We start from the raw sequence: 174,195 nt of genomic DNA on the forward strand, positions 1-174,195 counted from the left end.
TTTAGTCTTCTTTTGAACCACTCGCCTAGCGAGTGGTTTTCGACATACAAAAATGCCCCGTCCTATAGACGGGGCATTTGCAGTTGCATACATTCAGCGGTTGGGGTTGACGATATTGCGCCAGTCCAGATCGCCGCGCTCCAGGCCATGGATGAGTACCTCGGCCGTGGCGATATTGGTCGCGATGGGGATATTGTGTACGTCGCACAGGCGCAGCAGATTCATTTCATTGGGCTCATGGGGCTTCGCGCTGATCGGGTCTCTGAAGAAGAGCAGCAGGTCGATCTCGTTGCAGGCGATGCGCGCAGCGATCTGCTGGTCGCCCCCATGGGTGCCGGACAGAAAACGCTGGATGCGCAGGCCCGTGGCCTCCGCCACAAGCTTGCCCGTCGTACCTGTCGCGCACAGATCGTGCTGGGAAAGCACGCGGCAGTATGCAATACAGAACTGCACCATCAGTTCCTTCTTGGAATCGTGCGCGATCAACGCGATGTTCATTTGGGCATCCTCCTCATATTTATCGAATCACGAGCGGCGTATATTGTCCGCACAGGCGTGCGGCAATGGCGCGCAGCGCCAGACGGGGCCTGCCCGCCGGAGCCAGCGGCGCGCCTGTCGCGCCCGCTTTTTGTATTTCGGTGCTGAACGGCACCACCCCGATGAGCTGTGCGCCCACGGTGTCGATGCATTCGTCCAGGCTTTGTATGCCGCAGTTTGCCAGCGTGCGCGGCACCTTGTTGATGATAAGACGTATTTCCGGGCACCCGCCCGCCTCCAGCGCGTCGCACACAATGCGTCCGTCGCGGATGGATACAGGGTCCGGCGTAAGTACAAGCAGCGCGCGGTGGGCCACGCCCATCGCCGCCTCAAACGGAACGCCCATGCCCGCCGCAGTGTCCAGCACAATGGTGTCGAACACAGGGCCGACCTTTTCTACAAACACGCGCAGCGCTGCCGGCAGGATATGTCCGCCGGAGTACGGAGCCGAGATCACATACAGGTTGCGGTACACAGGGCTTTCCACCACGGCCTTGCCGGCTTCGCAGCGGCCGTTCAGCACGTCCTCCACGTCGTACACAGTCTTGCCGTATACGCCCGCGATATAATCCACGCTGCGCAGGCCGGAATCCAGCTCCACAAGCAAAACACGCCTGCCGCGCGCGGCAAGCTCGGCCCCCAGCAGCACAGCTACCGTGCTTTTGCCGGTGCCGCCTTTGCCCGAGGCGACCATGATCACATTCGCGCCCATGTCGTCCCTTTCCCTAAAATTCACACGCAGGGCCTATACCCCACTCTGCTCCTCAGTATATCACAAAAAAGCTGTTTGTACAACAAAATTTTTTGGCACATTCACAGAAAAAAGCCAATCTCCCGCCGGCTTTTCTGTTGCGCCGCCCTTTTTTGCCTGCCGCGCGTCCATTTGTAAAATTTTGTACAGGCTGGTTCAGGCAGCTCAAAGCACGTCCAGCTCTTTCAGCGCATTGTACACACGGGACACCGGGAAGCCCATCACATTGAAATAGCAGCCCTCGATACCCGCCACAAATTTGGCCGCGCCGTTCTGCACGCCGTAGGCCCCGGCCTTGTCGTAGGGGTCGTCTGTCGCAATGTACGCCTCGATCTCCGCGTCCGAAAGCGCGCCGAACACCACTTTTGTGGTTGCGGCGAAGCACAGCTCCCGTCCCTGTGCGGCAATGCACACGCCTGTGTGCACCAGGTGGCCCCTGCCCGCCAGAACGCGTATCATGCGCCGCGCGTCGTCCCGGTCCGCAGGCTTGCCGAAAACCGCGCCGTCCACGTCCACCACCGTATCGCAGCCGATGACCACATCCTCAGGGCAGCTCTCCGCCACGGCGCGGCATTTGGCAGCGGCCAGCTTCTGTGCCAGAAGCGCGGGCGTTTCGGCACGGATGGCCCGTTCGTCCACGTCGCTGGTGCGCACCGTGTAATCCGGTGTGATAAGCGCCATCAGCTCCCTGCGGCGGGGCGACGATGAAGCCAGGATAATTCCCATGTCAGGTCCCTTCTTTCCGTAAAAGCGCCGGGCCGCAGCTCAGCGCAGGTTCGTTTTGTTGTAGCAGAAAATGGCCAGCGCGATGGTGATGATCTGCGCCACGCTGATGCCCATGGAAAAGCCGAACGTCAGCTTGATGACCGAGAGATCCAGCACAAATGGGCTGTCGGCGTTGAAGCCAATGGAGCTGGAATACGCCAGCCAGCTGAGGAACGGGATATTGGCGCACAGGTTGGCAAGCATGCCGCCCAGCACGATTCCTGCAAGAATAAAAAAGATCAAAAGCAGATTACGCTTGAGTTTCATGGTTCCCCCTCCTTTTCACTGCCGTCCTGTGGAGCCGAAGCCGCCCGTGCCGCGCTCTGTGTCGGTGAGCGTTTCAACCTCCAGCATGTCGGGCAAGGCAACGGGCATCACCGCAAGCTGGGCGATGCGCTCGCCGTTCTGCACCGTATAGGGCTTGTCCGAAAGATTCACCAGCCCCACCGAGATCTCGCCCCGGTAGTCGGAATCAATGACACCCACGCCGTTGGACAGCGTCAGCCCGTTTTTTACGGCAAGGCCGCTGCGCGCAAACACCAGCGCCACATATTCGGGCCCCGGAAGTTCCACGGCGATGCCCGTAGGGATCACCGCACGCCCCATGGGCTGCAGGGTAACGCCTTCGTCACCGCACACGGCGCGCAGGTCCGCCGCCGCGCTGCCGGGCGTGGCCCGGCCGGGCAATGCCGCCCCCGGACGCACTTTTTTGTATTTCAAAACCATATCTCAAACCTCCCAATTCCAGCTTGTCAAAAAGCTTTGCTTTTCCGCCGAGTTGTTTACAAACAGGTCTTTCGGCCCCCTTCGCCACGCACGGCAGTCTTCGTCCGCCGCTTCGCTCTGCACACCCCGGCATCGGCCCTGCGGAACGCCGCGGGGCATTTTGAATGAAAAAAGCATCTTCGCACAAAGGGACCGCGCTCTCGGCGCGGCATCCGCACAGGAGGCTCTGCAGCGCTCCGGCACGCGCCTGCGGGCGCAGCAACCGCCCATTTTTTCGGCATTTGCCGCACGGCACGCACTTTGCCTTGCAAAGATGCGCGGCTTTCCCGCCGCCGGCCTTCCCCGGGCGCTTTTTTCCTCCTTGCTTTTTCTACAGGCTTAATTCGTCCCCTTATAATACAGGCCCCGGGTGAACGGACCGTCAAAAGGCAGGCCCTCCCGCACCAGCGCCAGCACCTCCCGCACGCGCGCCGCCGTTTCGATGGTGAAATACAGCAGCGGCAGCTCCACGGGCAGTTCCTTCAGACGGTCCCCCACATAAATCGGGATGGGATTGTACACGGTGCGCGCGCCCGCAGGGCCGCTGCACCGCACCGGAAAACGCATGCCCTTCCGGTCCAGCAGCTCGCCCTTTCGGTCACAGCCTCCGCAGTCCCGCACATTCTGCAGCGGGCATGCCCGCGTCAGCATCAGGGGCATATGCCCGTAAGCAAGAGCCAGCACGGGCACCGGCGCGGAAATGCGCGCCATATCCTCCAGCGTCAGCTCCGGCGAGAGCGTCAGCATCCGCGCGCCCAGCGCGGCGTACTCTTTTGCAGAGAGCGGATTCGTCACATTCAACCCGAAGCCTCCCGCCAGCGGCAGGCCCTCCAGCGTGGTAAACTGAGCGATATTTTCCGCCACATAGCCCGCAAAGCCCGCGTCCCGGCTCTCGAACGCGGCGCGCGCCGAAGCCTCCTCGGCTCCGCCGAACAAAGCCCGAGGCGCCTCCAGCCAGGTTCTGCTCCTCAGCTCCGGCGGCACGTCCCGCCACTGGGCCAGCGGCATAATGAACCATGCCGCGTCCTGTGGGGTCTCCCGCGGCAGCTGCGCCGCATGCGCGAGCCGGACGGCATATCCTTCCTGCTTTGCAGCACGGGCCGGCGCCTCCAGCAAAGCCTGCGGCACTTTTGCGCACGGGATGGGGCGTGGCTGCTCCCGCTTTGCCAGCAGGGACTCCAGCGCCCGACGGCGCAGCTCGTTCACCTCGCTGCCCGGCAGGAACCACTGTGCGCCCCGCACCGCGACCTCCTGCGGAAAAAACGGGGTCCCGCCCATTTTTTCCAGCGAGCGGCGGTAAGCCGCCCGCGCCTCCTCCGGCGGCTTCTGCCCGGGCTGGGGCTGCCGCTCCCCGTACACCACCGCACGGTTGCCGTCGGCGTCCCGGACGGCCAGCTTCGCGCCGTCCTCTTCCAAAGTCAGCTCCAGCCCCACGCCCACGCGGGGGCGTTCGCGGCGGTACAGCTCCCGCAGGCGCGGCGCCGCCGCCTTCGCGGCGGCGGCGTCTCCTTCGGTGCGTGTGCCGAACATGCTCCCGTTCCGAGCTCCAGTTAAATAACCATCTGTAAAACCAGAACGTGAAAATACATCTTGTAAAAGCCGTGTGTCATACGGTTCACCCGCCCGCGCCAGCAGACAGGCATTGACAGCCGCGGCCACATATTCCGGCGGGCGCAGCCGTCCCTCGATCTTCACACTGGCCACGCCCGCGGCGGAAAGCTGCGGCAGATGACCGATGACAGACATGTCCTTGAGGCTCAGATGATGCCCCGCGGCCGGCCCGGGCGTGCCCGATGCGTCGAAGGGCAGACGGCACGGCCCCGCGCATCCGCCCCGGTTGCCGCTGCGCCCTCCCAGGAACGCACTCATATAGCACTGGCCCGAAACGCTCATGCACAGCGCGCCGTGGACGAAGGTCTCGGTCTCAATTCCGCAGCCCGCAGTGATGCCGGCGATCTCGGACAGCGTCAGCTCACGCGCCAAAATCACGCGTGTAAAACCCAGTGCGGCCAGACGGCGCGCACCGTCCAGGCTCTGCACGCTCATCTGCGTGGAGCCGTGCAGCGCCAGGCCCGGCGCCATTCGGCGCACAAGCGCGGCCACGGCCAGATCCTGCGTGATGACGGCGTCAGCCCCGGCAGCCGCAATACCGGCCACCGCCTCGGCAAGAGCTGTCAGCTCACCGGGATACAGCGTGGTGTTCAGCGTTACATACACGCGCACGTCCCGGGCATGACAAAAAGCCACCGCCTGCCGCAGGCCTTCGGTGGTAAAATTGCCCGCCGTGCGGCGGGCATTGAAATTTTGAAGCCCGAGGTACACGGCGTCCGCTCCCGCAAAAACGGCTGCGCAGAGCATGTCGGCATTGCCGGCGGGCGCCAGTATCTCGGGCCTTGTGGAATTGCTGTGGCTCGGCATTACTTCTTCTCTTTCAAATAGCCGATCTCGCGGCGCAGGCGCTCCACCTCGCGGCGGGCCTCCTCGGCAGCCAGCTTGGCCTTGGCGGCGTCCTCCAGGTAATCCTTGATCTGCGCGCGCATGTTGTCCGCACCGCTGGTGCTCTTTTTCAGCTCGTCCAGATAACCCAGCGCGGTGATGACGGCCGCCGTCGTGACGGAAGCCGTGGGATTGCTGGCCAGCATCTGTGTCATATCAGAATCCAGCTTTTCAGCCAGAGACAGCACATATTCCTCGGTATCCGTCGTAGCGATGACGTAATTGGAACCGCAAATTTCAAGCTTGATCTTGTTTGCAGGCATCTTGTGTGAAACCCCTTCCTGACGATACGTCCTGTTTTATACCCATTATAAACGAATTGCCCGAAGATAGAAAGTGGATTTTTGAAACTTTTTATAAAAAAACGTATTTTGTTGAAGTAGGGCCCAAAAAATACTATAATATATAACGTGTGGGATGATTTTTCCGTCTGGCCGCGCCCTGCATGTGCGCGGTTTTTCATTCCCCCTGAAAAGAGGAGTAGATGATTTTGAACACCAGATATACCAAAAAAGAATTTGAAAAGCTGCTGACTGAAAAGCTGTTCAATGAATTCGCCATCGACATCGCGTCGGCAACGGACGAACAGATCTACCGCGCGCTTGCACTCATTGCACGGGGCATGCTCAGCGAAAAGCGCAAGCGCTTTATCGCGCGCACCTACGGCGCCAACGGCAAGCAGGTGTATTACCTGTGCATGGAATTTCTGATGGGCCGCAGCCTGAAGACCAGCCTGCTTAATCTGGGCCTGTGCGGCGTGGCGGACGAGGTGCTGCGGGATTACAGCATGAAGCTGGACAATATCTACGAGCAGGAGCCGGACGCGGGCCTGGGCAACGGCGGCCTGGGCCGTTTGGCCGCGTGCTATCTGGACGGTATGGCCACCGACGATATCCCCGGCACGGGCTATTCCATCCTGTACGAATACGGCATCTTCAAGCAGAAGATCGTGGACGGCTGGCAGCAGGAACGCGCCGACAACTGGCTGCCCGGCGGCGGCGTGTGGCTGAAAAGCCATCCGGACCAGGCCGTGGAGGTGCGCTTTGACGGAGAGATCGAGGAGAGCTGGGACGGCGTATACCACCATGTGGAGCACAAAAACTATTCCAGCGTCATCGCCGTACCCAGCGACATGTATGTGGCCGGGTACGATTCCAACGGCGTTTCCCAGCTGCGCCTGTGGCAGGCCAAGGCGCCCGGCTTCGATATGGACAGCTTCAACGCGGGCGAGTACGGCAGCGCCATCACCAAGAGCGCCAACGCCGAGCTCATCAGCAAGGTGCTGTACCCCAACGACAACCACATCGAGGGCAAGATCCTCCGTCTGCGCCAGCAGTATTTCCTGTCTGCCGCGTCCATCGGGGATATCGCCAAGAACCACCTGTCCCAGTACGGCACGCTGGAAAACCTGCCGGATAAGGTCGCCATCCACGTCAACGACACCCACCCCACGCTGGCCATTCCGGAGCTGATGCGCATTCTTTTGGACGAATGCGGCTATACTTGGGAAAAAGCCTTTGATATCACCCGCCGCACCTTCGCCTACACCAACCACACCGTCATGAGCGAAGCGCTGGAAAAGTGGAACGAGGATATTTTTAAAAAGACGTTGCCGCGCATTTACCAAATCTGCGTGGAGCTGGACCACCGCTGCCGCGCCGACCTGGAGCGCACCTTCCCCGGCGACGAGGGCAAGATCAACTACATGGCCGTTTTGGGCGACGGCCAGGTGCGCATGGCCAACATCTGCTGCTATGTGTGCCATTCCATCAACGGCGTGTCTCAGCTGCACAGCGAGATCATCAAGCAGAGCGTGTTCCACGACTATTTCCTGTACAGCCCCGAAAAATTCACCAACGTGACCAACGGCATCGCTTACCGCCGCTGGCTTCTGGCCGCCAATCCGGGCCTGACGGGCCTTCTGGAGGACACCATCGGCCCCGGCTTCAAAAAGGATGCGTCCGAGCTGAAAAAGCTGGAGAAATTCAAGGCGGACAAAAAAGTGCTCAGCGCTCTGGAGGATGTGAAGGACGCCAACAAGGTGATCTTCGCCCAGCATCTGAAGAAGGTCACCGGGCAGGAGATCGACCCGCACACACTGTTCGACGTGCAGGTCAAGCGCATGCACGAGTATAAGCGCCAGCATCTGAACGCGCTGAACATCGCGGCGCAGTACCTGTATATCAAGAACAACCCCAACGCGGACGTGGTTCCCAAAACGTATATCTTCGGAGCAAAGGCCGCGCCGGGCTACTATATGGCCAAGCAGATGATCCGCCTGATCTGCAAGCTGGGCGCGCTCATCGACGCGGACCCCATGGTGCGTGAAAAGCTGCGCGTGGTGTATCTGGAGGACTACAACGTCACCACCAGCGAGCGTCTGATGCCCGCCAGCGAAGTGAGTGAGCAGATCAGCCTTGCGGGCACCGAGGCCTCCGGCACGGGCAATATGAAGTTCATGCTGAACGGCGCGGTAACGCTGGGCACGCTGGACGGCGCGAATGTAGAGATCGCAGAGGCCGCCGGCAGGGAAAACGAGATCATCTTCGGCATGCTGACGCCCGAGGTGAACGACCTGAAGCGCTTCGGCTACCATCCCTCCGGCTTCATCAACAATTGCCCCGAGGCTGCCGAGGTGCTGGCATTTCTGGAGCGCGGCTGGGGCGGCGAGAGCTTCCATGAGATCGTGAACAACCTGCGCACCAGCGACCCATATATGGTGATGGCCGATTTTGCCGATTACCGCCGCGCCCAGAACGACCTGAGCGGGCTGTACCGAGACCGCGGCGTGTGGAACCGCATGAGCCTGATGAACATTGCCAACGCAGGCATTTTTTCAGCCGACCGGGCGGTGAACGATTACGCCCGCGATATCTGGCACGTAAAGCCCATCAAATAGATCCGCCCGCCGCATCCGTCCGTGCGTTTCCGCCCGGATGTCTGCGGACGCGACCAGCGCCCGCCAAATAAAACTGCATGGGAGCAATCGGAATGCCCGTGACCATTTTCAACAGCCAGGACACTTTTTACAAGACCCCTTTCGGTGCGGTCCGCGCCGGAGAGACCGTTGCCTTTACGCTGACGGTTCCCGTGGAGTTCGGCTGCACCACACCCTATCTGCTTTTCAACAGGGACGGCGAACAGCCGTCCCTGTTCCCGCTCCAAAAACAATACTTCCGCAACGGTATGGACGTGTTCTCCACTACGATACAGCCGCAGGAGCCAGGGCTCTATTTCTATTATTTTGACCTTTACACCGGCTACCGCAAACTATACGCCGGGCAGCTTGGCGAGGCATATGTTACAACAGGCGACGGCGAGGCCTGGCAGCTGACGGTATACGAAAAGGATTTTCAGACTCCAAGCCATCTGCGCGGCGGCGTCATTTACCAGATCTTTCCGGACCGCTTCTTTGAAAGCAACCCTCATGCTACCATGCCCTATGCCGACCGCATCTACCGCCCGGACAAGCGCAGTGAACCCTATTTCTGGCCAAACGAACAGCATGAGGGCTATTTGAACATGGACTATTACGGCGGAGACCTGCCTGGCATCCGCAAAAAGCTGACGTACCTCGCCAGCCTTGGTGTGACATGCATCTACCTCAACCCCATCTTCGAAGCCCACGCCAACCACCGTTACAACACCGCGGACTACCGCAAGGTGGACCCGGTTCTGGGGACCAACGAGGATTTTGCAGAGCTGTGCCGCGCCGCCAAAGCCCGCGGCATCGACGTCGTGCTGGACGGCGTGTTCAGCCACACCGGTTCGGATTCCGTCTACTTCAACCGCGAGGGCCGCTACGCCTCCTTCGGCGCATGGCAGGGACCGGACAGCCCGTACCGCCGCTGGTACGATTTTTCACCGAACTATCCCCACGGCTACCGCTGCTGGTGGGGCTTTGAAACGCTGCCCGAGGTGAATGAAGAGGACCGCTCCTACCGTGAGTTCATCTGCGGGGAGGGCGGCGTCATCGACTATTGGCTCGGCCTGGGGGCTTCCGGCTTTCGCCTGGATGTGGCCGACGAGCTGCCCGATGATTTTATTGAGGAGATCCGCCGCGCCGTCAAGCGTCACGGCAGCGAAAAATATCTGCTGGGCGAAGTGTGGGAGGACGCCACCAACAAGTGGAGCTACGGCCGCCGCCGCACCTACCTGCTGGGAAAAGGCCTGGATGCGGTAATGAATTATCCGTTCAAGGACGCTACGCTGGCTTTTGTGAAAGGCGGCGACGCCCGCACAGCCGCCCACGACATCATGCGTATCTGCGAGCACTACCCCGCCCCGGCACTGCATGTGCTGATGAACTTCATGTCCACCCACGATACCGTGCGCGCCATTACCGCCATCGCGGGCGAGAGCTGCGAGGGCCGTGACCGATACTGGCAGAGCGCGCGCCGCCTGACGCCCGAGCAGTATGAAAACGGCCGCCGCCTGATGACGCTGGCCTATGCGATGATCTTTACGCTGCCGGGCATCCCCAGCATCTACTATGGCGACGAGATCGGCATGCAGGGATACAAGGACCCGTTCAACCGTGCCTTTTTCGATTGGGAAAGCCGGGAAACGCGCATCCGCCCCGTGCTGCAAAACCTTGCCGCCCTGCGCAAAAGCTGCCCCGCTTTTGCCGACGGAACGCTGGCCGTCACCCAGGCACAGGGCGGCGTGCTGTGCTACGAGCGCCGCGCCGAAGCCGCCGTGGCTGCCGTGTGCATCAACCGGACCGAACAGCAGGTGCGCACCGTGCTTCTGGGACGTACCGTCGAAGTGCAGCCCTGCAGCTTTGCCGTTGTGACCGACCCGGAATGAGCTTTTCACAATACATCCGGCCTCATAATATGCAAAAACCGCGTTAGGGAAAACCTGACGCGGTTTTTGCATTTGCCCTGCTCCGTTCATCCTCAGCCCGGCGTGCCCCGGGTAAAGGACTGCTCGGCGCGCAGCGTGCCAGAGCCGTCGTACCAGCGCGCGGTGAGCGCGTTGCCTGTCTCGTCCAACACGAACACGATGTAGGAGCCGTCGTCCTGCACCCAGCATTGTACGCCTCCGTCCATCATCGTGCCCAGCGTATAATCGGTTCCGTCAAAAAAAGATTCATCCAGCAGAACGGCCCCGCCTGCGCCATCTACCCACGCGCCGCGCATCTGCCGCGCCAGCGACGGCTCTTCCGGAGCGTTTTCACCGTACAGCTCCAGCAGCAGCGCACTGCGCTCCTCGTCCCAGAAGGTATAACAGCCATCCGCTGTCGGGTCCTCGCCGTTCAGATACGAATAAAAATCCACGACCCACGTGTATGTGTCCGACACTGCAAACACGCACACCAGCACTGTATCACCCATAATCCATGAGGCGTCGGCGTATTCGGTGCCGTCGGCGTCCGGCTCGTAATCCGTGTACCATTGTACATCCTCGGCCGCCGCAAACAGCTCGTCCAGTGTGCGGGCGTCGCTGTAAAACAGGTGTGAACCGCGCAGCCGTTCTTCCAGCGTGCCGCCCGCGGCCTGTGCGGGGATATAGCCGTTGAGCAAAGCCTGGTCGCTGCCCTCGCCCCAGTGCGCTTCCAGCGCATCCGATACCGCCGCTCCGTAATGCTCCGTGCCGTAGGTGGCGTTGTCATCCGGCAGCGCCTGCGGCACGCTCTGTGCATAAGGCAGCGTGCCCGGTGCCTGATGTTGCTGCGCATCCTGCATGGCGGCGGGAAGCAGCGCTGCGACCAGCGCCACAACGGCGATGATATAAACGCCCACCCAGGCTGCCGCTCCGCCGACGACTGCGCCCGTATGCGCCGGAACGGCCGGATCACCGTGCTGCTGCTCAAAATACCGGCGGTTAAAGGTCACGCCGTTGTAAATGCTCAGTGCAATGCCCCAGACGCTCACGCCCAGGGACAGCAGCAGGATCGCGGCGATCCACACGAAAAACGCCTGCGTCGGCTCTGCGGCCCGGCCGCCGTAGCCGGCCAGCTCCACACACAGCTTTCCAAAAAAGGAAAGGCTCACGCCCAGCACGGCCAGCAGCGCCAGCCAATAGGGCAGATATGTGCGCGCAAACCGTTTGTAACAGCCGCGGTAAAGCTGATGGAACGGCCCCAGAAAGAATGCCGCCGCATTGAAGCGGCCTCTTCCGCCCGCAGCGATGTCTGCAAATTCCCGTGCGTAATAGGGCGAAACGACCCGGCCCAGCCCGGCGCCGGGTTGGAGCATGCCGTAGACACAGCCCTCCGCTTCCTGCGGGGAATACCTCTGTACAGGCGCGCTGTATGCGCCCTGCGGCGCATATGCGGGCTGCACCGGCCGCGCCTGCTGCTCCGGCGGCTCCACGCGCCCACCGCAGTTTGGGCAGTATTCGTACCCGTCCTTCAGCCTTTGTCCGCAATATCTGCATTCCATTTTTATGCCTCCCGTGCGCCGGGCCGCGGTGCCCTTTGTTCACAGATTTCCTGTTTTTGAAAGTTTTCTCGCCCAAACGCCGTATAATTCTAGAAGATATTATATACTACGCCGTGCACCGCCGCAAGCCGCCGGTTGCTGCGGCGCGCGGGAGCGCCTGCGCGAGAACCGTTGAAAGCATTCCGCATGCCTGCCGGGCCCCCGGCGGCCTATATAAATAGGTATAAAAGCGCCTGGCGGGCCGGTTTTCGGGCGGCGCGGCCCGGCCTCGCCCGGCGTTCCCCGGGTTTGATTGGGGCAGTAGCTTTGAAAAAAACGCCCCCCAAGGCCAAAACCGGGCGAAACCGGCTTTTTTTGGACTTTGTCAATCCTTTGACAAATATGGTACAATAAGAGCAAGCAGAAACCCAAACGGCACAGCCAAAAGCCCGGCTTGGCTTCTGCGGCGAAGGTCGACCGGACACCCGGCCGCAGCGTACGCCCGTACATGGTGCGCGGCGCGGCGGCAACCACGGCTGCGTTACACGGACGCGGCAGAAAGGCAGGTAAACACATTATGGCATTTACAATTTCTTCCCTGGTCTGGCTGATACTGCTCATCGCGTTCGTCGTCGTGGAGGCGCTGACGGTGAGCCTTGTCAGCATCTGGTTTGCCGCCGGGGCGGTGGCTGCGCTCATCGTCTCGGGGTTCACTTCCTCGTGGCTGGTGCAGTTCGCGGTGTTTGCGGTGGTAAGCGCCGTGGCCCTGGCCGCGACGCGCCCGCTGGTGAAAAAGCGCATGACCGCGCGCCGTGTGCCCACCAACGCGGACATCAACGTCGGCCGCAAGGCACAGGTTCTCGTTGAGGTCACGCCCGACGTTACGGGCCGTGTACGGCTGGACGGCGTGGACTGGAACGCCCGCAGCGAACAAACCATTCCCGCGGGCTCCCTGTGCGTGGTGCTGAGCGTGGACGGCGCAACGCTGACCGTGCGCCCCGACACCGCCACTGCGGCGGTATGACCCCCTGTATTCTGTTTCCGTCTTGACGGAACGTATAAAACACCCAATTTAAAGGAGGACTATCATGCTGATTCTGTTTCTGATTCTAATTGTGCTGGCGCTCGTGATCCTCATCGCGAACATCGCCATCGTTCCCCAGGCTTATTCCTATGTTGTAGAGCGCCTGGGCGTGTACTATACCACATGGGAGGCAGGCTTCCATTTCAAAACGCCGTTTGTCACGCGCATCGCCAAAAAAGTCTCCCTCAAGGAGCAGGTCGTGGACTTTAAGCCCCAGCCTGTGATCACCCGCGATAACGTGACCATGCAGATCGACACCGTGGTGTTCTTCCAGATCACCGACCCGAAGCTGTTTACCTACGGCGTGGAGCGCCCGCTCTCCGCCATTGAGAACCTGTCCGCCACCACGCTGCGCAACATCATCGGCGACATGGAGCTGGACCACACCCTCACCAGCCGTGACACCATCAACACCAAGATCACGGCCATTCTGGACGAAGCCACCGACAAATGGGGCATCAAGGTGAACCGCGTCGAAGTGAAAAACATCATCCCGCCAGCAGAGATTCAGGACGCCATGGAAAAGCAGATGAAGGCGGAACGCCAGCGCCGTGAGAGCATCCTGCGCGCCGAGGGCGAAAAGAAGAGCGCCATCCTTGTGGCCGAAGGCGAAAAAGAAAGCGCTATCCTGCGTGCCGACGCCGTGCGCGAGCAGCGCATCCGCGAGGCCGAAGGTGAAGCACAGGCGCTGATGACCGTTCAGAAGGCCCTGGCCGATTCCATCCGCCTGCTGAACGACGCGGCCCCCACCGACAAGGTGCTGGCCATCAAGAGCCTGGAAGCCCTGCAGAAGGTTGCCGACGGCAAGGCCACGAAGCTCATCATTCCCAGCGAGATCCAGAACCTGACCGGCCTGCTGGCTGCGGCCAAGGAGACCGTGACCGACGCGAAATAACGCGCCGGGGCCCAAAGCATCGTAAGCCCGGATCACGGGGCGGCGCGGTGTGCGCGCGGAAAAGTGCACGCACCGCGCCCTTTTTGTACCCGGAACCGGTTTTCACTTTCATCCAATGCACCAAAAGAGGAGGTTTTTTGCTGTGATCGTATGGATCATTGCGGCCGTTGCCGTACTGTTCATCGTGCTGGTCTTCGTCACGGGCTACGTAAAAGCGTCCCCGGACACCGCTTACATCATCTCGGGCCTGCGCAAAACGCCGAAGGTCCTCATCGGCAAGGCGGGCGTCAAAATACCGTTTTTTGAAAAAAAGGACGAGCTGAGCCTGCAGCTCATCCCCATCGACGTCAAAACATCCAGCGCCGTGCCTACGGCGGATTACATCAACATCAAGGTGGACGCCGCCGTCAATGTGAAGATCAGCGATACGCCCGACCTGCTGAACCTCGCGGCACAGAACTTTCTGAACCGCAAGGTAGACTACATTGCCAGCGTGGCCCGTGAGGTTCTGGAGGGCAACATGCGCGAGATCGTGGGCAAAATGGAGCTGCAGGAGATGGTTTCCGACCGCCAGAAATTCGCCAACCTGGTGAAAGAAAACGCCGAGCCGGACCTGGCCGCCATGGGCCTTGACATCGTCAGCTTCAACGTACAGAACTTCGTGGACGACAGCGCCGTCATCGAGAACCTGGGTGTGGACAATATCGTCAAGATCCAGAAAAACGCGGCCATTTCCCGCGCCGTGAGTGAGAAAGAGATCGCCAAGGCACGCGCCATCGCCCAGAAGGAAGCCAACGACGCCGAGGTCGCCGCCGCACAGGAGATCGCGGAGAAAAAGACGGAGCTTGCCATCCGGCAGGCCGAGCTGCAGAAGGCCACCGACACCAAAAAGGCCGAGGCCGACGCGGCGTACCGCATCCAGGAGGAGCAGCAGCGCAAATCCATTGAGATCACCACGGCTGAAGCCAACATCGCCAAGCAGGAGAAGGAGATCCTGCTCAAGCAGAAGGAAGCCGAGGTCATGGAGCAGTCCCTGGATGCCCAGGTACGGAAAAAGGCCGAAGCCGAGCGCTTTGCCCGCCAGCAGAAGGCAGACGCCGAGCTGTACGAGCGCCAGCGCGAGGCGGAGGCCAAAAAATACGAGCAGGAACAGCAGGCCGAGGCTATGAAGGTACAGGCCGAGGCTGAAAAATTCGCCCGTGCCCAGGAAGCTGAGGGCATCCGCGCCAAGGGGCTGGCTGAGGCGGAGGCCATCCGTGCCAAAGCTGTGGCGGAGGCCGAGGGCATTGAGAAAAAAGCCGAAGCCATGACGAAGATGGGCAAGGCCGCCGTGCTGGAGATGTATTTCAACGCCCTGCCCGACGTGGTGAAAAACGCCGCCGAGCCGCTGACGAAAGTGGATAAAATCACCATGTACGGCGACGGCAACAGCGCCAAGCTGACACGGGACATCATGCAGACCGTTACCCAGGTGACGGACGGCCTGAAAGAGAGCACCGGCGTGGACCTGCAGAGCGTGCTTTCCGGCTTTTTGGGCGGCAAGCTCGCGGATGCCGCCCAGCCCGCGCCCGCCGCACCGTCCAAGCCTCCCCGCGCCCCGAAGCAGAACGCCGGCACACCGGCCGAATAACGCGCTCCGCTCTTTCCCCGCGCCTATCCGGCGCGGGGACTTCTGTTTTTCGGCTCCGCTTGTGCCCTTTCGCCCAAACACACGGATAAAAACATCGAAAAATCGGCAAAAATGCACATTGTAATTGTCACGGTATTTCGGTAGAATAAAAACGTATTCTTCACAGTTTGTTAACATGTTTCAATATAACGCCGGCGATATGGGCCGGCAGTCTCTACCGGGCAAGCCGTAAACCGTCCCGACTATTGAAACAGCACGCCGCAGCTCTGCGGCCTTTGCTGTTTTATGGCGGGCTCGTTTGCCCGCCTTTTTCTTTTGTTGCGAACGGGGACGTCCCTGTTTCAGCTTAAAATTACCGAGGAGGAATATCATGGAAAAGCTCTTTCATCTGAAAGAAAACGGTACCAACGTGAAGACCGAAGTCATGGCTGGTATCACCACGTTCCTTGCGATGGCGTACATCCTGGCCGTGAACCCCAGCATGCTGGGCGACGCGGGCATGAACAGCCAGGGCGTCTTTATGGCGACTGCCCTTGCGGCGGCGGTGGCCACCATCGTGATGGCCCTTCTGGCCAACTATCCCATCGCGCTGGCTTCCGGCATGGGCCTGAACGCCTATTTTGCCTACACCATCTGCCTGGGCGAGCTGGCGGACCAGGCCAATCCCTGGCAGATCGCCCTCACCGCCATCCTGGTGGAAGGCATTATCTTCATCATTCTTTCCGCGTTCAAGTTCCGTGAGACGCTGGTCAACTGCATCCCCGAGAACCTGAAATACGGCATCACCACGGGCATCGGCCTGTTCATCACATTCATCGGCCTGCAGAACGCCGGCATCGCCGCGGCGGACGCCTCCACGAAGGTGGCTCTGGGCGACATCGCCCAGCCGCAGGTCGCGCTCGCGCTCATCGGCGTGATCATCATCGGCCTGATGCTGTACTTCAATGTCAAGGGCGCCATTCTCTGGGGCATCCTCATCACGTGGGGGCTGGGCATCATTGCGCAGTTCACGGGCTGGTATGCGGTGAACCCCGAGGCCGGCGTGTATTCGCTGCTGCCCTCCGGCTCGTTCCTGCCCAACTTTGCGGCGCTGGGCGACACCGCGTTCAAATTCGACTTCAGCTTCATGCTGAACAACACCGTTGAATTTGCAGTTATCGTGTTCGCGTTCCTGTTCGTTGACCTGTTCGACACCGTGGGCACGCTCATCGGCGTTGCCGCAAAGGGCAACATGCTGGATAAGGACGGCAAGCTGCCCCGCGTGGGCCGCGCTTTGATGGCCGACGCCATCGGCACCGTGGCGGGCGCCTGCCTGGGCACCTCCACCGTCACCAGCTATGTGGAAAGCTCCGCCGGCGTGGCCGAGGGCGGCCGCACGGGCCTCACCTCTCTCACCACGGCCGCGATGTTCATCCTCTCGCTGTTCCTGTGGCCCGTGTTCGGCGCCATCCCCAGCTTCGCCACTGCTCCGGCGCTCATCATCGTGGGCCTGTTCATGATGTCCAGCGTGCTGAAGGTGAAGTTCGAGGGCGATATGGCCGACGTGCTGGGCGCTTTTGTGGCCATCATCATGATGCCGTTCACCTATTCCATCGCCAACGGCATCATGTTCGGCATCCTGACATGGATGTTCCTGAAGATCTTCCGCGGCAAGGTCAAGGACATCCACCCCGTGATGTGGGTCGTGTTCGCGCTGTTCGTGCTGCGCATCGTCACGCTCTGCTTCTAAAATTCAGGCACTTTTCGCCCCGGCTTTGCGCCGGGGCGTTTTTTGTGCATTACAGCCCGTTTGCATGCAGTTTGCACGCGCCGATTTGTTAATTAAATATCAGCCGAATGCTTGCGAAAAAGCCGGGAAAATACTATAATAAGAAAAGACGTGGCATATTGCCCGCGCAAGACCGAAAGACAATCAAAAAGCCGCAGGAAAGGGAGAGTTACGCATATGAGCACTCTTGGCAAAAAGACAGTTGAAGATATTGAGGTAAAGGGCAGAAACGTTCTGGTCCGCTGCGATTTCAACGTCCCCATGAAGGACGGCGTCATCACCAATGACAACCGCATCGTGGCCGCTCTGCCCACCATTAAAAAGCTGATCGAGAACGGTGGCCGGGTCATTCTGTGCAGCCATCTGGGTAAGCCCAAGAACGGTCCCGAGGAAAAATTCAGTCTCGCGCCCGTCGCCGTGCGCCTCTCCGAACTGCTTGGCAAGCCCGTCGTGTTTGCCAATGACGACAATGTGGCGGGCGAAAATGCCAAAGCCGCCGTTGCCGCAATGCAGGACGGCGATGTTGTGCTGCTGCAGAACACCCGTTTCCGCAAGGAAGAAACCAAAAATCTGCCCGAGTTCTCCAAAGACCTGGCCGATCTGGTGGGTACGGACGGCGCCTATGTAAACGACGCTTTTGGCTCCGCACACCGCGCCCACTGCTCCACCGCCGGCGTTACCGACTACATCAAGGACACCGCTGTGGGCTACCTGATGGAGAAAGAGATCCGTTACCTGGGCAACGCCGTCAACGACCCTGTGCGCCCGTTCGTGGCCATCCTGGGCGGCGCGAAAGTCGCCGATAAGCTGAACGTCATTGAAAACCTGCTGAACAAGGTGGACACGCTGATCATCGGCGGCGGCATGGCTTATACGTTCCTGGCCGCCAAGGGCTGCGAAGTCGGCAAATCTCTTGTGGACCTGGAGAAGGTGGATTACTGCAAGGATATGCTGAAGAAGGCCGAGGAAAAGGGCGTTTCCCTGCTGCTGCCGGTAGACACCACCGTGGCTTCCGCCTTCCCCGACCCCATCGACGCGGAGATTGCCGTCGAAGTGGTGGATTCGGACAAGATCCCGGCCGACATGATGGGCCTTGACATCGGCCCCAAAACGATGGAGCTGTTTGCCGGCGCGGTGAAGAGCGCCAAGACCGTTGTGTGGAACGGCCCCATGGGCGTGTTCGAGAACCCGGTTCTGGCCGCCGGCACCAAGGCGGTAGCGAAAGCCCTGGCTGAAACAGACGCCACCACGGTCATCGGCGGCGGTGACAGCGCGGCTGCCGTGATGCAGCTGGGCTATGCCGACAGGATGACGCACATCTCCACGGGCGGCGGCGCCAGCCTGGAATACCTGGAGGGCAAAGAGCTGCCCGGCATCGCCTGCATCGCGGGCGCATAAGACTCTTTTGCAGGGGCGGCGGGAATCCCGCCTGCCCCTGCGGTTTTTCTCCGGCGGGACGCCGGGCAATATCTTTCAGAACGGAGAATATACGATGAACAAAGCAAAACGCAAAGCCGTCATTGCCGGCAACTGGAAAATGAATAAGACCGCCACCGAGGCCGCGTCTCTCATCGACGCGCTCGTTCCCGCCGTACAGGGAGCGGGCTGCGACGTTGTCATCTGCACGCCGTTCACCAGCCTCTGCACGGCCGTGGAAAAATGCGCCGGCACCAACATCGGTGTGGGCGCAGAAAACGTGCATTTTGAAAAATCCGGCGCATTCACGGGCGAGATATCTGCGGATATGCTGATGGATCTGGGCGTGAAATATGTCATCACCGGTCACTCTGAGCGCCGCCAGTACTTTGCCGAAACGGACGAGACCGTCAACAAGCGTACCAAAGCCGCTTTGGCCGCGGGCCTGACGGTGATCGTGTGTGTGGGCGAGAGCCTGGCCCAGCGTGAGCAGGGCGTGACCGAGGAGCTTGTGCGCATGCAGACGAAGATCGCGCTGGGCGGCGTTTCCGCTGAAGAAATGGCCCGCGTCATCATCGCTTACGAGCCGGTGTGGGCCATCGGCACGGGGCGCACCGCCACGGCGGACCAGGCGCAGGAAGTCTGCGCGGCCATCCGCAAGGTGGTGGGTGAGCTGTACGGCGAGGCAGTGGCCGAGGCCACGACCATCCAGTACGGCGGCAGCATGAACGCCGCCAACGCCGATGAGCTGCTGAGCAAGCCTGATGTGGACGGCGGCCTCATCGGAGGCGCCTCCCTGAAGCCTGCGGACTTTGCCGCCATCGTTGCCGCGGCAGGCAAATAATTTTCCGCTGCTCTTTTTGCAAAACAGCGCTGCCCGCGCGGCGCATCCCCATTCAATTTCTTTTTTCAGAAAGGAACCATCTATGAAAAAACCTCTGCTTCTCTGCATTCTGGACGGCTTCGGCTGGGTGCCCGACCAAACCTACGGCAACGCCATCCTTGCCGCCAGGACGCCCAACCTGGATAAGCTGTTCGCGCAGTATCCTTACACCACCATCGGCGCTTCCGGTATGAACGTCGGTTTACCAGACGGCCAGATGGGCAACAGCGAGGTGGGCCACACGAACATCGGCGCAGGCCGTATCGTGTATCAGGAGCTCACTCGCATCACCAAAGACATCCAGGACGGCGGCTTTTTTGAAAATCCGGCCCTGCTGGGCGCAGTAAAGAACGCTGCGGCGGACGGTAAGGCACTGCATCTCATCGGCCTGCTCTCCAACGGCGGTGTCCACAGCCACAACGAGCATCTGTATGCGCTGTTGGAGCTGGCAAAGCGCGGCGGCGTAAAGGATGTTTACGTCCATGCCATTATGGACGGCCGCGATGTGCCGCCCGATTCCGGCAAGGGGTTCATTGAAGAGCTGGAAGCCAAAATGGCCGAGATCGGCGTGGGCAAGATCGCCACCGTCACGGGCCGCTATTACGCCATGGACCGCGACAACCGCTGGGACCGTGTGGAAAAGGCCTACGCCGCCATGGTATACGGCGAAGGCGTGCACGGCACACCGGAAGAAGTGATGAAAAAAAGCTATGCGGACGGCGTGACGGACGAATTCGTCGTGCCCGCCGTGACCTGTGAAGGCGGCCGCGTATCCGCCGGGGACAGCGTGGTGTTCTTCAATTTCCGCCCGGACCGCGCGCGGGAGATCACCCGCACCTTTGTAGATGATGCATTTGCAGGCTTCGAGCGCCGGAACGGCCGTTTCCCTCTGTACTATGTGTGCTTCACCCAGTATGACGCCACGATGCCCAATGTGGAAGTCGCGTTCCATCCGCAGAGCCTGAACAACGTTATGGGCGAATATCTGGCCAAAAACGGCAAAACGCAGCTGCGCATTGCTGAGACGGAAAAATATGCCCATGTGACATTCTTCTTCAACGGCGGCGTGGAGGCCCCGTTTGAAGGTGAGGACCGCGCGCTGATTCCCAGCCCCAAGGTGGCCACCTACGACCTGCAGCCCGAGATGAGCGCATATCTGGTGGCTGACGAATGCGTCAAGCGTATCGAAAGCGACCAATACGACGTCATCATCCTGAACTTTGCAAACTGCGATATGGTGGGCCATACCGGCGTGTTCGAAGCAGCCGTCAAGGCCGTGGAGGCTGTGGACGCCTGTGCGGGCAAAGTGATCGGCGCGGTTTTGGCCAAGGGCGGCGCGGTGCTGCTGACGGCAGACCACGGCAACGCCGACAAAATGTACGATCCAGACCCCGAGCACCCCTTCACCGCACACACCACGAATCCCGTGCCTTTCCTGGTTGCAGGCGTGGAAAATGCAAAGCTGCGCGAAGGCGGCGTTCTGGCGGACATCGCCCCCACGATGCTCAAGATCATGGGCCTGCCCCAGCCCGAAGAGATGACGGGCAAAAGCATCCTCGAATAAGCTGTGCCGTACAAAAAGCCCCGTGTCCGTCCGGACGCGGGGCTTTCTCGCTTCACACGGTATTTCTTCTGTCATGCATAAGACATGGAATCCACGATGGCGCGCATCGTCTGCTGCGTCACATGGCCGGATAACGTATACCGCACGCCGTCTGCCACGAATACCGCTGCACACTCCGGCTTCAGGCCGCTTCCGGCCGTGCCTGGCGCCGTATCCACCAGCAGGTTCACCGTATGGCCCCCGGCGGAAGTGAACGTGTCCGCATAAGCATAATAGCCCAGATAATCCGTGTCAAAGGGCTGCTGCGCCTCATCTGAGACCCATTCCAGCGTCAGGTCCACAGGCGTCTGGTACACCGTGCCCGCCGTCCAGGAGTAGTAGTCGTATTCGTCCTGCCAGACAAGGTCCCTCAAGTCGCCCACCAGGTACGCCTTTGCCTTTACGATCTGGTATTCCCCTCCGAAATTTTTATAGCTCACGCGCGTATACGGATTTTCCCGGGCGCCCTCCGCCCAGAGGAACGGCACGCCCAAAGCCCGGGAAAGCGCGTCCAGTCCCTCCGCCTGCTGCTCCGTACCGTCCGCCGGGCCTCCTGTATCCGCGGTTTCCACCATGGTCATGGGCTCCAGCGGCGGCAGCTCCCGTCCATTGACGTTCATGCCGAACAGTCGGGCCGCTGCCAGCGCTGTTGCGCCGCCCAGCACGCATACAGCCGCCAGCAGGGCTGCTGCCCGGCGCACGCGGCTCCGGCGGGCAGGCCGGGCGCAAAGCGCATCGTATACCGTTTCCGGAAGATGCTGTCCGGCCAGCCTTGTGTCGATCGCCTGTCTGATCTTTTCCATCTTCACTGCTCCTCCAATTCTTTTTTCAACTGCTGCCGCGCGCGCCGGAGCCGCTGATACACAGCGTCCTCGCGTATGCCAAGCACCGCGGCCGTCTCGGCGGCGGTCATGTCCTGATAATAATACAGCAGCACGGCGGCACGGTATTTTTGCGGCAGCCGCCCGATGGCCCGGATCAGCGCCATATGTGTATCCGCCTCCGGGTACGGGTCCGCCCCGGACGGCTCCGGCAGCTCCTGCGCCCGGCGGAACCACTGGGTGCGCAGCTCGTTTTTACAGCGGTTCACAGCGATGCGCATAAGCCACGCCTTTTCCGAATCTGTCCGCGCCAGCGCACCGTATTTGCGTGCGGCCTGCAAAAAAGTCTCCTGCGCCACGTCTTGGGCCAAATGATAATCTTTGAGATACACGCAGCACATGCGCACCACGCTGTCGCCGTATTCCCGCGCCAGCCGCAGCAGCACGGCGTTTTGTTCCGTGTTCTGCACCCCGCGTTCCCCCTTTCCATCTATAAGACACATCGGCCGGGCCAAACCTGACAAAATTTTTGCATTGGGCGTGTTGTCACCTTTGTTTTTCCACCAAAAAGCCCCGCGGCTCAAAATGAGCCGCGGGGCGACCAAGATACGGAAACGCGCAAAAAATACTATTCGCAGGCCTGCTCCAGCAGGGCAGCCAGCCGTGCCGCGTCCACCGGGCGCCCCGGCTCCGGCGCGCTCTGAATGGCGCGGCGCAACGAGGTCTCATCGGTATAGATGCGCGCGTCGCGCACGCCCACACGCGCATTCTTGTTGGCAAAATATACAAAGCTGTGTACAGGGCACGCCTGCTTTGCATCGGCAAGAAGCTGCTCCATCAGCTTGTGCTGGCGTTCTGCCTGCAGCAGTGGATTTTTCATTGTTTTTGCGCCCCGGCGCTTGACCTGCGACCACCACTCCGCGTCCGTCTTACCTGTGATGACGCCGGCGTGGTTTTTTGTCTCTACGATAAACACGCCGTTTTTGCCCACGACCACCGCATCCAGCTCCATCACTTTGCCCCGCACGCGGAACACCGGGTTCACCAACACATGGTAGGCGTACGGCAGCGCGCGCAGCGCAGCCGCGGCCTGCCGCTCGCCGTCGATACCGCTTTTCAGGACTGCGCTGCGGGTGTACAACACACGGAAACACAGTGCGCCCGCCGCGGCCGCAGCCAGCGCTCCATAGGCCAGCGCGGCAGGAGGCTGCCGCTTTGCCAGCAGAGCTGTCAGATACCACGCAGCCAGCGCCGTGGGCGCAAACACACAGGCTGCCATGCCCAGCATCAGCCGGGCGCGTTTTTTTGTATTCGCGTTGCGTTTTTTATGCAGGACCGCCATTCTTTCACTCCGTCAGGAATTTATAAATCGTCGTTTCGTGATATTCCTCGCCGGGGCGCAGCTCCACAGAGGGAAATTCGGGGTGCGAGGGCGTACAGGGATAATGCTGGGTCTCCAGGCAAAAGCCCTGATACCGGCCATATATACCGCCCGTCTTACCGGGCCTCGTATCGTTTTGCAGTGAGTTGCTCGTGTACAGCTGCACGCCGGGCTGTGTGGTGTAGGTCTCCATCGTGATGCCCGTCTTTTCCGAGCGGGCCACGGCTGCCAGAGCCAGCATCCCCGGTTCCTTGTCCAGAATGAAGTTGTGGTCGTACCCGCCGCACATCTGCAGCTGGCTGTACTCCGCCTGAATGTCCCGGCCGATGGGCTTGGCCCGGGTGAAATCCATGGGGGTGCCCGCCACGGGCAGGATGCGCCCGGTGGGGCAGGTCTCGGCGTTGCCCTCTGTAAACGTGGAAGCGTTCAGACACAACGTCTGTTCCAGCATGCTGCCGCTGGATTGCCCCTCCAGGTTGAAATAACTGTGATTCGTCAGATTGATGATGGTGGGAGCGTCGGTCGTTGCCGTATAGTCCAGCACCAACGCGTTTTCGTCTGTAAGCGTATAGCGCACCGTAAGCTCCAGGTTTCCCGGAAAGCCGTCCTCTCCGTCGGGACTCACTGCCCGCAGCACCAGGCCGCCGTCCACGATGCTGCCCTTGTACACTTTCTTGGCAAATGTGCCGTGCAGATGGTTCGGCCCGTTGTTGGGTTCCAATTCATATGTTTTGCCATCCAATGTGAAGCGCGATTTCTCAATGCGGTTGGCATAGCGGCCGATGAACGCGCCGAATACGCCGCCCAATTCGTAATCCTCCAGCGTACTGTAGCCCAGCGCCACGTCACGCAGCTCACCGGTGTTGTCCTTTACCCATATATTGGTGATGACGCAGCCGTACTCGATGACAGCCACACGCATGCCCGCGGCGTTTTCCAGAATATACTGGTAAATCTCCTCGCCGTTTTGCGTCCTGCCATAATAATGGCTCGTGATAGACATCGTATGTTCCCTCCCACATTTTCCCGCGCGCGGCGGGCGCTTTCTTTCTGTTATTTTATTTTACCGCGAAATGCCGCGAAAGGCAACGCATATCTTCCCGCTTGCGCTTGTATCCGTGCGCATGATATGATAAATAGCATCCATTCTTGGGAGGACGGTTTATGGAACGAAAGGTGATCTTATATCTCGCCATGAGTCTTGACGGCTTCATTGCCGACAAAAACGGCGGCGTCGGCTGGATGGACCTCGCCAACAACGGCGAAGCCTTTGAAGGGGACTATGGTTATGCCGCCTTTTCCGCCGAAGTGGACACCGTACTGATGGGCATGACGACTTACCGCCAAATTACGCAGGAGCTCTCTCCCGGCGCGTGGCCGTATGTGGGAATGGAGTGCCAAGTGTTCACACACGGTGCACCCCCGCCGGACGCAAACGCCGTTTTTACGTCCGAGGACCCGGCAGAGGCGGTACGCCGCCTGAAAGCGCGCTCCGGGCGGAATATCTGGGTGTGCGGCGGCGCGCAGCTCGCCCGCCGGATGATGGCGCTTGACCTCATCGACGTTTACCAGCTCACGGTCATGCCGGTGATCCTGGGCGGAGGCGTCCGCCTGTTTCCCCCGGAGGGGCCCGCATTGCCTCTGCGTCTGACGAGGCATACGGTGTGCAACGGCGTGGTGGAGCTGGTATATGTGCGGCGGGACGCGCCGCCCCCCGTATGAACAAAGACCCCGCGGCGGAAACGCTCCGCTGCGGGGCCTGCTTTTGCCGTACTGTTTTTGTTGATACGGCGCGCCTTACAGCACCCGCACTGCCTCTTTCAGCTTCTGCGCTGCCAGCCTGGTCTTTTCCGCGTCGCCGAAGCCCGTCAGGCGGAAGTAACCCTCACCCTGTGCGCCAAAGCCTGCGCCCGGCGTACCCACAACGCCCGCATGCTCCAGCAGATGATCGAAGAAATCCCAGGACTTCATGCCGCCGGGGCACTGCATCCAGATATAAGGGCTGTTTTTGCCTCCGCAGTACCATATGCCGGCCTCGTCCAGCGCGGCCGCGATGACGGCAGCATTGGCCCGGTAGTAGTCGATGGCTGCTCTGGTGGCTTTTTGCCCCTCCTCCGTGAACACGGCCGCAGCCGCCCGCTGCACAATGTACGGTACGCCGTTGTATTTCGTGGTCTGGCGGCGCAGCCACATGGCATTGAGGTGCAGGCTGCCGCGCACCAGCGCCTGCGGCACTACGGTATAGCTGCACCGCGTCCCCGTAAAGCCCGCCGTTTTGGAAAACGAACAGAATTCGATGGCGCAGGTCTCGGCGCCGTTTACCTCGTAGATGCTGTGGGGCACGTCCCCGTCTGTGATGAAGCTCTCATAAGCCGCGTCGAACAGCAGCACCGCGCCGCGCTCATTCGCATAATCCACCCACGCCTGAAGCTGATCCCGGCTGTACGCCGCGCCCGTGGGGTTATTGGGGCTGCACAGGTAAATCAGGTCCGCCTGTACATCTGCCTGCGGCATGGGCAGAAAACCGTTTTCCCGCGTGGCCGCCGCATACACGATACGCCGCCCGGCCATCACATTGGTATCCACATAGACAGGATAGACGGGGTCGGGCACAAGGACGGTATTGTCTACATCGAACAGGTCCAGGATATTCCCGATGTCGCTTTTCGCACCGTCGCCCACAAAGATCTCGTTCTCCGCCAGCACAACGCCGCGCCGGGCGTAATAACGCATCAGAGCCTGCTTCAAAAAGCCGTAGCCCTGCTCGGGGCCATAGCCGTGAAAGGTTTCTTTTTTGCCCATCTCCTCCACAGCGGCGTGCAGCGCATCCACCACAGGCGCAGCCAGCGGCAGCGTCACGTCGCCGATGCCAAGGCGGATGATCTCCTGTTCCGGATGCTGCTGCGTATAGACCGCCACCTTCTTTGCGATGGTGGAAAACAGATAGCTTTCGGAAAGGTTCTTGTAGTTTTCATTGATCTTCAATTCGTATTTCCCCCTGCCTCTTGATCTGGAAAGAGCCGCCCGCCGGGCGGCCCGCCTAAGGGTATTATAACACGACACCGCGCCTGCGGCTACAACAAAAGCGCGCCTGCCGCGCTTTTGCGTGTTTCAATGCCCCGAAGCCGGTGCGCTTTGCGCGCAGGGCCGCGCAAGCGGCGGCTTTGGCGGCATTATAGCACGACGCCGCGCCTGCCGCAGTAAGCGCGTTTATTTGTCCTCGTCCTGGTAACGCAGCGCGTCCGCCACAAAGGCGCGGAACAGCGGATGGGCGCGGTTGGGACGGCTTTTGAACTCGGGATGGTACTGCACGCCTACATAAAACCGTTTGCCCGGCACCTCCACAGCCTCCACCAGCCGGCCGTCCGGCGAGGTGCCCGCCAGCACGAGGCCTGCTTCGCGCAGCGCGGTGCGGTACTCATTGTTGAACTCATAGCGGTGGCGGTGCCGCTCGCTGACCTCCTCTGCACCGTAAGCCTGCGCCATTCGCGTGCCCGGCATGATAACACAGGGGTAACGCCCCAGGCGCATGGTGCCGCCTTTTTCGTCCAGAGCCTTCTGGTCGGGCATAAGGTCGATGACAGAATGCGCGCCCACGGGATCGAATTCAGAGGAGTTTGCGTCCGCATAGCCCAGCATGCTGCGTGCATACTCGATGACAGCGATCTGCATGCCCAGACAGATGCCGAAATAGGGCTTGCCCTGCGTGCGGGCATAATGGGCGGCATGGACCATACCCTCGATCCCACGGTCCCCAAAGCCGCCGGGAACCAGAATGCCGTCGCACTCCCGCAGGATATCGTCCGCAGTGTATGGGTTCACCTCCTCGGCCTCCACCCATTTGATGTGCACCACCGCGCCCGTCTCGTAGCCCGCATGATACAGGGATTCCATCACCGAAAGATACGCATCGTGCAGCTTGGTGTACTTGCCCACGATGGCGATGTTCACGCTGCGCCTGCGCGCGGCGATGCGGGCCAGCATCTCGTTCCAGTCGGTCAGGTCGCAGGGGGGGCAGTCCAGATGCAGCTCGCGGCACACGATATCGGACAGGTGGCTGCGCTCCAGCATCAGCGGGGCCTCGTACAGCACGGGCACCGTCAGGTTCTCGATGACGCAGTCCGGCTTGACGTTGCAGAACAGTGCGATCTTCTGCCGGTTGGCTTCCTCCAGCGGCTCGTCCACGCGGGCGATGATGATATTCGGCATGATGCCCACGCTCTGCAGTTCCTTGACGGAATGCTGTGTGGGCTTTGTCTTGTGCTCGCCGCTGGATTTGATGTACGGCACCAGCGTGACGTGGATGAACAGACAGTTTTCCCGCCCGGCCTCGATGCTTACCTGGCGGATGGCCTCCAGAAACGGGGTGGATTCAATGTCGCCCGTGGTGCCGCCGATCTCCGTGATAACAATGTCGGCATCCGTCTTTTTCCCCACGGAATAGATAAAGCTTTTGATCTCGCCCGTGATATGGGGAATGACCTGCACCGTCTCGCCCAAATATTCGCCGCGGCGTTCTTTGGTGAGCACGTTCCAGTATACCTTTCCCGTAGTGAGGTTGGAGTACTTGTTCAGATCCTCGTCGATAAAGCGTTCATAATGCCCCAGGTCCAGGTCGGTCTCCGCGCCGTCCTCGGTCACGAATACCTCGCCGTGCTGATAGGGGCTCATGGTGCCGGGGTCTACATTGATATACGGGTCCAGCTTCTGGGCCGCCACCTTCAGACCGCGGCTTTTCAAAAGGCGGCCAAGCGAGGCCGCCGTGATGCCCTTGCCCAGGCCGGACACCACGCCGCCCGTCACAAAAATATACTTCGTCATACGCTTTTGCCTCTTTCCCTTTTCTCTTCCCTCGGGCGCGCGCCCAACCGCGCGCCGCTTTCTGATGCGTTTTTACACCTCCACCGTTCCGGTGAACACCTCGACGGCATTGCCCGTCATCAGCACGGTATCACCCGTGTAACGGATGGTAAGCGTTCCGCCCAGCAGCAGCACGTCCACATCCGTATCCTTTTTGCAATGGCCGTTCAGCACGCTTGCCACCACGGCCGCGCACGCGCCTGTGCCGCAGGCCATGGTCTCGCCGCTGCCGCGCTCCCACACCCGCATCTTCAAATGTGTTTCATCCAAAATCTGAATAAATTCCGTATTCACACCCTCGGGGAACCATTTGCTGTGTTCCATTGCGCCGCCCAGCACAGGCAGATTCAGGCCCGCGGTGTCCGGCACATACACCACACAGTGCGGGTTGCCCATGGAGACGCAGGTCATACGCACCGCGCCGCCATTCACCTCCACCAGCTCGTTGACAACTGGCTTTGCAAAGCCTGTCACGGGAATTTTTTCCGGCGCAAGTTCCGGCGCGCCCATGTCTACGGTCAGCAGGCCCGGCTCTCTGCGGACGATGTGCTTCACGCCCGAAAGCGTTTCTACATCTGCCGCCGTGCCCGAGGCATATCCGTGGCGGAACAGATATTCCGCCACACAGCGTACGCCGTTTCCGCACATCCTGCCCTCGCTGCCGTCCGCGTTGAACATGCGCATCTTTGCATCCGCCGTTTCAGAGGGACAGATGAGAATGACGCCGTCTCCGCCAACGCCCTTGTGCCGGTCGGAGAGCGTGCGAGCCAGCAGCTCCGGGGCTTCCACGTCCTGTTTGAAGCAATCGATGTAAACATAATCGTTGCCGCAGCCATGCATTTTTGTAAAATCCAGTTTTCCCATAGCAAGTGTCCTCCCGTTCCGAATCTCCCATACATTCCAGCGGGCCGCGCCCGCTCAACAGCCGCCTTCGTACATGCGCAGGATGGCCTGGGCCACTTCCCGGCGCGTACGGCGGGAATCCATGGCCTCCCGCTCAATGTATTTGTGCGCCTCCGGCTCCGTCAGCAGACGGTACTGGATCAGCGCGCATTTCGCCCGGTCCACCAGACGAATGTCGTCGATCTTTTGCTGCAGGATGTTGTTCTGCCGCTGCAAACCCATGATGCGGCGGTTCGCCGCCTGCGCCAGCTTGACAGCCCCAAACAAAAGCGCCCGGTTCAGCGGTTTCGGCACCACGAATACGCCTGCGTCCTCCACGCGGGCCGCTACCTCGTCGGCCATCTCGGCCTTCACCAGCAGCACCACGCCCGCCCCTGTGCTCCCGGCCGCAAACACGGCCAGCTCGTGGCCGAACTCGTCCGACAGCGGCGTGTTGATGAGGATGACCTGCCAGTCCGCGTCGGCAAAGCCCCGCCGCGCCTCGGCGCCGGAAGTCACGGTGGATATGTCCCCCGCGCCCATGTCCGTCAGCACTCCGCACAGCATATCGCGGCCCTTTTCTCCGCTGGATACGATCAGCGCGCCCGGCAACGTCCTCACCCCCTTGCGGCTCCAAAATATTACATTCTGTAATTCTAAAGTTAAATATTACAAAACTCCGAAATATGCTTCGTCCTGATATTTTTCCTTATCCCGCGCTGCGAACCAGCGGTTCTGCTCCGCCTGCTTGAGTGCCAGATATTTGCGCGCCGTATCCGCCGAGAGCACTTTCTCAACAAAGGCCGAACCGCCGGCCCGCGCAATGGCCTCCTCCAGCGAGGCGGGCAGCGCCTCCAGCGCGTCGGCGTTTGCCGTGTACAGGTCGTAGGGCGTCTCCTCGGCAAGCTCCATCTTCCGTTCCATACCCTCGAAGCCCGCTGCCAGCAGCAATGCAAAGGCCAGATAAGGATTGCACGAGACGTCCGGCATACGCACCTCGATGCGCGCATACTCGGGCGCGGGCGCGGCCGGGATGCGGATGAGCTGGCTGCGGTTCTGGTGGCTCCACGCCACATAGCGCGGCGCCTCGAAGCTGCCGAACCGGGCATAGCTGCCCGGAACCGGATTCGTAAAGGCGCATATCTCGCCCGCGCGGGCCAGCACGCCCGCGATGAACGAACGCATGGCCGGGCTGTACGCGCCGTCCGGCCCTGGAGCGAAGATGTTTCGGCCTCCCCGTGCCAGCGAAATATTCACATGCATGCCGCTGCCGGGCTTATCCGCCAAGGGCTTGGGACTGAACGAGCCGTACAGCCCGTTGCGCGCGGCCACCGTCTTGACCACATTTTTAAACGTGATGACGTCGTCCGCCGCTGTAAGCGGTGCGGCGTGCTTGAAATCCACCTCGTTCTGGCCGGGGCCCTGTTCATGATGGCTGGATTCCGGCCGGATGTTCATTTCCTCCAACGTCAGGCAGATCTCACGCCGGACGTTCTCGCCCCTGTCCAGGGGCGCGACGTCAAAATAGCCGCCGTTGTCCTGGGGACGCTTGGTGGGCCTGCCCTCCGCGTCCCGCTCAAACAGGTAAAATTCACATTCCGCGCCCACACGGCACTCGTAGCCTGCATCCGCCAGACGGCGCAGGGTCCTGCGCAGGATATGCCTTCCGTCCGCCCCGTAGGGGCTTCCGTCCGCCGTGCGCACACTGCAGAAAAAACGCACCACGCGCCCCGTCTGCGGCCGCCACGGAAGCACCGAGAGCGTGGCCGCGTCCGGGAACAGGAACAGGTCCGATTTATCTACGGGCGCGAAGCCCAAAATGGACGATGCGTCGAAAGAAACCCCCGTTTCGAACGCGCGCGGAAGCTCGCTGGGCATGATGGCGATATTTTTCAGCGTGCCCATCACATCGCAGAACGCCAGTCGGATGAACTTTACGTCGTTTTCCTCCACAAACTGGAGCACGGCTTGCATCGTCGAATCCATTGTTTTCCCTCCGGTTTGGCCGCGCCGTGCGCCGCCTTGCTTTTTTGCGCGCCGGCTGTTGCCGGAACCGCAACAGGCGGGGCAAAGCCCCGCCCGGTGCGCGCCGCGCGTTGTTACGAATAGCAGTACAACTGCCGGTATGGGTTCTGCGTGTTGGGCTCCAGCAGGAAGAAATTCTCCCTCAGGATATCCTCCTGCGCCAGCCCGAACACGCCGCAGTATTCCGCCAGATACGGCTCCACGGCCGCCAGGTCATCCTTCCCGGCCCTGCGGGCCGCCACTTGGGCGGGAAGGTCCGGGGGCAGCGTGTCGCAGCGCAGCAGCATTCTGCCCCCATGCATGCCTGTGCCCACAAAACGGCCCACCGGCGCTCTGCCGCCGCTGCCCAGCCCCAACACGATAATAATGCCGCCGGCCTGGTATTCGCCCAGAAAGCTGCCCGCCTCGCCGCCGATGATGAGCACCGGCTGCTTTTCCCGGTACGCCTTCATATGGATGCCCGCACGGTAGCCCGCGTTGCCCCGCACGTAGATTTTCCCGCCGCGCATGGCGTAGCCGGTGGCATCACCGGAAGAACCATGCACGAAGATCGCGCCGTCATTCATGGTATCGCCGGTGGCGTCCTGCGCGTTGCCCAGCACCGTGATGCGCGTGCCGTTCAGATATGCGCCCAGCGCGTTTCCGGGCGTGCCTGTCAGCGTCAGCTCTTTCTTTCCAAGGCCCGCCGCAATATAGCGCTGGCCGTTCACATGCTCCACGGCCAGCGCCGTGTCCGTGCTTTCCCGGATGCGCGCGCAAAGCTCCTTTGCTGGCATGTTTTTCGCGTCAAGCTTTGTCATCACACTTCTCCTCCCAGCTGTACCCTGCGGTCCTTTTGGGAAAACGCCATGAGCTGCGGAGATTCCCGGATCAGGTCAAAGTCGATCTCCGACAGCGGCTTTTTCTTGCGGATGAGGTCTGTATAAATACCGGCGCGGGATACATCCCCCACCATGATAACGCCCTTGAGAACGCCGTCTGCCGTGACAAGGCGTTTGTAGCTGCCGTCCCTCTGCACCGTGAAGCTCTCGCCCTCATAACTGCCCGCCGTAATCATGTGCAGGCCGAACACGCCCGAAGCGTTGAGGGCAATGCCCTGCGTGTAATCGGCGCGGCCGCCCGCCATGTTGATGCCCGCCGTCTCGCCCTGCAGCATGGCGTTGGGCCACAGGGGCAGCATGCGCTTTTCGCCGCTCACCGCGTCGTATCCCTGGGCACAGTCTCCCGCAGCATATACATCGGGAAGCGTGGTGGCACAGCGGCCGTCCACCAGGATGCCCCGGTCCACCGCGCCGCCTGCGTCCGCCACCAGCTGCGTGTTCGGCCGCACACCCACGGCCGTTACCAGCACGTCGAATTCCAGCTCCGTTCCGCTTTGGAGCCGGGCCGTGTTTCCCCGGAATGCGGCCGCGCTGTCGTTCAGGTAAAAACGGACGCCCTTCTCCTCCATACGGGCCTGAACCATGGCGGCCGCCGTGTCATCCAGTACAGCAGGCAGCACGCGGGGCGCAAGGTCCGCAATGGCGATCTGCGCGCACAGGCCGCGGATGCCCTCGGCGCATTTGACGCCCGTGAGGCCCGCGCCCAGAATGAGCACGCGGCTCTCCGGCCGCAGCGCCTCAGCCAGAGCCGAGGCGTCGGACAGCGTCTGGAAGCAAAAGGTACGCTCCACCGTTTCCAGCCCGGGAATGGGCGGCACGAACGGGCGGCTGCCCGTGGCCGCCAGCAGCCTGTCGTAAGCCAGCCGCTCGCCTGTAGAGAGCCGCACGGTCCTGTCTCCGGCATCCAGCGTGGTGGCCAGCACGCCGGCTTTCACCGTCACACCGTTCCGGGTAAAAAAGCTGTCCGGCCGGCACCACATTTTGTCCCGCGTGGTCTTGCCCTCCAGCAGATACGAAATGAGCGGACGGGAATAATTCCACTCCGTCTCTCCTGTAATGAGAATGATCTCGCCGGTTTTGTCCACGGAGCGGACGCCCTCGATACAGCCGATGGCTGCTGCGCTGCCGCCGATGATGACGTACCTCATGCCCCGGCCCCCCTCTCCTCAAAGACGATGGCCTTGTTTGGGCAGTGCTCCACGCAGGCGGGTACACCGCCGCTTTGGGTGCACAGCTCGCACTTCTGTACTGCGCCGTGCGCGCCGGGCAGGACAGCGCCATAGGGGCAACTGGCCACACAGGTGTAGCAGCCCACACATTTGCTTTCGTCGATGGTGACGACGCCGTCCCGCACCTGCAGCGCACCGGAGATGCAGCCCCGGACGCACAGCGGCTCACTGCAGTGGCGGCATGCCACCGCGAAGCTGATGCCTCCCGGTCCCTCCTCGATACGGATGTTCGGGTGCACGGCGGCGCCCTTGAGCGCCTTCACCATGTCGCTTTTGCCCGAATTGGCAAACGCGCAGTAATACTCGCACAGATGGCACCCAAGGCACCACTGTTCGTTCACATAAACACGTTTCATTCACTTTCCCTCGTTCCCATGCATGCAGGCCGGGCCCCTCTTCCCAGCCGTACGCGCCATCGAAACGGAAGGCGTGCCGATCAAAGCACGATATACTGGTCGCGCTCCGCGCCAACGGAGACATATTTGATCTTTACGCCGACCGCTTCTTCGATAAATGCGATATACTCGAGCGCCTCCCGCGGCAGCTCTTCTTTTTTCCGGCAGCCGGAAATATCCGTCCGCCATCCCTTGAACATTTTGTTGACGGGCTTCGCCTGCTCCAGCACATCCCCATAGGGGAAATCATGAATCTCCCTTCCGTCCAGCTCATAGGCCACGGTAACGGGGATCTCATCCAGCGAATCCAGGATATCCAGCTTCGTCAGCGCGATCTCGTCCGCGCCCTGGGCGCGGCAGCCGTAGCGGCTGGCCACCACGTCGAACGGGCCGACACGGCGCGGGCGGCCCGTGGCCGCGCCGTACTCTCCGCCGGCGGCACGCAGCTTCTCCGCCTCCTCGCCGAACAGCTCGCAGGTGAAGGGGCCCTCGCCCACACAGGAGGAATACGCCTTCATGATGCCGATGTTCCGGTCAATCTTATGGTTCGGGATGCCCGCGCCCACGGGCGCGTAAGCGCCGATGACGTTCGACGACGACGTATAGGGGTAGATGCCGAAGTCGATGTCGCGCAGCGCGCCCAGCTGGGCCTCGAACAGGATGTTTTTCCCCGCTTTGGCCGCTTTGTCCAGATACAGCCCAGCGTCGCAGATATAAGGCTTGAGGATGTCGCCGTATTCCACGAGCCACGCCCACATATCATCCGCGCTGACCGGCGGCCTTCCGTACACGCCCTCTATGGTGAGATTTTTGTAGGCCACGATATCCGCCAGGCGCGCTTTTGTCGTCTCCGGGTGGAACAGATCGCCCATGCGCAGGGCCTTTTTCATATATTTGTCGCCGTAAACGGGTGCGATGCCGCGGCGTGTGGAGCCGTATTTCGCATCCGCAAGACGGTCCTCCTCGTAGCAGTCCAGTAGCTTGTGGTACGGCATGCAGATGACCGCCCGCTCTGAGATCTTCAGATTCTCCGGACTGATTGCAATGCCGCCCCTGCGCAGGTTTTCGATTTCGTGTACCAGATGCTCCAGATCAATGACCATACCGTTGCCCATCACGTTGACGGTGGTCTCGCGCAGGATGCCGGAGGGCAGCAGATTCAGGATAAATTTGCCTTTTTCGTTGATAACGGTGTGGCCGGCGTTGTTTCCGCCCTGATACCGCACGACAATATCGTACTGTTCGCTGAGCAGGTCCACCATACGGCCCTTGCCCTCGTCGCCCCAGTTTACGCCGGTGATCGCTGTTAACATAATACACTCTCCCTTTCTCCCTTTACGGGCCGCCGCAGCTGCCTGGCGGTCCGTCCGCAAAAATTTCCGTACAGTTTTATGATACCATGTTTCCAAGCTCACACTTCGCGTCCCGCCCGTGTTCTCTAAGCAACACGGTATCTATGCCGCGAAGCGGCCTCAGCAAAACCGCACCTGCTGCGGTTTTGCATGGTTCAATGTTCCCAAAGCCCTGTGCGTCAGCACAGGGGCGTGTGCAGCGCACACGCGCAGCCGCGTAAGCGGCAGTTTTGGGGTTATTATACCATACAGAAGGGGAAAATACTATTCGCCGGCGTGAGAAATCCCCAGGATCTCCAGCTCTTTTTCTGTCATTCCCACCCCCCGCAGCATCAGGCGGTTGCCCTTGAGCGCCTCAATGGAGTTGATCCCCATACCGCCCATCATCTCCTTGATCTCATGCTGCCAGGCGGTGACGAGGTTCACCAGCCGCGCGGCGCCCAGGTCCGGGTTCAGCCGCTTGACAAGGTCCGGCCTCTGGGTGGCGATGCCCCAGTTGCAGCGGCCCAACTGGCAGGTCCGGCACAGGTGGCACCCCAATGCCAGCAGTGCGCTGGTAGCGATATACACCGCATCCGCTCCCAGCGCCACGGCTTTGACAACGTCCGCCGATGAGCGGATGGAGCCGCCCACCACCAGGCTCACATCTCCGCGGATGCCCTCCGCCCGCAGGCGGGAATCCACAGCCGCCAGCGCAAGCTCGATGGGGATGCCCACATTATCCCGGATGCGGGTGGGCGCCGCGCCCGTGCCGCCCCGGAAGCCGTCGATGGCAATGATGTCCGCGCCCGAGCGCGCAATGCCCGAGGCGATGGCCGCCACATTGTGTACGGCGGCTATTTTCACAATGATGGGCTTTTCATAATGGGTGGCTTCCTTCAGGCTGTTGACGAGCTGGCGCAGGTCCTCGATGGAATAGATGTCGTGGTGCGGCGCGGGGCTGATGGCGTCCGCTCCCTCGGGCACCATGCGCGTGCGGGCCACATCGCCCACGATCTTCGCGCCGGGCAGATGCCCGCCGATGCCCGGCTTTGCCCCCTGCCCCATCTTGATCTCCACAGCCGCGCCTGCGTTCAGGTATTCGCTGTGTACGCCGAACCTGCCGGACGCCACCTGCACGATGGTGTTGGGGCCGTAACGGTAAAAATCCTCATGCAGGCCGCCCTCGCCGGTGTTGTAGCACACACCCAGCTCCGTGGCCGCCCGCGCCAGAGATTCATGGGCATTGTAGCTGATGGACCCATAGCTCATGGCGCTGAACATGATCGGCACGGCCAGCTCGATATGAGGCGTTTTTTTCGGTACGATGGCACCGTTTTCATCCCGCCGGATCTCCATATCCTTTTTGCCCAGGAAAACCCGCGTCTCCATGGGTTCGCGCAGCGGGTCGATGGGCGGGTTCGTCACCTGGGAGGCATTGATGAGGATACGGTCCCAGTAGCCGGGCAGCGGTTCCGGGTTGCCCATGCTGGAAAGCAGCACGCCGCCCGTGGCCGCCTGGCGGTATACGTTTTGGATATTGTCCTTCGTCCAGTTTGCGTTCTCCTTGAACGTGTGGTCGGTGCGCACGATCTTCAGCGCCCGGGTGGGACACAGGCTCACGCACCTGTGGCAGTTGACGCATTTCGCGTCGTCCGCCGTCATCATTTGTTCATCGGCGTCATAGCGGTGCACCTCGTTGGCGCACTGGCGCTCACATGCACGGCATGCGATGCAGCGTTGGTAGTTGCGCACCACCTCGTACTCCGGATAGATAAAATCCGCGTACATTTTCCCATTCTCCCCTTTCCTACACTGTCACGCCGTCGTTCAGGCGCACAACAACGGCCTGGCCGCCCCGGGGCGCCCAAAGCGTTTCAACGTCCGGCTCCATCACGCGGATGGCGCACTCCTCGCTGGCAAAATACACGGCCTCGCCCTTTTCAGCGCACACCATGCTGCGCAGCTTGAGGCGGTCGTTCAACGCCATCATGCCGCCCGTGAAGCCCAGCAGGATGGAGAATGGTCCTGTGATGAGCAGGGACGCGAAGGTCTCCCGCAGGTAGGCCAGCCGTTCCCGCTGCGCTTCGGGCATCTGTTCGATGGTGCTCCAGAACGGTGCGGCGATAACGCCGGCCGCTTCTTCCAGCGTCAGGCCCTTGCGCCGTACCAGGAAATCAATGATATAGGTAATCACCTCGGTATCCGTGAGCAAGCTGCAATTATATCCGTACATCTCGATAAAGCGGCGGTTTGCGTCATAGCTGGAGATCTCGCCGTTGTGCACCACGGAATAATCCAGAATGGAAAACGGATGCGCACCTCCCCACCAGCCCGGCGTATTGGTAGGGTAACGGCCGTGGGCCGTCCATGCGTAGCCCTCGTATTCCTCCAGACGGTAAAATTCCCCCACGTCCTCCGGGTAACCCACGGCCTTGAATACGCCCATATTTTTGCCGCAGGAAAACACATATGCGCCGCCGATCTCCCGGTTTACCCGCGTGACGAACCGCACCACGAACTCCCGTTCGTCCAGCTTGGAGTCCAGCAGCGTCTGAGGCTTGGGCGCGGCAAAATAGCGCATAAGGCTGGGCGCGTCCCGGATGGCCGCAATGGGGCGCGTGGGCAGCGTGCCGCTGCTTTCCACATCGAAGTCCTGCAGCAACCTCGCCTCGGCCGCGTGCTGGGCGTCTACGGTGTCGTAGAACACATGGAATGCATACAGCTCCCGGTATTCCGGGTAGATGCCGTACCCGGCAAACCCGCCGCCCAGGCCGTTGGAGCGCTCGTGCATGGCCGCGATGCCGGCCACGATGCCGCTGCCGTTTTCGCGGCGGCCGTCCTTGTGGAACACGCCCGATATGGCGCAGCCCGACGGGATGCGTACCTCTCCTTCTTTCAGCATAAACACCATTCCCTTTCCCGTTTCCCCGCGGGGCGGTCCGTACCGCCCCGCGGTTCTCCTATTCAAAGCACCCCTCAGTGCTTTTCCGCGCGGCGCAGCCGCCGGAAAAACAAAAAACGCCCGCCAGGGGACACCAGCCCCTTGGCGAACGTCTTTGTTCATTTTTATCATATTAAACTTTATGCAGAATGTCAACGTGCCGCGTACGACTTTGTCTGTTTTCACAAAAGCTGTTTTTGAACGGCGGACGCGATGGTAAAAAGCAACAGAAATGTCCGGTGCGGACAGAAATTTCGAAAAAAGCGTTGACAGCCGCCGCCCGGAGGTGTATGATTTGGGCCATAGAACAGCAAAGGCGCTGTGGACGGTTTTGTCCACAGCGCCTTTTTTGTCTGCATTCAGGCAGGCAGAGGCTGTCCGCAGGGAAAGTATACAAAATACACCGGAGAAAAGGAGTAAGGGAGTATGGCAGCGACGACTACGGAAATTTTCGGCAGCATGGTATTCAACGACCACGTGATGAAAGAGCGCCTGCCGAGCGCGACTTATAAATCTTTGCATGAGACGATCCGGCGCGGTGCGCCGCTGGACGTGGAAGTAGCCAACGTGGTGGCCAACGCCATGAAGGACTGGGCCATTGAGCACGGCGCCACGCACTATACCCACTGGTTCCAGCCGCTGACGGGCGTGACCAGTGAAAAGCACGACAGCTTCATCAGCCCCACCAAAGACGGCCGCGTTATTATGGAGTTTTCCGGCAAGGAGCTTGTGAAGGGCGAGCCGGATGCGTCCAGCTTCCCTTCCGGCGGCCTGCGCGCTACGGCCGAGGCCCGCGGCTACACCGCCTGGGACCCCACCTCCTACGCCTTTGTCAAGGACGAGGTGCTGTGCATCCCCACCGCGTTCTGCAGCTATTCCGGCGAGGTGCTGGACGAAAAGACGCCGCTGCTGCGCAGCATGTCCGCCATCAGCACGCAGGCCTGCCGCATCTTAAAGCTGTTCGGCAAAACGGTGCCTCAGGTCTCCACCACCGTAGGGCCGGAGCAGGAGTATTTCCTTGTGGACAGGGAGCAGTACCTCCAGCGCGAGGATCTGCGCCTGTGCGGCCGCACACTGTTCGGCGCGATGCCCCCCAAGGGGCAGGAGCTGGACGACCACTACTTCGGTGTCATCAAGCCCCGTGTTTCAGGCTATATGAAGGAACTGGACGACGAACTGTGGAAGCTGGGCGTCGCAGCCAAAACGAAGCACAATGAGGTGGCCCCCGCCCAGCATGAGCTGGCGCCCATTTTCTCGACCACCAATATCGCCGTGGATCACAATCAGCTCACTATGGAGATGATGAAGTGCGTTGCCACACGCCACGGCATGGCCTGCTTATTGCATGAAAAGCCCTTCGACGGCGTGAACGGCAGCGGCAAGCACAACAACTGGAGCATCTCCACACCCACGGAAAATCTGCTGGACCCAGGCAAAACGCCCATGGAAAACCTGCAGTTCCTGCTGTTCCTCGCGGCCGTAATCAAGGCTGTGGACCAGTATCAGGACCTGCTCCGTGTGACCGTCGCCTCCGCGGGCAACGACCATCGTCTGGGCGCCAATGAAGCGCCGCCGGCCATCATCTCTATTTTTGTGGGCGAGGAGCTGGAAGCCATCATTGAATCCATCGCCTCCGGCGCGGACTACATTGCCCCGGCCAAAACGCGCATGGAGCTGGGTGTGGATATCCTGCCCACGTTCTCCAAGGATACGACCGACCGCAACCGCACCTCTCCGTTCGCGTTCACCGGCAATAAATTCGAATTCCGCATGCCGGGAAGCGCCATGAGCATCGCTGACGCAAACATCGTGCTGAACACCGCAGTTGCCAAAGAGCTGAAAGGCTATGCCGACGAGCTGGAGAATGCGGAGGATTTCGACACCGCCGTTATCAAACTGGTGAAGCGCACCATCCGCGACCACAAGCGCATCATCTTCAACGGCAACGGTTACAGCCATGAATGGGAACAAGAGGCGGAAAAGCGCGGCCTGTGCAACCTGAAATCCACCGTAGACGCGCTGCCCTGTGTGTTGGAACGAAAAAATATCGAACTGTTTGAGGAATTCGGCATTTTCAGCGAGGCTGAGGTGCGCGCCCGTTATGAAGTGAGCCTGGAAAACTACACCAAAGCGCTGCACATTGAAGCGCTGACCATGCTGGATATGGCCAAAAAACAGATCGTCCCGGCGGTAGCCGCCTACATGGGCGACCTTGCCGATACCGCCTGCAGCAAAAAGGCACTGTCCTCCGCCCTTTCCACCCGCGCTGAGGAAACGCTGCTGGCCAAGCTCTCAGCCGGGGCCGACATGCTGGTGGAAAAAATCGACGAGCTGCAGGCCGCCGTGGACGGCGCTTCCCGCGGCGACAGCCTGCAGGAGGCCGCCTGCTACAAAGACAGGGTGCTGCCGAAGATGGCCGAGCTGCGCGCGGTGGCTGATGCGCTGGAGCTTGCCACGGGGAAAGACTACTGGCCCTTCCCCACTTACGCAGATCTTCTGTTCGGCGTAAACTGAACCCGTACCGGTTCCGTCCGGTACGGGGCACGGAACCTTTTCCTTATTCTCCTATACTGGCAAAGGGCGTTGCCGCGCAAGCGGCAGCGCCTTTTGTCAATTTTGGGGCAGATATACAATTATGTATGCAGTTCTTTCCAACAGGCTTCACATAAAGTATGTCTCCCATGGGAAAGAAGCTCTTTTTTCCACCACATAGTGCGCACCGCGCTTTTCTGGGATAAATCATCCGTTTTCCCTCTTGCTCATCCACGCAGAGAACATCTCCCGCTTGAAGATTTTTTTGTTTGCGATAACCTGCAGGCAGTACGATCCTCCCCAACGCATCCATCTGTCGCTCCATCGTTTTCACTCCGTTTCTTTTTATTTCAGCATCATTCTTTTTTGGAATTATATCAAATTGTTTTCTCCTTATAATTCTGTTAAAGAATCAAAAAGAGGAGAGCGGCAGATGCGGGAACGTGTGGCACCACTGGGTGATAAAAATATTGTCGGCGCGACCGTCACCCGGCTCCGCCTTGAACAGGGTATTACGCAAAAAGCGTTGATGGCTAAAATGCAGACCTTTGGTGCTGATATCAGCTATTCCAGTTTATCAAAGTTGGAGGGCCAGACCCGTTCGGTTTCTGACAAAGAGATTTATGCGCTCGCCCGAAGTCTTGAAGTAGAGATCAGCGCATTGTTTTCAGTAAAATAAAAGCCGTCCCATGAGATATGGGGCGGCTTTTATAATCTGTTTTCCGGGCTTAAAACGTGCCCGGGATGATGCTGCGGCTCTCATCGAAAGCAATGGGTGTGGCGGTGTTGCGGGTGTAGCGCAGCATGTCACGCACGCGCTTGTGCTCTTCCTTCGTGTACAGCACATAGGCCTCGCCCGTATGCTTCGCGCGCCCTGTGCGGCCGATGCGGTGCGTGTAATATTCGTTGGAGTCCGGCACATCGTAGTTAAACACGGCGTCCACCTCGGACACGTCGATGCCGCGGGCGGCCACGTCTGTCGCCACCAGCACAGCGATATTGCCCGCTTTGAATTCGCCCATAATTTTGTTGCGTTCCGCCTGGGAAAGGTCTCCGTGCAGGCAGTCCACCACAAAATTCAGCCGGGCCATCTGGTTCGCCAGCATAGCGGTGGTGTATTTCTGGTTGCAGAACACCATCACGCGCTTGTAACCCTTCTGTACGATGATCTCCGCCATGTCCGCCAGCTTGTTGCGGCCTGTCGTCAGTACCAGGTACTGGTCGATCCTGGGCGCGGAATCCTCCACAGGCTGCACGGTGATTTCTTCGGCGTCCCGCTGATACAGCCAGCCGATGTCCATCACCTCGCGGCTGATGGTGGCGCTGAACATTGCCAAACGCTGGCGGGATTTGATTTGGTCCAGAATTTTGCGCACATCCTTGTAAAAGCCCATGTTGAGCATCTCGTCGGCCTCGTCCAGCACCACGGTGGTAACGTGGGAAAGGTCCACGGTGCGGCGGTTCATGTGGTCCTGCAGGCGGCCGGGTGTGGCCACGACGATCTGCGCGCCCTTTTTCAGCTTTTCGATCTGCTTTTGAATATTCGCGCCGCCATAGACGGTGACGACGCGGATGTCCGGATAAAAATGCGCCAGGTCCTGCAGGTCTTCGGTGATCTGCTGCGCCAGCTCCCGCGTGGGCGCCATGACGACGGCCTGCGGATAATTCCGGCTTTGGTCCAGCCCGAGAATGAGCGGGATGCCGAAAGCGCAGGTTTTACCCGTGCCCGTGGGCGCTTTGGCGATGATGTCCTTGCCCTCCATCATAGGGGGGATCGCCTTTTCCTGTACTTCGGTCATTTCGGTAAAGCCCATGCGCTCCACAGCCTTGTGGATCTGCTCGGGCACGTTCAGTTCGCTGTAATTCATGCTTCGCTCCTGCAACACATATTTTCAATTCCGTTCTTTTTCATACAAAATTCAGTATATCATATCCTGTTGAAAAAAGAAACCCGCGCGTATCAACGCGACGGGTCTCATATTGAAATTTTTTATATTTCTTGTATACTGAAATTATTCCTCCTTCGAAAAATTTCTTCTTTCCAGCAGCCTTCGCAGTATATCAAAGTAATCATCATCCTGGCTGTCCTCCGCACCGTTGATGCCTTTGTGTGTGGGTGCCGCCGCCAACGCCGTCTGTACATCGCAGCCAACGAAAAATATCTCCCATCCACACTTCTGCTGCTGCCGCTCCAGCATCTCCCAAATCGTTTTTTTCGTATAGGTCAGGCTGGCATTGTCCCCTCCATTCGTCCTGATGAACAGATAGGTCTTGGGGCGCTTGCTCTCTGTAAGTTGCGCATGGCAGGCATTGACGGTTGTTATAGTACGGCCAATCGCATCGTACAACGCACAAGCACCCCGCACGTAATACTGCTCGGGATAAAGCTGTGCATAACCGATGGGAAGGCAATAATACAACAGTACATATTGGTCGTCAAACAATACTGTCGTAACATTGTAATCTCCCCGCCCATTCTGTAAAAGAAATGCATTATATTCCGCGATAACTTCTGCTTCTTTTCCTGCCATGTTGCTGCTCCTGTCAAGCAAAAAAATAATTTCTCTACTCATTGCCATGTATCTCCCCCAAACAGTTTTCTGTTTTTATTTTAGCTTCCCATAAAAAAATTTGGTCGCTGCTACGGCGACAAATTGGAGGAATCCATATGCTGCACCCCCAGCTCCTATCCGAGCTAGAAGAACTGTTGAGGCAAAAAGGGCTGCTGGAAAATGACCCGCAGTCCGAAATTGTTCCAAAGGCCCCCGTCTTTAAAGGTGCAGCCCCATCAATGCCTCTGGCCTGTCCAAACTGCGAAGAAGATGATAACACTTCATATTTTGACGACATCCTCGGTCTTCTTAACAATCGCGAAGCGGACGAGGGACGGAAACTGGAACAGTTTGTCGCCAACGCGCTGAAACCCAGTTTCCACACCCTTCTGTTCGGGTATATCGACAATATGGAACTTGCCGATACGGATGTTTACCGCCGCGCCGGTATCGACCGCCGTCTGTTCTCCAAAATCCGTTCCAACCCGAATTATCATCCTTCCAAGCAAACAGCGCTGGCATTATCATTGGCGCTTCATTTATCCAAAGAGCAAACTGAAGAAATGCTTGCTTCCGCCGGGCACGCCCTTTCCCAGAGCATGGTTCGAGATATTATCATTTTGTTCTGTATTGAACATCAGATTTATGACCTGCACGATGTCAATGAAATACTTGCCCATTTTGAGCAGCCTGTTTTCGGTGCAGTTTTATAAAACACAGAAAAAGGACCCGCTGACGCGGGTCCTTTTTCTTTTTCAAATGGTCGAAATATCCACCAGGTCCACATCCGCCAGCGTTTTGCCGCTGCGCAGGCATTTCACCAGCACCCGCGCCGTGTCGATGGCCGTCAGGCACGGGATGGAAAGCTCCACGGCCTTGCGGCGCATCTTTACGCTGTCATGGGAGGGGATGCGCCCCTTGGACGACGTGGAGATCACATAGTCCACCAGCCCGCTTTCAAACAGGTCCATGATATTGGGCCGCGCCTCGCTGAGCTTGCGCACCTCGTTGCAGGCCACCATGTTCTGGCCCAGATAGTACGCCGTGCCGGACGTGCCGTACAGCTTGTACCCCATGTCCTTGAGCTGCCAGGCGATGTCCACCAGCTCGCGCTTGTCCGCGTCCTTTACCGTCAGGATAACGCATTTGCCCGGCGTGGGCTGCCGCAGGCTGTAGCCCGCGCCTACAAGGCCCTTGAGCAGCGCGTCCTCAAAGGTTTTGTCGATGCCCAGCACCTCGCCGGTGGATTTCATTTCCGGCCCCAGCTGGGTGTCCACATCGTGCAGCTTTTCGAAGCTGAACACCGGTACCTTTACGGCGCAGTAATCGCCCGTGGGATACAGGCCCGTGCCATAGCCCATGTCCCGCAGCTTTTCGCCCAGCATACAGCGCACGGCCAGCTCCACCATGGGCACGCCCGTCACCTTGCTGATGTACGGCACCGTGCGGCTGGAACGGGGGTTCACCTCAATGATGAACACCTCGTTGTTGTATACCACGAACTGGATATTCATCAGGCCCACCACGTTCAGCGCGCGGGCCAGACGGCCCGTATAATCCACAATGGTGCCCTTGATCTTCTGCTTGAGGTTCTGCGGCGGATACACCGAGATGGAGTCGCCCGAATGGATGCCCGCACGCTCGATGTGTTCCATCATACCCGGAATGAGGAAGTCCTCGCCGTCGCAGATGGCGTCCACCTCGCACTCGGTGCCCATCAGGTATTTGTCCACCAGCACCGGGTTCGACATATCCACATGGCTGGTGATGATGGCCATGTATTCCCTCACATCGTTCTCATTGTAGGCGATGATCATATTCTGTCCGCCCAGCACGTAGGACGGACGCAGCAGCACCGGGTAGCCCAGCTGTGCGCCGGCGGCCAGTGCCTCCTCACAGGTGAACACCGTGTGGCCCTGCGGGCGCGGAATGCCGCACTTTTCCAGCAGCGCGTCGAAACGCTCCCGGTCCTCCGCCTCGTCGATGGCGTCCGCACTGGTGCCCAGAATCTTCACACCCAGCTTTGTCAGGTGTTTTGTCAGCTTGATGGCCGTCTGGCCGCCGAACTGCACCACACAGGCCCATGGCTTTTCCGTGGCGATGATATGCTCCACGCTTTCTTCCGTGAGCGGGTCGAAATACAAACGGTCGCCGGTATCGAAGTCCGTGGAGACGGTCTCGGGGTTGTTGTTGACGATGACAGCCTCGCAGCCGTGGCTTTTCAGCACCCATGTGCAGTGCACGCTGCAATAGTCGAACTCGATGCCCTGCCCGATGCGGATGGGGCCGCTGCCGAACACCAGCACCTTTTTCCTGTCGGAGGGGTGTTCCGCGATAAACTGCGCCGCTTCGTCCTCCTCGTCAAAAGTGGAATAGAAATACGGCGTTTTCGCACTGAACTCGGCCGCGCAGGTGTCCACCATCTTATAGGACGCGCGCAGCTTTTCACAGGGCAGCGCATCCAGTCCCGTCAGACGCAGCACGGTCTTGTCCAGGAAGCCCTGCATTTTTGCGGTGCGGTACAGTTCTTCCGTCAGTATGCCGCCTCGCAGCCCGGCCAGCGCAAGCTCTGTTTCGGCCAACCCTTGCAGCTTTGCCAAAAACCACGGGTCAATTTTAGTGATATTGTAAATCGTCTCAAACGACACGCCGCGCTTGATGGCCTCGTACACAACAAAAGAGCGGTCGGAATCGCACACATGCAGTTTTTCCACCACTTCTTCGTCCGTCAGCGCAGACAGCGTTTCCAGCGTGGGCGTTTCCAGCCCCAGCTCGATGCTCTGCACCGCTTTCATGAAGGCGTGTTCGAAGCTGTTGGCAATGGCCATCACCTCGCCCGTGGCCATCATCTGCGTGCCCAGGGATTTCTTGGCGTATACGAATTTGTCGAACGGCCATTTCGGGAACTTGACCACACAGTAATCCAGCGCGGGCTCGAAGCAGGCGCAGGTCTGCCCTGTGACGTCGTTGGTGATCTCGTCCAGCGAATAGCCGATAGCGATCTTCGCGGCCACCTTGGCGATGGGATAGCCCGTAGCCTTGCTGGCCAGCGCCGAGGAACGGGACACGCGGGGATTCACCTCGATGACGGCGTATTCGAAGCTGTCTGGCTTTAAGGCAAACTGACAGTTGCAGCCGCCCTCAATGCCAAGCTCGGTGATGATATTCAGCGCCGAGGTGCGCAGCATCTGGTATTCCTTGTCGGAGAGCGTCTGGCTGGGCGCCACGACGATGGAATCGCCGGTGTGAACGCCCACGGGGTCAAAGTTTTCCATATTGCAGACGGTAATGACGTTGCCCTTTCCGTCGCGCATGACCTCGTATTCAATCTCCTTCCAGCCGGAGATGCATTTTTCAATGAGCACCTGATGGATGGGCGAAAGGCGCAGACCGTTGGTGCCGATCTCGTGCAGCTCCTCCACGGTCTCACAGATGCCGCCGCCCGTGCCGCCCATGGTGAACGCCGGGCGCACGATGACCGGGTAACCGATCTCGCCCGCGAACGCAAGCGCGTCGGACAGGCTCTCCACCACCTTGGAAGGGATAACCGGCTCGCCCAGCTTCTCCATGGTGTCCTTGAAGAGCTGGCGGTCCTCGGCGCGGTCGATGGTGTCGGGCTTCGCGCCCAGCAGGCGCACGCCGGCCTGCTCCAGATAACCGCTGCGGGCCAGCTCCATGGCCAGGTTCAGGCCCGTCTGGCCGCCCAGGTTCGGCAGGATGGAATCCGGCTTTTCCTTTTCAATGATGCGCTTCAGCACCGTCAGGGTCATCGGCTCCACATACACGCGGTCCGCGATGTCCGGGTCCGTCATAATGGTGGCGGGGTTGGAGTTGACGAGCACCACCTCGATGCCCTCGCTTTTCAGCGCGCGGCACGCCTGCGTGCCGGAGTAGTCGAACTCGGCGGCCTGGCCGATGATGATGGGGCCGCTGCCGATGACGAGCACCTTTTTGATAGACGGGTCCTTTGGCATTTCAGCAGCCTCCTTTCATCATAGCGACAAAATCGTCGAACAGGTATTCGGTGTCCCTGGGGCCGCCGCAGGCCTCCGGGTGGAACTGCACCGTAAAGCAGGGGATGTTTTTATAGCGGATGCCCTCGGTGGTACCGTCGTTGGCGTTTACATGGCTCACCTCGGCCACGGCGGGGTCCACGGTACCGGCCACAACGGCATAGCCGTGGTTCTGGCTGGTTATGAACGTGCGGTCCTTGGCAAAATCCGTCACCGGCTGGTTCACACCGCGGTGGCCGTATTTCAGCTTTTCCGTTTTTGCGCCCGTGGCAAGAGCCATGAGCTGGTGGCCCAGACAGATGCCGAAAACAGGCCGGCCCAGCGCCGCGATCTCCTTCAGGTTTTCAATGATCTTCACATTTTCGGCCGGGTCGCCCGGGCCGTTGGAGAGCATCACGCCGTCCACCTCCAGCGCCGCAAGCTCGGCCGCGGTGGTGCGTCCGGGCACCAGCGTCACCTTGCAGCCGCGTTTCACAAGATTGCGCAGGATGTTGCGTTTATAGCCGAAATCGAACAGCGCAACATGGTACTTTCCGTTTTCGTTAAATGTTTCCATACATTTTGTAGTAACGCTGTCCACCGCGTCCTTCACCGTATAGGCTTTGATCTTTTCCATCAAAGCGGCGTCGGCGCGCACGGCGTCCGCGCTCTTATATTCGGTGGTGAGCGCGCCGTTCATCACGCCGCTCTCGCGGATGATGCGCGTCAGGCGGCGGGTGTCCACGCCCGCGATGCCGATGATCCCCTGCTCCTTCAAAAATTCGTCCAGCGTTTTTTGGCAGCGGAAATTGGACGGCGTGCCGCACAACTCCCGCACGATGTAGCCAAAGGCCCAAATGCGCGCGGATTCGGCATCCTCGCCGTTCACGCCGTAGTTCCCCACCAGCGGATAGGTCTGTGTGATGATCTGGCCGTAATAGCTGGGGTCGGTGAGGGTTTCCTCGTAGCCGACCATGCCCGTGTTGAACACGACCTCGCCCACACTGGTACCGGCTGCGCCGAAGGCCCGGCCTTCGAACACCATGCCGTTCGCCAGCAGCAAATATGCTTTCATATGCGCTCCCCCTTTTTTCAAGCTCTGCGCGCTCACAGCGTCTGCCTGGCCTGTTCTTTCATCTTACGGCTGCCCAGATGCACCAGCGGCAGCTTGCCCTCTTTGCAGATGGGGCATTCCTCCGGCGCATAGTTGGGGAGGTCCAGCTTGGCGGCGCTGGCCAGGATGGGAATGGGCGAGGGCGCGTCCGCCTTGGTGCGGTCCACCACGCACACGATGCCCAGGCATTCGCCGCCGGCCTCTTCGATGACGCGCTTCGTCTCCAAAGAAGACACGCCCGTGGTCACCACATCCTCGGCGATGATGCACTTTTCGCCCGGCCGGATGGAAAAGCGCTTGAGCGTCATCACATTGTCCACACGCTCGGTGAAGATAGCGCGTTTGCCCGTCTGGCGGGCCAGCTCGTAGGCGTAAACGATGCCGCCCATGGCCGGACCGACGATGACGTCCACGTCCAGTTCCCGCAGCTTTTCGGCCACGGGCTTCATGGCCGCGGCGCATTTTTCGGGGTACTGCTGCAGATACGCCATCTGGCAGTAGGCCGAGGAATGGCGGCCGGAGGACAGCAGGAAGTGGCCCTCCAGAAACGCGTCGCAGGACTTCAATATTTCAAGCACATCGTTCATGTGGATTCTCCTTTTTATTCCAATCAGATCTGTGTATTTTCGGCTTAGACCTGCGCGCAGCCGCGGATTTCCGCAAGGGAGCGCACACCGTGGCTCTGCATCCAGGCGGCGATGCCGTCGGTGATCTTTTCGCAGGCGCGCGGGTCGCTGAAATTGGCGGTGCCCACCTGCACGGCCGCCGCGCCGGCCATGATGAACTCCAGCGCGTCCCCGGCTGTGGCAATGCCGCCCAGCCCCACCACGGGCACCTGCACGGCCCTGCACACCTGATACACCATGCGCAGGGCGATGGGGCGGATGGCCGGGCCGGACAGCCCTGCAAACACATTGTTGAATACAGGGCGGCGTTTTTCCAGGTCAATGGCCATGGCCTGGAACGTGTTGACGAGGGAAAGCCCGTCCGCACCCGCCGCCTCGCAGGCAAGGGCCATTTCGGTGATGTTCTCCGCGTTGGGAGAGAGCTTCACGATAAGGGGCTTTTTCGTGCAGGCCCGCACGCGGGACACTACTTCCCGCGCGCTTTCCGCTTTCACGCCATAGGCGATTCCGCCCGCCTTCACGTTGGGGCAGCTGATGTTCAGTTCGATGAAGTCCACATTCGTTTCATCCAGCAGCCGCGCGCCCTCCTCGTAAGTCTCGATGGTGCTGCCGCCCAGATTCGCCAACACCGCGGGGCCAAGCTTTTTCATGCCGGGCAGCTCATACTCAATGAAATGCCGCACGCCGGGATTCTGCAGACCGATGGAGTTGATGAGCCCGGCAGGTGTCTCCCACAGACGCTCGCCCTCGTTTCCGTACTTGCCCTCCAGCGTCAGCCCCTTGCCGGAGATACCGCCCAGCTTTTTCATGTCCACGATGCCCGCGTACTCGCCGCCGAAGCCGAAGGTACCGGACGCGGCGATAACCGGGCTGCACAGCGTTTTGCCGCACAGGGTAACGTCAGTCAAGCTCATACAGCACGCTCCCTTCAAACACCGGCCCATCCTTGCAGACAGACACGCCGCCGTTTTTGCTCTTGCAGGTGCAGCCCAGACACGCGCCCACGCCGCAGGCCATCTTGGCCTCCCTGCTCACATATACGCGCACGCCCGCACGCAGACACATTTTGGCCACCTTTTCCATCATGATCTCCGGCCCGCAGGTACACACGGCGGTGTACTTCGCAGGGTCCAGCAGGTCCGTCACAAAGCCGTGGTGGCCGTGGCGGCCGGAATCCGTGGCGATGTGTACCGAACGGCACGCAGCGCTGAACGCGTCAACACGATACGGCTCGTCCCGAAAGCCCGCGTAAAGGTCCACGTCCACGCCCTGCGCGGCAAGCTCTGCCGCAAGCTGCAGCAGCGGCGCGGTGCCGATGCCGCCGCCCACCAGCGCGACGGCGCCGCCCAACGTGCCGTCCACGGGAAACCCACGGCCCGAGGGGCCCGTCAGCGCAACGGTGTCCCCGGGCCGCAGCGCGGCCAGCTTCTGCGTGCCCGTACCACGGACCTCATATAAAAAGGAAATCTCTTTTTTCTCTCTGTCAAAACGATGCACACTGATGGGGCGCGAAAGCAGCGGCGCTTCCTCCGCTTCCCAGGCGCGCAGCATGTAAAACTGGCCGCACGCGGGCGCGGGGGTGGTTTCGTCCCAGCGGGCCGTCAGCAGCATCACGTTTTCGCCCGCCGCGCCGTTTGCCAGGACGGCGGCGTTATAATTTGCTGCAGGCATCCGCAATGGCCTCCTTCATATGCACGCATTCGTTGTACGCGGCTTCGGCATAAGCCGTTCCGGGCTGTTTTTTATAGGCCAGCAGCACGCTGCGGCTGGAGTTCACCACACCGCCGTTGCCCTGCGCCAGATACTGCGCGATGTCCTCGGCCGTGCCGCCCTGCGCGCCGTAGCCCGGGATGAGGAAAAAGCTGTCCCTGTATTTGGCGCGGATCTCTTTCGCCTCTTCGATGTGTGTGCCGCCGATGACGAGCCCCAGCGAGGAATAGCCGTGCGCGCCCATGTAGTCCTTGCCCATTGCGCTGAGCTTGTCGCCCACTAGGTCATAAACGTGGCGGCCGTCGGCCAGCTTTTCGTATTCATAATCTTTCGCGCCGGGGTTGGAGGTGCGGCACAGCACGAACACGCCCTTGCCCTTTTCCGTCATGTATTTCGTGTACGGCGTGATGGAATCCAGCCCCATATAGGGCGCCAGCGTAACGAAGTCCGCCTCGAACTCGCCGTCCAGATGGGACTTGGCATACATCTCGGCCGTTTTGGCAATGTCGCCGCGCTTGATGTCCGCGATGGCCACAAGGCCCTCCCGGCGCAGGTATTCCAGCGTGGATTTATAGGCCAGCATGCCGTCCAGGCCCAGCGCCTCGTAATAGGCGATCTGCACCTTGAAGCAGCCCGCCACGCTCCGCGTGGCTTCGATGATATCCCGGTTGAAGCGGAAGATGTTCTCGCCCTTGGAGAGAGTCTTGTCCACACACTCCGCGGGGATGTAGGAAAAATCGGTGTCCAGCCCCACGCAAACGGGGCTTTTTTCGGCCACGGCCTCATACAAACGGTCTACTTGCAGCATAACGTCCTCCTGTTGTGTGTTTATCCTATTGCTTCCATTGTCCCATAGGTGACGCGGCCCGCCTTCACGGTGCACGCCACGCGGCCGTACAGCGAAAGGCCGTCGTATGGGGTGTTTTTGCTCTTGCCCGCAAAATCCTCCCGGCGCACGGTGTAAGGCTCGCCCAGCTCCACCAGCACCACGTCGCCGTCGTATCCTTCGGCAATCAGCCCCTTGTTCAGGCCCAGTATCTCAGCCGGGCCGCGGCTCATCAAACGGCTCAGGTCTGCCAGCGGCATCCCGTATTCCCGGCACAATTTGGTGTAGCAGACGCTGAACGCTGTCTCCAGCCCCACCATGCCCGGCGCGCCGCCGCGCTTATCCTCCTCGGTGTGCGGGGCATGGTCGGTCGCGATGGCTTCCACCTCGCCCCGCAGCATGGCCGCGATGAGCGCTTCTACATCCTCTTTTGCCCGAATGGGCGGGTTCACGCGGAAATCGCTGTCCCAAAACCAGATGTGGTGGGGCGTCACCTCGCAGGTGACGCGCACACCCCGGGCCTTGGCGGCAAGGATATCGGCCAGCGCCTCTTTGGTGGAAACGTGGCACATGTGCAGCCGTGCGCCCGTAGACTGGGCCAGATACAGGTTGCGAGCCGTCTCCAGGTTTTCCGCCAGACGGTAATCCAGCGCGGAAAGGTCCATATCCTCGGCGTGGCTCATCACCGTCAGGCCTTTTTCGGCGGCGATCCGCATGGCCTCATACATTACCCTGCTCTCGCGCACGCCTTTACCGTCCTCGCTGATGAAGCGGATGTTCCGCGGCAGCGCCCGCAGATGGCCGGTGGTCTTGCCGTCGAAGTCTTTCGTGATGGACACACACTGGTTCACGTCGCACAGGCCGATGCGCCTGGCGTCGTCCATGATGCTCTGGGCAATGGCCGCGGAAGAACACACAGGCCTTGTGTTCGCCATGCAGTTGACGAACGTGTAACCGCCCCGGGCAGCCGCCCGGCTGCCGGAGTCGATATCCTCCTTATACTCAAAGCCCGGCGTACGGAAGTGGCAGTGCAGGTCAATGAAAGCAGGCAGCAGCGTGCGGCCGCCTGCGTCCAGCACCGTATCCCCGCCGATGGAAAGGCCCTCGCCCACGGCCGTGATGACGCCGTTTTCAATGCGCACATCGCCCGGACGCGCACCGTCCGCATCCGTGAGCACAGCATTGCAAATCAGCATAAGCCATTCTCCTTTCTGTTCCTCAAATACAGCAAAACGGCAAAAAAAAACTTTTCCCAAAACGGGAAAAGTTTAAAAAGCCGGGAATAGAACGGCGGGAAAAGAAAACAAAGCGCCCTGCACGATGCGAAAACCCACGTTCAGCCCCGGCATGCATGCGTTCCCCCGTTCCCAATTATTTCTACTTATTCTATCATTCTGTAAAGAGATTGTCAATTGAACGGGTATGCAGAAGATAGCGCCCTGTAACGGGGTTTTTCTGTGTGTAATCCACAAACACCACCTGCCGCGTGCCGTACAAAAGCGCCACGCCGCGCCGCACGCCGGGCAGGGGCGCAGTGGCAGGGTTTTGTGCCAGCCGCTTCACCGCGCGGCCCAGCAAAGCGTCCGTTACATGCAGGCATTGCGGCAAACGCCCTGTGGAATTTGTGGCAAGGCGGTCGCGCACCATCGCGTCCCGCAGGCAGGCTTTGTCTATGCCCGGCAGCGCCGCGCACCAGTTGTACAAAAAAGCGGTGTAATCATCCAGCGGAATATTCGCCGTGCCGTGCCGCGCGCCTGCCGCGCCCAAACGGCAGTAAAAAACGAACGGGGAAAGCCCTGCCGCCGCCATCGCGTAAGCCGCCGTTTCCAAAAAACGCCCGCTGTTGTAGCAGCGCTCCAGCGCGTCTTCGGCGGCGCGCAGCACGTCCAGCTCCTCCGGCAAAAGCCAGGGCGTTTTCTGTACTTCATACGGCGGGTCTTCCGAAAAAACACAGGGGAATTCCTCCGGCTCCTCCCGCATGGCCGCGCCGTGCAGCAGCTTCAGAAAACCAAGCTGCAGCATCTGTGCGCCCAGCGCATAGCCGGTGTTGAAGCTTTCACCGAATGTCCGCAGATCCTCATGGGGCAGGCCCGCGATCAGGTCGATGTGCACGTGCATATTCCCCATTGCAACCAAACGCCGGATGTTCTGCTTTAAAACGCCCGTATCTGTTTTGCGCCGCACGGCGGCCAGCGTTTTTTCGCAAAACGACTGCATGCCGATCTCCAGCTGAAACGCGCCCGGCGGCGCCTGCTCCAGCAGCGCGAAGGTCTCTTCCCGCAGGATATCGCCCGCAAGCTCGAAATGAAAGCACACGCCCGCCGGAATGTCCCGCCCGTAATGCTTCAGGATAAACGCCAAAATGGCATTTGCGTGGGCGGGGTTTGCATTGAATGTCCGATCGATGAATTTCACGGTGTGCGCGCCGGAGCGCGCCAGTGTCAGGATGTTCCGTTTTGCCTGCTCCAGCGGGAACCAGCGGGGCTTGCCGCACCGCCCAGAAAGGCAGAACGCGCAGGCATACGGGCAGCCCCGGCTGGTCTCCAGATACGCAATGCGCCCGCGCAGGTTCTCCAGATACGCCGGCGCATACGGGCTGGGCGGCGCGCCCTCTTCCACGCAGGGCGCGGAGAGAAAGCCCCGGGCGCACAGCCCCGGGATGGGCGGCGCTTCCTCCTCCGGCTTCCGCCCGGCGGCCAGCGACGCCAACAGCATGGGCACGCTGCGTTCGCCCTCGCCGGAGAGGATATAATCCACCTGCGGGTTTTCCGCCAAAACCTCCCCCGCGTTGTAGCTCACCTCCGGGCCGCCCAGAACTACATATGCGCCCGGCCGCGCAGCCTTTACAGCGGCGGCAAGACGCAGCGTTTCCCGAATGTTCCACAAATAGCACGAAAACAGCACCGCATCCGGCTCCCCGTCCAAAATGCGGGCCAGCACGTCCCGCTCCGGCTCATTGACGGTGCCCTCCCGCACCTCGGCACAAACACCCGCAGGGCCTGCGGCCTCCACACCCGCCAGCAGGCACCAGGGCGCCAGCGACGAATGAATGTATTTCGCATTGAGTGCAAACAGCACCGCCTTCATCGGCCGCGCCCCCCTCTTTCGCCGTTTTTACGCTTGCAAATAAAAAACGCCGCGTCACGGGCGCGTTGACACAGAAAACATCGGTTTTCTTGCGTCAGCACGCCTAAAGCGGCGTTTTGCTTTCCCGCAGAACATGGAACATGCGCACGAGCAGCAGCAGGAACAGGGCTGCCAGCAGCCCAAACACGACGCCGGAAAAATCGATCACCACATCCCGCACGTCGCTGCCGCGCCCATCCGCAAACATCTGGATCCCCTCGTCCAGCACGCCTGCCAGCAGGCCGAAAAACAGAGGCCACGAAATATGCGAGAGGATGCGCCGGGTATACACCCGCAGGGACAGCATCAGCCAGAAGCCCAGCAGCGCGTATTCGCTGAAATGGCCCAGCTTGCGCACCAGACGCTCGGGAAAGCGCCAGCCGACCCCCACGCGGGCCAGCCCTCCGTTGAGCCATTCGGTGACGGCGGCGCTGCGCAGGCCCGAGGCCGTGCCGCTCTGCATGGAATTGGAAAAAATAAATACGACAGTGCCCGCCGCAAACAGCGTGAACAGCACCCGCAGCGCGATCAGGCGTGCCGGCGTGCGCTCTCTGTCCGTCAGGCGTCCGTTTGTGTGGTTTTGCTGCATCATAGATAACCCTTTCCGGGCAAACACCTTTGCGGGGCTGTCAAAGAAGCTGCACACCGGCTGCGGCGCACGCGGCGCACGTTTCACCGTCCCACAGCGACACCTGCACCTCGCCAACGTGGGCTTTGCCCAACAGCAGCATGCACAGGCGGCTTTGGCCGATGCCGCCGCCGATGGTCAGCGGCAGCTCATCCGTTAACAGCATTTTGTGGAATGGCAGCGCCGCGCGTTCCCTGCATCCCGCGATGCTGAGCTGGCGTGCCAGCGCGTCCGCGTCTACGCGGATGCCCATGCTGGACAGCTCCAGCGCACAGCCCAGGGTTTCGTTCCAGAACAGCAGGTCGCCGTTCAGCGTCCAGTCGTCATAGTCCGGCGCGCGGCCGTCGTGAGGCCTGCCGGAACGCAGCGCCCCGCCGATGCCGATGATGAACACCGTGCCGTGCGCCTTTGCAAAAGCATTTTCCCTTTCCTTTGGTGTGAGCGCGGGCCACTGGTCCTCCAGCTCCTGCGCGGTGGCAAACGCCGTTTCCCGGCACAGCCGCACGCGCTCCAGCGCGGGGAACTGCCATTTCAGCTCATCCAGCGTGCCGCACACCGCATCCACGATCTTCTGCACAGTCTGCTTCAGATATTCGGTGGTTCGCTCCTCCCGGGTGATAACCTTTTCCCAGTCCCACTGGTCCACATAAATGGAGTGAAGGTTGTCCATCTCCTCGTCCCGGCGGATGGCGTTCATGTCTGTGACCAAACCGTTGCCCACATGGAAATCATACTGAGCCAGAGCCATGCGCTTCCACTTCGCCAGCGAATGCACCACCTCGGCGTTTGCCCCCAGCGCGGGCACGTCGAAGGTGACGGGGCGCTCTACGCCGTTCAAATCATCGTTCAGGCCCGTGGCCGGGTCCACGAACAGCGGCGCCGTCACGCGCTTCAGATGCAGCGCGCCGCACAGCTTTTCCAGGAAGATCTGCTTGATAAGGCCGATGGCCTTCTGTGTGTCATAAAGCCCCAGCGCCGGCCTGTACCCGGCGGGAATGACGGTTTTCGGCATGATAGAACTCTCCCCCGCGCTCAAAATCATACGGTCCGTTCCGTATTTAATGTATTATAGCACGGGCGGGGGTGTGGTTCAAGCCACCGGACGGCTTGCCACAGCCGTGCCCGCGTGTTACCATAAGGAAAGAACGCGCCGGCCCTGTCCTGGGCCGCGCAAAAAAGGAGCGTGCCGTTATGGCGGAGCACCGCATTTTCAAAGCCCGTTTTTCCGATATCTACCCGCTCTACGTACAGAAGGCGTTGCGCAAGGGCCGCACGCAGGATGAAGTAGACGCCGTCATTCTCTGGCTGACGGGCTACACGCCCGGCGGCCTTGCCCGGCAGCTTGCGCAGCGAACGGATATGGCGTCCTTTTTCGGGCAGGCGCCGCGGTTCAACCCAGCCGGCGCAGAGATCAAAGGCGTGGTGTGCGGCGTGCGGGTGGAGGACATTGAAGACCCTTTGATGCAAAAGATCCGTTATCTGGATAAGCTCATCGACGAACTGGCCAAGGGCAGGCCCATGGAAAAAATACTGCGCGGCACAAAGGGCGGTGGGGAGCAATGCTGAATTTCGCGATCCTTTCGGCGGGAAACATTGCCGGGCGCATGGCGCGCACGCTGGACAGTCTGCGGGAGGAGGTGCAGCCTTACGCCATTGCGGCCCGGGACAGCGCGCGGGCCCAAGCCCTGGCCGGGCGGTACGGCTTTGCAAAAAGTTTTGCCGGATATGAGGCGCTGCTGGCCGACCCGGCCGTGGACGTCGTTTACATCGGCAGCATCCATCCTCTGCACGCACAGCACATCCGCGCGGCGCTGCTTGCGGGCAAACATGTGCTGTGCGAAAAGCCCCTGACGCTGAACGCGGCCCAGGCGCAAAGCCTGTTTGCCCTGGCGCGGGAGCGCGGCCTGCTGCTGGCGGAAGCCATGTGGACGCGTACGCTGCCTTTTGCGCAGGCTCTGCGCAAAACGCTGGCGGACGGGCGGCTGGGCGCGCCGCGCCTGGTGACGGCTGTGCTGGGTGAGGCCATGGCGGATATCCCCCGCATCGCGCAGCCCGCGCTGGGCGGCGGCGCGCTGCTGGACATAGGCGTTTACGCGCTTACGCTGGCATGCCTGGCACTGGAGGGAGACGTGGAGCGGGTTGGGGGCGTGTGCGTTCAAAACGGGCTGGGCGCGGACATTGAGGAGAGTATTTCTCTGCGTTTTTCCGGCGGAGCGTGCGCCTCGCTGGCCGTGAGCGCCCGGTGTGCGGCGCCCCACCGCGCCGCCGTTTGCTGCGGCGGAGGACGCATAGAGATCGACGGCCCGCTTTGGAGCCCCGCGGCCATGACGGTGTATGGCGGAACGGGAACGGACGCGCCGCGGGAAACCATCCGCTTTGACAACACAGGCACGGGCTTTGAGCCGGAGGTGCGGGCCGTGGCGGCGGCGCTGGCGGCCGGCCGCACCGAATGCCCGGCCCTGCCCGCTGCCGAAACGCTGCGCGTGCTGCGCGCGGCGGACGCGCTGCGGGCGCTGTGGGGCGTGCGGTATCCCGGCGAAGCGTGAGGCATAGCCGGCTCTTTCCGGCTTTTCTTTTTTAAAATAATTGTAAAGCCGGGCGCGCGCTCCCTTGGCAGGACGGCGTCCGGCGTGCTACAATGAAAGCAACAACAACAAAGGGGGCTTCTCCCGATGAAGCTGAATTACAAACGCACCTTTTTCGTGGGCCTTGCATTCATGTCCATCTGCGCGTTCTGGCAGGTGTACGACAACGTCATCCCCCTGATCCTGAAAGACACGTTCCATGTGCGCGACAGCTACATCGGCATCGTGATGGCCATGGACAACGTGCTGGCGCTGTTCATGCTGCCGCTGTTCGGCAAGCTGAGCGACAAGACCCGCACGAAAATCGGCCGCCGTATGCCGTACATACTGGGCGGCACCATCCTGGCGCTTCTGTGCCTCGCCATCATGCCCGCAGCACAGAAGCAGAACAACGCCCTGCTGTTCTTCATCGGCCTGGGGCTGGTGCTCATTGCCATGGCCACCTACCGCAGCCCCGCCGTGGCCCTGATGCCGGACGTCACACCCAAGCCCCTGCGCAGCCAGGGCAACGCCGTCATCAACCTGATGGGCGCCGTGGGCGGCATGCTGATGCTGCTGACGATGATGATCTTTCCCGTCACCGGGGATACGCCCCGCTATTCCGCCGTATTCCTTGTGCTGGGGCTGGTGATGGCCGTCTGTGTGGCCGTGCTGTTCTGGCAGATCAGGGAACCGGCCTGCGTGGCTGAACGCGAGGCCGCCGACAGGGCCGCCGGCTCTTCCGACGAGGACGAAGGCGTAACGGACGCGGGCGGCAAAATGCCGCGGCCCATGTTCCGCAGCCTGCTGTTCATCCTGGCCAGCGTGTTCTTCTGGTTCTTCGGCTACAACGCCGTCACCTCGGCTTTCAGCCGTTACGCCGAACAGGAGCTGCAGGGCAACTTTGCCCTGGTGCTGATGATCTGCACCGTCGCGGCCATCGTCTCGTATATGCCCGTGGGCATGATCGCCCAGCGCATCGGCCGCAAGCGCACGATCCTCATCGGCATCGTGATGCTGGGTACTGCGTTCTTTGCGGGCATCTTTTTCCACAGCGTCTCGCCGCTGCTGTACATCTTTTTCGCGCTGGCCGGCATGGGCTGGGCGTTCATCAATGTAAACAGCTACCCCATGGTGGTGGAGCTGAGCAAGGGCTCGGACGTGGGCAAGTACACAGGCTATTATTACACTGTGTCCATGACGGCGCAGATCTTTACGCCCATCCTCTCCAATATTCTGATGGAGCATGTGGGCTATCGCACGCTGTTTCCCTATGCCGCCTTCTTCGTGTTCGCCAGCTTTGTCACGATGCTGTTCGTGCGGCACGGTGATGCGAGGCCGGTTGCCAAAAAGGGGCTGGAAGCGCTGGACGTGGACGACTGAGCGTGTTTTTCCCTGCTCCAATGCAAAACGGCCGCCGGAAAGGCCTTTCCGGCGGCCGTTTTTTGCGGCTTTTTTGAAAAACCTCTTTCCTCGGAGAAAAAAATCGGCTATGATAGAGTGCGGTATGCGGCGCAGAGCCGCAAAGCGACGGGAGGATGCAGCGATGAGAGCGGGAAACGACCTTGGCAGCGGAAGGATCGGCGTGCTGGTAGGACGCATCGCGCTGCCCAGCATGCTGGCGCAGTTCATCTCTGTGCTTTACAGCATCGTGGACCGCATTTTCATCGGCCAGATCCCCGGCGAGGGCGCGCTGGCGCTGGCAGGCGCCGGCGTATGCGGCCCGGTGGTGACGATGGTCGGCTCGGTGGCGTTTCTTGTGGGCGTTGGCGGCGCGCCGCTGCTCAGCATCAAGCGCGGCGAGGGCGACGACGATGCTGCGCGGGGCATTCTGGCCAACTGCTTTTTGATGCTGTGCGTGTTCTCGGTGGCGCTGCCCGCCGCCATCCTGCCCTTTCGTGAGCCGATGCTGCGGCTGTTCGGCGCAAGCGACGCCACCTACTCGTATGCGGAGGCCTATTTCACCCTTTACCTGCTGGGTACGCCCTTTGCGCTGCTGGCCTCCGGCCTGAACCAGTTCATCGTATGCCAGGGCTTCGCAGCCGACGGCATGAAATCCGTGGCGCTGGGCGCGGTGCTCAACATCGTGCTGGACCCTGTGTTCATCTTCGCTTTCGGCCTCGGCGTGCGCGGCGCGGCCATCGCCACGGTGCTTTCCCAGCTCGCAAGCTGCGTTTATGCGGTGCGCTTTCTGCTGGGCAAAAAGCCCCCCATCCGCATCACACGGGGCGGATATTCCGCGGCCGTCATGAGGCGTGTGCTGACGCTGGGCTTTTCGCCGTTCATCATCATCGCGCTGGACAACGTGATGATCATTGCCATGAACGCCGTGCTTCAGCACTACGGCGGCGCGGCGCGGGGCGACGCTCTGGTGACCTGCGCCACCATCGCCCAAAGCTTCATGCTCGTTGTGACGATGCCGCTGGGAGGCATCACGGGCGGAACGCAGTCTATTTTAAGCTATAACTACGGCGCATACCGCACCGAGCGCGTACGGCAGGCGCAGAAGTACATTTTCGGGCTGGGGCTGGTGTTCACGGCTGTGATGACTCTGGCCGCGCGGCTGGCCGGGCCGTTGTTCGTGCGGCTGTTCACCACCGACGAAGCGCTGGCGGCCCAGGCGTTCGACACCATCAAGGTATGCACGCTGGCGCTGCTTCCCCTGGGCCTGCAATACGAGGTAGTGGACGGCTTCACGGCACTGGGCCTTGCGAAGCTGGCGCTGCCGCTTTCGCTGTGGCGCAAGGCCGTCTACTTCGCGGCGGTGTTCGCGCTGCCCGCGTTTTTCGGCGCGGACGCGGTGTTCTACGCCGAGCCCATCTCCGATGTGCTTGGGCCGCTGGCCTCCGTCGCCGTGTACTGCGTGTGCATCCGGGGCGTACTGGCCCGGCGCGCGGCGCTGGCGCCGCAGAAGCTTCCCAACTGAAACCGCAAAAACCATGGCCGCAGCGTCTGCTGCAGCCACGGTCAGCTTGTCGAAAAAGCTGCGCTTTTGCGCCAAGCCGCCTGCGAACAGGGCCTGCGGCCCCGTTCGCCGCGCACGGCGGCCTTCGGCGGCCGCTCCGCTCTGCACGCCTCGGCACTGGCCCTGCGGGGCGCCGCGGGGTTATTTTAGGGCAACACCGCACAATTCTAAGTTTCGAATCGCGCCGGCAGATTTTTTGGCAGGTTAAACAAGAATGCTCGCGAATACTTTGTGTATTCGCGAGCATTTTTGTGACAGTTGCCGGAAAATCTGCAAGCGAGGCGACGCTTAAGGCTTCAGCCGTGAATTGTGCGGTGTTGCCTTGGATGAAAAAGGGGTTCCCCACTCCTTTTTGGCGGCATTCGCCGCGTGGCTTGCACTTTGCTGCGCAAAGATGCATGGCTTTGCCACCGCCAGCTTTTTCCCCGGACGCTTCTTTTACTTCCTTATTTATGGAGGCTTTCTTCCGGCTCTGTTCGCCGGGCGGGTTCAATCTCCTTCCGGCACCCTGCGCACACGCTCGTAAAACTCCTGCTGCAGAGAGGGCAGCACCTTATCTTCCTTAATGGCGCGCAAACGGTCGGCCAGATCCAGCACGCGAGCCTCTATCATACGTTCGCCCTTTTCCTTTGTCGCGTGGGATGGGCTTTCTGTTACATGGAGGGGATATTTCGCATACCACCACAGGCCCGAATGTACCCCAGGCACCTGCTGCGTCAGGTCCATGCGCGGGAGTATCGGTTCCTCATAGACTTGCTGCTCCAGCTTTACAACGCCCTCCGGCGTGATGGCCATGATCTGGCTGGTCTCTTCTTCACCTGCATGGCCGTACTTCGTCTCCCACATATCGGCCAGAGCCAGCTGTCGTTTGCCTGCGCCGCGCAGAATATACAACGTGTAGTCCACCTCCCGGTCCAGCTGCGTCATGGCAAAGTAGTCCAGAAAATGGCTGTTTCCGCCGTGGCCGCTGAAAATCACGATTTTTTTAAAGCCGTTGCGGGCGATCTGGTCCAACAGCACTTCCAGCATCTCGTACAGCAGCCGGGGGGGAAAGTTGACGGAGCCCGCAAAGCATGACGCCTCGTGCCCTTGGCCGAACCAATAAGTGGGGAACACCACACACGGCTCCAGTTCCGCCGCGCGGCAGGCAATAGCGTGTACCGAGAGGCCGTCGGTGCCATACGGCAGGTGTTCGCCGTGGCGCTCCAGTATCCCCAGCGGCAGAATACAAATCTGCTCCTCTTTAACAAGCTTTTTGAATTCGGGCGGAGTCAAATATTCCCAACGTACCTGCATGATATCCAGTCCTCCTTTTATTTTTGGGGCATTCCGAAGAACGCCCGCTTTATCCCCTCCATTATATTCGTCCCCAGCGGCATCCAAACGGCTTTTTGTTCAAAAATGTCGGCAAATATCCCAAATCCATACCGAAATACACGCAACGCTGCACAAAAAGCGCAGCCCGTCCTTCCCCTTTGAGGGGTGGACAGGCCGCGCTTTTTCTTTTTGGGCGGTCATTGCCGCATCCATCCGCCTTACCCCAGCAGCCCCAGCTTCTGCTTGAGCGTCAGAATGCGGCGCACGGCTTCATCAACTCGTGTCTCAGGCACCACTCCCTGCTCCACCGCCGCCAATACCGCCGGGATCTGTACCTCAAAATCCGTACAGCACAACAGGTCGTTGCCCGCAAGCACAGCCTGCACCGCCGCGCCCTCCACGTCCACAAAGTCCCGGATGCCGTCCATGTAAAGGTCGTCGGTGACGGTCACGCCCGTAAAGCCCAGTTCTTCCCGCAAAATTTCATGGACACGGGGCGAAAGCGAGGCGGGATATGCGCTGTCCATGCAGCTGACGATGTTGTGGGAAACAAGGACAATGTCTGCTCCTGCTTCGATTCCGGCCCTGAAAGGCAGAAAGTCCGACGCTGCAAAGCTGTCATAGGGGCGGTCGTCTACGGCAATGCCCGTGTGCGTGTCGGCGTTATTGCCGTAGCCGGGAAAGTGTTTCAGCACGCTTCCCATGCCGCGCTCACCCATCGTCTCCACCACGGTGCGCACATACTGCGCCGTCTCTGCCGCGTTCCGGCCAAAGCTCCTTTTGTAGATGAAATCCTCCGGGTCCGTGCTTACGTCGCACACCGGCGCAAAATTCACGTTGACACCGAGTTCTTCAAGAAACGCGCATTTTTCCAGCGCATCTTCCCGCACCGCGTCAAAGCCGCCCGCCTGGTACAGCTCCTGCGGCGAAGCAAAGGGCGTGTCGCGGAAAGCCGGATATCCGCTGATACGGTTGACGGTCCCGCCCTCTTCATCCACACCCACCAGCATCGGCAGCGCGGCGGCAGCCTGACAGGCCCGGACCATTTCCGCCGCCTGCACGGGTGTTTTTTCCTCAAAATTTTCCCGGAACAGGATATAGCCGCCCAAATGGTATTCCGCAGCCTTCTCCGCCGCGCCCTGTTCCGGGCAGCGGACGATGAACATCTGGCCCACCTTTTCCGCAAGCGTCATTTTTGCAAGGACCGTATCCACCGTGTCTCCCTCCCGGAACAGCGGCTCCTGCCGCCCGGTATCCTCCGCTCCGCCGCCCGGCGCACCGGAAGCGCCCTGCATGGACGCGCTGCCCGGCTGTGCCATCGTGCGCCCCACATACCACAGTACGCCGCCGCCCGCTGCCGCGCACAGCGTGATCAGCAGCAGCGCAACGCAGCAGCCCGCGGCAAAGCCGCCCTTTTTCCGCCGGTTCACAGGCCGCCCTCCTTTTGCCCGCCGTAAGCTTTCCCGCCGGGCCTTTTGATTCGCCCATTATAGCAGTTCCGCACTGAAAAATCCAGTGCGGAGAAAGGTTTTCGTCCGGGCCCCGGCACGCAAAAAAGCAGGCCGGGCGAAATGTCCGGCCTGCGGATGCGTCTTTTGCGCTTATACCAACGCCAGAGCGCCGTCCTTCACGTCCACCGTGATGGTATCTCCGGGCGCCGGATCGTTTTGTATGATATCCCGCGCCACCAGCGTCTCCACCTTCTGCTGAATGTAACGCTTCAGCGGGCGGGCGCCGTACACCGGGTCGTACCCGCCGTCCACGATCATCTGCTTCGCGGCGTCCGTGACCGCCAGCCTGAGCTGCTTGGCAGCCAGGCGCTGCACCAGGCTTTCCAGCATCAGGTCCACCACGCCTGCGATTTCCGTCTTGGAAAGCGGCTTGTAATAGACGATCTCGTCCAGACGGTTCAGGAACTCGGGGCGGAAGGACGTTTTCAGCAGAGCGTCCACCTGGGCGCGGGCCTCGGGGCTGATCTCTCCGTTTTCGATGCCGTCCAGGATATAGTTGGAGCCCAGATTCGACGTCAGGATGATGATGGTATTTTTAAAGTCCACCGTCCGGCCTTGACTGTCCGTAATACGTCCATCATCCAATACTTGCAGTAATACATTGAACACATCCGGATGGGCTTTTTCGATTTCATCGAACAGCACCACGCTGTACGGCTTGCGGCGCACAGCCTCGGTGAGCTGGCCGCCTTCCTCATAACCCACATATCCCGGAGGCGCGCCGATCAGGCGGCTGACGGAATATTTCTCCATATATTCGCTCATGTCGATGCGCACGATGTTCTTTTCGTCATCGAACAGCGCTTCCGCCAGTGCTTTGGCAAGCTCCGTTTTGCCCACGCCCGTCGGGCCTAGGAACAAAAAGCTGCCGATGGGGCGGTTTTCGTCCGCGATGCCGGCGCGGCTGCGCAGGATGGCCTCCGTCACGCGCTGTACGGCTTCGTCCTGGCCGATGACCCGCTTGTGCAGGATGCCGTCCAGATGCAGCAGCTTTTCGCGCTCCCCTTCCATGAGCTTCGCCACGGGGATGCCTGTCCAGCGGCCCACGATGCGGGCGATTTCCTCCTCCGTCACACGGTCGTGCAGCAGAGTGGAATCCTTTTCCGCCGCCGCGCGGGCCTCCTCCTGCTCCAGCTCCTTTTGCAGCGCGGGCAGACGGCCGTATTTCAGCTCGGCAGCGCGGTTCAGGTCATATTCACGCTCGGCCCTGGCGATCTCGCCGTTTACCTGCTCGATCTCCTCGCGCAGGTGCTGCACCTTGCCGATGGCCGATTTCTCGTTCTCCCAGCGGGCGCTCATGGCGCTGAATTCCTCGCGCATGGCGGCCAGCTCTTTTTGAATGTCCGCAAGGCGCTCGGCGGAAAGCTTGTCGGTCTCCTTTTTCAGGGCCGCCTCCTCGATCTCGTGCTGCATGATCTTCCGGCGCAGGTCATCCATCTCCGCCGGGGCGGAATCCATTTCCGTGCGGATCATGGCGCAGGCTTCATCCACCAGGTCGATGGCTTTATCCGGCAGAAAGCGGTCAGTAATATACCGGCCCGAGAGCACTGCCGCTGCGATGAGCGCGTTGTCCTGGATCTTCACGCCGTGAAACACCTCGTACCGCTCTTTCAGCCCGCGCAGAATGGAGATGGTGTCCTCTACCGTGGGTTCATCCACCATCACCGGCTGGAACCGGCGCTCCAGCGCCGCGTCCTTTTCAATGTACTGCCGGTACTCGTTCAGCGTCGTGGCGCCGATGCAGTGCAGCTCGCCCCGCGCCAGCATGGGCTTGAGGATATTGCCCGCGTCCATGGCGCCGTCCGTTTTGCCCGCGCCCACAATGGTGTGCAGCTCGTCGATAAACAGGATGATCTGTCCCTCGCTCTTTTTCACTTCCTGCAGAACGCTCTTGAGGCGTTCTTCAAACTCGCCGCGGTATTTTGCGCCGGCCACCAGCGCGCCCATGTCAAGGCTGAACACCTTGCGGTCCTTCAGGTTTTCGGGTACGTCGCCGCGCACGATACGCAGGGCCAGGCCCTCGGCGATGGCTGTTTTGCCCACGCCCGGCTCGCCGATGAGCACAGGGTTGTTTTTTGTCTTGCGCGAAAGGATACGAATGACGTTGCGGATCTCGGCGTCGCGGCCGATGACGGGGTCCAGCTTCTGCTGACGGGCCAGCTCCACAAGGTCCTGGCCGTATTTGGCCAGCACGTCATAGGTGCTTTCGGGGTTGTCGCTGGTGACGCGCTGGTTGCCGCGCACCTGCGCCAGCACCTCCAGAAAGCGGGTCTTATCAAGGCTGAACTGGCGCAGCACCTCCTTGACGGCGGCGTTGGGCGCATCCATCATGCCCAGCACAAGATGCTCCACGGAAACGTATTCGTCCTTCATGGCGGCAGCGGATTTTTCGGCGGCCGTCAGCGCACGGTCCAGCTCCGGCGTGATATACACCTTTTCGGGGTCCCGCCCGGTGCCTGTTACATGGGGCAGCTCACCCACCTTTTTGGCAAAGGCGGCGGCAAGGTTGCCCGGCTCGGCCCCCATCTTCTGAAACAGCTGGGGGATGAGCCCGTCCTGCTGGCTCAGCAAAGCGCAGAACAGATGCTCCGGGCACAGGGCCTGGTTTTCATACTCGACGGCCAGCGACTGTGCAGCCTGTAATGCCTCGAGGGATTTTTGTGTCATTTTCTGTGCATTCATATCATTTCACTCCTTATCCGCATATTTTGTCGGATGAATCTACGGGGCAGAGCCGTGCGGCGCACGGCACTGCCCGATGAACGTTCCGGCCCGCAGGCGGCTACAGGGCCGCAGTCTCTGCGTCCAGGCCGGAGCGGTAACACCCCTCTACGGCGCGGGGCGCGCCGGCGGGGTCCTCCAAATGGTCAAAAAAAGTTTTCAGGCAGGCGTCGAACAGCGCCACATAACCCGCAATAGCGCGGCCAGCCTCCTCGCTGGCGGCGACATTCCGGGGCAGAAGCAGGCGGCGGGTATACCGCCCTCCCTGCGCCTCGCTGCGGCGCGGCGGGCCTTCCAGATACGCGCGCTCCAACCCGGCCCACAGCTTATAAAACTGGCCGATGTACAGCAGCAGCGAAGGGTTCTGTGTGCGCAGGCCCGCGCGCACCTCGCCCAGCTCCTCGGTGGAATGGGGGTACAGCTCCACCACGTAGCGCATGCTGGGGTTGTATTTATAATGGATGGCGCTGCGCATCGAGAGCATCGCGTCCGACGCATTCAGCATAAGCTGAAGCGCATTCTGCCCGCTGACAGCATCCATGATGGAAGAAAAAATGTCCTGCATGCGCTGCTCCGGCGTAGCCAGCTGCACATATTCCGCCAAAATGCGGTTAATCATATTCGAGCGGTTCGTGCCGGCTTCATAGGCCAGGCGGTCCACAGCGTCCACCACATCGTCCATCAGCACAACACTGTATACGCTTTTGCTCAAGGTCCTGCACCTCCATGCTTTGAGTGTAAATTTATTGTATATCAGATATAATAATTTGTCAACAGATTTATATAAATTATTTTTCAAGTTTTGCGGAGCAAAAAGCGGCCGCACACAGACAGGGTGTCCTGCCGTGTGCGGCTTCATACAGTATCAATAGAAACTTCCAGCGCAGCGCGTCACTCGTGCAGCTCCAGCGGCAGGCCGTCCGGGTCACGAAAAAAGGTAAACGGCTTGCGGGAATATTCATCCATGCGAACCGGCTCACACGCAATGCCCTTTGCAGCCAGCTCTGCAACCGCCTCAGCCACGCTGTCCACACGGAAAGCCAGATGGCGCAGACCCGCGGCCTCCGGGTACGACAGCCGCGCGGGCGGCTCGTGGGCGTTGAATATCTCCAGTTCGCCGTCGCCCAGGCGCAGGTCCAGCTTCCACAGGCCGTTGCCCCGGCAGTTTTCACGCACGACGGGCAGCCCCAGAAGATCCACATAAAAATGCTTTGCCGCAGCGTAATCCGAAACGATGACCGCCACATGATGCACGCTCAGGTTCACTCCCGGCCCTCCTGCTCGGCACGGCGCGCCGCCTGCTGCTCAGAGATGTGGAACGCCTGCTCCATCACGGGCCAGGCCCACATATCCCCGATGACGGCCACCAGTGCAGGCATTCCCAGGAACAGCAGCAGAAGCATGATGGGAACGGGCACGAACAGCACCACCCCGATGACGATGACCAGCGTAATCAGCCCTGCGGGCAGCGTGCGTTTGGCGTAGCCGAACATAATGAGCAGGCTGTTCTTGAGCATACCGCCCAGGGGCATGTCGAGATACAGCATCTGCAGGGTCGTGAACAGCCAGCAGATCGTGAGCAGCAGCAGGCTGAACGCCACGAATGCCACCAGCAGCACGTTCATCTCCGACTGCATGAACATATAATACCAGGCCGCGATGCACTCCATTGCCAGCAGCGTGCAGAACAGGACACCCGCGGGCACGCTCTGCTTCCAGTTGCCCTTCCAGCATTTTTTGAATTCATGCCACATATAGCAGGGCTCATCCCGCACTGTTTTTACGGTGATGCCGTGCAGGCACGTCATGGCCGGACCCACCAGCACCGCACACAGCAGATACAGCACGGCCGCAATGAGCAGCATGCCCAGATACTGGTGGAACAGCAGGCCGAACAGCACCACCGTCACCATGGGCAGGCAGCACAAAAGAAACAGAAAATTCACCTTCAGCAGATGGCCGTAGTCGCGCATCAGTATTTCAAAAAAGCGCGGAATCCCCTTTTTGGGCGGCTGATCCTTGCGCACGCCCGGCCCCTCTTTGGTATACATGTTTGAAAAAAATCCCATATCAACCGCTCTTTCCCCGCATACGGGTAAATTTTCACCGCAGAAAACGCGCTTTTTTGCACCGGATTCCCGGTACACTATCCAGGCGCCGCTTTCATAGCATATCTATTATACTATATCAAACCCGCACAAGGATTACAAGAATGTGAATCTTTTCTCATTTTTTGTTTGTACAGCGGCCGGCCCGCAAATGATTACAACAAAATGACAGGCCGATTGTTTTATGCCGTAAAGGTGCACAATAAACAATAGTTCAATTAAATCAATTTGCCGAAATTGCCAAAACCCTCTTGCAAATTCCTCACGCGTAGGTGTATGATAAGCAACAGAAGGAGCTGGAAACGTTTCCGGGAGCGTTCCCGATAACGGTTGCAGCCTTTCAAAAAAGGGGGATGCAGCTGTTGACGATCAAGGACATCGCAAGGGAATCCGGGTACGCCGTATCCACCGTTTCCCGCGCGCTGAACGACCATCCTGACGTTTCCCGTGAGGCTAAGGAAAAGATCAAGGCCATCGTCGCGGCGCATAAATTCGTGCCCAACAGCAATGCCCGCCAGTTGAAGGTACAGCAGAACCGCAGCATCATCATTGTGGTGAAGGGCGCGTTCAACATGTTTTTCGCCGCCATTCTGGAACGGATGCAGAGCCTTATTTCCTGCTCCGGGTACAGCGCCGAGGTCCATTACCTGGACGAGGACGCCGATGAGGTGCTGGTGGGCGAGCAGCTTCAGCGCGAGCGCAAACCTCTGGGGTTCATTTTCCTGGGCGGCAACACCTGCAGCTTTGAGGCACGCTTTTCCGCCATTGCCGTGCCCAGCGTGCTGGCTACCACACTTGCAGATCACCTGAACTTTGGAAACCTGTCCAGCGTGGGCATCGACGATACCGCCGCCGGACGGCGCGCGGCCCGTTTTCTGCTTTCCCGCGGGCACCGGCGCATTGCCGTTATCGGCGGCAACCGGGCGGTCTCCTCCATCAGCGACCAACGCTACCAGGGGTTCCTGCAGGGCTTTGCAGACGAGGGGCTTTCCCACGATGAGGCGCTGTATCAAAAGGCGAATTACAATCTCGGCAGCGGATATCGTGCCATGAACAAGCTGCTGGCCCGGGAAGCGGGCTTCACCGCCGTGTTCTGCATGTCGGATATCATGGCTGTGGGCGCCATGCGCGCCCTCACAGATGCGGGGCTCCGCGTTCCGCAGGATATCTCCGTACTGGGCTTCGACGGCATCGAGCTGGGGCAGTACGCGGTACCGCGGCTGGCCACGGTATCCCAGCCGCAGCAGGAGATTGCCGACCAGAGCGTGGCCCTTCTGCTGGGACAGATCGAAAAGGCTGCTCCTCCGCAGACGCGCGTGGTGAGCACCGGGCTTCTGGAGGGCGAATCTGTCGCCTCCGTAACATCTGATATTTGACGGCAGCTTCATACCGTCTTTAAAGCCGCATCTGCCGAAGTAAGCGCAAATGCATTGTTTAGAGACGATCAGTTCTGCCGTTGAATGATAAATTTTTTTAGGAGGACCAATATGAAAAAGGTACTTGCACTTGTACTTGCGCTTTGCCTGGCTCTTTCCCTTGCCGCCTGCGGCGGCTCCGGCTCGAGCAGCTCTACGCCCGCGGCTTCGGGCTCCGGCAGCGAACCCGCCGCCAGCACCACCCCCACGGCCGCAGGTTCTGTTTATTACCTGAACTTCAAGCCTGAGCAGGACGAGGCCTGGCAGACGCTCGCCAAAGCTTACACCGCGGAAACGGGCGTTCCCGTAACCGTCGTGACGGCCGCCTCCGGCGAATACGAAACGACGCTTATGGCCGAGATGGGCAAAAGCGAAGCCCCGACGCTGTTCCAGGTGAACGGCCCCGTCGGCCTCGCCAACTGGAAGGATTACTGCTATGACCTTTCCGGCTCCGACATCTACACCCAGCTCACCAGCGATGACTATGCGCTGAAGGAAGGCGACACCGTCTACGGCATCGCGTACGTCATCGAGAGCTACGGCATCATCACCAACAAGACCCTGTTGGAGAAAGCCGGCTATACCCTCGAGGACATCCAGAGCTTTGAGGATCTGAAGAAAGTTGCCGAGGATATTACCTCCCGCAAGGACGAGCTGGGCTTTGCCGCGTTTACCAGCGCGGGCATGGACGGCAGCTCCGACTGGCGCTTCAAGACCCATCTGGCCAACCTGCCCGTTTACTTTGAATATCAGGAAGATGGCATCAGCACCACCGACGCCATCAAGGGCACATATCTGGACAATTACAAGGCCATCTGGGATCTGTATATCAACAACAGCACCTGCGAGCCCAGTGAGCTGTCCGCCAAAACCGGCGACGACTCCCGCAATGAGTTTTTGGCCGGCGAGGCCGTGTTCTTCCAGAACGGCTCCTGGGAGTACGGCAACCTGACGGGCGAGGGCAAATATACGGACGACGACCTCGCCATGATCCCCATTTATATCGGCGTGGGCGACGAGGCCAACCAGGGCCTGTGCACCGGCACCGAGAACTACTGGTGCGTGAACAAGGAAGCCTCCGAGGACGACATCCAGGCCACGCTGGACTTCATCAACTGGTGCGTCACCTCCGAGCAGGGCACCAAGGCCATGGCCGACGACATGGGCTTTGTCATCCCGTTCAAAACCGCGCAGGAGTCCCCGAACCTGTTCGTAAAGCAGGACGCCGAGATGACCGCCGCGGGCAAGACCCCGGTGTCGTGGAACTTCACCACCATGCCTTCCGAGGAATGGAAAAACGGCGTTGGTTCTGCGCTGACAGCGTATGCCGCCGGCACGAGCGACTGGAACGGCGTTGTCTCCGCTTTCGTGGACGGCTGGGCCAGCGAGGCCGCGCTGAACGCGGCGTAAGCGAATACCGCAGCAAAATGGGGGAGCTTGGCTCCCCCATTTTATAAGTAAGCAAAAGAAAAAGGAAAGGAAGGGACCGCAGCCGCTATGGAAAAGACGCTCAAAAAATATTTCCCGCTGTTTGTGCTGCCGACGCTGGCCGCGTTCATCATCGGGTTCATCGTCCCCTTTGCAGAGGGCATCTATCTCTCCTTCTGCAAATTCACCACGGTGGGCAACGCCTCTTGGGTGGGCGTTTCCAATTATGTCAAAGCGTTTTCGGACGCCACGTTCCGCAGCGCGTTCTGGTTCACACTGGGCTTCACAGCCGTGTCCACCATTCTCATCAACGTGCTGGCCTTTGCCATCGCGCTGCTGCTCACGCGGGGCATCAAGGGCACCAATGTATTCCGCACCGTGTTCTTTATGCCGAATCTCATCGGCGGCATCGTGCTGGGCTACATCTGGCAGATCCTCATCAACTGCGTGCTGTCGCTGGTCAAACAGCCGCTGCTGCAGCTCAACACGGCGGCCGGCTACTGGGGGCTCATCATCCTGATGTGCTGGCAGCAGGTGGGTTATATGATGATCATTTATATCGCCGGGCTTCAGAACGTGCCCGGGGACCTTATCGAGGCTGCGCAGATCGACGGCGCGAACCCCTGGCAGGCGCTGGTGCGCATCAAGCTGCCGATGGTCATGTCCTCCGTCACCATATGCCTGTTCCTGTCGCTGACGAACTCATTCAAGCTGTTCGACCAGAACCTTTCGCTGACAGGCGGCGAACCCAATCACGCCTCCGAGATGCTGGCCCTGAACATCTATAACACGTTCTATACCCGCTCCGGCCCGCAGTGGAAGGGCATCGGCCAGGCAAAGGCCGTCATTTTCTTCGTGCTCGTGGTAGCCATAGCCCTTGTTCAGCTCAGGGCAACACGTTCCAGGGAGGTGCAGCAGTAATGGTCAAGGCAAAAAAAGGCTTCAATCTGTTCTGGACGGTGCTGCTCTCCGTAGCATCTGTCCTGTATGTGTACCCAATCCTCATGATACTGCTGAACTCCTTTAAAAAGGAGACCTCCATCAGTACTTCTACGGCGTTCCTGCCGCCCACGGCAGATACCTTTGCCGGCGCGGCAAACTACGTCAACGCCATTTCTTCCAAGGGCTTTTTACAGAGTTTCTGGTACAGCACGCTCATCACCGTCACCAGCGTGGCACTCATCCTGCTGTGCTGTTCCATGTGCGCGTGGTACATCACCCGCGTCAATTCTCTGATGAGCAAGGCCATGTACTATCTGTGTGTGTTCAGCATGGTGGTGCCGTTCCAGATGGTGATGTTTACACTTTCCCAGACGGCGGACAGTCTGGGCCTGAACAAGCCCTCCAACATTGCCATCATCTACCTGGGCTTCGGCGCGGGGCTGGCGGTGTTCATGTTCTGCGGTTTTGTCAAAAGCATCCCGCTGGAGATCGAAGAGGCTGCCATGATCGACGGCTGCAACCCCATCCAGACGTATTTCCGCATCGTATTTCCCATTTTCAAGCCCACCATGATCTCCGTCGCCATTCTGGAGGCCATGTGGGTGTGGAACGACTATCTGCTGCCCACGCTGGTGCTGGACATCAAAAAATACCGCACCATCCCCATGCTCATCCAGTACTTCCGCGGCAGCTACGGCCGCGTGGAGATGGGCCCCATGATGGCCTGCATCATGCTCACGGTGCTGCCCATCATCATTCTGTACCTGGCGTGCCAGAAGTATATCATTGAGGGCGTCGTGGCCGGGGCGGTGAAAGGCTGATGCGCACCAGCGGCATCCTGATGCCTGTCTCCTCTCTGCCCTCGCCCTACGGCATCGGCAGCCTGGGGGCGGAAGCCTACCGTTTTGTGGATTTTCTGGCGGCGGCCGGGCAGCGGTACTGGCAGATCCTGCCCATCGGGCCCACGGGCTACGGCGACAGCCCGTACCAGAGCTTTTCGGCCTTTGCGGCCAACCCCTATTTCATCGACCTCGACGCGCTGGAGCAGCGCGGCCTGCTGACGCACGACGAGATCGCACGCTTTGATTTCGGCCCTGAAGCGCCCGAAGGCATCGACTACGGCGCCCTGTTCCGCACGCGCTTTGCCGTGCTGGAGCTGGCCGTGCGCCGCTTTGATGCCGGGGAGGACGCATTCCGCGATTTCTGCGCCGCCAACGCGTTCTGGCTGGACGATTACGCGCTGTTCATGGCTTTGAAGGCGGAAAACGGCATGCGCGCCTTTTCGCTGTGGCCCAAAGACGTACGCGCGCGCAGACCCGCGGCGCTGGCCGCAGCACGGGCGCGTCTGGCAGGGCAGGTCCGCTTCTGGCAGGTGGTGCAATACCTGTTTTACGAGCAGTGGGCCGCTCTGAAGGCCTACGCCAACGCAAAGGGCGTGGAGTTCATCGGTGACATTCCTATCTACGTTTCGCCGGATTCCTCCGACCTCTGGGCCGACCCTTCGCTGTTCCAGGTAGACGCGGACGGCGCGCTGACGGAGGTGGCGGGCTGCCCGCCGGACGCTTTCGCGGCGGACGGGCAGCTTTGGGGCAACCCGCTGTACAACTGGGATGTACACTTAAAGACCGGGTGCGCCTGGTGGATACGACGGCTGCGCCATGCAAGCGCCGTGTACGATGTGGTCCGTATCGACCACTTTCGCGGCTTTGAAAGCTATTACGCCATTCCCGCCCGGGACAAAACCGCAGTGAACGGCGTGTGGCGCAAGGGGCCCGGCACGGCGTTCATCGACGTCATACGCCGAAAGCTGCCGGACGTGCGCATCATTGCCGAGGATCTGGGCTATCTGACGGACGATGTAAAGGCACTGCTGCGCGCCAGCGGCTTTCCCGGTATGAAGGTGCTGCAGTTCGCCTTCGATTCCCGGGAGGAAAGCGACTATCTGCCCCACAACTACACACAGAATTCTGTTGTGTACACAGGCACCCACGACAACACCACCACGGCGGACTGGGAGCTTTCGGCTCCGGCCGGGGACGTGGCGTTCGCCAGGCGTTATCTGGATGTGGACGGCGGCGCCGATTTCACGCGGCGTTTTATCCGCGCAGCGCTGGCAAGCGTTTCGGTCACCGCCGTTATTCCCATGCCGGACTGGCTGGGCCTTGGCGCCGAGGCGCGCATCAACACGCCCTCCACGCTGGGCGGCAACTGGCTGTGGCGCATGGACCCCGCCGCGCTGACGGACGCTTTGGCGGCCGATATTCTGGCTTTGACGAAGCTGTACGGCCGCTGCTGATCCGCACCTTCCCCTTTTCCTTTTTCTTAAAACGAAAGCGCGTCCCGCACGGCTGAACAGCCGGCTGGGCGCGCTTTCGCTTTGTGTTTTTCTTTTTCCGAATGCCTGTATACTTTTCCCTGTATTAACAGATAATAGTATCATGCATCAGAAATTGGGAGGCAGCAATTATGAAAGCAACCGGCATCGTGCGCCGTATCGACGACCTTGGGCGTGTGGTCATCCCCAAGGAAATACGCCGAACCCAGCTCATCCGCGTGGGCGACCCGCTGGAGATCTTCGTCTCCGGCGCGGGCGAGGTGATCTTCAAGAAATACAGCCCCATCGGGGAACTTTCGGCCTTTGCCGCAAGCTATGCGGAGGTGCTCTACAAAGCGGCGGGCGCGTCCGTCGCCATTGCGGACCGGGACCGCGTGGTGGCTGCGGCCGGAGCAGCGCGGGACGCCGTTGAAAGATCTCTCGCTCCCGTTTATACCCGCGCGGTAGAGCAGCGCCGTCTGTTCACGGCGGCGGACGCCGCCAGCGCCCTGCCCCTGTGCGAGGGCGTGGACACAAGCGCCACAGCCCTGATGCCCATTTTGTGCAACGGAGACCTCATCGGCAGCGTGGCGCTGACGGGCAGCATGCCCGACGAAGCCATGGTGCTGCTGGTAAAGGTAGCCGCCGCATTTCTGGGCAAGCAGATGGAAGAATAGCGGACGTCCTATGCAGCCCCTGTAAGCTTCTTTCCGCCGCCTTCGTGTTTTGCGTTTTTTCACAGCGATCGTCAATTGAAAACTTGGACAAACGTATTTTCGCTCAGCTGCTCCGGCAGCAGGGCCGGCACATAGGCGTAGGTCACGCTCTTGTAGCCTTCCGGGTCTCCGTCGTCAAAAAAAGGCGCTTCGCCGTCCGGGCTGTCGATCAAAAAGCAGTAAACGGGCTGGATGGTATCCATCAGGCGGCTCCGGTAATAGGTGATCTCCCAATGCAGGATATTCACCGCACCGCCGTCGTAACCGCCCTGCGTGCCGCCGATCCAGGCCTCACCGGCCATCAGCGCGCCCTTTGCGTCGTCCAGCGTGCGCAGGGCATAGGTGCCCAGCACCTGTGGTTCCAGCGGGAACGTCACAGCGGTCAGGTCCCCTTCCGGCGCGGAAAGCTGGATGCGCCGGAAGCTGTAATTGTACAGCTTTTGCGCCAGCGTGTCCGAAGCGCTCCCCGCTTCATAAAACGCACTGATGGCCGTACTGTACTCTTTGTAGATATTATAATCGCCCGTGGATTCAAACGCAGGATTTTCCAGCGTCACAAACTTCGCGCCGAAATGATCGTAGAAATAGCGGTACAGCGCTTCGCCAGACAGCCCTTTCGGCGCAGCCAATAAGTTATCCCCCTGTTCATACCGGTAAAAACGTACCTCCTGCCCGTTTAGGGAATAGCTTACGCCGTCCGCCTTGCCGCTGGCATAGGGGCTGTAATACGCCGTGTCCAGCGGGCCGGAGGTATCGTATGAAAACGCCTCCAGCGTGCCGCCCAGTTTGGCCGCCGTGTCCTCCAGCGCCGCGCGCATCTCTGCTTCTCCGTCCGGCACCGCATACACAGGCAGCTCTGTGGGCAGTTCCCCGGCAGGCAGGTCATAGGTGGGGTTCGCGCCCGCCAGGTCCGCATCCGTCCGGACGGTAATATCTCCCATGCCCATACCGCCGCCTTCCGCGGCGAACAGCAGCCTGCCCTCCTTGCGCGCGCCGGCCTGCGCGTCCTCCGTTGTCTCCGGCGCTGCCGCCGCAGAGCTTGCCGTGCCCGCTGTGTCCTGCGCTGCGGCGACGCGGGGCGCCTGTTCCGTCTCCTGGCCCTCGTCCGCCGCGCCCCCGGCGCTCTGCAGGCTGTACTGCGCGGGGGCGGCGCTGCCCGCCGGGCGCATCGCCACGCCCCAGAACCAGGCCGCCGGCACCGCCAGCAGCGCCACCGCCGCCGCGACGGGCAGTGCCGCGCGGCGCAGGCGCGGATGTTTTTTGCCCGAAACGCGCAGTGCCGGCCGCCCGGCCGCGCCCGGCGCTTCCTGCTCCGCCTCGGCGGCGCGCATTTTGGCCAGCGTGTCGGTCATCCATTCCTCGCTGGGGGCCAGCTTGCCGAACGCGGAGATATAATCGTCTTTATACATCGTCAAACTCCCCCTTCAAAGCAGTTTTCAATAATTTGCGCGCCCGCGCAAGCTGCGAGAGCACCGTGTTCTGCGGCATTTCCAGAATGGCCGCGATCTCACCGGTGGCATAACCCTCAATATAATATAAGTAGATGACCTGCCTGTATTTTTTCGGCAGGCGGTTCACCGCCTCCACTACGGCGGTCTCGTCGGGGGTGAAGGGCGTGTCCGGGAAATCATCCTCCAGGCCGGTCGTTTTGCGCTGCCAGGCACTGCGAAAAAAGCTCTTGCAGCGGTTGATGGTCACCCGCAGCAGCCAGGCCTTTTCATGCTCGGCGCTCTCAAACGCAGGTTTTGCCTTTACATAGCTGATGAACACCTCCTGGGCGATGTCCTCCGCGTCCTCTTTGTTTTTCACCATGGCATACGCCGCGGCAAATACCGTGGCGGCGTAGCGCTCCAAAACTTCCTCGGCGCCGGCGCATACGGCAGCGTCGCTCATACCCCTTCCCCCTTTCACCAAAGGATCCTCACATTTTTCATACGAATGAGCCGCGCGGATTATTGCACGGCTCTTTCGGTTCATTGTAACACAAAAGCATTCGAACGCAAAGAAGCGGCGGAGCCCCAACGCGCCCCGCCGCTTTATTCAAAACCCCTCCGGAATGCTCAGCTCTTTGAAAATGTGAAGCTCGCGGGCAGCTTTGCCGCGCGGGACACCGGCTGCCAGATCAGCAGCGCCAGGTAATAGTCCACCATGCTGTGCACCACTGTGCCCACGCCCACAAGACCCAGCACCGTGGAGACGAACGTCCCCTCCATCGTCATGCCCGAAAACCAAAACGCCGTCACCACAACGGCTTCCAGAACGCCATGGATCACGCCCATCACCAGCCCGAACAGGAAAATACTCAGGCCGTTTTTCATCACAGCGGGTTTTTTCGCCAGCAGGAACGCGCCTATGGCCACAAACACCACCTGGCTGAGCGCCCGCAGCACCACCACGGGCGGAAAGCCCGCCAGCAGGAAGCCCAGTGTCGCGCCCAGCTCCACCGTGAGCGCCACCGCAGGCGAGATGAACATGGCAATGAAAATCGCCACATGGCTGCCCAGCGTGAAACTCATGGGCCCCAGCTGTATCTTTACAGGCGAGATCATCGGGATCAATATGGCGATGGCGCACAGCAGCGCGGCCACGCACATTCTCTGAATGCGTACAGTATTTTTGGCTGCGGACATAAACAGGTTCCTCCCCAACATCCACTGTGCAGACACCATGCACGACACGTGTCTTGACACATATTTTTTCTATACTATACGCGCTTGGGGCCCCTGCGTCAACCGCAGGCAGCAAATTCCCCTTTTTCCACCAAAAATAATGCCGCCGGAAACACTGTGTTTGGGCAACACGCCTTGCCGTTCCTGCGGCGGGGCGGCCCTATACGCCGCCCTGCGTCTGCGCGGCACACCGCGCGTGCGCGTCTAACCACCGGGCGACGCCGTCCTCGTCGTTTGCGCCGATGACGCCCGTGGCTACGGCCTTCAGCACATCTGCGGCGTTCGCCACAGCATATGCCTCGTCGGCGGCCTCAAACAGGTCCACATCATTTTCTCCGTCCCCGAACACGACCAGCCGCCCGCATCCGAGGCTGCTTTTCAGCCACAGGGCCGCACTGGCCTTGGAGGCCGCTTTCGGCATGATCTCCAGCCACTGCTCCCGGGTGTACAGATCCACCTGGAACACACAATGATATTGCTCCCGGTATTTTTCATAAAGAGGCAGCAGCTTTTCCCTCTCGTCAATACAGGTGAAGTAAAAAATATCCCCCGCACGCAGTGTGCGCCGCGTTGCGACGGGGTTCGCCCTTCTGTCGTTTTTCCGCGTCTCAAGGAACGCCCGCATTCCCCGCGTACACCGGGCAGGCAGATAGGAAAACATCTCTCTGCCCCCGGCCACCGCATAGACGATGGGGAACACGCCGCACGCCTCCAGTTCGTCCAGGATCTCCGCCGCTTCCCCGCCGAAAAAATTCATCTGTAAAAACGAGCCGTCCCGGTGGTCCGCCACTGCTGCGCCGTTGTAAACGATCAGCGGTATTTCAGCTTCCAGCCCGGCCGTCACCTTCCGCGCCGTCTGGAACGACCGCGCCGTGGCATAGGAAAACAGCATGCCTTCCCCCACCAGCCGGTTGACCGTCCGGTTGGTATACCCGGATGTCCTTTCGTCGCTGCGCAGCAGGGTACCGTCCAGATCGGATACATACAAAGTCCTCATCGCGTCCTCCCGTCCGAGGGCTCCCGCAAAACCGCAGGCGCGCCGGGCATCCTACCGCCCGGCGCAGCAAGCCTCGTCATTTTTCCAGGCCCATCAGATATCCCTTCTCCTCCAGTGCGGCCAGCACCCGCGCTTTGCGCGCCTCGTCCGGGCACACGAGCGTGTGCAGATGGATGTCTCCCGTCAGGCTGCACAGGGGCTGCGCGCCGTTTTTCTGCAGGGCATCCCAAAAAACGTCCGCATCATAACGGCTGAATACCTGCAGCTGGCCCGAAAGCTGGCCGTACACCGGGTGCTCCACGGTCACATCCAGCACGCCGCACCCGCAGTCCGCCACGGTATACAGCTCGTCCAGCAGGCCGTCCAGGCCGTGGCGGCATGCCACGGTGCAGCGCACGCCGCCGCCCTCCTGTCCGCCGCCCAGCACATAGCCGCGCGGCGTAGCTACAATGGGCGAGCCCGCCGCCCGCAGCAGCGCCACATCCCCCACCACGACCTGCCGGCTCACGCCAAGGCGCGCCGCCAGCGCGGCCGCGCTCACCGGGCCGGACGCCCCGGCCAATGCCTGCAATATCTCATCTCTGCGCCGGGCCGCCGTCATGGGCCGCGCCTCCCTCCGTGCTTCTCCGCAAGGCGGCACACGCCGCCGTTTGAGGCCAGTATAGCATGTTTCCGGCAAAAAAACAAAACGAAAATGCCGGTATTCACAGCACGTTTACAAACGCGCTTGAATTTTGTCATATTCCGGCGTTACAATAGAAGATACAGTGAGGAGTTGAAGCATATGAACGAGCAACCCAAACCCAATAAAAAGCCATTCTTTTACTATGCGATGATCGCGATGCTCATCCTGATGCTGCTGAACGCGTTTGTGTTCCCCAGCCTGATGACCCCGCGCGTGACGGAAGTAAGCTATGACAAGTTCCTGGACATGCTTTCGGGCGGCCAGGTGACCGTGGTGGAGCTGCAGGAAAACGAGCGTGAGCTTTATTTCAAAGCTGCAGATGAAAACGGGGCGGAACGGATCTACTCCACGGGCGTGTTCCCGGACGCGGACCTGCAAAAGCGCCTGTCCGAGAGCGGCGTCACCTTTTCCGCCGTGGCTCCGCAGGAAAACAGCACCCTGATGAATTTCCTGTTCACCTGGATCTTCCCCACGCTCATCCTGATCCTTCCCATGGTGCTGTTGTGGCGTATGATGCAAAAGCGCATGGGCGACGGCAGCAATATGATGTCCTTCGGCATGGGCAAGAGCAACGCCAAGATGTACGTGGCCGCTCAGACGGGCAAGACCTTTGCCGACGTGGCCGGGCAGGAGGAGGCCAAGGAAGCGCTGGAGGAGATCGTGGATTTCCTGCACAATCCGGATAAATACCGCAGCGTGGGCGCCGTAATGCCCAAGGGCGTTCTGCTTGTCGGCCCTCCGGGCACCGGCAAGACGCTGCTGGCCAAGGCTGTGGCCGGCGAGGCCAATGTGCCGTTTTTCTCCATCGCGGGCAGCGAGTTTGTGGAGATGTTCGTGGGACAGGGCGCGGCCCGTGTGCGCGACCTGTTCAAACAGGCGAAAGAAAAGGCCCCCTGCATCGTGTTCATCGACGAGATCGACACCATCGGCAAAAAGCGTGACGGCAGCGGCATCGCGGGCAACGACGAACGCGAGCAGACGCTCAACCAGCTGCTCAGCGAGATGGACGGCTTCGACGGCTCGTCCGGCGTCGTCATTCTGGCGGCAACCAACCGTCCCGAAACGCTGGACAAAGCGCTTCTGCGCCCCGGCCGTTTCGACCGCCGTGTGCCCGTCGAACTGCCGGACCTGCAGGGCCGCGAGGCCATTCTGCGTGTCCATGCCAAGGACGTGATGATGGCCGACGACATTGATTATAAGGCCGTGGCGCGGGCTACCTCCGGCGCGTCCGGCGCAGAGCTTGCCAACCTTATCAACGAAGCCGCGCTGCGCGCCGTCAAGTGCAACCGCCGCATCGTCACACAGGAAGACCTGACGGAATCCGTAGACGTGGTGGTGGCGGGCTACCAGCGCAAGAACGCAGTGCTTTCGCCCCATGAAAAAGAGATCGTCGCCTATCACGAAATCGGCCATGCTCTGGTTGCCGCGCTGCAGTCCAATTCCGCGCCCGTGACCAAGATCACCATCGTGCCGCGCACCTCGGGTGCGCTGGGCTATACGATGCAGACGCCGGAGGCCGACACGGTGCTGCTCTCCAAGGAAGAGGCGCTGGCGAAGATCGCCACGCTGACGGGCGGGCGCAGCGCCGAGGAGCTGATCTTCGGCAGCGTCACCAGCGGCGCGTCCAACGACATCGAGCAGGCCACCAAGCTGGCCCGCAGCATGGTAACGCGCCTGGGCATGAGCGAAACATTCGATATGACGGCGCTGGAGACCGTGAGCAACCAGTATCTGGGCGGCGACGCAGCCCTGGCGTGCAGTGCCGAGACCGCCACCAAGATCGACAAAGAGGTGGTGGAGATCATCCGCACAGCCCACGAAAAGGCCATCGGCATTTTGAAAGACAACATGGATAAGCTGCACGAGCTTGCCAAATATCTGCTGGAAAAAGAGACCATCACCGGCGATGAATTCATGGCGATCCTGAATCGGTAAAAAATAAGCGGCAGGCCTACGTCCCATATGGGACGTAGGCCTGCCGTAAGGAGTTTTGCGGCATGAACAGCACTTCGGAACAGCAGGATGCACAGCACCTGCGTATGACGACCGCACCGGTGCCGGGGCTTATCCTCTCTCTCCGTCCCCAGCATCATCACCTGCATCATCACTTCGGTCTACAACATGGCCGACACGTTCTTTGTGGCGCAGCTGGGCACGGCCGCCGTAGCAGCGGTGGGCGTTGTGTTTTCCATATCCTCGGTGCTCTCTGCACTGGGCTTCTGGATGGGTACAGGCGGCAGCAGCCTTGTCAGCCTGTATCTGGGCGCACGGGAAAAGGAAAAGGCGCACTGCGCCGCCAGCACGGGCTTTTTTCTTACTTTGGGGCTGGGCGGCGTGATCGCTGCGGGCGGGCTGCTGGCGCTGCAGCCGCTGATGCGCCTGCTGGGCAGTACCGATACCATCCTGCCCGAAGCCGAGGCTTACGCCGTTCCCATCCTGCTGGCTGCGCCTTTCCAATGCTCCAGCCTGGCGCTGGCGCAGTGCCTGCGCGCCGAGGGAAAAAGCAAGGAGAGCATGGCCGGGCAGCTTGCAGGCGGGCTTTTGAACATTGTGCTGGACCCTCTGTTCATTTACACGCTGGGCATGGGCATCCGGGGTGCGGGCGCGGCCACGGCGCTCAGCCAGGTGATGGTGTGGGCCGCGCTGCTGTGGTTCTATGTGCGCGGCAAAACATCCGTGCGCATTTCGGTGCGGCAGGTGGCCCGCACCCCGCAGATGGTGAAGCTGATTTTCACCACAGGCTTTCCCAGCCTGTGCCGTCACTGCGGCAACGCGCTGGCCACCATCGTGCTCAACCGCGCAGCGGGCGGCTTTGGAGACGCTGCCATCGCCGCGTTCAGCATCGCATCCCGCGTCTCGGGGCTGGCGCTCTCCGTGTCCATCGGCTTTGTGCAGGGGCTTCAGCCCGTGGCCGGCTACGCCCACGGCAGCAAAGACCACGCGCGGCTGAAAAGCGCGTTCCGCTTCTGCTGCGCCGCCAGTATGTCCGCTCTGACGGCGCTGGCCGTGATCATTGCCGCAGCCGCGCCATGGATCGTGCGCATGCTCAGCCCCAGCGACGGCGGCCTTGTGGAAACCGGTGCGGCCGTGCTGCGCGCCACCTGCATCGCACTGCCGTTCACCACGTTCATCAACTGCACGGGCACGCTGTTCCAGGCCATACGGGAAAGCGCGCGCAGCAGCGCGCTGGTTCTTGGCAAACAGGTGTGCGTCTACATCCCGCTGCTGCTGGCCCTGCCCCGCGTCTGGGGCATGAACGGCCTGATGGCCGCAATGCCGCTGGCCGACGCTCTTGGCTTCGTTGCCGCGCTGTGGATGGCCCGCAGCTATTTTGCATATACAGCTACCGTTGCAGAACTATAAAAGCTCTTACTAATAAATTAATTATCGTTCATACCAAATTTAAAGCTCAATAACTTTCTCTTATAAAGAGTCTCCAAATCAATAATTTCATTACTCGTCAACGTTTTGGGTAAAATTTGTAAAATCGAAAACTGAAAATCCTGATACCGCTCCGGATAGCAGCAAATCAATTCTTTCATCAGCTTATTACCGCCATGCAGAGTAGATACATAGTAGGACCAGCGCCCCAACAAACCGCCTTCCCCGTACGCTGACCCGACATACTGTTTTCCCGTTGTCCGGTCTACAATTAAATAAATCGCATTTACGGATGAAAGCGCCGTATGCCATTCGCTGTATACGGATTGGTTCTCTACAATTTCTTTTAGTTCCCTGTAAGATAAAATCAGATTTTCATATCCCGAAAAAACCATGTTGGGCGCAGAGGAAATCGACACAATCGGTTTTTCTGTACTCCCTTTTTGATGCCACGCGCGTGCCGCCGTTCCCCAGTCGATGACCAATCGATTTTCATACTCTGACAGAGATTCTACCCGCGATAAATCGTAATACTCATTTTCGCCCTGAAACCATTCTTTCCTCGGGAAACCATCCGGCGCGACATCCGGTGTATCCGGCACGGAATCTCCCACCCTATAACATGCATAGAATTTTGCTTTGGTCCCTTTGTCGCTGATAAATACCGCCCAATAGTCATATCCCCGGCTGAAACCCCTTTTTTGCTGCCTGGTATATTCCAAAACCATTTTTTTATTATAACAGGCTTTAAAGCCCGGGTCAGTCAGCGCGTGACGAATCAGTTTCACCTTGGCAGGATCTAACCCCACTCGGCATAGCACGTCTGAAAAATATAAAATAGCCATTTTTCCCCTCCAAAAACCGCCTGTTTTCAGCACAGTGAAAGCAGGTGGTTTGTTCATTTTATTCGTGCATGCCGCAAAATCATTTCGGCTGTTCCGTCGCAGCCTCTGCCGCGGTTCCCTTCTCCGGCTTCTCCTCCGCCTGTGCGGCGGCTTCGGCCTGCTCCGTCGCTTCCTCCGCGGCAGCCGCCTGCGCGGCGTCCGCGGCCTCCTCCACCGCCTGCGCGCCGGCGGCCACGGTCTCCTTTACGCGCTCCAGCAGGTCCTCCGCGCCGTCGCGCAGACGGCCCGCAACGGCGGGAGCCTCCTCAGCCACATATCCGGCAAACGCCGAGCCAGCGTCCGCCACCGCGTCGCCCGCTTCATACAGCGCGTCTCCGGCGTCGTGCAGCGCCCCTTTCAGCTCCACGGTATCCACGCCCGCTTTCTCGGCAGTGCCTGTCACCACTTCTTTTACCTTTGCGCCCGCGTCGCTCAGCACGCCGCCCGCCGCGCGGGCAATATCCTCCAGCACGCTGCCCGCGGGTACGTCCTGCGGCTCGGCCCCGGCGGCTGCCGCCGCAGCGTCGGCCACTTTGTTTTCCTCATATTTTTGGGCCACCTTCAATGCGGCGAAAGCGGCGCCCGCCGTTACGCCAAGGCCCAGCAAGCCTTTTAAAAATCCCATAACTCTACGCTCCTTTACAGCAAAATGGGCAACCGCCCGCCCTGCGTCACCGCCCGGCGGGCTTCCTTGCTTTCATTATAGATTCCCCGCGCCGGTTTGCCAAGCATTTCGCGGCATGTCACAAAAAGTTTGCAATTCGTTCCCGGTTTGGCCGCAAATGCGCCGTTTCGCGGCGGCTTATGCCTGCGTGCGCTCGATCTCCCGGATGCGCGCAAAGCCTTCGTGTACCATACCGGCTTTGTCCGGCGTCATGCCGTCGCACCAGCCGCTGTCCACAAATGCCAGTGCCATACGCCCGGCCACCGCGGGGGTCACGACTTTTTCGCCCATGGCCATCACGTTCGCGTTTGTGATGCGCCGCAGCTCGGCGGCAGTATATTCGCTTTCACAGGCCACGGCGTATACGCCGCGAAACTTGCCGGCCGTCATGCATACGCCGGCGCCGCTTCCGCACATCACAAAACCGCGCTCATACGCGCCGCTCTGAATGGCGCGCGCCAAAAGCTCGCCCGCCTCGTAATAGCGCACGGTCTCATCCTCCCGCTGCTGGCCAACGTCCGTAACGTCGTGGCCCGCCTCCCGCAGCACCTGCTTGACATGCTCTTTCAAACGGAATCCCGACGCATCGGATGCAATGGCGATTTTCATACAAAAACTCCTTTCGACGGTGTGCCGCCGTTTGTTTTCAGCAATTTCGCACAGCCGTGCCGCTTTTTATCTTATCTTAAAAAACCGCATGATGCGGTAGCCGATGTAGCGGAACACATCCGCCACCAGCCACAGCTCGATGAGCGCGTAATGGGGCAGATTGCGCCACCGGAATTTCGGCTTTTTCACTTTCGGGATGGCCCGGAACGCCTCCCGCGCGCCTTTGATGTACGGCGTCCAGAATCCCCGCAGCCCGAACACCAGAATTTTGAGCAGATAGCCCAGCGCAAGCGGGATAAAATTCAGAAGGAGCATGCCCAGCGGCATATTTTTGTAGGGCAGCAGAATGCTGTTGCGCCCGCTCTGCACGCTTTTGAATTCGTTGTACCGCACTGCGCCCGTCGTCGCACCGCAGATGTGGTAGCACTTGGCCGCCGGGCAATACAGGTTTTTATAACCCAGACTGTTGGCCCGCCAGCTGATGTCCACATCCTCGAAATAAGCAAAAAACAGCTCGTCGAACAGACCTATCTCATCCAAAATGCTTTTGCGGTACAGGCTGGCCCCTCCGCAGGCGGAAAAAATGCGCCCCGGCTTTGTATAACGCCGCCAGTACATGCCGTCGCCCCGCTTGCACGCCCACCCGAACAGCGTGACATAATCCCCCGCATCGTCACAGATGTCCCGTTCAAAATGCCGGATCATCAGGCTTTGCACCGCAAAAGCGCGCGGCTCGGCATCCGCCATGGCAATGAGCTGTGCCAGCCAGTCCGGCTGTGCAAAGGCGTCGTTGTTGAACAGCACCACATATTCGCCTTTTGCCAGGCCGATGCCCGTGTTCACCGCTGCGGAAAAGCCGGTGTTTGTCTGGTTCTCCACCAGCGTGTAGCCCGGGCGGCCCACATAGCTGCGGGCAATGGCCAGGCTCTCGTCTGTGGAGCCGTTGTCGATGATGATAAGCTCGAAGTCCTGCTCCGTCTGCGCCCAGATCGATTCAATGGAATCGCGCAGCCAGCCCGCGCCGTTCAGATTCGGTATTACAATACTTGCTTTCAAAAGCGTGGTCTCCTTTGATGAAACGTGCTATACTGTTGTTGACGCATGTTTTGGGTTGTACACGCGGTGCACAGCCGCAGCAGCGGCGGGCCTGAGATTATTATAACATGACGCCGCGAAGCGGCCTCGGCAAAACCGCACTTGCTGCGGTTTTGCATGTTTCAATGTCCCCAGGCCCATGCGCGCCAGCGCATCCGCGTGTGCTGCGCACACGCGCAGCCGCGGCAGCGGCGAGCCTGAGATTATTATGCCACAAGCGTCACGTTTTCGCAACGCCGAACTGCGGTTCTATTTTTATAGAAAAGGAGCCTGTCCCATGTACGATGTAACGACCGCGAAGCTGTTCCTGCTGGATATGGACGGCACGTTTTATCTGGATGATACGCTGCTGCCCGGCGCGCTGGAGTTTCTGGCACTGTGCCGCGCCACCGGACGGCAGTTTGCGTTTTTAACGAACAATTCCTCCAAAAGCAAGGCAGACTATCTTGCGAAGCTCACGCGCCTGGGCGCGGACGTTACCGAACATGACATTTTCACTTCCGGTGATGCAACGCTGCTGTATTTGGCGGAAAACGGGTTTTCCAAAGATATCCTGCTCATCGGCACGCCCAGTCTGGAGGCGCAGTTCGCGGCGGAAGGCTACACAGTGCGGGCTGCGAAGCCCCGCGCCGTGGTGCTGGGCTTCGACACCACCATCACCTATGATAAACTGAGGCTGCTGTGTGACGCTGTGCGCGCCGGCCTGCCCTACATTGCGACACACCCGGATTACAACTGCCCGGTCGCAGGAGGCTTTATCCCGGACATCGGTGCGGTGATCGCCTTTGTAAAAGCAAGCACCGGGCGGGACCCGGATGCCGTCATCGGGAAGCCAAATGCCTACATCGCCCGCGCCGCTGCACACAAATACGGCGTTTCTCTGGAAGACGTATGCATGGTGGGCGACCGCCTTTACACCGATATTGCACTGGGCGCCTGCGGCTGCGGCACCGCGCTGGTGCTGTGCGGTGAAACAACGCCGGAGGCGCTGGCCGCAGGCAGCGTCACGCCCGGCGTCGTGTGCGCCGATTTGGCCGCGTTGGGCAGACTGCTGTAGCCGGTGCGGTCCAATATACCACCGGGAGGACTGCTGTCATGGAATACGCGCAGCGCATCGGCGCACGCATCGCGCGCCTGCGCACGGAAAAGCATCTTACACAGGGACAGCTTGCCCAGGCCGCAGGCGTGCCGCGCGACGCGCTCGCCCGCTGGGAAGCCGGCGGCGGGCTGCCGGGCAGAGCTGAGCTGACGGCTCTGGCCCGGCCGCTCGGCACGACGGCGGCGGCACTTCTGAACGCGGACGAAGACGAACCGGACGAAGCGCCCGTCGGCTTCCTTACATTTCCGCGTACCGAGCAGGCATGGCGCGCCCAAGCCCGCTGTATGCGCGGCAGCGGGCCGCGCACGGCCTATGCGCTGGCGGCGCTGTGCTGTACCGTCTGCGCTGCTTTGAGCCGCGCCTGGCTGTTCGGCTCCGTGCGTATGGCCTGCACCGGCTTTTTTCTGGCCGCGGCTGCATTTTGTCTGTGGGGCTGTGCGGACGGCCCGCTGCGGCTGCGGCTGCGGGCCGCCTGCAAAGGAGATTTTGCGGCCGTTCAGGCAGCCGTATACCCCACCCACTGCCGCTGGCATCAAAACGGAGAGCCTTACCGGCTGGAGCACGCCGACTTGATGGGTGCCTGGGAACTGCCCGACGGGTTCGTGCTTCAATGGGAAGGCCCTCCCCTCTTTGTCCACCATAGCGACGCACAAGCTGTGCGGTATATCCTTTCCCGCTCCTACGGCGTGCCGTACCGCGTCCTCAGGCCCCGGCGGGAGCCGTTTTGGGCACTGTGTGCCTGTACGGCGGGCCTGGCAATCTCCCTCTGGCTGAGCGGCGGCGGTCTGCGGCTCCTGCGGCAGAGCTTCGCCCCCTCCGCACCGCTGCCGGATGCTCCGCAGTCTGCCGCCGTACCGGATTTTTCCAGCACAAACGGCCCTTGCTTTGCCGCCGCGGACGGAGGCGTTTGGTTCACGGCGGGGCACGGCTCCGCTGTTTCGCCGGAAACGACCCGTGCTCTCTTTACCGGGGCAGGCCGCATTTTGGCCGCTGAAACCGGCTCCAAGGTGCAGGCTGTACTGTATGCGTCCGGCCCGCTGGATTGCAGTGTCCGTGTCACGCCGGACGAAGGCGTCACATGGTTCGGTCAGTCCCTCACCGCGCTGGACCGTCCTGTCGAATACGCAAAGCTGGAGTTTCTGACACCGGAGCTGGGCTTTGCAGCGGTGGGCACGCAGCATTCCCCGGGCGGCGGCGAGGAAAAATATGCTTTTTTCACCCATAACGGCGGGCAAAGCTGGACGGCATTCGGCGTCCTGCCGCACTTCGGCACCTCCCACATCCTCAGCGGTTTTTCCATGACGCCGAACGGCACGGCGTTTCTCACTCTTGCCACAGGTCCAGAGGAAAACTGGCCCCTGCTCTACTGCAGTGCAGACAGCGGAGTCTCCTGGCAGACGGCGGAGCTGCCCTGGGATGACTGCGCGCTTGCATACCTGAACCACCTGTCCCGCGCAGAGCAGCGGCCCGAGGGCTTTTATGTTCTTCTGACGCAGCTGCCGTACAGCGGCGGGAACGCCGCCTTTTTCGCCCCAACGGCGCAAGGGCCGTGGAGCTATGCCGGAGATGCCATCCCAGATGCATGATCCACGCCTGCAAAGGGACGGGCCTCGTGCCGGATGCATCAACCGCATCAGCACGAGGCCCTTTTTTCAGGCAATGCTCCCGCCTGTTATTTCAGTGTTTTTTCCAGATTGGCCATGATGTCTGCCGCACCCTCGCTCATCACAAGTACGATTTCTCCGCCGGGCAGCGTTTTGATCAGCGCGCCCTTGGCAACCTCGTACTGGTCGGCCAGATAGTTTTCAAACGACTTGCGCTGCAGCGAAACATAGCTTTCCACCGCAGCCTGCACGGCTTCGGCCTGGCCTTCGGCAGGCTTGAACACACCGATGGCGTAGGCCCGCACATTCATCATCGACATGCTGAAGGCGTACGCGTCCAGCGTTGCGGGATCGATGCCCATGGTGTCCAGCATCATCTGGATGCTGGACGCCGCATCCTCGGCGGACACATCGTTGGGATTCACGGCCAGCATTGGCTCACCGCCCGCGTCGCCGCAGGCGATCTCGGAATACTCATTGTCCTCGGCCGGACGCGCGTCACGGATGGCATAGGCGTAGCGCTGGCCCTCGCTCATCGTGTCCCCGGCCCCGCCGGACGAAACGGACGCGGAACCCGAAACGGAACCCGAGCCGGAGGCGGCAGGCGTAGATACGGCAGAGGAACTGCCGGAATTCGTGCCCGGCAGCTTTGGCCCGCAGGCGGCAAGGGCAAGGCAGAGCGCGGCGGCAAGCGCCAGCGCGGAAATACGGTACAGTCGGTTCATGTTTGTTTCTCCTTACAGTTTGTAATACTGGCAAAGGCGGCCGCACACCAGGCGGCCTTTGCTATGAAGTATACCCCGCAGCCCTGCCAAAAATTGCACGCGGGGCAAAATTTCTCTAAAAAAGGCAAAAAAGGGGCGCAAAAGCGCCCCATACCGGCCAGGCCGCGGGTTCTTTCACTTATACTTCGGCGCGGGGTGATAAAATTCGAAAATCACCGCGTCGTTTTCCGCTTCTTTCGCGTTTATATCGTCTTCGGGGCGCACGGTCCAGCATACGCGGATGGCGCCCATTGCCTCCGCCAGACGGGCGGTCCATGGCTTTTTGCCGGGGCCATAAGCGATAAACTGCGGGCGCGCCAGCACGTTGGTGAACAGGCAGCCCAATGCGAATGCCAGCGGCTTCGGCTCATCCCGAAACGAGGCGGGCGCGTCGGAAAGCTGTCCCCGCAGCACATCCTTCGCATTTTTCCGGAACCAGCGCACGATGCGCGGGTCAAAGCTCTCGATGCAGTAGGGGCCGTTGTACGCGCGCATCAGCGCCAGCCCCTTTTCGCAAAGCTCGTCGTTGCGCCGCCCCGTCTTGAGTTCAATGATCATGGGCGTTCTGCCGCCCATCACTTCAAACACCTCCGTCAGCAGGGGGATCGTCTCCTGTGTGCCGCACAGACGCATCCCGCGCAGCTCCTCGAATGTAAATTCGTCCACACGGCCGTGCACGCCGCACACACGGTCCAGCGTGTCGTCGTGGAACACCACGACCTGCCCGTCCCTGGAGAGCTGGATATCCAGCTCCACGCCGTAGCCGGCCTCCGCCGCCGTGCGGAACGCGGGCAGGCTGTTCTCCGGCACCGTCTTATCCTTCGTATGCAAGCCCCGGTGCGCGTGATTTACGCCGTACACCAGCTGCTTTTGCGCCTCGCCGTAGCGGCCCGGCCGCAGAAAAAGCCACAGCAGAACGATGCACACGGCCAGAACCCACAAAAATACCGCCATTCAAGATCATCCCATTTCCCGGCGCATACGCGCCGCGTGATCCGGCCCTGCAGGCAGGGGCCTCCGGGGAGGCGCACCGGTCCTATCTGCCATTTTACCGCGCTCCGCCCGCGCCGTCAATCGGCAGGGACGCATGCGTAAAACATTTTCACAAATTTGACATATCGGCGCTGTAATATGCTACTATAAGAAAAACGAAAAAACCATCTGCTGCCGAAAACGAGGTGTTTGTTATGGCAAAAATTTTGATCGTAGACGACGAGCCGCGCATCCGCGAGCTGATCCGCGAGCATTTGGAGCACGAAGGCTTCCAGTGCGAAGAGGCCACCGACGGCTCCGCCGCGCTGGCGGCGCTGGCCGCCTCCGGAGCGGACCTTGTGATATTGGACATCATGATGCCGTTTGTGGACGGTATGACCTGCCTGCGCGAGATGCGCAAGCGCAAAATCGACACGCCCGTCATCATGCTGACGGCACGCGGCGAGGAATACGACAAGCTTGCGGGCCTGGAGGGCGGCGCGGACGATTATGTGGTAAAGCCGTTCAGCCCGCGGGAGCTGGTGGCCCGCGTAAAGGTGGTCCTGGCGCGCACCATGCCCAAAACGCAGGAGGGCGGCGAAAGCTTTGTATTCGGGGACCTTGTCATAGACACTGCCTCCCACAGCGTGAAGATCGCCGGGGAGGAAGCTCCCCTTACGCCCAAGGAATTCGATCTTCTGGTGTTCCTTGTATCCAATAAGGGCTTGGCGCTTTCCCGGGAAAAGATTTTGCAAAAGGTGTGGAACTACGACTATTACGGCGAGGACCGCACCGTGGATACCCATGTCAAAATGCTGCGCAGCCACCTGGGCAAATACCGCGACAACATCGTGACGGTATGGGGCATCGGCTATAAATTTGACCCCGATGTGAGGCCCGGAAAATGAAGCAGGACAAGCGCCCCGCGGGCGCGGCCGTAAAAAAGCGGCGTTTTTTCAACAGGATCAGCCGCAAGCTGATGCTGTTTGTTGTGCTGATGAGCATGGTGCTGCTGGCGCTGGTGTGGCTGCTGAGCGTAAAGCTGCTGGAGCCCATGTACAACCGGCGCGTGCTCGCGGATCTGAACCATGCGGCGGACGTCTATTCCGCCATCATTGAAAAATACGGCAAATTCGAGAGCTTCGACAAGAGCGGCGGCGTTCATATTCCCTCAGACATGATGGAGGAGATCATGGACAACCGGGGGCTGCTGGCCGGAAAATGCTTTGAGGTAGCCGGAACAGACTGCAAGGTCCTGCTGCATCTTCACCAGCTGCAGTCCGACCAGTGCCTGCTGCATCCCAATCCGCTGAGCCAGCTTATGGAATATTCAGAGCCGCAGTGGAACAGCACCGCAGCCGTCAACCTGCGGGCCACGACCTTCGTACTGGGAGACCTGAACTTTACTCTGCCGGACTCCCGCATCCTGCCCGGCCTGGAAAGCACCTCCGGCACCCGGCAGATGGTGGTGTGCCGCAACATCAACAACCAGTATTCTCTCATCCTCTCCACAGACCTGGAGCGTGTGGGCCAGGCCGCCGACGTCATCAGTGCGCAAATGCCCATCATTGCCGCCGTGCTGCTCATCGTCAGTATTGCGGGTGCTTATGTATTCAGCCGCTGGTTCACAAAACCCATCTCGGCCATTTCCCGCGCCGCGCGGGAGATGGCACGCGGCAATTACAAGGTGCGCGTCACGCCCCAGGCGGATGACGAGCTGGGCGCGTTGGCCGGGGATTTCAACACCATGGCCCGGGAGGTGGGCCGCACCTCGGAGCTGCAGCGGGACCTCATCGCCAATGTCAGCCACGACCTGCGCACGCCGCTGACGCTCATCAAGGGCTATGCCGAGACGGTACGCGACCTGACGGGCGACAACAAGGAAAAGCGGGACGAACAGCTCTCGGTCATCGTGGACGAGACCGACCGCCTCTCCGGCCTTGTGAACAGCGTGATGGAGCTTTCCAAATATTCCTCCGGCACCGAAAAGCTCAATCCCGTCCAGTTCGACCTGGCACAGCTGTGCGACGAAGTGGCCTACCGCTACCAGAATATCTGTGAGCAGAGCGGCTACACCCTCACGGTAGATGCTGCCGGCCCCTGTACCGTAACGGCAGACCCGGACATGATGAGCCGTGTGGTGCACAATCTGCTGGCGAACGCCATCCATCATATCGGGCCGGACGGCTGTGTGGCGCTGCGCGTAAAATCGCAGCCGGACGCCGCCGTGCGGGTAGAGATTGAGGACCACGGCGCGGGCATTGCCCGGGAAGATCTTCCCTATATCTTTGACAAATACTACCGCTCCCGCGCGGACGCCGGCAAGGTCGGCACAGGGCTGGGGCTTTCCATCACAAAGGCCATCCTCATCAACCACGGCTTTCCCTTCGGTGTGGACAGCGAACCCGGCAAGGGCAGCATTTTCTGGTTCGTCGCTCATTGAGCCGGATATTTTTCTCTGTAAAAAAGGGACCTCCCGCACCTGCGGGAGGTCCCTTTTATTTGTAGAAAAACCACCGGCTATGCCGGTGGTACGGAAAAGCTTAAGCTATGAAAAGAAACTCCTTCCAGTAAAATGGCAGTGCGGTCTGGCAACTGCACGAACCAACAGAAGGAGGCCATTCAGTGAATGACAATAATAGTTTAGCGCATACAAAAGTACAGTTTACAAGGGTCTACACAGGGTAGGTATCTGACGGGAGGGGTTCCGCCCGTCAGATTTTCCATGTGATGTTCAAACTGTCGCTTGTGGCGGCTATGATGGTAATCATCAAGTCCATCACCCGCCGCTTGTCGTCAAAGGATACATTCTCCCAGGTGTCGAGGTAGCCGTAAATCTGGCTGACCTGTTCCAGCAGTTAGCGAAGAAGATGATTAAGCAGGTGGGAAAGTAATCATAAAGAGTAAAGAGAAAAAAGGAAATAAAATTCACGTTGTCCGCAAAAAGAGAGTGTGATATAATGTGGTTAGCTAAAGATAACTATGAAAGGAGCATTGTGTATGTCTTTTTTTCAAAATACTTGTAAGCCCAAAGGGATTGGCGGCAAAATTATGGTTAATATGATGAATACCGGACATTCATCTATGGCTGAATGGGGATTTACGCATATAGAAATTAGAAATAATTACATATGTCTGGATATTGGGTGTGGCGGTGGAGCAAATGTAAAAAAGCTATTGGCAAAAACTCCATACGGCAAAGTGACAGGTATTGATTATTCAGAAATTAGTGTAATAAAATCCCAAAAAATCAATAAGGCAGAAATAGAAAATAGGCGTTGCGAAATCTTGCAAGGTAATGTAATGAAACTTCCTTTCGGAAATGAAACTTTTGATATAATTACTGCGTTTGAAACAATATATTTTTGGCCTGATATTAATGAGGCATTTAAGCAAGTATATCGAGTTTTGAAAGGCAGCGGAACTTTTATGATTTGCAACGAATCAAATGGCGAAAATTCCAAAGAAGAAAAGTGGACTAAGATTATACAAGGAATGAAAATATACAATTCTGGACAAGTCAAAAAATCTTTAGAGGGTGCTGGTTTTACAGACATAAAAATACACAAAAATGAAAAAGGCTGGCTCTGCGTAGTTTGTAAAAAAGATAAAGATGTAAATTAACTATTGTTTTCTCAATAGCAAAGACAGCCGGGAAAGCCCTAAAATGGCTTCCCGCCCATTTCAATTTTGAAAAAAGAAACGCTCCAAAATCAGAAAGAGGGCGGCCAAGTACTTCGGAGGATTGGCCGCCTTGTCCACCCATTCAGCGGGACGGTGGGCGGCGGTCAAGGCCGGGTGTAAACTCGTTCATTTCAGCCCTGACGCTTGCCCGCTGTCCTGCTACTTTTCTGGGAATGTGGCCACACTTCGGGACACTTTGTCCACAAGTCGGAGCGTAGGTCGAGGGACAGGGGCTTTCATATACGCCCTGTCTGCTGATGAAACCAGACCTGCGCTTGCGGCTCCACGCCACGCAAGCACAGCCCTGTTTTCCTGCCGCTTCAAATGCCCTTGCCCTCCCCGGCGGCAACGGCATTTTCACGGCAACGCCGACAGAGCGTATAACACACTACACTTTGCTACGCAAAGTCGTGTGCCAAAGGGGTACCCTTTGGAAACCCCAAACAACAAAACAGGCTGAATATCTCGCACTTTCCCGGTGCTTGATACTCAGCCTGTATTTGTTGTCAGCAGCCTCCGTTTCGTGGTCTGCGTGTAGTTCTTTGTAAACTGACCTAAATGGAATTGCAAATACCACATTGTGTTTGCGCCGAAATATCGGCGCAAACTGTTCTACGGAGAAAATCGAAAAGAGATAGGAGGGATTTTGAGACAGCTCAGTGAATGGAAAGGAGTAAAAATAGTAGAAGCAGAAGTGTGCCCGGATCACATCCACATGCTGGTAGAAATCCCACCGAAAATGAGTGTGGCGGGATACATAGGATTTCTCAAGGGGAAAAGCAGTTTGATGATTTTTCAACGACACGGGAATCTGAAGTACAAATATGGGAATCGATCATTCTGGTGCAGAGGGTACTACGTGGACACCGCAGGAAAGAATACGAAAAAGATCGCGGAATACATTCAAAATCAGTTGAAAGAAGATCAACTTACAGATCAGATGACGTTAAAGGAATACATGGACCCGCTTGCGGGTAACAAGTAACAATCCTATGCAAGTGTCAGACCGTTATGCGCCTTGAGGCGCTGCCTGTATCATAGGGCTTTGCCCGCATCTGAAATACCCCCGGCTTCGCCGGGGGATATTTATTTCCATTAAAATGCCCATTCTCCGTTTTCAAAGATCTTCACGTTCTCTCCCGTTCTGGTGGTACCCGTAATGGTCATATCCGGCGCGCCCACCATCACGTCCTCGTGGATGATGCTGTCGTTCACACCGTGGGCCAACAGTTCCTGCTTCGTCATGGCCGTACCGCCCTTTACAGTGCCGGGGTAACCCTTACCGAAGGCGATGTGGCAGGCCGCGTTCTCGTCGAACAGCGTATTGTAGAACAAAATGCCCCGCCGGTTGATGGGGCTGGACGCCGGCACCAGCGCGATCTCGCCGATGCGGCGGGAGCCTTCATCGGTGTCCAGCAGCTGGCCCAGCAGCGCCTCGCCGCTTTGGGCCGAATGCTCCACCACTTCGCCGTCCTTGAAGGTGACGGAAAAGCCCTCAATGAGGTTGCCGTTGTACACATAGGGCTTGGTGCCCTTTACAACGCCGTTTACGCGCAGACGGTGCGGCGCGGTGAACACTTCCTCGGTGGGGATATTTGCGATGAATGTGTAGCCCTCGGGCGTACGGCTTTGAGCGCCCTCCCACACATGCCCGTCCGCAAGGCCGATGGTGAGGTCTGTGCCGTTGGCGCTCTGCAGCCGGATGCTGTCCAGATCCAGCGCATTCATGCGGTCGCGCCAGGCGGTCATTTTTTTCACATGCGCCTGCCACTCGGACACCACATTGCCGTTTTTCACGCGGCACACGTCGAAGATAGCGTCCCAAAGCATTTCCTGAGCCTCATCCTCCGCCGCGCCGGGAAATACCTTTCCCGCCCACGCGGCGCTTGGGATCGCCACGATGCTCCACTGCACCTTGTCGCTCATGGTATAGCTGCGCCACTCCTCCTGCGCCTTCATAGCCGCCTGGTTTGCGCGGTCGATCTTTTCCATATCAAGCCCCTTGTAGATCTCCGGGTCCCGCGCGGAAATGGACAGCATGCACGCGCCTCCCTCACTCTCCACATAATCGAGATAGCTGCGCTGGAGCCAGGGCTTCACATCCTCCAATACCTCCACGGCGGTATTCTCCATTTTAATGCGGGACAGCTTTTCGTCCGAATAGTGCACCACCACTTCCTTCGCGCCCGCAGCGTAGGCCGCCTCGGCACAGGCCCGGGCGAAAAACGCCCCCTCGATGGGCGCACGGATGATGAGCGTCTGCCCCGGCTGGGGGTTGACGCCGATCTTTACGGCAAATTCCGCATACTGCTTCACCAAATTTATATCCATTTTCATTTTCTCCAAATCATCAGGATTTCCGCGCGCCGCGCGGCGGTCTGCTTCGTTATATGCTTTGCTCCAGCCGGGTGAAAAATTCCACCGTCTTGGCAATCTCACGCACCGGGATACGCTCGTCGTTGTTGTGGATCAGCCCCCGCTGCTCCTTGGAGAGCGCCATGGCGCTGAACTTGTATACGTCCCGGCAGATGGCGCTGAAATGACGGCTGTCGGAGCAGGCCATCATCAGGTACGGTGAGACGATGCTGCCCTGCCATGTGTCGCCCACTGCCTTGGCCAGCGTCTCCCAGTTCGCATCCTCCGCGGAGGCATACGGGCTGGCATTCTGAGCGTATGTTACCTTGACCTCCACCTTATCGTTGCGAATGACGTCTTTCAGGTGCTGCGCCGCACTTTCCGGCGTATCCAGATTGACAAGCCGCAGGTTGACGCCCGCCGACGCCTCTGTGGGCAGCACGTTGATCTGCTTGGACCCCTGCGCCGTGGTGAACGCCATGGTGGTGCGCATCATCGCGCCCAGCTCGCCGCCCAGCCTGCCCGCCAGAAGCGGCAGCAGAGGCCCAAACAGCCACAGATTCGCAAATACCAGCCGCAGGCCGAAAGGCGCATACGGCCCCACGTTTTGGAACAGCGCGCGCACGGGCGCCGTCAGATGCGCCTTGAACTGGTGTTTTTCGCAATCGGCCACGGCCCGGCACAGCATGCCCAGCGTGGAGGGCACGGCCGGCGTGCTGGCATGGCCGCCGGCGGCACGCGCCGTCAGCTCCACATTCATAAAGCCTTTTTCTCCGATGCCCACCACCGCGATGGGCTGCTTGACGCCGGGGAATACGCCGTCTACAACGGCGCCGCCTTCATCCACCACCATTGCGGGCCTGACGCCCCGCTCCTTCAAATATTCCACGATGGCCGGTGCGCTCGGCCCGCTCACTTCCTCGTCGCCTGAGAAAGAAAAGTACACGTCGTTCCGGGGCACAAAGCCCTCGCTCATCAGCCGTTCGGCCGCCTCCAGAATGCCCAGCAGCGTGATTTTCGTGTCCAGCGTACCGCGCCCCCACAGCTCGCCGTCAAACACCTCGCCGCAGAAAGGCGGATGCTTCCACCCCGCTTCGTCTACAGGCACCACGTCATAGTGCGCCATCAGGACAACGGGAGCGGCGCTGCTTTTTCCTTTCCAGTGAAACAGCATGCCCGTATGGGCGATGCGCACGGGCGGGCACATCTCATGTACGCGGGGGTACAATTCCCGCAGCTTCTCACGGAAGCCTTCAAACTGTGTTTCATCAAACTTTTCCGCATCATAATTGGACACCGTCGGGATGCGCACCAGCTGCGCCAGGCGCTGTACAGCCCCCTCTGTGTCCACGGCGACGGGCGTGGGCGCCGCCCCAGCCCCCGCCTCCGGTTTGAACCGGGCCGCACGGATGCACAACACGGCGCACAACGCCAGCACAGCCGCAAGTATGAGCCAGCCGATCATAAAAACTCCTCCGTTCTGTTGGATATGGCTTGTTTTCATCATACCACAAGCAGGCAAAAAAAGGAAGCGGACGCCCCCTGGGACGTCCGCTTTGCATGTGGTTTTAAAACTCGATCTTTTTCTCGATATAAGCGCGCAGATCCTCGATCTTCACACGCTCCTGCTGCATGGTGTCGCGGTCGCGCACGGTCACACAGCCGTCGGCGGCCGTCTTGTCGTCGCCCACGGTCTCAAAGTCGATGGTGATGCACAGCGGCGTGCCGATCTCATCCTGGCGGCGGTAACGCTTTCCGATGGAGCCGGTCTCATCATAATCCACCATGAAATACTTCGCCAGCTCGGCGCGCACTTCCTCGGCCTTGGGGGCCAGCTTTTTCGAAAGCGGAAGCACGCACGCTTTGAAGGGCGCCAGCGCCGGATGCAGGCGCATCACCACGCGGGTGTCGTTTTTCCCGGCGTCCACCACTTCCTCGTCGTAGGCCTCGCAAAGGAACGCCAGCGCCACACGGTCCGCGCCCAGGGACGGCTCCACAACATAGGGGATATAGCGTTCATTGGTCTCCGGGTCAAAGTATTCAAGACTCTTGCCGCTGGCCTCCTGATGACGGCCCAGATCGTAATTGGTGCGGTCGGCAATGCCCCACAGCTCGCCCCAGCCAAACGGGAACAGATACTCAATGTCCGTCGTAGCCTTGGAATAGAAGGACAGCTCCTCCTTCTCATGGTCGCGCAGGCGCATGTTTTCCTCTTTCATGCCCAGGCTCAGCAGGAAGTTCTTGCAGTAATCCTTCCAATAGTAGAACCAGTCCAGATCGGTGTCCGGCTTGCAGAAGAACTCGCACTCCATCTGCTCGAACTCCCGGATGCGGAAAATAAAGTTGCCCGGCGTGATCTCGTTGCGGAAGGATTTGCCGATCTGGCACACGCCGAACGGCAGCTTGCGGCGCGTGGTGCGCTGGATATTGGCGTAGTTGACAAAGATGCCCTGCGCCGTTTCAGGCCGCAGATAGACCTCATTCTTGGCGTCTTCGGTAACGCCCATAAACGTCTTGAACATCAGGTTGAACTTGCGGATGTCGGTAAAATTTTTGCTGCCGCATTCCGGGCAGGCGATGCCATGCTCGCGGATATATTCCGTCATCTCGTCGAAGCTCATGCCTTCGGCGTGTCCGCCCGCGTCCTCGATGAGCTTGTCCGCGCGGTGACGGGCATGACAGTCCCGGCAGTCCATCAGCGGGTCGGAAAAGCCGCCCACATGGCCGGAGGTGACCCAGGTCTGCGGGTTCATCAGAATGGCGGAATCCAAGCCAACATTGTATTTGGATTCCTGCACGAACTTCTTCCACCAGGCCTTTTTGACATTGTTTTTAAACTCGACGCCAAGAGGGCCGTAATCCCAGCTGTTGGCCAGGCCGCCGTAGATCTCGCTGCCCGGATATACAAAGCCCCGGTTTTTGCACAGGGCGACGATCTGGTCCATGGTCTTTGCGCTGTTTTCCATCGTGACACACCTTTTCTTATAAATGATAGGAACAATAAGACATGGGTTTATTGTACGGCAGGCGGCGCGGTTCGTCAAGGGTTTGGCTTGACTTCGCGCGCATTGTGTCATATAATATTTTAGCTTGGATTCCTCGTGTAAGCGCCGTATCCGCCGCGCTGGCACGCAGACATCCGTGCCAAAACCGCATACCGGGGTGTAGCGCAGTTGGTAGCGCGCCTGCTTTGGGAGCAGGATGCCGGGAGTTCGAGTCTCCCCACTCCGACCAAAACACCACTAAAATCATAGATTTTAGTGGTGTTTTTCATAAAAAAGCGCAAAAGCTTTATGGTAAGGTCAAAAAACTTGCGGCGCGCCAAAGCACGATGAAAGGAGACGAACGTATGGCCTACAGCGAGCTGATCAAAAACTTTGAACGCATTCGGGACTATATGCGCGAATTCTATGTGTACGGTTTTAAAAGCCGCGATGAGTTCACGAAGAAAAGCGCCCGCTCCTATGATGACGAGCGCCGCCGCGTTGAAAGCTGGCTGGGTGATTATATGCGTTTTCGGCAGACCGCTGACGGCAAAAAGGTCTTTCTCTCCATCGACAGCCGCATTTCTCATCACAATCCGTTCTACAAGGCATGGAAAGCGAAAAGTTTTACCGATGGGGATATCACGCTTCATTTTCTGATCTTCGATGTTTTATCCGGTCCGGATATCGCGCTGCCGCTCAACGGCATCATGGATGAAATTGACCGGCGGCTTTCGTGCTTTGACGAGCCGAAAACATTCGATGCATCCACCGTCCGCAAAAAACTGAAGGAATACGCCGAGCAGGGCCTTATCTGTACAGATCGGTCCGCAAAAACATTGCTGTACCGCCGTGCGGCCACGGCTCAGCCTGCCTGTACAGATGCGCTTGACTTTTTTTCCGAGGTCGCCCCCTGCGGCGTGATCGGTTCTTTTTTGCTGGATAAAGCCGATTCCCATGAGGAACACTTTGTGTTCAAGCATCACTATATCACCGGGGCGCTGGACAGTGAGATTTTGTACAGATTGTTTGAGGCGATGCACAGAAAACAGTCCGTCCAAATCGAAACCGTCAACCGGCGCAGGGAGCGCACCGCCGCGCAGAAGGTTGTTCCCCTGCGCATTTTTATCAGTGTGCAGAACGGCCGCCAGTATCTGATGGCTTATGCTCCGCGGAACAAACGGATCGGCTCCATCCGGCTTGATAATATTCTGTCGATCCAGACGGCGGGAAATTGCGAAAGCTACGATACATACCGGCAGAAGCTTGACCAAATGCAGAAGCATATTTGGGGCGTCAGTACCGAAGGGGGATGCGCGCGGCTGGAGCAGGTGGAGTTTACCGTGCGGTATGATGACGGTGAAGCGTATATCCACCGCCGTCTGGAACGGGAAAAGCGCTGCGGACAGGTCGAGCGTGTCGACGCTCACACCAGCCGCTTTTCCGCCGACGTCTATGACGCGGGCGAGCTGGTGCCGTGGATCCGTACCTTTATCTGCCGCATTGTCAGCATTCATTTTTCCAATCAGGAGCTGGCGGCGCAGTTCAAAAGGGACATCGACGCAATGGCTCGCTTGTACGGGCTGAACGGAGGCGATGAAGCATGATTTTCAGCGAGCTTTACGGCGCTTACTACAACACAGTCGCGGCCGTTCTGCGCAAAGCGGTTCAGCGCCCGCTCACGAAGGAAGATCTGCGAACGGTTATCGAGCGCTGTGCGTTTTCAGAGAGCGTTTTATCCATCGAACCGGCGCTCACGAGCGAAAAATGGCAGCTGCTCCGGCCGGACGGCACAACGCCCCTCCTCCATCCGCCGACCATGCCGCTTACGGTGCTGCAAAAGCGGTGGCTGAAGGCGATTTCTCTTGACCCGCGCATCCGCCTGTTTGATTTTGACAGTTCCGGCCTTGAGGATGTGCCGCCGCTGTTCACGCCGGACGACATTTACATTTTTGACCGGTATGCGGACGGCGACCCATTTGAAGATGAGGTATACATACAAATCTTCCATCGGATACTGGACGCGATCAAAAAGCGGTATCCGCTCAGTATTGATGTAAAAAACCGCCGGGAGGCCCGCACACATCTGAACGTCATGCCGGAATATCTGGAGTATTCCGAAAAGGACGACAAGTTCCGCCTGGTCGCCTCCGGCTGCCGGTACGGAAAAACCATCAATCTTGGGCGGATTTTGTCCTGTAAGCCCTTTCGGGGAGAACGGTACGGGCGCCAAAGCATCTGTGCCGCCGCAAACAAACGCGTTGTGATCGAGCTGTATGACGGACGCAATGCCCTGGAACGGGTGCTGCTTCACTTTGCGCACTTTGAAAAAGAGGCGCAGCGGCTGGACGAAAAGCACTACCGCGTCACGATCAACTACCGGCAGGACGACGAGACAGAACTGGTGATTCGGGTGCTTTCTTTCGGCCCGTTTATTAAGGTAACTGAGCCGGAACGCTTTGTGGGACTGATCAAAAAACGGCTGGAAATGCAAAAAAGCTGCGGACTCTTTTGAGTTCGCAGCTTTTTTTCCGTGATAAGGCAGGAAAATTTTAGTATTCTATGGATGCAAGATGACCTTTGCGGGTGTTTGAATGTTCTTTCACCGCGGTGCGCGAGGAGGTTCCAAAGCGTATGCCGGTCAGGCTTGCGCGTGGCAGCCGCGAAAGCGGCGGGGTTCAACTCCCCTTTATATCGCAGGTTCGAATCCTGCCTTACATCCGTCAGGATGTATGCCAGTTGGTTTGGTCGCCGCGGGAAGCGGCAAGCAGGCGTACCTTCGGGTACGGATGAAAACAGGATTCGTTATCCGGCCAGAAATGCGCAGTGCATCTTTGGATGCAGCAAGCATTGCGGGCAATGCTTACCGGGCCCTGTCTGAAAACGGATACCGTGCAAAGGGCCAAACGGCCAGGAAGCAATTCTCCGCCGGTTGGCGCCATGCGCTGAAGGGTTCAGCCGCCGGGCAGGCATGGATGACGAATCACGAATTTAGACCCGAGGAGGTTTTTTATATGAAAAAGGTTATTATCAATGAGAATCAGAAGGGTTTCCTGTTTCATAACGGACGGTTTGTAAAGCTTCTGGGCGCAGGAAAGTATCCGTTGTTCGGCGCCCGGGAAATTGAGATCGTCTCTTTGAAGGAGCCTCTCATATCTGCAAAATGCGAACTGGACACCCTTCTCGCAAACAGCGAGGTCGCAAAACTGACCTCTGTCTGCGAAGTTGCGGACCAGCAGCTGGCGCTTCACTACACAAGCGGAAAATTCGACGGAGTGCTCCGCCGCGGCAAATACGCCTTCTGGTCTGTGCTGGAGCGTCACGAGTACCAGCTTGTGGATATCTCCACGCCCGAGGTTGCGGAGGATGTGCCGCAGTACATATTCGCAAAGCTTCCCACCACGGTTTATACAAAAGTGGAGGTGGCCCAGTATCAGAAAGCACGGCTGTACTTTGACCAGAAGTTGATCCGCATTTTGGACGCCGGCACCTATTACTTCTGGAAAAACAATATCCGGGTAGACGTGAACCTTGTGGACACGCGGCTCACCCGGATGGAGATCACCGGGCAGGAGATCATGACGCAGGATAAGGTCGGCCTTCGCATCAATTTTGTGTGCAATTACCGCATCACGGATTATGTGAAGATACTCACCGAAATCGACGACTATGCCGGGCAAATGCACGTTGCGGCGCAGCTCGCTCTTCGGGACTTTGTAGGGAAGCAGAAGCTGGACGACATTCTGGCGAATAAAGACGAGCTGTCAAGGTATGCCTTTGAGCGCCTTAAGGCAAAAGAGAACGAGTTCTTCGTGGAAATTATCGACGCGGGCGTGAAGGATATCATTCTTCCCGGCGAGATCCGCGACATCATGAATACAGTGCTGATCGCGGAAAAGCGGGCGCAGGCCAACGTCATCACCCGCCGGGAAGAGGTCGCCTCCACCCGCTCGCTGCTCAACACCGCAAAGCTGATGGAGGAAAACCCGACGCTCTACAGGCTCAAGGAGCTGGAGCACATTGAGCGCATCTGCGAGAATGTGGGCAATATCAACTTAAACGGAAACGGAGACGTTCTCTCTCAGCTTATGGGCCTGATGCATCCGGGAACAGCCTCCTGATATCCGGAGCCGGAGCGGTGAAAGCCGCATGTTCCGGCCCCGTCGGAAAGGGGATCACCATTGTGATCGAAGTAAAGGGAAAATTCAATACCGCGCTGTGCTATACGCCGGCGCTGGACGGAAAAGCAGAGGAGCAGATCCGCCTGGTCTGCGACGAAGAAGCGTTTCGGGACAGCAAAATCCGCATCATGCCGGACGTTCACGCGGGAAAAGGCTGTACCATCGGAACGACCATGACCATTACGGATAAGGTGGTTCCCGGTATGGTGGGTGTGGATATCGGCTGCGGCATGGAAACCGTCAGGATCGCACAACGGGAGATCGATTCTGAAAAGCTGGATGCGCTGATCCGCAGCGCGATCCCCTGCGGACGGGAAGTGCGCATGGCCTCCCACGAATACTGCTCGTCCATCGACTTGAGCGCGCTTCGCTGCGCGCCTTACGTCAATCTGGAGCGGGCGAAAAAAAGCATCGGCACGCTGGGCGGCGGCAACCATTTTATCGAGGCGGATCGTTCCGATACGGGCGATATTTATATCGTCGTTCATTCCGGCAGCCGCCATCTGGGCGTTGAGGTCGCCGATTACTATCAGGAACAGGGCCGAATGGCATTGTGGGGCGGCGCACGCTACCAGATCGGGCAGCTCATCGAAACGCTCAAGTCGGAGGGGCGCTTTCAGGAGATCCAGCCCGCAGTAACCGCCCTCAAAAAAGAGCATAAAATCAGCATACCGAAAGACCTGGCCTATGTGGAGGGCAAGCTTTTCGAGGATTATATCCATGATATGCGCATTGTGCAGCGCTTCGCTGTGTTGAACCGCAAAGCGATGATGGATGTGATCCTTTCCGGTATGGGCTTTACAAAAGCAGACGAATTCACGACCATTCACAACTATATCGACACGGACGCGATGATCCTGCGCAAAGGCTCGGTTTCTGCCAAGAAGGGCGAAAAGCTGCTCATTCCCATCAATATGCGGGACGGCAGCCTTATCTGTATCGGAAAAGGAAACCCGGAGTGGAACTGCTCCGCCCCTCATGGGGCCGGGCGGCTCATGAGCCGGAGAGCGGCGTTTTCCACGCTTTCCATGGAACAGTACCGGGAGGAAATGAAGGGCATTTACTCCACCTGTGTTGTTCCGGATACGTTGGATGAATCCCCTATGGCCTATAAGAGCATGGAGGAAATCATTGCGCAGATCGAACCCACGACGCAAATCGCAGAGCGTGTCAAACCTGTTTATAACTTTAAGGCGGCAGAATGATGAAAACACCTGTTTGTTTGACTTTCCCTGTAAAGACAGGCAGCCTGTAAGAAAGCGGTGCCCTGACGGTTCTTACAGGCTGCCCGAACTGTCGGGGAGTGATTTAATTGAAAAGAACGCGGGCTTATTACCGGCGGCAGAGAAACCGGGCCATTGAAAGAAAGCTGGGGATCCTGCGCAGGCTTGGCGGAGAGGAGTATGTATATGCCTGGACGCGGGGTGCATACGGCCGTCTCGCCAAAGGAAAAATCCACTGTTCCTGCCCCATGTGCCGGGCAAAATCCCGTGATGAGCACAGCCATAGGGACAAAAAGGCTTTTTTATCCGCCAAGCAGCAAATGGATGCGTGACACACACGCCGAAAGGAGGAGCACCTTATGAAAGATACAATACAAAAAGAACTGGCTCAAATTGAACAAACACAAAATGTGCGGATCTTGCTGGCGGTCGAATCCGGCAGCCGGGCATGGGGCTTTGCCTCTCCGGACAGCGACTATGATGTACGGTTCATCTACGTCCGCCCGAAAGATGCGTATTTGCGGCTTCAAAAACACCGTGATGTGATCGAATTGCCGATCAACGACGCGCTGGATATCAACGGGTGGGACCTCACCAAGACGCTGCGGCTTCTGCATAAGTCCAACCCAACGCTGTTTGAATGGGGTGCCTCCCCCATTGTATATTTAGAAACAGATTTTGCGGCACGGTTTAAATCTGTTATGGGGCGATATTTTTCTTCGAAGAGAGGGCTGTATCACTATATCCATATGGCGGCCGGCAACTACCGCGAATACATCAAAGGCGATATGATAAAGGCAAAGAAATATTTTTATGTCCTGCGCCCGGTCCTCGCCTGCCGGTGGATCCTTGACAAAGGCTCCCCGCCGCCCATGCTGTTTTCCGAACTGATGGAGAGCGGGCTTGCACCGGAATTGAAACCGGAAGTCGAGCGTCTGCTCGAACTCAAGGTGAATTCCCCTGAAATCAGGATGATTCCGCAGATCAGGACGCTCAACGAATATCTCAGTTCCAGCATAGCGGAAATCGAACAAAAAATCGCGCGTCCTCCCAATGAGCGGGAAATCGGCTGGGAAGAGCTGAACGAACTGTTCCTGTCGCAGCTTATATAGTTTGCAGCAGCGCTTTCTTTGGCCTAAGCCAATTTGTTTTCAATGCGGCGGGCAAAACATGTACCGTTATTCCAATTAAAACAGCGGCCGGAGCAAAATGCTCCGGCCGCTGTTTTTGCAATATCAAGCAGTATTTTCCGTCATCCAACGGCCTATTCCCGGCCCTCCTGTAATGCTGGCCGTATTCGAGGCCCTGCGGGTTTGCGCCCATGCAGACGGCCATGGCCTTTTTCTTCCTGCTGACGCCGCCCGGAATTTCAAAGCATTTTTTGCTCCACCGAATGGAGCCGTTCAGCCTACGTTCCCTGTCTCACGGTATTCGCGCCAGACATTTTCAAAGAAATCATCATCCTTCGGAATGGGGCGGACGGGACGCCATTCAAACACACATGCGCCGTCCCGGTACAGCATCTCCTGCACCCGGCCGCCCCGGCTTCCGTCATCCAGCACAAAGGTAAAGGCGTCAGGCAGCTGTGCATAAGGCTTTTTGCCCGCAGGGTCTGTATACAGGGCGCTGCCCCGGCTTTTTCCTCCCTGCTGCATATAATCCAGCATAGCCGCCAGATAGGCATACTGGCTGATGAGCATATCGCGCAGACGGTAGACCCAGCGCAGCTCTGCGGCCTCCGAGGCCGTGACGTTCCGCTCAAAGGAGGCAAGCTGAGCCTTCACCTCCGCCAGATAAACGGCAATCGCCCCGCCGTCACGAATGGCCGCGCCGCATTCGCTCATGCGCCGGGCCGCCTGTGCCCATAATGCACGCACATTGCCCTGCGGCTGCAGGGCGCGACGCGCCAGCGCGCCCATCTGCTCCAGCGCCTGTGCCGCTGCCTGCTCGAATCCCTCTTCCGGCGCGCCGCCGCGCTTTGCGGCAATATACTGCGCCGCGCGGGTGCTTCCCACCTGGCCCGCGTTCAGCGCCGTGCCTCCGGGCCGGTACACGCCATGGCTGGCACTCGCTTCGCCCACGGCAAAAAGCCCTGCTACATTCGTCTGCCACCAGCAGTCGATGGCGAGGCCGCCGTTATTGTGTTGCGCGCACAGCGAGATCTCAAGAGGCTCACGGGCAAGGTCCACGCCTTTGTCCCGGTAAAATTCCACGGCCGGAGCGTTCATGTGGCCAAGACGCTCGACGGGCGTGCCGAAGCACGCACCCGCCCGGGTCAGATAATCGCGCGCCTCCGGCTCCAGTTCATCATAAGAAAACGCGCCGCCCACAGGGTTCCGGCGGTAATCCAGATACACCCGCCGCCCCTTGCAGCGTTCCAGATAGACCAGAACGTCGATGATGGAGCTTCCCCCCGCCACCTTCCGCACATCGAACGGCCACTGATACCCCTTCAGAAACAGTTTGCTGAGCATCTCGGCAGGTGTTTTAAAAAAGTCCATCAGGAATTCCCGCTCGTCCGAGCCGTCTTCCGCGGCGGAATAGACGCGGGGAAGCACCTGCATGTAGGTCCCCGATACGTTCCACCGCGGCTTTACCGACGCCAGGCCATATTGCCACTCGGTCAGGTTTTTTCCTTTCACCCCGGCCTCCAGCGCAAGGCCTGTGGCCCCGTAGTGTCCGGCGGGATACACACTGTCAGCGTACATACCGGCCGGGCCTCCGGTAGCGTATACAATGTTTTTGCATTGTATCAGGACGAAACGGTCTGTTTCCTCCCGCGCGGCGGTATCCAGGCAGAGCAGGCCGTACGCCGTATGGCCGTCGCTGAGGATGCGGATGACCTGAAGATGGTCCAGCATAGGAATCCCCTTGGCCTGCACGGCCTGCTCCAAGCACTCGGTCATCTGCCTGCTGGTGTATGGGCCTACGCTGGTGGCACGCCTGCGCGGGTCGTGATCTGTTTTGTAGCCGATGTATTCTCCGTAACGGTTGCGCGGGAACGGAACGCCCAGTTCCACAAGCTTCAGAAAGCTCTGGGCAGAAAGCGCAGCCTCGCACAAAGCGATATCGCCGTCCACACACTGCCCTGAGAACAGCGTTTCAGCCATTTCCCGCACACTGTCGCCCTCCGGGCCGGAAAGTGTAAGCTTATAATAGGTCTGCTTGTCGCTGCCTGTATTCCGACTGGTTCCGGCAAGGCGGTTCTCCGTCACAATGAGGATATCCCGCTGGCCCAGCTGCCACAGCCGGTCAGCAGCATTGTAGCCTGCGGCGCCTGTTCCCACGACGGCCGTGTTGCATCGGCAGAGCCGGGCCGAGAAGCCCCCGGCGGAAAAGCGTTCCTCCAACATGGCGCATCCTCCTTACAGGCGTTTGATGTGAAAACCGCCGTCCACATCGATATAGTTGCCCGTTGTATACAGGAATTTATCGCTGCACAGCGCGCTCACGGCATTGGCCACATCCTGCGGAGTGCCCCAGCGGGCGATGGGAAACATTCCGTCCCCGATCATCTTATCATATTTGTCCTGCACGGCGCTCGTCATATCGGTGGCGATGACGCCCGGGCGCACTTCGTGTACCAGAATGCCCTCCTGTGCCAGGCGGTCGGCGTACAGGGTCGTCAGCATGGAGACGCCTGCCTTTGATACACAATACTCGCCGCGATTGACGGAGGATACCACCGAACTGCAGCTGGAGACGTTCACAATAACGCCCTTCCGGCCATCCAGCGGCGCCTGACGGATCATCTGCTTCGCTACGGCCTGCGTCAGGAACATGTTCCCCTTGGTGTTGACGCCCAAAACATAATCAAAGCTCTCCTCCGACATTTCCAGCAGGTCCGCGCGTACACGGGGCGCCACACCGGCGTTGTTCACCAAGGCGTCCACACGGCCGAAGGCAGTGAGCGCCGCATCAAGTATCCTGAGCCTGTCGTCGTGGTCGCCGATATTCGCCTGTACATAAGCGCAGCAGACGCCCTGTTTTTGCAGCGCATCCACGGCCGCCTGGTTTTTCTCCTGCGGGCCGGTGGCCACCATCACGATATTGTAGCCGTCCAGGCCCAGCTGCCGGGCGATTGCAAACCCGATGCCCCGGCTGGAGCCTGTCACGATCGCTGTCTTTTTCATCTTTTCTTCTCCTTTTCCCCTGCCCGGGCCGCTCACGGTTTTACAATAACCTTAATGCTGTTGCTGCCGCGGTCCAGCGCAGTATTCAACGCCTGCTGCAGCTGCTCGAGCGGGAAAGTATGTGTGACGAATTTTTCCAAGGGCAGATCCCGCGCCGCCGCAATGGCGATGGGGAAATCCCAGCAGTAGCCCTGGGCGCCCTGAATGCGTATTTCATGCGTTACCAGGCGGCTCGCCGGGAACGTGACCTGAGGTTTTTCGTAGATTCCCACGACCGTGGCCGTACCGTTGCGCCGCAGTGTCATAATCGCCTGCAAAAAGCAGCTTTCGCGGCCCACACATTCAAAACTTTTATCCACACCTTTTCCGCCCGTCAGACGGGCCACTTCCTGCTCCAAGTCCGCTCTGCCGCTGTTTATTGCAATGGTGGCTCCCACCTGCAGGGCCATCTCCAAACGGCTGTCGGAAAAATCTGCGATGATGACTTGCGCCGCACCGCTGCGGCGGCACATTGCCGCCACCATCATGCCGATGGCGCCCGCGCCGATGATAAGCACCGTCTCCCCAAGCGCTACCTGCGCCCGGCGTACCGCGTGAGTCGCTACGGACAGCGGTTCGATCAGCGCCCCTGTCTCGTAAGTGAGATATTCGGGCAGCTCATAAACATAAGGAGCTTTTGCCACCACATAATCCGCCATCGCTCCATCGCCGTTGCGGTAGGTGAAGCTGATATGCTCACAGTAGCCGTAGTCTCCGTGGCGGCAGGCATCGCACTTGCCGCACACAATACACGGCTCCACCGTGACACGCTGTCCCACGCGCACATTGTCCACACCGCCGCCTACGGCCGTGACGTCGCCGGAAAATTCATGCCCGATGGTCACCGGAAGCGGAGCGGAAGGATGCAGCCCTCTTGCGATGTGCAGATCGCTGCCGCAGATGGCGCTGGCACGCACTCTCACAAGCACTTCGTCATCAGCCAATGCGTGGATCTCCCGTTCCAGAAAACGCACTTTAAAGGGTTCGTAAACCTCCCCCACTCGGTTGCGGATGGTATCCATGTCAAATCCTCCTTCAGCAGGCGGGGCTTATTTGCGGTGCTCGCGCGCCACTGCCTCTGCATTGTACTTCTTAAACATTGGCCCGTACAGGGCGCTGTCCTTGATGACACAGCCCGTACGGCCGTGATCCCGCATGATCTGGGTGCACATACTGCATGTAACACAGCATTTTCCGGGGTCCATGGCCCCGGTGGTCATCAGGTCATGAGGCGCATCGGGATAGGCAAAACTTTCCCGTCCAAGCCCCACAAAGCTGCAGCTTCCGTCGGCCAGGTTGGCCGCGCCTGCATAGGGCAGGAACTGGCGCAGCCAGGTGTAGCCGTTGCCCACCACGGGCACGCTGCCCGCGGCCTGCTGGACCGTGCGGGTGAACGCAAACAGCCGCGCCATACTCTCCAGCGGATGCTCTTCCGGCGTGGGGATGCCATAGCTGGATTTGTCAAACGGCCGCGTCACCTGCGGGTAGATATAATAAGGGTTTCCGCCGCTGTTGGACAGAAGGTCCACACCGTTTTCCACCATCATCTTCACCAACGCCACCGGCTCCGTGGGGTCGAATTTCCACATGTCCTCGCGGTCGCACCCGAAGCCATAGGGGTACGGGTGCGCGTCGAACACATTGAAGCGGCAGGCCACGATGAAGTCATCACCCACAGCTTCGCGCACAGCCCGGATGGTCTGGCGCAAAAAACGGGTGCGGTTCTCAAAGCTTCCGCCGTATTTTCCCCCGCGGGTATGGCTCGCCAGCAGTTCACTCAGCAGATAACGGTGACAGCTTTTGATGTCCACACCGTCAAAGCCGACCTCCCGTGCCAGCAGCGCGCTCTGTACATACCGCTCCGTGAGCGCGTCGAGGTACATGTCTGTGACCACAACTTCCCCGCCTTTATCCAGAAGCGGGTCATGCTGCGGAACCAGCGGACGGGCAATGTGTCCTTCCGGGCGGCTGTAACGGCCCGAATGGGTCAGCTGCAGGATATTCACCGGCTTGTGCTCCGCACCATTCTTCTGCGCCGCCGCAGCGTTGGTCTTTTGCAGAAGCGCCGCAAACTTGCTGCGGTTGGACGCCGTGAGCATCATCTGCAGTTCGTTGGCGCGCCCCTCCGGCACCACGGCGCAGGCTTCCCACCAAAGCAGGCCCGCGCCGCCCGACGCAAAACGCAGATAGCGCCGCTCAACAAGCTCGCTTGGCGAGCCGTCGGTATTGGAATCGCAGCCTTCCATCGGCAGGACGGCCATGGAATTGGGCGCGGTGCGTCCGCCTACCTTTCTGGGCTGGAACAGCGGGCTCAGATCATCCCGGAACGAGAGGCCGGCCCCAAGTTCCTGCGCTTTGGCCTTTACCGCTTCCAGCGTTTTAAAATCAAATTTTTCATGTGCTGCCATATTGTATGGTTAGCCCCTTTCACAATAGGGCGGGGCCGTTACAGCCCCGCCTTCGTCTTAAAAAATGCTTGCAGATAAAACAGTCCCTCCCGCGCCAATTCGTCCGGCTCCGAGTGCACCTGCACCCAACTGGAATCCAGACCGCCCAGCGCAAAGGTCTCCATCGTGATATGCCCTCCGTAGCCGTAACGCACCAACAAACCTAATAAGTCCTCCCAGGGGATTACTCCCTGTCCGGGCGCGCCGCGGTTGTTCGCGCAGGCATGAAAATGGTTCACTTTGCCCGCCTGCAGCACCTGCTCCAGCGCTGCGCAGAGGTCCCGTTCCTCCAAGCAGGCGTGATATGTGTCGAAGTGGACGCCCACATTGGGCGCGTCCACTTCTTCCACCATGCGCAGCACCTGCCCGGCAGTATTGGCAACGCTGGTGCGGTAGCGATTCAGCGGCTCAACAGAGAGTACCACGCCGTAATGTTCCGCACGGCGGGCCAATTCCCGCAGCCCATCGACAGCCAGCATCCACTCCCGTTTCTTCTCGTCGGGTGAAAGCCAGTGGCGCTTTCCGCCGCCAGTGTACAGCGGGCCCGCCAGAATGCCTGCGCCCAGCTGCCCGGCTGTTTCAAGACAGGTCGTCAGATAATCCATTGTGGATGCGCGCACGGCGGAGTCAAAGCTGGAAAGATCCCGGCCCGGGCCCAGAGCCGCACACAATGAAACAGCCAGCCCTGTGTTCCGGATCTCATCCGCCAGCGCGGACGGCACCTGTGGCTGCGTCATGGGCAGCTCCACTGCCGTAAAGCCCATGCGGGCAACCTTTTCGGGCAGACCCAGGCATTCCTCGGACAAACCTGCGCACCAGTTCCACAAATTGATTCCCAGCGGGTTCACGCAAATGTCCTCCTATCGGGTGGAACGGCGCACAATCAGATCCACACCCAGTACATTTCGCACGGGCGGAGGCAGTTCGCCGTTCTTTTCTTTATAACGAATCTGATGGATCAGGTTTTTTGCGGCCACAGCCCCCATGTCATACAAAGGCTGTGCTACCGTGGACAGCGGCGGTTCCACCATCGACGAAAGGCTTACATTGTCAAAACCCAGCACCGAAACATCTTCCGGAATGCGCACTCCCATATCGTGAAGCGCATGCATCACCACAAAGGCCTTCGGGTCACTGGTGGTAAAAATGGCGTCCGGCGGCTGCGGCAGGCGCATCACTTCCTGCGTAAGACGGTAAAAACTGTCCACGCCGCTGGATTCCCGCATCACCAGAGCCTCCTCATAGGGGAGCCCTGCGTCGGAAAGCGCCTGGCAGTATCCGCGATAACGTTCACGGTAAAAATAAAGTTCTTCCCTGCCATAGGCCAAGGCAATGCGCCTGTGCCCAGTGCGTACCAGGTACTGCACCGCATCGTAGGCGGCCTGGAAACTGTCTACGGCTACAGTGTCAAGCACATTGATATCCCGCTCCTCAAAACGGTTCACCAGTACCAGCGGGAATCCTTCGACCCGCAAAGCGCGGATGTGATCGGCCTCCCCAATGTTGGAACACACAACGAAGCCGTCGATCCAGCGTGTTTTCATCTTGTCTATGTATGCTTTTTCCACTGCCGCATCCTCATCGGTGTTGCACAGCACCACCGTGAAACCGTTACGGCGCGCCACATCCTCCACGCCCCGGGCGATCTCCGGAAAAATCAGGTTCTGTATTGAAGGCACCATGAGGCATATCGTATTGCTGCGGCCCATTTTCAGGCTTTTGGCCAGTACATTGGGACGGTAATTGGTCTTTTGCACCGCCTCCATCACTTTCTGCCGGGTAGTCTCATTCACATAGCTTTTGCCATTGAGTACCCGAGACACCGTGCTGGCGGAAACTCCCGCCAATGTTGCCACATGCTTGATATTCGTCATAGTACGCCCTCCTTGTGGTATGCCGTGATTCCTCTATCCCGGCAGCGGATTCAGTCCCGCTCCCAATACACAGTAGCGCCGCGGTGGGCGGAGGTGCATTCCTTACGGTACAGCCTCAGCCAGCCGGTGGCGGGTTTCACCACAGGCTTCCACAGGGCCTTGCGGGCGTTGAATTCCTCGTCGCTTACTTCCACAGTCAGCGTGCGCGCCTCGATATCGATATGCACCATATCACCGTTGCGGAGCAGAGCGAGGTTCCCTCCTTCGTAGGCCTCCGGGCTGACGTGGCCGATGGCCAGGCCGCCAGTCGCACCAGAAAAACGCCCGTCGGACACAAGAGCGATCCTGCTGCCCAAGCCCTTGCCCAGCACAGCCGCCATGAATGTCTCCATATGTGGCATGCCCGGGCTGCCTTTAGGGCCTTCGTAACGAATGACGACTACGTCACCCGCCACGATCTCATCGCGCAGGATAGCATGCCAGGCGTCGTCCTGCGAATCGTAGCACTTGGCCGGGCCGCTGAATTTCCAGGCAGCAGGGTCTACTGCGCTGAACTTTACGATGGCGCTGTCCGTACCGATGTTCCCGTGCAGGACGGCAAGGCCGCCCTGCTCGTGGATCGGGTTCTCTACCGTGTGGATAACCTCGGTATTTTTATTCTCAGCCAAAGCCGCTTTGTCGGCGATGGTGCCGAACATGCCCTTGGCAGAGGCATCAATTTTGCCGGCCTTCGCCAGCTCCTTCACCACGGCACCCAGGCCGCCTGCGGTCTCAAACTCCTCCATGGTATAGGTGGGGTGGTTCGGATAAATGGTGCTGATGACCGGCACCTGACGGCTGATGGCATCAAAGGTCTCCGGTGTGATATCACAGCCCACCTGACGTGCCAGCGCAGGGATGTGCAGCACACTGTTGGTGCTTCCGCCCGTGGCCATCATATAGCGCACCACATTTTCAAAGCTTTCCTGCCCGATGATGTCGCTGGGGCGCACTTTATTCTTCCACGCCTCCATCACCTGACGCGCTGCAGCGCGGGCCAACTCGTGCCAACGGGGCGTCTGGCTCCGGCAGCTTGCCGTGCCATGGGGGGTAAAGCCCAGCACTTCGGCCATGGCACACATCGTGTTAGCTGTGCCCATAAAGGGGCAGGCGCCCGGTGTGGGGCAAGCGTTCCGCACGATTCCCTTATAGTCCTCTTCGCTCATATCGCCCGCAATGTAGGCGGCATATGCCTGCTTGGTGTGTGTGAGTGTGAGCATGCGGCCTTTGTAACGGCCCGCAGCCATATAACCGCCGGTAAACATCACTGTCGGGATATTGACGCGCAGCGCACCCATAAGCATACCGGGTACAACCTTGTCACAGGTGGCCATAATGACCATACCTTCCAGCATGTTCAGCTCCGCAACCGTCTCCACCTCTGTGGAGACCATGTCCCGGGCAGGCAGTGTATAGCGGTCGCCCGGGGTATTGCTGCAGATACCGTCGCAGATACCCGTGATGGGCAGTTCCAACGCAAGACCCCCGGCCCGATAGATTTCTTCCTTCATCTCAGCGATAACGTCCTTGAACGGAAAATGGCCGGGATTCATCTCGTTCCATGAATTCACAAGGCCGATGATGGGGCGTTTGGCGTCTTCTTCCGCTATTCCCATAGCATATAGCAGCGTATTGCGGTGGTCCAGTGATTCTTCATTCCACTCTCGAATCATGGTAGATCCTTCCTTTATTATATCACATTGAAAAGCGTCCGTAAGGGGTCACTTCTGCATTAAATGAATGGCGAAGCCGCCGATCTGCTCCTTTGCATAGATTACCAGCACCCGTCCATCCGAAAAATGCTTTATGCTCTCCTCGTCAAAGGAAAAGCCCTTTTCTTCCAGGTAGCGGCGGGCCGCGGGCAGGTCGGCCGTGGCCAGTGCAAGATGTCCGTGCTCGCCCCGCCCGGGTTTTTTCATCCATTCGATCTGTGTACCTGTAAACCGTGCATCCGCACTTTCCTTGGCCGGGTTCACAGCCAATTGAAACAAAAGCTCAAATTTGTGTGCGCATTCAGCAGCCTGTGCCTCATCCGCACAGTTCACACCTATGTGCACCAGTTCAAAATCAGGAGTATATGCCATTTCTCAGCCTCCCAGATACGCTTTGCGCACCGCGTCCGAACGCAGGAGTTCATCGCCCGCGCCAGAGAGATTGATCTTCCCGTTCTCCAGAACATAAGCGTAATCGCAAATCCCCAGCGCCTTGCGCGCGTTCTGTTCCACCAGCAGCACTGTAATGCCTGAGTCGCGGATCTGCCGGATCAAATCGTAGATCTGGTTTACAATGATAGGCGCAAGGCCCATGGATGGCTCATCCAGCAGAAGGATCTTAGGCCGGCTCATCAAACCGCGTGCCACCGCCAGCATCTGCTGTTCGCCGCCGGAGAGCGTGCCCGCATACTGGTTTTTGCGTTCTTCCAGAATGGGAAACAGCTTATACTGATCCTGCAGATCTTTTTCCAATTCCTTGCCTTTAAACAGATATCCGCCCACCAGCAGATTATCCCGGATGGTCAGGCCGGAAAAAGTCTTGCGGCCCTCCGGCACATGCACAATCCCTTTTGCCACGATTTTGTTCGGTTTTTTCGGCAGCGGTTCGCCCAAAAACTCCACCCTGCCGTTCAACGGCTTCACAAGGCCGGAAATGGTGCGCAGCAGCGTACTCTTTCCGGCGCCGTTCGCGCCGATGATGGAGACGATCTGCCCCTGCTCGACCTGAATGCTTACGCCGCGCAGCGCTTCCACATGCCCATAGCTAACCGAAAGGTCCGTCACTTTCAGCATCGGTTCCATTGTCATTCCTCCTTGCCCAGATAGGCCTCGATGACCTCGGGGTTATGCTGCACCTCGGCAGGGGTGCCCACCGCGATGGTCTTGCCGAAATTCTGCACGTGGATGATGTCTGAAATGCTCATGACCAGCTCCAGGCGGTGTTCGATCAGCAGGATACCAAAACCGATCTCCTTGGAAATGCGCTGAATAAGTTCCGTCAGCTCGCTGACTTCGGTGGGGTTCAGGCCTGCGGCGGGTTCGTCCAGAAGCAGTACCTTTGGTTCGCACATCAGCGCGCGGGCGATCTCGATCCTGCGCTGCATACCGTAGGAAAGGTTCTCTGGACGCTCGTTCAGGAAATCAGCCATACCCACAATCTCCAGATATTTTCTGCACAGCTCGCGGCCGCGCTTTTCCTCGGCGCGGCGTCTGGGCGTCGGCACAAGGCCGCCCAGAATGGAATACCGGCTTTGCGGGTCAAAGGCGCACATCACGTTTTCCTCTACGGTCAGGCCCTTGAACAAGCGGATATTCTGGAATGTCCGGCCCATCCCCAGGCGGGTAATCTTGTACTGCTCGATCTTCGTGATGTCTTGTCCGTTCAGCGTCACAGAACCCTGGTCGGCCGGATACACGCCGGAAATCACGTTGAAGATCGTCGTCTTGCCCGCGCCGTTGGGACCGATGATGCCGTGGATCTGGCCCGCGTCCGCTGCCAGCGAGAAATCCTGAATGGCTTTCACACCGCCAAAGCTCTTATAAATGTTTTTTACTTCCAGCAGCGCCATCAGTTTTCCTCCTTTTTCAAGCCCAGCTTCCGTTTCAGCTTACGTGCAGAACGGGCAATGTCACGCGGGGTAAATTCCCATTCGCCCAGCAGGCCCGAGGGCTTGAAGTTGATGATAAGCAGCACCAACACCGCATAAATGACATAGCGGTAGTTCTGCAATCCGCGCAGGACCTGCGGCAACGCACTAAGGATGAACGCCCCCAGCGTGGAACCTGTAAGGCTGTTGACGCCGCCGAAAAACACCATGATGACCCAGTCGGCACTTTTTTTCCAGCCGAATCCAGTGGGATCCACATAAGACATATAAAACGCATACAGACAGCCGGAATATGCCGTCAGCGCAACACTCAGCAGGAACGCAGTCATCTTGATGCGGATGACGTTGATGCCCATAGCCTTTGCAGCCAGCTCGTCCCCTCTAAGCGCGATGCACTGTCGCCCGTATTTGCTTGATTTGAAAAAAGCCACCAGCGCGATAGCCAAAACAGCCGACACGGCGGCTATGGTGAGTGTGGTCTTGCGCGGAATTCCCGTAAAGCCCGAAGCACCGCCTGTCAGGCTGGTCATACGGTTGAGCAGCGCGGCGATGGCCTCGCCGAACCCAAGCGTTACAAGCGAGATATAATCGCGGCGCAGGCGCACCACCGGGTAGCCGATGAGATATCCCACCAGCGTGGCCAGCGCCACGGCGATGATGATAGCCGGGACAAGCGGCATATGCGCCTTGACCACCAAAAGCCCCGAAGCATAGGAGCCGATAGCCATAAAGGCTGCCTGCCCCAGGCTGAACATCCCCGTAAGGCCAGTAAGTACATAGACCCCGGCCACGGCGATAAGCGTGATGAACACCTGCGTAAGGATGTTGGATACCAATGCCATAATCTGTTTTCCCCCTTACGCCTTTTCCTGGATGTTGCTGCCTGCGATGCCCTGAGGCCGCACCAGCAGAAACACAAGCATGATGGCGAATGTTGCAATCGTGGAATAGCCCGATCCCAACATACTCAAAAGTATTGTCTCAGTAAGGCCCAGCAGCACCGCGCCGATGATGGCGCCCGTCAGGCTGCCCAGACCACCGATGACCGAGGCGATGAAGCCCTTGACGACCAGGCTTCCCAGCGTGGGATACAATGTATATTTGATGCCCAGGAACACGCCTGCCACACCGGCCAACAAGCCGGAGATGACAAATGTGAGCTGGATGATCCGGGTCGAATCGATCCCCATAAGCTGAGCCGTGTCCCGGTCGAAAGAAACAGCGCGCAGTGCGCGGCCCAGACGTGTTTTCTGAATCACATAGCCAAGGATGACCAGCGCCGCCAAGCTGATGATGCACATCATGGCATCGCTGGCAGAGATGACCAGGCTGCCCACCTTGATGGTGGAATTTTTGAAAAAGCCCGGAAAGTTGTAAAAGTTTGAACCCACCTTGATGGTCACAAGGCCCTCATAGAGCGTGCCCAGCGTAATGGAGGACACAAAAAAATAAGTAGGAGAAGAATGGTTCAAAGTGATACGGCGGAACCCGAAAAATTCGCCGAAGAGCGCAATGACGGCGCCCGCGGCCGCAGCGGCAACCAGGGTAGCGGTGAGTCCCATCCCCTTGGATGATACCAGAAAATAGGCAACGAACGCTGCGGCCGTCATGGTCGCGCCGTGTGAAAAGTTGGAAAATTTCAAAACATTAAAGATGAGCGCAAAACCGGTAGCAATCAGCGCATAGACAGAGCCCGTCGCCAGGCCGTTAATCAAAATCTGCAGCGACATGTAGTAGCCTCCCCCAAAAACATGGAACGGGCCCCATCGCAGGGGATTCCGCAATGAGGGCCCGTTCCGTCAAGACCGATCCGGAACACCCGATCAGCCGGCAAATTCCTCCAGCATGACCGGAGTCTGGTTGTCATAGGTGTACATAAACATACCCATGCCGTCGGGCATGTGGGTCTCGGGGTCGATGGTAACGGTACCCGTCAGGCCCTTGAAATCCTTCACATTCTCAATTGCAGACAGCAGAGCCGCCGCGTCATCCAAGCCTGCTTCTTCGATGCACTGTTTGGCGATCATCACAACGTCATAGCCCAGGAAATACTTGTTGACAGCGCTCACCTTATCCTCTACGGCCGCAGCCATCTCAGCCGTAGTGGGGTCATCGGTATTGATGTTGTTGATGTAATAGATATTGGAACAGTCTCCACCGTACGTGGTGTTAAAAGAGGGTGCCGCATCAAGGCCGCAAACAATTTTGCCTTCATAGCCCAGTTCTGTCGCAGCCGTCACGATGGCCACCAGCTGCTGGGTATAGTTCGGGCAGTAGATCGCGTCCACTCCCGCCGATACAATGGGCTGCAGCAGAGTTTTGTAATCGGTGTCAGCGGCGCCGTAGGCCACGACAAGGCTGTCATCGACCGTGATGCCGTCGGCGGCGAGCTGTTCAATAAACGGATCCAGCAGAGACACGGAATAGCTGTTTTCCTGATTGTAAATGATGCCGAAAGTCTTCAGGTCATTTTTCACGGCGAAAGAAGCCATGATCTGGCCCTGGGTCGTGGCACTGGGCTGGAAGCAGAACATATTCTTATAGGGGGTTCCGTCCTCTTTCAACTGGCAGTTGGGGTCAAGTGCAAAGCCCATAACGGGGACGTCATAATCCTCAGAGGTCTCCTTGATGGCATTGGCGATGTTGGCGACCGGGGGACCGACGATTAACGAAACGTTGTCCACCGTGACGGCGGTGATGTATGCGTTGACCGCTTCCGTCACGTCGCCTTTGGTGTCATAGGTCTTCATCACGACCGTCTTGCCGCCAATACCGCCTGCAGCGTTAATCTCGTCAACAGCTGCCTGGGCGCCTGCCTGAACGGACATGCCGAGCGCCGAAGTGGCGCCGGTGATATCCTGCAGGCAGCCGATTACGATCTCTCCGCCCTCCGCAGCGGGTTCGGCCGCGCCGGTACCGGACGCCGGGGTGCTGGCAGGGGTACTGCTGGAGGTGCCGCCGCAGGCGACCATTGCAAAAGTCATAACGAGCGCAAGAGTAATTGCAAGGAACTTTTTCATGGTGCTATTCTCCTTTTAAAATTATTTATTGCGGAACCGCAATAATGGCTGGTTCAAAAGGGTTTCCACCCGTTTCCTATTTTCTGCAATCGTTTGCAGAATTTAAAATTAAAAAAATCCAAGCAGTATGCGCAAACATAATGGCAAAACTCACTTAAATTCTGAGCATATTTTATACTTGATTTTTCACATGTGTCAATACTCTTCTGTTTTTTTCGGAAATTCGACCAAAACTAAGTATGAAAAGGTTTGCATATCGCCAAATAATATTTCAAATGGTTACAAAATTATCAAACTTATCACCCGCTTTTGGGAAGCACGCCGCGAACCAGATTCCAAGAAACGAGAGTGGTTCTGTATGCAGTGCCGCAATATTTTCAGAAACGTCCGCTCCTTTCCTGATGCGGGGAGTCTTTTCCATCCCTCAAAAAAACCGGGCCGTTTTTACGGCCCGGCTTAAATATTTTCAGCATCAAAAATCGGTCGTTCCTCCCCCCAAAAACAGCCCTATGCCCCGAGGAGCGAGAGACATTGCGCCAGCGCGCACACGGCTGCCGTACAACCGAACACCCGCCACGGCATCCGTTTCTCCGGCAGCGCGCGCAGCACCAGCGCGCCCGCGGCCACCAAAGCGAAGGCAAAGAAGAAACCCGAACGCGCGCCCGACGCCCAGATGGACGGCGAAAAGCCCATGGCGCCGTAAGACGCGAACCCCGACAGATAGACCGCAACGCCCGCGTAAGCCGCCGCCCCATGCCCCAGCGCCAGGTACAGCTCCAGCGCGCAGGCGAACAGCACAGCGCACAACAGTAAAAACGGCAGCCAGCGTTTCAGCGTCCACGCGTTGAGCGGTGTGAGCGTCCCCTTTTCCGTCACCGCATCGGCAAAAAACGATAGACGCGGCGCCAGCGCACGCAGCGGCCCGCCCAGCACACCCAGCACCAGCGCGGCACTTACCGGGAACAGGCTGAACAGCCGGTAAAGCGGCTGGCGGTACCGTGCCCAGACGGCGCACGCCAGAAGCACGAAGAATACAAAGAACAGAAGATGCGGCTCCAGCACCATCCGGGACATGGCAGCAGAGATCCCCAGCTCAAAATTCTGCCACAGGGAACGCATGCCGTAATCCTGAAACCAGGATGTCACCTCATTGCCGTACCGCAGCGCTGTGCCCGGACAGGTGAGTGCATAAACGATATTGGCCGCGCACAGCCCAAGCTGCGCCCACGCCAGCCAATGGGGCCGCCGATGCGCCCACAGGCACCAGGCCAGGTATGCCAGCAGCAGAAGCGTCAGCAGACCCGCCAGCAGCTCCATGTTGGCGGCGTACAGGGTAAGCGGCAGCGCCGCGGCACACTGCCATGCCCGCGGCCTGTTTCCCCGCAGAGATTTCCCCAGCGGCAGCAGCGCCGCCAATGCCGCCAGCAAAGGCCACACGAACACCAGCGTGGTACACACCCAGCCTGCGCTGCTCATATCCTGCCACGGATAGCACAGCGTCAGCCCGCAAACGGCCCAGCGGCCCGCAGGGCGGTCTTCCAACCGCGCAAGGCGCACGATGCACGCGGCGCACAGCGTGATGCACAGAGGGTCCGCCAGGCGCCACACTATTGCGGGCAGCGCCTCCACGATGCACACCACCGCCTCGATCAGCGTCCGGGCCGACCAGGTATAGTAATGCCACAGCGAAAAATACGCCAGCGAGTATTGGTCCAGCATGGCGGCATACATAGGATCGTCACCGGTGCCCAGCGTAAATTGCAGGTGCAGTGCCAGCAATACCGCATACAGCGCCACATACGGAACGATTCGGCTGCGCACAGCGCGGCCCACCGACCGCCGAAGCATGTTCATCCCGTCACCTCCGCTGTTTTGCCCGTGGAGGCCAAAAAGTCAAAGCCGCCGACGCGGTAGGCGATACAGATCTCATATTCCGCAAGCGGATGTGCCAGCACCTTTTCCGGAACGACCGCCGTGAAACCGCCCAGGGCATAGCCGCGCCCGTCCGCCACTGCCGCGGTGGCCGCTTCATCCGGCGTCATCTGCGTGGGAATACTGTAATAAGCGCCGTCTTCCGCATGATACAGTACCACACGGATATCCACATCTGGAAACGGCTCTCCCTCCACACAGGCCCAGCCTGTGAACACGGCGCGGCCATCCTCCCGCGACACCGCCGCTTCCCAGCGGAACCCCTCCGGCGCCGCGCCTGGATAATCCGCCGGGTCCACCGGCCTCACCGCCGTCAGCGAATGGTACAGCGCCAGACAAAAGCCCGCCATGCCCGCCAGCACCAGAACAGCCAGTGCCAGAACCACACGCGGGCGTGCGGGTACAAAGCCGTCGGGGCCCGGCGCAGGCGCACGGCATGTTTCCTTTTGCGCGTTCCCGTCCATCGGGACACTCCTTTTTTCACAGTATGGATGCGGCCATCCAGCCGCGCCGCCGCTCTATTTCCGGCCGCCGAACAGATTTTTGAAGAAATTCACCGGGCCGCCATAGCCGTTGGCCTTATCGTTTTTCAGCTTGTCCACACACTCCCAGCGCGCGGGCCTGCCGTCAAACACAAGCCCCCCCTGCCCCGCGCCCGTCAGCTGGTGCGGCACCTCGTCCCGGGCGTTGGTGACATTGCATTTTGAAAAATCCCATTGAGGCACGCCGGTATCGTCCGCGCCCGGCGCCCACAGCTTGAACACCAGGCCCGCTGCTTCGCCATAACAGAAGCGCTCGAACAGCAGGCGGCCGTCCCGGTATACCGTGACGCGGTCGCGGTAGCGCTGGTGCCCGGCGCGCTGGTACCGGAAGCCCGCGCACTTCGCGGCCTTCACATCGGCGATGATGGGTGCAAAATCCATACTATATTTCCCCTTCCTGTTGCCGCCCCTGCGGGGGTGCGTTTTCAAAACGGCGCGTGGCTTCGCGCTCGCGCTGCAGCTCTTCCAGCAGTGCCAGCACGCTCCATGTCTTGTTGTGCTTCGTCACAACGGCTTTCAGCGGAACGTGCACGCCCGCTTCCCGCAGTGCGTCCAGCACCGCATTGAGCTGAGGGCTGGTAAAATTGCTCATGAGAAGGAGCTGCGCATCCGGCGCTTCCCCACTGTAAAGCGGAGCGGCTTTCCCGCCCAGGCCCGCCAAAGCGCCCACCGGCTGGAGCAGCTGCTCCGGCGCGATCTCCTTGGATGAAAAGCCCTGTTCCTCCAACGCCGCGCGCACGCCCCGGCCCGTTTCCGTGGATTCGGGCAGACCGTACAGCAGCGCCAGCGGCCGGGCCGCCTGTTGGTTGATGTGTGCTTTCATTCGTTTTTCTTCCCTTCGTCCAGCATTGCGCTCAACGCGCGGCGGAAAGCTTCGTCGTCGGCCAGCGTACGCTTTGGCACGGGCGTATAATGCCCGCGCCGCCGCGCTTTTCCGTTTTCATGCCGTGTGTATAACAGTTGTTCTATATTACCGTTTGTATAAAGAAGGCCGTTCTGATTCAAGCATCGCGCGCCGCGGCCCAGAGCCATGGCCGCCACGCCGTAGTCCTGCGTTACCACCACATCCCCGGCCCCGCACAGCGTTACAAGCTTGAAGTCCACGCTGTCCCGGCCTTTTTCCACCGTGACCACAGCGGCGTAATCCTCGCGCAGCACATGGCTCGTGTCGGTGAGCATGGTCACCGGCACGCCGCGCCGCCTGGCCTCCTCCACGATGATCCGCTTCACCGGGCAGGCGTCCGCATCCACCAGCACCGTCACAGCGCGCCCTCCTCCCCGTTCGTCCGCAGCGCGGCGTCCACCCGGCGCAAATAATAAACGCGGGATGAGAAATCCGGCATCAGGCGCACGTTTTCATTGTAGCCCGTGCCGGTGAACGCCTGCTTCTGCCGGATGCCCGCGTACATGAGCAGATCGCCGTAAGCAGCATAGCGTTCCGTCTCGCAGGGCATCATGTAGCGGTCGGCCACCGCGTGCATCAAATGGCCGCCCGCATTCACCTTCACGGGCAGTATCTGGTTGATAAGGCTGCCGAAGGTACGCACGTCGACGACCTGCGGCCGAACCTCCAGTTCGTACAGAGCATCCTGCGCAAGGCCTGCCAGCCGCAGGGGCGGCTTTTCCGCGTTGGGCCGCAGCAGACGCAGGTACTCGCCCACCACGGCCTCGCTTCCATCCGGCGCAAGCATCATCCACTCGCATTTGTTTTTTCCGAACGGCGGGCACAGCCGCAAAAAACGGCCGTACTGGAACAGGCGGCGGTGCGCCTTATAATAAGCGATCTGCGCCGCCACGGCCTTCTGCTCGGCCGGTGTGAGCCGGCCAAGATCCAGCTCATAGCCCAGCACACCGAAAGCCGCCACATTAAACCGGCTCTCGATGGGGCTGGTGCGCGCCGTCTGGTGGTTGGGCGAAGCCGAGACATGACAGCCCATCACGCTGGGTGGGTAGCCATAACTGGTGCCCGCCTGAATGAGCTGCCGCTCGTAAGCGTCTGTATCGTCGCTGGTCCAGATCTGCGGCATATAACACAGGATGCCCAGATCGAACCGGTTGCCGCCCGAGGAGCAGCCCTCGAACAGCGCATCCGGGTTTTGCTCCACGATGCTTTGCAGCACGCGGTAAAGCCCCAGGATATAGCTGTGGGAAAAGCGTCCCTGCTCCGCCAGAGCGGGGCTGTAATTGTCAGAGATATGACGGTTCATATCCCATTTGACATAGTCGATGGGCGCGCTTGCCAGCGTGGCGTTCACGTTCGCAATGATATAGTCCTGCACCTCGGCGCGGCACAGATCCAGCACATACTGGTTGCGGCCCGTGGCGGGAACATTGCCCGGCGTTTGGACGATCCAGTCCGGATGGGCGCGGAACAGGCCGGAATCTGCGTTCACCATCTCCGGCTCGAACCACAAACCAAACAGCAGCCCCAGAGCGTGTACCTTTTCCGCCAGGCCTGCAAGGCCGCCGGGCAGCTTTTTGCGGTTGACGGTGTAATCGCCCAGGCCCTTTGCGTCATTGTCCCGTGCGCCAAACCATCCGTCGTCCAGCACGAACAGCTCCGCCCCCAGCTTCGCCGCGTCCTTTGCCAGTGAGAGCAGTTTGCGCTCGTTAAAATCGAAATAGGTGGCCTCCCAGTTGTTCAGCAGCACGGGGCGGTCTTTTTTTGCCCATTTGCCGCGCACGATGTGCTCCTGCACAAAAGCATGCAGGTTTGCGCTCATGCCGTTTTTGCCCGCCCGGCTGAAGGTGAGCACGGCTTCGGGCGTTTCAAACCGTTCACCGGGCGCCAGCGTCCATGCAAAGCCTTCGGGCTGAATGCCCGCGGCCACGCGCGTTTTCCCCCAGGGGCTCACCTCCACACAGCCCATATGGCTCCCGGAATAAACAAGGTTGAAGCCATATGCGTCGCCGTTGAATTCCGTCGCGTCCGGCGCGCACAGCATGAAAAACGGGTTGCAAAATGCCGACGACGCACCGGTGGTGCTGCCGAACACATGCGCTCCGGGCGTAAGCGGAACGCACGCTTCGTGGCGCTCCCGCGCCCACGCGCCCGGAAATGTGGAGAGCACATAATCGCAGCCGGGCAGGTCCAGCTGATAGCTGAGCGCCTTTTCCAGCGTGACAGGCGCGTCTGCGCCGTTTTTTATACAAAGGCGCCGCGTGATGACGTCGCAGTCCGGGTACACGGTATAAAACAACGTGACAGCCACGCCCTCCGGCGTGGAAAAGTCCAGCGCCAGCGTCTCTGCTCCGCCCCGGGCCGCAGGCATGCCCTCCGGCGGGACACTTCCCTCCAGCCTGCGGGCGCATACAAAGGAAAAATCCGCCGTACGCGCGCCGCCCGGCATCACGAGCGAAAGGCTCTGGGCACGATAATCTCCCTTTTGCAGCGGCGACAGCTCCAGACACAGATGCTCCAGCGAAAGCGGTGCGCTCTCAGCCCGGTACACCACGTCGCCACCATATCCGATATCCGTTTTTTCCCGCAGGGGCACGGAATTTTCCACGCGTACCCGCGCGCCGTAATGCAGGTTTTCCACAAGGCCACCGCGCACGCCCAGATAATAGCCCGTGTTGGCCGTTTCCAGCGCGAACCAGTCCCCGTTTACTGTGATCATCTTCCCGCCTCCGCCGTTTATTTTGTTTCTTTTCTTTCTTATTATCTATTATGCTGGTTTTCTTTGCCTTCGTCAATGTCTATTTTGAGCGATTTGTCAATAAAGCAGCACAAAACTCCATGCACTTTGCCAATAGAAAAACACGGTGCAAGCGGTTATAATAAAGACAGAAGGAAAGGAGTGAGTCCCATGTACTCGACTGAAGAACCCGTGCAGTCGGTGCAGGGCGTGTAACTCGGACGAACCGCTAAAGTCAGATTCGATTAGATGCAGTTTGGTGCCCGGTGTTGCGGGACGAGAAACCGCAGGAGATGCGGCAGCCAAACGTTTTTAGCAAGGTTTCGTCTCAAGAGGATATGCGCCTTGCACGGATAAAAAGCACAGCCAGTGGCTTTGCGCAAAGCGGCTTTGTAAAGAAAGAGCTCTATGCAGGTTTTGAGATCCCGGCAAAAGAAACAGCAATGATCCTACGAAAGGCGCCTTTTAAAAAGACGGCATTCCGGAAGCAAAGCGAATTCTTTCCAAGGAATACGGTTTCAACCAAGCAAACGATCTGGTAAAACAAAATAAATACGACGAAAGGTATTGGAACCAATGCACTAAGCAAGTGTTCTCGGGAACTTTTTCAAAAGTAAGAGATACAGAAGCCTGTGTTTCGGAAATACGGGAAAGGAACCAAGACCCATGCAGTTTTAAAGCGGGGTGTATACCCCAAATGCTTCCAAAAACGTAAGTTGCATTGAGAACACAACAAAACATGGAGCCGCAGCGCCTGTTGGCGCTGCGGTTTTTTCATGCCCGGATAACGCGGGCACGGCGGCTCTACCGCTTTGCCCGTTTCCTTTTGGCAGCCCGCACTGCCGCACCCACCGCCATACCGGCAACCGCGCACAGCAATCCGGGCAGAAAGGCGGACAGCTCCGGCAGATTGAATTTTTGAAACGAGGCCATATTGCTCAGGCTGAACGTCACATAAGGCCCCAGCATGCTCATCGCTCCAAAAAAGAACAGCATTGTCCGTTTGCAGCCGTCCCACGCCCGGCCGCATCCGATGAAAAAGGACAGCACCAGCGTGCTCAACGGGAGAACGGCATAAAACACCACCAGCGAGTACCCCATTGCATCCGTTCTGCCGCCCATCCAAAACGCAAGAACAGACACCCCCCAGACCACAAGATACACCGTAACCAAAACAAACCGTAAAAACGCCCGGCGGCTTTTCACCGCATCCTTGCTTTCCTCCCGGTGCGCCAGCAAAGACGCGTCGTCTCTTTCCTGTGTCTGGCCCGCCTCCAGCCGCGCGCCCTTCAGTTTCTGTGCAGGCTTCATTTTACCGCCTCCCTACCCCTTTTAAGGTACGGCAAAAGCATTTCAAATACAAGCAAATCCCTATTCCATTCCATCGGGACAGGTGTCAAATCCCACGTTACAGCAGCCTGCGCAGCACAGAATCCGCCGCCAGCGCATGCAGGCTGCACGCCACATCCTCCATGCGGTGCGCGTCCGACGAGGACAGCACCTCCAGCCCAGCGGGCAGCAGCCCTTTCTCCACCAGGCCGCCCAAACGGGAAGCGTCGTGCAGCTCAACGGCTGCAAAGGGCAGATCCTCCGGCAAAAAACCAAGTACTGAAAGCAGCGCGTAGCTGTCCTTTTCCACATGCGCGGGCACAGCAACGCCCCCAAGTGCCTCGCAGGCGGCCTTTACCTCGTAAATATCCATCGACACCGCGCCCGTCAGCAGTTTGTCCACAGTGCGCAGCACTTCGTCGTTTTCATCCATCACCAGCTGACGGCCCCATACGGCGGGATCATACGGGAACTCCGGCAGCGCGGCATACAGCAAGCGGCCGAATTCCAGCGCTGTATCCACGGTTTTGAAGTAACACAAAACATGAATTTCTTCGGCGGTATTTACCTCGACGCCCGGCAGCAGGCGCAGGCCGTATGCGTTGCAGCAGCACTGTACCGCCGGCAGATTGTCCGCGGCGTTGTGGTCTGTCACAGCAATCAGCTCCGCGCCCGCCAGCTTGGCCAGCCCGGCGATGTTCGCGGGCGTCATATCGTCCTCGGCGCAGGGCGAAAGACAGGAATGCATATGCAGGTCATACAGCAAAACCCCATCCCCCGCTTTCTTTCACAGTCGGAGTAAAAGCGCTGTCAGCCTTCTCCGTCCTCCACGAAAAACATTCCCGCCGCCAGTGCGATCACGCCGGCCGCCACTGCCGCAATGGGCAGATGATGGACGACAAATTCACTGTATACATAGCTGATGCTCCAAAGGCGGAAAAATATCCCCACCAGGATGAGACCGATGCCCAGCAGCATCACTTTGACCGAGCGCATGCTTTTTCCTTCTTTCTTCACAGCTTCATTGCCCTGGCCAGCGCAAAGCCGGCCTCAAACTCGGGCAGATCTGTGGTGAAAATATTGATTCCCTGTTCTTCCGCCCGCGTTTTCGCCACCGCGTCCAGCGCCGCGCCATGGCATAGAACGATGCAGGCGCAGTCCGCCAGGGCAGCCACGGCAACCGCATTTACATTGCCCATCACCGTGAACCAAGCGTCGCCTTCCTTGGCCCGGCCCATCGCCCAGCTCAGCAGGTCGCCCGTAAAAATGCCCGCGATCTCCCGCGTCTCTGCCTCCACAGCGGGCGCGAAGCCGCACGCAGCGGAAAGCTCTTTTGTCGTCATCCCGTCACTCCCCTTTTCCCAGCGCCTTGAGCACGGCCTCCATGCGGCGGCGCATCAAAACAGTGCAGTCGTTTACGGCAGCCTTGCCCCGCACTACGTCCTCGGCCAGCGCGGCACAGGTGGGCGCCCCGCAGCTGCCGCAGTCCAGCCCCGGCAGCTCGGCCAGGATCTCCTCCATCTGGTTGTAGCGCTCAAACCGTTCGGTACGCGTACCGCCCAGCTCCAGTACGGGAGCATAGGTAAGGTCTGTGTCCCACAGCATCTCCGTGGGAATGCTGCCCGAAAGATGGTTCTTGCTCACAGGCACGTAACGCCGCAGGCGTTTGATCTTCGCTTTTGCAATGTACGGGTTTTCCACCTGCAGCACGCCGCCCACGCAGCCGCCCGCACAGGCGTCCAGCTCTACAAAGTCCAGGTCCCGGTATTTTTCATCCTCCAGGTCCTCCAGCACGCGGATGACGTTCTCGATGCCGTCCGCCGCAAGATAGCTGTCGGTGGAGATCAGGCCCGCGGCCTCGCCGCCGCTCTCGGCCCAACCCAGGCCGATGCGTCCGGCGCTGGCCAGATAATCCATCTGCGAGATACGCTTCATGGACGCCAGCAGACGCGGGTACACCTCCTTGATGGCCACCGCGCCATCCACCTCGCTGCGGGACGAGCCGATGGGCGAATGGATGGCCGTCACCTTGGCCGGGCACGGCGTGATGAAAATGCAGCCAATGTCCTCCTTCGGCAGGCCGGTTCTGCGCACGGCCTCTTTTTTGGCCAGGCGCGCGGCCAGCTCGATGGGCGCGACCAGCGGCAGCACATGGTCGATGAGCTGTGGAAAGCGCACGCGGATGAGCCGCGTCACCGCCGGACAGGCCGAACTGATCACAGGCCGTTCGATGCTGCCTGTCTGCAGAATGCGTCGTGTGGCGTCGCTGACAAGCTCCGCGGCCTTTGCCACCTCGTACACATCGTCGAAGCCCATATCCAAAAGTGCTGCCAGCACCACATCCTGCTCCTCCAAATTGTTATACTGTCCGTATAAACTCGGTGGAGGTAAAGCAATTGTATATTTGAAATCATCCAAAATCGTCAACGGGTCATACAGCGGCTTCTTTGCATGATGCGGACAGATGCGGATGCACTCGCCGCAGTCGATGCAGCGCTCGGCCAGGATATGCGCCTTGCCGTCGCGCACGCGGATGGCCTCGGTGGGGCAGCGCTTGATGCAGTTGATGCACCCTTTGCACAGGTCCTTGTCCAGGGTGACCGAGTGAATGAATTTTTCCAAGCATGCCGCCTCCTTTCCTCAGATGCTCCGCCGCGCGCGGCGGCGGGCCTCAAATAAAATACAACGCCAGCAGCGCGGCGCCTGCCGCGGTAAGCACCACAGCCCATATGAAATCGGCACGCACAGCGTGCATCGGAGCGGCGTCTCCGTCCAGCGCATATTCGCCGGGGCGCGCAGGGTCATACAGCACCTGCACACGCTGGCCGATGCGCCACGCTCCTTCCCGGCTGCCTCCGGTGGCGATCCATTCAGTCTCCCCGCCGTTCACGGTGAACCGGACGCAGGGGTACCAGTTCCACTGCGTCATCGCCTGCGGGATACTGAGAAAGCCATGTGCACCGTTGGCTGTAGTGCGGCCCCAGTACTGGTACGCCACTTTGGGAACATCGCCCTGCTTTTCATAACGCATCGGCAGGCGGTGGCGCACAAGGCCGCACACCACGCCCTCCGCTTTGGCCGGCGCCCGGCGGGCGCGGCGAAGCATCAGCGCCTCCACAAAGCCCCAGACGGCATTGAATATGCCAAGTACAACGCACGCGGCTCCCAATACCATGATCCACAACATAAGGCATCCTCCTTTCGGCCGGGCCGTATCATACGGCCGTCCGCTTTGAAACGTTTCTTTCCCGCGTCTTCGCACAGAGCGCCGCATCAAGGCACGGCTGCTCCCGCAGCAGCGGCCGGCAGCACCGCAGCCCCACACACAGAATAACGCCTGGAGACACGGCTGCGTTTCACCCCGCAACGAAAAACGTCCCTCAGTCGATGTTCACAAGCATCTTCACCGTGGTGCCCACGCCTACGGTGGACTGGATGTCAAATTCATCTGAATATTTTTTCATATTGGGCAGGCCCATGCCCGCGCCGAAGCCGAGGCTTCGCACCTCGTCGGGCGCGGTGCTCCACCCTTCGCTCATGGCCAGGGCAATGTCCGGGATGCCTGGGCCCTGATCCGTCAGCGTCATATCCACTCTCTCATCGGTAACGGCCACGTCGATCTCGCCGCCGCCCGCGTGGATGGCCAGGTTGATCTCTCCCTCATACAGTGCGATGGCAACCTTACGCACAGCGTCCGCAGGGATCCCCAGTTTCTTCAGCCGTGCCTTCAAATCGGCGCTGGCCTCCCCCGCACGGGTGAAATCGTCCCCGGGCACGGTATAATGCAGGCGGATCGCGTCCATCACGCCATCCCCCCGCGCAGCCCTTTTTCGTACAGCAGGCCGCACGCCGCGAACATGGGCAGCTTTGTAGCCAACACGGCGATGCCCCGGTCCACCGCCAGCTGCAGGATGGCGCCGTCCGGCTTTTTGCCGCGCACAAACACGATGCAGATCATGTCCATCATGTCCGCGGTGCGCACCACCTGCGGGTTGTTCAGGCCTGTGACAAGCACGGCCTGGTCTTTCACATAGGCCAGCACGTCGCTCATCATGTCGCTGCCGCAGGCCGCGTGCACCTCACGGGTGAGGTCCGCCTCCGGCGTCAGCAGCTCGGCGTCCAGCGTTTCCATTACTTGCTTGATGGTCATTGCGCTTCCACTCCATTTCTGCCCGCGCGGCTGCGCGGCGGCATAAGCAGCCCCGGTGACAGGGGCTCACCTTAAGTATACGGGAAACCCGTTCCGAAAACAAGCGCGCCGGGCCGCTTTGCCGTTGTGTTTCTGCACAGTTTTTTACGCATAAATTCTACATCTGTGCTATAAAGTAGCAGCCGCTAACTTGTCGTTTTTTTAACAAATTTCTGTTATAATCAAATACAACTGGGCCAAAGCACGGTTTGTTTGCCCGTACCTGGCCCAACTTACAAACGGGAGGACTATATATGAGGCGCTTTTCCACTGTGCCCTTCAAGGGCACAAAAGAGCAGGAAGCCGAACTGGTGGCCTGGCTCGAGGAGCACAAAGCGACGCCCGGCGTGGCCATGCCGGCGCTGCAGAAGGCTCAGGAGATCTATGGGTATCTACCCATCGAGGTGCAGCGTATCGTGGCCAATACGCTGGGCAAACCTCTGGCGGAAATTTATGGAATTTCCACGTTTTATTCGCAGTTCAGCCTTTGTCCGAAGGGTGAATACAAAATCAGCGTTTGCCTGGGCACGGCGTGCTATGTAAAGGGCAGCGGCAAGATCTACGAGAAGCTGCAGGAAAAACTGCATATTTCGGGCGGCGAATGCACGGAAGACGGCAAGTTCAGCCTGGACGCATGCCGCTGCATCGGCGCGTGCGGCCTGGCCCCTGTCATGACGATCAACGACGATGTATACGGCCGCCTGACGGGCGACGAACTCGACGAGATCCTGGCAAAATATTGAGCTTATACTTATGTTAGGATGAGGTAAGCACACCATTTACCGCACCACACCGGACACGAAAGGCGGGCGCCGATATGCAGGAACTTTCAATGAACGTTCTGGACGTGGCGGAAAATTCCGTCGCAGCCGGGGCTACGCTGGTCGCCATCACGCTTTCCATTGATACCGCAGCAAAACGCATGACGCTGGCCATCACGGACAACGGCAAGGGTATGCCGCCGGAGATGGCGGCCCGTGTGACAGACCCGTTCTGCACCACGCGCAAAACGCGCAAGGTCGGGCTGGGCCTGCCGCTTTTGAAAATGGCGGCCGAGATGACGGGAGGCGCGCTTTCCATCGAAAGCACAGTTGGAAAAGGTACCTGTGTAACGGCCTGGTTCACACTGGGCCACATCGACCTTGCTCCGTTGGGCGATATGTCCGCCACGGTGGCGGGGCTCATCCAGTGCAGCCCGGACATCGACTTTGTGTACACCGTGCAGGCCGACGGCGAGCAGTTCGCCGCAGACACGCGCGAGCTGCGTGCGGTGCTGGACGGCGTGCCCCTGAGCGAGCCGTCCGTAGCGCTTTGGCTGCGGGAATATCTTGCCGAGAACACCGAACAACTTTTACAAAAGGAGAACGCTGTATGAAAAGCTTAGAAGAACTTGCCGCCATCCGCGACAAGATGAAACAGACCGTGAATACGCGGGAAGCGGCGCACGATTCCACGCGCGTCGTGGTCGGCATGGCCACCTGCGGCATCGCCGCAGGCGCGCGCCCTGTGCTGAACGCCTTTACCGAAGAGGTCGCCCGGCGCGACCTGCACGGCGTGCTCGTCACCCAGACGGGCTGCATCGGCATCTGCCAGTACGAGCCGGTGGTGGAGATCACCTGCCCCGGCCAGGAAAAGGTCACCTATGTAAAAATGACGCCCGAGAAAGTCGCGCGCGTCGTGTCCGAGCATCTTGTGGGCGGGCATCCCGTCACCGAGTACACCATCGGCAACGTACGGTAAGGAGGAGAAGCAATGTTTAGAAGCCATGTAATGGTCTGCGGCGGCACCGGCTGCACCTCCTCCGGCAGCGATAAGATCGCGAAGGCCTTCGAGGACGAGATTCTTGCCACCGGCCTGGAAAATGAAGTCAAGGTCATCCGCACGGGCTGCTTCGGCCTGTGCGCGCTGGGCCCCATCGTCGTCATCTATCCCGAGGGCAGCTTTTACAGCATGGTCAAGGAAGAGGACGTCAAGGAAATCGTGGACGAGCACCTGCTGAAGGGCCGCCCCGTCACACGCCTCCTGTACGACGAGACTGTCGCTGAGGACAACACCGTCAAAAGCCTGGACGACACCGCGTTCTACAAAAAGCAGAAGCGCATCGCGCTGCGCAACTGCGGCGTTATCAACCCCGAGAACATCGACGAATACATCGCCTTCGACGGCTATCAGGCGCTGGGCAAGGTGCTCACTGAAATGACGCCGGACGACGTCATCCAGACGATCCTGGACTCCGGCCTGCGCGGCCGCGGCGGCGCAGGTTTCCCCACCGGCCGCAAATGGCAGCTTGCCTCGGGCAACCGCGGCAATGTGCAGAAATATGTATGCTGCAACGCCGACGAGGGCGACCCCGGCGCATTTATGGACCGCAGCGTGCTGGAGGGCGACCCCCACGTTGTCATCGAAGCCATGGCCATCGCGGGCTATGCCATCGGCGCCTCGCAGGGTTATGTGTACATCCGCGCCGAGTACCCCATCGCCGTGCACCGTCTGCAGGTCGCCATCGACCAGGCGCGCGAATACGGCCTGCTGGGCAACAACATCTTTGGCACCGATTTCTGCTTTGACCTGGACATCAAGCTGGGCGCCGGCGCCTTTGTGTGCGGCGAGGAGACCGCTTTGATGACCTCCATCGAGGGCAAGCGCGGCGAGCCGCGTCCCCGTCCCCCGTTCCCGGCCGTCAAGGGCCTGTTCGGCAAGCCCACCATCCTGAACAACGTGGAGACCTATGCCAACGTGCCGCAGATCATCCTGAAGGGCGCGGACTGGTTCGCCAGCATGGGCACCGAGAAGAGCAAGGGCACCAAGGTGTTCGCGCTGGGCGGCAAGATCAAGAATACCGGCCTTGTAGAGATTCCCATGGGCACCACGCTGCGCACCATCGTCGAGGAGATCGGCGGCGGCATCCCGGGCGGCAAAAAGTTCAAAGCCGCGCAGACGGGCGGCCCCTCCGGCGGCTGCATCCCGGCCAGTCTCATCGACACACCCATCGACTACGACAACCTGCTTGCCATCGGCAGCATGATGGGCTCTGGCGGCCTCATCGTCATGGACGAGGACACCTGCATGGTGGATATCGCCAAGTTCTTCCTGGAATTCACCGTAGACGAAAGCTGCGGCAAGTGCACGCCGTGCCGCGTGGGCACCAAGCGTCTGCTGGAGCTGCTGAACAAGATCACGGACGGCAAGGGCACCATGGAGGATCTGGACAAGATCACAGAGCTGGCCGAATTCATCAAATCCAACAGCCTGTGCGGCCTGGGCCAGACAGCCCCGAACCCCGTCCTCTCCACACTGCGCTACTTCCGCGACGAATATGTGGAGCACATCGTCAACAAGCGCTGCCCGGCGGGCGTGTGCAAGGCGCTGCTGAACTACAAGATCGACCCCGTCAAGTGCAAGGGCTGCACGCTGTGCGCGCGCACCTGCCCGGCCGGCGCCATCAGCGGCACCGTGCGCCAGCCGCATACCATCGATACCGCCAAGTGTGTTAAGTGCGGCGCCTGCATCGAGAAGTGCAAATTCGGCGCCATCAGCAAAGGTTAAGAGAGGGAGTGACAACGAATGGAAACCGTACATATCAAGATCAATAACGTGCCCTACGAAGTCGCTGCCGGCTCTACTATCCTGGAAGCGGCCCACAGCGTGGGCATTGAGATTCCGACCCTGTGCTATCTGAAAGAGATCAACGAGATCGGTGCGTGCCGTATCTGCGTTGTGGAGGTCAAAGGCGCGCGCAGCCTGGTCACCGCGTGTGTGTACCCCGTCAATGAAGGCATGGAGATCGTGACAAACAGCGAAAAAGTGCAGGCGTCCCGCAAGACGAACCTGGAGCTGCTGCTTTCCACCCACGACCAGAACTGTCTGTCCTGCGTGCGCAGCACCGACTGTGAGCTGCAGAAGCTCTGCCGCGACTACGGCGTCAACGGCATGCGCTTCATCGGCAGCCGCGAGCGCTATACCATCGACGATTCCGCGCCGCATATGGTGCGCGACGACAATAAGTGCATCCTGTGCCGCCGCTGTGTGGCCGCCTGCAAGGCCAACCAGGCCGTGGGTGTGATCGGCGCCAACGAGCGCGGCTTCTCCACGCACATCGGCTGCGCGTTTGAAGCGCCTTTGGGCGATTCCCCCTGCGTTTCCTGCGGCCAGTGCATCACCGTGTGTCCCACCGGCGCGCTGACGGAAAAAGACGACACCGCCAAGGTGTGGGCCGCGCTGCGCGACCCGTCCAAGCATGTTGTGGTGCAGCCCGCGCCCAGCGTGCGCGCCACCTTGGGCGAATGCTTCGGCATGCCCATCGGCACCAACGTGGAGGGCAAAATGGTCGCCGCGCTGCGCCGCCTGGGCTTTGACGGCGTGTTCGACACCGACACCGCGGCCGACTTCACCATCATGGAGGAGGCCACCGAGTTTGTTCAGCGCGTGAAAAACGGCGGCACACTGCCCCTGATCACAAGCTGCAGCCCGGGCTGGGTAAAATTCTGCGAAACCTATTATCCGGACATGATTCCCAACCTGTCCAGCTGCAAATCTCCGCAGCAGATGTTCGGCGCGCTGACCAAGACCTACTATGCCGAAAAGATGGGCCTGGACCCCCACGACATCGTGTGTGTGTCCGTAATGCCCTGCACCGCGAAGAAGTTCGAGATCGGCCGCGACGACATGAGCGCAGCGGGCGACAATATCCCCGACGTGGATATCTCCATCACCACCCGTGAACTGGGCCGTATGATCGAGCGCGCGGGCATCAAGTTTACCGAGCTGCCCGACGAGGATTTCGACCCGGCGCTGGGCGAGAGCACCGGTGCGGCCACCATCTTCGGCGCTACCGGCGGCGTGATGGAAGCGGCCCTGCGCACGGCTGTGGAGCTTGTGACGGGCGAGACGCTGGAGAAAGTGGAATTTCACGACGTGCGCGGCACCGACGGCATCAAGGAGGCCAGCTACGATGTGGGTGGCCTGCACCTGAACGTGTGCGTGGCCAGCGGCCTCACCAACTGCGACGCAGTGCTGAAGGCTGTGCAGAGCGGCGAGAAGCACTACGACTTCATCGAATTCATGGCATGCCCGGGCGGCTGTGTAAACGGCGGCGGCCAGCCCACGCAGCCGGCCAGTGTGCGCAACTTTACGGACCTGAAGGCCCTGCGCGCCGCAGCCCTGTACGGCGAGGATGACGCGAAGGCCATCCGCAAGAGCCACGAGAACCCGCTGCTCAAGAAAGTGTACGCCGAATATCTGGGCGAGCCGGGCGGCCACAAGGCGCATCATATCCTCCACACCTCCTATGTAGCACGCGAAAAATTGTATTAAGCAAACGCCTGCGCCCGCGTGGAAATTTCCGCGCGGGTGTAATTTTTCAATTTTTCCTCTCGTTGTACATACAATGAGCCGGAGGCATATCCTTTTTATGGAAGGGAGCTTAGGGATAAAGCATTTTTTCCGCTTTTTTGCAGCAGCCGCCTGTACGGTGCTGCTCCTCGCGCTGTGCGCCTGCGCGCCAGACGGTACATCCTCCCCGGTATCCTCCTCCGCGACGGAAGGCGTTTTCTCTGAAAGCGCGGCGCAAAGTATTCCCGCCCCTGAAAGCGCATCGGGTGAGGGTGCACAGGCGCTTTCGCTTCTGCCCGCGGACGCGGCGAATATCCAGCCGGATGCTGTGCCTGAATTTCTCACCGCAGACCAACAGGAGCTTTACCGCGCGGCCTATTATCTGTATTATCATTTTGATGTATCCAGTGGATTTGCTTTTGATACGATCGATGAAAACTCTCCCTTTATTGTCGGAGATACCGGACGGAGCTACTATCAAGATACCGGGTTTGCCAATTATTCCGCCTTTCGCACAGCACTGGATTGCGTGTTTACGTCAAACTTTGCCGACAGCCTTATTGACAAATATCAAAACTATATCAAGGGCGATGACGGCCTGCTTTATTTCAGCTTTGGCGACCGGGGCGGCAATATTTTCTACAAAAGCAGCGAATTTTCACTAATCAGCGAGACGGCGGATGAAATCCGATTCCAGCTCATCGGCCATTATGACGAGGCGGGGCCGGGCGGCTCCGCCAGCAGCAGCCCCTACACCGAGACCTGCGAGGTTAAGCTGGTAAACACCGAAAACGGCTGGCGCTTTGCCGGCTTTGCAATGGCCTATTGACAGGCGCAGCGAAAAGAGGAGGATGTATATGCGTACAGAGCGCGAAATGACGGCGCTCATTTTGGGCGTAGCCGAACGGGATTCGCGCGTACGCGCTGTTTTTATGAACGGCTCGCGCGCCAACCCCAACGCGCCCCGGGATATTTTTCAGGACTACGACATCGTGTATGTAGTGGAGGAAACCGCATCCTTCCGGGCGCAGCCGGGCTGGGTCGACGTGTTTGGGGAGCGGCTCGTCATGCAGACGCCCGACGAGATGGACCATGCGGCGGGACAGCCCACAGATCTTGCGCGCTGTTATGGTTATCTGATGCAGTTCGCGGACGGAAACCGCATCGACCTCCGGCTGATGACGCTCTCCCGCGCGCTGGAAGAATGCCAAAGCGATTCCCAGACCATTGTTCTGCTGGACAAGGACGGCATTCTGCCGCCCCTGCCGCTGCCCTCGGACACGGCCTACCACATCCGCAGGCCGGACCAGACTGCGTTCGCGGGCTGCTGCAACGAGTTCTGGTGGACGCTTCCCTATGTGGCCAAGGGCCTGTGGCGCGGCCGCGTCACTTATGCGCTGGACACCCTGAATGCCTGCGTCCGGCCCCAGCTTCTGCACATGCTGTCCTGGCTGGCCGGCACGCGCACGGGCTTTGCCGTCAGCGCAGGCAAAAGCGGTGCGGACCTGCCCGCTTACCTGCCCGCCGGCTGTTGGGAGCGTTACCTTTCCACCTATGCGGACGCAGAACCCGGCCATGTGTGGGCCGCGGTATTTGCAGCGGCCCCCCTGTTTTTGGACGCGGCGCATCAGACTGCCGAGGCGCTGGCTCTCCCGGTCAACGAAGCGGAGGCCGAAGGAAGCCTGCGTTATCTGTACCGGGTGTGTGAGCTGCCCGCGGATGCTTCAGAAATTTTTTGAGCAGCTGTTTCCACCGACCGCATCTGTTTTTATTCCGTTCAGAAAAGGCGCGGCTCTGAAAATGAACCGCTCCAGTAAAACCGTACAATGGACAAAAGGCCCCCTAATGTAGGAAAATAAAGCTACATTAGGGGGTCTTACTATGTCCGGGAAAAGCGGAGTTGCAGCTCCACAGCGACCAGGGGTTCCAGTACACCTCGCAAGCATACTTCAACCTGACAAAATCTTATGGCATTACGCCCTCCATGTCAAGACGAGCAAACCCATATGATAACGCTATGGCAGAAAAATTCTTTCCCATTCTCAAGACAGAGTGTATCTACCGCCATAAACCGGCCTCATTCTGCGAGGCCAATGAGATGATTGACCGCTACATCAATTTTTACAACTACGAGCGCATCCAGTTAAAAACTGGAGTGGCGCCGCTCACGCTGCGCCACTCCGCTTAATACTTCATATTTCTCCCTACATAGAGGCCTTTTGGTGCTGTCCGCACAATCTGGGGCGGTTTAAAATGAGCCGCACCTTTTCCGTTTTATTTATGCCCTTTTCTTTTTGCCCCGGCCCAGCAGCTGCTGCACCGTGCTCCACAAATCACGGAAATTGATGGCTGCGATGAGCACCACAACCAGTGAACACCACACCGGCCAAAGTTTTACCTGCCACATCATCAGCGCCGATTCCAGCACCAGCAGGCCGAAGTTGCAGCACAGCTTTTCGGGTGCGAAATCCACGCGGATGAGCCCGCGCGTGTTCACTGCCCGCAGCAAAAACACGACAAAATAGCTGACGAACGTGGCCAGCGCTGCGCCGTTGACGCCCCAGACGGGGATGAGTGTGAAGTTCAGCGCAACGTTGATGCCCGCGCCCACAGCCATGGTGGTGAACGAAAGCGTCGAGCGCTTTTCAACCATATAAATACTGTTTAAAAAATTGTCGAAGCTGGCAAATGCCGTTGCCATCGTCAAAAGCGGGATGAATTTCCAGCCGATAAAATAGTCGTCGCGATAAATGGCCATAAAGGGCTGCGCCATCAGCACGATGCCCGCCGCCGCCAGAAAAATCAGGCTCTGGTAGGCGCTGAACACGCGGGAAAAAAACTGTTCGCGCTGTGAATCCGTTCCGTCTGTGAACGCAGAGATCTGCCACGCTTCGGTAAAAATAGTGGAAACGATGGACAGGATGGTGGGCAGCTTATAACTGGCCCCCAGCACCGCCGTCCAGGAAGTGCCGTCCTCCAGCATGGCGGCCACGAAAAACTGGTCGCTGGCGTTGGTGATCCACCAGAAGATGGACGCAGGCACCAACGGCAGCGCATAGCGCAGCATTTTTTTCAGCAGCTTGGTATCAAAGCGCTTGAAATCCAGAAAACGCCAGGTCTTTGTCACTGCAAACAGGAACAGCGCACTGAGACCATCGGCGCAGATGATCGCAAGCAAATAGCCTGTGGGGCCCATATTCAGCACCCGCAGAAACAGCACATAGAACCCGCATGTGGTTATGGTACACAGAATACCGTCAATGGCATACAGGCGGTTGAGCTGGCGTGCACGGCAGAACTGGCAGTTCAGCGTGCGCAGGCAGCTCACCAGCAGGTACACATACAACAGAGCAATATAGTCCCGGAACAGCGCAATACGGGACAGCAGCGGATACAACAGCAGCAGCAGTACGAACCCCATACCAATGGATACAAGGCCGTTCATATAAATGGCGCTCTTGCGGATGCCCTTTTCCAACCCAAAACGGATAACGGCGTTGGCGATACCCAGGCTCACCAGCGGGATCAGCAGGCTGGCGCACTGGTTCAGCAGCTCCTTGATGCCGTTCATTTCCTGCGTTTCAAACCAGTAGCTGAACAGCGGAGCCATCACAAAGCTCAGCAGCTTGGACGAAAACGTACTGATTGCAAACAACATCGTGTTTGAAACAAGGCGCTTGTATTTATCCATGCAGCACCTCCGGCTTCCGGAAAATTTTTACTCTAACTATAATAGTATATCATATATCCTGCCATTTTAAAACCACGGCCCTGTGCCGGCAGAACCAAAACTGCGAACAAAGCGCCGTTTTTCCTTTTTAATATGTAGGCGGCGGTCCCTCCGGGCTTTCCATTCCGCCTTGCACAGACGGCGCCAGCAGCCTGCGGCGCGCCTTATAGTCCGGCATGTACCGCGCTACCACAGCCCAAAAAGCGGGGCTGTGGTCTGCCCGGACAAAATGTGCATATTCGTGCAGCACCACATATTCGACAGCCGCGCGAGGCTTTTCCGCCAGGCGCAGACTGAACGTGATCTGCCGTTTTGCCGGCACACACACGCCCCAGCGCGTTTTCATCTGCCGTACCTTCAGAACGGGGCGCTGCCCGTTCAGCACCTGTGCAAACAACGGAAATACCGCATCGCTTACCTGTGTGAACAGAGCCAGCGCATCCTCCCTGGACACGGAACAGGGGCGCTGCTCTTCCTCGCCGCGCGCAAGAGCGCGCACGCGCGCCGCCTCGATCCATCGAGCCCGTCCGGCCACGAATGCATCCACCTGTGCCAGCGGCGCGCCCAGGGGCGCCGACACGGCAACGCTTCCGTCAGCCCGCACGCGCAGGTTGATATTTTTGACCCGTTTTCGCTTAAACTCATACCGCACACCGCCTGCGGCGCGATACTGCGCGGGTTCTTTGTTTTTCATCCGGCCGGCTCCTCCTGCAGTTTCCCCGCCGCCGCCCGCAGGGGCGGCGGCTTTTTATGCTTCCGTGTTCCAGGGCCTTTGCGCACAAGAGCCCTGGAACATTATACCCCCACACAAATGCAATTGGCAAATCCGCCAAAAATGCCGCGGAAATTTAGCATGGATTCTGCTTGACATGATACTATATCTAGTGCGATAATTATACCCGGCATCAATATTTAGCGAGCATACCAAAGAGTGTGAGTGTGCGCGGAATCGGAGGAAAACCATGATCAAAAGCATCATCAAGCGCGATGGACGCGTCGTTTTGTACGACGAAGGAAAGATCGCTTCGGCCATTTTGAAGGCCATGGAGGCAGCCCAGGAGGGCGACGCTTCACAGGCTGCGGCTGTCGCCAATGCAGTGGAAGCGGCTCTGGAGGAGCGTTGCGGCGCCCAGCCGCCCCAAATCGAGCAGATCCAGGACGAAGTGGAAAGCCAGCTGATGCAGATGGGCTTCGACAACGCCGCCAAAAAATATATTTTGTACCGCGCGTCCCGCACCCGCGTGCGCGAGATGAACACCCGTTTGATGAAAGTGTTCGACGAGCTGACCCATGCCGACGCCACGGCCAGCGACATGAAGCGCAGCAACGCCAACATCGACGGCGACACGCCCATGGGCACCATGCTTCAGTACGGCAGCGAGGCAGCCAAGGACTATTATGACAAATACCTGCTGACACCCGAGCAGAGCCGGGCGCACCGGGAGGGCTGGATCCATATCCATGACTTTGATTTTTACGCCCTCACCACCACCTGCTGCCAAATCGACCTGCTCAAGCTGTTCAAAGGCGGTTTCTCCACGGGCCACGGTTTTCTGCGCGAGCCCAACGACATCCAGAGTTATTCCGCCCTGGCATGTATCGCCATCCAGTCCAATCAGAACGACCAGCACGGCGGCCAGAGCATCGTAAACTTTGACTACGGCCTGGCGCCGGGCGTTGCCAAAACATACAAAAAGCAGTATGCCGTCAATATTTTCAAGAGTCTCGAGCTGCTGGCTCCCGAGGCGGGCGTGACGCTGCAGCAGGTGAAGGACACACTGCGCGCCATTGAGGCTGAACAGGGCCTGCGGCCCCAGCTCGCCACTGATATGGATTACCTGCGCGCCGAGACGGAAGCCCTCACTCCGCTCGTGGGCGGAGACATTGCAAAAAAAGCCCAGGCATTCGCGCTGAAAGAGACGGAAAAGGAGACCGAAAAGGCTACCTATCAGGCCATGGAGGCGCTCATTCACAACCTGAATACCATGCATTCCCGCGCCGGTGCGCAGACGCCGTTCTCGTCCATCAACTACGGCACAGACATCAGCCCCGAGGGCCGTATGGTGATGCGCAACGTACTGCTGGCCACGGACGCGGGCCTGGGCCACGGTGAAACGCCTATCTTCCCCATTCAGATCTTCCGCGTGAAGGAAGGCGTCAACTACAACCCCGGCGACCCCAACTATGATTTGTTCCAGCTTTCCTGCAAGGTGAGCGCCAAGCGGCTGTTCCCCAACTTCAGCTTTATCGACAGCCCGTTCAACCTGCAGTATTACAAGCCCGGCCATCCTGAGACCGAGGTCTCGTACATGGGCTGCCGCACCCGTGTGATGGGCAACGTCTACGATCCCTCACAGGAGATTGCCAACGGCCGCGGCAATCTCAGCTTCACCTCCATCAACCTTCCGCGCCTGGCCATTGAGAGCCACGGCGATGAAGCGCTGTTCTATGAAAAGCTCAAGGATATGATGGAGCTTGTCATCGGCCAGCTGGACGATCGTTTCGCCATCCAGAGCAAAAAGCGCGTATACAACTTCCCGTTCCTGATGGGCCAGGGTGTCTGGCTGGACAGCGAAAAGCTGGGCCCCAGCGACGAGGTGGGCGAGGTACTCAAGCACGGAACATTGAGCATCGGCTTCATCGGCCTGGCCGAGACGCTGATCTCTCTGTACGGACACCACCACGGCGAGAGCGACGCAATGCAGGAAAAAGGCCTTGCCATCGTCCAGTACATGCGCCGGTATCTGGATGCGCGCAGCGAACGCACCCATATGAACTACAGCTTGCTGGCCACCCCGGCGGAGGGTCTTTCCGGCCGTTTTGTACGCATGGACAAAAAGCGCTACGGGCTGATTCCCGGCGTGACGGACAAGGATTATTACACCAATTCTTTCCACATCCCTGTGTACTACAATATCTCGGCCTATGAGAAGATCCGGAAGGAAGCGCCCTATCATGCACTGACCAACGCGGGCCATATCAGCTATGTGGAGCTGGACGGCGACACCGCCAACAACCTGGAAGCGTTCGAGAGTATCGTGCGCTGCATGCACGACTGCGGCATCGGCTACGGCAGCATCAATCACCCGGTGGACCGCGACCCCATCTGCGGGTATGTGGGCGTCATCGGGGAGGTATGTCCCCGCTGCGGCCGCCGCGAGGGCGAGGCCGTTTCTCCCGAACGCATCAAGGAGCTGCGCAAGCTGTATCCCGGCACCTTTACCTACTGCGGCTGCGAATGATCTCATCCGCGCCGAAGCAATAGCACAATTTTTCAACATCTTTTCGTCTTTTGAAGGAGGACTTGACTTATGGCACAGATCGAAACCAACATTGAGGCAAAAAACGGCAAGGGTGTGGGCTTTGAGCGCATCCGCCGCATCACCGGCTACCTTGTGGGCACTCTGGACCGCTTCAACGACGCCAAGCGTGCCGAAGAGCACGACCGTGTGAAGCACGGCATGCAGCATTAAGGAGCGCTTTTGTTTTGATACAGCAAACGATCAATATCGCAGGCATCATGGAGGATTCCATTGTAGACGGCCCGGGCCTGCGCACAGCTATTTTTGCGCAGGGCTGCCCGCGCCGGTGCGAGGGCTGCCACAACCCGGAAAGCTGGGCGTTCGGCACGGGCACGGATATGACGGTGCAGGACCTGTTCTGGCGCGTGAAGAAAAATCCACTGGTGCGCGGCGTCACCTTTTCCGGCGGCGAGCCGTTCAGCCAGGCGGAGCCTTTTACTGAACTGGCAAAGCTGCTGAAGGCCAATGGTTACGAGGTTGCCAGCTATACAGGCTACACCTTTGAAGAACTTCTGGAAAACGGAACGCCGGCCCAGAAGCAGCTGCTGGCCACGCTGGACATTCTGGTGGACGGAGAATTCGTTTTGGCACAGCGCAATCTGGACCTGCGGTTTCGCGGCAGCGAAAATCAGCGCATCCTGGACGTACCCCAGAGCCTTGCCCAGGGCAGAGCCGTATGGTGTACGGCGGCGCGCTGGGTGGGAGAACGGCAGGCATAAGCGTGCACTGCGTCCCCGCGGCACAACCGAAACTTTAGCCGCGCCCATCTCATGCGGGCGCGGCTCTGCTTGTCGAAAAAGGGCAATTTTGTGTGCGAAGTGCGCAAAATTGCCCTTTTGTGCGCCGGAAAGGAGCGCTGAGGGAAACCGGAAAGCGTCTGCACAGCACAAAGCGTCTGGCGTCTCTCAGCGGTTGACGGCTTTGCCGGCAGCCTCAGCCGCATTGCGCGTAAAGATACTTTTTGCTATAATAGGTACGTTCATCACAAGACCAGTAAAGGAATGAAGACCACTCATGCGCATGCGTTTCAAACCCTATGCCGGGCCGGAGCTTGCGGCCTGCCCTTTTCACATGAACGACGCCACCCGGTACAAGGGCCGCTGGCGAGAGACCTTTGCCCGGCCCGGGCAGCCGCTTCACTTGGAGCTGGGCTGCGGCAAGGGCGGATTTCTCGCCCGGCTTGCCTCCCGCAATCCGGACGTCAATTACATCGGCGTGGACATCACCGACAAGGTACTCATTCTTGCCAAACGCAACATCGAACGCATCTACGCCGAACAGGGGCTTCCCATCGACAACGTGAAGACCCTGGCTCACGACATCGAACGTATTCCCACACTGTTGGACAAAGCGGACCGCGTGGAGCGCATCTACATCAATTTCTGCAACCCATGGAACAAAAAGGCCAACCACAAAAAGCACCGTCTGACGCATACCCGCCAGCTTCTGCTGTACCGTCCGTTCCTTGCAGACGGCGCGGAGATCTGGTTCAAATGTGACGACGACGATCTTTTTAAAGATACGCTGCGCTATATGGCCGAGGCCGGGTTCGAGGTGACCTGGCAGACGAGGGACCTGCACGCTGATGAACCGTCGTGGAACATCCGTACTGAACACGAACAGATGTTCACGGAAATGGGCATCCCCACCAAAGCGCTCATTGCGCGCAAAACGTCGCTGCCGGAAAACGCGCCCGCGCCGTGCATCCCGCACGACATCATGGAATAAAACGGCAAACCCGCCTTCTCGGACCGGATGGCCCGGAGAAGGCGGGTTTGCTCGTTTCATCACAAAAGCTTACGACAGCAGCCGGACCCCGAGGATGGGAACGCGAAGCTACCAGCCCATCCGGCGGCAGAAGCGCATCAGATTATCCATCGTCAGTGCAAGGTCACTTTTGCTGCGGGGCTTTGCTTCCCGGAAGGGTACGGCCACACGGTTGATGCTGAACACCGCCGACACACCCATATCGTAAGCCGCTTCAATGTTGTCTCCAATGTCGCCCACCACGGCCACCAGCGGAACGCCCGCGCGCTTTGCCCGCCGCGCCACGCCGATGACCACCTTGCCCAGCAGCGACTGGGCATCCAGCTTCCCTTCCCCGGAGAACACCATATCTGCCCCCTCCAGCAACTTGTCAAAGCCCACGGTATCCAGCACGGTCTCAATGCCCATTTGCAGCGTGCTGCCGAAAAAGGCCACCATGCCGCCGCCCATGCCGCCTGCCGCGCCCGCACCATGGAGCTGCCGGATGTCTCGCCCGGTACAGCGCTCCACAACATCCGCCAAGTGCGCCAGGCCCGCGTCCAGAAGCTCCACCATGGCCGGGTCCGCGCCTTTCTGGGGCGCGAACACATGCGCCGCGCCCAGCGGGCCGCACAGTGGGTTGTCGATATCGCACATGGTCACCAGCTCCGCGCTCGCAAGTGCGGGATGCAGGCCGGAAAGGTCGATCTCCGCAACCTCCGCCAGCGTTGCCCCCACAGGCACAAAGGCCTCGCCTGCCGCGTTGCGGAACACTGCACCCAGCGCTGCCGCAGCGCCGCAGCCTCCGTCGTTTGTGGCGCTGCCTCCCAGCCCCACCACCAGCCGTTTGCAGCCGCGCTCCAACGCATGGGCCATCAGTTCACCCACGCCGTAGGTAGTAGTCTGTTCGGCGTGCAGGCGCTCGCCCACCAGCGGCAGGCCCGCCGCCGCCGCCATCTCGATGACGGCCACACCGTCCGGCAGCATGCCGTAGAACGCGGGCACTTCCTCGAAGTACGGGCCTTTTACAGTCACGGAGACCTTTTCCCCGCCCACGGCCTGCAGAAACGAATCCACACTTCCTTCGCCGCCGTCTGCCACAGGCACGCTGTGCACCTGGGCATCCGGATAATATTCCTGCACCGCCTGTGCCATTACGGTACAGATCTCGGCCGAGGACATGGTTCCCTTGAAGGAATCGGGGATGAGGATCACTTTTTTCATGATTTACGCTCCTTGTCAAAAAAGTCCGGGTTTCAGCTTTACAGGAGCCGGGGCAGGGCCCCGGCTCCTGCACGGTCGGGTAAGACATTCGGCACGGCGCTTTTTTGACGCTGAAAACGCCGTTACCGGAAAATAAGAGAGAGCACGAACACGCCGGCCATCGACGAAAGCCCCAGCAGCAGCGTGCACAGCGTCTGCGTTTTATAGCCCTGCTCCGGCTTCATTTCGCCGAAGTTCGTCACCACCCAGAAATAGGAATCGTTGGCGTGGGATACCGTCATCGCGCCCGCGGCAATGGCCATCACCGTCAGCGCGGCGCGCACGGGCGTGCCCAGTCCCATCACATCCATCAGCGGAGCCATGATGCCCGCCGTGGTGGTAAGCGCTACCGTGGAGGACCCCTGCGCCGTCTTTAGGATGGCGGACAGCAGGAACGGGAAGAAGATGCCCACGGCCTCCAGAATAGACGCGTTGGCCGTAATGGTCTCCACCATGCCGGACACCGCGATCACTTTTCCCAGCACTCCGCCCGCTGCCGTGACGAACAGGATGGGGCCGACGGTCTTAAGCGTCTCGTTGGTGAGCTCGTAGAATTTGTTCAGCCGTTTCGCACCCGCAAGCAGTGCTACACCGAACAGCGTGCCCACCGCCAGCGCGATGATGGGTGCGCCCAAAAATGCACACAGATCATAGGCAAAGCCCGTCCAGCCCGCCATGGCCGCGATGGAGCCCAGCGCCATCAGCAGGATGGGCACGACAATGGGCGCCAGCGCCGCCGCCCCGCCGGGCAGCTTGCCGAACTCCGCCACCAGTTCCTCGTATGTCCTGGCCGTTTCGCCGTCGCATGCCTCATCGCCCGCTTTTACCTTTTTGCCGATGTACTTTGCGAAGAAGTAGCCCACAAACAGGGGAATGATGGAGCACAGCGCGCCCATGCCCATAACGAGCAGCAGGTTGTCGCCGATGCCCAGCGTGCTGGCCGCGGCAATGGGCCCCGGCGTAGGCGGAATGAATACGTGAGAGATATACAGCCCGGCCGAAAGCGCCACTGTCATGGCCACGCTGGACGTCATTGTGCGCTTTACCAGCGCCTTGCGGATGGGGTTGAGGATAACAAACCCTGAATCACAGAACACGGGGATGGAAACCACCCAGCCCATGAGCAGCACAGCCAGCTCCGGCCGTTTTTTCCCCACCACATGGATGACCATATCCGCCAGCTTCAATGCCGCGCCTGTGGCCTCCAGGATCGTGCCGATGAGCGCACCCAGGATGATGACAATGCCGATGCTGGTGAACGTGCCGGAAAAACCCGAGCCGATGACGTTGGCAAGCCCCGGCGTGACAGCGCCGTCCGCGGCTGTCCTGTTCACCAGCGGCACGCCCGCCACAAGCCCCAGCACCAGCGAGATGCCCATGATGGAAAGGAATGGGTGGATCTTCCATTTCGAGATGGCCAGGATCATAAGGACAATGGCCGCCACGAACGCAAGGATAAGCGGAAAACCTGACATGATGAAACCTCCTTTTGAATCGGCTTTGCGCACCCGCTGCTGCCGGGTGCCGCCTGTTGATACAGTGTACCGGGCCGCACGCTGTTTTATGATGTTTTGCGCCCGTCTTTCAAGCCGTATTTCAAGCGAGATCTCTGTTCCTCATGCCAATACCGCGCAAGGCCGCGCGACAGATTTGGTTTAATTGTCCAGTTTCAGCTTCCCATCAAAAGCAGGCTGCCTTCCACTTCCTTGAAAAAAAGCACTGCCATATAGAATACCGGTGCTTGGCTGGGCCGGCGCACATCGCAGCCCGTCAGCTCCTCCAGCCGCTTCAAACGGTACTGCAGAGTGTTTTTGTGGATATACAATGCATCCGCCGCTGCCTGGATGGAACCCTCCGCCGCAAAGTATGCCTCCAGAAGTCCAATCCATCGGCGCAGCTCCTCGTAAGTGCAGCCCCGAAATACCTTACGCAGATATTCTTCCTTGGTCTGGCGCGGCACATCGCCTGTGAACAGCTCCAGCGTCACACTGTCGTAAGGCAGCACGCCTTCCGGCGCCATGCGAGCCGAACGCCACGCCTTATTTGCCTGGGCATAAGCCCGGTGCACATCCGGCGCGCCGCCGTCGATCCCCACTGCCAGCCGCAGACCAAAGCGTTCCCGCGCCATGACGCACAAACGCTGTGCCATGGCCTGCATCTGAGCGTCCGGCCGCGCACGCAGCAGCAGAATCTGCCGCGCTGCATTCCGCAGAATGATACCGCCCGCCTCGCCCTCCACAAGTCCGGAGACCGCCGTCTCCAGCTGGTCGATGCGTTTTTGTCCGGCGGCGGTGTCGGTGTAGAGGGCAAGGTCCCGCACACTCACCACCATTACCCGGCGCGGCACTGTAATGTCCACACCCAATGCCAGCCCGCGTTCCGCCAGCACCTGCGGCTGCAGCAAGCCGCCGCCCAACACCCAGTCCTCCAGAAAACGGCTGCGCACACGCTGGTCCAGCCGCTTTTCATCCTGTTCATTGCCCTCGCGGATAAGGATCTCCGTCATCTTTTTCACGACCTGGCCGTATCCGATGACCTGCTCGTACGCGCCTGTGATGCCGATGACGCCCACGGTACGGCCCCCGTGTGTGATGGGCAGGTTCAGCCCCGCCCGCACGGTAGGCGTGGCATCCTCCGGACGGACGTACAGCTCCGGCAAGCCCTCCTCTACAATGCGTTTTGCCCCTGCGTGGAAGTGGCCCACCCGTGTGCCGTCCGTGCTGGCAATGATATTTCCCCGTTCGTCCATCATGTTGATGTGCTGCCCCACGATGCCGCTGATCTCGTCCACGATACGCTGGGCGCTCTGTACTGAAAGCTCCACATTCGTTCTCCTTTCCTCAGCGCCCTGCGGCACATGGCTCCCGCCTTCCGTCCCAAGCCGGCCGCACTGAAACTGTGCCGCACCGCCCTGCCCGTATTATACACTGCCGTGAGAGCATTTCCCATGGTTTATATACTAAAATAAATATCTTATAATTGTATTATAAAACAAATTTTTGCAAAACGCATCCTTTTGGGGAAACGGGCACGGTATTTTGCATCGCGCCATGTATGCAGAAACCCGCCCCGCTGCAAAAGCAGCAGGGCGGGTCAGCAAAGCCGGGAACCTACCGGTCAAACGATCTTTGGGATGGTGATGGCATGCACCGGGCACACATTCATACAGGTGCGGCAGCCCGTACACTTTTCATAGTCTACACGGGCCACGTTATTGGTCACCTTGATGGCACCCTCCGGGCAGCTCTTTTCGCACTTCATGCAGCCGATGCAGCCTGCCGTGCAGGCCTTGCGCGTCAGGGCGCCGCGGTCGTGATTGGCGCACATGACAACGGGCTTTTCGCTCTCCGGCCGAATCCAGATCACCTTTTTGGGGCACGCCTGCTCGCAGGCGCCGCAGCCTGTGCATTTTTCCGGATTCACACGGGCAAGCCCGTTTGACACCGTGATGGCGTCGAACTTGCAGGCCTTGACACAGTCCCCGTAGCCCAAACAGCCGTATTCACAGGCGGCGCGGCCGGAATACAGCGCGGCGCAGGCGGCACAGCTTTCAATGCCTTCGTACTCATACTTATCCTGCGTGTGGTCGTAGCTGCCCTGGCAGGCTACGATAGCCTTGCGCTTCACAACTTCGCCCGCTTCCACGCCCATGATGGCTGCAGCCGCGGCCGCACATTTTGCACCGCCGGGCACACATTTGTTCACCGGCGCGCCCTCGACAATGGCTTTTGCATAGTCGGCACAGCCGGCGTAGCCGCAGGCGCCGCAGTTAGCGCCGGGCAGCACGCCCAGCACCTCGCCCACGCGGGGGTCTTCCTCTACGTGCATAAAATGTGCCGCCACAACCAGGATCGCGGCGCCCAGAAGGCCGATGACGGTGACAACCGCCACCGCTGTTACGATACTCATGCTCTCTCTCCTTCCTTAATGGCCCGCGAAGATATTTTCGATGACGCCGCCGAAGCCCATGAAGGACAGGCTGGTGACGCTTGCCGCCACAAGCGTGATGGGCAGGCCCTCAAAGCACTTGGGAGGCTGGGCATCCTCCAGCCGTTTGCGTACGCCGGAGAACAGCACCATGGCCACCATGAAGCCCACGCCCGCGCCCACAGCGCACACCAGGCTCTCGGCAAAGTTGTAGCCCTCGTCCAGCACGGAAATTGTCACGCCCAGCACCGCGCAGTTGGTGGTGATGAGCGGCAGATACACACCCAGCGCCTTGTACAGCGGGGGCATGAACTTTTTGAGGATGATCTCAACCAGCTGCACCAGCACCGCGATGATGAGGATAAACACAATGGTCTGCAGATAAGCCATGCCGTTTGGCTCCAGCAAATAGGTGTAGATGGGCCAGGTAACACTGGTGGCCAGCGCCATGACAAAGATGACGGCGGCAGACATGCCCACGGCGGAATCCAGCTTTTTGGAAACGCCCAGGAACGGGCAGATGCCCAGGAACTGCACCAGCACATAGTTGTTCACGAGGATCATGCTGAAGAAGATCATTGCCAGCTTAACAGCCATTACGCCTCGCCTCCTTCCGCTTTATCCGCGCATTTGCCGCCGCATACGCTGGCCGAGGGGCAGCCCTCGCAGCCGATGCTGCGCACCTTGCGGTTGTTTGTCTTGATCTCGATCCAGATCACCAGCGCCATCAGGCAGCCGAACACGAAGAAGCCGCCGGGAGGGGTAATGAACACAGTCATGGGGTCCACTGCCGCGGGCATGACCTGTATGCCGAACAGCGTACCGGCGCCCAGCACCTCGCGGACGGAGCCCATCACCACCAGAGTTCCCGTAAAGCCCAGACCCATGCCCAGGCCGTCCAGCGCCGAAAGGCCGATGCTGTTCTTGGAAGCGAACATCTCGGCACGGCCCAGGATGATGCAGTTCACCACGATGAGCGGCAGGAAGATGCCCAGCGCCGAATCCAGCGCAGGCACAAACGCCTTCACCAGCATCTGCAGTACCGTCACAAACGTGGCGATGACCGTGATGTAGGCCGGCAGACGAACCTTATCGGGGATGATCTTGCGCAGCGCCGAAATGGCGATGTTGGAACACACCAGCACAAACGTGGCCGCAAGGCCCATGCCCAGACCGTTGACGGCCAGCGTGGTGACGGCCAGCGTGGGGCAGGTGCCCAGCACCAGGCGCAGCGACGGGTTCTCCTTCAAAAGGCCGTTGGAGAATACCTTCAGTTTTTCCTTCATTCCGCTCACGCCCCTTTCACTGTGCTGAACGCGTCAATGGCCTTCTGCACCGCATCCATCGCCGCGTTCGAGGAGATCGTCGCGCCCGCCACGGCGTCTACGCCGTCCAGGCTCGTCTTGCCCACGAATTGTCCGGCAAACCGCGGACGGCCCACCTGTCCGCCCACATCCGCCGTTTCATTGGAGGCGTCGATGTATACGCCCGTGATCACGCCGCCGTCGTCGAATCCAACCGCCGCGGTCACCGGCTTTTTGTAAAAGCCCTCCGCCTGCGCATAGATCACAACGCCGTAAGCTTCGCCTTTGTAAGCCTCCGTCACACCGTCGGCGGAGACGTCCACAGGCGTGATGGCGCCTGCGTCGGGCAGCAACGCCGCGCGCAGCTCTTCGGGCGAAAGGGCCGAAAGGTCCTCTCCTGCCACGCCGGCTTCCTGATTATACGCCGCGATAGCCGCGTTGATGGCCGAGGCAGCCGCGCCGGAGGAAATCGTCGCGCCCGTGATGGCATCGATGTCGGAGAGGCCGAATTCTTCAGCGGGCATACCGGCAAACTGGCTCTGGAACGCTTCGCTCTTGACCTTCTGGCCAAGGCCCGGCGTTTCGTCGTTGTCCAGGAATTGAACGGCTTCGATCGTGCCTTCGGCGTTGAACGCCACCATGACGGGCACCTCGCCGCCGTAGCCCTTTGCCTGCGCGGTAATGACGTAGCCGCTGTCGTTGTCCGCCTTATAAATGGCCGTCACGCCCTCGGTAGGGGTTTCCGGCGCCACTTCCGTAAAGGTGTCTGCCGACGGCAGCAGAGCCTGCCGCGTGGCGTTTGCCGTTTTGACGACGTTTTCCGCGATGATGGGGGCCGTCACATTGTTTGTCACAGCCAGCAGAAGGCTTGTGACCAGGCAGATGACGCCCAGCACCACGATGGGTTTTACAAAATCATTCCAGGTGTTTTTCATTTGGCTTTGGCACCTCCCAGCGGTTTCTGGCGCGTGAGGTCATTGATATAAGGCACCAGCAGGTTCATCAGCAGCAACGCAAAGCTGACACCTTCGGCCATGTTGCCGTAGAACCGGATGATGCAGGTGATGACGCCCAGGCATACGCCGTAAACAATACGGCCCGTGAAGGTGAACGGGCTGGTGACGTAATCCGTCGCCATGAAGAACGCGCCCAGCAAAAGCCCGCCGGAAAAGAGCTGCAGCACCACATCCTGCCCCAGCACCAAGCTGAGCACTGCCACGGTACCGATGTAGGACAGCGGAATGGCCGCGCTGATCGTTTTGGTGGCGATCAGGTAAATGCCGCCCAGAATAAGCGCCACGGCGCAGGTCTCGCCCAATACGCCGCCGTGGGCGCCCAGCAGCAGCTGCAACAGCATGTCCTTGCCTGCCATGCTGTTGCCCGCCACGAGAGGCGTGGCGCTGGCCAGCGCATCAATGTCCGTCTGGGGAAAGGCATAAGCCGTCATGCGGCCCGCAAAGCCGATGAACAGCACGATGCGTCCCAACAGGGCGGGATTTGCAAAATTGAAGCCCAGACCGCCGAACAGCTGCTTTGCCACCACGATGGCGACGAAAGCGCCGATGATGGCGATCCACAGCGGAATGGTCGCGGGCAGGTTGAAAGCCAGGATCATGCCTGTGACAACGGCGGAGAAGTCCCCCACCGGAACCGGCTTTTTCATCACGACGCAGTACAGCGCTTCGAAGCCCACACAGGCCGCCACAGTAACGCCCGTGACCAGCAGTGCCCGCGCGCCGAAAATAAGCGTGCTGGCCACCAGTGCGGGCAGCAGCGCGATACACACGTTGAGCATAAGCCCCCGCGTGCTGGTATGGTTGGTGATATGGGGGGACGCGGTAACGATCAGTTTTTTGCTTTCCATCGTTATTTCTTCCCTCCGTTCTTATTTTTCTGCCACACGGCCTTGGCCAGATTCATCGTCTGGGTGACGGGCCGCTTGGCCGGGCACACATAGCTGCATGTTCCGCAACCGATGCACAGGTCCACCATCAGCTTGTCCAGCATCTCGCCGTCGTTCTTGGTGTACGCGCCCGCGATCTCCACAGGCGAAAGGCCCATGGGGCAGGCATTGATGCAGTTGCCGCAGCGGATACACGGGCCGGGAGCGGGCAGAGCGGCCGCCGCCGGGCCGAAAGCCACCAGCGCATTGTTCTGCTTCAGCACGGGGAAAGCCGGGTCCGCTACGGCAGTCCCCATCATCGGGCCGCCCATCAGGATCTTGGAAACATCGTCCTTTACGCCGCAGAAGTCCAGCACGTCGCCGATGGGCGTGCCGATGACGACCTCTACGTTCTTCGCTTCGCCGATGGCGTCGCCGTCCACGGTCAGGCGCTTGGTCGTGAGAGGCATGCCCGTGGCCAGGTATTTGCCCAGTGTGGACACCGTGGTGACGTTCAGCACGATAACGCCTGCGTCCGCGGGCAGACCGCCCCGGGGTACTTCGCGCCCCGTGGTCTTTTCAATGAGCACCTTTTCCGCCCCTTGGGGATAACGGCTCTGCAGGGGCATAACGGAATAATCCGGGTCGTTCTTCACAAGGCTGAACATAAGGTCGATGGCCTCAGGCTTGTTGCGCTCAATGCCGATGACGACCTTTTTGATGCCCAGATGCTGCTTGACGGCCGCAATACCGCGCATCACGCTCTCGGAGCATTCCAGAAATTCCCGGTTGTCCGAGGTAATGTACGGCTCGCATTCCGCGCCGTTGATGACGAGGGTGTCGATGGCCGAAAGATCCTTGGGCGAGAGCTTGACCGCCGTGGGGAAACCCGCGCCGCCCAGGCCCACCAGGCCGCACGCCTGCACCGCCGCAATGAGCGAAGCGTGGTCCGTCACCTCGGGCGGAACACAGGCCGGGTCCGGCGTCTGCTCGCCGTCGGCCCTGATGACGACAGCCGGTACCGAACGGCCGTTGGGCATATGCACGGTCTCCACGGCCTCCACGGTGCCGGACACGCCGCTGTGGATGGCTGCGCCGACGAAACCGCCCGCCGCGCCCACAACGGTACCCACCAGCACCGCATCGCCCTTTTTCACCGTGGGGGTGCACGGCGCGCCGATATGCTGCTGCATGGGCAGCACGATCTTTTCGGGCAGGGGCATGGCGACAGTGGCCATACCGGATGTTTTCTTTTCATGCGGCACGCGCGCGCCGAGGGCGCTGCGTTTGAATTTGGATGACATGAAAATATGATCCCTCGTTTCTCCTTTTGTATTTTTTACGGTTGCCGCCGTATCCACCCGGGGCGCAGATACAACGCCAGTACGCAAAATAATCCATCTTCTATTGTAAACACTGGGCCGGGCGTAGTCAACAACGGATAATTTTTTCACAATATCCGGCGCGGCCTGCGCGGCGGCAGCTTTTTCCCTGTGCCGCCGCGCGCCCCGGCGCGGAACGGTTGCGTTTTTATGCACGATTGTGCTATACTAACAGCGGTATACTGTAATAACAAAACAGCCGCGTCTTATGCGGTTTGCCGCGTGCGGCCGCATGGCGGTATATCGTTCAAAACATACATTCAGCAACGCGGGCCTGCCGCCCGCGGGGAGGAAACACGTTGTCCTTTCTTATCACAAACAGCCGGGACGCGCTGCCCATGGAAACGCTGCCCGCATTGAAAATCACACATTTCAACGGCGAGCCTGCCCGCGGGCAAGTATATGCGTATCTGCGCTGCTATGTGCGGGATGGCGAAATCCCTTTCAGCGTCACGGTATTTGATGAAACGCCGCCCGACACAGCCCGCTTCGGCTTTGCCGTCACGCCGGACGACGCTGCCGGCACTTATCTGTTCGCGTCCTGTACAAAGCAGCAGGGCGATGCGCTGTGGCTGTACCGTACCGGGGAACCGGCAGACGTACCGCTGCGCCGGCTGGAAATGCCGCCCATGCGGCATCTGGCCGGCAGTGACGAGCAGGGCTTTTACTGGAGCGCCGAAGGTGTGCTCCCCGCTCAGGCGTTCCGCACGGCGTTCGGCCGTGTGCCCAGGGTGGGCGGCATCCTGCCCGGGAACGCCTTTTTGTATGACGTTTCCGAACCGGCGTTCGGCGCGGCGTTTCCTGTGCCCGCAGGTGCGGGCGTTCCCACCGCAGCCGGGTTCGGCACCTTCGTCGTGGTGCCTTATTGACCGGCGCGTGTCCTTTCGCAGTGTTCCCTTTTTTCACCGCCGCATCCCCTTATTCCGCATCTGCCGGCAAATGCCGGCATACTAATTGCAGGAGGCGTATTGCTATGTTCAAATTTATCCTGAAGGTATTCGCCGTGGCTGCCGCCGTCGCAGCGGCGCTGGCGGCGCTGTCTTGGTTCGACAAAGCCGGCACCCCCGAGTATATCGAAATCTATTCCGACGATGAGGACGCGTTTTAGGAAACGTCTCGCAGCGTACAGCGCCGTGTTCGCGGTGCGCCGTCTCTTTTCCGCAGAAAACCGCCCCGCACGGATGCATTCCAGCGTCCGGCGCGGGGCGGTCTTTTTGTTTTCATATGAGCGGCTCAGGCCGTCTCCTGGCTTTCCAGCAGCGGTGTATAATACTTCAGCTTATACTGCGCCAGCATCTCGTTGAAATTTGGCACATACCCGTCGTGCATGTTGCGGCGGAACTCGTGGGCGTCGAAGTGGTCGTCCTCGGATTCCTTGCCCACGATGCGCGCGGCAATGTTGGAGCAATGGTCGGAGATGCGCTCCAGGTTCGTCAGGATCTCCAGGAAAATGATGCCGCTCTCGATGGCGCACACACCGTTTTTCAGGCGCAGAATATGCCGTTCCCGAAGCGTGTCAATCATCAAGTCGATGGTCTCCTCCAGCGGCTCCACCTGCTCGGCCAGCACCGTATCGTCCGCCTGGAAGGCCGCCAGCGTGATATCCATGATCTCTTTGATGGCGTTGTCCACCAGCGAAAGCTCCCGCCGGGCGCTTTCGGAGAAGGTGATCTCCTTGTCGAACATCTCGCCGCTGCGCTCCACCACATTGATGGCGTAGTCGCCGATGCGTTCGTATTCCACAATGAAATTGATCAGCTCGTTTACCGCATGGCTTTCGCTCTCGTTCAGTTCACGATCAGTCACCTTTACCAGATAGTTGCTGATATTGACCTCCAGCTTATCGATGACGCTTTCGCGCTGCTGAATGAGATTGAGCACCTCGGTGTTATGGCTGTACAGCACGGGCACGGCCTCGCCGTAATTGGCGCGGGCGTTGCGGGCCATGGTCTCCACGGCGCTTTTGGCCTGCTGGATGGCAACCGCGGGAGAATTGAACAGACGCTCGTCCAGCACGGGGATCTCGATGTCCTGCTTTTCTCCGGGCTTGTCCGGGATGGTCATTTCCGCCAGTTTGGCCAGCAACTTCGTGAACGGCAGGAACAGCAGCGTTACCACCACGTTGAACAATGTGTGGAAGTTTGCAATATCGCCCATATTCATCGTGTCGTTCCACCACGAGAACCCAACCGCGGCTTTCACGCCGTAGATGGCCGCCATAAATATGACCGTACCGATAATGTTGAAATAAACGTGTACCATCGCGCTGCGCTTGGCCGCCTTGGATGTGCCGATGGACGCGATGAGAGATGTGGACGTGGTGCCGATGTTCTGCCCCAAAATAATGGGGATGGCGCTGCCCCAGGTGACCAGGCCGGTGCTGGAAAGCGCCTGCAAAATGCCCACGGACGCCGAGGAGCTCTGCACCGCCACCGTGACGAGCGTACCCGCCAGAACGCCCAGAATGGGATTCTGCAGCGTGGTGAACAGGCGGACGAACAGTTCGGATTCCCGCAGTGTGCTCACAGAATCTGTCATCATGCCCATGCCGATGAACAGCAAGCCGAAGCCCATGAAAATCTGGCCGATGTCGCGCTTGCGCGGCGACTTGATGAACACGAACAGCACCGCGCCCACAAACGCCAGAATGGGCGCGAACGTGGCGGGCTTAAGGAATTCCATCAGCATGCCGCCGCCCGAAATATCGGAAAGCCGGATGATCTGGCCCGTCACCGTGGTGCCGATGTTGGCACCCATGATGATGCCGATGGCCTGGGAAAGCTGCATGATGCCCGAGTTGACAAGGCCCACCACAATGACCGTGGTACCCGAGCTGGACTGGATGAGCGCGGTGATGACGGCCCCGAGAGCCACGGCGCGCCAGGTGGACGAAGTGAGCTTCTGCAGGATGCTCTCCATCCTGCCTCCGGCGTATTTCTCCAGCCCCGTGCCCATGATGGACATGCCGTACAAAAACAGCGCCAGGCCGCCCGCCAGGCTGATAACGTTGAAAATGGTCATACATGGCCTCCGGTCTCTCCCAACGGGCCTTCCATACACGCCCGTGGTCTTCACGAAATTTTGACAGTTTTTTTACAGTAACAATACAATTATACTGTGTAGCCGGCCCGTGCGCAATGCGTTTTTCCCACTTTACAAAAACTGTACATTTCCCCTGCGGCGCGCAGGATGGCCGTCAGGCGCCTTTTTCCACCGATACCACAACGCCCGCGGGCATACAGACGGCCTGGTCGTGCTCTTTTGAAAGCCAGCCGTAGCCCTCGCAGATATGGTCCGGGCACCGGCTGTTGATAAAGCGGATGCGGCCCTCAGACACCTCCAGCGTCACGGGGAGCTTGCCTTCGCTGATTTCATAGGTGCCGTCCTTGTCCAGCGGCAGGGTGATCGTCTCCGCGTCCGTGATCTCCACGCGGGCCGTCGCCCCCTCTGTACGCGTCATAACTCTTGTCACGGCAATCACGCCCGCCAGCAAAATGACCGCAAGTGCGAACAATATGTTTTTTTCATGGTTTCTCCTTTTTACGCCTTTTTATGTCTTGTGTTGTCCTTTTAATATACTATAATAAAAGGTATCAACTATGCAAGGAGATTGTTTATGGACGAAAAACTTCTTCTGGAACAGATCGATGCTTTTGTGGCGGAAAACAGGGAAAATGTCCTGCGGGACCTGAAGACGCTGGTGGACATCAACAGCGTGGAAGGCCAACCCCAGCCGGGCGCACCTTTCGGCCCCGGCCCCAGGAAAGCCCTGGAGGCTGCGCTGGACATCGCCGCCGGCATGGGTCTGGACGCACACAACTGCGAAGGGTACATCGGCTACGCCGACCTGCCCGGCGCAAGCCCCACGCAGATCGCCACCATTACGCATCTGGACGTGGTGCCCGAGGGCAACGGCTGGACAGGCTCCCCGTTTGATATGGTGCGCCGCGACGGCTATGTCGTGGGACGCGGCGTGGCCGACGACAAAGGCCCCGCTGTACTGACGCTGTATGCTGCCAAATTCTTCAAGCAGCAGGGCACCACGCTGCCCTATACGCTGCGCATCCTGCTGGGCGCCAACGAGGAGACCGGCATGAAAGACGTGGATTACTACCTGGAACACTATCCCCAGCCCGCATTCTGCTTCACGCCGGACGCCGAGTTCCCGGTGTGCTACGGGGAAAAGGGCGGCTACGGCGGCTGGCTGGTGAGCGCACCGCTGCACGGCAGCCTCATCGACTTTCAGGGCGGCGTGGCCCACAATGTGGTGCCGGACCGTGCTTATGCGCTGGTACGCGCGGACGCCTCCGCGCTGAAGGACACCGAAAATGTGAAAGTTACAGCCGAGGCGGACGGCGTAGCTCGTATTTCCGCTTTCGGCAAGGGCGGCCATGCGGCCATGCCCGCCGGTACGGTGAACGCCATTGCTCTTGTGGTGGACTACCTGCTGGACAACCGCCTGTGCAGTGAGGAGGAAGCCCGCGCGCTGGAAATGCTGCGCCGGCTGCACGCCTCCACAGACGGCAGCAGCGTGGGCATCGCCGCGCAGGACGACGTGTTCGACCCGCTCACCTGTGTGGGCGGCGTCATCAAGCTGGAAAACGGCGCGCTGCGCCAAAGCATCGACATCCGTTTCCCCACCAGCACCAATGCCGAGACGCTGTGCGCCGCGCTGTCGAAGCTGGCGCAGGACGCGGGCGGCAGCTTCCTGCCGGACAGCGCCCGTGTTCCGTTCTATATCGACCCCAATACCCCGGTCATCCAGACGCTCATCCGGACGTACAACGATGTAACGGGCAAAAACGCCCAGCCTTTCACTATGGGCGGCGGCACCTATGCGCGCCACTTCAAATGCGCCGTCAGCTTCGGTATGGAAGAGACCGGCGAACCCGCGCCCGAATGGGTCGGGCCCATGCACGGCCCGGACGAGGGCGTGAGCGAGGCGCTGCTGTTCAAGGCACTGAAGATCTATATCCTGGCCATCGCCCGCCTTATGCAGCTGGAATTTTGACCGTTCTGCGGCGGGACGCCGCAAAAACACGACAGAAAAGGCCGCGCGTCCCCAATGGGGACGCGCGGCCTTTGCCGTCTGCCTTTTGCGTTCAGCGCTCCCGGCTGGCAACCTCTGCCAACACCTGCGCCTTGAATTCCTCCACGGTTTTTGTGCCGCCCTTTTCCTCCTTGCGCGCACGCACGCTCACCGTACCGTTTTCCATCTCCTGCGCGCCCACAACGAGCATGTAGGGGATCTTCTCCAACTGGGCTTCGCGGATCTTGTATCCCATCTTCTCGGCGCGGTAGTCGCCCTCCACACGCAGCCCTGCGTCCCGCAGCTCCCGCTCCACCTGTTTGGCATAGGCATGGTGCGCCTCGCTGATGGGGATGACCTTCGCCTGCACAGGCGCCAGCCACACGGGGAATGCGCCCGCAAAGTGCTCGATGAGAATGCCGATGAAGCGCTCGATGCTGCCGAACACCACGCGGTGGATCATCACCGGGCGGTGCTTCTGTCCGTCTGCGCCGGTATATTCCAGCTCAAACCGCTCGGGCATCTGCATATCCAGCTGGATGGTGCCGCACTGCCAGGTGCGGCCGATGGCGTCCACCAGGTGGAAATCCAGCTTCGGGCCGTAGAACGCGCCGTCACCCTCGTTGATCTCGTAAGTGCGGCCCAGCTCCTCGATGGCCTCGCGCAGGGCATCCGTGGCCGTCTCCCAGTCCTCCAGCTCACCGATGTGGTCCTCGGGCATGGTAGAAAGCTCGATGTGGTACTCAAAGCCGAACAGGGAATACACCTCGTCGATGAGCTTTACCACACCCTTTATCTCGTCCTTCACCTGCTCCGGCGTCATGAAGATATGCGCGTCGTCCTGTGTAAAGCAGCGCACGCGCATCAGGCCATGCAGCGCACCGGACAGCTCGTGCCGGTGCACAAGGCCCAGCTCACCCATACGCAGGGGCAGGTCCCGGTAGCTGTGGGGCTGCGTTTTGTATACCAGCATGCCGCCCGGGCAGTTCATGGGCTTAATGGAAAAGTCCTCGCCGTCGATGAGCGTGGTGTACATATTATCCTTGTAATGGTCCCAGTGGCCGCTGCGCTCCCACAGCGCCCTGCTGAGGATGATGGGCGTGCTGATCTCCTGATAGCCCGCGCGCTTATGGATTTCGCGCCAGTAGTCGATGAGGGTGTTTTTCAGCAGCATGCCCTTGGGCAGGAAGAACGGGAAGCCCGGGCCTTCCTCCAGCAGTGCAAACAGCCCCAGCTCCTTGCCCAGCTTGCGGTGGTCACGCTTTTTGGCCTCTTCCAGCATGTTCAGATAGGCCTCCAGTTCGGCGGCCTTGGGGTATGCCGTACCGTACACACGGCACAGGCTGTCCCGCGCAGCGTCGCCGCGCCAGTAGGCGCTGGCTGTGCTCAACAGCTTTACAGCCTTCACCGCGCCCGTGCTCATCAGGTGCGGGCCGGCGCACAGATCCGTAAAATCCCCCTGCCGGTAAACCGAAAGCTGCCAGCCCTTTTCGGCGTATTCCTCCAGCAGCTCCAGCTTGTAGGTCTGCCCCTTGAAGATCTCGCGGCCCTCCTCCACGGTGATGAACCGTTTTTCCACAGGAAGGTCTGCCTTGACGATCTTCTTCATCTCAGCCTCGATGGCCTCGAACTGGTCCGGCGTAAAGGGCTCCGTGCCGCCGATGTCGTAATACCAGCCATCGTCCAGCGCCGGGCCGATGCCGAACTGGGCATCCGGGAACAGGTGCTGGATGGCCTGCGCCATAATGTGCGCGCCCGTGTGCCAGAAGGCGTGCTTGCCTTCCGGGGAATCGAACGTCAGGATCTCCAGCTCGCAGTCCTTTTCCAAAGGAGTGCGCAGGTCCACGGCCTCGCCGTCCACCCTGGCGGCGCAGGCGCTTTTGTACAGGCCCATGCCGATGCTCTTTGCAACGTCCGCTGGCGAAACGCCCGGCTCAAATTCCTTCACGGCGCCGCCCTTCAATGTCACGTTGATCATTTCAAAATCCTCCTTCTTCCGGCATATACCGGAAAACAAAAAAGCCCATCCCGTAAAACTGATACGGGATGAGCGCAGAATGCCCATGGTTCCACCCGAATTACACACGGCGGGCGCGCCCGGCGCGTGTCACTCTTTGCCGGCTGTAACGGGCCGTGCCCGGCGGGAGTTGCAGGGCAATGCGCCCGTTCTCCCCCGCGCTCCGCGGTGGTAACATACGGCGGCGGTGCAAAGCCGCTTGCAGCGCGCGGCATGCCGTTTGGGGAACGGCGGGCCGCGGCGGCCCTCTCTTTTGCGCGCCGGCGCATGCATTATCCGCTTCATCGCTTTGGCGGGATGGTGTACACCGTTATCTTACAACGCGCGCGTCCAAAAGTCAAGCACAAAGCGCATTCCGCCGCTTTCACACGGGCGAAAAACTTGCACAACCTTTCGTATAAGCGTAAGGATTTATTCATGGAAATGTAACAATTTCTTGACAAGTGTGAAACCGCGCTTTACAATATGAATGATGATTTAATGTAATTTTTAGGGGCGGACGGACCTGCCGTTTGCCTTTTTAACCTTTTTTGAAATCAAAATGTGACGCGGCAGCCGCCCCGGAGATTACTTTCATTCATAATAAAAGCGAATAGGAGTTGAACCCTGAAAATGGTATCACCGGTCATCGCCGCTGTGATCGCCGTTGTCGCAGGCGTAGTGGCTGCCGCCATTGCATTTTTCGCCGGGGTTTCTTACCGCCGCAAAACTGCCGAGGCAAAGATCGGCAGCGCGGAGGAAGAGGCCAAGCGCCTGATCAACGACGCTATGAAAGCCGCACAGCAAAAGCGCAAGGAAGCGCTGATCGAAGCAAAGGACGAAGCTTTTCAATTGAAGGCTGAGGCCGACAAAGAAATCAAGGAACGCCGTTCGGAGCTGAGCCGCCAGGAGCGCCGCCTCGACCAAAAGGAAGAGGCCATGGACCGCAAAACGGCCGTTCTGGAGCAGAAAGAAACTGACCTTGCCAAGCGCTCCGAGCTTGTGGAGGCCCGCTTGGACGAAATCGAACAGATCAAGGCCCGCGAACTGGACAAGATGGAAACCATCGCCGGCCTGACGGCGGAGGACGCAAAGCAGCTGCTGCTCAACCGTCTGGACGAGCAGCTCACCCACGAAAAGGCAATGCACATCGCCGCGTTCGAGACGCAGACCAAGGACGAGTGCGACACAATGGCCCGCGAGCTCATCAGCCAGGCCGTGGCGCGCTGTGCCGCCGACCATTCCAGCGAAGCCACGGTATCCGTGGTGCCGCTGCCCAGTGACGAAATGAAAGGCCGCATCATCGGCCGGGAGGGCCGCAACATCCGCGCGCTGGAGACAGCCACGGGGGTTGACCTTATCATTGACGATACGCCCGAGGCCATCACGCTTTCCAGCTTTGACCCGGTGCGCCGCGAGGTTGCCCGCATGACGCTGGAAAAACTCATCAGCGACGGCCGTATCCACCCGGCCCGCATTGAGGAGACCGTTGAAAAATGCCGCCGCGAGCTGGAGCTCGCCATGAAGCGCGAGGGCGAAAAGGCTGTTATGGACGTAGGCGTCCACGGCATCCACCCGGATATGGTAAAGCTGCTGGGCCGCCTGCGCTACCGCACCAGCTACGGCCAGAACGTGCTGAACCACTCGCTGGAGGTGGCCTATCTCTCCGGTATCCTGGCCGCAGAGCTCGGCGTGAACGTCACGCAGGCCCGCCGTGCCGGCCTGCTGCATGACATCGGCAAGGCGCTGGACCACGAGATCGAGGGCAGCCATATCAGCATCGGCGTAGACATCGCCAAAAAGTATAAGGAAAACCCGGCCATCATCCATGCCATAGAGGCCCACCACGGCGACGTGGAGGCCAAAACGCCGCTGGCGTTCATCGTCATGGCGGCCGACGCCATCTCTGCCGCACGGCCCGGTGCGCGCCGTGAGAATCTGGAAAGCTATATCAAGCGCCTGGAAAGCCTGGAGGAGATCGCCAGCGGGTTCGAGGGCGTAGAGCGCAGCTTCGCCATTCAGGCAGGCCGCGAGGTACGCATCATGGTAAAGCCGGACGCCATCAACGACGACGCTCTGATCCTTCTGGCTCACAGCATTTCCCAGAAAATCGAGGAAACGCTGGATTACCCCGGCCAAATCAAGGTAAACGTCATCCGTGAATCCCGGGCAGTAGATTACGCAAAATAAGTGTCTCAGAAATAAAACGAACGCCCCGCCGAAGACTTTCGGGCGGGGCGTTCGTTTTGCCGGAAGATCGCGCGGTACTCTGCGCGGTCCACTCATATCAAATCACGGTACATCACACGGGCACGGGAAGCCTTGCCGCCCCATTCCAGCGTGATTTCTTCTCCTTCTTCAAAGCCCCGCCGTTTCCAAAACGGAACAAGGTTCCCTTCATAATCGTCCACCACGTCGATTCGGATGCCTTTGCGCCCCCTGCGGCGCTGCATTTCCTCAAACTCCCGGTACAGTTCCGTTCCCAAGCCTTTCCCCTGAAGCGCCGCATCCAACAGGAACAGCGAAAGATAAACAGGCTCCGAATCCCGGCAATCTATGAATCCAACGGCCGCTCCGGTCTGCGCATCCGCGATGACCGTAGTGGAAAACCCTTCCTTTTTCATCTGCCGCCATTCTTGGAGAACGAACGTGCCGTCCACTGCCCGGCATCCCAAATGACGCTCCAAAAAACAGGGATTGGAATTGTAAAGCCGGACAATGTCCCCCGCGTCCTCGGGCCGTGCCCGGCGGAATATATACCTCCGTTCCATCGGTCACCCCAGTGCCACATCCAGCACCATCATCACCAGAAAGCCCGCCAGCACACCCAGGGTACCCGGGTGGGAATGCTCGCCCAAATGCGCCTCGGGAATCAGCTCCTCTACCACCACATAGATCATCGCGCCCGCAGCAAAGCTGAGAAACCAGGGCATCAGCGGCGTAACGCTGCCCGCGATAAGCACGGCCAGGATGCCGCCGATGGGCTCCACGATACCCGAGAGCGCACCATAGACAAAGCTCTTTGGACGGGAAAGCCCCTCGCGCCGCAGCGGCAGCGAAATGGCCGCACCCTCAGGGAAATTTTGCAGCCCCATGCCCAAACACAGCGCCATCGCGCCCGCCAGCGTCACACTGGATGAGCCGCCGCCTGCCGCCAGCGCACAGGCCAGGCCCACGGCCATGCCCTCGGGAATGTTGTGCAGTGTTACAGCCAGCACCAGCAGCGTGGTGCGTTTGAAGCTGGTATGTACGCCCTCCGCCTCGCTGGAGCCGGGGTGCAGATGGGGCATTAAGGCATCCAGCACCATCAGGAACAATGCGCCCAGTGCGAAGCCTCCGGCCGCAGGCAGCCATCCCGGTACGCCCTGTTCCCCGGCCATCTCAATGGAGGGGATCAGCAGGCTCCACACACTGGCCGCGATCATCACGCCGGCGGCAAACCCCAGAAACACACGCTGGAACGAGGGCTTGATCTCATTCTTGAACAGAAACACGACCGCCGCCCCGGCAGCCGTCATCAAAAAGGTAAAGCCCGTACCCAGCGCGGCAAGCGTCAGTGCATTCATTTTTGTCACTCCTTCAACCGGGTGCCGCATGTTGCGGTATCCGGTTCTTATTGATATTTTATATCATTATACACGAAACACGGCGAAAAGGAAAGCGTTTTGTAACTTGACTTTTGACCGCTTGTGCGATAATATTTGGTATTATAGATACTTTGTGATAAAATTGTGAAAACGCCGCCGGAACCGCTTCATATAACGTGTCCCCGGCGGTTTTGTGTGAGGGAGCTTGTATATGACGAACCATACGTTCGTTTTGAAAGACGAAAAAGCCTTTGCGTCCGGCGCGTTTGAAAATACCGCCTACGCAGACGGAGCGCTGCGCCTGGAACAGTATGCCGGGCGTTACGTACAGGCTGGCTGCTACACCACACCGGAAATTTCGGCCCCCGCGTTCAATGCGCTGGTCGCTTCGTGGAATGCGGCCACGCCCGCCGGCACCGCGGTGGAGCTCGCCGTGCGCGTATTTGCGGCCGGGGCGTGGACGCCCTGGATGCCCTACGGCAAATGGAGTCCGTTCCTGCGCCGCGCCAGCCTGCCTGTGCAGCACCCGGAAGACGCCGCAGCTTATCTGGATACCGACATGGTCAATGTACGTGCGCCCGGCGGTGCTTCTCTGTTCCAGCTCCGGGCCAGCCTTTATACAGACGACGTGCGCCGTTCCCCCTCCGTATATCTGCTTGCCGCCTCCGTACGTCCCACGGGCTGGCAGCGGGAAACGGGCGAAGCGCTTCAGCACCGGTGCGTCCCTGTTCCCGCTTATTCTCAGCTCATCCGGGACCCGCGCATCGGCTCTGTCATCTGCAGCCCCACCACGGTCACCATGCTGATGAACCGTTGGGGCGAGGACCTGCTTCCCGAAGAGGTGGCCCACGCCAACTACGATTATACATACGCGGGCAACGGCAACTGGAGTTTTACCACCGCCATTGCGGGCTGCTACGGATATGAGTGCTATGTCGCCTTTGCGGATATCGCCGGACTGAAGAAAGAGATAAAAAACGGGTTTGCGTGTGGGGTGAGCGTGCATTACGCGGATACGCCGGAGCATGCTGAAGAACGCGGCCTGCCTCTGCTGGAGGGCACGACGGGCTGTACCGACGGCCATCTGATGGTGGTGCGCGGCTTTGAAACCGGCGAGGACGGCACAGAGTACGTGCTTGTCAATGACCCTTACGCGCCGGGCGACGCCGCAGCCCAGCGGCGCTACCGGCTGGACCAGTTCGCCCACGCCTGGGGCGGCGTGGCGTATTTCATTCACGGCAAGGACGGCGCGCGCGCCGTCGCCCCGCCCGAGCGTGTGACCGGCGAACTGCGCCGCACAGAGATCGCCGGGGAATACGCGCTGTTCCTCCGCGGCGAACGCAAAAGCCTTGCCACGGATTTCTGCGAAAAGGACGGCCTGTGCACGGGCACGGTATGTTACACCGTACAGGACGGCCATGCCTATGCCACCACGGCGCACAAACGCTTCTATTACACCAACGTGTCCCAGGCCGGCAACGTCCTGCTGGACACCGCCGCTATGCCCGCCGGCACGCGCATTACAGCGTATATCATCGGCGAGCTGGGCTGTATGACCGTGGCCGGGTTGACACTGTAAGGCCATCTTTTTCCTGCACGTTGCGCGCTCGGCTTTTCTGCCGCGCGCGTTTTGTTTTCCGCTTTTCTTCCACCGTGCGGCAGGAAAACAGTGCTTCCACGCATAAAACGGCACGAAAGCGCCTATCCTTTCCACATGCGGCTCTGCAGGGCGGCGGTCCGCCGCGAAAGCGGTCTCCGGCCTCTGTGCCGTGCAGGGCACCGTTTATGAACTACCAGAAGGAGGAAGCATTATGAAAGCCATTGTCAACGAAGGGTGCATCGGCTGCGGCCTGTGTGCCTCCACCTGCCCCGCTGTATTCACGCTGGAGGACGGTGTCGCCGTCGCCATGGCTGGGGACATTCCCGAGGAAGAGCTGCCTGCGGCCGCCGAGGCCCGTGACGGCTGCCCGGTAAGCGTCATCGACATCCAGGCAGACTGACGTCCCGCCCCAAGCCGCAGCAGCGGCCCCAAAAACCGCATTGCGCCGCTTCGACGGCCTGCAATGCGGTTTTTGCCTGTCTGCGGCAGGGCGTTCCTGCCCATTCGGGGCAAAATGCGCGGAAACAGCCGCCGTGGCCGCATCACCGCCTGTTTCGGCCCCGCCTGTCCGCGTGCACACTGCAGCTCATATCCATTGCAGCAGCTTTTCTCGCAGCAGTCTTTTGTACGTTTCCGGCTCCTCCCGCAGAGGGCCGTGAGCCGAGTGCTCGAACCAGATCAGATCCTTATCCGGCGCTTCAATTGCGTCATAATAGGCCTGCACCAACGCGCTGGGCGTGTTGTTGTCATGAGCTCCCTGAAAGATATAATAGGGCATGGCAAAGCGCGTGCACTCCCGCGGGAAGTCACATTTGGACGTCGTGGGCCACATATATGTCAGGCACCTTTTATACCCCAATGCAAGGCCGAGCTTGTCTGTGAACGAAAACTCACGGCTCCTCAGCAGCGGCAGGGCGGTATCCGTCCAGTAGGTCCCCTTGTTCATGGAGTGTCCGCCGTATTTTTTCATGATGCGCCGCTGGGCCATCATGCCTTTAAACACCTCGCGGTAGCATCCATCCACCGGGCGTCCGATACGCTCCAGCGTGGAGACGGCCTTTGTGTCCCCGGCTTTTTTGGCTTCATCCATGGCGAAATCATAGCTCAGCTCTTCATTCAGTACGCCGTTTACCAGCTGGCCGCTGCCTACATAGCCCGCGATGTGTTCAGGATACCGGAAGCAGAGATACGTTCCCAGTTCCGTGCCCCAGCTTCCGCCCCAGACGAACAGCTTTTCTTTTTCCAGAGCGGCGCACAGATACTCCACCAGCTCCGCAGCGTCGGAGATGAGCTGCTCCAGATTCAGCGTTTCCTTTTTTACACCCCAGTAGGATCCGCCCGTGCCCCGCTGATCCCACGCAACAATGGTAAACACGTCGCACAGGTCTTTTTCCCGGTTGACGACACTGTCCCGGTTGCTGATGCCGGGGCCCCCGTGTAAAAACAGCAGCACCGGATTCGTTCTTTTCTCGCCCCGGATATGAATTTTCTGTCCCACTCCGCCGATGGATATTTTCCGGACCTCGTCGATCTCATATTCCATTCCCGTGTCCTCCCTGTATTGGCGCGGCGCGAACCGCTCTTTTTCTCCAGTATAGCACAAACTTCTCTCGGTGGGATATTTTATGGTATAATAACTCCCAAAGCTGCCGTTTACACGGCTGCGCGTGTGCGCTGCACACGCTCCTGTGCTGGCGCACAGAGCTTTGGGAGCATTGAACCATGCAAAACCGCAGCAGGTGCGGTTTTGTTGTAGCCGTTTCACGGCGTCATGGTATAATATGTCCGGTTGGTGAATGCGAGCCGCAGGCGAAACATGAGCCTGGCGGCATAGATACCATGTTTCTTAGTGAACGCGAGCAGTGCGCGAAGTGTGAGCTTAAAAATATGGTATAATAACCTCAAACCCGCCGTTTGCGCGGCTGCGCGTGTGCATGGCACACGCCCCTGTGCTGACGCACAGGGCTTTGAGAACATTGAACCATGCAAAACCGCAGCAGGCGCGGTTTTGCTGTGGCCGCTTCGCGGCGCCATGGTATAATAACCTCAAACCCGCCGTTTGCGCGGCTGCGCGTGTGCATGGCACACGCCCCTGTGCTGACGCACAGGGCTTTGAGAACATTGAACCATGCAAAACCGCAGCAGGCGCGGTTTTGTTGGGGCCGCTTCGCGGCGCCATGGTATAATAGCCTCAAACCCGCCGCTTGCGCGGCTGCGCGTGTGCATTGCACAAGCCCCTGTGCCGGCGCGCAGGGCTTTGAGAATAAGGAGGAACCGGGAAATGACAAAGGACGAGCTGCTTGCCCTGTGCGCCGCATATCCCGGCGCTGCTGTGGACTGCCCGTTTGAGGACGGCGGCAATGTCGTGGTACGTCACGCCGCCGGGCGCAAATGGTTTGCTCTTGTTTTTGAACGCGACGGAAAATTATGCGTAAATTTGAAATGTGAACCAATGAAAGCCGATTTCTGGCGGGCGGCCTACCCCGCCGTTACGCCGGGCTGGCATATGAACCATACCCACTGGAACACCGTGGAGGTGAACGCCGGTGTCCCGCCGGAGGACCTTTGCGAAATGATCTCCGACAGCTATCGCCTGACAACCTCTCCCGCTCGCGCGGAACGGAGTACGCGCCGCGCAAAGCAGCGGCCGCAGCCGTGAGACCTCGCTTCCGGCAAAAAACGTCCGCAGAGCCTCCTGAGGCTCTGCGGACACTTCTTTTCTCTTTACGCCCCAAAGGATACGCTCATGCGCGCCAGGCGTCGTACAAGGCCTGTACCTGCGCAGCCATGCGCTTGAGTTCCTTGTTGGGTCTTCCTCCCGCCCCCTGGGCCAATGCGGAAAGCTGCTTGACGGCCCGCTGCAGCTCACTGAAGGCCGCCATTGCGCGCGGGTCGCGCGCGGCCTCCTCCGGCTTTTTGCGCAGTACTCCGGCGGGCTGGGCCAGAAACGCCCCGGCGGCCAGATCATAACACGTTCCGCTGTACGGGGCCATCGCATTGTAACCGTATTCTTCTCTCAGGCACTGGGTAAAATCCGTACATGCTTCATCGTCGCCATGATTGACGAATATCTGCGCCGGCTTCGGTGAAACACCCTGGAGCCAGCGGATGAGCCCGTTTTTATCCGCGTGCCCGCTCACGCCCGCCAGCACGCGGATTTCTGCGTTGACTGCGATCGCTTCGTCGAATATTTTTACCGATGGTGCGCCGTCCACCAGCGCGCGCCCCAGCGTGCCCTCTGCCTGATAACCAACAAACAGCACCGTATTTTCGCTGTGCCACAGATTATGCTTTAAATGATGCCGGATACGCCCCGCATCGCACATTCCGCTGGCAGAAAGGATGACCTTCGGCACGGCATTCGCATTGATGGCTTGGGAATCCTCCTTCGTCACGCTGGTCCTAAGCCCTTCAAACCAGAGCGGATTTACCCCGCTCCGCACCAGTTCCCGCGCCTCAGGGTCCAGATTTTCCGTGGGGCATTGCAGGAAAATGCTCGTTGCCTCATTGGCCAGCGGGCTGTCCACATAAACAGGGAATCCGTCGTGCCCGTGCACCCGGCCCTGCTCCTTGATCTCCCGGATAAAATACAGCATTTCCTGCGTGCGGCCCACAGCAAAGGAGGGAATGACCACCGTGCCGCCCCGGTCAAAAGTCTGCTGCAGGATCTCCGTCAACGCGCCCACATAATCCGGGCGCTCACCGTGAAGCCGGTTGCCGTAGGTGGATTCCAGCACCAGATAATCTGCCTGCTCCACCCGCTGCGGGTCGTTGAGGATGGGCTGATGCGTATTCCCCACGTCACCGCTGAACACCATCTTTTTGGTAACGCCGCCCTCGCTCATCCATATCTCAATGGCGGCGGAGCCGAGCAAATGCCCGATATCCGTAAAGCGCACCGCAACGCCTTCGCCAACGGCCGTCAGCTTGTTGTACGGGCACGGACGGAAGCGGGATAAAACGCCCTCTGCGTCCGCCATCGTGTACAGCGCCTCCGCCTCCGGGCGTCCGGCCCTGCGCGCCTTTCGGTTTTTCCACTCCGCCTCGCTCTCCTGAATATGCGCGCTGTCGCGCAGCATGATCTGGCACAGGCTGGCAGTGGATTCCGTAGCATACACGGTGCCCCGAAAGCCGTTTTTGTACAGCAGGGGCAGATATCCAGAATGGTCGATATGGGCGTGCGTCAGCAGCACGCAGCTCAGTTCTGCCGGGTTCACAGGCAGCGGGATATTCTCGAACCGGTTTTCCCCCTGCTCCATCCCGCAGTCCACCAGGAAAGCGCTGTTCCCCACCTCCAGCAGGGAGCAGCTCCCCGTAACCTCATGCGTGGCGCCGATAAACGTTACCTTCATGGCTTTTGCATCTCCCTTTTCCGCGGCCCTTCCCGCCGCTTTCGCCTCCGTCCGTATGCGGACGAAGGACGTGTTTTTTTCATTGTATCACAGCCTCTGCCGCCGCGTCCCGTATTTTCCGCAAAATTTACAGGATGTACAAAAAGCCCCCGAAGGGATTATCCTTCGGGGGCTTTCGTTATGGATTTGCCTGAGGTTCGCGTTCCGTGCTTACGCCTGAGCCGGGGTCTGCGCGTTGTCATCGGGCTCTTCTTTTTCCTTGCGGGCAAAGATGCACACAATGACCTGCACCAGAGCGATGAGCACCATGAGCCATGTCCAGCGGTCCACGAACACCATCGGATTGCGCATATTCTCCGTGAGGAGGAAGGCGATGATGGAGCCAATGGCCGGGATGAGGCTCAGCACACGAGTCACGCCTTTGCGCTTCACCGTGTACTCCACGTTCTCGTTCTCATCCTCTTTCTTCTTTTTGCCCAGGAAGCCGATGAGCAGCAGGATGCTGACAAGGGCCGTGCAGAGCATCAGGATGAGGTTGAGCAGCGCCCATGCGGCGCCGGAAGCGAGCGGCGTATCGGCTTCCTCGATCTCCTCTTCGGCGGGCTCTTCCGCGGGTGCTTCGGGTTCAGCCGGAGCAAGCGGGGTTTCAGGCTCGTCGATGGTTTCCTCCGGGCCTTCTTCCGGCGCCGTCGGACCTACCGGGGTCACCGGAGGCACCGGGGGTTCTTCCGGAATGACGCCTTCCGCATTGAAGTCCGCCACAAAGGTGATGTCGCCTGTGATGGCGTAAGAGGTCGTCGGAGTCGCCGGGCCCCAGAACAGCGTGTTGGCGATGTATCCCAGATTCGCCAGCGCTGTCGGGATCTGTGCTTCAGTCAGATAACCGGTACCGTTCTCAGCGGGTTCGCCGTTCTCGTTCAGCAGTGTCACGACCGTGGTCATCTGCTTCGTATTCTGAGCGTCCGTGCCGCCCTTGGGCTGGAGTACGCCGTTGATCGCTTCAAATGTGACAGTTGCCTGATACTTATCCGGGATGTTGTCACCCGGGACCTCCGGGTCGGGGTCTTTGGTCGGGTCGGACTTCTCATCCTTTGTGAAGTTGACGTTCACGATATTCGCAGCCGCATCCTTCGAGATGAGCTTGCCCGCGCCGTCCACATTCTCCAGCACGTAGTTCGCGCCGTCAAAAGTGGTCTTGCCGGTGTCGTAGGGAATCGCGTCGCCGATCTTGCCGGTGGCATTCACAGCAGAAGCGGTATCCTCAACGCCGTCGTAGTAGTAGTGTACCTGGTAACCGGAGATCGCCAGCTCCCACGTCACTGTAAAGACAGCGCCGTCAGCCGTGATCTCAGCCCCTTCGGCCGGTACGGCCGGTGTCCAGCGTTCGGTGGCCGGGTCGTAATCCGCGGCTGCGGCTGCAGTCGGGACCTGAGCCTCAGCCAGCTTGCCTGTGCCGTTCTCGGCCCACTTGCCGTCCGCGTCGAACAGAGTCACATAGGTGACCAGCTCAGTGCCCGTGCTGCCGCCCAGCGTAACTGCGCCATTGACAGCCTGATAGGTCACTTTCGCCTGATACTTGTCGGGCACATTGTCCGGCTTATCCGGGTTTTCGGGGTCAGTGCCCTTTGTATCAACGTCGAAATATGCGGTGAATTCTGCATTGTCCGTGTATACCTCGCTCTTCAGCGTCTCCATACCGGAGGTCACATCGCGCCTGGTTCCATCGGTCCAGTAATCGAATGCATAGCCCTCACGTCCCGCCGCATTTGCACCGGCCGGGCTGGCTTTCTTCTCTTCGAGCAGTTCGCCGTTCAGCCGTTCAAAGGTGTGGGTCTCCACGCTCTTGTCAACCGTGCCCTTCTGGACGTCCGCACTCTGATAGGTAAATACGATCTGCGCATAATCGGGGATGCCGTCCGGGCCGCCCTCTTCATCCTTTGCGTAGTACACCCTGACCACGTTGTCGGCTTCAATGTCGCTCACCGTCAGGCCGTTGTTTTCGACCCAGTCCAGCGTATAGTGTACGCCGTTCCGGTCCGTTTCTGCGGCCGCCGCAGTCGTGAATGTCTCACCGTAAGTGACAGACTGCACCCGGGTCATATCCGTATCCTGAACCTTGTCGAAGTAATATTCGACCGTGACGTTGTACGGGTTGGCCGTAAAGGAGCCTGTGATCTCCACATCCTGTGCAGGCATCGTGAAGTCGCCGGTGCTCCAGCCGCTGAAGGTATGGCCCTTTGCGGTCGCGGCCTCCGCCACTGTTACAGAGGCACCGTATTTCACAGCCGCCTTTTCCGGCAGTGCACTTGCGTCC

Annotated in this window: 157 protein-coding genes, 1 tRNA gene, 2 pseudogenes and 1 riboswitch; of the genes and pseudogenes, 58 read left to right on the forward strand and 102 right to left on the reverse strand. The window is 59.5% G+C overall.

Features of this window, described 5'->3' with window-relative positions:
• Positions 1–93: 93 nt before the first annotated feature.
• The 7 genes from mgsA to TQ39_RS03355 all read right to left on the reverse strand — a co-directional run bounded on the left by mgsA (position 94) and on the right by TQ39_RS03355 (position 5,577).
• Positions 94–498 (reverse strand): methylglyoxal synthase, encoded by a 405-nt coding sequence (gene mgsA, locus TQ39_RS03320; protein ID WP_009321924.1) that lies wholly within the window; start codon positions 496–498, stop codon positions 94–96.
• A gap of 19 nt (positions 499–517) precedes the next feature.
• Positions 518–1,249, reverse strand: a complete 732-nt coding sequence (locus TQ39_RS03325; protein ID WP_009321923.1) for a nucleotide-binding protein — start codon at positions 1,247–1,249, stop codon at positions 518–520.
• Positions 1,250–1,453: 204 nt separating this feature from the next.
• The gene (locus TQ39_RS03330; RefSeq protein WP_009321922.1) at positions 1,454–2,014 is read right to left on the reverse strand and encodes a Maf family protein; all 561 of its coding nucleotides are present in this window, start codon (positions 2,012–2,014) and stop codon (positions 1,454–1,456) included.
• Between the two features lie 39 nt (positions 2,015–2,053).
• Positions 2,054–2,320, reverse strand: a complete 267-nt coding sequence (locus TQ39_RS03335; RefSeq protein ID WP_009321921.1) for a DUF4321 domain-containing protein — start codon at positions 2,318–2,320, stop codon at positions 2,054–2,056.
• A gap of 15 nt (positions 2,321–2,335) precedes the next feature.
• A complete protein-coding gene (gene dut, locus TQ39_RS03340; RefSeq protein WP_009321920.1) occupies positions 2,336–2,779 on the reverse strand; it encodes a dUTP diphosphatase in 444 nt (147 codons plus the stop codon).
• Positions 2,780–3,157: 378 nt separating this feature from the next.
• Entirely contained in the window at positions 3,158–5,236 is a 2,079-nt protein-coding gene (locus TQ39_RS03350; RefSeq protein ID WP_050004564.1) for a U32 family peptidase, read from the reverse strand.
• The gene (locus TQ39_RS03355; RefSeq protein ID WP_009321918.1) at positions 5,236–5,577 is read right to left on the reverse strand and encodes a cell division protein ZapA; all 342 of its coding nucleotides are present in this window, start codon (positions 5,575–5,577) and stop codon (positions 5,236–5,238) included. The genes TQ39_RS03350 and TQ39_RS03355 overlap by 1 nt, the downstream gene beginning before the upstream one ends.
• A gap of 221 nt (positions 5,578–5,798) precedes the next feature.
• Between TQ39_RS03355 and TQ39_RS03360 the strand changes: the two genes are divergently transcribed.
• A complete protein-coding gene (locus TQ39_RS03360) occupies positions 5,799–8,213 on the forward strand; it encodes a glycogen/starch/alpha-glucan phosphorylase (RefSeq protein WP_050004565.1) in 2,415 nt (804 codons plus the stop codon).
• 92 nt (positions 8,214–8,305) lie between these two features.
• Positions 8,306–10,123: a glycoside hydrolase family 13 protein gene (locus TQ39_RS03365; protein ID WP_050004566.1), complete on the forward strand. Its 1,818-nt coding sequence runs from the start codon at positions 8,306–8,308 to the stop codon at positions 10,121–10,123.
• Positions 10,124–10,215: 92 nt separating this feature from the next.
• Here TQ39_RS03365 and TQ39_RS03370 read toward each other — a convergent pair whose 3' ends face one another.
• Entirely contained in the window at positions 10,216–11,703 is a 1,488-nt protein-coding gene (locus TQ39_RS03370; protein WP_050004567.1) for a zinc ribbon domain-containing protein, read from the reverse strand.
• A gap of 556 nt (positions 11,704–12,259) precedes the next feature.
• Between TQ39_RS03370 and TQ39_RS03375 the strand changes: the two genes are divergently transcribed.
• From TQ39_RS03375 to gpmI, 7 genes are all read left to right on the forward strand, one after another.
• Positions 12,260–12,706, forward strand: a complete 447-nt coding sequence (locus tag TQ39_RS03375; RefSeq protein ID WP_009321914.1) for an NfeD family protein — start codon at positions 12,260–12,262, stop codon at positions 12,704–12,706.
• A gap of 64 nt (positions 12,707–12,770) precedes the next feature.
• The gene (locus tag TQ39_RS03380; RefSeq protein WP_009321913.1) at positions 12,771–13,661 is read left to right on the forward strand and encodes an SPFH domain-containing protein; all 891 of its coding nucleotides are present in this window, start codon (positions 12,771–12,773) and stop codon (positions 13,659–13,661) included.
• A gap of 142 nt (positions 13,662–13,803) precedes the next feature.
• Positions 13,804–15,291, forward strand: coding sequence for a flotillin family protein (locus TQ39_RS03385; protein WP_199488523.1), 1,488 nt, complete (start codon positions 13,804–13,806; stop codon positions 15,289–15,291).
• Positions 15,292–15,452: 161 nt separating this feature from the next.
• Positions 15,453–15,556, forward strand: a riboswitch (purine riboswitch).
• Positions 15,557–15,661: 105 nt separating this feature from the next.
• Entirely contained in the window at positions 15,662–17,020 is a 1,359-nt protein-coding gene (locus tag TQ39_RS03395; RefSeq protein WP_009321911.1) for an NCS2 family permease, read from the forward strand.
• A 216-nt stretch (positions 17,021–17,236) separates the two neighbouring features.
• The gene (locus tag TQ39_RS03400; RefSeq protein WP_050004569.1) at positions 17,237–18,457 is read left to right on the forward strand and encodes a phosphoglycerate kinase; all 1,221 of its coding nucleotides are present in this window, start codon (positions 17,237–17,239) and stop codon (positions 18,455–18,457) included.
• 94 nt (positions 18,458–18,551) lie between these two features.
• Positions 18,552–19,319: a triose-phosphate isomerase gene (gene tpiA / locus TQ39_RS03405; protein WP_050004659.1), complete on the forward strand. Its 768-nt coding sequence runs from the start codon at positions 18,552–18,554 to the stop codon at positions 19,317–19,319.
• A gap of 82 nt (positions 19,320–19,401) precedes the next feature.
• The gene (gene gpmI / locus TQ39_RS03410) at positions 19,402–20,922 is read left to right on the forward strand and encodes a 2,3-bisphosphoglycerate-independent phosphoglycerate mutase (protein WP_050004570.1); all 1,521 of its coding nucleotides are present in this window, start codon (positions 19,402–19,404) and stop codon (positions 20,920–20,922) included.
• 71 nt (positions 20,923–20,993) lie between these two features.
• Here gpmI and TQ39_RS03415 read toward each other — a convergent pair whose 3' ends face one another.
• The 4 genes from TQ39_RS03415 to TQ39_RS03430 all read right to left on the reverse strand — a co-directional run bounded on the left by TQ39_RS03415 (position 20,994) and on the right by TQ39_RS03430 (position 24,166).
• Positions 20,994–21,764, reverse strand: coding sequence for a hypothetical protein (locus TQ39_RS03415; protein WP_050004571.1), 771 nt, complete (start codon positions 21,762–21,764; stop codon positions 20,994–20,996).
• A 2-nt stretch (positions 21,765–21,766) separates the two neighbouring features.
• Positions 21,767–22,252 carry an RNA polymerase sigma factor gene (locus tag TQ39_RS03420; RefSeq protein ID WP_050004572.1) on the reverse strand — a complete coding sequence of 162 codons (486 nt, stop codon included), beginning with the start codon at positions 22,250–22,252 and terminating at the stop codon, positions 21,767–21,769.
• Positions 22,253–22,410: 158 nt separating this feature from the next.
• Entirely contained in the window at positions 22,411–23,124 is a 714-nt protein-coding gene (locus tag TQ39_RS03425) for a nuclease-related domain-containing protein (protein WP_050004573.1), read from the reverse strand.
• 4 nt (positions 23,125–23,128) lie between these two features.
• The gene (locus TQ39_RS03430; protein WP_050004574.1) at positions 23,129–24,166 is read right to left on the reverse strand and encodes an aldose epimerase family protein; all 1,038 of its coding nucleotides are present in this window, start codon (positions 24,164–24,166) and stop codon (positions 23,129–23,131) included.
• 161 nt (positions 24,167–24,327) lie between these two features.
• Here TQ39_RS03430 and TQ39_RS03435 point away from each other — a divergent pair, with 161 nt between their 5' ends.
• Complete coding sequence (locus TQ39_RS03435; RefSeq protein WP_050004575.1) at positions 24,328–24,885, forward strand: dihydrofolate reductase family protein; 558 nt, start codon at positions 24,328–24,330, stop codon at positions 24,883–24,885.
• Positions 24,886–24,960: 75 nt separating this feature from the next.
• Here the strand turns inward: TQ39_RS03435 and TQ39_RS03440 are convergent, their stop codons facing one another.
• The 11 genes from TQ39_RS03440 to TQ39_RS03490 form a co-directional block, all read right to left on the reverse strand.
• Positions 24,961–26,148: an LL-diaminopimelate aminotransferase gene (locus tag TQ39_RS03440; protein ID WP_050004576.1), complete on the reverse strand. Its 1,188-nt coding sequence runs from the start codon at positions 26,146–26,148 to the stop codon at positions 24,961–24,963.
• Between the two features lie 225 nt (positions 26,149–26,373).
• Positions 26,374–27,984, reverse strand: a complete 1,611-nt coding sequence (locus TQ39_RS03445; protein ID WP_050004577.1) for a CTP synthase — start codon at positions 27,982–27,984, stop codon at positions 26,374–26,376.
• Between the two features lie 72 nt (positions 27,985–28,056).
• Complete coding sequence (gene dapF, locus TQ39_RS03450) at positions 28,057–28,887, reverse strand: diaminopimelate epimerase (protein ID WP_082052107.1); 831 nt, start codon at positions 28,885–28,887, stop codon at positions 28,057–28,059.
• A gap of 54 nt (positions 28,888–28,941) precedes the next feature.
• Positions 28,942–29,526 (reverse strand): ANTAR domain-containing response regulator, encoded by a 585-nt coding sequence (locus TQ39_RS03455; RefSeq protein WP_242853446.1) that lies wholly within the window; start codon positions 29,524–29,526, stop codon positions 28,942–28,944.
• Between the two features lie 48 nt (positions 29,527–29,574).
• Positions 29,575–30,891, reverse strand: coding sequence for a glutamine synthetase family protein (locus TQ39_RS03460; protein WP_050004579.1), 1,317 nt, complete (start codon positions 30,889–30,891; stop codon positions 29,575–29,577).
• Between the two features lie 113 nt (positions 30,892–31,004).
• Entirely contained in the window at positions 31,005–31,730 is a 726-nt protein-coding gene (locus TQ39_RS03465; RefSeq protein ID WP_009321895.1) for a GltB/FmdC/FwdC-like GXGXG domain-containing protein, read from the reverse strand.
• Complete coding sequence (locus TQ39_RS03470; RefSeq protein WP_050004580.1) at positions 31,730–32,959, reverse strand: NAD(P)/FAD-dependent oxidoreductase; 1,230 nt, start codon at positions 32,957–32,959, stop codon at positions 31,730–31,732. Before TQ39_RS03470 ends, TQ39_RS03465 begins: the two co-directional genes overlap by 1 nt.
• A complete protein-coding gene (locus TQ39_RS03475; RefSeq protein WP_009321893.1) occupies positions 32,956–33,396 on the reverse strand; it encodes a 4Fe-4S dicluster domain-containing protein in 441 nt (146 codons plus the stop codon). The genes TQ39_RS03470 and TQ39_RS03475 overlap by 4 nt, the downstream gene beginning before the upstream one ends.
• A gap of 80 nt (positions 33,397–33,476) precedes the next feature.
• Positions 33,477–34,748, reverse strand: a complete 1,272-nt coding sequence (locus tag TQ39_RS03480) for an adenylosuccinate synthase (protein ID WP_009321892.1) — start codon at positions 34,746–34,748, stop codon at positions 33,477–33,479.
• Between the two features lie 303 nt (positions 34,749–35,051).
• Positions 35,052–36,557, reverse strand: a complete 1,506-nt coding sequence (locus tag TQ39_RS03485) for a glutamate synthase-related protein (protein ID WP_009321891.1) — start codon at positions 36,555–36,557, stop codon at positions 35,052–35,054.
• A gap of 19 nt (positions 36,558–36,576) precedes the next feature.
• Positions 36,577–37,671 (reverse strand): class II glutamine amidotransferase, encoded by a 1,095-nt coding sequence (locus TQ39_RS03490; RefSeq protein WP_040909592.1) that lies wholly within the window; start codon positions 37,669–37,671, stop codon positions 36,577–36,579.
• A gap of 465 nt (positions 37,672–38,136) precedes the next feature.
• Here TQ39_RS03490 and TQ39_RS03495 point away from each other — a divergent pair, with 465 nt between their 5' ends.
• Positions 38,137–40,224, forward strand: coding sequence for a glutamine synthetase III family protein (locus TQ39_RS03495; protein WP_009321889.1), 2,088 nt, complete (start codon positions 38,137–38,139; stop codon positions 40,222–40,224).
• Between the two features lie 43 nt (positions 40,225–40,267).
• On the opposite strand, the gene TQ39_RS03500 is transcribed toward TQ39_RS03495, so the two are convergent.
• Positions 40,268–40,567 carry an AbrB/MazE/SpoVT family DNA-binding domain-containing protein gene (locus TQ39_RS03500; RefSeq protein WP_050004581.1) on the reverse strand — a complete coding sequence of 100 codons (300 nt, stop codon included), beginning with the start codon at positions 40,565–40,567 and terminating at the stop codon, positions 40,268–40,270.
• Between the two features lie 108 nt (positions 40,568–40,675).
• Here TQ39_RS03500 and TQ39_RS03505 point away from each other — a divergent pair, with 108 nt between their 5' ends.
• Positions 40,676–40,921 carry a helix-turn-helix domain-containing protein gene (locus tag TQ39_RS03505; protein WP_050004582.1) on the forward strand — a complete coding sequence of 82 codons (246 nt, stop codon included), beginning with the start codon at positions 40,676–40,678 and terminating at the stop codon, positions 40,919–40,921.
• Between the two features lie 49 nt (positions 40,922–40,970).
• Here TQ39_RS03505 and TQ39_RS03510 read toward each other — a convergent pair whose 3' ends face one another.
• The gene (locus TQ39_RS03510; protein WP_050004583.1) at positions 40,971–42,110 is read right to left on the reverse strand and encodes a DEAD/DEAH box helicase; all 1,140 of its coding nucleotides are present in this window, start codon (positions 42,108–42,110) and stop codon (positions 40,971–40,973) included.
• A gap of 144 nt (positions 42,111–42,254) precedes the next feature.
• Positions 42,255–42,773 (reverse strand): hypothetical protein, encoded by a 519-nt coding sequence (locus TQ39_RS03515; RefSeq protein ID WP_050004584.1) that lies wholly within the window; start codon positions 42,771–42,773, stop codon positions 42,255–42,257.
• 137 nt (positions 42,774–42,910) lie between these two features.
• On the opposite strand from TQ39_RS03515, the gene TQ39_RS03520 reads away from it, so the two are divergent.
• A complete protein-coding gene (locus TQ39_RS03520; RefSeq protein ID WP_050004585.1) occupies positions 42,911–43,507 on the forward strand; it encodes a hypothetical protein in 597 nt (198 codons plus the stop codon).
• A gap of 42 nt (positions 43,508–43,549) precedes the next feature.
• Here the strand turns inward: TQ39_RS03520 and carB are convergent, their stop codons facing one another.
• The 10 genes from carB to asnA form a co-directional block, all read right to left on the reverse strand.
• Positions 43,550–46,768: a carbamoyl-phosphate synthase large subunit gene (gene carB, locus TQ39_RS03525; RefSeq protein ID WP_050004586.1), complete on the reverse strand. Its 3,219-nt coding sequence runs from the start codon at positions 46,766–46,768 to the stop codon at positions 43,550–43,552.
• Between the two features lies 1 nt (position 46,769).
• On the reverse strand, positions 46,770–47,861 hold the full coding sequence (locus tag TQ39_RS03530) for a carbamoyl phosphate synthase small subunit (RefSeq protein ID WP_009321883.1): 1,092 nt from the start codon (positions 47,859–47,861) through the stop codon (positions 46,770–46,772).
• A gap of 32 nt (positions 47,862–47,893) precedes the next feature.
• The gene (pyrE, locus tag TQ39_RS03535) at positions 47,894–48,487 is read right to left on the reverse strand and encodes an orotate phosphoribosyltransferase (RefSeq protein ID WP_050004587.1); all 594 of its coding nucleotides are present in this window, start codon (positions 48,485–48,487) and stop codon (positions 47,894–47,896) included.
• Positions 48,488–48,531: 44 nt separating this feature from the next.
• A complete protein-coding gene (locus TQ39_RS03540; RefSeq protein WP_082052108.1) occupies positions 48,532–49,440 on the reverse strand; it encodes a dihydroorotate dehydrogenase in 909 nt (302 codons plus the stop codon).
• Positions 49,427–50,197 (reverse strand): dihydroorotate dehydrogenase electron transfer subunit, encoded by a 771-nt coding sequence (locus TQ39_RS03545; protein ID WP_050004588.1) that lies wholly within the window; start codon positions 50,195–50,197, stop codon positions 49,427–49,429. The genes TQ39_RS03540 and TQ39_RS03545 overlap by 14 nt, the downstream gene beginning before the upstream one ends.
• Positions 50,178–51,041: an orotidine-5'-phosphate decarboxylase gene (pyrF, locus tag TQ39_RS03550; RefSeq protein ID WP_172616039.1), complete on the reverse strand. Its 864-nt coding sequence runs from the start codon at positions 51,039–51,041 to the stop codon at positions 50,178–50,180. Before pyrF ends, TQ39_RS03545 begins: the two co-directional genes overlap by 20 nt.
• A 23-nt stretch (positions 51,042–51,064) precedes the next feature.
• Complete coding sequence (locus TQ39_RS03555) at positions 51,065–52,258, reverse strand: dihydroorotase (protein ID WP_050004590.1); 1,194 nt, start codon at positions 52,256–52,258, stop codon at positions 51,065–51,067.
• A gap of 193 nt (positions 52,259–52,451) precedes the next feature.
• The gene (locus tag TQ39_RS03560; RefSeq protein WP_050004591.1) at positions 52,452–54,149 is read right to left on the reverse strand and encodes a B12-binding domain-containing radical SAM protein; all 1,698 of its coding nucleotides are present in this window, start codon (positions 54,147–54,149) and stop codon (positions 52,452–52,454) included.
• 103 nt (positions 54,150–54,252) lie between these two features.
• Positions 54,253–54,780 (reverse strand): VanZ family protein, encoded by a 528-nt coding sequence (locus tag TQ39_RS03565; protein WP_242853447.1) that lies wholly within the window; start codon positions 54,778–54,780, stop codon positions 54,253–54,255.
• A gap of 37 nt (positions 54,781–54,817) precedes the next feature.
• The gene (gene asnA / locus TQ39_RS03570; protein ID WP_050004662.1) at positions 54,818–55,828 is read right to left on the reverse strand and encodes an aspartate--ammonia ligase; all 1,011 of its coding nucleotides are present in this window, start codon (positions 55,826–55,828) and stop codon (positions 54,818–54,820) included.
• 179 nt (positions 55,829–56,007) lie between these two features.
• Between asnA and TQ39_RS03575 the strand changes: the two genes are divergently transcribed.
• From TQ39_RS03575 to TQ39_RS03590, 4 genes are all read left to right on the forward strand, one after another.
• Entirely contained in the window at positions 56,008–56,382 is a 375-nt protein-coding gene (locus tag TQ39_RS03575) for a DUF2200 domain-containing protein (protein WP_050004593.1), read from the forward strand.
• Positions 56,376–57,362, forward strand: coding sequence for a Gfo/Idh/MocA family protein (locus TQ39_RS03580; protein WP_050004594.1), 987 nt, complete (start codon positions 56,376–56,378; stop codon positions 57,360–57,362). The genes TQ39_RS03575 and TQ39_RS03580 overlap by 7 nt, the downstream gene beginning before the upstream one ends.
• A 126-nt stretch (positions 57,363–57,488) precedes the next feature.
• A complete protein-coding gene (locus TQ39_RS03585) occupies positions 57,489–58,763 on the forward strand; it encodes an MFS transporter (protein WP_009321872.1) in 1,275 nt (424 codons plus the stop codon).
• A gap of 163 nt (positions 58,764–58,926) precedes the next feature.
• Positions 58,927–60,306, forward strand: coding sequence for an MATE family efflux transporter (locus tag TQ39_RS03590; protein ID WP_050004595.1), 1,380 nt, complete (start codon positions 58,927–58,929; stop codon positions 60,304–60,306).
• A gap of 528 nt (positions 60,307–60,834) precedes the next feature.
• Here the strand turns inward: TQ39_RS03590 and TQ39_RS03595 are convergent.
• The 6 genes from TQ39_RS03595 to TQ39_RS03620 form a co-directional block, all read right to left on the reverse strand.
• The gene (locus tag TQ39_RS03595; protein ID WP_050004596.1) at positions 60,835–61,641 is read right to left on the reverse strand and encodes a creatininase family protein; all 807 of its coding nucleotides are present in this window, start codon (positions 61,639–61,641) and stop codon (positions 60,835–60,837) included.
• A 239-nt stretch (positions 61,642–61,880) separates the two neighbouring features.
• Entirely contained in the window at positions 61,881–63,092 is a 1,212-nt protein-coding gene (locus TQ39_RS03600; RefSeq protein ID WP_050004597.1) for a glycoside hydrolase family 3 protein, read from the reverse strand.
• A gap of 171 nt (positions 63,093–63,263) precedes the next feature.
• Complete coding sequence (clpB, locus tag TQ39_RS03605; RefSeq protein ID WP_050004598.1) at positions 63,264–65,855, reverse strand: ATP-dependent chaperone ClpB; 2,592 nt, start codon at positions 65,853–65,855, stop codon at positions 63,264–63,266.
• Between the two features lie 100 nt (positions 65,856–65,955).
• The gene (locus tag TQ39_RS03610; RefSeq protein WP_009321862.1) at positions 65,956–66,606 is read right to left on the reverse strand and encodes a hypothetical protein; all 651 of its coding nucleotides are present in this window, start codon (positions 66,604–66,606) and stop codon (positions 65,956–65,958) included.
• 179 nt (positions 66,607–66,785) lie between these two features.
• The gene (gene gloA2, locus TQ39_RS03615) at positions 66,786–67,160 is read right to left on the reverse strand and encodes an SMU1112c/YaeR family gloxylase I-like metalloprotein (protein WP_009321861.1); all 375 of its coding nucleotides are present in this window, start codon (positions 67,158–67,160) and stop codon (positions 66,786–66,788) included.
• Complete coding sequence (locus TQ39_RS03620; protein ID WP_009321860.1) at positions 67,157–67,963, reverse strand: DUF624 domain-containing protein; 807 nt, start codon at positions 67,961–67,963, stop codon at positions 67,157–67,159. Before TQ39_RS03620 ends, gloA2 begins: the two co-directional genes overlap by 4 nt.
• A 392-nt stretch (positions 67,964–68,355) precedes the next feature.
• Here TQ39_RS03620 and TQ39_RS03625 point away from each other — a divergent pair, with 392 nt between their 5' ends.
• The 6 genes from TQ39_RS03625 to TQ39_RS03650 all read left to right on the forward strand — a co-directional run bounded on the left by TQ39_RS03625 (position 68,356) and on the right by TQ39_RS03650 (position 74,778).
• Entirely contained in the window at positions 68,356–69,378 is a 1,023-nt protein-coding gene (locus TQ39_RS03625; RefSeq protein WP_242853448.1) for a LacI family DNA-binding transcriptional regulator, read from the forward strand.
• 111 nt (positions 69,379–69,489) lie between these two features.
• On the forward strand, positions 69,490–70,827 hold the full coding sequence (locus TQ39_RS03630) for an ABC transporter substrate-binding protein (protein WP_050004599.1): 1,338 nt from the start codon (positions 69,490–69,492) through the stop codon (positions 70,825–70,827).
• Between the two features lie 87 nt (positions 70,828–70,914).
• Complete coding sequence (locus TQ39_RS03635) at positions 70,915–71,766, forward strand: carbohydrate ABC transporter permease (RefSeq protein WP_009321857.1); 852 nt, start codon at positions 70,915–70,917, stop codon at positions 71,764–71,766.
• Positions 71,766–72,608, forward strand: a complete 843-nt coding sequence (locus tag TQ39_RS03640; RefSeq protein ID WP_009321856.1) for a carbohydrate ABC transporter permease — start codon at positions 71,766–71,768, stop codon at positions 72,606–72,608. Before TQ39_RS03635 ends, TQ39_RS03640 begins: the two co-directional genes overlap by 1 nt.
• Positions 72,608–74,083 carry a 4-alpha-glucanotransferase gene (malQ, locus tag TQ39_RS03645; protein WP_050004600.1) on the forward strand — a complete coding sequence of 492 codons (1,476 nt, stop codon included), beginning with the start codon at positions 72,608–72,610 and terminating at the stop codon, positions 74,081–74,083. The genes TQ39_RS03640 and malQ overlap by 1 nt, the downstream gene beginning before the upstream one ends.
• Before the next feature lie 170 nt (positions 74,084–74,253).
• Positions 74,254–74,778: a stage V sporulation T C-terminal domain-containing protein gene (locus tag TQ39_RS03650; RefSeq protein ID WP_050004601.1), complete on the forward strand. Its 525-nt coding sequence runs from the start codon at positions 74,254–74,256 to the stop codon at positions 74,776–74,778.
• Between the two features lie 71 nt (positions 74,779–74,849).
• Here the strand turns inward: TQ39_RS03650 and TQ39_RS03655 are convergent, their stop codons facing one another.
• The 5 genes from TQ39_RS03655 to TQ39_RS03675 form a co-directional block, all read right to left on the reverse strand.
• Entirely contained in the window at positions 74,850–76,226 is a 1,377-nt protein-coding gene (locus tag TQ39_RS03655) for a hypothetical protein (protein WP_050004602.1), read from the reverse strand.
• A complete protein-coding gene (locus TQ39_RS03660) occupies positions 76,219–76,710 on the reverse strand; it encodes an RNA polymerase sigma factor (protein ID WP_009321851.1) in 492 nt (163 codons plus the stop codon). Before TQ39_RS03660 ends, TQ39_RS03655 begins: the two co-directional genes overlap by 8 nt.
• A 167-nt stretch (positions 76,711–76,877) precedes the next feature.
• Positions 76,878–77,447 (reverse strand): hypothetical protein, encoded by a 570-nt coding sequence (locus TQ39_RS03665; protein ID WP_050004603.1) that lies wholly within the window; start codon positions 77,445–77,447, stop codon positions 76,878–76,880.
• Positions 77,448–77,646: 199 nt separating this feature from the next.
• Positions 77,647–78,483, reverse strand: a complete 837-nt coding sequence (locus TQ39_RS03670) for an HAD-IIB family hydrolase (protein WP_050004604.1) — start codon at positions 78,481–78,483, stop codon at positions 77,647–77,649.
• 76 nt (positions 78,484–78,559) lie between these two features.
• Positions 78,560–79,084, reverse strand: coding sequence for a transcription repressor NadR (locus tag TQ39_RS03675; RefSeq protein ID WP_009321848.1), 525 nt, complete (start codon positions 79,082–79,084; stop codon positions 78,560–78,562).
• 183 nt (positions 79,085–79,267) lie between these two features.
• Here TQ39_RS03675 and ftsH point away from each other — a divergent pair, with 183 nt between their 5' ends.
• Together ftsH and TQ39_RS03685 are read left to right on the forward strand one after the other, a co-directional pair.
• A complete protein-coding gene (gene ftsH, locus TQ39_RS03680) occupies positions 79,268–81,103 on the forward strand; it encodes an ATP-dependent zinc metalloprotease FtsH (protein WP_050004605.1) in 1,836 nt (611 codons plus the stop codon).
• A 156-nt stretch (positions 81,104–81,259) separates the two neighbouring features.
• A complete protein-coding gene (locus TQ39_RS03685) occupies positions 81,260–82,531 on the forward strand; it encodes an MATE family efflux transporter (RefSeq protein WP_276325253.1) in 1,272 nt (423 codons plus the stop codon).
• Positions 82,532–82,548: 17 nt separating this feature from the next.
• Here TQ39_RS03685 and TQ39_RS03690 read toward each other — a convergent pair whose 3' ends face one another.
• The 4 genes from TQ39_RS03690 to TQ39_RS03705 all read right to left on the reverse strand — a co-directional run bounded on the left by TQ39_RS03690 (position 82,549) and on the right by TQ39_RS03705 (position 85,762).
• Positions 82,549–83,394 carry a GIY-YIG nuclease family protein gene (locus TQ39_RS03690; RefSeq protein ID WP_009321845.1) on the reverse strand — a complete coding sequence of 282 codons (846 nt, stop codon included), beginning with the start codon at positions 83,392–83,394 and terminating at the stop codon, positions 82,549–82,551.
• A gap of 79 nt (positions 83,395–83,473) precedes the next feature.
• On the reverse strand, positions 83,474–84,058 hold the full coding sequence (locus TQ39_RS03695) for a hypothetical protein (RefSeq protein ID WP_009321844.1): 585 nt from the start codon (positions 84,056–84,058) through the stop codon (positions 83,474–83,476).
• A 177-nt stretch (positions 84,059–84,235) separates the two neighbouring features.
• Complete coding sequence (locus tag TQ39_RS03700; RefSeq protein WP_050004607.1) at positions 84,236–84,706, reverse strand: RpiB/LacA/LacB family sugar-phosphate isomerase; 471 nt, start codon at positions 84,704–84,706, stop codon at positions 84,236–84,238.
• A gap of 66 nt (positions 84,707–84,772) precedes the next feature.
• Entirely contained in the window at positions 84,773–85,762 is a 990-nt protein-coding gene (locus TQ39_RS03705) for a glycosyltransferase family 2 protein (protein ID WP_050004608.1), read from the reverse strand.
• Between the two features lie 316 nt (positions 85,763–86,078).
• Here TQ39_RS03705 and TQ39_RS03710 point away from each other — a divergent pair, with 316 nt between their 5' ends.
• Positions 86,079–86,858, forward strand: coding sequence for an HAD-IIA family hydrolase (locus TQ39_RS03710; protein ID WP_050004609.1), 780 nt, complete (start codon positions 86,079–86,081; stop codon positions 86,856–86,858).
• Between the two features lie 38 nt (positions 86,859–86,896).
• Positions 86,897–88,486, forward strand: coding sequence for a helix-turn-helix domain-containing protein (locus TQ39_RS03715; RefSeq protein WP_050004610.1), 1,590 nt, complete (start codon positions 86,897–86,899; stop codon positions 88,484–88,486).
• Positions 88,487–88,572: 86 nt separating this feature from the next.
• Here the strand turns inward: TQ39_RS03715 and TQ39_RS03720 are convergent, their stop codons facing one another.
• Entirely contained in the window at positions 88,573–89,229 is a 657-nt protein-coding gene (locus tag TQ39_RS03720; protein WP_050004611.1) for a DUF4358 domain-containing protein, read from the reverse strand.
• Positions 89,230–89,403: 174 nt separating this feature from the next.
• Positions 89,404–90,222, reverse strand: a complete 819-nt coding sequence (locus TQ39_RS03725; RefSeq protein WP_050004612.1) for a glycerophosphodiester phosphodiesterase — start codon at positions 90,220–90,222, stop codon at positions 89,404–89,406.
• Between the two features lie 233 nt (positions 90,223–90,455).
• Between TQ39_RS03725 and TQ39_RS03730 the strand changes: the two genes are divergently transcribed.
• From TQ39_RS03730 to tnpA, 4 genes and pseudogenes are all read left to right on the forward strand, one after another.
• Positions 90,456–91,148: a response regulator transcription factor gene (locus tag TQ39_RS03730; protein WP_009321837.1), complete on the forward strand. Its 693-nt coding sequence runs from the start codon at positions 90,456–90,458 to the stop codon at positions 91,146–91,148.
• Entirely contained in the window at positions 91,145–92,683 is a 1,539-nt protein-coding gene (locus tag TQ39_RS03735) for a sensor histidine kinase (protein WP_050004613.1), read from the forward strand. The genes TQ39_RS03730 and TQ39_RS03735 overlap by 4 nt, the downstream gene beginning before the upstream one ends.
• A 557-nt stretch (positions 92,684–93,240) precedes the next feature.
• Positions 93,241–93,864: a class I SAM-dependent methyltransferase gene (locus tag TQ39_RS03740; RefSeq protein ID WP_050004614.1), complete on the forward strand. Its 624-nt coding sequence runs from the start codon at positions 93,241–93,243 to the stop codon at positions 93,862–93,864.
• Between the two features lie 616 nt (positions 93,865–94,480).
• Positions 94,481–94,909, forward strand: a pseudogene (gene tnpA / locus TQ39_RS03745) (IS200/IS605 family transposase); the annotation flags it as partial.
• A gap of 110 nt (positions 94,910–95,019) precedes the next feature.
• On the opposite strand, the gene TQ39_RS03750 reads toward tnpA, so the two are convergent.
• The 3 genes from TQ39_RS03750 to TQ39_RS03760 form a co-directional block, all read right to left on the reverse strand.
• A complete protein-coding gene (locus tag TQ39_RS03750) occupies positions 95,020–96,255 on the reverse strand; it encodes an aminopeptidase (protein WP_069955685.1) in 1,236 nt (411 codons plus the stop codon).
• Between the two features lie 55 nt (positions 96,256–96,310).
• Entirely contained in the window at positions 96,311–97,744 is a 1,434-nt protein-coding gene (locus TQ39_RS03755; protein WP_050004616.1) for a M20 family peptidase, read from the reverse strand.
• A gap of 103 nt (positions 97,745–97,847) precedes the next feature.
• Positions 97,848–99,245: a glycine--tRNA ligase gene (locus TQ39_RS03760; protein ID WP_050004617.1), complete on the reverse strand. Its 1,398-nt coding sequence runs from the start codon at positions 99,243–99,245 to the stop codon at positions 97,848–97,850.
• A 192-nt stretch (positions 99,246–99,437) separates the two neighbouring features.
• On the opposite strand from TQ39_RS03760, the gene TQ39_RS03765 reads away from it, so the two are divergent.
• From TQ39_RS03765 to TQ39_RS03795, 7 genes are all read left to right on the forward strand, one after another.
• Positions 99,438–99,513, forward strand: a tRNA-Pro gene (locus TQ39_RS03765).
• A gap of 115 nt (positions 99,514–99,628) precedes the next feature.
• Positions 99,629–100,870: a WYL domain-containing protein gene (locus tag TQ39_RS03770; RefSeq protein ID WP_167541520.1), complete on the forward strand. Its 1,242-nt coding sequence runs from the start codon at positions 99,629–99,631 to the stop codon at positions 100,868–100,870.
• Entirely contained in the window at positions 100,867–101,778 is a 912-nt protein-coding gene (locus TQ39_RS03775; RefSeq protein WP_009321828.1) for a WYL domain-containing protein, read from the forward strand. The genes TQ39_RS03770 and TQ39_RS03775 overlap by 4 nt, the downstream gene beginning before the upstream one ends.
• A gap of 499 nt (positions 101,779–102,277) precedes the next feature.
• A complete protein-coding gene (locus tag TQ39_RS03780; RefSeq protein ID WP_050004666.1) occupies positions 102,278–103,384 on the forward strand; it encodes a slipin family protein in 1,107 nt (368 codons plus the stop codon).
• 62 nt (positions 103,385–103,446) lie between these two features.
• Positions 103,447–104,649: an RtcB family protein gene (locus TQ39_RS03785; RefSeq protein WP_050004667.1), complete on the forward strand. Its 1,203-nt coding sequence runs from the start codon at positions 103,447–103,449 to the stop codon at positions 104,647–104,649.
• Positions 104,650–104,756: 107 nt separating this feature from the next.
• The gene (locus TQ39_RS03790) at positions 104,757–104,999 is read left to right on the forward strand and encodes a hypothetical protein (protein ID WP_050004618.1); all 243 of its coding nucleotides are present in this window, start codon (positions 104,757–104,759) and stop codon (positions 104,997–104,999) included.
• A gap of 27 nt (positions 105,000–105,026) precedes the next feature.
• Complete coding sequence (locus TQ39_RS03795; protein ID WP_050004619.1) at positions 105,027–105,779, forward strand: nucleotidyltransferase domain-containing protein; 753 nt, start codon at positions 105,027–105,029, stop codon at positions 105,777–105,779.
• 291 nt (positions 105,780–106,070) lie between these two features.
• On the opposite strand, the gene TQ39_RS03805 is transcribed toward TQ39_RS03795, so the two are convergent.
• The 19 genes from TQ39_RS03805 to TQ39_RS03895 all read right to left on the reverse strand — a co-directional run bounded on the left by TQ39_RS03805 (position 106,071) and on the right by TQ39_RS03895 (position 125,914).
• Complete coding sequence (locus tag TQ39_RS03805) at positions 106,071–108,020, reverse strand: FAD-binding protein (protein ID WP_050004621.1); 1,950 nt, start codon at positions 108,018–108,020, stop codon at positions 106,071–106,073.
• Positions 108,021–108,032: 12 nt separating this feature from the next.
• Complete coding sequence (locus TQ39_RS03810) at positions 108,033–108,800, reverse strand: 3-ketoacyl-ACP reductase (RefSeq protein WP_009321823.1); 768 nt, start codon at positions 108,798–108,800, stop codon at positions 108,033–108,035.
• 32 nt (positions 108,801–108,832) lie between these two features.
• A complete protein-coding gene (locus TQ39_RS03815; protein ID WP_050004622.1) occupies positions 108,833–109,861 on the reverse strand; it encodes a zinc-dependent alcohol dehydrogenase in 1,029 nt (342 codons plus the stop codon).
• 27 nt (positions 109,862–109,888) lie between these two features.
• Complete coding sequence (locus TQ39_RS03820) at positions 109,889–111,247, reverse strand: oxidoreductase (protein WP_009321821.1); 1,359 nt, start codon at positions 111,245–111,247, stop codon at positions 109,889–109,891.
• Between the two features lie 38 nt (positions 111,248–111,285).
• Positions 111,286–112,134, reverse strand: coding sequence for a sugar phosphate isomerase/epimerase family protein (locus TQ39_RS03825; RefSeq protein WP_009321820.1), 849 nt, complete (start codon positions 112,132–112,134; stop codon positions 111,286–111,288).
• A gap of 12 nt (positions 112,135–112,146) precedes the next feature.
• On the reverse strand, positions 112,147–113,160 hold the full coding sequence (locus tag TQ39_RS03830) for a LacI family DNA-binding transcriptional regulator (RefSeq protein ID WP_050004623.1): 1,014 nt from the start codon (positions 113,158–113,160) through the stop codon (positions 112,147–112,149).
• A 50-nt stretch (positions 113,161–113,210) separates the two neighbouring features.
• Complete coding sequence (ilvD, locus tag TQ39_RS03835) at positions 113,211–114,872, reverse strand: dihydroxy-acid dehydratase (protein ID WP_050004624.1); 1,662 nt, start codon at positions 114,870–114,872, stop codon at positions 113,211–113,213.
• Positions 114,873–114,920: 48 nt separating this feature from the next.
• Positions 114,921–115,283, reverse strand: a complete 363-nt coding sequence (locus tag TQ39_RS03840) for a VOC family protein (protein ID WP_009321817.1) — start codon at positions 115,281–115,283, stop codon at positions 114,921–114,923.
• A 3-nt stretch (positions 115,284–115,286) separates the two neighbouring features.
• Positions 115,287–115,985, reverse strand: a complete 699-nt coding sequence (locus TQ39_RS03845; RefSeq protein WP_040909701.1) for an ABC transporter ATP-binding protein — start codon at positions 115,983–115,985, stop codon at positions 115,287–115,289.
• Positions 115,986–115,996: 11 nt separating this feature from the next.
• Positions 115,997–116,761 (reverse strand): ABC transporter ATP-binding protein, encoded by a 765-nt coding sequence (locus TQ39_RS03850; protein WP_009321815.1) that lies wholly within the window; start codon positions 116,759–116,761, stop codon positions 115,997–115,999.
• A complete protein-coding gene (locus TQ39_RS03855) occupies positions 116,761–117,642 on the reverse strand; it encodes a branched-chain amino acid ABC transporter permease (RefSeq protein ID WP_009321814.1) in 882 nt (293 codons plus the stop codon). The genes TQ39_RS03850 and TQ39_RS03855 overlap by 1 nt, the downstream gene beginning before the upstream one ends.
• Positions 117,643–117,657: 15 nt before the next feature.
• Positions 117,658–118,530: a branched-chain amino acid ABC transporter permease gene (locus tag TQ39_RS03860; RefSeq protein WP_009321813.1), complete on the reverse strand. Its 873-nt coding sequence runs from the start codon at positions 118,528–118,530 to the stop codon at positions 117,658–117,660.
• A gap of 93 nt (positions 118,531–118,623) precedes the next feature.
• On the reverse strand, positions 118,624–119,820 hold the full coding sequence (locus tag TQ39_RS03865; RefSeq protein WP_050004625.1) for an ABC transporter substrate-binding protein: 1,197 nt from the start codon (positions 119,818–119,820) through the stop codon (positions 118,624–118,626).
• Positions 119,821–120,327: 507 nt separating this feature from the next.
• Entirely contained in the window at positions 120,328–121,674 is a 1,347-nt protein-coding gene (locus tag TQ39_RS03870; RefSeq protein ID WP_050004626.1) for a DUF6056 family protein, read from the reverse strand.
• Positions 121,671–122,216 (reverse strand): hypothetical protein, encoded by a 546-nt coding sequence (locus tag TQ39_RS03875; protein ID WP_050004627.1) that lies wholly within the window; start codon positions 122,214–122,216, stop codon positions 121,671–121,673. The genes TQ39_RS03870 and TQ39_RS03875 overlap by 4 nt, the downstream gene beginning before the upstream one ends.
• 54 nt (positions 122,217–122,270) lie before the next feature.
• A complete protein-coding gene (locus TQ39_RS03880; RefSeq protein ID WP_050004628.1) occupies positions 122,271–122,675 on the reverse strand; it encodes a hypothetical protein in 405 nt (134 codons plus the stop codon).
• 1 nt (position 122,676) lies between these two features.
• Complete coding sequence (locus TQ39_RS03885) at positions 122,677–123,117, reverse strand: DUF3783 domain-containing protein (RefSeq protein WP_050004629.1); 441 nt, start codon at positions 123,115–123,117, stop codon at positions 122,677–122,679.
• Positions 123,114–123,557, reverse strand: coding sequence for a YaiI/YqxD family protein (locus TQ39_RS03890; protein WP_050004630.1), 444 nt, complete (start codon positions 123,555–123,557; stop codon positions 123,114–123,116). Before TQ39_RS03890 ends, TQ39_RS03885 begins: the two co-directional genes overlap by 4 nt.
• Positions 123,554–125,914, reverse strand: a complete 2,361-nt coding sequence (locus TQ39_RS03895; RefSeq protein ID WP_050004631.1) for an alpha-galactosidase — start codon at positions 125,912–125,914, stop codon at positions 123,554–123,556. Before TQ39_RS03895 ends, TQ39_RS03890 begins: the two co-directional genes overlap by 4 nt.
• Positions 125,915–126,201: 287 nt before the next feature.
• Here TQ39_RS03895 and TQ39_RS03900 point away from each other — a divergent pair, with 287 nt between their 5' ends.
• The gene (locus TQ39_RS03900; RefSeq protein ID WP_133303692.1) at positions 126,202–126,474 is read left to right on the forward strand and encodes a hypothetical protein; all 273 of its coding nucleotides are present in this window, start codon (positions 126,202–126,204) and stop codon (positions 126,472–126,474) included.
• 262 nt (positions 126,475–126,736) lie between these two features.
• On the opposite strand, the gene TQ39_RS03905 is transcribed toward TQ39_RS03900, so the two are convergent.
• From TQ39_RS03905 to TQ39_RS03940, 8 genes are all read right to left on the reverse strand, one after another.
• Complete coding sequence (locus tag TQ39_RS03905) at positions 126,737–127,243, reverse strand: hypothetical protein (protein WP_050004633.1); 507 nt, start codon at positions 127,241–127,243, stop codon at positions 126,737–126,739.
• A gap of 97 nt (positions 127,244–127,340) precedes the next feature.
• A complete protein-coding gene (locus TQ39_RS03910) occupies positions 127,341–128,027 on the reverse strand; it encodes a PHP domain-containing protein (protein ID WP_050004634.1) in 687 nt (228 codons plus the stop codon).
• 44 nt (positions 128,028–128,071) lie between these two features.
• A complete protein-coding gene (locus TQ39_RS03915; protein WP_050004635.1) occupies positions 128,072–128,257 on the reverse strand; it encodes a hypothetical protein in 186 nt (61 codons plus the stop codon).
• A gap of 17 nt (positions 128,258–128,274) precedes the next feature.
• Positions 128,275–128,604 carry a hypothetical protein gene (locus tag TQ39_RS03920; protein WP_009321802.1) on the reverse strand — a complete coding sequence of 110 codons (330 nt, stop codon included), beginning with the start codon at positions 128,602–128,604 and terminating at the stop codon, positions 128,275–128,277.
• Positions 128,605–128,608: 4 nt separating this feature from the next.
• Positions 128,609–129,883 carry a [Fe-Fe] hydrogenase large subunit C-terminal domain-containing protein gene (locus tag TQ39_RS03925; RefSeq protein ID WP_009321801.1) on the reverse strand — a complete coding sequence of 425 codons (1,275 nt, stop codon included), beginning with the start codon at positions 129,881–129,883 and terminating at the stop codon, positions 128,609–128,611.
• Between the two features lie 49 nt (positions 129,884–129,932).
• Entirely contained in the window at positions 129,933–130,448 is a 516-nt protein-coding gene (locus TQ39_RS03930; RefSeq protein ID WP_050004636.1) for a DUF3592 domain-containing protein, read from the reverse strand.
• 193 nt (positions 130,449–130,641) lie between these two features.
• Positions 130,642–131,064 (reverse strand): ATP-binding protein, encoded by a 423-nt coding sequence (locus TQ39_RS03935; protein WP_208489942.1) that lies wholly within the window; start codon positions 131,062–131,064, stop codon positions 130,642–130,644.
• On the reverse strand, positions 131,064–131,411 hold the full coding sequence (locus TQ39_RS03940; protein ID WP_009321798.1) for a DRTGG domain-containing protein: 348 nt from the start codon (positions 131,409–131,411) through the stop codon (positions 131,064–131,066). The genes TQ39_RS03935 and TQ39_RS03940 overlap by 1 nt, the downstream gene beginning before the upstream one ends.
• A gap of 293 nt (positions 131,412–131,704) precedes the next feature.
• Between TQ39_RS03940 and TQ39_RS03945 the strand changes: the two genes are divergently transcribed.
• The 8 genes from TQ39_RS03945 to TQ39_RS03980 all read left to right on the forward strand — a co-directional run bounded on the left by TQ39_RS03945 (position 131,705) and on the right by TQ39_RS03980 (position 138,969).
• A complete protein-coding gene (locus tag TQ39_RS03945; RefSeq protein ID WP_009321797.1) occupies positions 131,705–132,193 on the forward strand; it encodes an NADH-quinone oxidoreductase subunit NuoE family protein in 489 nt (162 codons plus the stop codon).
• 74 nt (positions 132,194–132,267) lie between these two features.
• Complete coding sequence (locus TQ39_RS03950; protein WP_050004638.1) at positions 132,268–132,825, forward strand: ATP-binding protein; 558 nt, start codon at positions 132,268–132,270, stop codon at positions 132,823–132,825.
• Positions 132,822–133,190, forward strand: a complete 369-nt coding sequence (locus TQ39_RS03955; protein ID WP_009321795.1) for a (2Fe-2S) ferredoxin domain-containing protein — start codon at positions 132,822–132,824, stop codon at positions 133,188–133,190. The genes TQ39_RS03950 and TQ39_RS03955 overlap by 4 nt, the downstream gene beginning before the upstream one ends.
• A gap of 12 nt (positions 133,191–133,202) precedes the next feature.
• Positions 133,203–134,996 (forward strand): NADH-quinone oxidoreductase subunit NuoF, encoded by a 1,794-nt coding sequence (gene nuoF, locus TQ39_RS03960; protein ID WP_050004639.1) that lies wholly within the window; start codon positions 133,203–133,205, stop codon positions 134,994–134,996.
• Between the two features lie 18 nt (positions 134,997–135,014).
• Positions 135,015–136,763, forward strand: a complete 1,749-nt coding sequence (locus TQ39_RS03965; protein ID WP_050004640.1) for an NADH-dependent [FeFe] hydrogenase, group A6 — start codon at positions 135,015–135,017, stop codon at positions 136,761–136,763.
• A 97-nt stretch (positions 136,764–136,860) separates the two neighbouring features.
• Positions 136,861–137,610: a hypothetical protein gene (locus tag TQ39_RS03970; RefSeq protein WP_050004641.1), complete on the forward strand. Its 750-nt coding sequence runs from the start codon at positions 136,861–136,863 to the stop codon at positions 137,608–137,610.
• Between the two features lie 28 nt (positions 137,611–137,638).
• Complete coding sequence (locus TQ39_RS03975) at positions 137,639–138,520, forward strand: aminoglycoside 6-adenylyltransferase (RefSeq protein WP_050004642.1); 882 nt, start codon at positions 137,639–137,641, stop codon at positions 138,518–138,520.
• 161 nt (positions 138,521–138,681) lie between these two features.
• A complete protein-coding gene (locus TQ39_RS03980; RefSeq protein ID WP_205488732.1) occupies positions 138,682–138,969 on the forward strand; it encodes an integrase core domain-containing protein in 288 nt (95 codons plus the stop codon).
• Positions 138,970–139,059: 90 nt separating this feature from the next.
• Here the strand turns inward: TQ39_RS03980 and TQ39_RS03985 are convergent, their stop codons facing one another.
• Both TQ39_RS03985 and TQ39_RS03990 read right to left on the reverse strand, forming a co-directional pair.
• A complete protein-coding gene (locus tag TQ39_RS03985; protein WP_009321789.1) occupies positions 139,060–140,472 on the reverse strand; it encodes a lipopolysaccharide biosynthesis protein in 1,413 nt (470 codons plus the stop codon).
• 127 nt (positions 140,473–140,599) lie between these two features.
• Entirely contained in the window at positions 140,600–141,205 is a 606-nt protein-coding gene (locus TQ39_RS03990; RefSeq protein WP_009321788.1) for a M48 family metallopeptidase, read from the reverse strand.
• A gap of 268 nt (positions 141,206–141,473) precedes the next feature.
• On the opposite strand from TQ39_RS03990, the gene TQ39_RS03995 reads away from it, so the two are divergent.
• The 4 genes and pseudogenes from TQ39_RS03995 (at position 141,474) to trmB (ending at position 145,541) form a co-directional block, all read left to right on the forward strand.
• Entirely contained in the window at positions 141,474–143,753 is a 2,280-nt protein-coding gene (locus tag TQ39_RS03995) for an anaerobic ribonucleoside triphosphate reductase (RefSeq protein WP_009321787.1), read from the forward strand.
• 111 nt (positions 143,754–143,864) lie between these two features.
• Positions 143,865–143,984: pseudogene (gene nrdD / locus TQ39_RS20695) on the forward strand (anaerobic ribonucleoside-triphosphate reductase); the annotation flags it as partial.
• A gap of 14 nt (positions 143,985–143,998) precedes the next feature.
• A complete protein-coding gene (gene nrdG, locus TQ39_RS04005; RefSeq protein WP_242853449.1) occupies positions 143,999–144,532 on the forward strand; it encodes an anaerobic ribonucleoside-triphosphate reductase activating protein in 534 nt (177 codons plus the stop codon).
• Between the two features lie 295 nt (positions 144,533–144,827).
• Entirely contained in the window at positions 144,828–145,541 is a 714-nt protein-coding gene (gene trmB, locus TQ39_RS04010; protein ID WP_050004643.1) for a tRNA (guanosine(46)-N7)-methyltransferase TrmB, read from the forward strand.
• A 108-nt stretch (positions 145,542–145,649) separates the two neighbouring features.
• Here trmB and TQ39_RS04015 read toward each other — a convergent pair whose 3' ends face one another.
• The 9 genes from TQ39_RS04015 to rsxC all read right to left on the reverse strand — a co-directional run bounded on the left by TQ39_RS04015 (position 145,650) and on the right by rsxC (position 155,239).
• Complete coding sequence (locus TQ39_RS04015) at positions 145,650–146,783, reverse strand: glycerate kinase family protein (protein ID WP_050004644.1); 1,134 nt, start codon at positions 146,781–146,783, stop codon at positions 145,650–145,652.
• A gap of 122 nt (positions 146,784–146,905) precedes the next feature.
• Complete coding sequence (locus tag TQ39_RS04020; RefSeq protein ID WP_050004645.1) at positions 146,906–148,297, reverse strand: GntP family permease; 1,392 nt, start codon at positions 148,295–148,297, stop codon at positions 146,906–146,908.
• A gap of 194 nt (positions 148,298–148,491) precedes the next feature.
• Positions 148,492–149,646: a CdaR family transcriptional regulator gene (locus TQ39_RS04025; protein ID WP_050004646.1), complete on the reverse strand. Its 1,155-nt coding sequence runs from the start codon at positions 149,644–149,646 to the stop codon at positions 148,492–148,494.
• Between the two features lie 293 nt (positions 149,647–149,939).
• A complete protein-coding gene (locus TQ39_RS04030; protein WP_009321780.1) occupies positions 149,940–150,731 on the reverse strand; it encodes an RnfABCDGE type electron transport complex subunit B in 792 nt (263 codons plus the stop codon).
• 15 nt (positions 150,732–150,746) lie between these two features.
• Positions 150,747–151,346: an electron transport complex protein RnfA gene (locus TQ39_RS04035; protein ID WP_009321779.1), complete on the reverse strand. Its 600-nt coding sequence runs from the start codon at positions 151,344–151,346 to the stop codon at positions 150,747–150,749.
• Positions 151,346–152,035, reverse strand: coding sequence for an electron transport complex subunit RsxE (gene rsxE, locus TQ39_RS04040; RefSeq protein WP_050004647.1), 690 nt, complete (start codon positions 152,033–152,035; stop codon positions 151,346–151,348). The genes TQ39_RS04035 and rsxE overlap by 1 nt, the downstream gene beginning before the upstream one ends.
• Before the next feature lie 5 nt (positions 152,036–152,040).
• A complete protein-coding gene (locus TQ39_RS04045; RefSeq protein ID WP_050004648.1) occupies positions 152,041–152,988 on the reverse strand; it encodes an FMN-binding protein in 948 nt (315 codons plus the stop codon).
• Positions 152,985–153,917: an RnfABCDGE type electron transport complex subunit D gene (locus TQ39_RS04050; RefSeq protein WP_009321776.1), complete on the reverse strand. Its 933-nt coding sequence runs from the start codon at positions 153,915–153,917 to the stop codon at positions 152,985–152,987. Before TQ39_RS04050 ends, TQ39_RS04045 begins: the two co-directional genes overlap by 4 nt.
• 2 nt (positions 153,918–153,919) lie before the next feature.
• On the reverse strand, positions 153,920–155,239 hold the full coding sequence (gene rsxC, locus TQ39_RS04055; RefSeq protein ID WP_009321775.1) for an electron transport complex subunit RsxC: 1,320 nt from the start codon (positions 155,237–155,239) through the stop codon (positions 153,920–153,922).
• Between the two features lie 377 nt (positions 155,240–155,616).
• Between rsxC and TQ39_RS04060 the strand changes: the two genes are divergently transcribed.
• Both TQ39_RS04060 and TQ39_RS21810 read left to right on the forward strand, forming a co-directional pair.
• Positions 155,617–156,186: a hypothetical protein gene (locus tag TQ39_RS04060; RefSeq protein WP_050004649.1), complete on the forward strand. Its 570-nt coding sequence runs from the start codon at positions 155,617–155,619 to the stop codon at positions 156,184–156,186.
• A gap of 104 nt (positions 156,187–156,290) precedes the next feature.
• Entirely contained in the window at positions 156,291–156,425 is a 135-nt protein-coding gene (locus TQ39_RS21810) for a hypothetical protein (RefSeq protein ID WP_009321773.1), read from the forward strand.
• A 125-nt stretch (positions 156,426–156,550) separates the two neighbouring features.
• Here the strand turns inward: TQ39_RS21810 and TQ39_RS04065 are convergent, their stop codons facing one another.
• A complete protein-coding gene (locus TQ39_RS04065; RefSeq protein ID WP_009321772.1) occupies positions 156,551–158,338 on the reverse strand; it encodes a Na/Pi cotransporter family protein in 1,788 nt (595 codons plus the stop codon).
• Positions 158,339–158,513: 175 nt separating this feature from the next.
• Positions 158,514–158,831 (reverse strand): NusG domain II-containing protein, encoded by a 318-nt coding sequence (locus TQ39_RS04070; protein WP_050004650.1) that lies wholly within the window; start codon positions 158,829–158,831, stop codon positions 158,514–158,516.
• Positions 158,832–158,933: 102 nt separating this feature from the next.
• Here TQ39_RS04070 and TQ39_RS04075 point away from each other — a divergent pair, with 102 nt between their 5' ends.
• Positions 158,934–160,328: a Sapep family Mn(2+)-dependent dipeptidase gene (locus tag TQ39_RS04075; protein ID WP_050004651.1), complete on the forward strand. Its 1,395-nt coding sequence runs from the start codon at positions 158,934–158,936 to the stop codon at positions 160,326–160,328.
• Between the two features lie 91 nt (positions 160,329–160,419).
• On the opposite strand, the gene thrS is transcribed toward TQ39_RS04075, so the two are convergent.
• Complete coding sequence (gene thrS / locus TQ39_RS04080; RefSeq protein ID WP_050004652.1) at positions 160,420–162,324, reverse strand: threonine--tRNA ligase; 1,905 nt, start codon at positions 162,322–162,324, stop codon at positions 160,420–160,422.
• 651 nt (positions 162,325–162,975) lie between these two features.
• Here thrS and rny point away from each other — a divergent pair.
• On the forward strand, positions 162,976–164,532 hold the full coding sequence (gene rny / locus TQ39_RS04090) for a ribonuclease Y (protein WP_009321765.1): 1,557 nt from the start codon (positions 162,976–162,978) through the stop codon (positions 164,530–164,532).
• Between the two features lie 92 nt (positions 164,533–164,624).
• Here the strand turns inward: rny and TQ39_RS04095 are convergent, their stop codons facing one another.
• Complete coding sequence (locus tag TQ39_RS04095; RefSeq protein ID WP_050004654.1) at positions 164,625–165,113, reverse strand: GNAT family N-acetyltransferase; 489 nt, start codon at positions 165,111–165,113, stop codon at positions 164,625–164,627.
• 3 nt (positions 165,114–165,116) lie between these two features.
• On the reverse strand, positions 165,117–165,908 hold the full coding sequence (locus tag TQ39_RS04100; protein ID WP_009321761.1) for a ZIP family metal transporter: 792 nt from the start codon (positions 165,906–165,908) through the stop codon (positions 165,117–165,119).
• A 232-nt stretch (positions 165,909–166,140) separates the two neighbouring features.
• Between TQ39_RS04100 and TQ39_RS04105 the strand changes: the two genes are divergently transcribed.
• Together TQ39_RS04105 and TQ39_RS04110 are read left to right on the forward strand one after the other, a co-directional pair.
• Complete coding sequence (locus tag TQ39_RS04105) at positions 166,141–167,508, forward strand: C39 family peptidase (RefSeq protein ID WP_050004655.1); 1,368 nt, start codon at positions 166,141–166,143, stop codon at positions 167,506–167,508.
• Positions 167,509–167,740: 232 nt separating this feature from the next.
• On the forward strand, positions 167,741–167,929 hold the full coding sequence (locus TQ39_RS04110) for a ferredoxin (protein WP_009321757.1): 189 nt from the start codon (positions 167,741–167,743) through the stop codon (positions 167,927–167,929).
• Between the two features lie 186 nt (positions 167,930–168,115).
• Here TQ39_RS04110 and TQ39_RS04115 read toward each other — a convergent pair whose 3' ends face one another.
• Positions 168,116–169,072 (reverse strand): alpha/beta fold hydrolase, encoded by a 957-nt coding sequence (locus tag TQ39_RS04115; protein WP_050004656.1) that lies wholly within the window; start codon positions 169,070–169,072, stop codon positions 168,116–168,118.
• A 738-nt stretch (positions 169,073–169,810) separates the two neighbouring features.
• Between TQ39_RS04115 and TQ39_RS04120 the strand changes: the two genes are divergently transcribed.
• Complete coding sequence (locus tag TQ39_RS04120; RefSeq protein WP_009321753.1) at positions 169,811–170,188, forward strand: MmcQ/YjbR family DNA-binding protein; 378 nt, start codon at positions 169,811–169,813, stop codon at positions 170,186–170,188.
• Positions 170,189–170,273: 85 nt separating this feature from the next.
• Here the strand turns inward: TQ39_RS04120 and TQ39_RS04125 are convergent, their stop codons facing one another.
• On the reverse strand, positions 170,274–171,881 hold the full coding sequence (locus TQ39_RS04125) for an MBL fold metallo-hydrolase RNA specificity domain-containing protein (protein WP_009321751.1): 1,608 nt from the start codon (positions 171,879–171,881) through the stop codon (positions 170,274–170,276).
• A 210-nt stretch (positions 171,882–172,091) separates the two neighbouring features.
• A partial coding sequence (locus TQ39_RS21190) for an FILTED domain-containing surface protein (protein WP_050004657.1) occupies positions 172,092–174,195 on the reverse strand: 2,104 nt, incomplete at its 5' end.

It is taken from the genome of Ruthenibacterium lactatiformans (assembly GCF_000949455.1).
Taxonomy (GTDB): Bacteria; Bacillota; Clostridia; order Oscillospirales; family Ruminococcaceae; genus Ruthenibacterium; species Ruthenibacterium lactatiformans.

Coding starts and splice junctions, on each gene's coding strand:
- mgsA (WP_009321924.1), bottom strand. CDS start 498: ATGAACATCGCGTTGATCGCGCACGATTCCAAGAAGGAACTGATGGTG.
- TQ39_RS03325 (WP_009321923.1), bottom strand. CDS start 1,249: ATGGGCGCGAATGTGATCATGGTCGCCTCGGGCAAAGGCGGCACCGGC.
- TQ39_RS03330 (WP_009321922.1), bottom strand. CDS start 2,014: ATGGGAATTATCCTGGCTTCATCGTCGCCCCGCCGCAGGGAGCTGATG.
- TQ39_RS03335 (WP_009321921.1), bottom strand. CDS start 2,320: ATGAAACTCAAGCGTAATCTGCTTTTGATCTTTTTTATTCTTGCAGGA.
- dut (WP_009321920.1), bottom strand. CDS start 2,779: ATGGTTTTGAAATACAAAAAAGTGCGTCCGGGGGCGGCATTGCCCGGC.
- TQ39_RS03350 (WP_050004564.1), bottom strand. CDS start 5,236: ATGCCGAGCCACAGCAATTCCACAAGGCCCGAGATACTGGCGCCCGCC.
- TQ39_RS03355 (WP_009321918.1), bottom strand. CDS start 5,577: ATGCCTGCAAACAAGATCAAGCTTGAAATTTGCGGTTCCAATTACGTC.
- TQ39_RS03360 (WP_050004565.1), top strand. CDS start 5,799: ATGATTTTGAACACCAGATATACCAAAAAAGAATTTGAAAAGCTGCTG.
- TQ39_RS03365 (WP_050004566.1), top strand. CDS start 8,306: ATGCCCGTGACCATTTTCAACAGCCAGGACACTTTTTACAAGACCCCT.
- TQ39_RS03370 (WP_050004567.1), bottom strand. CDS start 11,703: ATGGAATGCAGATATTGCGGACAAAGGCTGAAGGACGGGTACGAATAC.
- TQ39_RS03375 (WP_009321914.1), top strand. CDS start 12,260: ATGGCATTTACAATTTCTTCCCTGGTCTGGCTGATACTGCTCATCGCG.
- TQ39_RS03380 (WP_009321913.1), top strand. CDS start 12,771: ATGCTGATTCTGTTTCTGATTCTAATTGTGCTGGCGCTCGTGATCCTC.
- TQ39_RS03395 (WP_009321911.1), top strand. CDS start 15,662: ATGGAAAAGCTCTTTCATCTGAAAGAAAACGGTACCAACGTGAAGACC.
- TQ39_RS03400 (WP_050004569.1), top strand. CDS start 17,237: ATGAGCACTCTTGGCAAAAAGACAGTTGAAGATATTGAGGTAAAGGGC.
- tpiA (WP_050004659.1), top strand. CDS start 18,552: ATGAACAAAGCAAAACGCAAAGCCGTCATTGCCGGCAACTGGAAAATG.
- gpmI (WP_050004570.1), top strand. CDS start 19,402: ATGAAAAAACCTCTGCTTCTCTGCATTCTGGACGGCTTCGGCTGGGTG.
- TQ39_RS03415 (WP_050004571.1), bottom strand. CDS start 21,764: ATGGAAAAGATCAGACAGGCGATCGACACAAGGCTGGCCGGACAGCAT.
- TQ39_RS03425 (WP_050004573.1), bottom strand. CDS start 23,124: ATGGCGGTCCTGCATAAAAAACGCAACGCGAATACAAAAAAACGCGCC.
- TQ39_RS03430 (WP_050004574.1), bottom strand. CDS start 24,166: ATGTCTATCACGAGCCATTATTATGGCAGGACGCAAAACGGCGAGGAG.
- TQ39_RS03435 (WP_050004575.1), top strand. CDS start 24,328: ATGGAACGAAAGGTGATCTTATATCTCGCCATGAGTCTTGACGGCTTC.
- TQ39_RS03445 (WP_050004577.1), bottom strand. CDS start 27,984: ATGACGAAGTATATTTTTGTGACGGGCGGCGTGGTGTCCGGCCTGGGC.
- dapF (WP_082052107.1), bottom strand. CDS start 28,887: ATGGGAAAACTGGATTTTACAAAAATGCATGGCTGCGGCAACGATTAT.
- TQ39_RS03460 (WP_050004579.1), bottom strand. CDS start 30,891: ATGGATTCGACGATGCAAGCCGTGCTCCAGTTTGTGGAGGAAAACGAC.
- TQ39_RS03465 (WP_009321895.1), bottom strand. CDS start 31,730: ATGACAAAGCTTGACGCGAAAAACATGCCAGCAAAGGAGCTTTGCGCG.
- TQ39_RS03470 (WP_050004580.1), bottom strand. CDS start 32,959: ATGAGGTACGTCATCATCGGCGGCAGCGCAGCAGCCATCGGCTGTATC.
- TQ39_RS03475 (WP_009321893.1), bottom strand. CDS start 33,396: ATGAAACGTGTTTATGTGAACGAACAGTGGTGCCTTGGGTGCCATCTG.
- TQ39_RS03480 (WP_009321892.1), bottom strand. CDS start 34,748: ATGTTAACAGCGATCACCGGCGTAAACTGGGGCGACGAGGGCAAGGGC.
- TQ39_RS03485 (WP_009321891.1), bottom strand. CDS start 36,557: ATGTACGCGGATTTTATCTATCCGGAGTACGAGGTGGTGCGCAACTAC.
- TQ39_RS03490 (WP_040909592.1), bottom strand. CDS start 37,671: ATGCTGAAAGAAGGAGAGGTACGCATCCCGTCGGGCTGCGCCATATCG.
- TQ39_RS03495 (WP_009321889.1), top strand. CDS start 38,137: ATGGCAGCGACGACTACGGAAATTTTCGGCAGCATGGTATTCAACGAC.
- TQ39_RS03500 (WP_050004581.1), bottom strand. CDS start 40,567: ATGGAGCGACAGATGGATGCGTTGGGGAGGATCGTACTGCCTGCAGGT.
- TQ39_RS03505 (WP_050004582.1), top strand. CDS start 40,676: ATGCGGGAACGTGTGGCACCACTGGGTGATAAAAATATTGTCGGCGCG.
- TQ39_RS03510 (WP_050004583.1), bottom strand. CDS start 42,110: ATGAATTACAGCGAACTGAACGTGCCCGAGCAGATCCACAAGGCTGTG.
- TQ39_RS03515 (WP_050004584.1), bottom strand. CDS start 42,773: ATGGCAGGAAAAGAAGCAGAAGTTATCGCGGAATATAATGCATTTCTT.
- TQ39_RS03520 (WP_050004585.1), top strand. CDS start 42,911: ATGCTGCACCCCCAGCTCCTATCCGAGCTAGAAGAACTGTTGAGGCAA.
- carB (WP_050004586.1), bottom strand. CDS start 46,768: ATGCCAAAGGACCCGTCTATCAAAAAGGTGCTCGTCATCGGCAGCGGC.
- TQ39_RS03530 (WP_009321883.1), bottom strand. CDS start 47,861: ATGAAAGCATATTTGCTGCTGGCGAACGGCATGGTGTTCGAAGGCCGG.
- pyrE (WP_050004587.1), bottom strand. CDS start 48,487: ATGAACGATGTGCTTGAAATATTGAAGTCCTGCGACGCGTTTCTGGAG.
- TQ39_RS03540 (WP_082052108.1), bottom strand. CDS start 49,440: ATGAGCTTGACTGACGTTACCCTGTGCGGCAAAACGCTGTGCAGCCCG.
- TQ39_RS03545 (WP_050004588.1), bottom strand. CDS start 50,197: ATGCCTGCAGCAAATTATAACGCCGCCGTCCTGGCAAACGGCGCGGCG.
- TQ39_RS03555 (WP_050004590.1), bottom strand. CDS start 52,258: ATGCTGATTTGCAATGCTGTGCTCACGGATGCGGACGGTGCGCGTCCG.
- TQ39_RS03560 (WP_050004591.1), bottom strand. CDS start 54,149: ATGAAGGCGGTGCTGTTTGCACTCAATGCGAAATACATTCATTCGTCG.
- TQ39_RS03565 (WP_242853447.1), bottom strand. CDS start 54,780: ATGATGCAGCAAAACCACACAAACGGACGCCTGACGGACAGAGAGCGC.
- asnA (WP_050004662.1), bottom strand. CDS start 55,828: ATGCCGAAAACCGTCATTCCCGCCGGGTACAGGCCGGCGCTGGGGCTT.
- TQ39_RS03575 (WP_050004593.1), top strand. CDS start 56,008: ATGGCGGAGCACCGCATTTTCAAAGCCCGTTTTTCCGATATCTACCCG.
- TQ39_RS03580 (WP_050004594.1), top strand. CDS start 56,376: ATGCTGAATTTCGCGATCCTTTCGGCGGGAAACATTGCCGGGCGCATG.
- TQ39_RS03585 (WP_009321872.1), top strand. CDS start 57,489: ATGAAGCTGAATTACAAACGCACCTTTTTCGTGGGCCTTGCATTCATG.
- TQ39_RS03590 (WP_050004595.1), top strand. CDS start 58,927: ATGAGAGCGGGAAACGACCTTGGCAGCGGAAGGATCGGCGTGCTGGTA.
- TQ39_RS03595 (WP_050004596.1), bottom strand. CDS start 61,641: ATGCAGGTACGTTGGGAATATTTGACTCCGCCCGAATTCAAAAAGCTT.
- clpB (WP_050004598.1), bottom strand. CDS start 65,855: ATGAATGCACAGAAAATGACACAAAAATCCCTCGAGGCATTACAGGCT.
- TQ39_RS03620 (WP_009321860.1), bottom strand. CDS start 67,963: ATGGGATTTTTTTCAAACATGTATACCAAAGAGGGGCCGGGCGTGCGC.
- TQ39_RS03625 (WP_242853448.1), top strand. CDS start 68,356: ATGCAGCTGTTGACGATCAAGGACATCGCAAGGGAATCCGGGTACGCC.
- TQ39_RS03630 (WP_050004599.1), top strand. CDS start 69,490: ATGAAAAAGGTACTTGCACTTGTACTTGCGCTTTGCCTGGCTCTTTCC.
- TQ39_RS03635 (WP_009321857.1), top strand. CDS start 70,915: ATGGAAAAGACGCTCAAAAAATATTTCCCGCTGTTTGTGCTGCCGACG.
- TQ39_RS03640 (WP_009321856.1), top strand. CDS start 71,766: ATGGTCAAGGCAAAAAAAGGCTTCAATCTGTTCTGGACGGTGCTGCTC.
- malQ (WP_050004600.1), top strand. CDS start 72,608: ATGCGCACCAGCGGCATCCTGATGCCTGTCTCCTCTCTGCCCTCGCCC.
- TQ39_RS03650 (WP_050004601.1), top strand. CDS start 74,254: ATGAAAGCAACCGGCATCGTGCGCCGTATCGACGACCTTGGGCGTGTG.
- TQ39_RS03655 (WP_050004602.1), bottom strand. CDS start 76,226: ATGTATAAAGACGATTATATCTCCGCGTTCGGCAAGCTGGCCCCCAGC.
- TQ39_RS03660 (WP_009321851.1), bottom strand. CDS start 76,710: ATGAGCGACGCTGCCGTATGCGCCGGCGCCGAGGAAGTTTTGGAGCGC.
- TQ39_RS03665 (WP_050004603.1), bottom strand. CDS start 77,447: ATGTCCGCAGCCAAAAATACTGTACGCATTCAGAGAATGTGCGTGGCC.
- TQ39_RS03670 (WP_050004604.1), bottom strand. CDS start 78,483: ATGAGGACTTTGTATGTATCCGATCTGGACGGTACCCTGCTGCGCAGC.
- TQ39_RS03675 (WP_009321848.1), bottom strand. CDS start 79,084: ATGACGGCGGCCCGGCGCAGAGATGAGATATTGCAGGCATTGGCCGGG.
- ftsH (WP_050004605.1), top strand. CDS start 79,268: ATGAACGAGCAACCCAAACCCAATAAAAAGCCATTCTTTTACTATGCG.
- TQ39_RS03690 (WP_009321845.1), bottom strand. CDS start 83,394: ATGGCTATTTTATATTTTTCAGACGTGCTATGCCGAGTGGGGTTAGAT.
- TQ39_RS03695 (WP_009321844.1), bottom strand. CDS start 84,058: ATGGGATTTTTAAAAGGCTTGCTGGGCCTTGGCGTAACGGCGGGCGCC.
- TQ39_RS03700 (WP_050004607.1), bottom strand. CDS start 84,706: ATGAAAATCGCCATTGCATCCGATGCGTCGGGATTCCGTTTGAAAGAG.
- TQ39_RS03710 (WP_050004609.1), top strand. CDS start 86,079: ATGTACGATGTAACGACCGCGAAGCTGTTCCTGCTGGATATGGACGGC.
- TQ39_RS03715 (WP_050004610.1), top strand. CDS start 86,897: ATGGAATACGCGCAGCGCATCGGCGCACGCATCGCGCGCCTGCGCACG.
- TQ39_RS03720 (WP_050004611.1), bottom strand. CDS start 89,229: ATGAACCGACTGTACCGTATTTCCGCGCTGGCGCTTGCCGCCGCGCTC.
- TQ39_RS03725 (WP_050004612.1), bottom strand. CDS start 90,222: ATGGCGGTATTTTTGTGGGTTCTGGCCGTGTGCATCGTTCTGCTGTGG.
- TQ39_RS03730 (WP_009321837.1), top strand. CDS start 90,456: ATGGCAAAAATTTTGATCGTAGACGACGAGCCGCGCATCCGCGAGCTG.
- TQ39_RS03735 (WP_050004613.1), top strand. CDS start 91,145: ATGAAGCAGGACAAGCGCCCCGCGGGCGCGGCCGTAAAAAAGCGGCGT.
- TQ39_RS03740 (WP_050004614.1), top strand. CDS start 93,241: ATGTCTTTTTTTCAAAATACTTGTAAGCCCAAAGGGATTGGCGGCAAA.
- TQ39_RS03750 (WP_069955685.1), bottom strand. CDS start 96,255: ATGGATATAAATTTGGTGAAGCAGTATGCGGAATTTGCCGTAAAGATC.
- TQ39_RS03755 (WP_050004616.1), bottom strand. CDS start 97,744: ATGATCGGCTGGCTCATACTTGCGGCTGTGCTGGCGTTGTGCGCCGTG.
- TQ39_RS03760 (WP_050004617.1), bottom strand. CDS start 99,245: ATGGAAAACAGCGCAAAGACCATGGACCAGATCGTCGCCCTGTGCAAA.
- TQ39_RS03770 (WP_167541520.1), top strand. CDS start 99,629: ATGGCCTACAGCGAGCTGATCAAAAACTTTGAACGCATTCGGGACTAT.
- TQ39_RS03775 (WP_009321828.1), top strand. CDS start 100,867: ATGATTTTCAGCGAGCTTTACGGCGCTTACTACAACACAGTCGCGGCC.
- TQ39_RS03780 (WP_050004666.1), top strand. CDS start 102,278: ATGAAAAAGGTTATTATCAATGAGAATCAGAAGGGTTTCCTGTTTCAT.
- TQ39_RS03795 (WP_050004619.1), top strand. CDS start 105,027: ATGAAAGATACAATACAAAAAGAACTGGCTCAAATTGAACAAACACAA.
- TQ39_RS03805 (WP_050004621.1), bottom strand. CDS start 108,020: ATGTTGGAGGAACGCTTTTCCGCCGGGGGCTTCTCGGCCCGGCTCTGC.
- TQ39_RS03810 (WP_009321823.1), bottom strand. CDS start 108,800: ATGAAAAAGACAGCGATCGTGACAGGCTCCAGCCGGGGCATCGGGTTT.
- TQ39_RS03815 (WP_050004622.1), bottom strand. CDS start 109,861: ATGGATACCATCCGCAACCGAGTGGGGGAGGTTTACGAACCCTTTAAA.
- TQ39_RS03820 (WP_009321821.1), bottom strand. CDS start 111,247: ATGGCAGCACATGAAAAATTTGATTTTAAAACGCTGGAAGCGGTAAAG.
- TQ39_RS03830 (WP_050004623.1), bottom strand. CDS start 113,160: ATGACGAATATCAAGCATGTGGCAACATTGGCGGGAGTTTCCGCCAGC.
- ilvD (WP_050004624.1), bottom strand. CDS start 114,872: ATGATTCGAGAGTGGAATGAAGAATCACTGGACCACCGCAATACGCTG.
- TQ39_RS03840 (WP_009321817.1), bottom strand. CDS start 115,283: ATGGCATATACTCCTGATTTTGAACTGGTGCACATAGGTGTGAACTGT.
- TQ39_RS03845 (WP_040909701.1), bottom strand. CDS start 115,985: ATGCTGAAAGTGACGGACCTTTCGGTTAGCTATGGGCATGTGGAAGCG.
- TQ39_RS03850 (WP_009321815.1), bottom strand. CDS start 116,761: ATGGCGCTGCTGGAAGTAAAAAACATTTATAAGAGCTTTGGCGGTGTG.
- TQ39_RS03855 (WP_009321814.1), bottom strand. CDS start 117,642: ATGGCATTGGTATCCAACATCCTTACGCAGGTGTTCATCACGCTTATC.
- TQ39_RS03860 (WP_009321813.1), bottom strand. CDS start 118,530: ATGTCGCTGCAGATTTTGATTAACGGCCTGGCGACGGGCTCTGTCTAT.
- TQ39_RS03865 (WP_050004625.1), bottom strand. CDS start 119,820: ATGAAAAAGTTCCTTGCAATTACTCTTGCGCTCGTTATGACTTTTGCA.
- TQ39_RS03870 (WP_050004626.1), bottom strand. CDS start 121,674: ATGAACATGCTTCGGCGGTCGGTGGGCCGCGCTGTGCGCAGCCGAATC.
- TQ39_RS03875 (WP_050004627.1), bottom strand. CDS start 122,216: ATGGACGGGAACGCGCAAAAGGAAACATGCCGTGCGCCTGCGCCGGGC.
- TQ39_RS03880 (WP_050004628.1), bottom strand. CDS start 122,675: ATGGATTTTGCACCCATCATCGCCGATGTGAAGGCCGCGAAGTGCGCG.
- TQ39_RS03885 (WP_050004629.1), bottom strand. CDS start 123,117: ATGAAAGCACACATCAACCAACAGGCGGCCCGGCCGCTGGCGCTGCTG.
- TQ39_RS03895 (WP_050004631.1), bottom strand. CDS start 125,914: ATGATCACAGTAAACGGGGACTGGTTCGCGCTGGAAACGGCCAACACG.
- TQ39_RS03905 (WP_050004633.1), bottom strand. CDS start 127,243: ATGAAGCCTGCACAGAAACTGAAGGGCGCGCGGCTGGAGGCGGGCCAG.
- TQ39_RS03915 (WP_050004635.1), bottom strand. CDS start 128,257: ATGCGCTCGGTCAAAGTGATGCTGCTGGGCATCGGTCTCATCCTGGTG.
- TQ39_RS03920 (WP_009321802.1), bottom strand. CDS start 128,604: ATGACGACAAAAGAGCTTTCCGCTGCGTGCGGCTTCGCGCCCGCTGTG.
- TQ39_RS03930 (WP_050004636.1), bottom strand. CDS start 130,448: ATGTTGTGGATCATGGTATTGGGAGCCGCGTGCGTTGTACTTGGCATA.
- TQ39_RS03935 (WP_208489942.1), bottom strand. CDS start 131,064: ATGGACGCGATCCGCCTGCATTATACCGTGCCCGGGGACGATTTCACC.
- TQ39_RS03940 (WP_009321798.1), bottom strand. CDS start 131,411: ATGACCATCAAGCAAGTAATGGAAACGCTGGACGCCGAGCTGCTGACG.
- TQ39_RS03945 (WP_009321797.1), top strand. CDS start 131,705: ATGAGGCGCTTTTCCACTGTGCCCTTCAAGGGCACAAAAGAGCAGGAA.
- TQ39_RS03950 (WP_050004638.1), top strand. CDS start 132,268: ATGCAGGAACTTTCAATGAACGTTCTGGACGTGGCGGAAAATTCCGTC.
- TQ39_RS03955 (WP_009321795.1), top strand. CDS start 132,822: ATGAAAAGCTTAGAAGAACTTGCCGCCATCCGCGACAAGATGAAACAG.
- nuoF (WP_050004639.1), top strand. CDS start 133,203: ATGTTTAGAAGCCATGTAATGGTCTGCGGCGGCACCGGCTGCACCTCC.
- TQ39_RS03965 (WP_050004640.1), top strand. CDS start 135,015: ATGGAAACCGTACATATCAAGATCAATAACGTGCCCTACGAAGTCGCT.
- TQ39_RS03970 (WP_050004641.1), top strand. CDS start 136,861: ATGGAAGGGAGCTTAGGGATAAAGCATTTTTTCCGCTTTTTTGCAGCA.
- TQ39_RS03975 (WP_050004642.1), top strand. CDS start 137,639: ATGCGTACAGAGCGCGAAATGACGGCGCTCATTTTGGGCGTAGCCGAA.
- TQ39_RS03985 (WP_009321789.1), bottom strand. CDS start 140,472: ATGGATAAATACAAGCGCCTTGTTTCAAACACGATGTTGTTTGCAATC.
- TQ39_RS03990 (WP_009321788.1), bottom strand. CDS start 141,205: ATGAAAAACAAAGAACCCGCGCAGTATCGCGCCGCAGGCGGTGTGCGG.
- TQ39_RS03995 (WP_009321787.1), top strand. CDS start 141,474: ATGATCAAAAGCATCATCAAGCGCGATGGACGCGTCGTTTTGTACGAC.
- trmB (WP_050004643.1), top strand. CDS start 144,828: ATGCGCATGCGTTTCAAACCCTATGCCGGGCCGGAGCTTGCGGCCTGC.
- TQ39_RS04015 (WP_050004644.1), bottom strand. CDS start 146,783: ATGAAAAAAGTGATCCTCATCCCCGATTCCTTCAAGGGAACCATGTCC.
- TQ39_RS04020 (WP_050004645.1), bottom strand. CDS start 148,297: ATGTCAGGTTTTCCGCTTATCCTTGCGTTCGTGGCGGCCATTGTCCTT.
- TQ39_RS04030 (WP_009321780.1), bottom strand. CDS start 150,731: ATGAGTATCGTAACAGCGGTGGCGGTTGTCACCGTCATCGGCCTTCTG.
- TQ39_RS04035 (WP_009321779.1), bottom strand. CDS start 151,346: ATGGCTGTTAAGCTGGCAATGATCTTCTTCAGCATGATCCTCGTGAAC.
- rsxE (WP_050004647.1), bottom strand. CDS start 152,035: ATGAAGGAAAAACTGAAGGTATTCTCCAACGGCCTTTTGAAGGAGAAC.
- TQ39_RS04045 (WP_050004648.1), bottom strand. CDS start 152,988: ATGAAAAACACCTGGAATGATTTTGTAAAACCCATCGTGGTGCTGGGC.
- TQ39_RS04050 (WP_009321776.1), bottom strand. CDS start 153,917: ATGGAAAGCAAAAAACTGATCGTTACCGCGTCCCCCCATATCACCAAC.
- rsxC (WP_009321775.1), bottom strand. CDS start 155,239: ATGTCATCCAAATTCAAACGCAGCGCCCTCGGCGCGCGCGTGCCGCAT.
- TQ39_RS21810 (WP_009321773.1), top strand. CDS start 156,291: ATGTTCAAATTTATCCTGAAGGTATTCGCCGTGGCTGCCGCCGTCGCA.
- TQ39_RS04065 (WP_009321772.1), bottom strand. CDS start 158,338: ATGACCATTTTCAACGTTATCAGCCTGGCGGGCGGCCTGGCGCTGTTT.
- TQ39_RS04075 (WP_050004651.1), top strand. CDS start 158,934: ATGGACGAAAAACTTCTTCTGGAACAGATCGATGCTTTTGTGGCGGAA.
- thrS (WP_050004652.1), bottom strand. CDS start 162,324: ATGATCAACGTGACATTGAAGGGCGGCGCCGTGAAGGAATTTGAGCCG.
- rny (WP_009321765.1), top strand. CDS start 162,976: ATGGTATCACCGGTCATCGCCGCTGTGATCGCCGTTGTCGCAGGCGTA.
- TQ39_RS04095 (WP_050004654.1), bottom strand. CDS start 165,113: ATGGAACGGAGGTATATATTCCGCCGGGCACGGCCCGAGGACGCGGGG.
- TQ39_RS04100 (WP_009321761.1), bottom strand. CDS start 165,908: ATGAATGCACTGACGCTTGCCGCGCTGGGTACGGGCTTTACCTTTTTG.
- TQ39_RS04105 (WP_050004655.1), top strand. CDS start 166,141: ATGACGAACCATACGTTCGTTTTGAAAGACGAAAAAGCCTTTGCGTCC.
- TQ39_RS04110 (WP_009321757.1), top strand. CDS start 167,741: ATGAAAGCCATTGTCAACGAAGGGTGCATCGGCTGCGGCCTGTGTGCC.
- TQ39_RS04115 (WP_050004656.1), bottom strand. CDS start 169,072: ATGGAATATGAGATCGACGAGGTCCGGAAAATATCCATCGGCGGAGTG.
- TQ39_RS04120 (WP_009321753.1), top strand. CDS start 169,811: ATGACAAAGGACGAGCTGCTTGCCCTGTGCGCCGCATATCCCGGCGCT.
- TQ39_RS04125 (WP_009321751.1), bottom strand. CDS start 171,881: ATGAAGGTAACGTTTATCGGCGCCACGCATGAGGTTACGGGGAGCTGC.